Source organism: Pseudomonas sp. AG1028 (assembly GCF_007993955.1).
GTDB classification, from domain to species: domain Bacteria; phylum Pseudomonadota; class Gammaproteobacteria; order Pseudomonadales; family Pseudomonadaceae; genus Aquipseudomonas; species Aquipseudomonas straminea.
This window is the reverse complement of record NZ_VIVP01000001.1, coordinates 341,914-572,040: the sequence shown is the minus strand read 5'-3', so window position 1 is coordinate 572,040 and position 230,127 is coordinate 341,914. Positions and strand designations below refer to the sequence as shown.

Below are 230,127 nucleotides of genomic sequence, written 5' to 3'. Positions count from 1 at the left end.
TGGTGCCCATACGTACGGTCTGTACGGCACGCGCTTCATCACGCGAGTAGCTGTCGCCGGTCAGGCTGGAGGCGCAACCGCCGAGCGTAAGGGTCGCAGCAGCGAATAGAGCGGCAAAAAAACCAGGTTTAAGCATGACGATTCTCCAGACTGGACTGATAACCCTACGACAACTTGGCCGTCAGGACGGTCACTGTAATTGCCGACAAATTACTTCATCCGTTCAGCGTAGGTACAGGGTCGGCGTCTGATCACCCCGACACGCTTATAGACAGCCGTACCGGCCAATCGTCACCGCGCCCCACAGGGCTCTCAGCGACGGGCGGCCTGGGCGACGCGCCACAACCTGGCGAGATCGGCAGCCCGCGCTTGGAGCTCTTTCCCGGCGCTGGCGCAGGCCTGCTCCAAGGTGATCGGCCCTGGCGCCAGGCTGAAGCAGGCTTCGATGCCCGCCTCATACACCTGCTGGTAGCCCTCGCCCAGGCTGCCTGCCAGGGCGATCACCGGCACGCCCTGTTCGCGCGCCACGCGAGCCACGCCAACCGGCGTCTTGCCGTGCAGACTCTGGTCATCCAGGCGCCCTTCTCCGGTGATCACCAGATCAGCGCCACGTACTGCATCGGCCAGGCCGGACAGCTCGGCCACCAGCTCGATACCGGGGCGAAAGCGCGCGCCGAGAAAGGCCTTGGCCGCAAAGCCCAGACCGCCGGCGGCACCGACGCCGGGGAAGGTGCTGAAGTCCTCGCCCAGCGCCTCGCCGACCACCTCGGCTAGGCGCGCCAGGGCGGCATCGAGCTCTTCGACCTGCTGCGCGCTGGCGCCCTTCTGTGGGCCGAATACCGCTGACGCCCCCTTGGCGCCGCACAGCGGATTGTCGACATCGGCGGCTACCTCGACCTGGACGTCGTGCAGACGCGTGTCCAGCGCGCTGAGGTCGACACGCTGCAGCGCCGCGAGGGCCGCGCCGCCGGGGCGTAGCTCGTTGCCGCCAGCATCCAGAAAACGCACACCCAGTGCCCGCAGCAGGCCGCTGCCGCCATCATTGGTGGCGCTGCCACCGAGGCCAAGGATGATGCGTTTGGCGCCTGCATCCAGCGCCGCAATGATCAGCTCGCCGGTGCCGTAGCTGCTGGTTACCCGTGGGTCGCGCTGGCCGCTCGGTACGTGATGCAGGCCGCTGGCCGCCGCCATCTCGATGACTGCCGTACCGTCACCCAGCCAGCCCCAGTGCGCCGTTACCGATGTCGCCAGCGGCCCCTGCACCACCTGTTCACGACGCTCGCCACCGGCGGCCGCCAGCACCGCATCCACGGTGCCTTCGCCACCATCGGCCATCGGACACAGGACGATCTCGGCGTCCGGATATACGGCTAGCCAGCCGCGGGCGATAGCCTGGGCTACGTCAGGCGCACTCAGGCTCTCCTTGAACGAATCAGGAGCGATGACGATTTTCATGTGGACAACCTCGAAAACGGCGAGGCGCCCGCAGGCGCCCCGATTGAATAGCTTTACAGCAGAACCAGGCTCAGCAGCCAGACGGTGATGATGCCGACCACACCCTGAATCAGCGTGGCCATGGTTTGTGCCCGGTAGGCGACGGCCACCGGCATGCGACTGAACTGGGTGACCACCCAGAAGAAGCTGTCGTTGGCGTGGGAAACCGTCATGCCGCCTGCGCCAATGGCCATCACGGTCAGCACGCGACCCATTTCGCTATCCAGGCCCAGCTGGCCGAGCAGCGGCGCGACCATCGCCGAGGTGGTCACCAGCGCCACGGTGGTGGAGCCCTGAGCGGTCTTCAGCGCAGCGGCGACCAGGAACGGCATGAACAGACCGACGCCCAGAGCGGACAGCGTGGTGCCCAGGTAATTACCCAGTGGCGTGGCGCTGAGCACGGCGCCAAAGGCGCCCCCTGCCCCGGTGATCAGAATGATCGGCGCTGCCGAGACGATGCCCTCGGATACCCGGTCATGCAGATTCTGGCGCTTGCCGTTGCCCTTGAGCAGGGTGCAAGCCAGGGCGAGACCAACCAGCAGCGCCATCACCGGATGGCCGAGGAAGCTCAGCACGCTCAGCAACGTGCCATCGCCCAGAGGCCGGCTCGGGAACACCGCGATAGAGCCCAGGCAGATCAGCAGAATCGGCACAAATATCGGTGCGAAGGCCTGGGTCGCGCTGGGCAGCGTGCCGTACTGAGCACGCAGCGCCGCGAAGTCTTCGCTGCCGGGCATAGGCGTGCCGTCATCTTCCAGGGCGATGTCCTTACCGATAAAGCGGTTGGCCCACAACATGCCGGCCAGCGCGGTGACCAGCGCCACCACCAGACCGACGGCGATAACCAGCCCCAGGCTGGAACCCAGACCAAGGTTGCCGGCCGCGGCGATCGGCCCCGGCGTCGGCGGCACGAAGGTGTGCGTGGCGTAGAGACCGGTCGCCAGGGCTACGCTCATGGCGATCACCGAGACCTTCATGCGCGCCGCCAGGGCGTTTTTCAGGGAGTTGAGAATGACGTAACCCGAATCGCAGAACACCGGGATCGACACCAGGTAACCGATGATCGACATGGTCAGCGTCGGGAAGCGTTCGCCGAGCAGCTTGATCACCGTTTCGGCCATAGTGATCGCCGCGCCGCTGCGCTCGAGAATCACCCCGATGATGGTGCCGAGCACGATAACGATACCGATATTGCCCAAGATGTTGCCGAAGCCCGTGGCAACCGTCTTGAGAATGTCCTGATGAGGCAGTTGATAGGCGAAGCCGGCGAGCACCGCAGCCGCCAGCAGCGCGAGAAAGGGATGCAGCTTGAGACGCGTCGTCGACACCACGATAAAGGCGATGAGTGCGACCAGGATCAGAACCAGAGCCATGCGGTTTCCTCTTGTTGTTATAGGAGTTTCCAAGTGCCCGGCATTGTCACTCAGGACCTGCAGGCTTAACCCTGTTCACCCGCACAACGGCAGAGGGAAAAGTACGATCAACTCCTGTGCAAGCGCATCAACCACAGGCTCAGCTCGGCTCGATCAGCCCCAGGCCCAGGGATAACTGCAGACGCCGGTCCAGGCGCGTCAGCTCGACGCCGCTCAGCTCGGCAATACGGTCGAGGCGATAGCGCAAGGTATTGCGGTGAATGCCCAGGGCATCGGCGCAGCTCTGCACCTGGCCGTCATGGGCGCACCAGGCCTCGAGGGTGGCGCGCAGTACGCCGTTGGCGTCCTGAGCCAGCACCTTCTTCAACGGTGCCAGCCAGCCCTGCAGCAACCAGCTGTGGCGCTGGGCGTGCAGCAAGGTCGCCAGGCGATGTTCTTCGAGGGCCAATACGCGCAACGCCGGATGCCGCGCCGTGGCGAAGGCCTGCAGATCGCGCAGCGCCAGACAGGCCTGACGCAGCTGCTCGAGGGACTGCACCGGATCGCTGACCAGCAGCCGCGTCACGCCCCAGCTCCGCTCGTCCGCGACGTCCAGCCAATGCTGATCATCCTGCCCCGCCATCAGCGGACGACACCAGAGCAGCTCGCGCATGCCCAGCGGTGCAGCAAGGTGTTCCTTCTTACCGGCCAAGGCCCCGAGCAGCCGAGCCTGCTGCACCAGGGGCTCGCCCTGCTCCTGCAACTCCAGCAGGCAAACCTGACGTGGCCAGCCTAGTGCCAGCCCCTGCCGCTCGGCATCCGCGGCCAGCGTCGAGACGCTGGCCGCCGGGTCGAACAGCTGGCGCAGCCAGGCATCGAGCTGGTGCCGCTGCCAATGGCGCTCGGCCTGCACCTGACGCTGCTCGACCAACATCTCCGCGGCCATGCGCACCAGTTCGGCATAGGGCCGTACCACCTCGGGATCGCCGGTGATGCCCAGCACGCCGATCAACTCGTCGGCATGCAGCAGCGGCAGATTCACGCCCGGGCGAACGCCGCGCAGACAGGCGGCGGCCTGCTCGTCGATTTCTACCACTCGGCGGTTGGCCAGCACCAACTGGGCACCTTCATGACGGGTATGCAAACGCGCCGGGTCGCCGCTGCCGATGATCATGCCCTGGGCGTCCATCACGTTGATGTTGTACGGCAGGATGGCCATGGCGCGGTCGACGATGTGCTGCGCCAGGGTGGAGTCGAGTTCGAGCATGGGCGGGCCTGGTGATTGGAGTCGACGGTTCAGACCAGGCCGGCACCAGGGCCGGCCACAAAACTCAGGGAGCCAGGCGCTGGCGCAGCCAGGCTTCGCCGTTGAGCCGATAGTCGAGGCGGTCGTGCAGACGGCTGGCACGGCCCTGCCAGAACTCGATGCGCTCGGGCAGCAGGCGGTAGCCGCCCCAATGCGGCGGGCATTCAGGCGCTTGGTCGGCGAAGCGTCGCTCGGTTTGTGCCAGCAGGCCTTCCAGCTCACCGCGATCATGAATCACCCGGCTCTGCGGCGAGGCCCAGGCGCCGAGGCGGCTGCCCAGCGGGCGCACCTGGAAATAGGCGTCGGACTCGGCAGCTGTGACCTTTTCGACCCGCCCTTCGATGCGCACCTGGCGCTCCAGGGTCGGCCAGAAAAAGGTCAATGCGGCAAAGGGATTGGCCTGCAGCTGCTCGCCCTTGGCGCTCTGGTAATTGCTGAAGAAAGTGAACCCTTGCTCATCCAGGCCCTTGAGCAGCAGCACACGACAGTGCGGCCGGCCTTCGCCATCGACGGTCGCCAGGGTCATGGCGTTGGGTTCCACGGGGGGCTGCTCAGTTTTCACCGCATCGGCGAACCAGCTTCTGAACAGCGCGAGAGGCTCAAGCGGCGCCTGATCCTCGCTCAACCCGTCACGGGTGTAATCACGGCGCATGTCGGCCAGGGTCTGAGTCATGAGAAAGCTCTCGAAAGCGGCAAAGACCCTAGCTTAACGGTACGGATCTTATTTGGCTTGATCTGCGGCAACCACTTTCTTGGCATCGGCCAGCTTGGTGGTGCTCTTGTCGGCCGATTTGTCAGCGGTTTTCGCCACGGCCTTGGCCGCTGGTTTCGCTGCTGGCTTGGCCGCTGCCTTGGGTTTGGCCTTTGCAGGCGCCTTGGCTACGGCTTTGGCTGCCGGCTTGGCAGTAGCTTTGGCAGCCGGTTTCTCGGCAGGCTTGTCCGCCGGCTTTTCGGCAGCAGCCACAGCGGTGGCGGCAGCAGGCGCCGGATCTGGCGTGCTGTACTTGGCTATCAGCGCCTGTAGGGTGTCCTGACGGGTCAGGAGGATTTCCACCCGGCGGTTCAGTTCACGGCCATTGGCGCTATCGTTGGCAGCACGCGGCATGTCCGGGCCCATGCCCTTGACCATCAGACGGTCCTGTTTGAGGCCGCTTAGGCGGAAGATGGCGGTGAAGGCACGAGCGCGCTCAAGGCTAAGGGAGCGATTGGTATCCAGCGCGCCGCTGCTATCAGCGTGGCCGAGTACCAGCACACCGACCTTGCTGTCTTTCTCCATTACCTTGGCCACCCGGGTGATCGGGCCCAGGGTGACAGGCAGCAGCATGCCAGGGCGATCCGGGTTGAAGTTGCCCTTGACCGGCGCGGTGACCACCAGCAGGTTCTCGCGACGCTCCATCTCGAAGTTGCTGTCCTTGATCGCTTCGCGCACCAGCGGCTCGTATTCATCCAGCCAGGCCTGGGTAACTTCCGGCGGTGGCATGGGGACCGGCTTGGGATCTTCCTTCTTCTCGAACAGGGAGCAACCTGTCAGCAGTACGCAAAGCGCCAGTGCGCAAGTCTTGTAGGAAAGCATCGGTTCATCCACTAAGTAATCGGTCGTAGTCACCCGGGCAACCCGGAGTCAGCAGCTAAAAGCGTTATTGCGCAGGCGGTTATGCGCGGTTCCTAGAAACACTCGCATAAGATACCCGCAAGTTTCTGTGCCCGCGGATCCATTAAGACGAACGGCCCCAGGTTATTCGTAACAAACCCCACAGCCACGTCCCGTTCCGGATCGGCGAAACCTGTGGTGCCGCCCGCGCCGGGGTGGCCGAAGGCGCCCTTGCCCATTCCGTAGGTAGCATTGGCGACGGTGGGCTGGTCGAGCATGCAGCCCAGACCGAAACGCGTCGGGGTCAGCAACGTTCTGTCCTCACCGACACTGTGTTCGCGGGTGAGTTCAGCCAGCAGCTCGCTGTCGAGCAGGCTGCCATCAAGCAGGCCACTGTAGAAACCGGCCAGGCTACGGGCGTTGCCATGGCCATTGGCCGCTGGCTGCTGCATGCGTCGCCACTCTGGTTTGTTAGTGCTGGTCATGATCGACGGCGGATTGGTGAACGCCCGGGTGGTCATGGCCTGGGCATCGGTCATCATGGTCTTGAGCATGCGCTGAGCTGCCGCATCGCCCATATTGCCCTTGCCACGGCTGATGGTGGCGACGCGGTGAAATTCCTCGTCGGCCAAACCAACGTGAAAATCCAGGCCTAGCGGCTTGGCGGTACGGGCAACGATCGACTCACCCGGGCCGCGACCCTCGACGCGGCGCAGCAGCTCGCCGATCAGCCAGCCGAAGGTGATCGGCGCATAACCATGCCCCTCGCCCAGCGGCCACCAGGGCGCCTCGGCGGCCAGTGCGTCGGTCATGGTCTGCCAGTCGTAGAGAGCTTCGGCAGGCAGATTCGCGCGAATCGCCGGCAGCCCGGCCTGATGGCAAAGCAGATGGCGCACGGTAATGCGCTTCTTGCCGGCGGCGGCGAACTCGGGCCAGTAGCGAGCCACTGAAGCGTCGAGCTCCAGTTTGCCTTCGGCTACCAGTTGCAGCGCGGTGACCGCGGCGAAAGGCTTGGTGCAGGAGAACAGGTTGAGGATGGTATCGCTATACCAGGCCTCTTGGCCGTCCTTGTCGGCGACCCCGGCCCAGATATCCACCACGGTTTCCCCGCCTACCTGCACGCACAGCGCGGCGCCGCGCTCCTGCGGGTCATCGAACAGCGCGGCGAAGGCCTCCTTTACCGCTTCGAATTTGAGGTCGAAGTAACCCTGAATCTGCACTGACGGCTCCTGCTTCAAATAAAAGCGCCAGCAGGGCTGGCGCGTACGGATTAAGGCTTGGCTTCAGCCGCCGGGGCGTCGCCCTCGGCAGCCGGCGCGGCCTCGGGCGCTGCCTCTTGCGAAGGTGCTGCGTCCTCTTTGGACGGAGACTCCTGAGCAGGCGCGGCACCCGTTTTGGGCGCGGGCTCCTTGGCGGCCTGCTCGAGTACCAGCGGTGGCACGGTCAGGTTGGCCTTGCGCACGGCGCTGACAAAGCCATCCCACGGCCGATCGGTGATCGCCACCAGGCCCAGGTGACCGTTCTCGCCATCGAGCAGGCGCCCGGTGACTGGCTGATCCAGATACTGGAACCAGTGCACACCGACGATCTGCGGTTCTTCCAGGGCCTTCTTCAGGAAGTTGGCATAGGCCGGGCCACGCTCCTCCTCCTTGTACACCTCGGCGACGCCGCCCCAGAAAGGGCCGCGGTCGCGGGAGCCAAAGTGGAACTCGGTGACCAGCAGCGGCTTGTCGAGCTTGCGCAGGGCTTCGAAGTCGTAACCCTGCTGCGGCTCGCGGGTATAGAAGTTGAAGCTCAGCACGTCGCAGTACTGGGCGCAGGCCTCCACAGCCTCGGGAATGCTCGCCGAGAAACGGCCGCCGAGCAGCAGGTGGTTCGGCGTATGCCATTCCAGCGAATCGTCGATGGTCTTGAAGTAGGTATCGGCGAACAGACGCAGGAAGCGCTGCATGTCGGCTTCGATGGCCGGGTACTCAGGATTGATCGGTGGCGCCTGGAAGCCCGGATCCTCCATCAGCTCCCACGCTTTGAGGTCGATACCCCAGGCCTTGGACAGGCCTTCCTGGTTGCGGTACTTGTCGCGCAGCTGCTTGAGGAAGGCGCGCTTGGCCGGCACGTCAGTGGTCAGGCGCAGCGTGGCGTAAGCCAAGGCGTAGCGCGACAGCGGATCATCAGCCGGGCCGGCCCAGGCCAGCTCGTTGTCGGCGTAGTAACCGATCACCCAGGGATCGTCGCGATGGCCACGGGTGGCGATGGCAATGGCACGTTCGGCGGCCATGGCGAAACGTGGATCGAAGGGGTCGGGCATGCCGCCCCACCAGTCCACGCCAGTGCTGATGGTGGCGTAGTCACCATGGATCGACAACGGAATGCTGTACGGCATGCGTTTGTCTTCGGCGAACTCGTTGTCGCTCCAGTTACCCAGGGTATTGAAGCCCCAGGCTTGCAGGCGATTCTGCGCGCGCTCGCGCCACGCCTTGGCATCCTGAGCGCCATAGGTGCGCTGCAGGTTGGCGGCGTAGAAGTCGTACCAGCGGCCCTTGTCGAAGTCGCGGCCGCGGTTGGCGCCAGTGTCGGACTCGTTACTGGCACTGCCGTAGAACGCGGCGAGCGGCTCGCCCTCGGCCGGCAACGCGCTGAACATGATCTCGCGGCCTTCGACGTAGGTCTGGCTCTGCGAGCCGGTCACGGTGTTCACACCCAGCGAGTAGAAGGGATTGCCCTCCGGCGTGACCAGGAACCAGCGGGCACCGCGCTTCTCGGTACGGAAGAAACCGGTGGCCTCGAACGACGGGCCGCCGATCCAGCCGCCGTACATGTCCTGCTTGGGACGGCCGGCCTGCCAGGCTTGCAGCTGCTTGTCTTCCTGGGCCATGCCCTGGCGCAGCTGCTCGTCGTTCTTGATCTTGCCCGGCCAGTCGCGTCGGGTGTACTGGCCGTAGCCATCGACGATACCGCGATAGGCCTGCTCCAGATCGCCGCTGCCGCGCACACCGAAGCGGCCCAGCAGGATGTTTTGCGTGGCCTGGGGGTTGGGGATCGACAGGGTGACGGCGGAGACGTTCTTGACGTCGATCTCGCCATTGACGGTTTCCGCCAGCAGCAGCAGGCGGCCGTCGTAACGCCAGGGCATCGGCGCACCGGCGCGCATGCCTTGGGCACGCGGCGAGGTGGCGCCCAGCGGGATCAGCAATGTCTGCGCCGGGCCGGCCGGCAGGGCGATCTGGGTGGTCAGCCGCTTGCCGTCGGCGCTTTCGATGGTGACGTCCAGGGTCAGCGCCCAATCCATGGCGTTCTGCACGCGCAGGCTCATGGCGTTGGCCTGGGACCAGTCCCAACTGCCGTTTTGCGGAGTCAGGCGCAGGGTCGGGCGCTCGCCCGGATTGAAGGTCACACGGCGCAGGATCTCGCCCTGGGCGGCGCTTTCCGCGGTCACGCTGGGCAGGTAGGCGTTGTCGCCGGAGACCTGAACCGCGTCCATGGGACGCACGAAGTTGAACAGTTCCTGGCGATCGGCAGCAACGCCCAGCGTCGGCAGGCCGAGCAGCGTCACCAGCGCCAGGCGCCTCATCGCCAATGGATGTCGAGGACGGGCTGCAGCGATGCACAGTGACAGAACTTTGGTGACCAGACCGGCGGGTGCGTGCGCGTCGCACTGCCCCGAACGATCGGCCGACAGCAGCCAGGTGTTGACCTTCAAGACCCCTTCTCCCCGCAACTCGACGCCAAATATGAGTGCCCGCGACAGTCCCGTCACAAGCCTTTTGCTGCGTCTTAAACGCGCAGGCGCAATAGTGCGACAGATGGGGGCTCTACCGCAAAGCCCGCATGTCCGATGACTGACTTGCGGAGCGTTTTTTTTCGTCGAGGGGGGCGCGGCGGGAGACGAGGGTCTGTTCCCGCTTCAGCGCGAGCCGCGTTGCCGCGAGAAATGGCCTCCGGCTAGGCGCAACCCACAAGGCCGGGCCAATTTTTGCGCGATGCGGCGTTACTCGATGGCTCATTTGGCCTGCCAAACTTCGCACCTCGTGCCTTGCCTCGCGCAAAAACTGGATCCGGCGCGGCCGTGCGTGAAGCGGGAACAGACCCTAGCTGATTTCCCGCCGGAACGGCGGAAGCGCATTGAGAATCGCCTTGCCATAGCGCTGGGTCACCACGCGGCGATCCAGCAGCGTAATGGTGCCGCGGTCCGCCTCGGTACGCAGCAGGCGCCCGCAGGCTTGCACCAGGCGCAGCGAAGCATCGGGCACGGCGATTTCCATGAACGGGTTGCCACCACGCGCTTCGATCCATTCGGCCAGCGCGGCCTCGACCGGGTCGTCCGGCACGGCAAAGGGAATCTTGGCGATCACCACGTGCTCGCAGTATGCGCCCGGCAGGTCGACGCCCTCAGCGAAACTGGCCAGGCCGAACAACACGCTCTCCTCGCCGCTGTCGACCCGCGCCTTGTGCTTGTTGAGGGTTTCCTGCTTGGACAGGTTGCCCTGGATGAATACGCGCTTGCGCCAGTCGCGCTCCAGGCCGTCGAACACGTCCTGCATCTGCCGGCGCGAGGAGAACAGCACCAGCGTGCCGCGCGAGCCCTGCACCAGATCGGGCAGCTCGCGGATGATTGCCGCGGTGTGCTCGGCGGCGTTGCGCGGATCGGCCTTGAGATCCGGCACCCGCAGCACCCCGGCGTCCGCGTGGTGGAACGGGCTTGGCACCACTGCAGTGGCCGCTACCTTGGGCAGGCCGGCGCGCATGCGGTAACGGTCGAAGGTGCCCAGTGCGGTCAGCGTGGCCGAGGTGACCAGCGCGCCATAGGCGACGCTCCACAGGTTGCGGCGCAGGGTTTCGGCGGCAAGGATCGGGCTGGCGTTGACTTCGATGTCAAACAGCGCGCCGCTCTCGGCCAGGGTCAGCCAGCGCGCCATGGGCGGGCTGTCTTCGGGATCTTCGCTGGTGAACGCCAGCCACAGCTCCCAGGTGCCTTGGGCCCGTGCCAGCAGACTGCCGAACAGCGGGTACCACTCCTCGGCCTGATGGCTGGCGATACCGATGCTGGTCTCGCCGTCCATGGCCTCCTTGAGCTTCTCGGTCACCCCGGTAAACAGGTCGTTGAGCTTGGAAAAGCCCTTCTTCAATTCCAGGCCCAGCTCGATCAAGTGCTCGGGCACCACGCCGCCGACGAAACGGTGACGCGGGCGCTCACGCCCTTCCATGTCCTCGCCAGGCTTGAAGTCGGCCACCTGCTCGCAAGCGCTGAACATGAATTGCTGATGGGTCTTGAGCTCGCGGGCCAGCTCCGGCACCTGCTCGATCAGCCGCCCGAGATCACCGGGCAGCGGGTGCTGGGCCAGGAGCTTGGTGAGGTTCTTGGCGATCTGCTCCAGCCAATCGGCCGTGGAACGCAGCCGGGTGAAGTGGGCGAAGTGGCCGATGGCTTTGTCCGGCAGGTGATGGCCTTCGTCGAAAACGTACAGGGTGTCGCGCGGGTCAGGCAGCACCGCGCCGCCACCGAGGGCGAGATCGGCCAGCACCATATCGTGGTTGGTGACGATCACGTCGACCTTGCCCATGCCTTCGCGGGCCTTGTAGAAAGTGCATTGCCCGAAATTCGGGCAGTGGCGGCCGGTGCACTGGCTATGATCGGTGGTCAATTGCGCCCAACGGCTGTCTTCCAGTTCCTGAGGCCAGCTGTCGCGGTCGCCGTCCCATTTGTTGCCGGCAAGCTTCTCGATCATGCTGGTGAACAGCTTCTGGCCTTCCTCATCCGCATCGATGCGAAAGCCTTCTTCCTCGAACAACTGCGCCGTGGAGCTCTGCGCCTGGCCTTCCTGCAGCAACACGTCGAGCTTGGACAGACACAGATAGCGGCCTCGGCCCTTGGCCAGGGCGAAGCTGAAATTCAGGCCGCTGTTGCGCATCAGGTCGGGCAGATCCTTGTGCACGATCTGCTCCTGCAGCGCCACGGTGGCGGTGGCCAGCACCAGGCGTTTGCCCGCCGCTTTAGCGGTGGGGATGGCAGCCATGCAGTAGGCCACGGTCTTGCCGGTACCGGTGCCGGCCTCGACGGCCACCACGGCCGGGTCACCGAGGCGACGCCCTTCATCGTCGGTCTTGATGGTGCCCAGCACCTTGGCCACCTCGGCGATCATCAGGCGCTGCCCATAGCGAGGCTTGAGGCCCTTGGCTTCGAGAAAACGGGTGTAGGCGCCCTGAATCTGGGCCTTGAGTTCGGTGCTGAGCATTAAGGATCTTGACTACGAAAAGGCTGGATATATTTTCAGTATTCGAAAACGGCCGCTATCATAACGCGCCTATCGCCTGCGTGCTGACTCGCTTGCCTGCTCCCGATGAAGCGCACGACTTGCAAGCCGCCGGGCCCGACTTCTGAAATCGATCACTGTGAGGCGCAGCCGCGCCTTGAACAACCTGGATGGCCAAACGGCGTCCCGAGGTGATCAGTTGAAATACCGGAGTGCCTGAATGCCACCTTATTCCCCTCTGTACACCTTGCACCTGCTGGCGGCGCTGATCTGGGTCGGCGGCATGTTTTTCGCGTGGATGGTGCTGCGCCCGGCCGCCGGCACCCTGCAGTTGCCGGAGCGCCTTACCTTGTGGCTTGAGGTGTTTCGCCGCTTCTTCGTGTGGGTGTGGATCGCCGTCGTGGCGCTGCCGATAACCGGCGTGGGCATGCTGCACATGGGCTTCAGCGGTTTCGATGGTGCGCCGCGTTACGTTCACGTAATGATCGGCCTGTACCTGGCGATGCTGGCGCTGTTCCTACGCATTCAGGCTCTGCAACTGCCGGCCATGCGCCGCGCGGTGGAAGCGCAGGACTGGCCGGCAGCCGGTGCGGGGCTGGGCCGTATCCGCCGGCTGGTCGCCTTCAATCTGCTGCTTGGTCTAAGCGTGGTATCGCTCGCAGCAGCGCGCCCCAGCCTCTGACGGCAGCTTGAAGCACTAATAAAGAAGGGCCTCTACAGGCCCTTTTTCATTCAGAAGCGTACTATGTCCAGCCGCCCCGCCTGACCGGCCTCGCCAGGCCGGCCGGGTACACCAGAACGGCCATCGAGGCCGGCGCTGGTGCTGTAGATCCAGCAGCCCTTGCTCGCACCGCCGCTGCCGGCATTGCCTGCCGTGCCGGCAAGCCCGCCTGCTCCGCCATCCAGGCGCGCCTGTACATGCTCGACCGGAAAGTCGCTGGGTACTTCCAGACGAATCTGGCCACCGGACGCCCCTGGATGACCATCGCTGCCATCCTGACCGTCATAGCCTCCGCTGGCCTGACCCCAGGCGCAGCCGCCAGGCTTGCCATCGGCGCCGTCCAGGCCAGCGTAACCCGCTGCACCACGACCACCACGAGCGTCGAGTACCCAGGGCTCGGTGGTTACCGATTTCATGCGGATGACCAGCGTGCGCCCAGGCAGCGCGGCCCGCTGCGCAGTACCAGGCGCACCCGGTGCATTGATCTGTGCACCGGCGGCGATGTCGCCGGTGCCGATATCCAGCAGCAGACGTTCGGTTGAAGGCGCGACAGCGATCTGCGCATCGTGGCCCAGATACAGCTCACCGATATGCAACTCGCTGACCCCGGCGGGAATCAGCAGCGTACCGCGCTCGGCAATGGCCACGCGGTCGAGCTGTAGCACGCTGCCATGGGCAGGCAGACGGGTCATGTGGTTGGAATCGACTTCGATGACGGCCGCAGCCATAGCAGCCAGCGGGCAGCACAAGGCGGCCGCCAGGATCAGCTTGCGCATGGGACGGCCTCCTCGACACTCGCCGACGCTGGAGTCGCCATTGTTTCCGGCGCGGACTCAGGCTCAACCTTTACCTCAGCCACAGCACTTGGCAGCGACCAGATATGAAAGATGCCGAAGGCCAGAACCTTGGCTCGCTCGATGGTCAGCTGCGGCTGCGTACCGAGCTCGGCCTTGAACAGTGCCAGTTCGGCCAGATGCAGGCACAGCATGGCCATGCCGGCTACGTTCAGCATCTGCGCGAAGGGTTGCGCGAACGGGGAGATTAGATTAGCAAGCACGACGCACCAGAACAGTGTCGCCAGCAGTTTGCCCAGCCTCGTGATAGTTTTCATTACCCGCCCCACCCCACTCGTTATGTGCGGCACATTACTGCGTTTACGGGCTGGGAAATAGAGGGTCAAACCAAAAACGGTGTCCATTGCGTAACACCGTACTCCTGACCGACCCGAGGGCCGGCCAGGATGCTCACGAAGATCGAGTCAGGCTTATGGCCGGGCTTCGACTTCCGCTTCCACACGACGGTTGATCGCACGGCCTTCTTCGGTAGCGTTGTCGGCAACCGGACGGCTTTCACCGTAGCCGACTGCGTTCACGCGGGTACCGCCCACACCGTACTGGTTGACCAGCACTTCACGCACGGCATTAGCACGGCGCTCGGACAGTTTCTGGTTGTAGGCGTCGGTACCAACGGAGTCGGTATGGCCTTCAACCACTGTGGTGGTTTGCGGGTATTGCTTCATGAAATCAGCCAGGCTCTGGATGTCGCCCATGCTTTCCGACTTGACTTGCGCCTTGTCGAAATCGAACTTGACGTCCAGCTCTACACGTACGGCTTCGGCAACCGGCTCGGGAGCGACGGTTTCTTCGACCATGACAGTTTCTTCTACCACTGCCACTTGCTGATCGTCAGCGCCGTGAACCCAGCAATAGGCAGCGGCGAAGCCGGCGCCAATTACCGCACCACCACCCGCCCAGGCCGAGCTTTCGATAGCACCCAGAGCCGCGCCACCCACGCCGCCCACGGCAGCACAGGTCGGCCAGTCGGATTTCTGGACGCCAGCGCAGCCCGTCAGAAAGGTGGACGCAATGATCAGGGGTACCGCTTTCCTTGTAATACTCATATGCAAGTCTCCTAATGGGAATCGGCGCAAAAACCGACACTCTGGATTAAAGACGCCCGCTTTTAAATCTGCCAGACAGCACTACGACATCACTGTCGGCCGAACAGTTCTAGTTGAATGTGAGCATGCGCGGTAGTCTGTCGTGATCGCTTCGAGGTTTCTGATGATTCAGATCACATCCCCCCGTACCCCCCAACAATCGTTGGCCGCTCTACTACAACGCTATGCGCCCGCCAGGCTGCTTTTGGTGAGTGCCAGCGAACAACCCGCAATAAATGCTTTTCAGCAGGCGCATCCGCACACTTTTGTCGCTCACGCAGTCCCCGGCAATCTTGATAGTGACCTGGCAAGCCAGCGTTTCGACCTAGCGGTAGTAGTGGACTGCCTGGAACACCTGCCGCGCCGGGACGGCCTGCAATTGCTCGGTGGTATCCGCAACCTCAATGCCAGCCGCATGGCGGTGCTGGTCGACCTATCGGCCTGCCGCTGGCAGGACACCGACTTCTACGCGCTGGCGCTGCAGGTCAGTGAACGCTTCGCACGCGACGAGCAGGTCCTGAGTCTGTTCACCTATGACCTGCTTGAATACAAACAGGCGCCCGACTGGCTGAACGCCAAGTTTTGGGCCAACCCGGAGAATTTTGGCAAGTACTGGTGGTAAGCATGAAACCCGACGCGACTTCAAGCGGCTGCCCGTGCGGTAGCGGCGACTCGCTCGCCGATTGCTGCGGGCGTTATCACGAGGGCGCCGCTGCGCCTTGTGCGCAAAGCCTGATGCGCTCTCGTTACAGCGCCTACGTGCTGGGCAATGTGGATTATCTGGTGGCGACCTCGCTGCCGGCGCAACAGGCAAAGCTGGACGTGGACGGCATTCGCGCCTGGAGCCTGCAGAGCACCTGGCTGGGCCTGGAGGTTGAGCACTCGGAATTGCTCGGCGGCCAGCCCGAACATGCGCGAGTGACCTTCGTGGCACGCTGGCACGATGCCGATGGCGAGCACAGCCATCGCGAACGCTCGGCCTTCGTGCAGAACGGCGGCCGCTGGTATTTCATCGACCCGACCGTGGGTTTGCAGGCGGGTCGCAACGATCCATGCCCCTGCGCCAGCGGCCAGAAATTCAAGAAGTGCTGCGCGACCTATCTGTAGCGGCGGATCTCACAGTAGCTTGAGGTGCGAGGTATCCGGCGCAGGCGCGGCCTGTGCCGCCTTGGCCTGGCCCATGTCGCTGCCTACCGGCGCCAGGCTGAATGCGGAGAGATCCAGATTCGGCGCTGCCACCTCGGCCTTGCCATCCTGCAGATCGGCGCCCAGTGCCGCCACACCGAAATCCGGTGCGTCCACGTCCGCAAACGCGGCCATGTACTCATCCCGCGGCGCGACGACCAGGCGGCCAGTGGGTTGCACCGAGGTCTGGCTGACCGGAGCAGCCGGCGGTGGCGGCGCCAGCTCGATTTCCTCGATGACCTGCGCTTCGGTATCGACCACCTCGACCCGAGCGCCAGCACGCTCCAGCGTGCTGCGGTACTTTTCCGCGGAGGCTTCGTCCAGATTGTTTTTGATCACCACGCGGCGCCCGGAAAACAGTTGGGCGATTCGCTGGGCGTCGGCCTGGAACAGCTTTGCCAAGTTAGCCTGAACCGCTTCCAGCTGAGCGCCGGGCACCAGTTCACCGGAAAATGCGATTTCGTATCGCGCCATCATCCCTTCCTTCTTGTCGGCTCGCCGCGCCATTTCGGCCACGGCAATAAAACCTAAATGCATGCAGGCCAGTATGACGCAGCTTTTTGCGCACACACGAGTGACAGTCGGCAATTTCCTCACGGCCAATCACGCGCGACAGCACTAGGGCAGTAACGCCGTCTCTTGTTACACTGAGGCCTCGAACGGAGTATGAAATGTTTTCTCGGGCGCAAATGATAAGAATTCTTAGCCTAATGGTATTCCTGGGTATGGGCGCGGCACTCAGCGGCTGCTCGACCTGGTTCTCGGACAGCTTCAAGGATCCGGACGTACGCCTCGTCGACGTCAATGTGGTCAAGGCCAAGCTGCTCGAACAGCGCTTCATGCTGCGCTTTCGCATCGACAATCCCAATGACGTCAGCCTTCCGGTACGTGGCCTCGAATACGTGGTGCACCTGAACGACGTGCTGCTCGCCGATGGCGAATCAGAGGTCTGGTTCACCGTACCGGCCAATGGTCATCTGGAGTTCGACGTGCCAGTGCGCACCAACCTGTGGCGCCACGTACGCCAAGTGGTCAAGCTGCTGGAGAACCCCGATGAGCCGATTCGCTACCGCCTGCAAGGCCAGGTAAAAACCGGATTATTCTTCGGCCGCCGCGTGCACATGGCGCGCAATGGCGAGATAATTCCCGGCGATTATCTTCCGGAGTGACCCGCATGACCCAGCAACCCCACGTCCATGGCCCTGACTGCAACCACGATCACGACCATGATCATGGCCACCACGGCCACGTGCACGGCCCTCACTGCAACCACGCGCCTCAGGAGCCGGTGCGCAATTCCCTGAAGGACGTTGGCCGCAATGATCCTTGCCCATGCGGCAGCGAGAAGAAATTCAAGAAGTGCCATGGGGCCTGATCGCCTCCTGATTCTGCTTGCGGTACTGATCGTCGGTACACTCGCCTTCTACGCGGCTCACCTCTGGCGCCAGGTCTGGGCCAAGCAGCGTCAGCTGGTCGAGGTGCACCGCGCGCGACGCCAGCGCCTGCATGACGATCTGCGGGTGTTGGCGAGCTCCCTGTTCGACGGCCAGCTGCCACTGATCGAAGGCGCCATCCGCATCAAGGTGCTGCTCGATAACTACGACAGCGCGCTCACCCTCGCGCCGCAGGCTCAGGTGTTCCAACAGCTATACGACACCACGTCCCATGTGCCGACCCACGCCGACTGGCAGGCCCTGAGCCGCGCCGAACGCCGCCAGCACGAGGCGCGCTTCGCCGAGCTGACCGAGGCCCACCAGCAGCAGGCTCACGAGGCGGCACGCTGGCTGCTCGACATAGGACTGGCCGCCCGGCCATAACCCCACGTCGCATCGCCTCTCGCGCCACTTGCCAGGCGCCATGGGGCTCTCTACCTTTAGCGCCTTCGCGCCCGGGCGCCCGCCCACTACCTTCTCTATCCTTCAGGAGTCCGCCGCATGTTGCCGCGCGCTTTCCGCCCTCTCGCCACCCTGAGCCTGGCCGGCCTCGTCACCGGTATGGTCGCGCTGAGTGGTTGCCAATCCCTGCTCGACAGCCGTTACCGCAGCAGCGTGGCGCCGGATCAGGGCTCCTTTCGCGTTCAGGGCCTGGCGCAGACCGCATCGGTGCGCCGCAACCCGCTCGGCATGCCACTGATCGAGACCCACACCTTCCACGACGCCCTGTTCACCCTGGGCTACGTGCATGCCAGCGATCGCCTCAGCCAGATGGTCAGCCTGCGCCTGATGGCCGAGGGTCGCCTGGCGGAGATGACCGGCCCCGGCGCCCTGGAAATGGACCGGTTCATGCGCGCGGTGAACCTCAAGAAGAGCGCCGAGGTGCTCTACAAGAATGCCTCGCCACGCATGAAGGCGTTTTTCGAGGTCTACGCCCGCGGCGTCAACGCCTACCTGTTCCGCTATCGCGACAAGCTGCCGATGGATTTGGCCGAAGCCGGCTATCGCCCGCCGTACTGGAAGCCGGAAGACTCGGTGCTGGTGTTCTGCCTGCTCAACTTCGGTCTGTCGGTGAACCTGCAGGAAGAAATCGCCGCTCTGAGCCTGACCCAGAAGGTCGGCGCCGACAAACTCGCCTGGCTGCTGCCCACCTACCCGGACGAGCCGCTGCCGTTCGAGGAGGCCGACAAGCTCAAGGGCCTGAACCTGGGCGGCAGCATCCCCGGCCTGCAGGCGGTGAAGAGCGCCGCGGCGCAGGTGTCCGAACAGCACATGCTCGGCGTGGCCGCCTCGAACAACTGGGCCATCGGCCCGTCGCGCAGCCGCAGCGGCAAGAGCCTCTTGGCCAACGACATGCATCTGCCGATCGAGCTGCCTTCGGTATGGAGCTTCGTGCAGATCCGCGCGCCGAAATTCCAGGCCTCGGGTGTCACGGTCGCGGGCATTCCCGCGGTGGTCGCCGGCTTCAACGGCAAGCTCGCCTGGGGCATGACCATGGTCATGGCCGACAACCAGGACCTGTTCCTCGAGCAGGTCAAGCGCGAAGGCAACCGCCTACTGTATCTGGCTGATGGCAAGTGGCAGCCAGCCGTGCAGCGCCAGGAAACCTTCTTCATCAAGGGCCAGAAACCGATCCGCGAAGCTATCTACGAGACCCGCCACGGCCCGCTGCTCAACAGCGTGCTGGGCGAGCGTAAGCACCCCATGCAACCCCTGCAGACCCAGAGCGGCTATGGCCTGGCGCTACAGACCGCGCAGTTCGAGAACGACGCCAGCCTGGACGCCTTCTTCGATCTGTCCCGCGCCCAGTCGGTCGAGCAGGCCTTCGAGGCGACCCGGGAAATCCGCGCCATGCCGCTGAACCTGGTATTCGCCGATGCCGAACATATCGGCTGGCAGGTCACCGGGCGCTTCCCCAACCGCCGCGAAGGTCAGGGCCTGGTGCCCTCGCCGGGTTGGGACAGCCGCTACGAATGGGACGGTTTCGCCGACCCGATGCTCCACCCTTACGATCAGGACCCGCAGCAGGGTTGGCTTGGTAGCGCCAACCAGCGCAGCGTGCCGCGCGGCTACGGCATGCAGCTGTCCAATTCCTGGTACGGGCCGGAGCGCTATGAGCGCATCGCCCAACTGGCCGGCAGCGGCCGTCATGACACGCAAAGCATGATCGCCATGCAGTACGACCAGACCTCGCCTTTCGTGGCCAAGCTGCAGGGCATGTTCGAAGCCCCGCACATGGCCGGCCCGCTGCGCCAGGCCATCGACCGCCTGCCCGAGCCACAGCGCGGCAAGGCCCGCGAAGCCTTTAGCCGGCTGATGGCCTTCGACGGCAAGCTCTCGGCTACCTCGGCCGATGCCGCCATCTATGGCGCCTTCCTGCAGCAGAGCGCCCGGGAAATCTTCCTCGACGAACTGGGCCCGGAAACCTCGCCGGCCTGGCAGGCGCTGGTGGGCACCGCCAACCTGTCCTACTCGGCCCAGGCCGACCACCTGCTCGGCCGCGACGACAGCCCGTTCTGGGATGACGTGCGTACCGCGCAGAAGGAAGACAAACCGGCGATCCTGGCGCGCAGCCTGGCGGCCAGCATCGAGCTGCTCGAACAGCGTCTGGGCGCCGACGGCAGCGCCTGGCAGTGGGGCAAGCTACACACCTACGAGTGGCGCAGCGTCACCACGCAGATGGCGCCGTACCTGAGCGCCGGCCAGCGCGCCAGCATCGCCTCGCTCAAGGGCTATCTGGACCGCGGCCCCTACCCCGCCGGTGGCGACCACAGCACCCTAAACGTCTCGGCCTACAACTGGGGCCAGGATTTCGATACCTGGCTGATCCCCAGCATGCGCATGATCGTCGACTTCGGCCGCGAGGAGCCGATGATCGGCCTCAACAGCACCGGGCAGTCGGGCAACCCGGCCAGCCCGCACTATGCCGACGGCATCGACGCCTGGCGTCGCGCCCAGTACGTGAGCTTCCCGATGCTGCAGCAGAACCTGGAGAAGACCTACGGCAGCAAACGCCTGCTGCTGACGCCCTGACGCACAGCAGCGGTGCGCCGCGCACCAATAAAAGTCAGCAGGTGCTGCTTCGATTAGAGCAGCGCTTCACGAATGGCCCGTTCCGGCGGGCTCTGACGAGTTGGCACAGTCTCTGCTCTTGACCTTCCAGACATAGCGCGTGCCGGCCATCGGTACACGCCCCGAAGCGAATCGGGACCGGACAAAGGCGTCCTTGCACTCACGGTGCAGGACGCCTTTTTTTCGGCCCCACGTTGGCCCGGGTCAGCTCAACGGAGGTCGCGGATGAAACGCTTGAAACTGGTGATGATCGGCAACGGTATGGCCGGCGTGCGCACGCTCGAAGAGCTGCTGAAGATCGCCCCCGATCTCTACGACATCACCGTGTTCGGCGCCGAGCCGCACCCCAACTACAACCGCATCCTGCTCTCGCCGGTACTGGCCGGTGAGCAGACCTTCGACGACATCGTGCTCAACGACCTCGCCTGGTACGCCGACCACGGCATCGAGCTGCGCCTGGGTCGCAAGGTGCTGGAGATCGACCGCGTCCGCCGCCAGGTGATCGCTGATGACGGCAGCCGCGCCGCGTACGACCGCCTGCTGATCGCCACCGGCTCGCGGCCGTTCATGCTGCCGATCCCCGGCAACACGCTGGACGGCGTAATCGGCTACCGCGACATCGCCGACACCCGCCTTATGCTCGACAGCGCCAGCCGGCACCGCCGAGCGGTGGTGATCGGCGGCGGCCTGCTGGGCCTGGAAGCGGCCCACGGCCTCAAGCTGCGTGGCATGGAGGTCAGCGTGGTGCATAACGGCGCGACCCTGCTGGAGCGCCAACTCGACGAGCGCGCCGGGCGCCTGCTGCAGGCTGCGCTGGAACACCGCGGCCTGCACTTCGCCCTTGGCAAGCAGACCAGCGAACTCATCGGCAATGCTGCCGGCCGGGTCAGCGCCGTGCGCTTCAGCGACGGTGAGAGCCTGCCGGCCGACCTGGTGGTGATGGCCGCCGGCATTCGTCCCAATATCGAACTGGCCCAGCGCGCCGGCCTGCCCTGCGCACGCGGCATCCTGGTCGACGACACCCTGCAGAGCTTCGACCCACGCGTCTACGCAGTGGGCGAATGCGTCAGCCACCGGGGCGTCGCCTACGGCCTGGTGGCGCCGCTGTTCGAGCAGGCTCGCGTGTGTGCCAGCCACCTGGCCATGCAGGGCTATCGTCGTTACCTCGGCTCGCTGACCTCCACCAAGCTCAAGGTCACCGGCATCGAGCTGTTTTCCGCCGGGGATTTCGCCGGTGGCCCGGGCACCCGGAGCATCACCCTGGACGACCCGACCACCGGCAGCTACCGCAAGCTGGTGCTGAAGAACGACGTGCTGGTCGGTGCCTGCCTGTACGGCGATACCGCTGATAGCGCCTGGTACCTGCAACTGATCTGCGAAGGCCGCAATGTGGCCGCCATCCGCGACCTGCTGATGTTCGGCGAAGCGGCCGCGGCCGGCCAGGCACCGACCGTGCCTGCCGAACCGCTGCTCTTGCAGGGAGCAGCCTGATGAACGACCGCGCCACACAGACCACCGCCTCGACCTGCTGCTACTGCGGTGTCGGCTGCGGCGTGCTGATCGAGCACGACGGCAAGCGCATTCTCGGCGTTGCCGGCGACCCGGCGCACCCGGCCAACTTCGGCAAGCTGTGCAGCAAGGGCGCTTCGCTGCACCTGACCGGCGACCTCGCCGCCCGCGCCTTGTACCCCGAGCTGCGCCTCGGCAAAGGCCTGGGCCGCACTCGCACGGACTGGGACAGCGCGCTGGATCACGCCGCCGAGCGATTCGCCGAGACCATCCGCGAGCACGGCCCGGACAGCGTCGCCTTCTACATTTCCGGGCAGTTGCTGACCGAGGACTACTACGCCTTCAACAAGCTGGCCCGCGCCCTGGTCGGTACCAACAACATCGACAGCAACTCGCGCCTGTGCATGTCCTCGGCGGTGGTCGGCTACAAGCGCAGCCTGGGCGCCGACGCGCCGCCCTGCTCCTACGAAGACATCGAAGAAGCCGACACCCTGCTGATCATCGGCAGCAACATGGCCTATGCCCACCCGATCCTGTTTCGTCGCCTGGAAGCCGCCAAGGCCGGCAATCCGCAGATGAAGGTCATCGTCGTCGACCCGCGGCGCACCGACACCTGCGAGCTGGCAGACCTGCACCTGGCCATCGCCCCTGGTAGCGATGTGGCGCTGCTGCACGGCGTGTTGCACCTGCTGCTGGAACAGGGGCGGATCAACCACACCTTCATCGAAGCGCATACCGAAGGCTTCGACGCGCTGCAAAGCCTGGTTGCCGAATACGAACCCGCGCGCGTCACCGAACTGTGCGCGATCAGCGAGGCGCAACTGCGCCGCTGCGCCGACTGGATCGGCCGCTCGCCGCGCTTTCTGTCGTTGTGGTGCATGGGCGTCAACCAATCCACTGCCGGCACCGCGAAGAACGCCGCGATCACCAACCTGCATCTGGCCACCGGGCAGATCGGCAAGGCTGGCAGCGGCCCCTTCTCGCTGACCGGCCAACCCAATGCCATGGGCGGGCGAGAGACCGGCAGCCTGTCCAACCTGCTGCCCGGCCATCGCGAGGTCGCCAACCCCGAGCACCGCGCCGAGGTCGCCGCCTACTGGGGCGTCGACCAGTTGCCGGAAGCGCCGGGGCTCAGCGCCATCGAGCTGTTCGAGGCCGTCGGCAGCGGCAGGATCAAGGCGCTGTGGATCGCCTGCACCAACCCGGCCCAGTCGATGCCCGACCAGCACAAGATTCATCAGGCCCTGCGCGATTGCCCATTCGTGGTGGTGCAGGAGGCCTTCGCTACCACCGAAACCTGCCGCTTCGCCGACCTGCTGCTGCCCGCTGCCAGCTGGGGCGAGAAGGAAGGCACGGTGACCAACTCCGAGCGCCGCATCAGCCGCGTGCGCCGTGCCGTGCCGGCACCTGGCGAAGCGCGGGCGGATTGGTCGATCACCTGCGACTTCGCCGGGCGCCTGGAAGCCAGGCTGCCTGGCGTGGCGCCCGGCCACTTCGCCTTCCACACCGCCGAGCAATTGTTCGAGGAATACAAGGTGCTCACCCGCCGGCGCGACCTGGACCTCAGCGGGCTCGGCTATGGCCTGCTGGAAGCCCGTGGCCCGCAGCAATGGCCGTTTCCCCAGGGCGCCGAATCCGGTACGCCGCGCCTCTACGGCGATGGCCGTTTCCCGAGCGCCAGCGGCCGGGCACGCTTTATCGCCGAGGCCTATCAACCGCCCAGGGAGCGACGCGATGCGCGCTATCCGCTGACGCTCAATACCGGGCGCCTGCGCGATCAATGGCACGGCATGAGCCGCACCGGTACTGCTGCGCGACTGTTCGCCCATGTCGAGGAACCGCTACTGGGCCTGCATCCCCAGGATATGGTGCAGCGGCAGTTGCAGGACGGCGCACTGGTCGAAGCACGTAGCCGCCGCGGCGCACTGGTGGTGCGCGTACAGACCGATGTCAGCCTGCAACCAGGCCAGGCATTCCTGCCCATGCACTGGGGCGACCGTTTTCTCAAGGGCCTGGGCATCAACGCCCTGACCTTGCCGGCATTCGATGCGCTATCCAAACAACCGGAGCTCAAGCACGCCGGCATCGAGGTCCAGGCCATTGACCTGCCCTGGACCCTCGAGGCGCTGATCGAAGGTGACGTACAGCAGCGCCTGGAGGCCCTGCGCCCGCTGTGCGAAAGCTTCGCCCATGCCAGCTTCGGCCTGGTCGGCCGCGAGACGCCGGCGCTGGTGTTGCGCGCCGCCCATCATCAGGCTCCCGCGGCGGACCTGCTCGACCAGTTGCACGAGTGCCTGGGCCTGAGCGATGGCCCGGTGATACGCTACGACGACCCACGCGATGAAAGGGGCTGCATGCCCATTCACAAACGGGTACGCCTCGAAGAAGGCCGCCTGACCGGCTATTGCCTGAGCGGCGAAACCCGCGCGCGCAACTGGCTGCGTGAACTGTGGCAGAACCAGACCTCGCTGGACGATGACACCGGCCGCGCCCTGCGGCGCTGGCTGCTGGCACCGCTGGAGTCGCCGCCCGGGCAGACCACGACCCGCACCGGCAAAACCCTGTGCACCTGCATGAACGTCAGCGAGGCAGCCATCCGCGAAGGCATCGAACGCGGCTGCGACCTCAACGCACTGAAACAGAATCTTGGCTGCGGCACCCAGTGCGGCTCCTGCGTCCCGGAAATCAAACGCCTGCTGGCGCTACAGACCCTCGAAGCCTGACGCAGATCAGGTCGACCCGAACCATGAGGATTACCGTCATGAACCCAAGCGTATGGCTGATCGGCGCCGGCCCCGGCGACCCGGAACTGCTCACCCTCAAGGCGGTGCGCGCCCTCGGTCTGGCCGACGTGGTGCTGATCGACGACCTGGTCAATCCGCAGGTCCTGGAGCACTGCCCGGGCGCCCGGGTGATTCGCGTCGGCAAGCGCGGCGGCTGCCGCTCGACGCCACAGGCCTTCATCCACCGCCTGATGCTGCGCTATGCCCGCCAGGGCAAGGTGGTGGCACGCCTCAAGGGCGGCGACCCGTGCATCTTCGGCCGTGGCGGCGAAGAGGCCGATTGGCTGGCCGCGCGCGGCGTGCAGTGCGAGATCGTCAATGGCATTACCTCCGGTCTCGCCGCAGCGACGCGTTGCGGTATCTCCCTGCCCCTGCGCGGCGTGGCCCGCGGGGTGACGCTGGTCACCGCCCACACTCAGGACGGCAGCTCGCCCAATTGGCAGGCGCTGGCCCACAGTGGTACGACATTGGTGGTGTACATGGGCATCGCCACCCTGGCCGACACCCGCCAGCACCTGTTGGATGCCGGCATGGCCGCGCACACCGCCGTGGCGATGATCGAAAACGCTTCGCTGCCCGATCAGCGCGAATGCCGCAGCACTTTGCTGGCGATGGCCAACGACGCCCAGGCCTTCGAGCTGAAAAGCCCGGCCATCCTGGTGATCGGCGACGTAGTCGGCGCCGCCACCATCCTGGCCGCCGAACAATTGCAGGTGCACAGCGCCTGAAATCAATACAGCGATAAGCACGGCTGCATCCTCGGGGCGCCCTGGGGCCCGTTGTAGTGCATCGCTGCCTGCCCGCCTGGCTGCACCGCGCCAGAACTGGACTGTTATTTGCACCGTTGTGGTTCAACACTGCGACCAACAAGACGTTCCCATGCCTGATCACAAGATGCCCCCCACCCTGCGTTTCATGCTGGCCGCCCGCCGCTGCGAGCTGCACGGCCTGGAGAGCCTGTCCGTCACCTGCGAGCTGGTCACCCGGATCAGCCAACTGGTGCACCAGTTGCAGAAGGAGCGCGGCTACTCGAACGTCTACTTGGGCAACCGGACGGATCACTACCTGCACCAACTTGATGCGCACAGTGCAGGCTCTGCCGCCGTAGAGCGCGAGGTGCACGATTGTTTTCTATCCATGGACACCGCCCAGGCCAATGCCGCCGACCGCGCCCGACTGTTCAACCGCATCGCCTACGTGCTCCATGGCCTCGAAGAGTTGCCCGGGCTGCGTCGGCGCATCCGCGAGCGGCAGTTGTCCCCAAGGCAGGCGACCCAGGCCTTCACCCGCCTGATCGGTGGGCTGCTGGCGGTGGTTTTCGAGGCGGCCGACACCGCTGCCGACCCCGGCATCACCCGCGTGCTGGTGGCGCTGTTCAACTTCATGCAGGGCAAGGAACTCGCCGGCCAGGAACGCGCAGCCGGCGTCGAAGGGTTTTCCCGTGGGCATTTCGACGATGAATTGCAGGCCCGCCTGCTGCACCTGCAGGAAGGCCAGGAGCGCTGCTTCGACATCTTCGGCGAATTCGCCGACGCCGAGGCCAATGCCCTGTGGCAGCAGATTCTCGACACCGACACGGTTGCCCAGGTGATCAGCCTGCGCGGGGTCGCCAAGCGCACCTCGGCCATCGCCCAGGTGGATCCGGGTTTGTGCGAGCTGTGGTTCGACCTCAACACCAGGCGCATCGACGCCATGAAACAGGTGGAAAGCCACCTGACCCAGTGCCTGCTCGAACGCTGCCGCCGCAGCATCGCCGAAGCCCATGCCGACCTGGACAACCATCGCGCCCTGCTCGGCCGCGTGGCGCAGATGGATGCCGGCAGCGACCAGGCGCTGCTGTTCAGCGTGCACAGCAGCACCCTCGACACCGCGCCCCAGGACGCGGTGGGCAATCACCTGGCCCGCTCGGTACTGGATCTGTTGCACGAGCAGAATCAGCGCCTGCAGCAGGTCAGCGACGAACTGCAGGAAACTCGCGAAACCCTCAACGAACGCAAGCTGATCGAGCGCGCCAAGAAGCTGCTGATGACCGACTACGGCTTGAGCGAAGACGCAGCCTACGCCCGCCTGCGTCAATCGGCCATGGAGCGCAGCATGCGCCTGGTCGACGTCGCCCAGAGCTTGCTCAGTTTTGCGGCGCGCAAGGCCCAGGAAAAGCCGCGTAGCGACAAGGGCAAGCGCATCTGAACAGGCTCCGCGTAACGCCCCGTTTAACCGTAGCCCGTGGGGCATACGCTGCGCCCTGGTAGCCCGGCGCTGAGCGTAGCGATGCCCGGGAAGGGGTTTGCGCCACAAAGCCAGCGCCAATTCGGAATCCATCCTGGGTATCGCTTCGCTCAACCGCAGGCTAAGGGTCACCCTCCCATGCACCTGTGCCGCGCACCGCAGGTGACCGACGCCCCGCAGCTGTGCGGCACCGCAAGTCAGCCCCCTCAAACGCCAGCTCGCCAAAGCGCCTCAGCACCGACTGAAAAGCCTTCCCACTCAACCAGTTAACTCCGCGAACGCCACCTCTGCGAGCCGATTGCAAGCCGGCAAGGCGTGGCGCCGGCGCTGCTGGCATGCAACCTGCTATATCCCAAGCGAGAGGGCAGGCTCTGCCCCTCCACAATCCGAATTCCTGGACAACGGCGTCCACACTCGATGCAGCCCAGCGCTGCCATAAGTGTGACGCCGTTTTTTTATGCGTGCTTTTTGGGGAGAACGAGATGGACGACACGCCACGCGCCGCCGACGAAAAAACCGGCCTGCCACGCCGCACCTTCCTCAAGCAGTCCATGGGGCTGCTCGGCGGCGGCGCCTTGATGAGCATGCTGCCGGCGGGCCTGAGCAGCGCGGTCTGGGCGGCGGGAACCGATGGCCTGGAAACCACCAAGGCCAAGCTCGGCTTCATCGCGCTCACCGATGCCGCACCGCTGTTCGTCGCCGAGGAGCTCGGGCTGCTCGCCAAGCACGGCATGACCGACGTCGAGCTGCTCAAGCAATCTTCCTGGGGCACCACCCGCGACAACCTGGTACTCGGTGCCGGCAGTGGCGGCATCGATGGCGCTCACATCCTCACGCCAATGCCTTACCTGATGGCCGCCGGCAAGATCACCACCAACAATACGCCGCTGCCGATGGTCCTGCTGGCGCGCCTGAACCTCAACGGACAGGGCATCTCGATCAGCAAGGAATACCAGGACCTCAAACTCGGTACCGACGGCAGCGCCTTCAAACAGGCGATCGCCGCCAAGCAGGCCAAGGGCCAGAAGATCGCCGCGGCGATGACCTTCCCCGGCGGCACCCACGACCTGTGGCTGCGCTATTGGCTGGCCGCCGGCGGCATCGAGCCGAACAAGGATTTGCCGACCGTGGTCATCCCGCCACCGCAGATGGTCGCCAACATGAAGGTCGGCAGCATGGACGCCTTCTGCGTCGGCGAGCCATGGAACGCCCAGTTGATCAATCAGAACATCGGCTACAGCGCGGTGACCACCGGCGAGCTGTGGGCCAACCACCCGGAAAAGGCCCTGTCGCTGCGCGCCGACTACGTGAACGCCAACCCCAACGCGACCCGCGCCCTGCTCAAGGCGGTGATGGAGGCGCAGATGTTCTGCGAAGCGGCGGCGAACAAGGAACAAGTCGCGGAAATCTGCGCCAAGCGTCGCTGGATCGGCGCGCCTGCCAAGGACCTGCTGGCGCGCCTGCAGGGCAACTTCGATTACGGCAACGGCCGCGTGGTGGAAAACAGCCCGCATCTGATGCGCTTCTGGAGCGAGTTCGCCTCCTATCCGTTCCAGAGCCACGACCTGTGGTTCCTCACCGAAAACAAGCGTTGGGGCTACCTGCCGAAGGATTTCGACAGCCAGGCGCTGATAGACCAGGTCAACCGCGAGGACATCTGGCGTCAGGCGGCGGCCGAGCTGGGCGTGCCCGCCGAGCAGATTCCTCAAGGCAAATCCCGCGGCGTCGAGACCTTCTTCGACGGCAAGACCTTCGACCCACAAAACCCGCAAGCCTATCTCGACAGCCTGACTCTCAAGGCCTAACCGGAGAAACGCCATGAATGCGCCCGTCAAATCCCTGGCCCTGCCGGCCGGCGTCGTCGCCCCCAGTTGGCTCAAACGTCTGTCGAAAACCCTGATGCAGTCGGTGCTGCCGCCGCTGGTGATCACCGCTGCACTGATGCTCATCTGGCAACTCTTGTGCAGCGGCGCCAATGCCGCCCTGCCGCCGCCGAGCCAGGTCATCGAAGACACCTGGGAGCTGATCGTCAATCCGTTCTACGACAACGGCGGCACCGATGTCGGCATGGCCTGGCAACTGCTCGCCAGCCTGGAGCGCGTAGCTTACGGCTATGCCCTGGCTGTAGTGGTCGGCGTAGCCCTCGGCGTACTGGTCGGCCAGTCGACCTGGGCGATGCGCGGCCTCGACCCGCTGTTCCAGATCCTGCGTACCGTGCCGCCACTGGCCTGGCTGCCACTGTCGCTGGCCGGCTTCAAGGACAGCCACCCTTCGGCGCTGTTCGTGATCTTCATCACCGCCATCTGGCCGATCATCATCAACACCTCGGTGGGCATCCGCAACATTCCCGAGGACTACCGCAACGTCGCCAAGGTGCTGCGCCTCAACGGCGTGGAGTACTTCCACAAGATCATGCTGCCAGCCGCCGCGCCGTACATCTTCTCCGGGCTGCGCATTGGTGTGGGCCTGTCGTGGCTGGCGATCATCGCCGCCGAGATGCTGATCGGCGGCGTGGGTATCGGCTTCTTCATCTGGGATGCGTGGAACGCCTCGCGCATCAGCGACATCATTCTCGCCCTGATCTACGTCGGCGTGGTCGGCTTCGTGCTCGACCGCCTGGTGCTGTTCGTCGGCAATCGCATCACCCGCGGCACATCGGCCTGAGGAGACAGACATGAGCAAGCACTACCTGAGCATCGAGCATGTGGAAAAGTACTTCGAGCGTGACGGCGTCACCTCCCACGTGCTGAACCAGATCAACCTCAACGTCGCGCGCGGAGAATACATCTCCATCATCGGCCACTCGGGCTGCGGCAAGTCGACGGTGCTCAACATCGTCGCCGGCCTGACCGATTCCAGCAGCGGTGCGGTGATTCTCGATGGTCGTGAGGTACGTGGCCCTGGCCCGGATCGCAGCCTGGTGTTCCAGAACCACTCGCTGCTGCCCTGGCTGACCGTGCAGGAAAACGTCGCCCTGGCCGTCGACAAGGTGTTCAAGCGCACCAAGAGCAGAGCCGAACGCCGTGACTGGACGCTGCATCATCTGGAGCTGGTGAGCATGGGCCACGCACTGCACAAGCGACCCAACGAGATTTCCGGGGGCATGAAGCAGCGCGTCGGCATTGCCCGCGCGCTGGCCATGGAACCCAAGGTGCTGCTGCTCGACGAGCCCTTCGGTGCGCTGGACGCCCTGACCCGCGCGCATTTGCAGGACGAAGTGATGCGCATCCAGAGCGAGCTGCACAATACGGTGATGATGATCACCCACGATGTCGACGAAGCCGTACTGCTCTCCGACCGCATCGTGATGATGACCAACGGCCCGTCGGCGACCATCGGCGAGATTCTGACCATCGACCTGCCGCGGCCCCGCGACCGCATCGCCCTGGCCGATGATCCGCGCTACAACGCCTATCGCCACGCGGTGTTGAGCTTCCTGCATGAAAAGCAGCGTAAGGTCGAACCGCTGCAACGGCGTAGCGCTGCGGCGCCGGCCGACCCGCAGCGCGCCCGGGCGTGAGGAGGTAAAAAATCAGTCCTTGGCGATACCGGTGATGGTGATGCCGTAGCGCTCTTCCAGGCGCACCGCCGGCGTCTGCTCCTCGTGGGGTTGCTCCTTGGGCTCAAGAGCTTCGAGATTCTCTTGTGCCCATTCGAGCACCCAGGCGACCGCCTGTTCCAGGCTGGGCTTTTCCTTGGCTTTCACCTTGAGGACTTCGGCGGCTTCGTCTCGGCTGTAGGTAATGATCCATTGGCTCATGGCGAGTCTCCAGCAGGTGGTGGCACGCCTGCGCGTGCCCTGATAGAGATGTAGACCTGTCGTCGGTAAACAGTTCGCCCTATAAATATCGGGGAACTTCACCTGCCATGACCACTCAGAAATTATGCATCGATTGATTTCTCCGGGCGCATGAGGCGCCCATTTTTTTGCCCGCGATTTGCCGCCGCGTCCAGCACCGGTGCGCTTTTCAGGCAAAAAACAGGCATAAAAAAACCGGGCCGGGCCCGGTTCCTTTCACGCTGCAGCGACCATCAGGCCTTTGGCAGAGTGACGCCAGTCTGGCCCTGATACTTGCCGCCGCGGTCCTTGTAGGACACTTCGCACGCTTCGTCGGACTGCAAGAACAGCATCTGCGCCACGCCTTCGTTGGCGTAGATCTTCGCCGGCAGGTTGGTGGTGTTGGAGAACTCCAGGGTCACGTGGCCTTCCCATTCCGGCTCCAGCGGCGTGACGTTGACGATGATGCCGCAGCGCGCGTAGGTGCTCTTGCCCAGGCAGATGGTCAGCACGTCGCGAGGAATGCGGAAGAACTCCACGGTGCGCGCCAGGGCGAAGGAGTTCGGTGGAATGATGCACACGTCGCTCTTGATATCGACGAAACTCTTGGCGTCGAAATTCTTCGGGTCGACGATGGCCGAATGGATGTTGGTGAACACCTTGAATTCGTCCGCGCAGCGCACGTCGTAGCCGTAGCTGGAAACCCCGTAGGAGATTACCCGGCTGTCGTCCGCGCCGCGCACCTGGCGCTCGACGTAAGGCTCGATCATGCCGTGTTCCTGGGCCATGCGGCGAATCCACTTGTCCGATTTGATGCTCATGGCGGGGCCGTCCTGAAGGTCTTTACGGTGAAAAGTGCACGCATCTTACCGGGCTGCAGGGCTGGGTTCAAAGCCTGTCGACGGCCCGCGGCGACGCCCTTGCGCAGGCGCCAATGCAAGTAAATCGCAGAAAGACTGACAGACCATTCGCACTTCGCGAAAAAAGCGGGTATGGTGATCCCACTGTGCTGCATGTGTCACCGCGAATCGCTACATGATGCCTAGATTTCGATCCAAACATCGTCCGACTCCTAGTACTCGTTGCACTCAGTCCCGGCCTGGTTCTATCCAGGGCTGTTAATTATTTAGTTCTTAGGAGACATCACATGTCCAATCGTCAGACTGGCACCGTTAAGTGGTTCAACGATGAAAAAGGCTACGGTTTCATCACCCCGCAATCCGGTGACGACCTGTTCGTACACTTCAAAGCTATCCAGAGCGATGGTTTCAAGAGCCTGAAAGAAGGCCAGCAAGTTTCCTTCGTGGCCACCCGTGGTCAGAAAGGCATGCAAGCTGAGGAAGTTCAGGTTATCTAACCTGCACTTTCTGCAAAAAAACCCCGCCTAGGCGGGGTTTTTTTATATCTGCAGTTCATGCAGCAGGCGCATCGTGGCGCGCCTGCGCTGGCGATCAGTCGTCGGCAATGACGATGTTTGGCATGCCCTGCGCGCTGCTGGCGCTGGTGGCGATACGCGCCCCGACCATGCGGGCGATCTGCTGGTAGAGCATGGCGATCTGGCTTTCCGTGTCGGCTATGGCGGTCGGCTTGCCGCCATCGGCCTGCAGGCGGATGGCCATCGACAAGGGCATCGAGGCCAGCAGATCGACACCGAATTGCGCCGCCAGTTTCTCGCCGCCGCCTTCGCCGAACAGGTGCTCGGCATGGCCGCAGTTCGAGCAGATGTGCACGGCCATGTTTTCCACCACACCGAGCACCGGGATGTTCACCTTGCGGAACATCTCCACGCCCTTCTTGGCATCCAGCAGTGCCAGATCCTGCGGCGTGGTGACGATCACCGCGCCCGCCACCGGCACCTTCTGGGCCAGGGTCAGGTGAATGTCACCGGTGCCCGGCGGCATGTCGATGATCAGGTAATCGAGATCATTCCAGGCCGTCTGGGTGACCAACTGGATCAGCGCTCCGGAAACCATCGGGCCGCGCCATACCACCGGGGTATTGTCGTCGGTCAGGAAGGCCATCGACATCACCTGTACGCCATGGGCTTCCAGCGGCACGAACCACTTCTGCTCGCGCACCTGCGGGCGCGTGCCTTCCGCGATACCGAACATGATGCCCTGGCTGGGGCCGTAGATATCGGCGTCGAGAATGCCCACCCGCGCGCCCTCACGGGCCAGTGCCAGAGCCAGGTTGGCCGCGGTGGTGGACTTGCCCACGCCACCCTTGCCGGAGGCCACGGCGATCACGTTCTTGACGTTGGCCAGCGCCGGCACCTGGGCCTGCGCCTTGTGAGCGGCGATCACACAGTTGACCTCGACACGGGCACTGCGCACGCCTTCTAGATTCTCGATGGCCAGCTGCAGCATCTGCGCCCAGCCTTGCTTGAATTGCGCCGCAGCGTAACCCAGTTCGAGCTGCACGCTGACCTGGCCGTCCTGCACGTCGAGGGCGCGCACGCAGCCGGCGCTGAGCGGATCCTGGTCGAGATGGGGGTCGGTGTACTGACGCAATACGGCTTCGACCGCAGCGCGGATATCAGCGCTCATGCTTGGCTCCGGAGATGGCAGAAAAGACGCCTATCCTACCCGAGCCGCACGGCCGATGCAGGCTGGCGACCGGCAGGCCGCCAGCCGGCGGGACTCACTGCACGGGCTGGCCCGGCAGCGGCTTGAGGTTGACCTCAACACGGCGGTTCTGCGCGCGGCCTTCGGCGCTGGCGTTGTCGGCGATCGGGTTGTCCGGGCCGGCGCCGCGGCTAGACAGGCGCGAGCCGTCGATGCCCTGGGCGGTGAGATAGCTGGTCACGCTCTGGGCACGGCGCTCGGACAGAGCCATGTTGTGCTGACGTGACCCCGTACTGTCGGTGTAGCCGACGATCTCGATGCTGTTGTTCTGGAACTGCTTGAACGACGTGGCCAGGTTGTTCAGCGGCGCATAGAAGCTCGGGGCGATCTCCGCCGAGTCTGTGGCGAAGGTGATATTGCCCGGCATGATCAGCTTAATGTCATCGCCCTGGCGCTGCACTTCCACGCCAGTGCCTTCCATGCTGCGGCGCAGCTCGGCTTCCTGGCGATCGGCGTAGTAGCCGTAGCCGGCACCGGCTGCGCCGGCCAGCACGGCGCCGATGGCCGCGCCCTTGCCCCGGTCGTTATGGCTGATCGCCGCACCGACCGCCGCACCTGCCAGAGCCGCTAGGCCGCCGTAGGTGGCGGTACGATGCCCGCTGCTGCTAGGCGCCCCGCCACCGGCATTGTCATAGGGGTTGCTGGAGGCGCAGCCAACCAGCACAGCCAGCGCCGTGGCGCAGGCGAGCGGACGTAGGATTGCACGCATGAGGTCATCTCCTGAGGTGCGGCGGGAAGTACCTGTTGGAACCCGCCCATGCCCGTAAATTCAAGCCCATCACCGTGAAATTTGCCCGCTGGCCGGAACGCGCCCGCTTACTTTATAGTGACCGACCACCTTCCAACCGATGACTGCCTGACAATGTCCCAAGCTCGCCAGATTCTCGTTACCAGCGCCCTTCCCTATGCCAACGGTTCGATCCACCTCGGCCATATGCTCGAGTACATTCAGACCGACATGTGGGTGCGTTTCCAGAAGCTGCGCGGCAACCAGGCCATCTACGTGTGCGCCGACGACGCCCACGGCTCGGCGATCATGCTGCGTGCGGAAAAGGAAGGCATCACCCCGGAGCAGCTGATCGACGGCGTCAAGGCCGAGCACAGCAGCGACTTCGCCGACTTCCTGGTGGACTTCGACAATTTCCATTCCACCCACTCGCCGGAAAACCGCGAACTGTCGGAGTCGATATACAAGGCGCTGCGCGACAATGGCCACATCGCCACGCGCTCGGTGACCCAGTATTTCGACCCGGAAAAGGGCATGTTCCTGGCCGACCGTTTCATCAAGGGCACCTGCCCGAAATGCGCGACGCCGGATCAGTACGGCGACAACTGCGAGAAATGCGGCGCCACCTACGAGCCCACCGAACTGAAAGACCCGCGCTCGGCGATTTCCGGCGCGGTGCCGGTGCTCAAGGACTCCAAGCACTTCTTCTTCAAGCTGCCGCAATTCCAGGACATGCTCCAGCAGTGGACGCGCAGCGGCACCCTGCAGGAGTCGGTGGCCAACAAGCTCGCCGAGTGGCTGGACGGTGGTCTGCACGAGTGGGACATCAGCCGTGATGCGCCCTACTTCGGTTTCGAGATTCCCGACGAGCCGGGCAAGTATTTCTACGTCTGGCTGGATGCCCCGATCGGCTACATGGCCAGCTTCAAGAACCTCTGCGCACGCCGGCCGGAGCTGGACTTCGACGCGTTCTGGAACAAGGATTCCAAGGCCGAGGTGTATCACTTCATCGGCAAGGACATCGTCAACTTCCACGCCCTGTTCTGGCCAGCCATGCTCGAAGGCGCCGGCTACCGCAAGCCGACCGCCATCAACGTACATGGCTACCTGACGGTCAATGGCCAGAAGATGTCCAAGTCACGCGGCACCTTCATCAAGGCGCGCACCTATCTGGATCATCTGAATCCCGAATACCTGCGTTACTACTACGCTGCCAAGCTGGGCCGCGGCGTCGATGACCTAGACCTGAACCTCGAGGACTTCATCCAGAAGGTCAACTCGGACCTGGTCGGCAAGGTTGTCAACATCGCCAGCCGCTGCGCCGGCTTCATCCACAAGGGCAACGCCGGCGTGCTGGTCGCTGCCAATCCAGAGCCGGAGCTGTGGAACGCTTTCCAGAGCGCCGCGCCAGGCATCGCCGAAGCCTACGAGAGCCGCGACTTCGCCCGCGCCATGCGCGAGATCATGGCCCTGGCCGACCGCGCCAACGCCTGGATTGCCGACAAGGCGCCCTGGTCGCTGGCCAAGCAGGACAGCAAGGCCGACGAGGTGCAGGCGATCTGCGCCCTGGGCGTCAACCTGTTCCGCCAGCTGGTGATCTTCCTCAAGCCGGTGCTGCCGAACCTGGCGCGCGATGCCGAAGCGTTCCTCAACGTCGCACCGCTGACCTGGGCCGACCTGGCCACGCCACTGGCCGATCACCCGCTCAACCCCTTCACCCCACTGCTCGCGCGCATCGAGCCGGCCAAGGTCGAGGCCATGGTCGAAGCGTCCAAGGAAGACCTGGCTGCCGCCGAAGCCCCCAAAGGTAATGGCGAGCTGAAGAAGGACCCGCTGGCCGCTGAAATCACCTTCGACGCCTTTGCCGCCGTCGACCTGCGAATCGCGCTGATCGAGAAATGCGAGTTCGTCGAAGGCGCCGACAAGCTGCTGCGCCTGACCCTGGATATTGGTGACGAGAAGCGCAACGTGTTTTCCGGCATCAAGAGCGCCTACCCGGACCCGAGCAAGCTCGAAGGCCGCCTGACCCTGTACGTGGCCAACCTGGCCGCGCGCAAGATGAAGTTCGGCGTCTCCGAAGGCATGGTGCTGGCTGCCGGCCCTGGCGGCGAGGAAATCTACCTGCTCAGCCCGGACAGCGGCGCCAAGCCGGGCCAGCGGGTCAAGTAAATAATCATCGCCTACCCCCGGCTCTTATCACCCAGAGCCGGGAGCTGGTAATCAAGTGATAAGCGGCCGTTTGGCGGCCAATTGTGGGAACGGGTGGGGACGCCTAGTTCACGCCCGCGATTTCGCGCGCATGGCGCGCTCCCACGAAAGCAGGTCGATGTCCGCTATCGTCCCTTTGCTGGCGAACATACGCGCTGGAAAGCCATGCGCGAAAGATCGCGAACTGTTTCCGAGGTGCAGGGATGCTTTTCTCTAAATCCCGCTTTCTGACCACCGCTCTAGCCCTGCTGGCCCTGGTCGGCTGCTCGCCGTCTGGTGACGGTCGCGCACCGGCCGGCGCTGCGCTGCTTGGCGAAACGGCACAGCCAGGCGCCTTTCTCGCCTACGAACACAGCGTCGGTATCCGCCTGCCGGTCGAGCAGGTCGAGCCGCGCCTGGCTGCCGTGCGTGAAGCGTGCAGCAGCCAGCGCTTCGGCCAGTGTGATCTGCTGGGCATCGAGCAGAGCCAGGGCGCTTACCAGGCCGCCAGCATTACCGTGCGCATCGTCCCAGCCGGCGTCGAGCCCATGGTCGGCTTTGCGGGCGACGGCGGTGAGTTGCAAAGTCGGCATACGCGCGCCGAAGACCTCGCCCAGGCGGTCAGCGATACCGAGCAGCAACGCCAGCGCCTGGAACGCCAGCGCAAGACGCTACTGCAGTACCAGGCCCGCACCGATCTGAGTGTCAGCGACATGCTCGCCATGGCCCGCGAGTTGGCCGATGTGGAAGTGCAACTGGCCGGCAACGCCCAGCAATCGGCGCAGCAACAACGGCGATTGACCACCAATCTGCTGACCCTGAGTTTCAGCACCGACGGCGAGCCGGTCGGGCGCCTGGCGCGTATCGGTGCTGCCGCCAGCGGCATGCTCGACAACGCCACCGAGGGCGCCACCGAAGCCATCCGCCTGCTCGGCTACGGCATTCCCTTCGTCATCATCCTGTTCCCGCTCGCCCTGCTGGTCCGCTGGCTGTGGCGCAAGGCCAGCCGCGTTCGCAAAGCCTGACCCGTCGCCGTGCCCTGTACCGGGCGCGGCGCATGCCGGATAATGGCCGGCTCACGCTTGCACCAGACCTGCTCCGCCGATGATCGACTTTCCCCACATCGCCTGTTCGTACCGTCATGGCTCGCGCCTATGCCGTCGAGCCTGGGTGCGCCCATGAGCAATGCGCAGCGGATCGCTGCCATCGACGCCCTGCTGCCACAAACGCAATGCGGCAAGTGCGGGCACCCCGGCTGCCTGCCCTACGCTGAAGGCATCGCTGCGGGTGAGGCGATCAACAAGTGCCCACCCGGCGGCATGGCGACCATTCATGCCCTCGCCGACCTGTTGCAGGTGCCCGAGCTGCCGCTGGCCTTGCCTGCCACGCCGGCCCAGGTGGCGGTGATTCGCGAGGCCGAGTGCATCGGCTGTACCAAATGCATCCAGGCCTGCCCGGTGGACGCCATCGTCGGCGCCGCCAAGCTGATGCACACGGTGATCGGCGACGAATGCACGGGCTGCGAGCTGTGCATCGCCCCCTGTCCGGTGGACTGCATCGACCTGATCACCCTGGCGCCAGCCGAAGCCGAGGTACAACGCGCCCATGCTGACCAGTTCCGCGCTCGTCACCAGCATCGCCAGGCCCGCCTGGCACGCAACGATGCCCGCCGTCGCGCGGCTCGCCCGGTACGCCCCGCACAGGTGGAAACGCCCGTCCAACAATCGGCCGCTACGCCCTCGCTGAAGCAGGCGAAGATCGATGCCGCCATGAGCCGCGCCCAGTGGCAGAAAGCCCAGAAGGCCTTTGGTGACTCGCCCAGTGATGAACAGCGCCAGCAACTCGCGGCCCTGCAACAGGCAGCCGAGCGCGATCAACAGCGCCTCGCCGAGCTGCAGGTGACGCCCGCACTGGACGCGCCAAGCCCAGGCGAGCAGGCGCTCAAGCAGGCCAAGATCGACCTGGCCGGCCACCGCATGGCCCTGAAGGCCGCCGAGCGCCGCGGCCTCGACGAACAGGCCCTGGCGCCATTGCGCAGCGCCTATGCCGCCGCCCAAGAGGCTCTGCACCTGGCTGAAGAACGCTGCGGCAAGCCCGCGCCTGACCCTGTGCTGGTCGACAAGGCTGGGCTCGGCGCACCGCTGCGTCAGCTGAAGACCGACCTGGCCTACGCTCGCGCCGAACTCAGCAAATTGCAGCGCAGTGAGCCGGCTGACAGCACCAAGATACGCGATGCCCAAGCGCGCCTGGCAGAGGCAGAACGCCGCCTGCAGGCGCACAACAGCGCCAGTTAGAGCGCCACGACAGACCTGATGCCCGACCATGAACGCCACCAAACGCCTTGAAATCTTCCGCCGCCTGCACGAAGACAACCCCGAGCCCAAGACCGAGCTGGCCTACAGCACGCCCTTCGAGCTGCTGGTGGCGGTAACGCTATCGGCTCAGGCTACCGACGTCAGCGTCAACAAGGCCACGGCCAAGCTGTTTCCGGTGGCCAATACGCCAGAGGCCATCTACGCCCTGGGTGTAGAAGGGCTGAGCGAATACATCAAGACCATCGGCCTGTACAACAGCAAGGCCAAGAACGTCATCGAGGCCTGCCGCATTCTTATCGAAAAACACGGCAGCCAGGTGCCGGACAATCGCGAGGACCTTGAAGCCCTGCCCGGCGTTGGTCGCAAGACCGCCAACGTGGTGCTCAACACCGCCTTTCGCCAACTGGCCATGGCCGTGGATACGCACATTTTCCGGGTCAGCAACCGCACCGGCATCGCCCCTGGCAAGAACGTCGTGGAGGTCGAGAAGAAGCTGCTCAAGTTCGTGCCCAGGGATTATCTGCTCGACGCCCACCACTGGCTGATCCTGCATGGCCGCTACGTGTGCCAGGCGCGCAAGCCGCGCTGTGGCAGCTGCCGTATCGAAGACCTGTGCGAATACAAGCAGAAGACGTCGGACGATTGATGCTTCATAGCTTTCTGATATGAGTTGATTGAAAAAATCTTTTTTACTCCCTTCACGTTTGCCCTTATAAGGTCGGCAAATGGCCCCTGTAGCCGGGAGTGAAGCGCATGAGCAACGGCAAAGAAGACCTGGAACTGGACGACGACTTCGTCAGCGACGAAACGGACAGCAGCGAAGCCCCGGTGGAAGTGGCGAAAACCAACCTCACTAAGCGACGCATCATCGACAATTTCCTCGAGGAGCGACGCCTGCACAAGCAGCTGGCCGAGTACGATTTCGATCTGTAAACCGGTCACCAGCGGCGAGACATGAAAAAATGCCCGTATCCATGGATACGGGCATTTTTCGTTGCGCGACTCGCACCGGACATTTACAGCCCGTCGAGAAAACGCTCCACATCCAGCGCCGCCATGCAACCGGCACCTGCCGAGGTGATGGCTTGGCGGTAAACGCTGTCGGCCACATCGCCAGCAGCGAACACACCCCGCATGGTGGTCGCCGTGGCATTGCCATCACGCCCACCATTGACCTGCAGATAACCGTCCTTGAGCGCCAGTTGCCCTTCGAACAACGCGGTATTGGGCGTATGGCCGATGGCCACGAACAGGCCATCCACGGCCAGATCGCGTGTACCGCCATCCTGCTCGCGAATGCGTACGCCGGTAACGCCCGAGTCGTCGCCCAGTACCTCGTCCACCTCGGCATTGAGCGCCAGCACGATACGCCCTTCGGCCACCCGCGCCTGCAGCTTGTTCTGCAGGATCTTCTCGGCGCGGAACGCGCCACGGCGGTGAATCAGGGTCACGCGGCTGGCGATGTTGGCCAGGTACAGCGCCTCTTCCACGGCGGTATTGCCGCCGCCGACCACCGCCACTTCACGGTTGCGGTAGAAGAAGCCGTCACAGGTGGCGCACGCCGAGACGCCCTTGCCCATGAAGGCAGTCTCACTCGGCAAGCCCAAATAGCGGGCACTGGCCCCGGTAGCGATGATCAGCGCATCGCAGGTGTAGGAAATACTGTCGCCTACCAGGGTGAAGGGACGCACGGCCAGGTCCACGGCCTGGATATGGTCGAAGACGATCTCCGTCTCGAAGCGCTCGGCGTGAGCCTGCATGCGCTGCATGAGCTCAGGGCCGGTCAGGCCATGGGCATCGCCAGGCCAGTTGTCGACCTCGGTGGTGGTGGTCAGTTGCCCGCCGGCCTGCAGGCCGGTGATCAGCAGCGGCTTGAGATTGGCCCGCGCGGCGTAGACCGCCGCGCTATAGCCAGCCGGCCCGGAACCGAGAATGATCACACGGGCGTGTCGGGTATTCGACATCAGAGACTCCTCACAGCGCAGTGCTGCAAAAAAAGCCGCCACCGGCCGCAAGCGGTCGGACATCGGCGGCTGAACAAGGGACGCGAGCAGACTAGACCGCGCGGCCCGTGCCATGGAAATGCGCTTTGCCAATCCCCGGGATAGCGGCGCGCTATCGCCCTGCCCGGCTTTCACCCACGCCACAAAATGGGTAAGGTCGCGCCACGATCACTTGTTGGAGACAACCCCGATGCGCGCTCCCGTGCTGTCCGGTCCGCAATACCTGGGCGAAGGCCTGAAGCTGGTCATGAGCCCCGGCCTGCGGCTGTTCGTGCTGTTGCCGCTGGCGATCAACCTGATCCTGTTCAGCCTGATGATCGGCTTTGCGGTGCAGCAGTTCAGCGGCTGGGTGGACACCTTCATGCCGTCGCTGCCGAGCTGGCTGAGCTTTCTGCAATACATCCTCTGGCCGCTGTTCGTGGTGCTGGTCATTCTCATGGTGTTCTTCACCTTCACCATGGTGGCCAATATCGTCGCGGCGCCCTTCAACGGCTTTCTCGCCGAGAAGGTCGAGGTGGTGGTGCGCGGCCAAGACAACTTTCCGCCGTTCAGCTGGGGCGAGCTGATCGCCATGGTGCCGCGCACCCTGGGCCGCGAGGGGCGCAAGCTGGCGTATTTCCTGCCACGGGCCCTGGGCCTCTTGATCCTGTCGTTCATTCCGGTGGTCAACCTGGTCGCGGCGCCGCTGTGGCTGCTGTTCGGCGTGTGGATGATGGCCATCCAGTACATCGACTACCCCGCCGACAACAACAAGGTCAGTTGGCAGGACATGCTCGCCTGGCTGCGCGAGAAGCGCTGGCAGTCCCTGGGCTTTGGCGGCATTACCTACGCCGCGCTGCTGGTGCCCTTCGTCAACATCCTGATGATGCCGGCTGCGGTGGCGGGCGCGACCCTCTTCTGGGTGCGCGAAGGCGGGGTGAGTTCGGGCACGGGCGCTGTCACGCAAACGCCACGCTGATGTCACAAACGCTACATGACAGCAGCACAGACTGCTGTCATGAGCACTTCCCCGCTATTCATCGCCCTGGTCAGCGAGACCTACAGCCCGGAAATCAACGGCGTGGCCAATACCCTTGGCCACCTGGTCAAGGGCCTGCGTGCCCGTGGCCATCGCCTGCAGTTGATCCGCCCCCGCCAGCACCACGAAGCCCCCGCCGCCAGTGACGACGACCTGCTGCTCACCCGCGGCTGGCCGCTGCCCGGTTACCGCGGCCTGCAGTGGGGCCAGTCGGCGCGCCACAAGCTGCTGCGCCTGTGGCAGCGTCACCGCCCGGATGTGCTGTACATCGCCACCGAAGGCCCACTGGGGCTGTCCGCCCTGCGCGCAGCACGGCGTCTGCAGATACCGGTGATCAGCGGCTTTCACACCAACTTCCAGCAGTACACCGGGCATTACGGCATCACCCTCTTGACCCGCCTGCTGACCAATTATCTGCGCTGGTTTCACAACGCCTCGCGCATGACCCTGGTGCCCAGCCTCAGCCAGCGCTGCGAGCTGCAACGTCGCGGCTTCGAGCGCCTGGAACTGCTCGCCCGCGGTGTGGATGCAGCGCTGTTCAACCCGGCCCGGCGCAGTGAAGAGCTGCGCCGCAGCTGGGGCCTGGGCGAGCAGGACATCGCGGTGCTGCATGTCGGCCGGCTGGCCGCCGAGAAGAACCTGGAGCTGCTGGTCACCACCTTCCAGGCCCTGCAGCGCCAATCTGCCGGCAAGCGCCTGCGGCTGGTGGTGGTTGGTGACGGGCCACTGCGTGAGGGCCTACACAAGCGGCTGCCGGATGCGCTGTTCTGCGGCATCCAGCGTGGCGAGGCGCTGGCGCAGCATTACGCCAGCGGCGACATCTTTCTGTTTCCCAGCCTCTCGGAAACCTTTGGCAACGTGCTGCTCGAAGCCATGGCCTCGGGGCTTGGCGTGGTCGCCTTCGATCAGGCCGCCGCCGCCCAGCATGTCGAGGATGGCCACAACGGCATGCTGGCCAGCGCCGATGATGAACGCACTTTTATCGACGCGGCCAGCTGGCTACTGGAGAACGGCGAGAACCTGCGTCGGGTGCGCCTCAACGCCCGGCAGCACGCGGCCAGACAAGGCTGGTCGAGCATCGTCGAACAGTTCGAACAGCACCTGCACACCGCACGGCTGGACAGCTGCGTGCCGAAGGCCGGCCGCAAGCCAACCCTGGCGATCGAGAGCAAACGCGCGAATTGAGATCGGGAAGATGACGGGCCGCAGACCGCGGCCCGAGAGTCAGGCCAGTGCCTTCTCGATGGCCTGGATCAGCGCCGGATCATCCGGCGCGGTGCGCGGCGAGAAACGCGCGAGCACACGGCCATCCTGGCCCACCAGAAACTTCTCGAAATTCCAGGTGATGTCGCCGGGAAACTCCGCGCCCTCACCGGCCAGCAGACGATACAGTGGATGACGACCGCTGCCGTTGACTTCCAGTTTGCTGCTCAGCGGAAAGGTCACGCCGTAGTTCAGGCTGCAGAACTGGGCGATGGCTGCCTCATCATCCGGCTCCTGCCCGGCGAACTGATTGCAGGGCACGCCCAGCACGCTGAAACCCTGGGCGGCATAGGTCTGCTGCAGGCGCTCGAGGCCGGCATATTGCGGCGTGAGGCCGCATTTTGAGGCGACATTGACCACCAGCACCACCTTGCCCTTGAGCGGAGCCAACGGCAGCTCCTGGCCGTCTAATGCGTGCAGTGTCAGGTCGTGGAAGGCGCTCATGATGGGTGCTCCGGGTAAAGCGAGGCAGTGAAGATAAAACGAAAAAGGCGCCTGAAAAGGCGCCTTTCCATGACTGCAGCTTAGCAGTCACTCATGACCATCTGCCAGCAGCGACCGATTCGCTGCCGACATACGGATCAGTGGTGATGACCACCTTCGCCATGGATGTGGCCATGGGCGATTTCTTCCTGGCTGGCGTCGCGCACGTTGACGACCTTGACCGCGAAATTCAGGCGCTGGCCGGCCAGCGGGTGGTTGCCGTCAACGATCACGTCATCGCCTTCCAGCTCGCGGATGGTGACGATCTGCATGCCGCCGTCCGGGCCGGAGGCGTGGAACTGCATGCCGACTTCCAGCTCGTCGACACCTTCGAACATCGAGCGGTTCAGGGTGGCAACCAGTTCGGCGCTGTATTCGCCGTAGGCTTCTTCGGGCTCGACGGCAACCTTGACTTCGTCACCGGCCTGCTTGCCGACCAGCGCCTTCTCGAGACCGACGATGATGTTGCCGGCACCGTGCAGGTAAACCAGCGGCGCGCCGCCAGCGGAACTATCGATCACCTCACCGGCATCGTTGGTCAGGGTATAGTCGATGGAAACGGCCTTGTTGGCGGCGATCTGCATGGGGCGAACCTTTTGCTCGAGGAAAATGAACGTGTAAGTGTAACCAACGGCGGTGGCGAAAGCGACCCAAGCCCAGACGGGCGGGCCGCATCCACGGTCGTCGTGGTCGGTTTTGAGCAAGATCATGACGGCTATTGGGTGGCTGTCCTATCCTGCGGCCATACTCAACACTTGCGCCATCAACCGCCCTGGCAAAATCGCGCCTGGGTGCTCGACGCCACGCAGCGTCAGGCGAGAATCGGCACGAACTTCACCTGTGGCTGGTGTGTCGCAACATCAGTTCCAATGCTTCTGGATGCTAAGGACTTCTGAATGCCCGCACGCAATATTCTGGTGATCAACTGCGGTAGCTCTTCCATCAAGTTCGCCCTGGTCGACCCCGATCAGCAGGCGTTCGCCATCAGCGGCCTGGCGGAGCGGCTCGGCAGCGCCGATGCGGTGCTGCACTGGCAACTGGGCGGCGTCAAACACAGCCAAGCCATTCCCGGCGATGACCATCGCGCCGCACTGGCCCACCTGTTGCAGCGCGTGCAGGAGGCCACTGGCGGCCAACTGCACGGCATTGGCCACCGGGTGGTACACGGCGGTGAACACTTCACCAGCGCCCAACGTCTTGACGACGCGGTGATCGCCGCGATCCGCGCCGTCGCGCTCCTGGCGCCGCTGCACAATCCGGCGGGCCTGCTGGGCATCGAGGCGGCCCTGGCGCTGTACCCCGAGCTGCCCCAGGTGGCGGTGTTCGACACGGCCTTCCACCAGAGCCTGCCCGAGCACGCCTTCCGCTACGCGGTGCCGGAGCAGCTGTACCGTGATCACGGCGTACGCCGCTATGGCTTCCACGGCACCAGCCACCGCTTCGTCAGTGCCCGCGCGGCCGAACTCACCGGTCTGCCGGCGAGCGACAGCGCCTGGCTGGTCGCCCACCTGGGCAATGGCTGCTCGACCTGTGCGGTGGTCAATGGTCAAAGCCGCGACACCAGCATGGGCCTGACGCCACTCGAAGGCCTGGTGATGGGCACGCGCAGCGGCGACGTCGACCCCAATCTGCACAGCCACCTCTCGCGCACCCTGGGCTGGAGCCTGGAGCAGATCGATCGCATGCTCAATCACGACAGCGGCCTGCTGGGCCTGTCGGGGCTTTCCAACGATATGCGCAGCCTCGAGCAGGCGCGTGAGGAAGGTCATGCCGGTGCCACCCTGGCCATCGAAGTATTCTGCTATCGCCTGGCCAAATCCCTGGCGGCCATGAGCTGCGCCCTGCCGCGCCTGGACGGCCTGATCTTCACCGGCGGCATCGGCGAGAACTCACCGCTGATCCGCAGCAAGACGGTGGCGCACCTGAGCCTGCTCGGCCTCAAGCTCGACGAAGCGGCCAACGCCCGCTGCCTGCGCGGCGTCAGCGGGCCGATCCACGCGGAGGACCATACACGAGTGCTGGTGGTGCCCACCAACGAGGAGCGCCAGATCGCCCTCGACACCCTGGCGCTGCTCGACTGAACCGGAGAACCCCATGCACACCTTTTTCATCTCGCCGACCGGTTTCGGCGTCGGCCTCACCTCAATCAGCCTGGGCCTGGTCGGGGCGCTCGAACGCGCCGGCCTCAAGGTCGGGTTCTTCAAACCCATCGCCCAGCCGCACCAGGGTGACGCTGGCCCCGAGCGCTCCAGCGAACTGGTAGCGCGCACCCACGGCCTGCACTCGCCCAAACCGCTGGCACTCGCCCATGTCGAACGACGCCTCGGCGACGGCGACCTGGACGAACTGCTGGAAGAAATCATCAGCCTCTACCAGGAGGCCGCCAAGGACAAGGACGTGGTGATCGTCGAAGGCATGGTGCCGACGCGCCAGGCCAGCTATGCAGCGCGGGTCAACTTCCACCTGGCCAAGAGCCTGGACGCCGACGTGATCCTCGTCTCGGCTCAGGAGCAGGAAAGTCTTGGCGAGCTGTGCGACCGCGTGGAAATCCAGGCCCAGCAGTTCGGCGGCCCGAAAGATCCCAAGGTGCTCGGGGTGATCCTCAACAAGATCCGCAGCGACGACGGCCTCGACGCCTTCACCGCGCGCCTGCGCGAACAGTCCTCGCTGCTGCGCCATCCGGAGTTTCGCCTGCTCGGCTGCATCCCCTGGCTCGACGAGCTGAACGCCCCGCGTACCCGCGATATCGCCGAGCTGCTCGGCGCGCGCATCCTCAATGCCGGCGACTACGAGCAGCGACGCATGATGAAGATCGTGCTGTGCGCCCGCGCCGTGGCCAACACCGTGCAGCTTCTCAAGCCCGGCACTCTGGTGGTCACGCCGGGTGACCGCGACGACATCATTCTAGCCGCCAGCCTGGCCGCCATGAACGGCATGCCCCTGGCCGGCCTGCTGCTGTGCAGCGACTTCGCCCCCGACCCGCGCATCATGGAGCTGTGCCGCGGCGCCCTGCAGAGCGGCCTGCCGGTGATGACGGTGAGCACCGGCTCCTACGACACGGCCACCAACCTCAATCGCCTGAACAAGGAAATCCCGGTCGACGACAAGGAGCGCGCCGAGAAGGTCGCCGACTTCGTCGCCAGCCACCTGGATCACGACTGGCTGGCCGCCCGCTGCGGCAACCCACGGGAGCTGCGCCTGTCGCCGCCGGCGTTCCGTTACCAGCTGGTTCAGCAGGCCAAGGCCGCCAACAAACGCATCGTTCTGCCCGAAGGCGCCGAGCCACGTACCGTGCAAGCCGCGGCGATCTGCCAGGCCCGCGGCATCGCCCGCTGCGTGCTGCTGGCCAAGCCCGAGGAGGTGCGCAGCGTGGCCCAGGCGCAAGGCATCGAACTGCCACCAGGCCTTGAAATTCTCGATCCGGACCTGATTCGCGAGCGCTACGTCGAGCCGATGGTCGAGCTGCGCAAGGGCAAGGGTCTCAACGCACCGATGGCCAGCGCTCAGCTCGAGGACACGGTGGTGCTGGGCACCATGATGCTGGCCCTGGATGAAGTCGACGGCCTGGTATCCGGCGCCGTGCACACCACCGCCAACACCATCCGCCCGGCGCTGCAGCTGATTAAGACCGCGCCGGGCTACAACCTGGTGTCGTCGGTGTTCTTCATGCTGCTGCCGGACCAGGTGCTGGTGTATGGCGACTGCGCCGTCAACCCGGACCCCAACGCCGAGCAACTGGCGGAAATCGCCCTGCAGAGCGCCAGCTCCGCCCAGGCATTCGGCATTCCGCCGCGGGTAGCCATGCTCAGCTATTCTACCGGTGATTCGGGCAGTGGCGAGGAGGTGGAAAAGGTTCGCGAGGCCACACGCCTGGCGCGCGAAGCCAACCCGGAGCTCCTGGTCGACGGCCCGCTGCAGTACGACGCCGCGGCCATCGAAAGCGTCGGCCGGCAAAAGGCGCCCAACAGCCCGGTGGCTGGTCGCGCCACGGTGTTCATCTTCCCGGATCTGAACACCGGCAACACCACCTACAAGGCGGTGCAGCGCAGCGCTGACTGCATCAGCGTCGGCCCCATGCTGCAGGGCCTGCGCAAGCCGGTGAACGACCTGTCGCGCGGCGCGCTGGTCGACGATATCGTCTTCACCATCGCCCTGACCGCCATTCAGGCCGCCAACATGCGCCACTGAATACGGCCCGATCCGAACGCGGGTGAAACACCCCGCATTCGGATCGGCTTGCAGTTCCCCCGCCAATCGTTACCCTGTGCGCCATTCACGCCCGCTCTGCTTGCGGGCGCCAACCTGCCTGAGGTTCGCACGCCCATGCTGCACTTTCTCCCTGCCCCCTTGCTTGGTCTCTTGGGCAGCCTTTCCCTGGCGCTGAACACGCTGTTCTGGTGCTGGCCGCTTTTCGCCGTAACCCTGCTGCGTATCCTGCTGCCCCTGCCGCTGGTGCGGCGCGCCTGTGACCGGCTGATGATCTTCATTCAGGAAGGCTGGATCGGCTGCAACCAGGCGTGGATGAACTTGCTGGGCAAGACCCGCTGGCATATCGAGGGCAACCAGAATTTCGATTACGAGCATTCGTACCTGGTGACCAGTAACCACCAGAGCTGGGTGGACATCCTGGTGCTGCAGTACCTGCTCAACCGACGTATCCGTCCGCTGAAGTTCTTTCTCAAGCAGGAGCTGATCTGGGTGCCGGTGATCGGCCTGTGCTGGTGGGCGCTGGGGTTTCCTTTCATGAAGCGTTATTCGAAGGAGTACCTGGCCAAACACCCGGAGAAGAAAGGCAAGGATCTGCAGACCACGCGCCGCACCTGCGCCAAGTTTCGTCACAACCCGGTGGGCATCTTCAACTTCGTCGAAGGCACCCGCTTCACCCCGGCCAAACATCAGGAACAGCAATCCCCCTACCGCTATCTGCTCAAGCCCAAGGCCGGCGGCCTGGCCTTCGTGCTCGACGCCATGGGCGAGCAGCTGCACGGCATGATCAACGTCACCCTGCATTATCCACAGGGCAGCCCCGGTTTCTGGACCCTGCTCAGCGGCCAGTTGGACCAGGTGGTTGTGGTCGTCGAGCAGCTGGAAATCCCCGCCCGCTTCATTGGCCGCACCTACGATCAGGACGAAACCTATCGCAAGGATTTCCAGCAGTGGGTCAATGCGCTATGGGAAACCAAAGACGCCCTGCTGGATGACCTTCGCCAGCAGCATTCCTAAAGTCAGTCCGCCCTTTCTTGAAAGCGTACCGGCCCCGTTTAGCAGGCCTTCAGCTGCGCCGCCGCACGGGCGATACCGATACTGAAGCTAAGCGCGACAGCTCTCGTTCCAAGGTCAGTTCGACTGACTTGCACCGAGCGGTGCAATCTGTCGAGCCTCACAGCCTAGCCAGCACGCACCAGGCAGGCGACAGAAATGAGACAGGCATTAGAACTCCCCGCCCATAGCGGGGGGTTCTAATGGGCAGTTGATCTACAGCGGCCGCAGGTTGATTTCCACGCGGCGGTTCTGTGCGCGTCCAGCTTCATTGGCGTTGCTGGCAATAGGCTGGTTCGGCCCGGCGCCGTAGGCCGAGATGCGCGAGGACGCCACGCCGTTGGCCGCCAGGTAGGACGCCACGCTCTGGGCACGGCGGGTGGAGAGGTTCTGGTTCAGTTCCGCCGAGCCGGTGCTGTCGGTATGGCCGACGATGTTCACACCGTTCTTGTTGAACTCCTTGAAGGTCAGCACCAGGGAATTCAACGTCGGGTAGAAGCTGCTGGAAATGTCCGCCGAATTGCTAGCGAAGGTGATATTGCCAGGCATGATCAGAGTCAGGTCATTGCCGTTACGCTGCACCTGCACGCCGGTACCCTGCAGCTGCTGGCGCAGCTTGGCTTCCTGGGTATCGACGTAGTAGCCGTAACCACCGCCTGCGGCACCACCCACGGCGGCACCGATCAGGGCGCCTTTCTTACGGTCCTTCTTGCTCGAAGTGGCGGCGCCGACGGCCGCACCGGCCAGCGCGCCCACACCACCGTAGATACCGGCTTTGCCCGCCTGGCTTTCACCCGTATAGGGGTTGACCGTACAGCCGGACAGAACAACGAGAACGGCCGTTGCGGCAATCAGGGAGCGGCACTTGAACATGGGTAATCCTTAGAGTCGTGTTACGGAATGGGGCAGTTTTATTCGCGGCTTCGAGCCAACGAACGCCGCCAAGTTCCCGACCAAGGCTAACAATCACCACGTAGAAAATCTGTAACCGCTTGTTTTTCAAGCCCGCACAAATGGATTTTCGCGCATCTCGTCACCCAATCGCGTGTCCGCGCCATGGCCGGTCACCACGGTGGCGTCCTCATCCAGGCGATACAGACGTTGCTTGATGGAGCGCTCGATGGTCGCATAGTCACCACCCCACAGATCGGTACGGCCTATGCCGCGGCGAAACAGCGTGTCGCCGGCAATCAACAGTTTGGCTTCGGGGAACCAGAAGCTCATGGAGCCCGGCGTGTGCCCCGGCGTATGCAGGGCCACACCGCAGCCGCAGGCCAGTGCCTCGTCATCGGCCAGCCATTGATCGGGCGCGGGTACGGGCGTGTAGGGAACACCGAACATCTGGCACTGCATCTCCAGGTTGTCCCAAAGGAACTGGTCATCCTTGTGCAGGTGCAGGGTGGCGCCGGTCTTTTCTTTCATCTGCCCCGAGGCCAGGAAATGATCAAGATGTGCGTGGGTATGGATGATGCTCACCACCTTGAGGCCGTGGGCCTCCAGCCGCGCCATGATCAGATCGGGATTGCCACCCGGGTCAACCACGATGGCCTTGCCGCTGACTGGATCGCCAATAATGGTGCAGTTGCACTGCAAAGGCCCGACAGGAAAGGTTTCGCGGATCAGGGCAGGTGAGGTGAGTTGCATAAGGGTTTCCTGTAACGCGGATGGCAGGCGATAGCCGATTGTAACCGTCGCGCGCTGGAACGGCAGGTCACCTATCGCCGTCAGCTACCTAGCACCCTAGCCTCGAAAGCCAGTCGAACAGGCAACAAAAAGCCGGCCCGAGGGCTGGCTTTCTGGTTTCAAGCAGCGATCAACGCACGCCGGACTGACGCAATGCTGCCGGAGTGTAGTCGCTCTCCTTGGCAGGATAATCGAACTCGTAGGCCTGCTTCTCCTCGTTCTTCAGGCCCAGGGCCAGATAGCGACCGGAGAGCAGATCGTGGATCACCTCGACGGCATACCACGGCACCTGCTTGTCGTAGTAGTACTGTGCGTGGGCTTCCGCCACGCGCCACAGAGTACCGCGACCGTCGTAGTGGTCGATGGCAGCGGCCTGCCAGGTATCCTCGTCGATGTAGAAGTCACGCTTGGCATAGATGTGGCGCTCGCCCTGCTTGAGGGTGGCGGTCACGTGCCAGACGCGGTGCAGCTCGTAGCGGGTCAGATCCGGGTTCAGGTGGCCTGGCTTGACGATGTCGGTGTACTTGAGCTTCGGCGAATCTAGGCGGTAGCTGTTGTAGGGAATGTAGATTTCCTTCTTGCCCAGCAACTGCCAGTCGTAACGATCAGGCGAGCCGTTGTACATATCCAGGTTATCGGAGGTACGCAGGCCATCGGCCGCAGTGCCCGGACCGTCGTAGGACACCTGAGGCGCACGACGCACGCGGCGCTGACCGGCGTTGTAGAGCCACGCCATGCGCGGTTCCTTCACCTGGTCGATGGTCTCGTGCACCAGCAACACGTTACCGGCCAGACGCGACGGTGCGGTTACCCGCTGTTTGAAGTAGAACAGGATGTTGCTCGGCTGACTGGTATCGACGCCTTTCATCATGCTGCGGAAGGCGAACTCTTCTTCCAGGCTGACCGGGCTGAACGAGCCATTGGCCTGCGGCGTCACCTGCACCACATGACGACGTACGCTGGCACCACGGTAGCGAGTGATGTGGTTCCAGATTGCCTCCAGGCCGTCCTTGGGAATCGGGAACGGGTTGGCGAACTTGAAGTTCTCCAGACCCTCGCCGCCCTGAATCAGCTTGGTATTGGTGGCATTCTCCTTGGTGGCCGCGATGATGCTGTCCGGCACGTTCGCCGTACGATGCGTGGTGTAGACCGGCATCCGATAGGTTTCCGGATAGCGCTTGAACATCGCGTACTGACCAGGCGTCAGCTTGTCTTTGTACTGCTCAACGTTCTGCGCGGTGATGGTGAACAGCGGCTTTTCGTTGGGGAACGGATCGGCCAGGAAGCCGGCCGAATCCACCGCACCAGCATTGACCGGTAGCCCGCCGGTCCAGGCCGGGATGCTGCCATCGGCATTGCCTGCCTTTTCCGCACCAACCGGCGTCAGGGTATTACCCAGCTTGGCCGCCTCATCCGCCGACACTGCAGCCATCACACCGGTGGCCAGCAGCGACAGGGCCAGAGCGCCAGTTTGCAACAGCCTTTTTGTTGTTTTCATAAATGCGTTTTCCTATGAATACGGGCGCTTAGAAGTTCATACCGAAGCTGAGAGCCAGGAAGTCACGATCGACAAGGGTGTTGTATTTGCCGCCGAAGAAGTCGGTGTAGGCGAGGCTGGCGGTGTAGGTGTTCTGATACTCAGCATCCAGACCCAGACTCACAGCTTTTGCACCTTCAGTGAACAAGCCATTGGGGCCATAACCATTCACATCATGAGACCAGGCGACGTTGGGTTTAAGGTTCACGCCTGCAAATACATCTGGGTACTCCCAAATCGCACGTGCGCGATACCCCCACGAAGTAGAAGTAACGAAACCTTCGTTGTTACAGTGTTTGGAAAGGTTTTGGGTTGCCCCGGTATTACCGACAGCGCCACCAATTGTCGCAGCGTTAAGCCCCTGGCAAGTGCCATTAGGTAGTGCGCCTGGTCCAAAAACAGGATCACGGCCATAACGCGCCTTACTTTGTGATTCCAGTCCCCCCACATGAACGACACCAACCTCACCTACCAGCGTAAGCCGACTAGCGCCCATCACCTGATCGAAGAAATGAGTCAGAGTGGTCTGAAACTGAGTGATTTCCTTGCGATTGTACCCATGCAAGTCACTACCAACAGTAGGAGTTAAAACAGACGCATTGGTATAGGCGCCACCCAGCGGTCGAACAGCGGCAAATAGAATATCGGTTGTATTCAGTTGTACAGGCGCATTGGGGCGATAGCTCAACTCACCGCTCCAAGCTGTGCCGGTAGGGAGCGTTGTCGAAAAACTCAAGCCATAAAGCCGTATGTCTTCGGGATACTCGATAAAGTAATTTGAGTTGGCTGCAACCAGCAGTGCCTTACCTGCCGCAGGCACTGCAGCAGCAGCTGGGGAATTAAGAGCGTTCATAACGCCTTGGGAGGGCCCGGTACCGCTGAACACAGGTGCCCGGCTATGATAATTCATGAAGTACGCGCCGAACTCTGTATCCAGCGGCTCGAAAAGGTACCGAAAGGCCACCCCCCACTGGCCATCGTCACGTGCGTCACGATCGCGGCTACGACGAACTAGATTACCTTCAGCATTACCGGTAATAGGGTTAATTACAGTGCCTGCCGGCACTCCGGCGCCAGCCAGAAGACCAGCACGAGCAGCTGCCCGCAACGGAGCAGTCGCGGTATTCAATGCTGAAACTTGCGCACTGTTATTTGTTAACAGGCGCAAATTATCGTTACAGCCATCTGCAACTACGTCGAACTGGGAAAAAAACGTTCCGCAGTTATCAACGACGGTCTGATCCCATTCCAGTTGGTAAAACGCCTCGGCAGACAAATTATTCGTCAGGCTCTGCGACACGTAGAACATATTGACAGGAATCAGGCCTTCCTTGACTTCGGCGCCCGGACGGCGGAACGCAGCGACATCAATCGGGTTGATCGAGTTGATGCTATTCAGAATGAACGTACTTTCGCCCCAGCTGACAACCTGCTTACCCAGACGAACAGAACCTGGCTGATCACCAATGGAATAGTTGTGATAAACGAATGCATCAAGCAATTCAGCGCCTGACGACTTGGCGCCCTCCTTGCGGCCAGAGTCACTGATTTCCTTGAACTCACGCCCTTCATCTTTCAGTTCGAAGTCATACCAGTATTTGCCACGGACAAAAATCCCGGTGTCTTTGTAGCGTAACTCGAGATCGTGAATGCCCTTAAAGATCTTCGAGAACGTCTCGCCGCGCTTGAAGTTCTGGCGACCGTCGTCAGAGGTCTGGGACAAACCGCGCCCACCGTTGTTGACGCCAATCAGGTCCTTGTCCGCCGACTGCGTCGACCAACTAGCCCCCACCGACAACGACGAGTCGAACTGACCTTCGATTTCCCCGATATTGAAGTTCACCGCGAATGCCGGGCTGGCAAGAGTTGATGCGAGGCTGACGGCCAGCGGCAGTTTTGCCAGACGCCAGAACGGCCTTGTTGTGTTGGTCATCGACGCTACTCCATTTGTTTTTGTTATGGCTGATTGACTAAATCCAGCGAGCCTTCCCACGAGTGGCTTGCAGTGCCCGAGACACTCTGGCTCGCCGGTTTAGAGGGATCAGTCCCATCCGTGACAAGCCAAGGATGGTCCGAATCCAGCAATTAGCAAGCCAAACGTTTGTTTGACTGACCAGTCACTTTTTTGGCGTTGAAATTCGTGCCTTACAGGGACGATAAAAACTCGCTTCCGGCCTCCTGCCACTGCGCCAGATCAACGCGGATACGCTTTTTGTCCAGCTTGCCCACACTGGTCTTGGGAATTTCGGTAACAAGGGCTATCTGTGAGGGAATGGCCCACTTGTTGATGACGCCCCGCTCGACGAATGGCTTGAGATGCTCCTTGAGCAGGCCTGCGTTCAGCGACTGGCCTTCCTTCGCGACAATCAGGGCGAACGGACGCTCGCCCCACTGCGAGTCGACCACGCCCACGACAGCCACTTCCTTGACCGCAGGCTGACGGCTGATCAGGTCTTCCAGCTCCAGCGAGGAAATCCATTCGCCGCCAGTCTTGATCACATCCTTGAGGCGGTCGCGAATGTCGATAACGCCCATTTCGTCCAGGGTTGCCACGTCGCCGGTGTGCAACCAGCCGTGGGTCCACAACTCCTGTCCCTTCTCCGGCTCGCGGAAGTAACCCTGAGTCAGCCAGGGTGCGCGCAGTACCAGCTCGCCCTGGGTCTCACCATCAGCAGGAAGGCGATTGCCCTCGCTGTCCATGATCGCCGCCTCGACCAGCGGCACGGGAACTCCAGCCTTGATGCGATAGGTCGTAGATTGCTCCTCGCCCACCGCGAGCAATTCTTCGTTGAGGTAGCCACATGAAATCAACGGGCAGGTCTCGGACATCCCATAAGCGGCCGTCAGCTGGATGCCGCAGGCCTTGGCGGCTTCGTACAGCGCGCGATTAAGCGCGCTGCCGCCGATGATCACTTTCATGCCCTTGAAGTCATGGCCTTGAGCGCCAGGCGCCGCCAGTACCATCTGCAGGATGGTCGGTACGCAATGAGAGAAGGTCACCTGCTCTTGCTTGATCAATTTGCAGAGCATCTCCGGCTCGTAACGCCCCGGATAGACCTGTTTCACACCCAGCATCGTCGCCACGTAGGGCGCACCCCAGGCATGTACGTGGAACATGGGTGTAATGGGCATGTACACATCGTCGCTGCCCATCAGGCGGATGCTGTCCAGGCTGCCCAGGGTGGTGGCCATCGACAGGGTATGCAGCACCAGCTGGCGATGGGTGAAGTACACGCCCTTCGGGTTGCCGGTGGTGCCGGTGGTGTAGAACGTGGTGGCGACGGAGTTCTCGTCGAAATCGGCGAATGCGTAGCTAGGCTCGGCTGCCGCCAACAGGCTCTCGTATTCACCGACCGAACCGGGAAGCTCGACGGCGGCGGCGTTGTCGGTCAGCAGCATGGTGCCGATCACCGTGGTGAGCTGCCCGACGATGCCTTGGTACAACGCCGCGAAATCGCTGTTGACCAGCACGAAGCGGTCCTCGGCGTGATTCATGGTGTAGAGAATCTGCTCGGGCGACAGGCGAATGTTGATGGTGTGCAACACCGCCCCCAGCATCGGTACCGCGAACATGCATTCCAGATAGCGGTGGCTGTCCCAGTCCATCACCGCCACGGTATCACCGGCCTTTACGCCAGCCTCGGTAAGCACATTGGCGAGGCGTGCCACCCGCTCATTGAAGGTCGCGTAGTTGTAACGCAAGGTGTCGCGATAGACGATTTCCCGATTTTTTTCGTAGCGGCTGCCGGAAAGCAGCAGGCTCTTGATCAACAGCGGGTATGGGTGGGCATTTGCGGCGGGGGGAATGATGCGGGTCTGCAACATGGGCTCACCTGTTCTGGACTATTGTTGAAAGCGTCGAAATTGAAGCGAAACCTGATCGTTAACGGGCATTGCCTAAAAGTAGCCTGCGCCAGCGCCTGCTCAATCAGCCGAAAGGAGGATTGTGGCCCAAGCTGAGCACAAGCCGGTTTCGCCCCTTCACTGCGAATTGAGGTGGATTCATGTCGGATATTGTTATCGTCAGCGGCGCTCGCACGCCGATGGGTGGTTTTCAGGGTAGCCTGTCTTCGCTAAGCGCAACGGATCTTGGTGCCGCGGCGATTCGCGCCGCCATCGCTCGGGCGGGCGTAGCAGCAAGCGACGTACAGGAAGTGATCATGGGCTGCGTGCTGCCCGCCGGCCTCAAGCAGGGCCCGGCGCGTCAGGCATCGCTGGCCGCCGGCCTGCCGAGCGCCACCGGTTGCACCACCATTAACAAGCTCTGCGGCTCGGGCATGAAGGCGGTGATGCTCGCCCACGACCTGATCAAGGCCGGCAGCGCCGAGGTGATGATCGCTGGCGGAATGGAGAGCATGTCCAACGCGCCCTATCTGCTGCCCAAGGCACGCGGCGGCCTGCGTATGGGCCATGGCGAAGTGAAGGATCACATGTTCTTCGATGGCCTGGAGGATGCCCGCACTGGGCGCCTTATGGGCTCCTTCGCCCAGGAAACCGCGGACCGCTACGGCATCACCCGCGAAGCGATGGACGCCTACGCCATCGAATCGCTGCGACGCGCGCAGCAGGCTATGCAGTCCGGTGCACTGGTCGATGAGATCGTGCCGGTGACGGTGGCGAGCCGTAAGGGCGATATCGAAGTGAGCGAAGACGAACAGCCGCTGAACGCCAGGATAGACAAGATCACCAGCTTGAAACCGGCCTTCAGCAAGGACGGCAGCATCACTGCCGCCAATGCCAGTTCGATTTCCGATGGGGCCAGCGCGCTGCTGCTGATGAGCGCCGAGCAGGCCCAGGCCCGCGGCCTGAAACCGCTGGCACGCATCGTTGCCCACGCCACCCAGAGTCAGGACCCCAGCGAATTCACCATCGCGCCCATCGGCGCTATCAGCAAGGTGCAGCACAAGGCCGGCTGGCAGAAGAACGAGGTGGATCTATTTGAAATCAACGAGGCCTTCGCCATGGTCACCATGTTGGCCATGCAGGAGCATGACCTCGCTCACGCCAAGGTGAATATCTACGGTGGCGCCTGCGCGCAGGGGCATCCGGTCGGCTCGACCGGCTCGCGGATCATCGTCACGCTGATCAACGCCCTGCGCCAGACCGGCGGCAAGCGCGGCATCGCCTCGCTGTGCATCGGCGGCGGCGAAGCAACAGCGGTCGCGGTTGAGGTGTTGTAAGAGACCAGTCAGGGGCGCGCTCGCGCCCCTTATTTCAGCTCGGTAAACGCCAGCTTGATCCCCAGACCAACCAGTACCGCGCCCATCAGACGATCGAACCAGTGGCCCAAGCGCGCGAAGCCGTCGCGCACACGCTGCTGGCTGAACAGCATTGCCACCAGGCAGAACCACAAGGCCGTCGCCACGGCCAGATAAACGCCGTAGCCGCCCTGCACGAGCAACGGGGTGTGGGGGTTGATCACCACGGTAAACAACGACAGGAAGAACAGCGTCGCTTTGGGGTTAAGGCCGTTGGTCACGAAGCCGGTAACGAAGCCGCCGCGTGGCGTTCTCGCTGGAGCGGCGGCTTGTTCCTGAACCGCGCCGGGCGCTGCCGGCTGCGCCCGCAGTGCCTTGAAGCCGATATACAGCAGGTAGGCGGCGGCCAGCCACTTCAGCGCGTTGAACAGCACGATCGACTGGGACACGATCAGGCCGATGCCCAGTAGCGAATAGGCTACGTGCACAAAAATTCCGGTGCCCACGCCCAGCGCACAGAACACACCGGCACGGCGCCCATGGGCCACGCTCTCACGCACCACGATGGCGAAGTCCGGTCCCGGGCTGGCCACGGCCAGCAGATGGATGAGGGCAACGGTAAAGAATTCCATCCAGTACACGGCGACTCCAGGATTGGCTAGTGGGTCCAAGGGCGCACTCTGCGGCAGAGCACTTCTGATAGGCTGCACTTTACTTCCCGACAGGACAGCCAGAAAGGTACAGCTGATGAGTAAAACAGGCCGCGCAGTGTTTCTCGATTATCGCTCCCTCGACCTCGGCGATCTGGACATGGCGCCGCTGCGCGAGCCCTTCGCCGAGCTGGTACTGCACGACCAAAGCAGCCCGGTGCAGATCATCGAGCGTCTGCAGGGCGCCCGCGTAGCGATCAGCAACAAGGCGGTGATCGATGCGGACGTGTTGGCAGGCTGCCCCGAGCTCGAACTGATCCTCGTTGCTGCCACCGGCACCAATAACATCGACCTCGCCGCCGCCCGGGCGCATGGCGTCACCGTGTGCAACTGCCAGGGTTACGGCACACCTTCGGTGGCCCAGCACACCCTGACACTCCTGCTCGCCCTGGCCACAAGTCTGCAAGACTATCAGCGTGATGTTCGCGCTGGCCGTTGGCAGCAGTCGCCCATGTTCTGCCTGCTCGACCACCCCATCGTCGAGCTCGAAGGCAAGACGCTGGGGCTGCTCGGTCATGGCGAGCTGGGCGGCGCAGTAGCCAGATTGGCCGAAGCGTTCGGCATGCGCGTGCTCTATGGCCAACTGCCGGGGCGCCCGCCCCGCGCTGATCGGCTCGCGCTGGACGAGTTGCTCACCCAGGCCGATGCCCTGACCCTGCACTGCCCGCTCACCGAACAGACCCGCAACCTGATTGGAGCCCGCGAGCTCGATCTGCTCAAGCCAGGCGCCTTCGTGATCAACACCGCCCGCGGCGGCCTGATCGACGAACAGGCTCTGGCCGACGCCCTACGAGCGGGAAAGCTGGGCGGTGCAGCCACCGACGTGCTGACCCAGGAACCACCCAGAGAAGGCAATCCATTGCTGGCCGACGACATTCCGCGACTGATAATCACCCCGCACAGCGCCTGGGGCGCTCGCGAGGCGCGCCAGCGGATCGTCGGCCAACTGGCGGAAAACGCCGCGGGATTTTTCGCAGGCCATGCCAAACGCCAAGTCAACTGATCCTTTGGTACCTCGGGCTTGCAGCTTAAGGTCCACGCCCCTACCCTTCGCGCTTTTGCCGGGGTATAGCTGATGGATCCGCGAAGTGAAGTGCTGCTGCGCCAGGCCGAACTATTCGCTGGCCCCGCCTTGCTCGCGGGCTTGCCGGCCGATGATCTGCTCGGGCAGCTACCACAGGCTGCAGGCTGGAGCTGGCATGCAGGCGATCACGCCCGACTGGAAGGGCGTTTTGCCGGGCGTAGCGCCTTTGGCGTCATGCCGCCGGCGGCCGCCTGCGAGACGGCCGTGCTGTTCCTGCCTAAGTCCCGCGAATTGACGGCCTATCTGCTCGACGCCCTGGCCTCCCGCCTGCCCGGCAAACCGCTGTATCTGGTGGGCGAGAAGCGCGCCGGCGTCGAACGTGCCGCCAAGCAGATGGCCGCCTACGGCAAGCCGCGCAAGCTCGACAGCGCACGCCACTGCCAGCTGTGGGAGGTGCGGGTTGATCTGGCTCCGGCCGAACCCGACCTGAACGCACTGGCTCAGCGCTACAGCCTGCCGCTGGCTGACGGCCCCCTCGAGATAGTCACCCTGCCCGGTGTATTCAGCCACGGCCGCCTGGATATCGGCAGCGCACTGCTGCTCGAATACCTGGATCAATTGCCAGATGGCCATCTGCTCGACTTCGGCTGCGGCGCAGGCGTGCTCGGTGCAGTGCTCAAGCGCCGCTATCCGCAAAGCCAAGTCACGATGCTGGACGTCGACGCCTTCGCCGTCGCCAGCAGCCGCCTGACCCTGGCCGCCAACGGGCTGCAGACCGAGGTGATCAGCGGCGATGGTATTGCCGCCGCGCCCTTCGAACTGAGCGCAATTCTGAGCAACCCGCCCTTCCATCAGGGCGTACATACTCATTACCAGGCCAGCGAAGACCTGATGCGCCAGGCCTCGCAGCATCTGCGCAAGGGCGGCCAGATCCGCCTGGTGGCCAACCGTTTTCTCAAGTACCCGCCGCTGATCGAACAGCATATCGGCCCCTGCCAGACCCTGGCCGATGCCGATGGCTTTCGTATCTACCAGGCGACCCGCCCGTAACGCAGGTCGCCTGCGGCAGAGCGGCGCAGGCCTTGCCCAACGTGAGGCGTTTGGGCAGAATGCGCGCGTCCTAGGGGAGTAGTCTCCCGCGAGCACCAGCTCGCCCGGCATGCATCAACATACTTGGTCCACAGACCATGGTGCGTGCGACCCAAGATCCGCCGAGATGGATCTGCGCCGTTCGGCTCGAACGCCGCACAGGGTTTGACAAGACCTATGACACGAACACCTTACCCGGGGCGGGGAGGTCGTCCGTGTCATAGCCGTGTCTACCCGCCCCTTTAGGAAGCCTGATGCTGGAATCCCTGTTCGTTCCCACTCTGATCGTTGCCCTGGCGGAAATCGGCGACAAGACGCAACTGCTCGCCCTGTTGCTGGCCGCACGCTTTCGCAGGCCCTGGCCAATCATCTGGGGCATGGTCGCCGCCACCCTTGCCAATCACCTGGCCGCCGGCGCGGTAGGCAACTGGGTCGCAGGTCTGCTCTCGCCCGCGCTGCTGAGCTGGATTCTGGCGGCGTCCTTTATCGCCGTGGCACTGTGGACACTGATCCCCGACAAGCTCGACGATGACGAAAGCTCCAGCCTCAAACGCTATGGGCCGTTCCTGACCACCCTGGTGGCCTTCTTCCTGGCGGAGATGGGTGACAAGACCCAGGTGGCGACAGTGATGCTCGCCGCCCAGTACCCACACTTCATCATGGTGGTGCTGGGGACTACGCTGGGCATGCTGATCGCCAACGTACCGGTGGTGCTGGCCGGCAACTTTGCGGCCGACCGCCTGCCGCTCACTCTGATTCGCCGGCTTGCCGCCCTCGCCTTCGCCGTACTGGCGATCTATGCGGCGTACCAGGCCATGCTGTTGAGTGGCTTTTTAAACGGCTGAACTCCCAGGGACAAAACCAACGCCGGCACAAGGTTTTGGCCTTGAAGCTGAGCCGCCACCAAGCAGACGGTGGCGGCTTTTCACATCGTGATCAGCCTTTCTTGGCCTGCTGATACAGTGGCATGACTTTCGGGATAGCCGCCTGCAGCGAGGCGATACGGCTCGACGAGGATGGGTGCGTGCTCATGAACTCTGGCGGCGCACCTTCGCTGGCCTTGGCCATCTTTTGCCACAGGCTGACCGCCGCATTGGGGTTGTAGCCTGCACGTGCAGCGAGTTCGAGGCCGATCAGGTCGGCTTCGTTCTCGTTGCCGCGGCTATTGGGTAGCGTCATGCCGTAATTCACTGCAGCATCGGCCAGTGCCATCTGGTCCGAGCTGACGCCCAGTAGCGCGGCAGCGCCCTGCTTCGCCAAGTTCACGCCATAGGCCTTGGACATCGCTTCGCGGCCGTGCTCACGCAGGGCATGGGCGATCTCATGGCCCATGACCGCGGCGATTTCGTCATCGGTAAGATTCAGCTTGTCGATGATGCCGGTGTAGAAAATGATCTTGCCGCCTGGGCCGCAGTTGGCGTTCAGCTCAGGGCTCTTGATCAGGTTGACCTCCCATTGCCACTGGGCCGCATCCGGACGGAACAGCGGCGCCTGCTTGATCAGGCGGTCGGCCACACGCTGCAAGCGCTTGGCCTCGGCACTGTTCTTGTCCAGCGCGCCCTGGCTGGAGGCTTCCTTCAACGTTTGCTGATAGGACTGGGCATACATCTGGTTGACCTCATCGGTCGACAGCGCACTGAACATGTACTGCTTGCGCTCGACGCCGACCGAGCCACCGCTGGTGGTATTGACGGCTTGGCATCCTGCCAGCAGCAGAGCCGCGGTCAGCGTGGTGATGGACAACGACGGTTTCATGCTGGATCTCCCTGGTAACTAAGAAAGGTATGCTAGGGGCTGCCCGTATTTCAGTGCAAGCAAAGCCTCAGGCAGGCGTCAGGCACTCCGGCCCGTCGAGCTTCGGGTCATTGACCAGATTGCTCAACACGCGTTCGCGCAGCGCTATCGGCTTGGCGACGAGCAGCGCCTGCAATTCCTCAGGCGGCGTATCGGCGGCCAACCAGCGCTGCCGTTGCTCGGTATCGAGAATCAAGGGGCGACGCAGCGTCGCGGCCGCCTGGGTGATCATGGCCGTACTCAGGTACACGTGCCCTTCCACTGGATAGGCCTGCCATACCGCTGCGAAATACAGCAGCGAATCCTCGCCGCTCAGCCAGTACGGGCGCTTGCGCGCCGCGCCGCGCCATTCATAGAAACCGTTGGCAGGAATCAGGCCGCGGCGCAGACGAAACGCCTCGCGAAACATCGGCTGCTCGCTCAGGGTTTCGGCACGGGCGTGGGATGGCGTCTTCGACAGATCCTTGAGCCAGGCGGGCGTCAGCCCCCAGCGCGCACGAACCAAGGCGGGCTGCTCATGTGCGCTGCGCAGCAGCAACACCTGGGAGCCAGGTGCCAGGTTCCAGTGCGGTAGCTGGTCAGCGGGAAAACCAGGCTGCGCCGCGAAGGCGGGCGTCCAGCGAAACAGCGCGAAGCGTCCACTCATGAAGGGCTCATCGGGATGGGTGGCGCAAGCTGTTCAACACAGCAATACGCCCTGAACAGAGTCCGGCTCGTCACCGGGTAGCGGTTGCGCGCCATTGTACTCGCCGATCAACCAGCGGGCGCGCTCGGCGTCGACGTCCTCGACCAGCATGCCAAGCAGCCCGCAGGCCGGCAGTTCGCCCACGGCGCCAGACAGATGGGCGCCGACCAGATGTGCCCGGATGCCTTCGCTGGCCAGCATGGCCTTGAGCAACTCGCCCTCCATCAAGTCCTGCGGCTCGTAAACGCGCTTCATCAATCGTTCTCCCCGCGCACATCCAGATGCCAGCTCTGCCCATCGGTTTCGAGCAGAAAGACGATGGGCCTGCAGCATACCGGGCAGTCCTCGATGTATTGCTGATCGCCCGCTGACAAATCCAGCACAGCCTCGACCGGTTCACCGCAATAGGGGCACTGGTAATCCTGGGTTTCCAACATGGGGCGCCTCCGGGTGACTTGCAGGGTATAATGCTCGACCACTTGCCGCTCCCGGGTTGCCGTCACGCTGTCATCAGGCGTTATCACGGCACGGGGCGCAGCGCTTTCAACTCTTCAATCGCAGCGATAATCACAAGAGATCATGATGGGCGAATTCGACAGCATCCGACCCTACGCCGACGCGGAAATTCCAGCGGTTCTGGCGCGCCTGTTGGCCGACGATGCGTTTCTCGACATCCTTACCCAGTTTCGTTTTCCGCGCCTGGCCGGCCCGTTTGGCTGGGCGCTCAAACCTTTTATAGCTCATCGGCTGCGTTCGCAGTTCCGCCATATCGATTCGGTTCGCGCGCTGCAGGAATCTATCGAGCCGTATATCGACCGCACCGTCGAGCACGCCACCGATGGCGTGACCTACTCGGGCGTGGAAACGCTGAAGGCCGGCAGCCCCTACCTGTTCCTGGCCAACCACCGCGACATCGTCATGGACCCGGCCTTCGTCAATTACGCCGTGTATCACGCCGGCCTACAGACGCCGCGCATCGCCATCGGCGACAATTTACTGCAGAGGCCTTTCGTCAGCGACCTGATGCGCCTGAACAAGAGCTTCATCGTGCACCGCTCGATCACCGGGCGTCGCGAAAAACTCGCGGCCTACCAGCTGCTGTCGGCCTACATCAGCCACTCGATCGGGCAGGATGGCGAATCGATCTGGATCGCCCAGGCAGAAGGCCGCGCCAAGGACGGTGATGACCGCACCGATTCGGCAATCCTCAAGATGTTTCACATGAGCCGCAAGGACGAGCCGTTCGCCGACGTCATCGCCAGCCTCAAACTGACCCCGGTGTCGATCAGCTACGAATACGATCCCTGTGACCAGGCCAAGGCGCGCGAGCTGTACACCCGCGCTACTACCGGCAGCTACACCAAGCAGCCGGGCGAGGATGACAAGAGCATCGGCCTTGGCATCACTGGCTACAAGGGCCGCGTGCATGTGCATTTCGGCGACCCGATCACCAGCGGCTTCGAGGATGCCAAGCAGCTGGCAGCGCTGACCGATGCGCAGATCCTCACCGGCTACCGGCTGTTCCCGGTGCACTACCTGGCCTACGCCATGTGGAGCGAGCGCGATCCGCAGCTTGAAGTGCCGGCAGCCGAATCGCTGTTCGGCGCAGACGAGCTGGCCGCCGCCAAGGAACAGTGGCAACAGCGCCTGAGCCGCTGCCCGAGCGAACAACAGCCTTACCTGATCCTGCAGTACGCGATGCCGGTGCGTAACCAATATCGCGTCAAGGCTGGTCTGCCGCTCTGATTCAGTTGCCCCGAAAAACGAAAAAGCCCCGACGAGTCGGGGCTTTTTTGCATCTGCCGGCAGTTACTGACCGTTGAGGATCTGCCCCAGGGTCGGATCCTTGAATGCACGGGTGAGCGCGTCGCTCAGCACATCACTGACCAGCTTGGTGTTGGTTTCCTGGTTCGGCGCCATGCCGAAACGCTGGTTCAACGAAGCGCCGTAGCGGCCGCTGTAACGACGATTGCTGTTCTGCACATCAGCTCGGAAGCTGGCGGTCATGTCGGCCTCAGTCACGTACATGCCTTCCTTGGGCGACTGATATTTCAGCTCGGCCAGGGTCAGGGTCAGCTGCGGTGCGTTATAAGCGTTTGGCGTCGGGGTGAAACCCAGCAAACGCACAGCAGCTTCGGCCTGCGCCTGCAGCTTGGGCAGAATGTCCTGGCCGGAAACGCTGATCGCGCTGGTTTCAGGGTACAGACCGCCTCGGGTGCCCAGCACCGGAGAAGGACGTCCATCGACCACCCGCACCACCACAGGCTGGCCCTGGCCTACCGCGTTGAGCGGCCCGGTCAGTTTGGGCTGCGGGCTGAGTTGCTGCGGGCTGTGGGCACAACCAACAAGAGCCAGACTGAAAACGGCAACCAGACCAAACAACAGGCGTTTCATACTCGGTTCTCCATGAGGGGCGCTAAAGGCTGGCGAAGTATAACGAATCGACCTGTAAACGGTCAGCGCGGTTCCGCGTCACCTGCTCGTCACATGCTGGCGGTATAAGACTTTGGTCGCTTTGCATGAACGGAGCTTGTTTGATGCGTGCATTCCTCAAGAAAGTCGCCAGCGCCCCTAGCCCGCGCATTTTTGCCTGTCTGGACGAGCACGGCATTTGCCGGGCCTTTCGCCAGAGCGCCCAGCCGCCGGGCCCTGCAGGCTGGCATGAGGTCAACGAGCAACGTCTGAGCTGGCTTGGCGCGCCCTTACCTAAAAGCGCATTTACCCGCCACTGAGCGCTCATAGGGGCGTTTTCCTACCCTGATGCGTGTGCAATAAAAGTCACACGCAGCTGATCACTTCCCCCGCTTTCGCCTTATAATCGCGCCCCGATTATAAGGACGCCTCCTGATCGGCATCGCCGTACCGCTGATGCACTCATGCCATCGGCAACGCCACAGAGAGTCGCCCACTTCGTGCTGCTCGATATCGAAGGCCATCACCCGCTGCAGAAGCTGCGTTTTCGCGGAACATCTGCCGGCTGAGACGGCCCAACAGGCACATGAACTTTTGAGGTTCGCGTTCCAAAAGAACGTGAAAAAACGGTTTCAATAACTTCACAAGAGTGTGGCGAACATATGAATCAGCTTGCGGCAGGACAAGGCGACCTCCTTCCGTCATCCCATTCCTCATTACAGCTCTGCAACCGCTGCTGACAGGCGCCTTTGACGCCCAGGCCGACGGCCTATGACTGGACGCTGATTTTTTGGAGATGTGGTAATGGCGCAGAACGATTACGAAGCTGTAGATGTAGTGCTGGTCGGTGCCGGCATCATGAGCGCAACGCTGGCCGTGCTGCTCAAGGAGCTCGACCCTGGCATCAAACTGGAAGTCGTCGAGGCAATGAGCGCCGGCGCGGCAGAAAGCTCCAACCCGTGGAACAACGCGGGCACCGGGCATGCCGGTTTGTGCGAACTCAACTACACCCCCGAGTCCGCCGACGGTTCCATCGACATCAAGAAAGCCGTGAGCATCAATGCTCAGTTCGAGGAGTCCAAGCAGTTCTGGGCCCACCTGGTCAAGAAAGGCACCTTTGGCTCGCCCAAGTCCTTTATCAACCCGGTACCGCACCTGAGCTTCGTCCGTGGCCAGAAAGGCATCGACTACCTCAAGAAGCGCTTCGAGGCGCTGCACGTGCATCACGCTTTCGAAGACATGGTGTACAGCGAAGACCGCGCCACCATGAGCGAGTGGATGCCGTTGATGATGCCGGGCCGTGACCCGAACGAGCCGATTGCAGCGACCCGCGTGGCCAATGGCACCGATGTCAACTTCGGCGCGCTGACCAAGAGCCTGCTCGATCATCTGGTTCAGCAGAGCAATGCCCGTGTGACCTTCAATCAGCGCGTCACTGATCTCACCCGCAACGAGCACGGCTGGCGTGTGAGCACCAAGGATCAGCAAAGCGGTAATCATCGCCAGATCCAGGCGCGCTTCGTATTCCTCGGCGCCGGCGGCGGCGCCCTACCCCTGCTGCAGATGTCCGGCATCGCAGAGGGCAAGGGTTTCGGTGGCTTCCCGGTCAGTGGCCAGTGGCTGCGCTGCGACAACCCGGAGGTGGTCAACCAGCATCAGGCCAAGGTATACAGCCAGGCCGAAGTCGGCTCACCGCCCATGTCGGTACCGCACCTGGATACCCGTGTGGTCGACGGCAAGAAATCGCTGCTATTCGGGCCTTATGCCGGCTTCACCACCAAGTTCCTGAAGAAGGGCTCGTTCCTGGACCTGCCGATGTCGGTGCGCCTGAACAACATCGGCCCGATGCTGGCCGTTGCCCGCGACAACTTCGACCTGACCCGTTACTTGGTCAAGGAAGTCATGCAGTCCCAGGAGCAGCGCCTCAATACCCTGCGCGGCTTCTACCCGGAGGCCAAAGCCAGCGACTGGCGCCTGGAGATTGCTGGTCAACGTGTGCAGATCATCAAGAAGGACGCCAAGAAAGGCGGCATCCTGCAGTTCGGTACCGAACTGGTGGCGGCTCAGGACGGCTCCATCGCCGCTCTGCTGGGTGCCTCTCCAGGCGCCTCGGTAACCGTTTCGATCATGCTCGACCTGATTCGCCGCTGCTTCCCCGAGCAGGCGGCCTCAGCCGAGTGGAGCACCAAGCTGAACGAGATCTTCCCCGTGCCTGCCTCGGTCCTGATCAAGGATGCCGAGCAGTACCGTGCTGTTCAGGCGCAGTCCGATACGCTGCTGCAGCTGCGAGATGTCTCGCCGGTCTGATCGATGGCCTGACGAAAACGGCGCCCTTGAGGCGCCGTTTTCATTTCTCCATCCAAAGCCCGAGACAATAAAAAGCCAGTCAGCAAGCTGACTGGCCGAGGGCCTGGCAGGCCGGGCGTTACTGGAACAGCGAGTCGGCGGAAAGGCCGTTTTTCTCAAGTATTTCGCGCAGGCGCTTGAGTGCTTCGACCTGGATCTGCCGCACGCGCTCACGGGTGAGGCCAATTTCCTGGCCTACCTCTTCGAGCGTGCAACTCTCGTGGCCGCGCAGACCGAAGCGGCGTACCACCACTTCACGCTGCTTGTCGGTCAGCTCCGAAAGCCACTGGTCGATGCTCTGGGACAGATCATCGTCCTGCAGCAACTCGCAAGGGTCCGTAGGACGGTCATCGGTCAGGGTATCGAGCAGCGTCTTGTCGGAATCTGGGCCCAGCGACACATCCACCGAGGATACGCGCTCATTCAGGCCCAGCATGCGCTTGACCTCTCCCACCGGTTTTTCCAGCAGGTTGGCGATTTCTTCCGGGGAAGGCTCATGGTCGAGCTTCTGGGTAAGCTCCCGCGCGGCGCGCAGGTAGACGTTAAGTTCTTTGACGACGTGAATAGGCAAGCGGATGGTGCGGGTCTGATTCATGATCGCCCGCTCGATTGTCTGCCGGATCCACCAGGTTGCGTAGGTGGAGAAACGGAAACCGCGCTCCGGGTCAAACTTCTCGACAGCGCGAATCAGGCCCAGGTTGCCTTCTTCAATCAGGTCCAGCAGCGACAACCCGCGATTCACGTAGCGCCGGGCGATCTTCACCACCAGCCGCAGGTTGCTTTCGATCATGCGTTTGCGCCCGGCGGGGTCGCCCTTCTGCGCGAGACGCGCGAAGAACACCTCTTCTTCCGGGGTAAGCAGGGGAGAAAATCCGATTTCGTTGAGGTAAAGCTGAGTGGCGTCGAGCGCCCGGGTGTAGTCGATGTACTTATGCTGCTTGCTGCCGGCCGGCTGCTTGGCCTTGCTGCGCGTGGCGACCTTGGCACAGGCCGCTTTGTCATTAGCCTCGTCAAGATCGATGTCAGGCTCCATCAGGAGCACGGCGTCATCGATGTCAAACTCCGGCGCTGCCTTGGTATCGAGTGCCATTTTATTATTCCGTCCCTTGCTGAGTTCGACCAGCAAGCTCCGATGTGCCCTTCTCCTTGGCTACATCCGAGCCCGTCCATCCCACGTGAGCGGGTGAACGAGCGACAGATCAACGGCTTGGCAGGTATTGCATTGGATCTACAGGCTTACCTTGGCGGCGAATTTCAAAGTGAAGTTTCACCCGGTCAGTTCCCGTAGAGCCCATCTCGGCAATCTGTTGCCCGACCTTGACCTGCTGCCCCTCCCGTACCAACAGCCTGCGGTTGTGGCCGTAGGCACTCACGTAGGTATCGCTGTGTTTGATGATCACCAATTCGCCGTAGCCCCGTAACCCACTCCCGGCGTATACAACGGTTCCACCAGACGCAGCAAGGACAGGCTGTCCCAATTCCCCTGCTATATCAATGCCTTTATTCAAACTACCGTTTGAGGAAAATCGGCCGATAATCGCACCACCAGCGGGCCATGCCCAGCCGGTCGAAGAGCGAGGAACGCTCTGCACGGGCGTGGTTGCAGGCGTCACTACAACCGGTGTCGAGGGCCGCGCAGGCGTTTGTGCTGGAGGAGTCTGCACTGACGTAGATGGCCGGCTAGGCGTGGTCACCACGGGTGTTGAGACAGTCGGCGTAGAAGCCACGACAGGCCTGCTCGAACTCCCCGAGCCGAAGCGAATAACCTGGCCAACACGAATCATGTAAGGCGGTGCGATGCTGTTGTGTGCTGCCAGTGCTTTCCAGTCCCACCCATAGCGAAAGGCGATGGAGTAAAGTGTATCGCCACGTTGCACACGGTATTGGCCGGATGTAACCGGCTGACGCTGCGCCGCCGCGTTGTTGCGATCCACGACCTGCACACCGCCGGATGGCGAGCTGGCGCAGCCGGCCGACAGCGCACCTACGGCGACCAACACCAGCAGGTTGCGCAGCATGCCCGAGGAACGCAGTCCTTGTTTGGCTGTGGAACTCACCCCAATCTCCCTTGCAGACGGCCTCGAGCGACCGGTAACGAACGCGGCAACCTCATACCTCTTCAACCTGGCGGCGCGCCAGCCACTCGACGCCCAACACTAGGGCAATGGCGCACAGACTCAGCACGATGGCCAGCAGCAGTTGTGCATCCTCGCCGCTGATATCGGCGAACTGCCAGGGCAATAGATTGACCTGCTCAAGAGGAAACGATTCACCGTGCCGGTTGGTTTGCCACGTCAGCGTCTGTTTCCAGGGCCAGACCTTGACCAGCGAACCAAGCATCAGCCCTGCAAGAAAGGCCATGGTCAGGTCGCGCATATGAGCGAGCAGCCAGCTCAACACCTTCGAGAAGGTCAGCAGGCCAAGCACGCAGCCTGCGCAGAACACCGCGAGCACGGCCAGATCGAAATTCTTCACCGCCCCCAGCACCACCGGGTAAAGGCCCAGCAAGACCAGAATGAAGCTGCCCGAGATGCCCGGCAGAATCATCGCGCTGATGGCGATAGCGCCGGCGAAGAACAGCATCAGTGGATCGGCAGATAGCTGCATGGGCACCGCCAGGGTAATCCACAATGCGAATGCCAGGCCGACGGAAAAGCCGATCAACCGGTTACCGCGCCAGGCCTGCACCTCGCGCCCCACCAGGTAGACGGACACCAGTACCAGCCCGAAGAAGAAGGCCCACAGCGGCACCGGGTGTTCGTTCATCAGGTAGCTGATGGCCCGGGCCAGGGTAAAGATGCTGCTGAGAATGCCCAGCAGAACCACCAGCAGAAAGCTGGCGTTGCAAGCCCGCCAGGCCGCGCCGATGCGCCCGCGGGCGACCAGCATAAGCGCCTTGGGCATGGCGGCGAAGGACGCAAGAAGCTTATCGTATATACCGGTGATGAGGGCAACGGTGCCGCCGGAGAAACCAGGCACCACATCGACCGCGCCCATCGCCATTCCTTTGGTATACAGCAACAAGGTTTTCTTCATGCATCCTTCCGTTCGATTTGAATCAGGCCAAGGGGCCGTTAAGCAGGGGCACGAACCGTACTGCGTCGAGTACGTGCCGGGAGAAACCCTGTTCCTCGCGAATGATCAATAACAGTTGCTGAACGTCACCTGAACCGACGGGGATCACCAGGCGCCCCCCCGGAGCCAGCTGATCCAGCAGCGCCTGGGGCACTTCCGAGGCTGCTGCGGTCACGATGATGCCGTTATAAGGCGCCAAAGCCGGCCAGCCTTCCCAGCCGTCGCCCCAACGAAAGACCACATTGCGCAAGCTGAGTTTGATCAATCGTTCCTTCGCCCGTTCCTGCAGCCCCTGAATGCGCTCGACGGTGAACACCCGCTCGACCAGTTGCGCCAGGATCGCCGTCTGGTAGCCGGAGCCGGTGCCGATCTCCAGCACCTTGTCCAGCGGCCCGGCGGCGAGCAGCAGCTCGCTCATGCGCGCCACCATATAAGGCTGCGAGATGGTCTGGTTGTGGCCGATCGGCAGCGCCGTATCTTCATAGGCGCGATGGGCCAGGGCTTCATCGACGAACAGATGACGCGGCGTGCGCCTGATCACCTCGAGCACCCCGGCGTTGGACAGCCCTTCTTCATAGAGTCGCTGGATCAGGCGTTCGCGGGTGCGCTGCGAGGTCATGCCAATCCCGTGGCGGTCATGCTCCCGATTCATTTCATCAACCCCTCCAGCCAGGGTTTGAGGCGGTTGAGTCCATCCTGATAAGTGCGGTCCAGCTGAAGCGGCGTGACCGACACGTAGCCCTGCATGACGGCGTGGAAGTCGGTGCCCTCGGCGCCATCCTCGACATCCCCGGCAGCAGCGATCCAGTAGCCGGCCTTGCCACGCGGGTTGACGTCCCGAACAGGTGCGGCGGCGCGGGCACGGTGGCCCAGGCGGGTCAGCTGCACACCACGGATACTCTCGAGCGGCAGGTTCGGTACGTTGACGTTCAATACCGTACGCGGCGGCAGGTCGAGCTGCTCGTGAGCCTCGACCAGCTTGCGGGCGAAATGGGCGGCAGTGCCCAGATTCTCGGCCGACCGCGAAACCAGCGAAAAGGCGAATGCCGGCCGGGCCAGAAAACGGCCTTCGAGCGCGGCGCCGACGGTGCCGGAATACAGCACGTCGTCACCCAAATTGGCGCCCATGTTGATGCCCGAGACGACCAGATCTGGGACGTCGGGCAGCAGGCCGTTGATACCCAGGTGCACGCAGTCGGTGGGCGTGCCGTTGAGGCTGATGTAACCATTGGCCAGCGTGCACGGATGCAGCGGGCGATCCAGAGTCAGCGCGCTGCTGGCGCCGCTGCGGTCACCATCGGGAGCGATCACCGTGCAGTCGGAGTAATCAGCCAGCGCAGCATGCAACGCGGCGAGGCCCGGTGCGGCCACGCCGTCATCGTTAGAAATCAGAATACGCATGGGTTGTCCGTCTGCCCTGCCGGCAAAAGCTCGACGATTTCGCGCACCAGAGCGGTGGCAAAACATCCAGCCGGCAGGACGAATTCCAGTTGCAGAATGTCAGGCTCGGGATAATGCCACGTCAAACCGCTAATGGGGAGGCGCAGGATACGCCGTTCGTGCGCCATGTCCGCTTGTGCGAGCCACGCCGTCAGCTGTGGCTCGGCAGCAGCGACGCGCTGCTCGAGATCGAGCGTGGCGCCCAGGGCAGGCGAAGCGCCCTCGCCCCACAGCGGCCCGGTGGGATGCAGGTCCAGTTCAGCCAGACGAGGATCCCGGCATTCGGCCTCACCAGCGGCGAAAAAGCTGCGGCTGTCGGTGAATGCCAACAGGTCGCCGGGCAGCGCCTGGTTCCAGGTGCCGACCGCCACACGCTCGGCCAGTACGCGGTTGAACAGAAAGCTGCGCGCCGCCGACAACACCCGCGAGCGCACATTGCGCTTTTCCGGCAGCTCACCGCGCTGGGCGAAATGTCGGGCATGGGCGACGTTACCGCCTTCGAAACCGAAGCGCTGGGCGCCGTAGTAATTGGGAATACCCTGCTCGCGGATCGCCTGCAGGCGCTGCTCCAGCGCGGCCTGCTCGGCCTTGAGCTGGATCAGACGCAGGGTAAAGCCATTGGCCGCATGGGCGCCACGCTGCAGCTTGCGGCTGTGGCGCACCTGCTTGAGGATCGTCAGGGTATCGTCCTGGGCGGCGCTCAGATCAGGATCGTACTTGCCCGGCAGGTGCAGGCTGAACCATTGTCGGGTCAGCGCCTGCTTGTCCTTCAGGCCGGCGTAGCTGATCAGCCGGATCGGCACGCCCGCGGCGCGCGCCAGACGGCGTGCGGCATCTTCGGTATTCAGCCCGCGCTTTTCGACCCACAGCCACAGGTGCTCACCGGCGCCGGAGAGTTCGATGTCCAACACTTCGTCGACCTGAAAGTCCTCGGCCGTGGCCTTGAGGACGGCCTGACCGCAGGGTTCGCCATGGGCGCGCGGGCCGAGCAGTTCCTGTTCGGTCATGCGCTGACCAGCAGCGCGACGGCGTGTACGGCGATGCCTTCCTCACGGCCGACGAAACCGAGCTTCTCGGTGGTCGTGGCCTTGACGTTGACCTGATCGAGTTCGACCTGCAGGTCTTCGGCGATCAGCTTGCGCATGGTCTCGATATGCGGCGCCATCTTCGGCGCCTGAGCCTCGATGGTGGCGTCGACGTTGCCAACCTTCCAGCCCTTGGCGTGCACCATGCCGACCACGTGACGCAGCAGCACGCGGCTGTCGGCGCCCTTGAAGTTTGGGTCGGTATCCGGGAAGTGCTTGCCGATGTCGCCGAGCGCCACGGCGCCCAGCAGCGCATCGCTCAGGGCATGCAGCACCACGTCGCCATCGGAATGGGCAACCAGGCCGAACTTGTGGGGAATGCGCACCCCGCCCAGGGTGATGAAATCCCCGTCGCCGAACCGGTGCACGTCGTAACCATGGCCAATCCGCATGAGCCGCTGCCCTCGCAAAAAGGCCGATTCTACCCGAAAGCGCGGGGCGAGGCGGACTTGCACCGCAATCAGGCCAGGCGGCGAGGCCGTGATTTCGCCCGGCGATTACCGGCGAAACCTGCGCCGCGAAGTGAACGCGTCGAAAAACGTGGGAATGTTTTGCCAACTTGGGGAGTCGACAAGAGAGAGCAGAATTTCTAGCAACCATGGAGACCATCATGGCCGTAGCAAAGAAACCGGCAGTAGCCAAACCCAAGACCAAAGCTGCACCCAAGGCTGCACAATCTAAACCCCAGGGCGATGGCCTGAGCATCAACACCAGCGTTGATCGCGGTGCTCGCGAGAAGGTCGCCGAGGCGCTGACCAAGGCAGTGGCCGACAGCTACACCTTGTATGTGAAGACACTGGGTGTGCACTGGAACGTGCAAGGCGCCAACTTCTATGGCCTGCACAAGCTGACCGATGGGCAGTACAACGAACTGCATCAGGCCGCCGACGAAATTGCCGAACGCATCCGCGCCTTGGGCAAGCTGGTACCGACTGGCGGGGAAACCTTCCGCTCGCTGAGCGCAATCGACAACGAGGCGCCCCACGGCACCACGCCGCAAATGATCAAGCAACTGGTGCTGGACAACGAAACCGCTGCCCGACGCATGAGCGAGTTCGCGGAGCTGGCCGAAGAGGCTGGCGACCTGTTCAGCCACGACATGCTGGTAGCGCGCATCGGCGTGCACGAGCAGAACGCCTGGATGCTGCGTTCCAGCCTGGGAGAGTAATCGTCAGGCGTTAAAAAAGGGCGCTGCGGACTTGGTCTGCAGCGCCCTTTTTCCATTCTGTGCTTTCACTATCGTTTCGCGGGCATGGCCCGCTCCCACAATATGAGCGGAAACCTGTGGCAGCGGGCGGGCACGCCCAGTCATGCCAGCGAAGGTCTCTCCTACCGAAGCACTACTTCAGCCAGCCAACGCCTCCGCGTGATGACGCAGGTGATCTTCGATAAAGCTGGCGATGAAGTAATAGCTGTGGTCGTAACCTGGCTGCAGACGCAGCGTCAGCGGGTGATTCGCTACCTTCGCCGCTGCTTCCAGCGCATGGGGTTTCAGCTGGCCGTCGAGGAAATCATCGCGATCGCCCTGATCAACCAGAATCGGCAGTTTCTCCCCGGCCTCGGCGATCAGCAGGCTGGCATCCCACTCGCGCCAGCGCGAGCGGTCCTCACCCAGATAGTTGCTGAAAGCTTTCTCGCCCCACGGGCAATTGACCGGGTTGGCGATCGGCGAAAACGCCGATACCGACTGGTAACGACCCGGATTCTTCAGCGCACAGATCAGCGCACCGTGACCGCCCATGGAGTGACCGGCGATACCGCGTTTATCCGAAACCGGGAAGTTGGCCTCGATCAGCGCCGGCAACTCCTGCACGACATAGTCGTACATGCGGTAATGGCGTGCCCAAGGCTCCTGGGTGGCGTTGACGTAAAAGCCGGCACCAAGGCCGAAGTCATAAGCACCGTTGGCGTCATCCGGCACACCTTCGCCCCGCGGGCTGGTGTCCGGCGCGACGATGATCAACCCCAATTCGGCGGCCATGCGCTGGGCACCGGCCTTCTGCATGAAGTTCTCGTCGGTGCAGGTCAGGCCGCTCAGCCAGTACAGCACCGGCAACCTGACGCCCTGCTCGGCCTGGGGTGGTAGATAGACGGCGAAGACCATGTCGCAATTGAGGCTGGAGGAGCGGTGTTTGTAGCGCTTGTGCCAGCCGCCGAAGCTCTTGTTGCTGGATACGATTTCCAAGGTCATGGCAAATCCTCACGGGCGATGGGCAAGCCGTCCTGCGACGGCGCTGCCCACCCTACTGATCAGTAGTGGATGACGGTGCGGATGCTCTTGCCTTCATGCATCAGGTCGAAGGCGTCGTTGATCTTGTCCAGCCCCATGGTGTGGGTGATGAAGGTGTCCAGCGGAATCTCGCCGCTCTGCGACTTCTCGACGTAGCTTGGCAGTTCGGTACGACCTTTGACGCCACCGAAGGCGCTGCCGCGCCAGACGCGACCGGTCACCAGCTGGAACGGACGAGTGCTGATCTCCTGGCCAGCACCGGCCACGCCGATGATCACGCTCTCGCCCCAGCCCTTGTGCGAGCATTCCAGCGCAGCACGCATCAGTTGCACGTTGCCGACGCACTCGAAGCTGTAGTCCACACCGCCGTCGGTGAGCTCGACGATGACGTCCTGGATCGGCTTGTCGTAATCCTTCGGATTGACGAAATCAGTCGCACCCAGCTCCCGAGCCACGTCGAACTTGGCCGGGTTGATGTCGATGGCGATGATGCGCGAGGCCTTGGCCATCTTCGCGCCGATAATCGCCGCCAGGCCGATACCGCCCAGGCCGAAGATCGCCACGGTAGCGCCCTCTTCCACCTTGGCGGTGTTGAGCACGGCGCCGATGCCGGTGGTCACGCCACAACCGAGCAGGCAGACCTTTTCCAGCGGCGCTTCCTTGGGAATGACGGCCAGGGACACTTCCGGCAGTACTGTGTACTCGGAGAAGGTCGAGCAGCCCATGTAGTGATAGATCGGCTCGCCGTTGTAGCTGAAACGCGTGGTGCCGTCGGGCATCAGGCCCTTGCCCTGGGTGGCGCGCACCGAACTGCACAGGTTGGTCTTGCCGGACAGGCAGAATTTGCACTTGCGGCATTCGGCGGTGTACAGCGGGATCACGTGATCACCGACGGCCACCGAGGTCACGCCTTCGCCGATAGCCTCGACGATGCCGCCGCCTTCATGACCGAGGATCGACGGGAACACGCCTTCGGAGTCGGCGCCGGACAGGGTGTAGGCATCGGTATGGCACACGCCGGTGGCGACGATGCGCACCAGCACTTCGCCGGCCTTTGGCGGCTCGACATCCACTTCGACGATTTTCAGCGGCTCGTTGGGGGCAAAGGCTACAGCGGCGCGCGACTTGATCATGTTTCGGCTCTCCAGATGAATTGCGATGGCGACGAGTGTAGTAGAGCCATCGATTGAGATAATCAGGCAGAATGCAAAACATTATTGCTCTACAGGGATAATCGATAATGTCGCGAGTGATGCCGTGAGCCGCTGGGAAGGGCTGGACGAATTCGTTGCCGTCGCCGAATGCGGCCAGTTCACCGCAGCGGCAGAACGCTTGGGGCTTTCGTCTTCGCAGGTGAGCCGGCAGATAGCGCGCCTCGAAGAACGCCTGCATACCCGCCTGTTCTACCGCACCACACGCAAGGTGGCGCTGACCGAAGCCGGCCAGACCTTTCTGCAGCACTGCCAGCGCCTGCAGGACGCGCGCGAGGAGGCACTGAACGCCGTCGGCGACCTGGGCAGCGAGCCCAAGGGTCTGCTGCGCATGACCTGCGCGGTGGCCTACGGCGAGCGCTTCATCGTGCCGCTGGTGACCAGCTTCATGGCGCGCCACCCCAGGCTTTCCGTGGAAATCGAGCTGAGCAATCGCACCCTCGATCTGGTGCAGGACGGCTTCGACATCGCCATCCGCCTCGGCCGTCTGCAGGATTCACGCATGCTGGCCACCCGCCTGGCACCTCGGCGCATGTACCTGTGCGCATCGCCGGACTATTTGCAGCGCTACGGGCGCCCCCACAGCCTGTCGGAACTGGCCCGGCACAACTGCCTGATTGGCAGCAGCGATGTCTGGGCCTTTCAACTCGAAGGCCGTGAAGCTTCGCAGCGAATCAACGGAAACTGGCGCTGCAACAGCGGCCAGGCCGTTCTGGACGCAGCCCTGGCCGGGCTCGGCTTGTGTCAGTTGCCGGATTACTACGTGCTCGAGCATCTGCGCAGCGGCGCCCTGGTATCGCTGCTCGACAATCACCAACCACCCAACACCGCGGTGTGGGCGCTGTATCCCCAACAGCGTCATCTGTCGCCCAAGGTCAGGCAGTTGATCGACGCATTACGTTACGGTCTTGCCAAGCGCCCTGAATACGCCTGATGCCGGTGCCTGCAAGCCCAGCGCTCACAGAATGTCACAAGCGCCGGCGAACACCGCCGCCCGCACTCCGTCGGAATCCATGAGGCCCCTGCTCGGGGCGTTGCAAACCACCAGTATGAGGACAGGGTTATGCAAGTCATGGTCAACAGCGGAAAGCACGTCGATACCTCCATGGCCTTCAAGACTGACATTCGCAGTCGAGTGCGCAACAAACTTCAGCGCTACGAAGAACATCTCACACGGGTGGAAATCCACCTCTCGGACGAGAACGCCCTCAAGAGCGGCCCCCAGGACAAACGCTGCAAGGTCGAAGCGCGGATGAAGGGGCGTGACCCGATGTCGGTGTCTTTTGATGCCTGCGAATTGCAGCAGGCTATCGACGGCGCCATGAACAAGCTAACTTCGGTGCTGGAACGCAACATCGGCAAGAACGCCAAGAAGTGGATTCACTAAGCTCCAGACTGTGACTCAGTGGCGGCCTCGCCAGAGGCGCTCCAGATAGTGCAAGTCTTCCGGGCGGGTGACCTTGAGGTTGTCCGCCCGGCCTTCGATCAGCCGCGGCGCTTGCCCTGCCCATTCCATGGCCGAGGCCTCATCGGTGACCGCGACGTCCGACACCAAGGCTTCAGCCAGTGCCTGATGCAAGGCGCCGAGACGGAACATCTGCGGCGTGTAAGCCTGCCAGATTACCGAGCGATCAATGGTTTCGCGCACGCGGCCATCGCTACCCACGCGCTTGAGGGTATCGCGGGCCGGCACGGCGAGCAGCCCGCCGATGGCGTCGTCGGCCAATTCGGCCAGCAGCAGATCCAGATCGGACTGAGCCAGATTCGGCCGTGCGGCATCGTGCACCAGCACCCAGTCCTGTTCACCAGCACCCAGCTCGGCCAGACGCATCAGGGCGTTGAGTACCGAGTCGGCGCGTTCGGCCCCGCCGGCAGCGGTGTGGATTCGCGCATCATGGGCGCAATCGAGCGATGGCCAGAACGGATCGTCCTCGGCCAGGCTGACCACCACACCACGCAGGCAGGGGTGATCGAGAAAACAGTGGAGGGTGTGTTCGAGAATGCTCTTGCCGGCCAGCTGCAGATACTGCTTGGGCCTGTCGGCACGCATGCGGCTGCCGATGCCAGCGGCCGGAATTACCGCCCAGAACGGCGGCAGATCAGGTGTGTTCATTCAGCCAACTGATAGAGGGTTTCGCCGTCCTTGACCATACCCAGCTCGTGGCGGGCACGTTCTTCGACGGTTTCCATACCTTTCTTCAGCTCCATCACCTCGGCTTCGAGGATGCGGTTGCGTTCGAGCAAGCGCTCGTTCTCGCCCTGCTGATCGGCGATCTGCTGCTGCAGCTCACTCACTTGCGCCAGACTGCCCTCGCCCACCCACAGGCGATACTGCAGGCCTGCAAGCACAATGATCAGAACGGGAAAGAGCCAGTAAGGACTACGCATGGCAGGTGAGGCACTCGGGTAGGAAAGGGTCGCGGCGGCGGACATCCGTGGATTCTCCCTGCGTCATTGCTATCCGGCAAGGCTGCCAGTGAGCCTGGCGGTGCTCCAGGGAAGCCCGCGCGGCAGGAAATTGCCCCTGCCGCACGAACCTGACTCAGCCGCGGAACTCGCTGCGACCGCGGTACAGCGCCTTGGCGCCCAGCTGCTCTTCGATACGCAGCAACTGGTTGTACTTGGAGACGCGGTCGGAACGGCACAGCGAACCGGTCTTGATCTGACCAGCGGCAGTACCGACAGCCAGGTCGGCGATGGTGCTGTCTTCGGTTTCGCCCGAGCGATGCGAGATCACCGCGGTATAGCCGGCCGCCTTGGCCATCTGGATGGCTTCCAGGGTTTCGGTCAGCGAGCCGATCTGGTTGAACTTGATCAGGATCGAGTTACCGATGCCCTTGTCGATGCCTTCCTTGAGGATCTTGGTATTGGTCACGAACAGGTCGTCACCCACCAGCTGAACCTTGGCGCCGATCTTGTCGGTAAGGATCTTCCAGCCCGCCCAGTCGGACTCGTCCAGACCGTCTTCGATGGAGATGATCGGGAAGCGCTCAGTCAGCCCCTTGAGGTACTCGGCGAAACCTTCCGCATCGAACGACTTGCCTTCACCGGACAGGTTGTACTTGCCATCTTCATAGAACTCGGAAGCCGCGCAGTCCAGGGCCAGGGTCACGTCGCTGCCAAGCTCGTAGCCAGCGTTGGCAACGGCTTCGGCGATGGCGGACAAGGCGTCTTCGTTAGAGGTCAGGTTCGGTGCGAAGCCGCCTTCGTCACCTACCGCGGTGTTCAGGCCACGAGCCTTCAGCACAGCCTTGAGGTGATGGAAGATTTCGGTGCCCATGCGCAGGCCGTCGGAGAAGGTCTTGGCGCCTACCGGCTGCACCATAAACTCCTGGATGTCGACGTTGTTATCGGCGTGCTCGCCGCCGTTGATGATGTTCATCATCGGCACCGGCATGGAGTACTGGCCTGGGGTGCCGTTGAGGTTGGCGATGTGCGCGTACAGCGGCAGATCCTGATCCTGAGCGGCAGCCTTGGCAGCGGCCAGGGACACGGCGAGGATGGCGTTGGCGCCCAGCTTGGCTTTGTTCTCGGTGCCGTCCAGCTCGATCATGGTCTTGTCGAGGGCTTTCTGGTCGACCGGATCCTTACCCAGCAGCGCATCACGGATCGGGCCATTGATGTTGGCCACGGCCTTCAGCACGCCCTTACCCAGGTAACGGCTCTTGTCGCCATCACGCAGTTCCAGCGCTTCGCGCGAACCGGTGGAGGCACCGGACGGCGCACAGGCGCTGCCAACGATGCCGTTGTCGAGGATTACGTCCGCTTCCACGGTGGGGTTGCCACGGGAGTCGAGAACCTCACGACCCTTGATGTCGACGATCTTTGCCATTCTTGTAAGCTCTCCAGAAGTTGTCGAAAACGCACTGCTGCATTCGCTGATCGCGACCGGCCGCACGCGATGGCAGCCAGCCGGACATACAAACCCGGCCAAAAGGCCGGGCGGTGAAACAGACGAGACCGGGAAACGCCATCAGGCGGTTTCGATCGGATCCTGACTTTTGATCAGATCATCCAGCTGCTTGAGCTGCGCCAGGAACGGCTCTAGCTTGTCCAGACGCAATGCGCACGGGCCGTCGCACTTGGCGTTTTCCGGATCCGGATGCGCCTCGAGGAATAGACCTGCCAGGCCCTGACTCATGCCGGCCTTGGCCAGCTCGGTGACCTGGGCGCGACGCCCGCCGGCGGAATCCGCACGACCACCCGGCATCTGCAGGGCATGGGTAACATCGAAGAACACCGGGTATTCGAAGGCCTTCATGATGCCGAAGCCGAGCATGTCGACCACCAGGTTGTTGTACCCGAAGGACGAGCCGCGCTCGCAGAGGATCAACTGATCGTTCCCGGCTTCGACACACTTGGCGAGAATATGTTTCATCTCCTGGGGAGCCAGAAACTGCGCCTTCTTGATGTTGATCACCGCGCCGGTCTTGGCCATAGCGACGACCAGGTCGGTTTGCCGGGACAGGAAGGCCGGTAGCTGGATGATGTCGCAGACATCGGCCACCGGTTGCGCCTGGTAGGGTTCGTGAACGTCGGTGATCACCGGTACGCCGAAGGTCTTCTTCACTTCATCGAAGATCTTCATGCCCTCTTCCAGGCCAGGGCCACGGAAGGAAGTCACCGAGGAGCGGTTGGCCTTGTCGAAACTGGCCTTGAACACGTAGGGGATGCCGAGCTTGTCGGTAACCCGCACGTATTCCTCGCAGGCACGCATGGCCAGGTCACGGGACTCCAGCACATTGATGCCGCCGAACAGCACGAAGGGCTTGTCGTTGGCGATGTCGATCTTGCCGACACGAACGGTCTTCTGTGCCATGGGTCAGGCCTTCTTCGCTTGATGAGCGAGCGCTGCGTTGACGAAGCCGCTGAACAGCGGATGACCGTCACGGGGCGTGGAGGTGAACTCCGGGTGGAACTGGCAGGCCACGAACCACGGATGGTCGGCACTCTCCACCACTTCGACCAGGGCGCCGTCGCCAGAGCGACCGGTCACCTTGAGACCCGCGTCGATGAGCTGTGGCAGCAGGTTGTTGTTCACTTCGTAGCGATGTCGATGGCGCTCGACGATCACGTCCTTGCCGTAGCAGGCATGCACCTGCGAGTTCGGCAGCAGCTGGCAGTCCTGGGCACCCAGGCGCATGGTGCCACCCAGATCGGAGGCCTCGGTGCGTGACTCGGTGGTGCCGGTGGCGTCCTGCCATTCGGTGATCAGACCGACCACCGGGTGACCGCTGGCGATATCGAATTCGGTGGAGTTGGCATCGCTCCAGCCCAGCACATTACGGGCGAACTCGATGACCGCCACCTGCATACCGAGGCAGATACCAAGATAGGGAATCTTGTTCTCGCGCGCATATTTGACGGTGGTGATCTTGCCTTCCACGCCGCGCAAGCCGAAACCGCCCGGCACCAGAATGGCATCGACGCCCTGCAGCAGATCGGTGCCCTGGTTCTCGATGTCTTCGGAGTCGATGTAACGCAGGTTGACCTTGGTACGGTTCTGGATACCGGCATGGCTCATCGCTTCGATCAGCGACTTGTAGGCATCCAGCAGCTCCATGTACTTACCGACCATGGCGATGGTGACTTCCTTTTCCGGGTTCAGCTTGGCGTCCACCACGCGGTCCCACTCGGAAAGGTCGGCACCGCGGCAATCCAGGCCGAAACGCTCGACGACGAAGTCGTCCAGGCCCTGGGCATGCAGCACACCCGGGATCTTGTAGATGGTGTCGACGTCTTCCAGGCTTATCACCGCGCGCTCTTCGACGTTGGTGAACAGGGCGATCTTGCGGCGCGACGATACATCGATCGGGTGATCCGAGCGGCACACCAGTACGTCGGGTTGCAGGCCGATGGAGCGCAGTTCCTTGACAGAATGCTGAGTCGGCTTGGTCTTGGTTTCGCCGGCGGTGGCGATGTATGGCACCAGAGTCAGGTGCATCAGCATGGCGCGCTTGGCGCCCACTTCCACGCGCAGCTGGCGGATCGCCTCTAGGAACGGCTGGGATTCGATGTCACCGACCGTACCGCCGATCTCGACCATGGCCACGTCGGCGTCTCCAGCACCCTTGATGATGCGGCGCTTGATCTCGTCGGTGATGTGCGGAATGACCTGGATGGTCGCGCCCAGGTAATCACCACGGCGCTCCTTGCGCAGTACGTCTTCGTACACGCGGCCGGTGGTGAAGTTGTTGCTCTTGGTCATGGTGGTGCGGATGAAACGCTCGTAGTGCCCCAGGTCGAGGTCGGTCTCGGCGCCATCGTGGGTGACGAACACCTCACCATGCTGGAACGGGCTCATGGTGCCCGGATCGACGTTGATGTACGGATCCAGTTTGAGCATCGTGACCTTCAGGCCCCGCGCCTCCAGGATTGCCGCCAAGGATGCCGAGGCGATGCCTTTCCCCAATGAAGAAACAACACCACCCGTGACGAAAATGAAGCGCGTCATGAAAAACCCTAAGAAGTCAGCAGTGGCGGTCGTGCCGCCGGGGAGCAGAGAAGGCCTTGGTTCACCTTAGCAAACATGGCGAACCATGCCGGCAAATAGCAAACATCCACCGCTTCCGGAAGAAGCAGCGAATACCTGAATAGAGACGGGAGCGTAGTCTACCGGAAAGGTCCTGAGGGGGGAAGAACAGCAAGCTGGTACGGCGTGAAAACGGCTACCGGTGTAACTTCCGAGCCGGGGATAACTTTCAACAAATCAGCGAGTTAGCGCCGAGCAAAAACTACGGCCGGCGTTACCACGCCCCAACAGGCCTCACCACCGATGAGAATTGCCAGCGCAGTTCTGCGCCAGAAGGATCCAGCCGCAAATTGGCCACCGCGACAACCTGGCCATCACGCCTCAACAGCGGCAGCCGCGGACGGATGAACTCGGGCACGCCAGCTTCCTGGAGCAACTTCTTCAGATCACGCCGGCCACGCCCTGGAAGGTCGAGCACCTCCCCGCCCTGCCGATAAGCGATGCTCAGTCGCCCATCGGGAACTGGCCCGGCAAAGGCAACGATGCCGTTGCCGGGCAGCTCGAGCGGGCGTTCACCGTTAGGCCAAGGTTGCTCCTGGCTCACCCATGGCGCGCCCCATGCTTCGCCAAGCCACAGCAGCTGATCGCCATGGCGGCGCAGCTCGCCGCTTTCCAGCCGCCACACGGGCGACGCATCGGCGACAGCATCACGCAGATCCGCCCAGCCCTGCCAATGCCGGCTGTCCGGCATACGGGTTTCATTGTCCAGCCAGTGCCTGAGCAGGTTGCGCTGCCGCGCCTCGGTGAGCTGGCGCAGCGCCGACAGATCCAGACAGGGAGTACCCAACCAGGAAATCTCCAGCTGCCCGCGACAGCGTTCAAGATCGATTTCCGCCAGATCCCGCAGCAACCCGTGAGCCTCAGCCTGATGCGCCGCGGCGCGGGCCAGTACCGCCGGTGCACCGGGCCAATAAGCGGCCAGCTTAGGCAGGATGTCTCGACGCAGAAAGTTGCGGGCAAAACCGCTGTCGTCGTTCGAGGGGTCTTCCACCCACTGCAGCCCATGACGAGCGGCGTAGGCTTCCAGCGTCTTGCGAGGCACCTCCAGCAGCGGTCTGACCGCATGCCCCGCACCCAATGAACGACTCTGCGCCATCGCCGCCAGCCCGCGCACACCGGCGCCACGCAGCAGCCGATAAAGCAGGGTTTCCGCCTGGTCATCCTGATGCTGGGCCAGCAAAAGCACTTCGTCCGCTTTCAGCAAATCGGAAAATGCTGAATAGCGCGCCTCGCGTGCCGCGCGCTCCAGGCTCGCTCCGGGCGCAACCTGTACAGGCGCGATATTTAGAGAAACACCAAGTTCATCGCAAAAGCGCTGACAGTGCGCAGGCCACTGATCAGCAACCGCCTGCAACCCGTGATGAACGTGAACGGCGCAAATCGGCGGCAACTCATGCTGTCGGGCCGCCGTGGCGAGCAGATGCAACAGAACGGAAGAATCGAGCCCGCCGGAAAACGCTACTCGCCAGGCAGGCGCATGACGCCAGGCCGCAAGGCGTGCAAGCACCGCAGATTCGAGAGACATTGGACAGATCAGTGGAGCAACCCCGCAAGCATGGCGGCCATCGGGGCGATTGGCCTGCTTGCGGGGTGAAGCGGCATCAGGCGATACCGTAGCTCATCAGGCGCTCGTAGCGACGGGCCAGCAGCGCGTCGGTGTCGAGCTTGCGAAGGTCCTCGAGCTGAGCGGCCAGCGTCTGACGGATCGATTCGGCGGCAGCGGCCGGATCACGGTGTGCACCACCCAGCGGCTCAGCAATCACCTTGTCGACGATACCCAGACCTTTCAGGCGCTCGGCCGTGATGCCCATGGCTTCGGCGGCGTCCGGCGCCTTCTCGGCGGTCTTCCACAGAATCGAGGCGCAGCCTTCCGGCGAGATCACCGCGTAGGTCGAATACTCGAGCATGTTGAGGTTGTCGCACACGCCAATGGCCAGTGCACCGCCTGAACCACCCTCACCAATCACGGTGGAGATGATCGGCGTTTTCAGGCGCGCCATGACACGCAGGTTCCAGGCGATCGCCTCGCTCTGGCCACGCTCCTCGGCATCGATACCCGGGTAGGCGCCCGGGGTATCGATGAAGGTCAGGATCGGCATCTTGAAGCGCTCGGCCATTTCCATCAGGCGACAGGCCTTGCGGTAACCTTCCGGGCGGGGCATGCCGAAGTTGCGACGCACCTTCTCACGTACCTCACGCCCCTTCTGATGGCCGATGACCATCGCCGGCTGGCCATTCAAACGGGCAACGCCACCAACGATGGCGGCGTCGTCGGAGAAATGGCGGTCGCCATGCAGCTCGTCGAATTCGGTGAAGATGTGCTGCAGGTAGTCCAGGGTATACGGACGCTGCGGGTGGCGCGCGAGGCGAGCGATCTGCCAGCTGGTCAGATTGCTGAAGATGCTCTCGGTGAGCGTGCTGCTCTTGTCCTGCAGGCGGGCGATTTCGTCGCCGATGTTCAGGGAGTTGTCGTTACCGACCAGACGAAGCTCTTCGATCTTGGCTTGCAGGTCGGCAATCGGCTGTTCGAAATCGAGATAATTCGGGTTCATAGGCATCCGTCATGCGTCGACGGCCAAAAGGGCCGGGGAGCGTGTATCTAATTGGCGCCTACCTTATAGGAACAGGCGCCTTCAGGTCGACACCTGCAGTGCACTTCCGGCGAAAATGCCGGCAAATGCGCCAGGCATTCGCACGGCGGCAAATCATAAGATTTGCGCACACCAGGGGCAAACATGCAGTGTCAGGGCTGAAAAGACGTGGCCTGAGCCCTACCTTTTCAGCGCCGCCATATCAGCGGTATTGCAGGAAGACGTTGTCTCGCCCGAACTGGTCACGTAACGCTTGAATCAAGCTGTCGGCCGGGTCGATTCGCCACTCTTCGCCAAACTGCAGCAGGGCTTTGGCATCGGCACCGGTGTAATCCAGGGTGATCGGACAAGCCCCGCGATGGCGTTGGCAAAGCTCACCCAGCCAGCGCAGCCGGTCGCCCCTGAGCGCCGCGGCCTGCACCTTGACCCGCAGGCTTTCGGCCAGCCCGGTGCGCGCTTCTTCCAGGCTCATCACCCGCTTGGCACGCAGGCGCATGCCGCCGGAGAAATCGTCGTTACTGACCTCGCCTTCCACCACCACCAAGGCATCGCTCTGCAGCAGTGCCTGGTTGCTGGCGAAGGCATCGGCGAACAGCGAGGCCTCGATGCGCCCGGAACGGTCGTCCAGGGTGATGAAGCCCATCTTGTCGCCTTTCTTGTTCTTCATCACCCGCAGGTTGACGATCAGGCCGGCGATGGTCTGGGTGTCGCGAGCCGGCTTGAGGTCGACGATGCGCTGGCGGGCGAACCGCCGCACTTCGCTTTCGTATTCGTCGATCGGGTGGCCGGTCAGGTACAGGCCCAGGGTGTCTTTTTCACCCTTCAGACGCTCCTTGAGCGACAGCTCGCGGGCCTTGCGGTGGTTGGCGTAGACATCCGCCTCGGGGCTGGCGAACACACCACCGAACAGGTCCATATGGCCGCTGTCGTGGCTACGTGCGGTCTGCTCGGCAGCCTGCACCGCCTCTTCCATCGCTGCGAGCAGCACGGCGCGATTACGGTCGATGTTGGCCTGGTAGGCCTTGATCTCGTCATGGAAGTGCGGGCCCAGGCGATCCAGCGCGCCGCTGCGAATCAGCGCTTCCATGGTTCGTTTGTTGATGCGTTTGAGGTCGACGCGCGAGCAGAAGTCGAACAGGTCCTTGAACGGGCCGTCCTGACGCGCTTCGACGATGGCTTCCACCGGACCTTCGCCCACGCCCTTGACTGCACCGAGGCCATAGAGGATGCGCTGGGTCTGGTTCGCGTCGTGGCTGACGGTGAACTTGAACTCCGAAGCGTTCACATCCGGTGGATCGATGCGCAGCTTCATGCTGCGGCATTCCTCGATGAGGATCACCACCTTGTCGGTGTTGTGCATATCCGCCGACAGCACCGCGGCCATGAATGGCGCCGGGTAATGCGCCTTTAGCCAGGCGGTTTGGTAGGACACCAAGCCGTAAGCGGCGGAGTGGGATTTGTTGAAGCCGTAACCTGCGAACTTTTCCACCAGATCGAAGATGTTGCCCGCCAGATCGGCATCGATGCCGTTGTTGGCACAACCTTCGATGAAGCCGCCACGCTGCTTGGCCATTTCCTCGGGCTTCTTCTTGCCCATGGCGCGGCGCAACATGTCCGCCTGGCCCAGGGTATAACCGCCCATTACCTGGGCGATCTGCATGACCTGTTCCTGATAGAGGATGATCCCGTACGTCGGCTTGAGCACCGGTTCCAGGCCCGCGTACTGGTAATCAGGGTGCGGGTAGGATAGCTCGGCGCGGCCGTGCTTACGGTTGATGAAGTCGTCCACCATGCCGGACTGCAGCGGGCCGGGGCGGAACAGCGCCACCAATGCGATCATGTCTTCCAGGCAGTCGGGCTTGAGCTTCTTGATCAGCTCCTTCATGCCGCGCGATTCGAGCTGGAAGACTGCCGTGGTTTCGGCTTTCTGCAGCATCTGGTAAGTCGGCTTGTCATCGAGCGGAATGAAGTCGATGTTGACCAGATCCTCTTCGGCCACCCCGGCGGCGCGCTGGTCACGGTGAATGGTTTCCAGTGCCCACTTGATAATGGTAAGGGTGCGTAGGCCGAGGAAGTCGAACTTCACCAGACCGGCCTGCTCGACGTCGTCCTTGTCGAACTGGGTCACCAGGCCGGCGCCCTCCTCGTCACAGGCGATCGGCGCGAAATCGGTCAGCTTGGTCGGCGCGATCACCACGCCCCCGGCGTGCTTGCCGGTACCACGCACGATGCCTTCGAGCTTGAGGGACATGTCCCAGATCTCAGCAGCCTCCTCGTCGACCTTGAGGAAGTCGCGCAGCGGCTCTTCCATTTCAAAGGCCTTTTCCAGCGTCATGCCGACTTCGAAGGGGATCATCTTCGACAGACGATCCGCCAAGCCGTAGGACTTGCCCTGTACCCGCGCCACGTCGCGCACTACCGCCTTGGCCGCCATGGAGCCGAAGGTGATGATCTGGCTCACCGCATTACGCCCGTACTTCTCGGCCACGTAATCGATGACCCGGTCACGACCGTCCATGCAGAAGTCGACGTCGAAGTCGGGCATGGAGACCCGCTCGGGGTTGAGGAAGCGCTCGAACAGCAGGTCGTAGGCCAGCGGATCGAGGTCGGTGATCTTCTGCACGTAGGCCACCAGCGAACCGGCACCTGAACCACGGCCCGGCCCCACTGGCACGCCGTTGCTCTTGGCCCACTGGATGAAGTCCATAACGATCAGGAAGTAACCGGGGAAGCCCATCTGGATGATGATATCCAGCTCGAAATTCAGCCGGTCGATGTACACCTGCTTCTTGGCGTCGTAATCCGGCGTGTCCTTGGGCAACAGGACCTCGAGGCGCTCCTCGAGGCCGTCGAACGAAACCTTGCGGAAATACTCGTCGATGGTCATGCCTTCCGGTACCGGGAAATCCGGCAGGAAGTATTTGCCCAGTTGCACGTCGATGTTGCAGCGCTTGGCGATCTCGACGGTGTTCTGCAGCGCGTCCGGCAGGTCGCTGAACAGCTCGGCCATTTCCTCTGGCGATTTCAGGTACTGCTGGTCGGAGTAGATCCGCGGGCGGCGCGGGTCGTCGAGGATGCGGCCTTCGCCGATGCACACGCGGGTCTCGTGGGCTTCGAAATCGCTCTGCTTGAGAAAGCGCACGTCGTTGGTGGCCACCAGCGGCGCGCCGGTCTTGTCGGCCAGGGCAACGGCGGCGTGCACGTGCTCTTCGTCGTTGACGCGACTGGTGCGCTGCACTTCGAGGTAAAAGCGCTCGGGGAACACCGCCAGCCACTCCTGCAGCAGCGCTTCGGCCTTGGCCAGCTCGCCATCGAGCAGCGCATGGCCGATCTCGCCCTCCTTGGCGCCGGACAGGGCGATCAGCCCTTCGCTGGCTTCCTTGACCCAGTCGCGCTGGATGATCACCAGGTCATTGCTCTGCCCCTCGCTCCAACCGCGCGAGATCAGTTCGGTCAGGTTGCGATAGCCCTTGGGGTTCATCGCCAAGAGAGTGATACGCGTCAGCGGGCCATCTTCGTAGGCGCTGGCCAGCCAGATGTCGGCACCGCAGATCGGCTTGATGCCGGCGCCCATGGCCGCTTTGTAGAACTTCACCAGCGAGCACATGTTGCTCATGTCGGTGACCGCCACGGCGGGCATGCCGCCGCCAGCCACGGCCTTGACCAGTGGCTTGACGCGAACCAGGCCATCGACAAGGGAGTATTCGGTGTGCAGGCGAAGATGAACGAAGGAAACAGCCATGAAGAAGCCCTGCAGGAAAAGCGACAAAACGCGGATTGTACCGTAACTGGAAGGATCGACAGCGGCCTGAGTACGCTCAGTTGCCGCTCGCGGCTTCCAGCAGGCGACGTACCGGCGCGAAGGAGCGCCGGTGGATGGGAGTCGGGCCCAGACGGGTGAGGGCCTCGAGATGAACGAGCGTCGGGTAGCCCTTGTGCAGCGCGATGCCGTAACCCGGGTAGAGTGCATCCAGCTCGCGCATTTCGCGATCGCGACTAACCTTGGCGAGGATCGAGGCCGCAGCGATGGCCGGCACTTGGGCATCGCCGCCGACCACCGGCGCACTGGGCACCGAGAGTTTCGGACAGCGGTTACCGTCGATCAGCGCCAGCTTCGGCGTTACACTCAGGCCCTCGACCGCGCGCTGCATGGCCAGCATGGTGGCATGCAGAATATTCAGGCGATCGATCTCTTCTACTTCCGCGCGGGCGATGCACCAGGCCAACGCCTTTTCACGGATCTCGTCGAACAGCTTTTCACGCCGCGCTTCGGTCAGCTTCTTGGAGTCGTTGAGCCCGAGAATCGGCCGTGCCGGGTCGAGGATCACCGCAGCGGTTACCACCGCACCACACAGCGGGCCACGGCCGACCTCGTCGACGCCAGCGACCAACTCCTCGACGGTAGCGAAATCCAGGCCCAGCTGCATCAGCCACGCCCCAGCAGACCGAGCACGGCAGCCGCGGCACGCTGGGAAGCGTCACGGCGCAGGGTGCGGTGAATGGCATCGAAACCTTCAGTCTGCACTTCACCGTCGACCAGCAGCGGTGAAACGGTCTGGGCCAGCGCTTCGGGCGTGGCGGCATCCTGAATCAGCTCGGGCACCAGCAGGCGCTGGGCGAGCAGATTGGGCAGCGAGATGTACGGACTCTTCACCAGCCGCTTGAGAATGCGGAAGGTCATCGGCGCGACGCGGTAAGCCACCACCATCGGCCGCTTGTAGAGCAGCGCTTCGAGCGTAGCGGTTCCAGAGGCGATCAACACTGCATCGCAGGCTGCCAGGGCGTCGTGTGAGCGGCCGTCGAGCAAGTGCAGCGGCAGATCACGGCCGATCAGCATCTGCTCCAGCTGCTGGCGACGTTCGGCGCTGGCACAGGGCAACACGAAACGCACGCCCGGACGCAGCGCACGCAGGCGCTCGGCGGCATCGAGAAACAGACTACCCAGGCGCGCAACCTCGCCACCGCGGCTGCCGGGCAGCAACGCGATGACCGGTACGTCAAGAGGCAAGCCCAGCAGTTCACGGGCGGCGGCGCGATCAGCCTGTAGCGGAATCGCATCAGCCAGCGGATGGCCGACGAAGCAGACCGGCACCTGGTGCGCCTCGTAGAACTGCGCCTCGAAGGGAAACAGGGTCAGCATCAGGTCGCAGGCATCGCGAATCTTCAACACGCGTTTCTGCCGCCACGCCCACACGGAGGGGCTGACGTAGTGCACGGTGCGAATGCCGGCCTGCCGCAATTTGAGCTCGACACCCAAGGTGAAATCCGGCGCATCGATGCCAATAAATACGTCGGGCTTACGCTCGATCAGGCTGGCGATCAGGCGGCGGCGGCGCGACAGCAATTCAGGCAGTCGGCCCAACACCTCGACCAGCCCCATGACCGCCAGGCGTTCCATCGGAAAATCACTGACCAGCCCCTCAGCCTGCATGCGCGGTCCGCCAACACCGATGAACTCGACGTTCGGGTGCTGCGCCTTGAGCGCTTGCATGAGGCCGGAACCGAGAATGTCGCCCGATGCCTCGCCGGCGACCAGCGCGACACGCAATACCTCAGCCATGATTCAGCGGGTAATGCCGCGGCTGGAGGTCAGGATCGAATCACGGAAAACCGCCACTTCGGCAAACTGGGCAGCTACTTCTTCCAGCTCGACCAGCGCCTCTTCGATGGTGAAGCCCTGGCGGTAGACGATCTTGTAGGCGCGGCGCAACGCCTGCATCGACTCGGCACTGAAACCACGACGGCGCAGGCCTTCGAAGTTCATGCTGCGCGCTTCGGCCGGGTTGCCGGATACCGTCACATAAGCGGGGACGTCCTTGCCGATCGCCGCCCCCATGCCGGCAAAGGCATGCGCGCCGATATGGCAGAACTGATGCACCAGGGTGTAGCCGGACAGGATCGCCCAGTCGCCGATGTGCACATGGCCGGCCAGCGCCACGTTGTTGACCAAAATGCAGTGATTGCCGACCACGCTGTCGTGGCCGATATGGGCATAGGCCATGATCAGGTTGTGGTCACCGATGGTGGTTTCGTCACGATCCTGAATGGTGCCGCGATGCATGGTCACGCCTTCACGGATGATGTTGTGATCACCGATGACCAGGCGGGTAGGCTCGCCCTTGTACTTGCGATCCGGGGTGTCCTCACCGAGCGAGGCGAACTGGTAGATCTTGTTGTGCTTCCCGATTCGGGTAGGGCCCTTGATGATCACATTGGGACCCAGCACGCAGCCCTCGCCAATTTCTACGTCGGGCCCAATGATCGACCAAGGGCCGACGACGACGTCGTCGGCCAGCTTGGCGCTGGGATCGATGATGGCACGAGGGTCAATCAAACTCATAACTTGCGTTCCGCACAGATGATTTCGGCCGAGCACACTTCCTTGCCATCGACCGTGGCCTTGCATTCGAACTTCCAGATGCTGCGCTTGCTGCTGAGGAACTTGGCCTCGAGGATCAGCTGGTCACCGGGCACGACCGGTTGACGGAAGCGTAGCTTATCGGAGCCGACGAAGTAGTAGAGCGTGCCATCGGCAGGCTTCACATCCATCATCTTGAAGCCGAGGATACCGGCGGCCTGCGCCATGGCTTCGATGATGAGCACGCCTGGCATGATCGGGTGCTCGGGAAAGTGGCCGTTGAAGAATGGCTCGTTGACGCTGACATTCTTGTAAGCACGAACGCACTTGCCTTCCAGATCCAGATCCGTGACCCGGTCCACCAGCAGGAACGGATAACGGTGCGGCAAGTACTCGCGAATTTCGTTGATTTCCATCATTTCCAGAGAAGCCCGTAATAAAGAGAAAGAGCCAGCCATTGGCTCAGGCATCAGATGAGGCATTCCCGCTCGAGGTCACGGCAGCCAGCTGTTTTTCCAACTGCTTCACACGCCGCGCCATGTCGTCCAGCTGGCGGATGCGCGCCACGCTTTTCTTCCACTCGGCTGCAGGTTGCATGGCGGTGCCCGAGGAATAGGCGCCGGGCTCGGTGATCGAGCGGGTGACCATGGTCATACCGGTCACGAATACGCCGTCACACACGTCAATATGGCCGACCATGCCCACACCGCCGGCGATCATACAGTTCTTGCCGATCGAGGTACTGCCGGAAATACCGACACAGGCAGCCATCGCCGTGTTGTCGCCGACTTGCACGTTGTGCGCGATCATGATCTGGTTATCCAGTTTCACGCCGTTGCCGATCCGCGTATCGGACAGCGCGCCGCGGTCGAGCGTAGTGTTGGCGCCGATTTCGACGTCATCACCGATGCTGACGCCACCGATCTGAGCGATCTTCTGCCAGACACCTTTCTCGTTGGCGAAGCCGAAGCCCTCGCCACCGATCACCGCACCGGACTGGATGACCACCCGCTTGCCGATACGCACGTCGTGATACAGGGTAACCCGCGGTGCCAACCAGCCGCCTTCGCCGATCTGCGAACGCGCACCGATCACGCAGTGGGCGCCTATGGTCACGCCGGCGGCGATCTTCGCGCCCGTTTCGATCACTGCGTAAGGACCGATCGCAGCAGTAGTATCGATCTGAGCGTCATCAGCCACCACCGCGGTAGGATGAACGCCTGGCTGCGCCTTGGGCTTGCGATCGAACAGATGGGAAAGCGAGGCGTAGGCCAGATACGGATTGGCAACCACCAGCGCATTACCGCTGAAGCTCTCCGCATCGGCCGCAGTGAGCAACACAGCAGCGGCCTGGCAACTGGCCAGATGCTTGCGGTACTGCGCATTAGACAGGAACGTCAGCTGAGACGGGCCGGCATCCTGCAAGGTTGCCAGCCCGTCGACTGTCTGATCAGCCACGCCCCGCAAGGTGGCGCCCAGCTGCTCGGCCAACTGGCCGAGCGTGAATACCGGTGTGGACATCATCAACGCATCTGGTTCATGCGCTCGATCACCTGACGAGTGATGTCGAATTGCGGTTTCACATCGATGACGGCGCCACGCTCGAGCACGAGATCGAAGTTGCCATTCTTGATGACTTCTTCAACGGCCTTATCCAGGTTGGGCTTGAGCTTCTTGAGCATGTCGCGATCAGCGACGGCCTTGGCTTCGTTCAGTTCCTTGGACTGGAACTGGAAGTCACGGGCCTTTTGCTTGAAGTCCAGCTCGAGGCGCTCGCGTTCGGCAGTCTGCATCTTCTCACCGTCTTTGACGATGCGGTCCTGAATGCGCTTGGCGTCGCTTTCCAGGGTCTTGAGCTTGTTAAGCTGCGGACCGAATTTCTTCTCGGCATCGACGGCGTAACGCTTGGCAGCGTCCGACTCGAGCAGAGCCATCTGGTAGTTGAGCACCGCGATCTTCATTTCCGCGAAGGCCGGGGTAGCCAGCATGGTGACGCTTAACAGAGCCAGTTTAATCAACTTACGCACGGTGCAACTCCTGCAGAAAACTGTCTTGATTCATGAGCAGACGCTTAGAACGTCTGACCGAGGGAGAACTGGAACACCTGGGTATCGGCATCATCCGGTTTCTTGATCGGCATGCCCAGACTGAAGCTCAGCGGACCGAGAGCCGTGATCCAGGTGACGCCAACACCCACAGAGCTGGCCAGGTTGCCGAAATCGATGTCGCAGCTGTCGCCGCGGCGCTTCTGGCCGGCGCTGCAGTCTGTGTCGAAGACGTTACCCACATCCCAGAACAGCGCGGTACGCAGCGAGCGCTGGTCCTTGACGAACGGCATCGGGAACAGCAGCTCCGCACCACCCTGGATCAGCACGTTACCACCGAACGGCAATGGATCCTGATCCGGATCAGCAAGCGTGCCGGGATTGGTACCGGTACTCGGCGTACTGCGCGGGCCCAGGCTGCTGTCCTTGAAGCCACGCACGGAGTTGAAACCACCGGCGTAGTAGTTCTCGTAGAACGGCAGCTTGCTGGTAGAGCCGAAGGCACCGCCGTAACCCAACTGCGTATGGAAGCGCATGGTGTAGGTGTCGGTCAGCGGCTTGAAGATCTGGCCGCGGTAGTCGATTTTGTAGAACGACAGGTCGCTACCCGGCACCGTGGTTTCGAATACCAGGCTCTGCGAGTGGCCACGGTTGGCCAGCACGCCGCGGTTGAGGGTCGACTCGGACCAGCCGGCAGATGCCTTGAAGTTGAGGTACTTCTCGCCTTCCTGGCGGGTGAAGTCGAAGATCTCGTCGACGGTGTAGCGGCCGGTGTTGATCTCGTCCTGCTGCACGGTCAGACCGTAGGTCAGGCGCGAGGTCTCGCTGATCGGGTAACCGATGTTGATGCCGGCACCGAGGCTGTCGACCGAGTAGCTGGACACGTCCACATCGAGCTTGTCGTAGTCGGTGGTGCGGTAGAAGGCGTTGTAGCCCAGGCTCACGCCATCTTCGGTCCAGTACGGATCGGTATAGGAGAAGTTGTAGCGACTTTGGTATTCGCTGCGGGTCAGGCCAATGCTGACGCGGTTACCGCTACCCAGGAAGTTGTTCTGGGTAATCGAGCCGCCGAGGATCAGACCGGCGTTCTGGGCAAAGCCCACGCTGGCGGTAATCGAGCCCGATGCCTGCTCTTCGACGCTGTAATTGACGTCGACCTGGTCATCGGTGCCCGGCACCTGAGGGGTCTCGACGTTGACCTCCTTGAAGAAGCCCAGACGCTCCAAACGCGTCTTCGACTGGTCGATCAGATAGGTCGAAGCCCAGCCGCCTTCCATCTGGCGCATTTCGCGACGCAGCACTTCGTCTTCGGTCTTAGTGTTACCGCGGAAGTTGATGCGATTGACGTAGGCACGCTTGCCCGGATCCACGACGAAAGTGATGGATACGGTGTTGTCATCGTTGTGCGGCTCTGGCACACCGTTGACGTTGGCGAAGGTGTAGCCCTCGTTGCCCAGGCGACGCGTGATCAGTTCGCTGGTGGAAGTCATCACCTTGCGGGAGAACACCTGACCTTCCTTGACCAGCAGCAACGCGCGTACTTCTTCTTCCGGCACCTTGAGGTCGCCGGACAGCTTCACGTCGCGAACGGTGTACTTTTCACCCTCGTCGACGTTGACGGTGATGTAGACGTGCTTCTTGTCCGGAGTGATGGATACCTGGGTAGAGGTGATATCCATGTTGATGTAGCCGCGGTCCAGATAATAGGAACGCAAACGTTCCAGGTCACCGGAGAGCTTCTCGCGGGCGTACTTGTCATCGTTCTTGAAGAAGGACAGCCAGTTGGTAGTTTTCAGCTCGAACAGATCCTGCAACTCTTCATCAGAGAAGACCTTGTTGCCGACAACGTTGATGTGCTGAATGGCCGCGACGCTGCCTTCGTTGATGTTGATCTTCAGCGCCACGCGGTTGCGCGGCTGCGGAATCACTTCGGCATCGATTTCGGCGGAATAACGGCCCTGGGCCACGTACTGACGCTGCAATTCGTTACGCACGCCTTCCAGGGTCGCGCGTTGGAAGATTTCACCTTCGTCGAGGCCGGACTGCTTCAAGCCCTTCATCAGGTCATCGGTGCTGATGGCCTTGTTGCCTTCGATCTCGATGCTGGAGATCGACGGACGCTCGACAACGGTAATGACCAGCACGTTGCCGTCGCGGCCGAGCTGGATGTCCTGGAAGAAACCGGTTTTGAACAGTTCGCGCGTCGCTTCGGTAAGCGTACGGTCGTCGGCCGACTCGCCAACGTTCAGAGGCAGTGCGCCAAACAGGCTGCCCGCGGAGACGCGCTGCAGGCCGTTAACGCGAATATCGGAGATGGTGAAGGACTCGGCGTGAACTTCGGCGATCATCAATGCGGAAAGAACCGCAGGTAGCAGCAGACGTTTCATGAAGTCCTTTCTTATTCCAACTAACGATAAGAAATCAGTCGTTCGAGACGAAAGATATATAATTCAGCTGAGCTCACAAGCGACCAAGGTCGTTGACCAGAGCCAGCAGCATCACCCCGATCACCAGGCTGATACCAATCTGCATCCCCCAACCCTGCACCCGTTCCGAAAGCGGGCGGCCTCGCACCCACTCGAGCAGGTAATAAAGCAGATGTCCGCCATCCAGAACCGGGATGGGCAGCAAATTGAGAACGCCCAGGCTGATGCTCAGGTACGCGAGGAAATTCAAAAAGTCCCCAAGGCCCGACTCGGCCGAAGCGCCCGCCACTTTAGCAATGGTTATCGGCCCACTCAAGTTTTTTACCGAGAGCTCACCGAAGAGCATTTTCTTCAGTGAATCGAGAGTCAGGAGGCTCATCGTCCAGGTGCGTGTGCCCGCTTCACCGACCGCCTGCAGCGGGCCGTAGCTGACTTCACGGAGCATTTCAGGCGGCCACTGAGCCGCTGCCACGCCGGCGCCGAGGTAGCCAGTGGCCGCCTCGCCCTCGCCTTTCGCGGCCAGGGTGACGGGCACGTCCAGACGCTGCCCATCGCGCTCCAGCGCAATGGATACCGACTTGCCCGGCAGCCCGCGCACACGATCGACCAGATCCTGCCAGTCGCTCAGCGGCTGATCGTCGAGCGCCAGCAGGCGATCTCCAATGCGCAGGCCGGCGGCCTGGGCCGGCCCTTCAGGGTCGAACTCGGCGAGCACTGGCTCGAGGCTTGGCCGCCACGGGCGGATACCCAGCGAGGCAATCGGATCCGGCTCATTGGCGCCGCGCAGCCAGTTGTCCAGCTCGACGCGGTGCGGAGTATCGGCTCCACCATCAGGATGGCGGGTGGTGATCAGCAGCTCGCCGCTTTCGCCGAGGCGGCGTACCAACTGCAGGTTGACCGCCGACCAGCCGGTGACCGCCTTGCCGTTGACCGAAACGATTTCCTCACCGGCCTGCAGGCCAGCGACCTGAGCCAGGCTGCCCGACTCCACGGCGCCAATGACCGGGCGCACCTGCTGGCTGCCGAGCATGGCCACCAGCCAGAAGAACACCAGGGCCAGGGCGAAGTTGGCAGCCGGCCCAGCGGCGACGATGGCGAAGCGCTGCTTGACGGTCTTGCGATTGAACGACTGCTCGGCCAACTCCGGCGGCACATCGCCTTCGCGCTCATCGAGCATCTTCACATAGCCACCCAGCGGGATGGCGGCGATCACGAATTCGGTGCCCTGACGGTCGTGCCAGCGCACCAGCGGCGTGCCGAAACCTACGGAGAAGCGCAGCACCTTAACGCCACAGCGGCGAGCAACCCAGAAATGACCGTATTCATGAAAGGTCACCAGCACCCCGAGGGCGATCAGGGTACCGACGATCATATAGAGTGCGCTCATGCCACCTCTCCACGATTCAACCATTGCCCGGCCAGCTCCCGCGCGCGGCGGTCAGCTTCAAGCACGGCATCGAGACAGTCCACCGCAACGCTAGGCTCTGCCTCGAGAACGCTGCCAATGATACGCGCGATATCGGTAAAGCGAATCCGCCGCTCGAGAAATGCCGCCACCGCCACTTCGTTCGCGGCATTGAGCATGGCCGGCGCGCTGCCGCCTGCTTCGGCGGCCTCGCGGGCAAGGCGCAGACAGGGGAAGCGAACATCATCCGGCGCCTGGAAATCCAGACGCGCCACCGCGAGCAGATCCAGCGGCGCCACACCCGAGTCGATGCGCTGCGGCCAGGCCAGCGCATGGGCGATGGGCGTGCGCATGTCGGGATTACCCAGTTGAGCGAGCACCGAACCATCGACGTAATCGACCAACGAATGGATGACGCTCTGCGGGTGAATCAACACCTCGACCTGCTCCGGGCACGCATCGAACAGCCAGCAGGCTTCGATCAGCTCCAGGCCCTTGTTCATCATGCTCGCCGAGTCGACGGAAATCTTGCGGCCCATCGACCAGTTTGGGTGAGCACAGGCCTGCTCGGGCGTTACCGCGTGCAGCGACTCGGGCGAGGCCTGACGAAACGGGCCACCAGAGGCGGTGAGCAGGATACGCCGCACGCCGACCGGCTGCAGGCCACGAGCGTAATCCTGAGGCAGGCACTGGAAGATCGCGTTGTGCTCGCTGTCGATCGGCAGCAGCACGGCGCCACTCTGACGCACCGCGCGCATGAACAGCGCGCCAGACATCACCAGGGCTTCCTTGTTGGCAAGCAGTACCTTCTTGCCGGCTTCGACCGCAGCCAGTGTCGGCTTGAGCCCGGCCGCACCGACGATGGCAGCCATCACGGCATCCACCTCGGCATGGGCGGCAACCTCGCACAATCCGGCCTCGCCAGACAATACGCGAGTATCCAGCCCGGCCTGCCGCAGGCGAGCTTGCAGATCGGCTGCCGCTACGGCATCGGCTACAACGGCGAAACGCGGCCGGTGAATGACGCAAAGCGCCTCCAGCTCGGCCAGCCGCGTGAAAGCGGTCAGGGCAAAAGCCTGGTAACGCGACGGATGGCGGGCGATGACATCGAGGGTGCTGAGACCGATTGAGCCGGTTGCACCAAGAACGGTGATCTGCTGAACCTGGCTCACAATGTGCCCCAGCCAGCCAGCCACAGCAGCAGGGCGAATACCGGCACCGCGGCGGTCAGGCTGTCGATGCGGTCGAGCACCCCACCATGCCCCGGCAGCAGATTGCTGCTGTCCTTGATGCCGGACTGACGCTTGAACATGCTCTCGGTCAGGTCACCAACCACGGAGATCAGCACCACCAAGGCAGCGGCCGGTAGCGCCTGCAGAAACTGAGTAAACGACCAATCACGAACAACGCCGACCACGATGGTCAGCAGCAGGCTGAGCAGCAAACCACCGACCAGGCCTTCCCAGCTCTTGCCAGGACTGACCTGCGGGGCCAGCTTGCGCTTGCCGAAGCGCTTGCCGGAGAAATAGGCGCCGATATCCGCCACCCAGACCAGCGCCATCACCGCCAGGATTAGCCAGTTGGCCAGCTGCCACTGCTTGATCACCACCAGCCCTTGCCAGGCCGGCAGCAGAATCAGCAGGCCTATCGCCAGACGCCCCGGCAGACCGCCCCAGTAGCGGCTGCTATCCGGGTAGTTGAGCACCAGAAAGGTCGCGAACGCCCACCACAGCACGCCGATGGCCAACAGCCAGGGCGCCAGCGCGGGGGCGGCGTAAACCAGATAAAGCAACACCGCCACCAGGGCGGCATAGGCAACACGCAGCGGCTGGGCCTCGAAGCCCGCCAGGCGGGCCCATTCCCAGGCACCGAGCACGACCACTACGGCGATAAACAGCGCGAATGCGCCACCTTCGAGCAGGAAGAAACCTGCCAGGGCGATCGGCAGCAGGATCAGCGCCGTAATGATTCGTTGCTTGAGCATCAGGCGCGGGCCTCGGCTTCGACTTGTTCACTGGTTTTGCCAAAACGCCGCTGGCGCTTGGCGAAATCCGCCAGCGCTGCGCGCATGGCGTCGTGCTTGAAGTCCGGCCACAGCAGGTCGGAGAAGTACAATTCACTGTAGGCCATCTGCCAGAGCAGGAAATTGCTGACCCGGTGTTCGCCGCCCGTGCGGATGCACAGATCCGGCAGCGGCTGCTCACCAGTGGCCAGACAACCCTGCAACAGACGCGGAGTGATGTCCTCGGGTTGCAGATGACCGCCCTGCACTTCACGCGCCAGGCGTTGCGCGGCCTGGGCGATATCCCACTGACCGCCGTAGTTGGCGGCGATCTGCAGGATGAAGCGCTGCTCGCCCGGCGCGCCGGCGGTCGCCGCTTCGGCTTCGCGCATGGCGGCCTGCAGCTCGGGATGGAAGCGCGAACGGTCGCCGATGATGCGCAGACTGATGCGGTTCTCGTCGAGCTTGCGTGCCTCGCGACGCAGGGCACTGAGGAACAGCTCCATCAGCGCACCGACCTCATCGGCCGGGCGCTGCCAGTTCTCACTGGAGAAAGCGAACAGGGTCAGCACTTCCACGCCGGAATCGGCGCACACTTCGATGACCGCTCGCACCGCATCGACGCCGGCCTTATGCCCGGCAACGCCAGGCAACAGGCGTTTGCGCGCCCAGCGGTTGTTACCATCCATAATGATCGCCACGTGCCGTGGAACGGCCATCACGGCACCGACTTTGGAATTGTCCATGGCGACTTCCTGGCCGTCAGACGGCCATCAGGTCCGCTTCTTTCTGCTTCACGGCGACGTCGATTTCGCCCACGAACTTGTCGGTCAGCTTCTGTACGTCGTCAGCGGCGCGGCGCTCTTCGTCCTCGGTGATTTCCTTTTCCTTCACCAGATCCTTGAGCTGGCTCATGGCGTCACGACGGATGTTGCGCACGGCAACACGGGCGTCTTCGGCAGCATCACGGGCCTGCTTGGTGAAGCCGCGGCGGGTTTCTTCGGTCAGCGCCGGCATGGTGACCAGCAGCAGCTCGCCCAGGTTGGTCGGGTTGAAGCCCAGACCGGAGCTCTGGATGGCCTTGTCGACTGCGCTCAGCATGTTGCGCTCGAAGGCCACGACCTGCAGGGTACGCGAGTCCTTGACGGTAACGCTGGCAACCTGGTTGAGCGGGGTGTCGGCGCCGTAGTACGGAACCATCACGCCACTGAGGATGCTGGGGTGAGCCTGACCGGTACGAATGCGGCTGAATGCATGAGCCAGCGATTCCAGGCTCTTCTGCATGCGCGCCTGGGCGTCCTTCTTGATTTCGTTGATCATTCTTTACCTTCCTCGACCAGAGTGCCTTCGGCGCCGCCCACCACGACATTGAGCAGGGCACCGGGCTTGTTCATGTTGAAAACGCGCAGCGGCATGTTGTGATCACGGCACAGGCAAATGGCCGTCAGATCCATCACACCCAGCTTGCGATCGAGCACCTCGTCATAGGTGAGGCGATCGAACTTCTCCGCATGCGGATCCTTGAATGGATCGGCAGTGTACACACCATCGACCTTGGTTGCCTTCAGCACCACATCGGCGTCGATCTCGATACCCCGCAAGCAGGCGGCCGAGTCGGTGGTGAAGAACGGGTTGCCAGTGCCAGCGGCGAAGATCACCACCTCACCGGTCTTCAGATGGCGCATGGCCTTGCGGCGATCATAGTGATCGGTGACGCCGACCATGGAGATGGCCGACATGACCAGCGCCGGGATGTTCGAGCGCTCCAGGGCGTCACGCATGGCAAGGGCGTTCATCACCGTGGCCAGCATGCCCATGTGGTCACCGGTAACGCGGTCCATGCCGGCAGCGCTCAATGCAGCGCCACGGAACAGGTTGCCACCGCCGATCACTACACCCACTTGCACGCCGATACCGACCAACTGACCGACTTCCAGCGCCATGCGATCGAGCACCTTGGGATCGATGCCGAAATCTTCGGAGCCCATCAGGGCCTCGCCGCTGAGTTTGAGCAGAATGCGCTTGTAGCGCGGTTGACGACCACTCACCTGCTGAGCCATTACCAATCTCTCCTGCGGCGTAAGAAAAACCTGCGAACCGAGTGGCTCGCATATCGAGCGCTTCGACAGCGCTCACGACCGTGAGTGCCACAGGCACCAACCGTCGTTTCGAAAAAAATCCCCTTTGAAAAAGAGGCCGCGCGCGTGAGCGGGCAGCCTCTTCTGGGGCGCTACCTAAGCAGTTATCACTGCTTGCTGGCAGCAACCTGAGCAGCAACTTCGGCAGCGAAGTCGGTCTCGGCCTTCTCGATGCCCTCGCCCACTTCGTAACGAACGAAGGAAACGACTTCGGCACCGGCTTTCTTCACCAGGTCACCGACCTTGACTTCCGGATCCATGATGAAGGCTTGCTCGACCAGGCTGGCTTCAGCCAGGAACTTGGCGATACGACCCTTGACCATGTTCTCGACGATGTTTTCCGGCTTGCCGGCGATCTTCTCGGCGTTCAGCTGCAGGAAGATTTCCTTTTCCTTGGCAACCAGTTCCTCGGAAACCTGATCCGGGGAAACAACGGCCGGGTTGCTCGCTGCAACATGCATGGCAACGTGCTTGGCCAGTTCGTCATTGCCGCCTTTCAGGACAACCAGAACGCCGATACGGTGGCCGTGCAGGTAGGCACCAACGGTGTCACCGGAAACAGCGGTCAGACGACGGATGTTGACGTTCTCGCCGCACTTGGCAACCAGGGCTTCACGAGCGGATTCACGCGAGGCGATCAGCGGAGCGGCTTCGGTCAGGTTCTTCTCGAAGGCTTCGTCCAGGCTTTCCTTGACGAAAGCTTTGAAGTCGTCCTGCAGGGCCAGGAAGTCGGTCTGCGAGTTGACTTCGATGATCAGGCCACGGTTGCCTTCGACGCGAACGGCGATGGAACCTTCAGCGGCGATGTTGCCAGCCTTCTTGGCCGCCTTGATGGCGCCCGAAGCGCGCATGTCATCAATGGCCTTCTCAATGTCGCCACCAGCGGCAACCAGGGCCTTTTTGCATTCCATCATGCCTTGGCCGGTACGCTCGCGCAGTTCCTTGACCAGTGCTGCAGTAATCTCTGCCATCTTGAAAATCCTCTTGGTAGGTCTTCAACCATCACCCGCATGGCGGGCGATCAAATCTGTGAGTGGCAAAAAGGGGGCCTAGCCCCCTTTTTGCGCAGCGCATAACACGAGATGCTCTGCGTTACCGCTTAGCCTTCGGCAGCTTCTGCAGCCGGCGCTTCTTCGACGAACTCTTCGGTAGCGCCGCCGGTGTTGCTGCGACCACGGATCACGGCGTCGGCCATGGCACCCATGTACAGCTGGATGGCGCGAATGGCGTCGTCGTTACCCGGGATGATGTAGTCAACGCCTTCCGGGCTGCTGTTGGTATCGACAACGCCGATGACCGGGATGCCCAGCTTGTTGGCTTCGGTGATCGCGATGCGCTCGTGATCAACGTCGATGACGAACAGGGCGTCCGGCAGACCGCCCATGTCCTTGATACCGCCCAGGCTGCGATCCAGTTTTTCCAGATCACGGGTGCGCATCAGGGCTTCTTTCTTGGTCAGCTTGCTGAAGGTACCGTCCTGGGACTGCACTTCCAGATCGCGCAGACGCTTGATCGAGGCACGGATGGTTTTGTAGTTGGTGAGCATGCCGCCCAACCAGCGGTGATCGACGAACGGCGAGTTGCAACGAGCCGCTTCTTCGCGAACGATCTTGCCAGCGGAACGCTTGGTGCCGACGAACAGAATCTTGTTCTTGCCAGCAGCCAGCTTTTCAACGAACGACAGAGCGTCGTTGAACATCGGCAGGGTCTTTTCCAGGTTGATGATGTGAATCTTGTTGCGCGCGCCGAAAATGTACTTGCCCATTTTCGGATTCCAGTAACGGGTCTGGTGGCCGAAGTGCACACCGGCCTTCAGCATATCGCGCATATTGACTTGGGACATGATAGTTCCTTGATAAGTCGGGTTAGGCCTCCACGCATCCCAATTTCCAACCCTTGCGGGCACCCAGGAAATCGTGTCGATACGTGTGTGGGGTTTAGGCTTTCGGGGTCTACCCCGTAAAGCGGCGCGTTTTATACCACAACAAGCAGCCATAAGCTACAAGAGCCAGACACAAGCGCTAAGGCCGTGTGCCCGGACCGCTGAGTCTAGCTCAGCATCGGCGCCCCGCGTCCACTTGTGGCTTGCAGCTTGTGGCCTGCAGCTTAGAATGTCGTCCTTTATCGAGCTTACGAGATCACCATGACCGTCACCCTGAAGACGCCCGACGAAATCGAGAAAATGCGCATCGCCGGTCGCCTGGCCGCCGACGTACTGGAGATGATCGCCGAATACGTCAAACCCGGCGTTACCACGGACGAACTCAACACCATCTGCCACAACTATATCGTCGACGTGCAGAAGGCCATTCCCGCCCCGCTCAACTACGGCGCAGCGCCGGGTCGCCCGGGCTTTCCGAAATCCATCTGCACCTCGCTCAACCATGTGGTGTGTCACGGCATCCCCAACGACAAGCCGCTCAAGGAAGGTGACGTGATGAATATCGACGTCACCGTGATCAAGGATGGCTACTTCGGCGACACCAGCCGCATGTTCCATATCGGCAAAGTGCCGGAGTGGGCCGAGCGCCTGTCGCGCGTCACTCAGGAATGCCTCTATAAAGGCATCGAAGTGGTGCGTCCAGGTGCACGCCTGGGCGACATCGGCGAAGTGATTCAGAAGCACGCCGAGAAACACGGCTTTTCGGTGGTGCGCGAGTTCTGCGGCCACGGCATCGGTTCGGTGTTCCACGAAGACCCGCAGATCCTGCACTACGGCCGTGCCGGCACCGGCATGGAGCTCAAGGAAGGCATGACCTTCACCATCGAGCCGATGATCAATCAGGGCCGAGCGGAAACCCGCGTACTGGGCGACGGCTGGACCGCCATCACCAAGGACCGCAAGCTGTCCGCCCAGTGGGAGCACACCCTGTTGGTCACCGCCGATGGCTACGAGATTTTCACCCTGCGCAGCGACGACACCATCGCCCGCACCTCGGCCTGAGATTCGCTCGCCCCATAGATAAGGAAGGCCGCCGCATGTCGCTGACAGACGCCGAATTGTTCGATCGTGGCCAGTTCCAGGCGGAGCTGGCTCTCAAGTCCAGCCCCATCGGCGCCTTCAAGAAAGCCATCCGCCGCGCCCACGAGGTGCTGGATGCGCGTTTTCGCGACAACCGCGACGTGCGCCGCCTGGTCGAGGATCGCGCCCGTTTCACCGACCAGATCCTGCTCGAAGCCTGGAACCGCTTCACCTGGAGCAGCGAGGCGGAAATCGCCCTGCTGGCGGTGGGCGGCTACGGCCGCGGCGAGCTGCATCCCTATTCCGATATCGACCTGCTGATCCTGCTTGGCGGGGACGATCAGGAAACCTTCCGCGAACCCATCGAAGGCTTTCTCACCCTACTCTGGGACATCGGCCTGGAAGTTGGCCAGAGCGTGCGCTCGGTGGCCGAGTGTGGCGAAGAGGCGCGCGCCGACCTGACCATCATCACCAACCTGATGGAAAGCCGCACCATCGCCGGCCCCGAGCACCTGCGCGAGCGCATGCAGACGGTGACCTCCACCGCCCAGATGTGGCCGAGCAAGGCCTTCTACCGGGCCAAACGCGACGAACAAAAGGCCCGCCACGCCAAGTACAACGACACCGAGTACAACCTGGAACCCAACGTGAAGGGGTCACCAGGCGGCCTGCGCGATATCCAGACCATCCTGTGGGTGGCGCGTCGGCATTTCGGCACGCTGAATTTGCATGCCATGGTCGGCCAGGGCTTTCTGCTGGAAAGCGAATACGCCCTGCTCGCCTCCAGCCAGGAGTTTCTCTGGAAGGTGCGCTACGCCCTGCACATGCTGGCCGGGCGCGCCGAAGACCGACTGCTGTTCGATCACCAGAGCAAGGTTGCCGAGCTGCTCGGCTACAACGAGGGCGACACCAAGCGCACCATCGAGCGCTTCATGCAGAAGTACTACCGCGTGGTGATGGCCATCGCCGAGCTGAGCGACCTGATCAACCAGCACTTCGAGGAAGAGATCCTGCGCGCCGGTGAAAACCTGCCGGTGCAGCCGCTCAACAGCCGCTTCCAGGTGCGTGACGGCTACATCGAAGTCACCCACGCCAACGTCTTCAAGCGCACGCCGTTCGCCATCATCGAGATCTTCGTGCTGATGGCCCAGCACCCCGAGCTCAACGGCGTGTGCGCCGACACCATCCGCCTGCTGCGCGATCACCGCTACCTGATCGACGACGACTTCCGCCGCGATATCCGCAACACCAGCCTGTTCATCGAACTGTTCAAGTGCGAGCAGGGCATCCACCGCAACCTGCGGCGCATGAACCGCTACGGCATCCTCGGCCGTTACCTGCCGGAGTTCGGCCATATCGTCGGGCAGATGCAGCACGACCTGTTCCACATCTATACGGTCGACGCCCACACGCTCAACCTGATCAAGCACCTGCGCAAGTTCAAGTGGCCGGAGCTGGCGGAGAAATTCCCCCTGGCCAGCCAGTTGATCGACAAGCTGCCCAAGCCAGAGCTGATCTACCTGGCCGGCCTGTACCACGACATAGGCAAGGGCCGCGGCGGCGATCACTCGGAGATCGGCGCCCTGGATGCCGAAGCATTCGGCCAGCGCCACCACTTGCCGGCCTGGGACACCGCGCTAATCGTCTGGCTGGTGCAGAACCACCTGGCGATGTCGACCACCGCCCAGCGCAAGGACCTGTCCGACCCGCAGGTGATCAACGACTTCGCCGCCTTCGTGGGCGACCAGACGCATCTGGATTACCTCTACGTGCTCACCGTGGCGGACATCAACGCCACCAACCCGACACTGTGGAACTCCTGGCGTGCCAGCCTGATGCGCCAGCTGTACACCGAAACCGCCAGCGCCCTGCGCCGCGGCCTGGAAAACCCGGTGGAGCGCGAGGAGCAGATTCGCCTGACCCAAGCTGCAGCATTGGACATTCTGACCGCTGCCGGCACCGATGCCGACGACGTCGAGCAACTCTGGTCACAGCTGGGCGATGACTACTTCCTGCGCCACACCGCCAGCGACGTGGCGTGGCATACCGACGCGATCCTCCAGCACCCGGACGATGGCGGGCCACTGGTACTCATCAAGGAAACCACCCAGCGCGAGTTCGAAGGCGGCACGCAGATCTTCATCTACGCACCGGATCAGCACGATTTCTTCGCGGTGACGGTAGCGGCCATGGCGCAGCTGAACCTGAACATCCACGACGCGCGGATTCTCACGTCAACCAGCCAGTTCACCCTCGACACCTACATCGTGCTCGAGGCCGAAGGTGGCTCGATCGGTGACAATCCCAAGCGCATCCAGCAAATCCGCCAGAGCCTGGTCGATACCCTGATGCACCCGGACGAGTATCCGAACATCATCCAGCGCCGTGTCCCGCGCCAGCTCAAGCACTTCGCCTTCGCGCCTCAGGTGACCATTCACAACGATGCCCAGCGGCCGGTCACCGTGGTGGAACTGACCGCGCCGGATCGCCCGGGCCTGCTGGCCAAGATCGGGCGCATCTTCCTGGACTTCGACCTGTCAGTGCAAAACGCCAAGATCGCCACGCTTGGCGAACGGGTCGAGGACGTATTCTTCGTCACCGATGCCGACAACCAGCCGCTGTCCGATCCCGAGCTGTGCGCGCGCCTGCAGCAGACCATCGTCACCCAGCTGTCGGCGAGCAGCCCCAGCCCGGCACAGATCAGCATCTGAATGCAGCGCGGGCCCCATTTGGGGCCCGCGCTGCATTCAGATGCGGAAGCTGTCGACCAGTTGCTTGAGCCGCCCGACCTGCTGATCCAGTTCGGTACAGGCGCTGAGGCTGGCCTGCAGGTTGCGCACGCCGTCCTGGTTGAGCGTATTGATCTCGGTGATATCCATGTTCAAGCTCTCGATCACCGAGGTCTGCTCCTCGGTGGCAGTGGCCACGGACTGGTTCATGCCGTCGATCTCGCCGATGCGGCGGGTCACGCCGCGCAGGTTCTCGCCGGCCTGACCACCGATACGCACGCTGTCGTCGCTGAAGCGGCGGCTCTCGCCCATGGTCGCCACGGCGTCACGGGCGCCTGACTGCAACTGCTCGATCATCTGCTGGATTTCCTGGGCCGAGCTCTGCGTACGCTGAGCCAGGTTGCGCACCTCGTCGGCCACCACGGCAAAGCCGCGACCGGCCTCGCCGGCACGCGCCGCTTCGATGGCGGCGTTGAGCGCCAGCAGGTTGGTCTGCTCGGAAATGCCCTTGATCACGTCGAGAATCTGGCCGATGTCGTTGCTCTTCTCGCTGAGCAACTCGATATGGCTGCCCGAGGCCTGGATCTTGTCAGACAGATCGCCCATCGAACCCAGGGTGCGCTCGACCATGCCCTGGCCTTCTTCGGCATCACGGCGCGCTTCGCTGGCCTGCACCGAGGCATCGGCAGCGTTGCGGGCGATTTCCTGGGCCGCAGCGCCAAGCTCGTTGATCGCCGCGGCGACGCTGTCGGTGCGCGCCGCCTGCTCGCTGGAATTCCCCATGGACGCATTGGAGGCCTGTACCACGGTACTGACCCGGGCATGCACCTCTCGGGTGGCCGAAGCCACTTCACGGATCGACTCGTGGATACGCTCGACGAAGCGGTTGAAGGCGCCGGCCAGCTCACCGAACTCGTCGCCGGACTCGACCTTCAGGCGCTGAGTCAGGTCGCCCTCACCCTCGGCGATACCGCTCATGGCGTGGCTCATCACGTGCAGCGGACGCAACAGAATGCGGATCAGCGCACCAAGCAGCAGCAGGATGGCGATCACCCCGATGACCGTGGAGGTCAGTGCCGAGATGCGGAATTCGTGCAGTGCTGCAAAAGCCTTGCTTTCGTCGACCGACAGACCGACGTACCAGCGCACGCCCGCCAGCCCCTGCACCGGCAAAAAACTGACGATACGCGCGCTGCCATCGGCCGCCACCACGTTCTGCAACCCCGCTTCCAGACGCGGCGCGGCGCCCGGGAACAAGTCGCTGAGTTTCTTCAACACCAGGCTCTTGTCCGGGTGCACGAACACCGTGCCCTTGTCGTCGACCAGGAAGGCGTAGCCCATGCCGCCCAGGTCGAAGGAGTTGAGGATGTCGTCGATGGTCTGCAGCTTGAGGTCGCCGCCGACCACGCCCTGCAGGGTGCCGCCGACGCTGACCGGACGGGTGATGGTGATCAGCAGGCCGTCACGCGGGTCGGCCGCCAGGTACGGCTCGGTCAGGCCCGGGCCGCTGCTGTTCGCTGCGCTTTTGTACCAGGGGCGCTGACGCGGATCGTAGCCGGCTGGCAGCTCGCTGGGCGGGAACTGAGTGTAGGTACCATCGTTCTGGCCGTAATAGGCATACAGGAACGCCGAGGCAACGCTGCGGTGCTGCAGGTTCCTGGCCAGCGGCGCCTGGGCGCTGTCGTCCTGCACCGACTCGGCCAGGTTGTCGAGCAGCTGCATGCGCCCGGAGAGCCAGTGCTGGATGTTGCCGGTCGACACCTGACCAACATCGTGCAGGTAGTTGTTCAGATTGTCGCGAATCGCCGTGCGCTGCAGATAATCGTTGTACAGCGCAAAGGATGCGAAGGCCGCAATGACCACCAGGGAAGCAGCCAACATGATCTTGTGGCTGAACTTGAGGGTGCGCATGGAAGAAGCTCTCGCTAAAGGAATGCCGGAGGGGATTACGCCCAGGCTATCGACCCAAAGCGATGCGTCTTTAGCACCTTCACGAAAAATCTGACCAAAGTGTCAGCCAAATAAATGGCGACGGAAAAGCGCATGCTTGAGCGGCTCAAGCGCGTTTGCCAATGTGCGGATTGATTGACCCGAAACCAGCCAGCAGGCAGCGTGTTGGTGCCCTCACCACGGGGCAGCGCCGATAAGCAATTTTCCTGAGACCGCTGCCGTGCTAGTGTCACCGGCTTTGTCGCCGCCTTACAAAGGACCCGTCGGATCATCATGAACCACGCCCTCGCCCAGCTGCAGCCCTACCCCTTCGAAAAACTGCGCGCCCTGCTCGCCGGCGTTTCCCCCGCTGCGGATCGCTCGCCCATTGCCCTGTCCATCGGCGAACCCAAGCACCGCTCGCCGGCTTTCGTCGCCAAGGCGCTGACCGACAACCTCGACCAGATGGCGGTCTACCCGACCACCCTGGGCATCCCGGCGCTGCGCGAAGCCATTGCTACTTGGTGCGAGCGACGCTTCAAGGTGCCAGCCGGCTGGCTGGACGCCGCCCACCACGTGCTGCCGGTCAACGGCACCCGCGAGGCGCTGTTCGCCTTTACCCAGACCGTGGCGCAGCGTGATGTCGATGGCCTGGTAGTCAGCCCCAACCCGTTCTACCAGATCTACGAAGGCGCGGCGCTGCTGGCCGGCACCCAGCCGCACTACCTGCCGTGCCTGGAAGAACATGGCTTCAATCCGGATTTCGACGCTGTCACGCCTGACGTCTGGCAGCGCTGCCAGATCCTCTTCCTATGCTCGCCGGGCAACCCGACCGGCGCACTGATTCCGCTCGATACCCTGAAAAAGCTGATCGCCCTGGCCGACCAGCACGACTTCGTGATCGCTGCCGACGAGTGCTACAGCGAGCTGTATTTCGACGAGGCGAACCCGCCGGCCGGTCTGCTGACTGCCTGCGCCGAGCTGGGCCGTAGCGATTTCAAGCGCTGCGTGGTGTTCCACAGCCTCTCCAAGCGCTCCAATCTGCCGGGCCTGCGCTCGGGCTTCGTGGCCGGCGATGCGGAGATTCTCAAAGCCTTCCTGCTGTACCGCACCTACCATGGCTGCGCCATGCCGGTACAAACCCAGCTGGCCAGCATCGCCGCCTGGCAGGACGAAGACCATGTACGCGCCAACCGCGACCTGTACCGCGAAAAGTTCGATGCCGTGCTGGCGATTCTCAACGGCGTGATGGACGTTCAGCGCCCGGACGGCGGTTTCTACCTGTGGGCCAAAACGCCGGGCGACGATGCCGAGTTCACCCGCGCGCTGTTCGCCAGGGAACACGTCACCGTGGTGCCGGGCTCTTACCTATCTCGCGACGTGAATGGCTTCAACCCAGGCGCGGGTCGAGTGCGCATGGCGCTGGTCGCGCCCCTGGCCGAATGCGTAGAGGCGGCGCAGCGCATCCGCCGTTTTATCGAAAACGCCTGATGCCTGGGCGCTGAGGGCTCGCAACGGCCCTCAGCGCCACACCATCAGCCCGCCGTGCGGGTAACCGTCAGCACCACCGCGGCAATGCGCTCGACCTGCTCATAGCCAGGCTTGAGCAGTTCCTCGCCGAACACGTCCGGGTCCACTTCTTCATAGCGCCAGGCCAGGGACGCATCGCCCAAGGTGCGTTTGACATAGGCCAGAAACGGATCACCCGCCGCCTTCATCGCCACACCGGTATACAGCAACAAACTGCCGCCCGGCGCCAGGCGAGCGATGGCTGCCTCGACGATAGCCTGGGACAGGCCGATGCCCAACTCACCACCGCCATCGCGATAGGCGCGGCTGTCGGCGTCGAGCATATAGGGCGGATTGGCGACGATCAGGTCGAACGCGCCATCCACATCTCTAAGCAGATCGCTGTAAAGCGCCTCGACATTGCTTACCCCCGCCAGCGCCGCGTTGATGCGAGTGAACTCCAGCGCCCGCGGGTTGATATCCACTGCCAGCACCTGAGCCGCCGGCCGTGCCTGGGCGATGCAAAGGGCGCCCGGCCCTGCGCCGCAGCAGATATCCACCGCCCGCAACACCGTCGCAGTCGACGGCGTGGCAAGAAAGGCATCGATGGCGCGCACAAAGCGATAGGTATCGGGGCCGAAGAACACGGCGTCGCCCTGCACCGTCGGGTAGCGCGAATGCACGAACAGGTTGTCGCCCAGGCTCGACCAACGCACCGCGCTGGCGAACTGGGCGCCCTCCTCGACCAACATGCCGCCGGCTCTCAGCAACCCCAGCAACTGGCCGCCCAGCACCGGCGCCTCGAACGGCCGGCTCCAACCAAACACGCCGGCCAAGTCGTAGGCTTGCCGATTTTCGCTGCGCGCGTTGACCCGCTCGTGGGTCAGCGGCGTGCCGGTGGTGAATCGATAACCCTCGTTCTTGAGATGCTGGCCAAGGCTCAATAACGCCTGCTGCTTTTCGGTGTTTTGCTCGCTGTGCATCGATGCCCCGGACATGGTTATTGGAGGTAGGCGTTGAACAGACGGGTGGCCAATAAACCGGCCGGCGTGAAGTGACTGGCCGGCGACATCAGCTCAATCAGTTTGCTGGTCTGCTGGCCGGCCGGCAGTTCGCGCAGGGCAGCCTGCAACGCCTGGGCTTCGTCGTGCAGACCAACCGACTGCTCGGCGCCAGTGGCAGCCGGACGACTGCGTGGACGAGCGCGCCTGCGGGCAGGCGCCCAGCTGCCAGCGATCCAGTCGTGCAAGAGTTGCTGCTCATAGGCACTGAACACCCCGAACATGGCGGCGCGCTCGCCCTGCACCAGTTGCCAGAACCGGCTGTTCTGCGGATCTTCGTCGCGGCGAATCCAGCCGCGTTTCTGCAGAGCGTCGAGAAAAGCGCGCACCTGGCCGGGCTCGCTAAGCCATTCGTTGACCGTGCGCCCTTCGATGCGGCAGTAGTCAGAATGCACCTGGGTGGCCACTTCGCGCTTGCGTTCGAGCATCGCACAGAGTTCGTCCTCGAGGTCGAAAGCCGCGATCACCGCAGTGGAGCCAATGCCCAGATCGTTGAGCTGATAGCCGCGCATCACGCGGCGATAGAATTCATCGCGATCACCCACCAGCGGCAGGTTTTCCAGCACCGCCTGCACGGCCTTCTGGGCATGGCCGGTACTGGCGTTGTCGATGGTCACGTGCAGTTGAAAGTAATAGGGGTCGATATCCAGCTCGGTCAGCTCATAGCTGGTGATCAGCAGGTGCAGTGGCAACTGCTCGTAGCCCAGGTTGTAGCCGATCACTTCAGGCAGATAATCATCGGCCAGATGACCGAGCGCCAGTTGCTGGGCGCCCTGCAGAAAATGCTCGTCTTCGAGTTCGGCCAGCTCGTCGCAGCCATGCTGGGCCAGCAACTGCTTGTAGAGCACCACATGGTTCATCGCCGGCACACCATCGCCCAGCTCTTCCAGATAGGTGCGCAGCAAGGGACGCAGGCGCAGCTCCTGCCAGTGCCTGAGCAACCCATACAACCAGGCGCCGTCCACCAATTTGGTGGGCGCAACATGACGCAGAAAATACAGGGCATGGGCGCGATTGTGAAAGTAACGCCGCAGCGCGCCCTGGCGTCGCTCCTGCAGGTAGTGGCCGTACGCCTCGGTGGTGCGTAGGGCCGCACTGCGCATCCAGTCCAGCAGGGCTTCAGGCTTAGCGGGAATATCGCAGGGCAACTCACTGGTCTTGGTCAGTTGAGCTTCTAGAAAGCTGCGCGCTTCGTTAAGCGCGGCGTCATCCAGCTGCGGCTGCAGCAGGCGCTCATACAGGGTGCGGGCGGGGCCGGCCTTGAGGAAATGGCAGCTCTGGCTGGACGTGGTGAAAATCGGCATCAAAGTCGTCATGGTCGAGCCTTGCGTGGCAGTCGAAAGCGCCGGGGGCAACGAGGCGGCGCTCACAGGTTTCTTGGAATGGCCGGCGCCCATGACGCTCATGGCCTTATGAGGTTGGGAGAATGCCGCCCGAGAAAAGATTCAACCTCGGGGATCAGTGGTAACCAGCCCGGCGTGGTTCGTGGCAACAGGCATAAGAAAGCCAGGTCGAGCAGTGCTCGCCTGGCTGTGTAGATGCAACAAGCCATGCTTACTCAGGCTTGCGCGCAGCCCCGAAGCCAAGGTCGGCGCCGGTGATCGAGTCCAGGGTCGGATCCGACGCGGTGCGCTTGGCCATCTGCAGCAGGGTTTCCGCCTGCTTGGCTGGCAGCATTACCTCGGCGGTGCCATCGCCCCCGTCCACCGCGGGTTGCGGATCGGCGACGAACTCCCACTGATCCCCTTCGTTCCATGGCCCACGACGGTCCTCGTCACCCTGGGACATGTTGAAGTACACACTGGTGAACTCCGGCACGCCCGGCAGCTTGCCTTGCGGGAAGTTCGGCTGGATGGCGTGCAGCGCCTTCTCGAAGGATTTCTGGTGCGCCAGCTCACGGGTCATCAGAAAGGCCAGCGCATCCTTGATGCCCGGATCGTCGGTGACGTTGATCAGCCGCTTGTAGATGATCTTGGCCCGGGCCTCGGCGGCGATGTTGGAGCGAAAATCCGCCGTCGGCTCACCGATGGTGTCGATGTAGGCCGCCGTCCAGGGCACACCGGCAGAGTTGGTCAGCGCAGGGCCACCGCCATACAGCAGCGAGGTGATGTGCGAGTCGTTGCCGCCCTCGGTCAACGAGCGGTAAAGCGCCGCCTCCTCTTCCACCGCCTCGGCCAGATCACCCTTGGCGCCCTTGTTGAGCATGCCGACGATCGAGCCGATGATTTCCAGGTGGCTGAGCTCTTCGGTGGCGATGTCCAGCAGCAGATCCTTGCGCCCTGCATCGTCTTCAGCCAGGCCCTGGGTGAAATAACGCATGGCCGCTGCCAATTCGCCCTGGGGGCCACCGAATTGTTCGAGCAGCAGATTGGCCAGCCCCGGATTGGGCCCGGCCACTCTTACCGTGTATTGCAATCGCTTGTTATGTACGAACATGGAACGTTCTCCTCACCGGCTATAATTCCCTTGATGGTTTCGCTCCCTGCCCTGATGGGACTTGTAATAACCGAATGCAAAAGTGCGCAACGAGCTCAAGTAAAAACAAACTTTACAATTAACCGAAACGGCAACTTCCTAGGCAAACTCCGCTTTGCCGTTTCGCTTAATAGCGCTTCGTTTAATACCACTGACGAAAAGTAATGAACCTCCAACTCAGCGCCCCTCTCGCAACAGTGGCTATTTCTAAACTGCGGGAGTCGATCATGACCACGAAACATGAAAACCTGGTGAGTTGGCTGCGCGACGCGCACGCCTTGGAACAGCAAGCCGAACAGATGCTGACGGCGCAAAAAGAGCGCCTGCACAATTACCCGAAGTTGCGCAAACGCATTGAAAAACATATCGAAGAAACCGTGGGCCAACGCAAAACACTGGAACGGGCCCTGACCCGCCTCGGCAGCGAACCGTCAACACTGAAAGACATGAGCGGCAAGTTGATGGCCTTCGGTCAGGCCGTGGGCGGCATGATGATGAGCGACGAAGTGCTCAAGGGCACCATGTCCGGCTATGTCTTCGAGACTCTGGAAATCGCCTCTTACACGGTATTGATCGCCACCGCCAAAGCGGTGGGCGATACCCAGACCCAGCAGGACTGCGAAGCGATCCTGCAGCAGGAAATCGCCATGGCCGACTGGCTGCGCCTGCACTTGTCGGAGTTGAGTCAGGCCTTTCTGGATCGCTCCGATACACCGGGCCTGGAAGCCAAGCGCTAGACGAGTAAGGCCTTCTAATCCGGGGCTGCCAAACTTTGTATAAAGCCGGCGCATGCGCCGGCTTTATACGTAATGGCTCAGGGCTGCTGGTAATGCCCAGGCGTGGTGTCCGCCTCGCGAGTGCGGGTGATCTTGCTCACCTGTACATCGGTGATCCGCCCTTTGGCTCCCTCGTTTTGCACATGCTGCTGGCCTGCTCGACGCTCAGCGTCTCAGCGTCTCAGCGTCAGACGACATCTCAAGATGCATCGGCTGGTTATCACAGATGTAGTTGATCAGAAATATCTGCCCTTTCATGGAGAGACCTCGCTACTGAAAGGCCAGCACTCGGCGTGCTGGCACATAGTTTTATCAGTTTATCCCGCGTATAAACGCAGCACAGCCAAAGCACTGACTGCCAATAAAAAACCAATGTTCAAAAAACTCTTACTTAGGAACTTGAAGCACAGTGACAGCAAGCGAAGCACTAATCTCGGACACAAATTAATTACACCAGCCAGACTCTTATACAGTAACTGTACAAGCTGGCAGCACAACACCATCACTTTTACCGCTCATCGTTCCCTGCAACTTTTAACTCGAACATTGTGCAAGGCCCTCCTCTCGAACTTTTACCTGTCACTGATGGCAGGCTAAACCGGCTTCGCTAAAGACCGCTTCGTTAATCAAGTTGCCAGCACGTATTCCAATACAACGCAAAAACTTACCACCGCCGCCATCCGGGCATCGGTGCTCTGCATAGATCTCTCCAAGGAGTCACCAAGAAACGCACAGCTGTATTGATCGGCGCAACCGCCGCCCTGCTCTTCGCTTTCGCCGGCTTGGTCCAGGCAGCCGACAAGGTCAGCGCCAACGACTTTGCCGAAGAAGCCTCGGCCAAGGGCATCGCCGAGATCGAGACCAGCAAGCTGGCACTCGAAAAAGGCAGCAACGCCGAGGTCAAGAAATTCGCCCAGACGATGATCGACGATCACACCCGCGCCAACGAAGAGCTCAAGGCCCTAGCCAAGAAGAACAACCTCGAGCTCTCCGACGACGCCGACCTGATGAACAAGGCCAAGGCCATGATTCTGCAGGTACGTGATGGCGAGAACTTCGACGAGGCCTATGCCAACAACCAGGTCGTTGCCCACGAGCAGGCCATCGAGCTGTACCAGAAGGCGGCCGCGCCTGACGACGGTGAAATCAGCGCCTGGGCCAAGAAGACCCTGCCCAAGCTGGAACATCACCTGCAAATGGCCACGGACCTGCAGGGCAAGACACGTCAGTAATCTCAGCCCAGAGCCCGGCAAATGCCGGGCTCTGGCACGTTTGGAGACCACCATGTCCGCGCGAATCGGCGCAGCGCTGCTACCCCTTCTGGCCATCCTGCCGCTGGCCGGCTGCATGACCACCGCCAGCCACTCCAACGTCGGCACCGAGGGCGCACCCGCTCAGGCCGATACCCGCTTGCTGGAAGCCGGCGCGGCAACCTTGCAAACCCAGCCGCCAGTCGCCGCCCTGAACGCCTACCTCAATGGCTTTCATTTCTACAACGGCCGGCAGCAGGCGCAGATGGAAGCCCATCATTACTGCGCCATCCTCAGCGAAGAGCTGATCCAGTGCGTGATCTATGACGGCAATGTCAGGGACGCCAAGCTGATGGGCGTCGAGTACATCATCAGCGAGCAGCTGTTCAAAACCCTGCCGGAAGACGAAAAGATGCTGTGGCACAGCCACGTACACGAAGTGAAATCAGGCCAACTGGTGGCGCCCGGCATTCCGCAAACCGCCGAGCATGCGCTGATGCAAAAGCTGGTGCGCACCTACGGCAAGACCTGGCACACCTGGCATACCGACCAGAAGAAAAGTCTGCCCCTGGGCGTGCCACAGTTGATGATGGGCTTTACCGCCGATGGCCAACTGGACCAACGCATGGTCGATGAGCGCGACCAGCGCTTCGGCATCGACAGCAACGAGAAGCGCCAGAGCCGCGCTGACATCCAGCGCCCTCCCATACAGCCCGGCGCCGATGCCTGGCAGAAGGGCAAGGTATTCCAGATCGAAGACCCTACCGGCGCCCACGTGCATCACTGAGCCTAAGAGCCTGTTCAAAGTCTCGCGAGCTAGAGCAATGCAAGGAGAAAACAGGCGAGGACCGGTCGGAGTCGCGCTCGACTTTACGAGCTGTAAATGAGCAGTCCGACTGGGCTGGCAATCCAGCCTGTTTTCAACGCCGCAGTGCCGACGCGCAGCAGACTTTGAACAGGCTCTAAGTGTCGCCCTCAGGCCGGGCGGCACAGCACCCAGTCGTGTAGCAGCACGCGCAACTCGTCGAACTTCACCGGCTTGGCCAGGTAGTCGCTCATGCCTGCCGCCAGGCAGCGCTCACGGTCGCCCGACTGGCTATGGGCGGTGATCGCCAGCACCGGCAGCTCGGCGCAAGCCGGCAGCTGACGCAGGGCACGGCAAGTGGCGAAGCCGTCCATTACCGGCATCTGGCAATCCAGCAGAACGGCGTCGATGGGCTCGCGCTGCAGTTGCTCCAGCGCATCGCTGCCGTTGTCGACGGTACGCACCCGGTAGCCGAGCTTGAGCAGCATGCCGCGGATCACCAGTTGATTGATAGCGTTGTCCTCGACAATCAGTACGGTGCACTGCTCGGGGGCTCGCAATGCCGCGCCACTGCTGCGCCGTATCGCGGTCTGCTCAGCAGGCTTTTGCACTGGCAGTGCCAGGGTCAGTTCAAGTCGGAAGATGCTGCCACCGCTGCCGGCACGATTGGGCTCGTAGGCCAGCTTGCCGCCGAGCAGATCGACCAGCTGCCGGCAGATGCTCAGGCCGATGCCCAGACCGCCATATTCGCGGGTCATCGAGGTGTCGAGCTGATGGAAGCGGCGGTACAGATCGGTTTCCCGCACATTCTCCAGACCAATGCCGGCGTCGATCACCTCGAAGCTCAGCGGCAGGCTGTCCAGCGCGGCCTGGGCATCGCCGCGTACACGCAGGCGCACCTGGCCGGCCGAGGTGAACTTGATGGCGTTATCGAGCAGATAACCCAGGGCCTGGGCCAACTTCTGCCCGTCGCCTTCGACGGTATCGGCCAGGCGCTCGTCGAGATCCAGGGCGAAGTCCAGGCCCTTGTCGCGGGCGCGCCCCTCGAAGTTGGCGCACAGGCCGTCGAGCAGCCCGCGCAAACTGAAGGTCTCGCGCCGCGGATAGAGCCGCCCGGCCTGCAGTTCGGTCAGCGCGAGGATGTCGTTGACCATCTGCATCATGTCCCGCGCCGAACGCGTGGCGGTCTTCTGGTACTGCTCCACCTCGGGGTCCAGGCGCAGGGTCTGCATCAGCTCCAGGGAGCCGATCACGCCATTCATCGGCGTGCGCAACTCGTGGGTCACGGTGGCCAGGAAGTCGTCCTTGAGGCGGTTGCTGTCGGCCAGCTCGTGGTTGAGCACCTCCAGCTTGGCACTAGCGTTCTGCAGGATGCGCGCGCGCTCCTCCTTCATGGCGTTGATGCGGTCGGCCAGCGCCAGGGACAGCAACGCCACCTCGATGGCACTGCCGATCTGGCTGGCGTACATGGTCAGGAACATATTGGGCAGGTAGCCGAGCACCATCAGGGTGTTGACCACCCCGCCGAGCAGGAACGCCGCCCAGGCGATCAGGAAGTAACGGGCCACGCGCATGCCGCGCCACAGCGCCAGGGCGCCGGCCACCGGCACCACCACGGTGAACACCAGCGCCAGCACAGTAGCCAAGCGCAGCGACAAGGCGTAGGTGGTGCACAGCGCCAGTACCATCACCAGAGCGCCCCAGGCCATCATCAGCAGCAGGCTGCGGTCCACCCAACGGCTGTGCTCGCGGGTGTGCAGGAAGCTACGCGCGAACTGGCAGCCGAACAGCGCCGTGGCGCCGATCAAAAACGGCGTGGCGGCATTGGCCCACCAGGGGTTGTCTGGCCAGAAGAACTCGATGCCGGCGCCGTTGACCGACACCTGATACATGCCGAACGAAGCGATGTAGAAGATGTAGTAGAGATAGCTGGTGTCGCGCACGGCGATAAAGATGAATAGGTTGTAGACCGCCATCACCAGCAACACGCCGTAGATGATGCCCAGCACGTAGATGCGTGCCGGCTGCTCTTCCAGATAGGCGGCCGGCGACCACAGGCTCAGCGGTGCCTGGATGGAGCCCTGGCTTTCCAGGCGCAGGTATACGCGGCGCACCTGCTCGGGCTGGAAGTCGAGGGTGAACAGGTAGTTGTTCTGGCGGATCTCGCGGCTTGAGAATGGCAAGGCATCGCCGGTTTGGCGAGTCAGATGAAAGCGGCCATCGGCGCCCTGCTCGTACAGTTCGAGGTGATCGAGCGGCGGGTAGGCCAGCTCCAGTAGCCAGGTCTGCAGGCCACTGCCAGCGGCGCTTTTGGGCTGGTACTGCAGATCGATGCGCAGCCAATACGCCGAGCGCGAATAACCAGCGTTAAGCACCGCCTTGTGGTGTTGGCGGAAGCTGCCCTGCAGGGCGCTGGAGGTGACATCGTCGATGGTCTTGTCGCCACGCACGTCCTCGAACACCGCCATATGCTCGCCGAGCGGCAGCGAGCGAACCCGCTCGTCGAAAACCACCGGCCCGGCCGCACTGGCCAGCAGCGAAAAGAGCGCCAGAAAAACAGTCAGGAAAAAACGCATGCAGCCCCGCAGATGGCCCTGTTGTGCCGCATCGCGAGGCCCCACGCCTTCAGAGTGATGCAGCCGTTCAAGACTCGACATATGAATGTCGGCAACTCTAGGGGCCTCGCCGGCCCATCGCAAGCGCTATGACGATTGGCTCAGCGCCTGTTCAAAGGCTCGCGAGCTAGAGCAATGCAAAGCCTGGCCCCCGCAAAAACAGGCGAGGACCGGTTGGAGTCACGCTCGACTTTACCAGCTGTAAATGAGCAGTACTCGCTTCGCTCGCCCTGCGGGCCGCGCTAAAGCGCGTTAGCCGCAAGCGGCTTGCCGAGCCTGTTTTTAACGCAGCAGTGCCGACGGGCAGCAGACTTTGAACAGGTTCTCAGGGCGCCGGCAGGCTGAGCAATGCCTGGGTGATGGCCTCGGCCAAATACTGAATGGAAAACACCCCGCCATGGGCCCAGGTGTCAGGCATCGCCGCCAGGCGGTCGGCACGCGCGAAGGGCATCGCGCGCCATTCGGGACTGGCGAACAGTTGTTCCTGCCCGGCGAACGGCTCGACGTAGACCACCACGCCCTCCTCGATACCTGCCAGGGCTTCAATCGGCACCACCGCGTCATGGGGTTGCGGGTAGGCAGGCTGCAGGTGCAACTGCTGCAGGGCAGAGTCGATCATCGAGTCGCCACCGTCGACGCGCACCATGCCCGGCGACACGAAACGGATCACCAGCACCTTGGGCAGGCGCCCGCGAAAGTGCTCGACCAGGCGCTGATGCAGCCCGTCGATCTGCACCTGCATGGCGGCCAGTTCGCGCAACGCGTGATCCTCGCGGCCGAAGCGCTGGGCCAGCGCCAGGTAATCGTCGCGGGCGACCAGGTAACTGTCATGTTCCCGGGACAGGCTGCCGTATGTGGTGACCGGTGCGATACGGGCCAGCTGCGCACGCATGGCTTCCTGGCGCTCGCCGATGACGATCAACTCCGGCTTGAGGGCGGCCAGCTTGTCGAAATCCGGCGCGCGTCGCGATCCCACGCTGGGCACATTGGCCGGCAACGGCGGGCGCGCCACCTGGGCGCGGTACTGCTCGGCATCGGCCACGGCAACCGGGGTGATGTCGAGCTTGAGCAGGTGTTCGGCGGCCTCCCAGCTCAGCGCCACCACCCGCGGCTCAGCAGCCTGGGCCAGACCAGCCAGCAGGCACAGCAGCAGCGGAACACAATGCAACAGATTGTTCATGCCAGGCGCCTTCTGCCCTGCTGGATGAAAGGAATGTCGCCCGATCCTGGGCGCAGGCCATCGTACAAAGCTCGTAGGTCCGGCTCAAGGCGACCGTCGATCCGTCGGCCTCATCGCCGCCCATAAAATGTTAAGCTCGCGCCCCGTCCCAATGCCGCCTGCCACGTGCCGGTGCGAGCCCGATCCACCCGGTACCGCGCCAGCGCCGTACCCGTAAACCGGAACCCGCGATACAGATGATCGATTTCGGCCTTCCCGATTACCCGCGCAGCACCGCCCGCCTCGCCCCGTCGCGCCCCGTGGTGCTGTGTCTGTCCGGTCATGACCCGAGCGGCGGCGCCGGCCTGCAGGCCGACATCGAAGCGCTGCTCGCCCAGAGCTGCCACGCAGCGCCGGCGGTCACCGCGCTAACGGTGCAGGACACCGTCGATGTCAGCGACTTCCGGGTGCTCGACCGTGACTGGGTGCTGGCCCAGGCCCATTCGGTAATCGCCGACATGCCGGTGGCCGCGGTCAAGCTGGGCATGCTCGGCTCGGTGGAAATGGTCGACACCGTGCTGATGATCATGGACAAGCTGCCCGGCATCCCGCTGGTCTGCGACCCGGTACTGCGCGCCGGTGGCGGCGGCGCCCTGGGCAAGGAGGACGTCGGCTTCGCCATGCGCGAGCGGCTGTTCGCCGTTTCCACCATCGCCACACCGAACCTGCCCGAAGCGCGCATCCTCGCCGAACTGCCCGATGGCACGGCCGACCAGTGTGCCGAGAAGCTGCTGCCCTACATCGAACACCTGCTGATCACCGGCGGCCACGGCGACGAAAGCGAAGTGCACAACCGTCTGTATCTGCGCGACGGCAGCCGCCACGATTTCACCTGCGCGCGCCTGCCCGGCAGCTACCACGGCTCGGGCTGCACCCTGGCCAGCACCCTGGCTGGCCGCCTGGCCCTGGGCCAGGACCTGATCGGCGCGGTGAAAACCGCACTGGATTACACCTGGCGTACCCTGCGCGATGCCGAACAACCCGGCCGCGGCCAGTTCGTGCCGCGCCGCCTGCCGCTGGACCTCAGCTGATGGCAGCACCTGGCAAACTGCGCGGCCTGTACGCCATCACCGACAGCGAACTGCTGGCCGGCGGCAAGCTGCTGCCTTACGTGGAAGCGGCCCTGGCCGGCGGCGCGCGCCTGTTGCAGTACCGCGACAAATCCACCGACGAAGCCCGCCGCCTGCGCGAGGCCGAAGCCCTGCGTACGCTGTGCGAGCACTACGGCGCCACGCTGATCATCAATGATGACGCCGAGCTGGCGGCGCGCCTGAGTGTCGGCCTGCACCTCGGCCAGGAAGACGGCTCGCTGGCTGCGGCACGCGCTCTGCTCGGCCGCCAGGCGATCATCGGCGGCACCTGCCACGCCCAGCTGGCACTCGCCGAGCAGGCCGCCCGTGAAGGCGCCAGCTACGTGGCCTTCGGGCGCTTCTTCAATTCACGGACCAAACCCGGCGCTCCGGCCGCCACCCTGGATCTGCTCGAAACGGCCAAAGCCCGCGTAGCGCTGCCGATCGTCGCCATCGGCGGTGTCGATCTGCATAACGCCGCCCCGCTGATCGAGCGCGGCGCCAGCATGATCGCCGTGATCCACGCCCTGTTCGCCGCCGACTCTGCTACCGAAGTGGAGCGCCGCGCGCGCGCCTTCAGCGCGCTGTTCGAATCGAACTGACCTACTTTTTCAGGAGAACCCTATGTCTCGCTCCGAAACGCTGTTCGCCAACGCTCAGAAACACATCCCCGGCGGCGTCAATTCCCCGGTCCGCGCGTTCAGGAGCGTGGGCGGCACGCCGCTGTTCTTCAAGCACGCCGAAGGCGCCTACGTCACCGATGAAGACGACAAGCGCTATGTCGACTACGTCGGTTCCTGGGGCCCGATGATTCTCGGCCACAGCCATCCTGAAGTACTCGACGCAGTGCGCAAGCAGCTCGACCACGGCCTGTCCTACGGCGCGCCGACCGCCATGGAAACCGAGATGGCCGATCTGGTCTGCTCGATCGTGCCGTCCATGGAGATGGTGCGCATGGTCAGTTCGGGCACCGAGGCGACCATGAGCGCCATCCGTGTGGCCCGTGGTTACACCGGCCGCGATGCGATCATCAAGTTCGAAGGCTGCTACCACGGCCATTCCGACAGCCTGCTGGTCAAGGCCGGCTCTGGCCTGCTGACTCAAGGCGTACCCAGCTCTGCAGGGGTACCGGCGGATTTCGCCAAACACACCCTGACCCTGCCATTCAACGATATCGACGCCGTCGCCAAGACCCTCGCCGATGTCGGCCAGAGCGTGGCCTGCATCATCGTTGAGCCGGTGGCCGGCAACATGAACTGCGTGCCGCCAGCGCCAGGCTTCCTCGAAGGCCTGCGCGAACAATGCGACAAACACGGCGTGGTGCTGATCTTCGACGAAGTGATGACCGGCTTCCGCGTCGCCCTCGGCGGCGCCCAGGCGTACTACGGCGTCACCCCGGACCTGTCGACCTTCGGCAAGATCGTCGGCGGCGGCATGCCGGTAGGCTGCTTCGGCGGCAAGCGCGCGATCATGGAGCGTATCGCCCCGCTCGGCCCGGTCTACCAGGCCGGCACCCTGTCGGGTAACCCGCTGGCCATGGCCGCCGGCCTGACCACTCTCAAACTGATCAGCCGTCCGGGCTTCCACGCCGAGCTCGCCGACTACACCAGCCGCCTGTTGCAGGGCCTGCAGGATCGCGCCGATGCCGCCGGCATCCCGTTCGTCACCACCCAGGCGGGTGGCATGTTCGGCCTGTACTTCAGTGGCGCCGACGATATCGTCACCTTCGACGACGTGATGGCCAGCGACGCCGAACGCTTCAAGCGCTTCTTCCACCTGATGCTCGACGGCGGCGTTTATCTGGCGCCGAGCGCCTTCGAGGCCGGCTTCACCTCCATCGCCCATGGCGAGACCGAGCTGAAACTGACCCTCGACGCCGCCGAGCGCGCCTTTGCCGCCCTCAAGCAGGCCTGATCGAAGTAGCGCCGTTCGGCGCCTGAAGTGAACGGCGGGCAGCCTGAACAGTTCTCTGTCAGACACCCGCCGCGCACAAACCGACGCTCTGGCGACACTTTTGCGCCAGGTTGGGGCAGAAAAGCCGGCAAAGACTTTGTAAGAACGGTGTTGCTTATTTCATAATGTGATGCCGAGCCCAATTGGCCTCGTCATCCATCATCCACCTTTCAGCCTGTCGAGGTATCCGGATCTTCATGAAGCGCACCGGCCGCACCCTGTCCCTGGGCTGCCTGTTGCTCCTGCTGCCAACGCTCGGCGTGGCGGATGGAAACTCATTGCTGATCCCGGCGACCGGGAGCTGCTCGCTCAACGTCGCCACCGAAGACCTGCCTGCTGCGTTGCAAGCCTGCCAACAGAGCGCTGAAGGCGGCGATGCCCAGGCCCAGTACGAACTCGGCGAGTTCTATTACGAAGGCCGTTCCGGCGAGCGCGACCTGCCTCAGGCGCTGAACTGGTTCGAACACGCCTCCCTCCAGGGCCATGCCCAGGCGCAGTACCGCCTGGGCATGATGTTCTTCCATGGCGAAGGGGTGGCCGCCAACAACGTGCAGGCCTACATCGTGCTGAAGATGGCCGCGGTCAACGGCTCGGATGAAGCGATGGATGGCGCCGACGAAGTGGCCATGCAGATGCCCCGCGCCGAACAGGAAGTCGCCACCCAGGTGCTGGGGCAGATTTTCCGCAACTACCTGCAGGAACTGCAGGCCGCCGACAGCCTGTCGCCGTTCGCACCCCTCAAGTAATCAGCTAGTCAGCCGCGCTTGCGGCCACTCACTTCTCCGGCAGGGGCGGCATCGGGAACGGCATGACGTTGCCGCTGCCCTTGGCTTCGCTGATCTTCGGCGTGCCCAGGCGTTCCACCTCATCGATACGCACGATCGAATGCATCGGCACGAAGCTGCGTACCACGCCGTCGAACTGCGCCTTGAGCTTCTCCTCGCTGGGATCGACCACCAGTTGCGAGCGCTCGCCGAACACGAATTCCTCGATTTCCAGAAAGCCCCACAGATCGCTCTGGAAGATCTGCTTGGCGTACATCTCGTACACCTGGCCCTGGTTGAGAAAGATCACCTTGTAGATGGGGTCGCGCTTGGTCATGGATAACGAACGGCTGGCTGTGCAATGAAAGGGCGCGAATCTTAGCACGCCACCACATCGCGTCGTGCCCCTCCCGTCCTGCGCCTGTGGCCTCGGGCGGCCAACCCTCCTATAATCCGCGGTCATTTTTTCACCGCCGACGAATCGCCATGACCAAGAAGCTCTATATCGAAACCCACGGTTGCCAGATGAACGAGTACGACAGCTCGCGCATGGTCGACCTGCTGGGCGAGCATCAGGCCCTGGAAGTCACCGATCGGCCGGAGGATGCCGACGTCATCCTGCTCAACACCTGCTCGATCCGCGAGAAGGCCCAGGACAAGGTGTTCTCCCAGCTTGGCCGCTGGCGCGAGCTGAAGCTGGAGAACCCGGATCTGGTGATCGGCGTCGGCGGCTGCGTGGCCAGCCAGGAAGGTGCGGCGATCCGCGACCGCGCGCCCTACGTCGACGTGGTATTCGGCCCTCAGACCCTGCATCGCCTGCCGGAGATGATCGACGCCGCGCGCGTGACCAAAACCGCCCAGGTGGACATTTCCTTCCCCGAGATCGAGAAGTTCGATCGCCTGCCCGAGCCACGCGTGGACGGCCCCAGCGCCTTCGTTTCAGTGATGGAAGGCTGCAGCAAGTACTGCACCTTCTGCGTGGTGCCCTACACCCGCGGCGAGGAAGTCAGCCGCCCACTGGACGATGTACTCGGCGAGATCATCCATCTGGCCGAGAACGGCGTGCGTGAAGTGACCCTGCTGGGCCAGAACGTCAACGGCTACCGCGGCGAAACCCGTGATGGCGGCATCGCCGACTTCGCCGAGCTGCTGTACCTGGTGGCGGCCATCGACGGCATCGACCGCATTCGCTACACCACCAGCCACCCGCTGGAATTCTCCGACGCGCTGATCAAGGCCCACGCGGAAATCCCCGAGCTGGTGAAATTCGTGCACCTGCCGGTGCAATCGGGCTCGGACCGCATCCTGGCAGCCATGAAGCGCAACCACACCGCGCTGGAATACAAGTCGCGCATCCGCAAGCTCAAGGCCGCGGTGCCGGACATCGTGATCAGTTCGGACTTCATCATCGGCTTCCCCGGCGAGACCGAGAAGGACTTCGAGCAGACCATGAAGCTGGTGCAGGACGTCGGTTTCGACTTCTCCTATTCCTTCGTCTACAGCTCGCGCCCGGGCACGCCGGCGGCCGATCTGGCCGACGACACCCCGGAAGAGGTCAAGAAGCAGCGCCTGCAGATTCTGCAGAACCGCATCAACCAGCAGGGCTTCGAGACCAGCCGGCGCATGGTCGGCAGCGTACAGCGCATCCTGGTCACCGACTTCTCCAAGAAGGACCCGGGCAAGCTACAGGGCAAGACCGAGAACAACCGCTTCGTCAACTTCCAGTGCGACAACCCACGCCTGATCGGCCAGTTCGTCGACGTGCATATCGACGAAGCGCTGCCGCACTCCTTACGCGGCACCCTGATCGAACGCCATTGAAGAAGTAGCCGGCTGCCCGCATATGGTGATGACGCGCCAAGCGCAGCGCGGCTGTCGGCCGCGCTTTCACTCGTCCCTGGCTAGCGCTATTCTCTCCCTTCCATTCAGCCGACGGCGGCCATAAAACGACCTTGAATACCACCTCGACACCTCATCGCTTCACCCTCGAACCCTTCGAAGCCAAGCGCTTCGCCAACCTCAGCGGGCAATTCGACGAGCACCTGCGCCTGATCGAATCGCGCCTTGGCATCGAGATCCGCAACCGCGGCAACCAGTTCGAGCTGCTGGGCGAGCCCGGGCAGACCACCTCTGCCGAGAACCTGCTGCGCCGCCTGTACCGTGAAACCGACGCGACCGAGCTGTCGCCGGACATGGTGCACCTGTTCCTGCAGGAGTCGGGCATCGAGGAGCTGAACAACCCCAGTGCCAACCTCAATATCGCACTGCGCACGCGCAAGGGCATGATCCGCCCGCGCGGCGCCAACCAGCAGTTGTACGTGAAGGCAATTCTCGACCACGACATCAACTTCGGCATAGGCCCGGCCGGTACCGGCAAGACCTATCTGGCCGTAGCCGCAGCAGTGGACGCCCTGGAGCGCGAGCAGATCCGCCGCATCCTGCTGGTGCGCCCGGCGGTCGAGGCTGGCGAGAAGCTCGGTTTCCTGCCTGGCGACCTGTCGCAGAAGATCGACCCGTACCTGCGCCCGCTCTACGACGCCTTGTACGAGATGCTCGGTTTCGAGCAGGTGGCCAAGCTGATCGAGAAGCAGGTGATCGAAGTCGCGCCGCTGGCCTACATGCGCGGCCGCACGCTGAACAACAGCTTCATCATTCTCGATGAGAGCCAGAACACCACCATGGAACAGATGAAGATGTTCCTGACCCGCATCGGTTTCGGCTCCACCGCGGTGATCACTGGGGACGTCACCCAGGTCGACCTGCCGCGCGGCACCAAGAGCGGCCTCAAGCACGTGATCGAAGTGCTCAAGGACGTGCCGGGCATCAGCTTCACCCACTTCCAGCCCAAGGACGTGGTGCGCCACCCCCTGGTGCAGCGCATCGTCGAGGCCTATGAGCGCTTCGATGCCAACCACCAGCCGTTCGACCGCCGCCCGGCGGATAACGATCCGGGAGCGCGCTCCGAGCCATGATCGAACTGGATCTGCAGGTCGCCAGCCAAGCTGGCCACCTGCCCGCCGAGGCCGATTTTCAGGCCTGGTGCGCGATTGCCCTGCGCCAGCGCAGCGCCGACTCGGAACTGACCATCCGTCTGGTGGACGAAGAGGAAGGCCGCGAGCTCAACCGCACCTGGCGCGGCAAGGACTACGCCACCAACGTGCTGTCCTTTCCGGCCGACGTACCTGATGAATTACTGGATATCCCGCTGCTTGGCGACCTGGTGATCTGCGTGCCGGTAGTCGAGCGCGAGGCCGTCGAGCAAGGCAAGACCCTGGATGCGCATTGGGCGCATCTGGTGATACATGGCTGTTTGCATCTTTTGGGCTACGACCACATCGAAGATGAGGAAGCCGAAGAGATGGAAGGCCTGGAACGAATACTGCTCGCCGAGCTGGGTCATCCCGACCCGTATGCCGGCGACGAATGACATAGGGACCCCGAGTAAAACGCCATGAGCGAAGACCGATCGAGCAACGAGCAGAAGTCCTGGTTGAACAAACTGACCCAGGCTTTTGCTCATGAGCCGAAAAACCGCCAGGAACTGCTGGAAGTCCTGCGCGATGCCCACCAGAACAAGCTGCTCGATAGCGAGGCCCTGGCCATCGTCGAAGGCGCCATCCAGGTCGCCGACCTGCAGGTTCGCGACATCATGGTGCCACGCTCCCAGGTGGTGACCATCAAGGCCAGCCAGTCTCCTAAGGAATTCCTCCCGGTGATCATCGACGCGGCGCACTCGCGCTACCCGGTGATCGGCGAAACCCTCGACGACGTGCTCGGCATCCTGCTGGCCAAGGATCTGCTGCCCCTGCTGCTGACCGACCAGCCCGACTTCAACATCCGCGACATGCTGCGCCCGGCCACCTTCGTGCCCGAGTCCAAGCGCCTCAACGTGCTGCTGCGCGAATTTCGCGCCAACCACAACCACATGGCGGTGGTGATCGACGAATACGGAGGCGTCGCCGGCCTGGTGACCATCGAGGATGTGCTCGAGCAGATCGTCGGCGACATCGAGGACGAGCACGACGTCGAGGAAGACAGCTACGTCAAACCGCTGCCCAGCGGCGACTTCCTGGTCAAGGCGCTGACGCCTATCGATCACTTCAACGAAACCTTCACCACCGATTTCTCCGACGACGAGTTCGACACCGTCGGCGGCTTGGTGATGAGCGCGTTCGGCCACCTGCCCAAGCGCAACGAAGTGACGGTGATCGGCGAATTCCGCTTTCGCGTGCTCAACGCCGACAGCCGCCGTGTGCACCTGCTACGCCTGACACCGCTGGCCCGCTGACCCGACACCCCATCATTCGATGGGGTGTGTTCTATCGTGAGTCTCTCGATGAACCGACTGTTCCAACCCGGCTGGGCCGGCAACCTGATCGCTCTGCTGGCCGGTGCGCTGACTACCCTGGCGCTGGCGCCCTATGGCATCTGGCCGCTGGCGCTGCTGTCCATCGCCCTGCTCTACCGCGGCCTGCGGGCGCTGACCCCGCGCCAGGCAGCCTGGCGCGGCTGGTGGTACGGCTTCGGGCTGTTCGCCTCGGGCACCAGCTGGGTTTACGTGAGCATTCACGACTACGGCGCGGCCTCACCGCCGCTGGCCGCCTTCCTGACCCTGGGTTTTGTCGCCGGCCTGGGCCTCTTCTTCGCCCTCGCCACCTGGCTGTGGGCGCTGTGCCTGCGCCGTGACAGCGCGCCATTGGGCGATGCTCTGGCGTTCGCTGCGCTGTGGGTGGCCCAGGAAGCGTTTCGCGGCTGGTTCCTCACCGGCTTTCCGTGGCTCTACGCCGGCTACAGCCAGCTCGACGGCCCCATGGCTGGCCTGGCGCCGATTGGCGGCGTGTGGATGCTGTCGTTCGCCCTGGCATTGAGCGCGGCGCTCCTGGTCAACCTGCCGCGTCTGCTCGGCAACAAACCACAACTGGCCGAGGCGCTGGTGCTGCTGATCGCGCCCTGGCTGCTTGGCATGGCGTTCAAGGATCACGCCTGGACCGCCCCGGCGGGCGAGCCGGTCAGCGTCGCGGCGATCCAGGGCAATGTGGCCCAGAACCTCAAGTGGGACCCGGCCCAGCTCAATGCGCAGCTGGCGCTGTATCGCGACATGAGTTTCGCCAGCAAGCCAGTAGACATTCTGGTGTGGCCGGAAACCGCGGTGCCGGTGCTCAAGGATCAAGCCATCGGCTACCTGAGCATGATGGATCGCTTCGCCAGCGACCGGAAAAGCGCGCTGATCACCGGCGTGCCGATTCGCCAGCCCAATGCCGACGGTGAGATGCGTTACTACAACGCGGTCAGCGTGGTCGGCCAGGGCGCTGGCGACTACCTCAAGCAGCGCCTGGTGCCATTCGGCGAATACGTGCCGCTGCAGGATATGCTGCGCGGCCTGATCGCCTTCTTCGACCTGCCGATGTCCGACTTTGCCCGCGGCGAGCACGACCAGCCGCTGCTCGAAGCCAAGGGGCATCGCATCGCTACCTTTATCTGCTACGAAGTGGTCTACCCAGAGTTCGCCGCCGAAATGGCAGCCAAGAGCGACCTGCTGCTGACGGTCAGCAATGACACCTGGTTCGGCAAGTCGATCGGCCCACTGCAGCACCTACAGATGGCGCAGATGCGCGCTCTGGAAGCCGGCCGCTGGATGATCCGCGCCACCAACAACGGCGTGACCGTGCTGATCGACCCGTTCGGGCGCATCACCGAACGCCTGCCGCAATTCGAGCAAGCCACGCTCTACGGCCAGGTGCAGCCGATGCAGCACCTGACGCCCTACCTGCAATGGCGCTCGTGGCCGCTGATCATCCTCTGCAGCCTGCTGGCCGGCTGGGCGCTGCTGCGCCGGCGTCGGGATGCGAAGTAACTGAGTTGAGCTGACTACTGGGACCAGGCTGGCGCTTATCCCATTCGCAGGATCGGCGCCATAACTTATGGAAGCGCGCAGCGACCGCGGGTCCATGCCCGCGACGTGACGAGCATGGCCCTTCCCACAGGGGATAAGCGGCGACGGCCAACTCACCGGCCAATCCGCAGCCTGCACTCCGATGAGTAGGGTGGGCTTTAGCCCACCACTTGACGCTACCGTCCGTAAACCAGCGAATAAGCCAGCGCGCCGATCACCTCATTGAGCAGCAAGGTGCTCTGCCAGAACGCCTTGCCTTCCGGCAGCCAGCCGCCCATCGGTCGGCCGTTGGGCACACCGAGAAAGCCCACCGGCGCTGTCGCCACTTCAAAACCTGCCTGTTCGAAACACCAGCGCGAACGCGGCATGTGCCAGGCCTGGGTCACCAGCAACACCCGGCGAATACCTTCAGGTTTCAGCAGCGCAGCGGTCTCGGTCGCATTCTCCCAGGTGGTGCGGCTGCGCGCTTCCTGCCAGCGCACCTCGACACCGAGATCCTCGTGCATCACCTCGGCCATCATCGCCGCTTCGCTCGGCGGGCGACCAAAATGCAGGCCACCAGTGGTCAGCACCGGCAACCCGGACGCCTTGGCCAGCCGCGCCGCATAGCGGGTGCGCTCAAGGGCCATGGCGCTGGGCTGCTCGCCACCCCAGGCGGGGTCGTCCGAATCACGGCCACCGCCGAGCACGACGATCACATCCGCCTGCTGCACCAGGGTGCTCCACTGCTGCTGGGCGATGGCCGGCTCGCGCTCGATCACCTTGGCCATCCACTCTACCGTCACCGGCAGGCTCATCAGCCACAGGCCACCCAGCCCGAGCGTGAAACAGCACAGCGCCAGGCGCGGGAAACGCCGACGCAGGAACCAGCCCAGGGCGATGAGCAGCAACAGGATGCCGGGCGGCATGAAGAATTGCTTGAGCAGATAGCGCAGCGGCATCGAGCACCTCCAAAAAGGCTCGAAGCCTAGGGTCTGTTGACGTTTCAGCGCAAGCGAACGCAGCAACCTGCGGCCAGGGTCAGGACTTGTGGCACTCGGGCTCGCGACCGGCCAAGGCCGGCTGGCGCTCGAATGGCGGCTGCGCAACCGCCGACTGGTAGTGACGCGCCGCCGTGGCGTGCCAGCCATTGAGCCAGGCGCGATCCTTGGCAAGGTAGGCGGTGATCAGCGCCAGCTCGTCGGGCGACAGGCCGCGCACTTCCATGTCCGGGGGCGGCTGGCTGGACAGCTGCGCCAGATTATCGGCTTCGTCCAGGGCAACGGTCAGGCGTTCCAGCAACCGTCCGTAGGGGTCGCTCTCGCTATGGGTATCTAAGGGGACTTGCATCGCACACCTCCAGGCAGGGCGCCCTCAATTGAGCGTAGCCGCCACCCCGCAGCCGGCTTGCCGCGACGACAAATGGCGCCGTCGACAGCGCGCCGCGCAATCAGCGTTTCCCTCTGCCAAGGGGGGTCATGTATGCTACGGCGTTTCCCGAAAGCCCCTTTCCCTAGCGCAAGTAGCCATGCACGAACAGTATCAGCCACGTGAAATCGAAGCCGCCGCGCAATCCCACTGGGACGCGCAGAACTCCTTTGCTGTCAGCGAACAACCCGGCAAGGACACCTTCTACTGCCTGTCGATGTTCCCCTATCCGAGCGGCAAGCTACACATGGGGCACGTGCGCAACTACACCATCGGTGACGTGATTGCCCGCTACCAGCGCATGCAGGGCAAGAACGTGCTGCAGCCCATGGGCTGGGACGCTTTCGGCATGCCGGCGGAAAACGCCGCCATGAAGAACAACGTGGCGCCGGCCAAGTGGACCTACGAGAACATCGCCTACATGAAGTCCCAGCTGAAAAGCCTGGGCCTGGCCATCGACTGGTCTCGTGAAGTCACCACCTGCAAGCCGGACTACTACCGCTGGGAACAATGGCTGTTCACCCGCCTGTTCGAAAAAGGCGTGATCTACCGCAAGAACGGTACCGTCAACTGGGACCCGGTCGATCAGACCGTGCTGGCCAACGAGCAAGTCATCGACGGCCGCGGCTGGCGTTCCGGCGCGGTGATCGAAAAGCGCGAGATCCCCATGTACTACTTCAAGATCACCGCCTACGCGGATGAACTCCTGAGTAGCCTGGACGAACTCGATGGCTGGCCGGAACAGGTCAAGACCATGCAGCGCAACTGGATCGGCAAATCCCGCGGCATGGAAGTGCAGTTTCCCTACAACGTCGACTCCATTGGCGAAGCCGGTGCGCTGAAAGTCTTCACCACCCGCCCGGATACCCTGATGGGTGCAACCTACGTCGCCGTGGCTGCCGAGCACCCGCTGGCCACCCTGGCCGCCAAGGAGAACCCCGAGCTGCAGGCGTTCATCGCCGAATGCAAGGCTGGCAGCGTCGCCGAAGCCGACATGGCCACCCAGGAAAAGAAAGGCCTGCCGACCTCGCTGTTCGTCGAGCACCCGCTGACCGGCGAGAAGCTGCCGGTGTGGGTCGCCAACTACGTGCTGATGCATTACGGCGATGGCGCGGTGATGGCGGTTCCGGCCCACGATGAGCGCGACTTCGCCTTCGCCCGCAAGTACCACCTGCCGGTCAAGGCCGTGGTGCGTACCAGCGCCGGCGATGAAGTCGGTAGCGAATGGCAGGACGCCTATGGCGAGCACGGCCAGCTGATCAACTCCGGCGAGTTCGACGGCCTGGACTTCGAAGGCGCGTTCGACGCCATCGAAGCGGCGCTGCTGCGCAAGAACCTCGGCAAATCCCGCACCCAGTTCCGCCTGCGCGACTGGGGCATCAGCCGCCAGCGCTACTGGGGCTGCCCGATCCCGATCATCCACTGTGACAGCTGTGGCGACGTACCGGTGCCGGAAGACCAGCTGCCGGTGGTGCTGCCCGAAGACGTGGTGCCCGATGGCGCCGGCTCGCCGCTGGCACGCATGCCGGAATTCTTCGAATGCAGCTGCCCGAAATGCGGCGCACCGGCCAAGCGCGAAACCGACACCATGGACACCTTCGTGGAGTCGTCCTGGTACTTCGCCCGCTACGCCTCGCCGCACTACACCGGCGGCATGGTCGACCCAGTCGCGGCCAACCACTGGCTGCCGGTTGACCAGTACATCGGCGGTATCGAACACGCCATCCTGCACCTGCTCTATGCGCGCTTCTTCCACAAGCTGATGCGCGACGAGGGCCTGGTCACCTCCAACGAGCCGTTCAAGAACCTGCTGACCCAGGGCATGGTGGTCGCTGAGACCTACTACCGCGGCCCAGTGACCAATAGGACCTGGATCAACCCGGCTGACGTGGTAATCGAGCGCGACAGCAAAGGCAAGATCATCTCCGCTGTTCTCAAAAGCGACGGACTTCCGGTGGAAATCGGCGGCACCGAGAAGATGGCCAAGTCCAAGAACAACGGTGTCGACCCGCAAGCGATGATCGATGCCTACGGCGCCGACACTTGCCGCCTGTTCATGATGTTCGCTTCGCCGCCCGACATGAGCTGCGAATGGTCGGATGCTGGTGTCGAAGGCGCCAACCGCTTCCTGCGCCGCGTCTGGCGTCTGGCCCAGGGCCACGTCGCCCAGGGCCTGCCGGGTGTGCTGGATGTCGCCAAGCTGGATGACGCCGGCAAGGAAATCCGCCGCGCCATCCACCTGGCCATCAAGCAGGCCTCCCAGGACGTAGGCCAGCACCACAAGTTCAACACCGCCATCGCCCAGGTGATGACCCTGATGAACGTGCTGGAAAAAGCCCCCCAGGACACCGACCAGCAGCGCGCCCTGATCCAGGAAGGCCTGGAAACCGTCGCCCTGCTGCTCGCCCCGATCACCCCGCACATCTGTCACGAACTGTGGCAGGAGCTGGGCCACGAAGAAGCCATCATCGACGCCAGCTGGCCGGTGGTGGACGAGTCGGCTCTGGTGCAGGACAGCCTGACCCTGGTGATCCAGGTCAACGGCAAGCTGCGCGGGCAGATCGAAGTGCCGGCCGATGCCAGCCGCGAGGCGGTCGAGGCCGCAGCGCGCAGCAACGAGAACGTACAACGCTTCACCGAAGGGCTGACGATCCGCAAGGTCATCGTGGTGCCTGGCAAGCTGGTCAATATCGTCGCCGGTTGAGGCGACAGGGAACGGCTGGTCGCCTCTGGCGACCGGCATCCGGTCTAGAGTTTCGGCCATGCCGGCCAGCGGAGCCGGCAGGACAAGGGGATACGAGATGATCAAGCGCAATCTGTTGGTAATCGGCCTGGCAGGCCTGCTCGGCGCGTGCGGCTTCCAGCTGCGTGGCACCGGCGACGTGCAGTTCGCCCTCAAGGAGCTCGACGTCAGCGCACGCGACACTTACGGCGACACCGTGCGTGAGGTCAAGGACGTGCTCGAGAACAACGGCGTAAAAGTGTTCCAGGGCGCCGCTTACAAGCTGTACCTGGCAGGCGAGAAGGAAAGCCAGCGTTCGGCCAGTTACACCAGCTCGGCGCGCAGCGTCGAGTACGAGCGCACCATGACGCTGAATTACGAGATCCGTGGCGCCAAGAACCTGCTGCTGCTGAGCAACACGCTCGAAGTGCAGAACTATTACGTGCAGGACTCCAACAACCTGATCGGCAACGACCAGCAGGCTGCCCAGCTGCGCACCGAAATGCGCCGCGACCTGGTGCAACAGCTGACTCTGCGCCTGCAGCAGATCACCCCGGCACAGCTGGACGAACTGCAGCAGACCGCCGAAGCCAAGGCGAAGGCCGAAGCCGACGCCCTGGAAGCAGCCCGTCAGCGTGAAGCCGCGCAGCCGCAGCAGTCGCCCATCGAACTACCTGTCCAGTAAGAACCTGTTTACGATCTGCTGCGCGTCGGCCCTGCGGCGTTAAAAACAGGCGCGGAATGCTCATGTACAAAAGTACAGTCGCCCGCGACTCCGACCGTTCCTCGCCTGTTTTTGTGAGGCCTTTTAGGCCTTGCAGGGCTCTAGCTCGCAAGATCTAAAGACGTTCCAAGACGGACGAGGCCTCTCAGGCTTACCCATGAAACTCGCTCCCGCCCAACTCGGCAAACACCTGCAAGGCACCCTCGCCCCGGTTTACGTGGTATGTGGCGATGAGGCCCTGCTCTGCCAGGAAGCCACTGACGCCATCCGCAGCGCCAGCCGCGCCCAGGGTTTCACCGAGCGCGAAGTGTTTCATGCCGAGGCCAATTTCGACTGGGGCATGCTCTACGAAGCCGGCGCCAGCCTGTCGTTGTTCGCCGAGAAGCGCGTCATCGAGCTGCGCATCCCCAACGGCAAGCCTGGGGACAAGGGCGCGGCGGCGATTCTCGAATACCTCAATCGTCCGCCGGAAGACACCCTGCTGCTGATCACCCTGCCCAAACTCGATGGCAGCACGCAGAAGACCAAGTGGGCCAAGGCGCTCATCGACGGGCCCAACTGCCAGTTCGTGCAGATCTGGCCGGTGGATGCCAATCAGTTGCCGCAGTGGATCCGCCAGCGCCTGGCCCAGGCCGGCATGAACGCCAGTGCCGATGCGGTCGACCTGATCGCCGCGCGGGTCGAAGGCAACCTGCTGGCCGCCGCCCAGGAAATCGAGAAGCTCAAGCTGCTCGCCGATGGCCAGCAGATCGATGCCGGCACCGTGCAGGCCGCTGTCGCCGACAGCGCCCGTTACGACGTTTTCGGCCTGATCGACGCCATCCTCAATGGCGAAGCCGCCCACGCACTGCGCATGCTCGACGGCCTGCGCGGTGAGGGTCAGGAATCGCTGTTCATCGTGGTAATGCTGGCCCGCGAACTGCGCCAGTTGGCCAACATTGCTTACCAGCATGGCCAGGGCATCCCGCTGGACAAGGCCTTCGCCTCCGCCCGCCCGCCGGTGTGGGACAAGCGCCGCCCGTTGGTCAGCAAGGCCCTGCAGCGACACACGCCGGCACGCTGGAACGCCCTGCTGATGGATGCCCAGCAGATCGATGCACAGGTCAAGGGCCAGGCGCCGGGTGATCCCTGGGCCAGCCTGTCGCGCCTGGTGCTGATGATGGCCGGGCAACGTCTGAAGCTTGGCGCTTAAGCCTACCTTGCGTATGGACATTGGCTCTGCAGCGGCGCATCATTCGCGCCGCTCGCTATCCGGGCGGGCACCGATCGAGGATCTGCCATGAGCAAGAAGAAGTGCCCCAACAAGGCCAAATCCATCATCGCCCAGCCGCTGTTCCGCTCACGCCAGGAGCGCCCCGGCAAAGGAAAAGGCAGCTACAACCGCCAAGCCTCCCAGCAAAACTGGGAGGCTTGTTCGTTTGTGGCGGCTTGAAAAACTCGCCCGGCCCGAATTTCCCCTCATCCGTGCTAAGGTGGTCGCCTGCAAAACGTGTTGAGATGACCATGCCCAACCTGTTCATTCGCGGCCTGCCTGCCACCGCTGCGGCCAGCTTCCTGCTTTTGCTCACGGCTTGCGCCGATGCCCCTGCCCAGCCCCTGGCGTCCACGAGTGCCGCGCCGAGTGCAACCGATGCCAACAGCCAGCCCGTCGACCAGCAGCTGACCTTCGAACAGTGGCGCGACCTGCTGCGCAGCGACGCCATCGCCGCCGGTATCAGCCCGACCCTGTTCGACCGCGCTTTCGCCGGCGTGACGCCCAACCCGGATGTGGTCAAGGCCGACAGCAGCCAGCCCGAATTCAGCCGCCCCGTGTGGGAATACCTCAAGGGCGCGGTGTCGCCGAGCCGGGTCGCTCGCGGGCGCATTCTGCTGGCCCAGAACCGTGCCACCCTCAACCAGATCGAACAGCGTTACGGCGTTGACGCCGAAACCCTGGTCGCCATCTGGGGCCTGGAGAGCAACTTCGGCAGCAACATAGGCAGCCACAACGTGGTGCGCTCGCTGGCGACCCTCGCCTACGAAGGCCGTCGTCAGGCCTTCTGGCGGGGGCAGTTGCTGGCCGTGCTGCAGATTCTCCAGCATGGCGACATCGCTCCCGAGAGCCTCGTCGGTTCCTGGGCCGGCGCCATGGGCCAGACCCAGTTCATGCCTACTACCTACAACGAGCACGCCGTGGATTTCGACGGCGACGGCAAGCGCGACGTGTGGACCTCCACCGCCGATGCCCTGGCCTCGGCCGCTCACTACCTGCAAAGCGGCAACTGGCAGCTGCGTCAGCCCTGGGGCTTCGAAGTCCATCTGCCGAAGGGCTTCGACTACGCCCAGGCCGATCCGGAAGTGCGCCGCAGCCTGGCGCAGTGGCGCGAGCTGGGCGTGCGACCGATGGGCCAGCCCCTGAGCCCACCGCGTGACGACGCCACCGCCACCCTGCTGCTGCCGGCCGGGCACCGTGGGCCGGCGTTCCTGCTGTTCAACAACTTCCGCAGCATCCTGCGCTACAACAACTCGACCTCCTACGCCCTGGCTATCGGCCTGCTGTCCGACGCGCTGCGTGGCGGCAACGCTGTACAGGCCAGCTGGCCAGAGGGCGACCGCCAGCTGGGCCGCAGCGAGCGCATCGAACTGCAGGAACGCCTCAACGCGCGCGGCTTCGACTCCGGCCATGCCGACGGCATCATCGGCGCCAACACCCGCAAGGCCATCCGCGCCTTCCAGCTGCACCTGGGCTGGCCAGCCGACGGCTACCCGGATGCCGAGCTGCTCGAACAGCTGCGCCAGCCGCACTGACCCCGCCGCGTGGTGATGCCCCTCACCACGCGTTTTTTCTGCGTTTGCGATTCGCCCGTTCCTGGGCGACTCTGTAGCAGGCATCCCCTGTGATCCAGGAGATGCCTGACTGCCCGAAAGCCGTGATCCGGCGCGGGTCAATGACAACAGAGAGGTCGCTATGCACGACATCGAGCTGAACGAAGAACAACGCATGATCCGCGACTGCACCCGGCAGTTCGCCCGGCGCGCCATCGCGCCCCACGCCCAGGACTGGGAAAAGGCAGGCTGGATAGACGACGCGGCGGTCTCCCAGATGGGCGAGATGGGCCTCTTGGGCATGATCGTGCCGGACACCTGGGGCGGCAGCTATCTGGATTACGTGGCCTATGCCCTGGCCGTGGAAGAAGTATCCGCCGCCGACGGTGCCACCGGCACCCTGATGAGCGTGCACAACTCGGTAGGCTGCGGCCCGCTGCTCAATTACGGCAGCGACGAGCAGAAAGGCGAATGGCTGGCGCGCCTGGCCAGCGGCGAAGTAATCGGCTGCTTCTGCCTGACCGAACCCCAGGCCGGCTCCGAGGCCCACAACCTGCGCACCCGCGCCGAGCTGCGCGACGGCCGCTGGGTGCTCAATGGCGCCAAGCAGTTCGTCAGCAATGGCCGCCGCGCGGGCTTGGCCATCGTCTTCGCGGTGACCGACGCCGAGCTGGGTAAGAAGGGTATCTCAGCCTTTCTGGTGCCCACCAATACCCCAGGCTTTCGCATCGAGCGCAGCGAACACAAGATGGGCATCCGCGCCTCGGATACCTGCGCCATCACCCTGGACGACTGCAGCATTCCTGCCGCCAACCTGCTCGGCGAACGCGGCAAGGGCCTGAGCATCGCCCTGTCCAATCTCGAAGGCGGGCGCATCGGCATCGCCGCCCAGGCGGTCGGTATCGCCCGTGCTGCCTTCGAAGCCGCCCTGCTCTACTCCCGCGAACGGGTACAGTTCGACAAGCCGATTGGCGAACACCAGAGCATCGCCAACCTGTTAGCCGACATGCACACCCAGATCAACGCCGCCCGCCTGCTGACCCTGCATGCCGCACGCCTGCGCAGCGCCGGCCAGCCGTGTCTATCGGAGGCCTCCCAGGCCAAGCTGTTCGCCTCGGAAATGGCCGAGCGGGTATGTTCCAAGGCCCTGCAGGTACACGGTGGCTACGGCTATCTGGAGGACTTCCCGGTGCAACGTTATTACCGCGACGCACGCATCACCCAGATCTACGAAGGCGCCAGCGAAATCCAGCGCCTACTGATCGCCCGGGAACTCAAGCACTACTTGCTGTAAGAACCTGTTCACGATCGTTATGCATAAAGCTGCAGCTACAAGGTGAAAGCGGACGGTGGGCATGGTGCTTTGTGGGAGAGGCTTTAGCCTCGAGTCTTTTTCAAGGCAAACAAATAGCTCGGGGCTAAAGCCCCTCCCACGAGTTCGCGAACGGCCGTTTCCACGGGAAAAGGCAGCCGTAAATGATCCATTGTGGGAGCGGGCGGGGACGCCTAGTTCATGCCCGCGAAAAATCGCGGGCATGGCCCGCTCCCACAGATACTGCACCGATGACCACTACCGCCACTTGGCTGCCAAAATCGAAGAACCTGAGCTGCAAGATCATGAACAGTTTCTAAGCACTTCTCCTAACCCTTGAGCAGCCGCGCCTCCGCGTTATCCAGATCGCGGAGGATCTCGGCCAGCATGTCGTCGTCCAGTTGATGATCCTTGCGCATCCGGTACAGCTCCAGCCGCTGGGTGCGCAGGGCATTGAGGCGCATGCGGTATTCGAGCTGGTCACACTGGCGCTGATACTCGCGCGACTCCTCGGCACGCCGGGTGCGTGCACGTTCGAGCAGGTCTCGATATTCGCTCATCAGCTTGGCGCGGATCTCCGCCGTGGCGATGGCGCTGTCGGTATCGGCAGCCTTCTCCTCATCGGCCTCCAGGCAGCGTATCGCCGCCTCCAGCACCTGGGCGCGGTGCTGATTGAGCTCGGCCTCGTGCAACGCCACGTTATCCTGGGGCAGCCGTGGCAGCAGCTGGGGCAGCAACACACTGGCGGCCAGCAGCGACACCAGGATCACCCCGGCGGCAATGAGGATCAGCAGGTTCCGCTCGGGAAAGGCCTCGCCATTGTTGAGCAGCAGCGGCAGCGACATCACGCCCGCCAGGGTCACCGCACCGCGCACGCCGCCGATGGTCAGCACTGCAGTCAGCGCGATGCGCGATTGCCCGGCAAAGCGTGTCGACTTGCCCCGCCAGCGCCGCAGCATGCCGGAGGTTCGCCAGTAGCAGTACACCCAGACGAAACGCAGCACCATCAACACTCCGTAGATCGCCAGCACATAGCCCAGCGCCGGCCACAGCAGGTGCCAGGCGTCGGCATGATCACCGATCACCGCCTTGATGATGTCCGGCAACTGCAGGCCCAGCAGCAGGAATATCAGGCCGTTGAAGGTGAACTCGAGCATCGCCCATACGCCACGGTTGAGCAGCCGCGTGGTGGTCTGCCGTGGCAACAGGTCGAGGCGGCTCTGCATCATGCCGGCCGCCACCGCCGAGAGAATTCCAGACAGCCCCAGGTGCTCGGCCGCCACATAGGCCGCAAAAGGCAACAACAGCATGAGCAGCACATGGGGCGCCGGCTCCTCCCAGCCTCGGGCGATCATCCAGGCGCGCAGGCGACCGAGCAGGTAACTCAGCGCCATGCCGATCAGCAGGCCGCCGGCGGCTACCAGCACGAACTGCAGGCTGGCATCGGTGAACGAGAACACCCCGGTGAGGGTGGCTGCCACGGCGAACTTGAATGCCACCAGACCGGAGGCATCGTTCATCAAGGCTTCGCCTTGCAGCAGATTGTTCAGCGTATTGGGCAGGCGCCCGTGGGTAATCGCCGATACCGCCACCGCATCGGTCGGCGATAGCACCGCTGCCAGAGCGAAACAGGCGGCCAGGGGAACCTGGGGCAGCAACCAGTGAATGAAATATCCGGCGCCCAGAATAGTCACGAACACCAGCACGAACGCCAGGAACAGGATCGGCGCGCGCAGTTTGCGAAACTGCCCCTTGGGCATGCGCCAACCATCGACGAACAGCAGCGGCGGGATGAACAGCAGCAGGAACAACTCCGGGTCCAGGCGTACGTGCAGGCCCAGCGCTGGCACCGCCAGCAAGGCGCCGATAACGATCTGCAGGATCGGCAGCGGCAAGGGAATGAATTGCGCGCTGATACGGGTGCCACTGACCACCAGCAACATGATCAGAATGGTGTAGAGAAGCTGCATGAGGGGAGAGATCCTTTGCGATGACGGCCGCCTGGCGAGGGCCGGTGCATTCTAACGCCAGCAGCGTGCAGGCGGATGCGCCGCAAGCCGAATCGACGTGGCATAATCGGCGGCCTCGGTATTCACAAGCAGCAACGGGGACTCGACGAGTGGAGTCCTCCAGAGGTAGACCAATGAGTTACGTGCTTTATGGCATCAAGGCCTGCGACACCATGAAGAAGGCCCGCACCTGGCTCGACGAGCGCGGTGCCACTTACCAGTTCCACGATTACAAGACCGCCGGCATCGACCGCGGCAACCTGCAGAAATGGTGCGACGAACACGGCTGGGAAACCATCCTCAATCGTGCCGGCACCACCTTCCGCAAGCTCGACGACGCGCAGAAAAGCGATCTCGACCAGGCCAAGGCCATCGACCTGATGCTGGCCCAACCATCGATGATCAAGCGCCCGGTGCTGGACCTTGGCACCCGCACCCTGATCGGTTTCAAACCCGAGCGTTACGCCGCCGAACTGGCCTGATATCGCCACCTCAATCGAATTCGCTGCAAGGAAAAGCTCATGTCCAATACTCTGTTCAGCCTGGCCTTCGGGGTCGGCACGCAAAACCGTCAAAGCACCTGGCTGGAAGTGTTCTATGCCCAGCCGCTGCTCAACCCGAGCGCCGAACTGGTCGCCAAGGTCACCGAGAAACTCGGTTATACCGGCGGCAACCAAGCCATCGCCATCACCAATCAGCAAGCCGGTGAACTGGCCAGCGCCCTGAAGCACGTCGACTCGGTACAAGCCGCGCTGCTCACCCGCCTGGCCGAAAGCGCCAAGCCGCTGGTCGCCACCCTGCTGGCCGAAGACGCCGCACTGACCAGCACGCCCGAGGCCTACCTCAAGCTGCACCTGCTGTCTCACCGCCTGGTCAAGCCACACAGCCTGAACTTGACCGGCATCTTCCCGCTGCTGCCCAACGTCGCCTGGACCAGTCAGGGTGCGGTCGACCTGGCCGAGCTGCCGGAGCGTCAGTTGGAAGCGCGCCTCAAGGGCGACCTGCTGGAAGTCTTCTCGGTGGACAAGTTCCCGAAAATGACCGACTACGTGGTGCCGAGCGGCGTACGTATCGCTGACAGCGCACGGGTTCGTCTGGGCGCCTACATCGGCGAAGGCACCACCGTGATGCACGAAGGCTTCGTCAACTTCAACGCCGGTACCGCCGGCCCGGGCATGATCGAAGGTCGCGTGTCCGCCGGTGTGTTCGTCGGCAAGGGTTCGGATCTGGGCGGCGGCTGCTCGACCATGGGCACCCTGTCCGGTGGCGGCAACATCGTCATCTCCGTGGGTGAAGGCTGCCTGATCGGCGCCAACGCCGGTATCGGCATCCCGCTGGGCGACCGCAACATCGTCGAAGCCGGCCTGTACGTCACCGCCGGCACCAAGATCGCCCTGCTCGACGACCAGAACAACCTGGTCAAGGTGGTCAAGGGTCGTGATCTGGCTGGTCAGACTGACCTGCTGTTCCGTCGTAACTCCCAGAGCGGCGCCGTCGAGTGCAAGACCAACAAGTCGGCCATTGAGCTGAACGAAGCCCTGCACGCTCACAACTGAGCCCAGGCTTCGCCCGAACGGGCTGTGCGCGCGATAGACTGACGTCTTCGTTGGCACAGCCCGTTTTCACATCCAGCGTGACGAGATCCGGATGACCCTGATTTCCCCCTGGCGCGCCGACTTCCCCGGCCTCGGGGCCTTCGACGCCGACGGCCAGACCTACCTCGACAGCGCCGCGACCGCGCAAAAGCCGCAGGCCGTACTCGATGCCCTGCTGGCCTACTACGCTGGCGGCGCTGCCAACGTGCACCGTGCCCAGCACCTGCCAGGCGAACGCGCCACCCGCGCCTTCGAGGCGACCCGTGACAAGGCGGCCAGCTGGCTGAATGCGGCTAGCCGCGACGAGATCGTCTTCACCCGCGGCGCCACCGAATCGCTCAACCTGCTCGCCTATGGGCTGGAGTCGGTGTTCATGGCCGGCGACGAGATCGTCGTCAGCGCCGCCGAACACCACGCCAACCTGCTGCCCTGGCAGCAACTGGCCGCGCGCAAATCCCTGAAACTGGTGATCCTGCCGCTCACTCCCGCTGGCGATATCGACCCGCAGCAGGCCACCGCGCTGATCGGCCCGCGTACCCGGCTGCTCGCCCTCAGCCAGCTCTCCAACGTGCTGGGGCGCTGGCAGGACGTGCAGCCGCTGATTCGCCAGGCGCAGAAGCACGGCGCCCTGACCGTGGTGGACGGCGCCCAGGCGGTGGTGCATGGCCGCCAGGACGTGCAGGCGCTGGGCTGCGACTTCTACGTCTGCTCAAGCCACAAGCTGTATGGGCCCGATGGCGTCGGCCTGCTCTACGGCCGGCGCGACGCGCTGCAGCGCCTGAACCACTGGCAGTTCGGCGGTGAGATGGTCCAGCAGGCGGATTATCACGCCGCGACCTTCCGCCCCGCCCCGCTCGGCCTGGAAGCCGGTACGCCGGCGGTATCCGGGGTGATCGCCCTCGGCGCAGCACTGGACTACCTCGAGCACCTCGACGCCGACGCGGTCAGCCGCCACGAAGCAGCGCTGCACCGGGTGTTGCTGGAAGGCCTGCAACGCCATGAAGGTGTGCGCCTGCTTGGCGAGCCGAAAACTGCACTGGCCTGCTTCACCGTCGACGGTATCCACAGCGGCGATCTCGCCCACCTGCTCACCGAACAAGGCATCGCCGTGCGGGTCGGTCATCATTGTGCGATGCCGCTACTGCAGCGCCTGGGCGTGAACGGCGCGATTCGCGTATCCCTCGGCATTTACAACGACGAGGCCGACCTGCAGCGCTTCTTCGCTGCCCTGGACAAAGCCCTGGAGTTGTTGCGATGACCCTGCCGACCGCTGCGCAGGAAGCGCTCGACGCCTTTACCGCCTGCCCCGGCTGGGAACAGCGCGCGCGCCTGCTGATGCAATGGGGCGAGCGCCTGGAGCCGTTGGCCGAACGCCACGAAGCGGATCGCGTGCATGGCTGCGAAAGTCAGGTGTGGCTCACTGGTGAACGACAGGATGACCGCTGGCACTTTCGCGCCAGCAGCGATGCCCGGCTGATACGCGGCCTGCTGGCCGTGCTGCTGGCCCGGGTCAACGGATTGCCTGCAGACGAGCTGGCTGGGCTGGACATCGCCGACTGGTTCGCCCAGCTCGGCCTCGCCCGTCAGCTATCGCCCTCACGGGCCAGCGGCATGAACGCCGTGGTGCAGCAGATGCGCCGGCTGATCGAAGCGGGTTAAACGGGCGGCGCGACGCGCTCGCTTGGGCGCCTGGCCCCAGCCACGATTTTGTCCACGATGCGCGCCGCAGCGACCATGCCGAAGGTGGCGGTGACCATCATCACCGCGCCGAAACCGCCGGCGCAGTCGAGCTTCACGCCCTCACCGACGAATGCCTTGCTCTGGCACACACCGCCGTCCGCGCCTGGGTAGCGCAGCTGCTCGGTGGAGAACACGCAGGGCACGCTGTAGGTGCGCCCCGGCGTACGGGAGAAGCCGTAGTCGCGGCGCAGGGTCGAGCGCACCTTGGCGGCCAGGGGGTCGTTGAAGGTCTTGTTCAGATCCGCCACCTGCACCTGGGCCGGGTCGATCTGCCCGCCGGCGCCGCCGGTGGTCACCAGGGCGATCTTGCGGCGCTTGCACCAGGCGATCAGCGCCGCCTTGGCGGCCACGCTGTCGATGCAGTCGACCACCGCATCCAGCTCGACCGTGATGTACTCGGCCATGGTCTCACGAGTCACGAAATCGGCCACCTCGTGCACCACGCACGCGGGGTTGATGGCTCGCAAGCGCTCGCCCATCACCTCGACCTTGGCGCGCCCTACCTGCCCCTGCAGGGCGTGGGCCTGGCGGTTGGTATTGCTGATGCAGACATCGTCCAGGTCGAACAGAGAGACTTCGCCCACCCCGGAACGCACCAAGGCTTCGGCCGCCCAGGAGCCGACACCGCCAATGCCGACCACAGCCACGTGGGCCGCGGCCAGTCGCTCGGCGCCTTCGCGGCCATACAACCGGGCAATACCGGCGAAACGCTGTTCATCGAACGACATGGGGGCTCCTCTTTCCGGGCGGGCATTATAAGAAGGCCGGCAGCGCTTCCCAAGCACCATCGGGCCGGTGATTGCAGTGCGGCGATACAAGCCGGCGCAGATAGCCGGGCAGGTCCCCGGAGCTGTGCTATACAGTCAATCATCGACGGAGTAGCATGCGCGCCAGCCGGCGCTCGCCGGTCTTCTCCCCGTTCCACCCTTCGGAACCCTACACAGCATGCTTTCGCGCAAGTTCGGTCTCAATCTCGTTGTTTTCCTGGCGATTGCCGCCTTGTTCACCGGTATCTGGGCGCTCTACAACCGCCCCGTCACCGCCCCCGATTGGCCGGAACAGATCTCCGGCTATTCCTTCTCGCCGTTCCGCCAGGGACAGAGCCCACAAACCGGCGTCTATCCGAGTGATCAGGAGATGCGTGAGGATCTGGAGCTGCTGTCCAAGCAGACCGACAGCATCCGCACCTACTCGGTGGATGGCGACCTCGACAAGATTCCTGCGCTGGCCGAGGAATTCGGCCTGCGCGTGACCCTGGGCGTGTGGATCAGCCCGGACGAGGAGCGCAACGAGCGCGAAATCACCAAGGCTATCGACATCGCCAACCACTCGCGCAGCGTGGTTCGCGTGGTGGTCGGTAACGAGGCGCTATTCCGCCGTGAAGTCACCGTCAAGCAGCTGACCGCCTACATGGACCGCGTGCGTTCGGCGGTCAAGGTGCCGGTCACCACCTCCGAGCAGTGGCACATCTGGGAGGAATACCCGGAGCTGGCCGACCACGCCGACCTGATCGCCGCTCACGTGCTGCCCTACTGGGAATTCATTCCCATGAAGGACTCCACCCAGTTCACCCTGGACCGCGCCCGCGACCTGAAGAAACTGTTCCCGAAAAAACCGCTGCTGCTTTCCGAAGTCGGCTGGCCGAGCAACGGCCGGGTACGTGGCGGTGCCGAGGCGACCCAGGCGGACCAGGCTATCTACCTGCGTACCCTGGTCACCACGCTCAACGCCCAGGGCTACAACTACTTCGTGATCGAGGCTTTCGACCAGCCGTGGAAAGCCGGCGACGAAGGTTCGGTGGGTGCCTACTGGGGCGTCTACAACCTCGATCGCCAACCGAAATTCAACTTCGAAGGCCCGGTAGTCGCCATTCCGAAATGGCGAATGCTGGCCGTCGCCTCGGTGGTCATGGCGCTGCTGTCGCTGGCGCTGATGCTGATCGACGGCAGTGCCCTGCGCCAGCGCGGCCGCACCTTCCTGACCTTCGTCGCCTTCGCTGGCGGCTCGGCGCTGGTGTGGATCGGCTACGACTACAGCCAGCAGTACAGCACCTGGTTCAGCACTCTGGTTGGTGTGCTGCTCGGCGTCGGCGCCATCGGCGTGTTCATCGTGCTGCTCACCGAAGCCCACGAGCTGGCCGAGACGGTGTGGACGCAGCGCCGCCGGCCGTTCACCCCGGTGGTCGGCGACAGCCATTACCGGCCCAAGGTGTCGATCCACGTGCCGTGCTACAACGAGCCGCCGGAGATGGTCAAACAGACCCTCGACGCCCTGGCCAACCTCGATTACCCGGACTTCGAAGTCCTGATCATCGATAACAACACCAAGGACCCGGCGGTGTGGGAGCCGGTGCGCGACTATTGCGAGGAACTCGGCCCGCGCTTCCGCTTCTTCCACGTCGCACCGCTGCATGGCTTCAAGGGCGGTGCACTGAACTACATCCTGCCGCACACCGCGCCAGACGTCGAAGTGGTGGCGGTGATCGACTCCGACTACTGCGTCGACCGCAACTGGCTCAAGCATATGGTGCCGCACTTCGCCGACCCGGCAATTGCCGTGGTGCAGTCGCCGCAGGACTATCGCGACGGTGAGGAAAGCACCTTCAAGAAGCTCTGCTACGCCGAGTACAAGGGCTTCTTCCACATCGGCATGGTGACCCGCAACGACCGCAACGCGATCATCCAGCACGGCACCATGACCATGATCCGCCGTACCGTGATGGACGAGCTGAAGTGGGCCGACTGGACCATCTGCGAGGATGCCGAACTGGGCCTGCGCGTGTTCGAGAAAGGCTATTCGGCCGCCTACGCCCACGACAGCTTCGGCAAGGGCCTGATGCCCGATACCTTCATCGACTACAAGAAGCAGCGCTTCCGCTGGGCCTACGGCGCCATCCAGATCATGAAGGGCCACGCCCGTCAGCTGCTGGCTGGCAAGGACAGCGAGCTCAAGCGCGGCCAGCGTTATCACTTCATCGCCGGCTGGCTGCCGTGGGTCGCCGATGGCCTGAACATCTTCTTCACCGCCGGTGCGCTGCTGTGGTCGGCGGCGATGATCATCGTGCCGCAACGGGTCGACCCACCGCTGCTGATCTTCGCGATTCCGCCGCTTGCGCTGTTCCTGTTCAAAGTCGGCAAGATCATCTTCCTCTACCAGCGGGCGGTGGGCGTTAACCTCAAGGATGCCTTCTGCGCGGCGGTGGCTGGCCTGGCGCTGTCGCACACCATCGCCAAGGCGGTGCTGTACGGCATGTTCACCAAGACCATCCCGTTCTTCCGCACCCCGAAGATGCGCTCCAGCCACGGCCTGATGGTCGCCCTGGCCGAGGCTCGCGAAGAAGTGTTCGTCATGCTGCTGCTGTGGGGCGCCGCCCTGGGTATCGGCATCGTCCAGGGCCTGCCAAGTTATGACGTGAAGTTCTGGGTGATCATGCTGCTGGTGCAGTCGCTCCCGTATCTGGCCGCCCTGATCATGGCGTTGCTCTCCTCGCAACCCAAACCGCTGGAAATCCCAGTGGTGCAGGACGACGCTGAGAACGAAGCGCAGAAAGTCTGATCGGCGTTAGCCTGATCTGAAAACGGCGGCCAATGGCCGCCGTTTTTTTATGGTTTGAAGTTTTCATCAAGGCCCCGGCCGTCCTTACGCCTACGAGCCCCGGGCGTTTTGCTTTAAGCTATGCGCCCTTCCCGCCCTGCACAGTTTTACCGGAGCTCCCATGACGGCCCTGTCCCCCACCCTCGAACTCGCCTGCGACCTGATCCGCCGCCCTTCGGTCACCCCGCTGGACGAGGGCTGCCAGGAGCTGATGATGCGCCGACTGGCCGCCCTGGGTTTTGCCGTCGAGCCGATGCGTATCGAGGATGTGGACAACTTCTGGGCCAGCCACGGCAATGACGAGGGCCCGGTGCTGTGCTTCGCGGGCCATACCGACGTGGTGCCCACCGGCCCGGTTCAGGCCTGGCAGCACGGCCCGTTCGACGCCCTGATCGACGAGCAGGGCATGCTCTGCGGCCGCGGTGCAGCGGACATGAAAGGCAGCCTGGCGTCGATGATCATCGCCGTCGAGCGCTTTGTTGCCGAATACCCGAATCACAAGGGCCGCATCGCCTTTCTGATCACCAGTGACGAGGAAGGCCCGGCGCACCACGGCACCAAGGCAGTGGTCGAACGCCTGGCCGCGCGCAACGAGCGGCTGGACTGGTGCATTGTCGGCGAGCCGTCGAGCACCACCCTGGTCGGTGATGTGGTGAAGAACGGTCGCCGCGGCTCCCTCGGCGCCACCCTGACCGTGCGTGGCATCCAGGGCCACGTGGCCTACCCGCACCTGGCGAAGAATCCGATCCACCTGGCCGCGCCGGCGCTGGCCGAACTGGCGGCGGAGCACTGGGACGACGGCAACGCCTTCTTCCCGCCCACCAGCTTCCAGGTCTCCAACCTCAATGCCGGCACCGGCGCGACCAACGTCATTCCCGGTGAACTGAAGGCGGTGTTCAACTTCCGCTTCTCCACCGAATCCACCGTCGAGGGCCTGCAACAGCGGGTCAACGCCATCCTCGACAAGCACGGCCTGGACTACCACGTGGAGTGGGCGCTGTCCGGCCTGCCGTTCCTCACCGAGCCCGGCGAGCTGCTGGACGCGGTGGCCGCCAGCATCAAGGCCGTGACCGGCCGCGAGACCACGCCGAGCACCAGCGGTGGCACCTCAGACGGCCGCTTCATCGCCACCCTGGGCACCCAGGTGGTCGAGCTCGGCCCGGTCAACGCGACCATCCACCAGGTCAACGAACGCGTGCTGGCCAGCGATCTCGATGTACTCACCGAGATCTACTACCAGACCCTGGTCAAGCTGCTCGCCTGATGCTCGCCTGCCCGATCTGCCAGGCGCCACTGACCGCCGTCGACAATGGCGTGGCCTGCCCGGCCAACCACCGTTTCGACCGCGCACGCCAGGGCTACCTGAACCTGCTGCCGGTGCAGCACAAGAACAGCCGCGACCCGGGCGACAATGCCGCCATGGTCGAGGCCCGTCGCCGCTTCCTGAGCGCCGGCCACTATGCGCCGCTGGCCGAGCGCCTGGCAGCCCTGGCCGCTGGCTATCAGCCACAGCGCTGGCTGGATATCGGTTGCGGCGAGGGCTACTACACCGCGCAGATCGCCGAAGCTCTGCCGGATGCCGACGGCTATGCGCTGGATATTTCCCGCGAAGCGGTCAAGCGTGCCTGCAAGCGCGCCCCGCAGTTGAACTGGTTGATCGCCAGCATGGCCCGCGTGCCCTTGGCCGATGCCAGCTGCGGGCTGTTGGCCAGCGTGTTCAGCCCGCTGGACTGGCAGGAGGCCAAGCGCCTGCTCGCGCCCGGCGGTGGCCTGCTGCGCATGGGCCCGACTCGCGAGCACCTGATGGAACTGCGCCAGAAGCTCTACGACGAAGTGCGCGACTACGATGACAGCAAGCACCTCGAACTGATCCCGCAGGGCATGCACCTGGCACACAGCGAAACCCTGAGTTTTCGCCTGCCGCTCGAGACCGAGCAAGCTCGCGCCGACCTGCTGGCGATGACGCCCCACGGCTGGCGCGCCAGTGCCGAGCGCCGCGCAGCGGTGATCGCCGAATGCTTCGAAGTGACCGTCGCCATCCGCTACGATTGGATCGAGCGAGACGCGTCCTAACGCCCCGACCAGATGAGAACCCACATGCGCCAACCGGATATCGAAATCTACCTGAAGGACGCCGACCACCAGGCCGTGGCCGCCTGGCTGACCCAGGCACTGGGCCCCTGCTCGGACTGGCAGCAGAAGGGCCAGACGTTCCAATGCCGCGCCGGCGACATTCCGGTGACCTGGCTGCCCAAGGCCGTAGGCAAATGGCACAGCCTGTACCTGGAAAGCGATGCCACTCCATGGGAAGACGACCTCGCCTGCGCCCAGGCGGCATATGCGGCTCTGGACGTGGAAGTACGTTGTGCTCCCGGCAGCTGGGACGAGAACGAGAGCGACGAGCAGGCCGACCAATGGCTGCGCATCAGCGCCGATGGCGTGCAGGAAATCACCTGGCGTACCGGCTGATCAGCGACTCCAGCTCAGCACTCATCGCCGCGGTGCCGCCTGGCCGGCACCGGGCGCTTGCACTCTCCCAGCGACTCTCTCCCCTCCTTTAAGTCCCGTACTTTCTCGCCAATGACCCACGACATGGACCTTCCTGATCAATCAGGGACGCGCTTGAGGACATCTGCTGAACAAGGGTAGCGGCCCCACAAAACGACTACATAAATCTCAAAAACGTCGTTTTTCCTACCTGTAAATGATTTTGAACGGTGCGACATCGCGCCGCACCCAAACAAACGTTTAGCAATCATCTTTACAGACATTTATTCACGATAACTGCACATAACCCGATTTTAACCGCTAAAAGCCCAGTTTTTATCGAGATAGTTCAGCATGAAAAATAACAATATCTCCGATAACTTGTAGTCATGAAAAATAATTACTCCATGAATATTGCTTACCGCCTTGCTCTGTTTGCAGAATGCCGCGGTACGACTTTAGTCGACACCCTACCTCTGCCGCCCTCTGGGTGAATCTGCAACGATCGCAGGAGATGCAAGCGTGCACATTGGTATTCCCCTCGAAACCCAGGCAGGCGAAACGCGGGTGGCCGCGACGCCGGAAACCATCAAGAAACTGATCGGCCTAGGCCATCAGGTCACCGTTCAGAGCGGTGCCGGCATTGCCGCCAGCATTACCGATGCGGCCTATACCGCCGCAGGTGCCAGCGTCGGCGATGCCGCCGCGGCATTCGGCGCCGAGCTGATTCTCAAGGTGGTCGCCCCCAGCGACGCCGAGTTGGCCTTGATGAAAAGCGGCGCCGTGTTGGTCGGCATGCTCAACCCGTTCAGCAACGAGACCATCGCCCGGCTCAACGCTGCCGGCGTCACCGCCTTCGCCCTGGAAGCGGCCCCGCGTACGTCTCGCGCTCAGAGCCTGGACGTACTCAGCTCCCAGGCCAACATCGCCGGCTACAAGGCGGTGATGCTGGCGGCCAACCACTACCCGCGCTTCATGCCCATGCTGATGACCGCCGCGGGCACGGTGAAAGCCGCTCGCGTGCTGATCCTCGGCGCTGGCGTTGCCGGCCTGCAGGCCATCGCCACGGCCAAACGCCTGGGCGCGGTGATCGAGGCCTCCGACGTGCGCCCAGCCGTGAAGGAGCAGATCGAGTCCCTCGGCGCCAAGTTCGTCGACGTGCCGTTCGAAACCGACGAGGAGCGCGAGTGCGCCGAAGGCGTCGGCGGTTACGCCCGGCCGATGCCGGCATCTTGGATGGAACGCCAGGCCAGGGCCGTGCACGAGCGTGCCAAGCAGGCCGACATCGTCATCACCACCGCACTGATTCCCGGCCGCAAGGCGCCAACGTTGCTGCACCAGGCCACGGTCGCCGAGATGAAGCCCGGCTCCGTGGTCATCGACCTGGCCGCCATTCAGGGCGGCAACTGCCCGCTGACCGAACTGGACAAGGTGGTGATCAAGCACGGCGTAACCCTGGTCGGCCACGGCAACCTGCCCGCCCTGGTCGCCGCCGACGCTTCTGCCCTGTACGCGCGCAACCTGCTCGATTTCCTCAAACTGGTGACCAAGGACGGCGTCTTCCACCTCGACCTAGAAGACGACATCGTCGCGGCCTGCCTGATGTGCACGGGCGGCGAGATCAAGCGCCTCAACAAATGATGCCTTCCTCTCCTTATGGAGAGGCCAACGACTACAAGAAAGGATCACAGCGATGGATCTGATTTCCGACGGAATCTACAACCTGATCATCTTCGTGCTGGCCATCTACGTCGGCTACCACGTGGTCTGGAACGTCACCCCTGCACTGCATACGCCGCTGATGGCGGTCACCAATGCCATTTCGGCGATCGTCATCGTCGGCGCCATGCTCGCCGCCGCGCTCACCGTCACCCCGCTGGGCAAGACCATGGGCACCCTGGCCGTGGCCCTGGCAGCGGTCAACGTGTTCGGTGGTTTCCTGGTCACCCGGCGCATGCTGGAAATGTTCAAGAAGAAGGCCGCCAAAGCGGCGGTGGAGAAGTAAGCGATGAGCATGAACCTGATCACCCTGCTCTACCTCGTCGCCTCGGTGTGCTTCATCCAGGCGCTCAAGGGCCTGTCGCACCCGACCACCTCGCGGCGCGGCAACGCCTTCGGCATGATCGGCATGACCATCGCCGTGCTCACCACCCTTGGCCTCATCCATAAGCTCGGCAGCGAGCTGGCCGTTCAGGGCATCGGCTACGTGATCGTCGGCCTGCTGGTCGGCGGCACCGCCGGTTCGATCATGGCCAAGCGCGTCGAAATGACCAAGATGCCCGAGCTGGTCGCCTTCATGCACAGCATGATCGGCCTGGCGGCGGTGTTCATCGCCATCGCGGCCGTCGTCGAGCCGCAATCCCTGGGTATCGTTGCCGCGATCAGCGATCCGATTCCCAACGGCAATCGCCTGGAGCTGTTCCTCGGTGCGGCCATCGGCGCCATCACCTTCTCCGGCTCGGTGATCGCCTTCGGCAAGCTGTCCGGCAAGTACAAATTCCGCCTGTTCCAGGGGGCGCCGGTACAGTTCGCCGGCCAGCACCTGATCAACCTGCTGATCGGCCTGGCCATCGCCGGCCTCGGGCTGTACTTCACCTTCACCGGCAATCTCACGGCCTTCGCCGTATTGGTAGCCCTGGCCTTCGTGATCGGTGTGCTGATCATCATCCCCATCGGCGGCGCGGACATGCCCGTGGTGGTGTCGATGCTCAACAGCTACTCGGGCTGGGCGGCGGCCGGTATCGGTTTCTCGCTGAACAATTCGATGCTGATCATCGCCGGCTCCCTGGTCGGCTCCAGCGGCGCGATTCTCTCGTACATCATGTGCAAGGCGATGAACCGCTCGTTCTTCAACGTCATTCTCGGCGGTTTCGGCGGCGCGGCCGATGCCGGCCCGGCGGCAGGCGGCGGCGAGCAACGCCCTGTCAAATCCGGCTCCGCCGACGATGCCGCGTTCCTGCTCGGCAATGCCGACAGCGTGATCATCGTGCCCGGCTACGGCCTGGCCGTGGCCCGCGCCCAGCATGCACTGAAGGAATTGACCGAGAAGCTGGCGCACAAGGGCGTGACCGTGAAGTACGCGATCCACCCAGTGGCGGGCCGCATGCCCGGCCACATGAACGTGCTGCTGGCCGAGGCCGAGGTGCCTTACGACCAGGTGTTCGAGATGGAAGACATCAACGCCGAATTCGGTCAGGCCGATGTGGTGCTGGTGCTCGGCGCCAACGACGTGGTCAACCCGGCGGCGAAGAACGATCCCAAGTCGCCGATTGCCGGCATGCCGATCCTGGAAGCCTTCAAGGCCAAGACCATCATCGTCAACAAGCGCTCGATGGCCAGCGGCTATGCGGGGCTGGACAACGAACTGTTTTATCTGGACAAGACCATGATGGTGTTCGGCGACGCCAAGAAGGTCATCGAGGAAATGCTCAAGGCCGTTGAATGACCCGAAAAGGGGCGAAATAGAGCGGTCTCGCCCCCTTTCAGGTGCAATTCGAGGTCAAGAGAAAAAGCACAGCAGTGCTGATGAATAGCGAAAAAACCTGCTCGGAAAAATAAATAGCTAAGCAACTACAGCGAACAATCGTAACTGTAACGCAATGAAGCCTCTGAAAATCCGACTATTTTCAGGGTAAAAAACTGCCAAACAATTCAAGTCACGGCAAATTAACAAACACCGGTACAGTTACAATCTAATTGACGATCACAGTTACAAAGCAACCTATCTAGTACTCAGCTAATTTACTTCAGCTGTGGCTACTGCTAACTCCGCGCGAGGACGAAAATAGGCACCAGAACTTAACCAATCCCGCCAAAAGCGGAAGGATGCACGCCATGGAACGTACCCTCAGTTCCGATCTGCTTGTCGACAACTCGTCCAAATCTGCCACCAGCCTGCCGCTGAACATCCTGGCCACCCTGCTCCTGTGGCAGCGCCGGATCGTCAGCCGCCGCCAGCTGGCACGCCTCGACACTCGCCTGCTGGCCGACGCCGGTATCAGCGAAAGCGAGCGTTACGCCGAGCTGAGCAAGCCGTTCTGGCGTTAATCGCACGCGCTGAGCTTCTCCCGCAAAACCCCACCGGCATGCAGCGCCTGTGGGGTTTTGTCGTTTCAGGGGCACAGTCATCGGACTGCCACCAGCGCTACACAAACTGTGCAGGTCTTTCTCAACGGCGCGCTGCAGAGCGGTTAGAATGCGGCTTTCCGTGAGCCGTAGAGACCAAGCCCATGCCCACCGTCCGCACCCTCGCCTTCGTCAGTCTGTTCGGCCTCGCTACCGGCGCCAGTGCCAGCAGCTTCGTGGTCACCACTGACACCCTGGTCGACGCACTTGCCGCCACCATCGACACCACCTCCAACGCGACCTCTTCGGTGGTCGACAACAAGGTCGTGCTGGCCGCCAGGGACGACGCTGCCAGCTTCGTCGCCAGCGCCGGCGCCGTGCGTGGCGCTCACCTGGAAAACGCTCTGCAGCACATCCGCGAGCGCATGCCGAGCCTGCAGGCCGACGATGCGCAACTGGCGCAGGCTATCCTCGCTCACTAACCCTTCGTCATTACTGGAACTGCGGCAGGCGTTCCTCGTCCAAGCAGCCAATCAAACCCCATTCGGAGACCGTTCATGAAGCGTCCGTTGTTAGCCGCCACCGCCTCGCTGGCCCTGTTCGCTGGCGCCGTACAGGCCCAGACCCTGGTGGCCACCAGCAACATCATCGTCCGCGCGCTGGATCGCACCATCAACTTCACCTCGGACACCACCACCTCGATCCGCGACATGAAAGTGGTGATCGAAGCCCGTGACGACGCTGCCAGCTTCGTCGCCAGCGAAGGTGACATCCTTGGCGCCCAGCTCGAAGCCGCCTTCGGCGCGCTGCGCAGCCAGGTTCCCGAGGCCCAGAACGCTTCCGATCAGGTACTCGCAGAAGCCATTCTCGCGCTGTGATGACCGCCCGCGGCTGGCTCCTGCTGCTGACCCTGCTGGTCAGCACGGCCAGCCACGCCCAGTTGCAATTCGCCCTCGACGATGCCGGGCTCACGCCCGAGCAACGCCACGCCAGCCAGACCCTACTCGACGAAGCTCATGCTGCCCTGCCGCCGCACCTGCGCGAAGCGCTGGACCGTGACGTGGCCGTGCGCTGGGTCGACATGCCAGCGGACAATTACGGTCGAGCTGGGCGCCTCAGCGGCGTCGAACTCAACGCCACGTTGCTGCCCAGCCTTACCGACGGCAGCGCGGCGACCACCCGCAACGGCCGCCCCCATGGCACCGTGCGCCAGGAACTGCTGGCCACCGTGCTGCATGAAGTGACCCACCTTTACGACCGTGGCACCTACTGGAGCGCCGAGCAGCGCACCCTGCTGCGCCGCTGCCAGCGCCAGAACGCCGACCTGGGCCCGGTCGGCCTGCGCCCCGAGTGCCGCGGCCAGACTGAACGGCGCTTCACCCTCAGCGACGATCCGCGCCTGCTCGACCTGGCCGGCTGGCCGCAACGCGTCGGCAAACGCGGTGAGCGTGACATTCATAACGGCCAGGTCGCCCGCAGCCCGGACAACTACGAGCTGAGCAACCCGCGCGAGTTCGTCGCGGTGAACATGGAGTACTTTCTCCTCGACCCCGAATACGCCTGCCGCCGTCCGTCTCTGGCGCGCTTTTTCAGCGAGCACTTCGGCTGGTCGCCAGCCAGGCAAACGCCCTGCGGCAATGGTTACGCCTACCTGAACGCCGGGCGCGATTTCGACAAGCAGGCGCTGGCCAACCTCGACCCCGAGCGCGTTTACGAAGTGGATTACCTGCTCGCCGAGGCCAACCAGAACATGGCCAGCCGCTGGGGCCACAGCATGCTGCGCCTGGTGATCTGCGCGCCGGGCCGCCCCCGTGGGCCGGATTGCCGGCTGGACCTGGACCAGCACTTGGTGCTGTCCTACCGCGCGTTCGTCAACGACGTGCAGCTGTCGAGCTGGGACGGCCTGACTGGAGCCTACCCGTCGCGGCTGTTCGTGCTGCCCCTGGCCCAGGTGATCGAGGAATACACCAAGGTCGAGCTACGCAGCCTCGCCTCGGTCCCCCTGAAGCTGTCGCGCGAGCGCCTGGAGCAGCTGGTCGCCCGTGCCGTCGAGCAGCACTGGAGCTACGACGGCGACTACTTCTTCGTTTCCAACAACTGCGCGGTGGAAACTCTCAAGCTGCTGCGCAGCGGCACCGCCGACCCGCGCCTGCAGACGCTGGACAGCATCACCCCCATCGGCCTGCTGGAAGTACTCGAGGCCCGCGACCTGGCCGACGGCAGCGTGCTGAATGATTCCCGCGAAGCACTGCGCCTGGGGTATCGTTTCGACTCGTTCCGCGACCGCTATCAGGCCATGTTCAAGGTGCTGCAACAGCGCCTGCCGATTCGCCAACAGCGCGTAGAGGACTGGCTCGAACAGCCATCCGAGCAGCGCCGCCAATGGTTCGAGCAGGCCGACCTGCGCGCCAGCGCCGCCATGCTGCTGCTCGAACAGGCAGCGATGCGTCGCCAGTTGCTGCTCTCCCAGGACGAACTCAAGCAGCGTTACCTGACCGGCCGCGCCGCCAAGGACCCCAGCCTGAACAAGGCCGGTGACGCGCTGGAGCAGATCCTCGCCAACACCGGCTTTCTGAGCCGCCCGGCCGAATTGCTCGAAGGCGGTTACGGCCTGCCGCAGCAGGAAGAATGGCAACGCCTGGAAAGCGAAACCCGCACGCGCCAGCAGCAGCTGAGCCTGCTCAGCGCCGACCTCGACGGCGAGGTGCGCAGCCTGCTCGAACCCCAGCGCCTGGCCGAGCTGGAAGCCAACGAGGCCAACCTGAAACAGCTCGGCGACCATCTGCGCAAACTGCACAAGGAAAGCGGCGGGCTGCAGCTCTGAATGGCGCAGCCCGGGTAGTGCTGATCAAAGCGCCGTATCGGGAAACCTGACCACCGCGCTGAAGCCTTGCGGGCTGGCATTGCTGAAGCCGATGGAGCCGCCCAGGTGACGGGCGATCATGCCGACGATGGCCAGCCCCAGCCCCGCACCCTGGGGATTGCCGGCGCTATGGAAGCGCTCGCCAAGGCGTGGCAGGCGAGCTTCCTCGACGCCCGGCCCTTGGTCGACGACCTGCAGGTGCACGTCTTCGCCTTCGCGGCTCACGCGCACGCTGACTTCGCTGCCCGGTGACGAGAAGGTCAGCGCGTTGCTGACCAGGTTCTGCAGCAGGATGACGATCAACCCGCGGTCGCCCTGAATCACAGCTTTTTCCTCGGCCTCCAGGGCCAGGTCGATCCGCCGGTTGATCGCCAGCGGCGCCAGGTCGGCAAGTTCCTCGCGCACCACGGCGGTCAGGTCCAGCGGTTGTAGATTCTGCGACGGCGCTTCCAGGCGCGCCATGGTCAGCAGCTGGCTGGCAATACGAGTGGCGCGCTGCACGCCGTGCTTGAGGAATGCCAATGCCTCCTCGCGCTCCTGCACGCTTTCGGCCAGCGCCGCGTTACGCACGTGAATCTCGAGAATCGCCAGCGGTGTGCGCAGCTCATGGGCGGCATCGGCGATGAAGCGGCGTTCGCGTTCAAGCAGCGCACGCAGCTGGCTCAATACATCATCCAGAGCCAGGCGCATGGGTTCCAGCTCCGGCGGCAGAGGTCCTGTCGGCAGCGGCTCGAGGCTATGCTCAGGGCGCTCGCGCAACTGCTGGGCCAAACGCTGCAGCGGGCGCAGGCCCCAACCGAGCAGCAACCAGATGAAGGCCGCCAGCAGCGGTAAGCAGATCAGCGTGGGCATCAGAGTGTGCTGAAGAATCTGATGGATCAGGTCCTGGCGCAGATCCTCACGCTCGCCAACCCAGATACGCAGGCCAGCGGCGCTGTCATCGAGCAGCACGCCGCACCATTCCTGATCGTTGAAGAAGAATTCGTGAATGCCCGGCGGCGGCAGTTTCGTCAGGTGCGGCGCCTGCTCGGAACGCACCAGCAAGTTGCCGTCGCGGTCCCACACCTGAAACGCCAGGTTGATTTCATAGGGATGAGAGAACACACCCTCGGTCGAACGATTCAGGGCGCCATCCAGCGCCTGACGGACGAACTGCCAATCCACCGGGCGGCCGTCCGGCTGCTGCAGCATGCCCTGCAGCACGCGCGCGGCCTGTACCAATTGGGCATCATAGACCGCCTCGGTCTGCCGGTGGCTGTCGCGCAGGGCGAGCAGCACCAGAGCCAGGCTGCCGGCCAGCACCAGGGCGATGGTTGGCGCTAGAATCCGCGTGCGGATGGAAATCATGGTTTCTGCTCCACCAGGTAACCGACTCCGCGTACCGTACGGATCAGCTCGCTGCACAGCTTACGGCGCAGATTATGGATAAGCACTTCCAGGGTGTTGCCCGGGCCGCTTTCCTGCCAGCCGTAGAGTGCATTGGCCAGGCGCTCGCGGGTGACCACTACACCGGGACGAATCAGCAACTGGTGCAGCAACTGATATTCCATGGGCGTCATCGCCACACTGTGGCCCTGGTAGCGCACCTCTTGAGTGGACGGATCCAGGGTCACGCCAGCGAATTCCAGCACCGGCTGCACGCGGCCCTGGCTGCGCCGCAGCAGGGCGCGGATGCGTGCCTTGAGCTCTTCGGGGTCGAAGGGCTTGACCAGGTAATCGTCGGCGCCGGCGTCCAGGCCCTGAATGCGGTCATCCATGGCGTCGCGGGCGGTGAGCACCAGCACCGGCACGGCGTTCTCGCTACGCGTGCGCAGCTGGCGCAACAGGGTCATGCCATCGAGCCGCGGCAGGCCGAGATCGAGCAGCACCAGGTCGAACTGCTCGCTGCGCAGCGCGTGGGCAGCTTCGAGACCATCCTCCAGCCAGTCCAGCGTATAGCCTTCGCCACGCAGGGCCACGCGGATCCCGCGCGCCAAGGCACGATCATCTTCAACCAGCAGGACTCGCACGGCACGTACCTCGTCAGCCATAAACGGCGCCATGATGCGCTTCGCGCGGCGCATTGGGCAGGGGTAGATGTTACCGAGCTTTGCCCATTAAGACTTTCCTAAGCTTCGCGCCGCAAGGTGCTCCTGACTACCCCAAGAAGGAGATTCACCATGCGTTACGTCGCACTCTTCGCCCTGCTGCTGGGCAGCCCGCTGGCCATGGCCAGTACAGAATGTACCACCGCCGATCGCTCGACCTGGCAGAACCCGGAACAGTTTCAGGAGAAACTGAAAGAGCAGGGCTACCAGATCAGCAAGTTCAAGATCACCGAGGGTAACTGCTACGAGATCTACGGTTTCGACAAGGACAAGCGCAAGGTCGAGATCTACCACGATCCGGTTAGCGGCAAGGCCATCAAGACCGAGATCGAAGACTGATGAACGCGGCGACGATTCGACTCTGGGATCCCCTGATCCGTCTGTTCCATATATCGGTGGCCGGGGTCTTCGTCGCCAACTATTTCTTTACCGAGGAAGGTGACGACTGGCATACCTGGCTCGGCTACTACGCCTGCGCCTGGCTCGCCGTACGTCTGATCTGGGGCTTCGTCGGCCCGCGCAGTGCACGCTGGACGGACTTCTGGCCGACCCGCGCGCGGCTGCGCGAACACCTGAGCCTGGTGCTCAAGGGCGAACCCCACCGCCGCCTCGGCCACTCGCCGATCGGCGCCCTGGTGATGCTGCTGATGATGACGGCCATCGCCACCCTCGGCATCAGCGGCTTTCTGATGAAGGAGGTCGATGCCCTATGGGGCGCCGACTGGCCGCTCACCCTGCACGCCTGGGCCGCCAACAGCCTGGCGACGCTGGTGGCCATTCATGTGGCCGCGGCAGTAATCGAAAGCCTGCACCTGCGCGAGAATCTGCCGCTGTCGATGATCACCGGCAAACGCCGCGCTCCGTCCGAACATCGCTGAGACTCGACCCATGCTGACCCTGCTTGCGCCTCGCCGTGCCAGCGCCCCGCGCGCCTGGCTGTCGCTGCTTGTCCTGGCCACCCTGAGCTGCGCCCTGCTGCTTGCCGATGATTTTCTGCAGCAGCTGTTCACCCCGAACAACCACGCCGAGCTGGAAGCGGGCTACGTGGTCGTGCTGTGGCTGTTCAGCCTGGGATTGTGGCTGTGCAACCTGCGCCCGCTGAGCATGATCATCCTGACGCTGTTCGCGGTAATGCAACTGATGCAGCTGGCCAACATCAGCTTCTTTGGCGAACCGCTGACCGCCATCGATATCCAGTCGTTGGTCAATGAACCTGGCGAGGTGCACGAGACCGCTGCGCACAGCCTGGCCGCGCACTGGCCGGTGTTGCTCTGCGTGGGCATTCCTTATGGCCTGCTGCTGGCTCTGCACTGGCGCTTGCCCGGCCGTGTGAACCTGCCACAGAGCCGCTGGGCGTTGCTGCTGATCGCCGTGGTGCTGCTCTCCAAACCCTATCGCGCCACCTACCGCAACCTCGACTCGTTCGCTGCCAGCCCCAGCCGCAGCGCGCTGCACAACAACCTCAACGTATTCTCCGCCTGGGCCGTGCACCTGGCGTTCAAGCCGGAAGTCGAGCTGCCGCCTGCGCCCTTCGCGCCATATACACTGAGCCCCAACATCAGCGAAGCCAAACACGTCTGGCTGGTGGTCGCCGACTCGTTGCGCAGTGATCGTCTTGGCGTGTTTGGCTATGGCCGCGACACCACGCCTAAACTGGCCGCCTACCTGCGCGAGCATCCCAGCGCCTTCGTGCGCCCCGGCATTGCTGCCGGCGTGGCCACCGACGTCAGTCTGCCCTACCTGATCAACCCGATTCGCGAGCCCGGCAAGGATGCACTGCTGCGCACCGGCGATATCAACCTGTTCCGCTTCGCCAAACAGGCGGGCTTTCGCACCCACTGGATTTCCTCCCAGGAATCCAAGCTGCTGGCCAACCTGGGCAGCCGTTACCTGGACGTATCGATCACTCGCGAAGACCACCCGGTGCGCTTCCTCAAACAACAGGATCGCGCCCTGCTCGACGTGCTCGACGCGCAGCGCTGGGCCGAGCGTAACTTCGTGGTGCTCAACCTGCGTACCGCGCACCTGCCCTACGCGCAGAACTACCGCCATGAAAAGACCCCGGCGCCCTGGGCTGACCAGGGGCCCGATGGCCAGAGCAACGCCTACGACAACTCGGTGCATTACCTGGACGGCCTGCTGGCCGAGGTGATCGCCGACTTCGACCGCCTGGAGGGCGAGCGCTACCTGATCATCACTGGTGACCATGGCCAGCGCCTCGGTGAGGGCGGTCACTGGGGCCATAACGACCTGGTGCCGCAAGTCAGCGACGTGCCGGTTATCGTCATCGGCCGCGAGGCCAAGGCCGAGACCATGGCGAGCCTGTCGGCCGAACGCTGGATCAGCCATTACGAAGCCGGAAAATGGCTGGCCGCGCGCCTCGGCACGCGCATCCACAACCCCAACTTGCGCCCCAACGAGTACTTCGTGCACGGCAAATTGCTGTTCACCGACAACTTCGTGCAGCGCGTCTGCGAAACGCCCAACGGTCTGGTGCACCAGCCGCCGCAGTTGCTGAGCCTGCTGCTGCGCGAAACCGAGGCCCGATGCTAAGAGCCTGTTCAGCGTCTCGCGAGCTAGAGCAATGCAAAGCCTAAGCGGCCTCGCAAAAACAGGCGAGTACCGGTCGGAGTCGCGCTCGACTTTACGAGCTGTAAATGAGCAGTACTCGCTTCGCTCGCCCTGCGGGCCGCGCTAAAGCGCCTTAGCCGCAAGCGGCTTGCAGAGCCTGTTTTTAACGCCGCAGTGCCGACGCGCAGCAGACCTTGAACAGGTTCTAAGGCCTTAGCCCTTGGCTGCGCGCAGGGTGATGCGGGTGATTTCCGAGGGTTTTCCCAGGCGTATGGGAAAGCCGTTCCACAGGCCGGTGCCGTTGCTGACGTAAAGGCGCATGCTGCCCACTGCGTACTCACCCGACACATAGCCTTGGTTGAACGCCTGGGTAACCCAGTGCATGCCCAGCACCTGGCCGCCATGGGTATGCCCGGACAGCTGCAAGTCGACGCCAGCCAGGGCGTTGTCCGCTGCGGCCAGGGGCCGGTGGCTGAGCAGAATCACCGCGGCGTCTTTCGGCACCCCGGCCAAGGCGGCGTCGATATCCGGCAGCGGCTGGCCGAAACGCGCGGCGGCCGGATCGGTAACGCCGGCCAGCACCAGGCTGACGCTACGGTCCTCGATGGTCACATGGCTGTTGAGCAGCATCGGCAGGCCCATCTGCGCGAAGTGATCCAGCCACTGCTGGTACTCGGCGTAGTACTCATGGTTACCGGGAATCGCATACACACCCAGGCGCGCGTGCAACTCGCGCAGCGGCTCGACATCGCGGGTTCGCGCCGCCACGGTGCCGTCAACCAGGTCACCGGTAATCACCAGCAGATCCGGCTCCAGCGCATTGGTCTTGGCGACCACCGCTTCCAGCCATGGCCGCTGCAGCAGGCGGCTGGCGTGCAGGTCGGTGAGCTGCACCAGCTGCAGCCCGTCCAGTTCAGCGGGTAGCTGGGCCAGGGTGATTTCCACCTCACGCACATCCGGCACCCGCACTGCCTGCCAGACGCCCAGCGCCGAGAGTGCGATGGCTGCAACCCCAACCGTGGCGCGTAGCCGAGGCTTGGTCAACGCTTTACGAAAGCGCGGCAGCAGCGCGGCGATATCCAGAACCAGCAACGCCATGGCACTGATGATCAGCGCCCCGAAGGCGCAGCCCAGCATCATCAGAAGTGGGCCGGGAATCTCCGGCGAAGCCATGCTGCCGAAGAAGTGGCGGGTCACCAGATGGTGCTCGGCCGCCGCCAGAATCAACACGCCTAGCAACACCTTGAGCACCTGCGGCCAACGCTGCAGCCACACCATTCGCCAGAATACATACAGGGCCAGAACGCCCGTGATCAGATGGAACACCGTTATCTCGCCTGTCAGGATGGATCGCAAGCCCCCACTGTGACAGCGCATCGGCCCGGCGGTGCACTGCACTTTCGTGACATTTTCCCCAGGCAAAAAAACCGCCTCATCAGGGAGGCGGTAACCAAAGGATGATGAACCGGAGAGACCACCGGCTTCGCTCGAAGCCCATGGCGTTGTGTTCATCGAGGTACAGGGTATCGGTAAAGCCGCGCAGCACCGCATCATTTGCGTCGATAGTGATAATCGAAGGCTGCCGGCTAGCGCGATGCGTCCAGCAGCTCACGGACACGCTGCAGATCGTCCAAGGTATCGACATCGATGAGGATGCCCGGATCATCGAGCGGTAACAGCAGAGCGCGGCCCTGCTCGCGATAGCACTGCACCACCGAGGCAGCGCCCGCCTCGCCGCGCAGGACGGCCAGTGCCTCGAAGCATTCCCGGGTAAAACCGACAGGGTGGCCGCGGTTGCCCTCGAAGGTCGGCACCACCACTGGTTGGTCGGCCAAGGCCCTGGCCACGCGATGCAGGCTCATTTCGCCGATCAGCGGCAGATCGCCGGGCAGGATCAGCCAGCCCGATGCGCTTGCCGCGGCCCGCACACCGGCGGCAATCGAGTCGGCCATACCGTCGCCGTCAGCACTTCGCACCACATGATGCTTCAGGCCCGAGCGCTTGACCGTCGCCAGCACGTGGTCGAGCACCGGCTTGCCGTGCAGGTCGGCCTGCAGCTTGCTGCCCTCGCCGCCGGAAGCACGAAAGCGCCTGCCGAGCCCGGCGGCGAGCACGATAACCACAGGGCCGTCGCTCATGCCTAGAGCGCACCCCGGTCGATGCCGTTGGCGACCCGCAGCACGTCGGCCAGGGTCGCCAGAGCGATTTCGGCCGGGGCTTTACTGCCCAGTTGCAGGCCGATGGGCGCGTGGATGCGCGCCATGTCTTCGGGTTGCAAACCGCCGAGGCGCGCCAGCCGATCCAGGCGTTTGGCGCTGGTGCGCTGAGAACCCATGGCGCCGATGTAGAAGGCTTCGGTGCGGACCGCTTCGATCAGGGTCGGGTCGTCCAGGCGCGGGTCATGGGTCAGGGCCAGAATCGCGGTGGCGCTGTGGGCGCCCTGCTCGGCAATAAAGCGCGCGGGCAGGATTTCGAGCGCCTGCACGCCCGCCACCTTCACCTCGGCGATGACCTCGGCACGCGGGTCGCAGACGATCACCTCGTAGCCAAGCGCCACGGCAAAGCCGGCGCAGAACTCGGCCACTGGCGACCAGCCGGCCAACACCACACGCAGTACGGCGCCAACACGAATCGATACCTGCTCGGCACTGCGTTGGATCTTCGCCTCGCTCATGCTGCCGGGCCGGCAGCGGCTGGCGCCATCGCCAAGCGGCACGTCGCGTACCAGCAGCTCGCCGCCGCCAAGTGCCTGTTCGACCTGGCCGAGCATGCGCTGCACGGCTTCGCCTGGTTGCAGGTACTCGATCAGCACATCCAGCACGCCACCGCAGGGCAGCGCACGGTTGGGCGTCAGGCCGCCTTCGCCATAACGGACGATCTGGTTGCAGGTGTCGAAACCAGCGTTCTGCACACGCTCGAGAAAGTCTTCTTCAACGCAGCCGCCGGACAGCGACCCGCAGGATTCGCCGGACGGCAGCGCCACCAACATCGCCCCGGGCGCACGTGGCGCCGAACCGAAGGTGGACAGCACCGTGCACAGCCACACGGCATGGCCTTGCTCGAGCCAGTTGCGAGCCTGCTGAACCACCTGCAGGTCTAGTTGCTTCATCGACACCACCTCAACACCATCGCGCTACGCCAACGCATCAAAATCGACACGCTGGCAGGCATGCAAGTTGGTGGCCAGGCCGGCGCTTCGGTTCAGTGTTTTTGGGGCGAATGCATCGGCAGCCGAACGGTTTACACGAAGCGCTGGCGCGCGGCACCGCGGGGCAGGCGATTGCGCCCCGGCAGTTGCTCGAGCTTCTGCTGCCAGGCGGTCTTGACGCTCAGGGCCGGCTTTTCGGCTGGCTTGGCAGGGGCCAGGGCTGAAGTCGGAGCTGGAGTTTCGGCCGGGGCTTTGGCGGCACGGGCGGCGGCGCGCAGCTCGGCCAGGGTCGGCGTGCGATTGGTCGCGACCGGAGCAGCCGCCTTGTCCAGCGACCGCAGGCAAAGTTTGCAGGAAACCTGCGCCTGATCCTCGGTGGTGCTCAGGCTGGCGCCGCTGCGACCACAGGCGATGGTGTTCGAGGAAGGCGAGAAGTGAATAGCCAAGGGGGACATCTCCGGCAGTAAAACGGGGCGGCGATTTTACATATCCGCCGCGTTTTCCGCGCCCTCATCTGCCACGCTGAACAATGCGGGCGATCAGCCCCGTGGAGCGCCGGGCTGTTGCGCCTTGCCGGGTGTCATCGAGGCGCACATGGCGAGCAGTTGGCTGACGCTCCAGGGCTTGGGAATCACCGCAACGTTGAGACCGTCGAAATCCGTGGAGGCACCGAGAAAACCCGAGGAGATGATGATCGGCAGATCCGGGAAACGGTCACGAATCAGGTGGGCGAGAAAGATGCCGTCGATGTCGCCGGGCATGCTGAAATCGGTGAGCACCATGTCCACCTGACCATCGCAGCTGGACAGGTATTCCCAGGCGTCGTCAGCACAAGGGAAGGCTTTGACCTCGTGGCCTTCGTCTTCGAAGATTTCCACAAGCATCTCTCTGATCGAGCGTTCGTCTTCGGCTATGACTATCAGTGGCATTGCGCGGATCCGGCAGTAAGGGTCAGGCTCTGACCTGCCCGACCGGGCAAGATTTCATTAATTTTTAGTGGCGCCGACTGGCGGCCTGCAAGCGCCGAATCGTCGCCCGCCATTGCGACGGGCGACAGCTCGCCAGGGCGATCAGGCCAGGCGGAAGCGGCTCACCAGCTTCTGCTGGTGATCGGCCAGGCGCGCCAGCTCCTGGCTGGTCACGGCGGTCTGCTCGGCACCGGAACTGACCTGGATGGCCACGTCGTTGATGTCTACCACGTTGCGGTTGATGTCTTCGGCCACCGCGCTCTGCTCCTCGGCCGCCGCGGCGATCTGCATGTTGCGGTCGCTGATACTGGATACGCCCGAGGCGATATCGGCCAGCAGGTCACCAGCGCGCTCGATGTTGCTGGCACCAGCGCGGGCCTTGCCGAGGGTTTCCTGCATGGACTGCGTGGCCAGGTCGGAGCCGCGCTGCAGATTGGCGATCATCTCCTGGATATTGCCGGTGGACTCCTGGGTTTTCTGCGCCAGGGTGCGCACCTCGGAGGCCACCACTGCGAAGCCTCGACCGTGATCGCCGGCGCGCGCCGCTTCGATGGCCGCGTTGAGGGCCAGCAGGTTGGTCTGGTCGGCGATGCCGCGAATCACGTCGAGCACCGAGGAGATCGAATCGCTCTCGTGCTTGAGGTCACCGATGATGCGCGCAGTGTCATCGGCCTGAGTCGACAGCTCACGAATCACCTCAACGGTGCGCTCGATTTCCTGGCGGCCCTGGGTGGTGCTGAGGTTGACCTGGCGTGACATCTCCGCGGCGTCGTTGGTGCTCTGCGCCACCTCGCGAACCGTGGCGCTCATCTCGTTGATCGCGGTGACCACCAGCTCGGTGCCCTGGCGCTGGCGCTCCAGGCTGTCGCTGGTTTGCAGGGTGACCGCCGAGCACTCCTCGGCGGCGGTGGCCACCTGCGCGGTGGCCGAACCGATTTCCTGGACGATCTGCGTCAACTCCTCGGCCATGGTGTTGAGGTTGCGGGTGATCTCGCCGAACTCGTCGTTGCCGACGTAACCCGAACGGGCCGTCAGGTTACGCTGCGACAGCGCCAACAGCGCACGGTTGGCCTCGCCCACCGCCAGGTTGATATTGCGGATGATCAGGTAGGAAAGCGCAGCCACCACGGCGATGGCCACAAGCACGCTGATGACCGTCATCCACAACATGGCAGAGGCCTTGCTGCGTTCTTGAGCGGCCAACTCGTACACACTGCCCCCCAGCTCATTCTCCACTTCACCCATCAGGTCGATGCGATTGGTAGAGGTCTGGAACCAGTCGGTGGCCTTGACGCCCAGCGGCTGGCCGAGCGGCGTTTCGAAGGCCAGCTTCTGCAGGCGCGCCACTTCCAGGCCGCTGGGTTGCTGCATCTTCTCGTCGAGTTTGCTTACGAACTCAGGCGAGGCGTTGCGGCGGAAGCCTTCCGAATAGGCGGTGAACTCGCCCAGGTTGCGGCTGAAGGTCGACAGCAGGTCAGCATCGAAGCGGTCTTGGTTGAACACTACACCGAGCATGGCGCGTTCGCGGCCGGCGCGCTCCTTCATCTCGATGAACTGGTTGAGCGAGGACAGCGCCCGCGACAATATCGGATCCTTGACCGAACGCTCGACGGCGTGGGTGTAGCCGATCAGCTTGCGAATGATGTCGGTGAAGCGCGCGCCGGATTCACGGTTGTTGATCGCCAGCTTGTCGATCTGTCCACGCATGGCATCCAGGCCGCTCAACGCAGCCAACGCCTCACTCAGCTCGGTATCGATATTGCCCAGCGCGCGTGCATCGGCCAGGGCGGTGTCGGTCTGGCCGCGCATGCGCAGCAGGACGTCTTGCATGTTCTTGCCCTGGCTGCCCAGGAATACGCCACTGGCGCCGCGCTCACGCTGCAATACAGTGATCAGCTGGCTGACCTTTTGCGCGACGACGCTGGCCTCCTGCGTCTGTTCCATCTCCTGCAAGGTCTGGTAGCTGCTGTTGACCTGCAGAGCGGCCAGCCAGAGAAAGCCCAGCAACGGGCAGGCGAGAATCAGCAGGAGCTTGAGGCTCAAGGGGATGTTTCTGAGCACGACGTTTCACCTATTCAATTTACTTCGGCAGTTCTGATTACGAAGCGAAGGGTTGCCTGTTGTCGCACCGTCTGCGCGGCGCGTTGAACAGGGGGACGCATTTGGCATGCGGCACGTTAGGCAATAGACGAGGTACAGAAGGGTAATCGGCGCGCGACATCCAATCTTTAATAAAGTTCGACCCAACTATCGAAACAGGGCAACGAGAGGTTGCAGGCCGCTAAATCGGTTACGCGCCGCTAATCGATCCGCTCTTGTTGCTCCTGGGGCAACAGCGGGTCGACCTCCAGCCACGGCAAACGGCTCTGGGTCCAGATATGCCGGTCGGCAGCGGCGTGTTCGGGGTGATCGAGCGTGGCGATGGTCACGTCCAGGCTGTTCGGGCTAAGGGTGGTGAACAGCGCCAGGTGAGCGCCACAACCCGAACAGAAATAACGCTCGCAGGTCGGCGAAGACGCGAAGCGTGCAGGCTCGCCGCAAGCCCACGTGAAGCTGGCCCGCGGCACGGTGATCCAGGTCACCAGGATGCCGCCAGTGCTGCGCCGGCATACCGAACAGTGACAGTGGGCGATATCGCGCAGCGGCGCACGGAACTGGTAACGCACGGCGCCGCATTGGCAGCCGCCTTGATGCAGATCGCTCATTTCATGCTCCTGAATACGCGCGCGAATCCCTGCTTGCCTGATCGACCGGCACTGGCGAAGATGCCCCCTCACCACCACCGGGGGCTCCCGTGACCGAACTGCTCTTGGCCCTCTGGCCACTGTTTGCGCTGATCGTCGGCGGCTACGTGCTCAGCCGTCGGGGCTTTCCCAACGAAGCCTTCTGGCCAGGCGCCGAACGCCTCAACTACTTCATCCTGTTCCCCGCTCTGCTGTTCAACAGCCTGGCCACCGCACCGCTGGACAACCCACAACTGCCGCGCATGGCCCTGGCCGTGTTGCTCGGCTTGGGCATTGCCTGGCTGGCGCTACTGGTGGTGCGGCGCCTGCGCGGCTGGCCGGCGGCGCGCTTCGGCGCCTTCAGCCAGGGCATTCTGCGTTTCAACACCTACCTGGGCCTGGCTGCCGTGGGCAGCCTGTTCGGCCAGCCGGGCCTAACCCTGGCCGCGTTGATGCTGGCGCTGATGGTGCCGACCGTCAACGTGCTCTCGGTGTGGTCGCTGACCGCCGAGCGCGGCGTCAGTGCGCGCAGTCTGCTGCTGCCGATCATCCGCAACCCGCTGATTCTCGCCTGCCTGGCCGGTGCACTGGTCAACCTGAGCGGCCTGGGCTTGCCCGGCGGCAGCGGTCGACTGCTCAGCCTGCTCGCCGCTGCCAGCCTGCCCCTGGGCCTATTGTGCGTGGGCGCGGCGCTGAAACCCGAGCAGTTGGGCGGCGAGGTACCGGCCCTGGTCTGGAACAGCCTGCTGCGCCTGCTGCTGATGCCGCTACTGGCCCTGGCGGTGGCCGTCGGGCTGCAGTTGCCGGCCATGGAAAGCACCGTACTGGTGCTGTTCTTCGCCCTGCCCACCGCACCGATCGCCTATGTGCTGACCCGTCAGTTGGGCGGTGATGCCAACCTGATGGCCGGCATCATCACCTTGCAGCATCTGCTGGCTGCCGCTTCGCTTGTCGGCGTATTGCTGACGCTGGACATCATTCTCTAGGCCACGGCTCGCGTGGCCTACAGGGGCCTCGCGAGCGAGCCACTGCTGCCCCGTTTACCTGTCTTCGACGAAAGCTGGCTGAAAGCTTCGTGCTCTAGCATCTGCTCAATGACCAACACAGATTGGTCGATGAGCTGCCGCCAGTGAGGCCCGCAGCTGCCGTCAACAAGAACAAAACAGGTAACCAACCATGCTTCGCCCCAGCTCCTCACGCCTGCTTCTTCTCCGCTCGCTTCCACGCTAGCCACTTCGCGCATTACCCGCACCTAGCCGAATAACGTCCGGAGAAACACCATGCTCACATTCCTTGGCTTCGCCATGGTTTCCACCTTCATGTACCTGATCATGAGCAAACGCCTGTCGGCGTTGATCGCCCTGATCATCATCCCGATCATCTTCGCCCTGATCGGCGGCTTCGCCGCACAGATCGGCCCGATGATGCTCGAAGGCATCAGCAAGCTCGCGCCCACCGGCGTAATGCTGATGTTCGCCATCCTCTACTTCGCCATCATGATCGACTCGGGCCTGTTCGACCCGCCCGTGCGCCTGATCCTCAAGCTGGTCAAGGGTGACCCGCTGAAAGTCGCGGTCGGCACCGTGGCCTTGGCGCTGATCGTCTCCTTGGACGGCGACGGCTCGACCACCTACATGATCTGCGTCGGCGCCATGCTGCCGCTGTACAGCCGCCTGAAGATGAGCCCGACCATCATGGCCGGCCTGATCATCATGGCCGGCGGCATCATGAACATGACCCCCTGGGGCGGCCCGACCGCCCGCGCGGCCAGTGCCCTGCACGTGGACCCGTCTGACGTGTTCGTGCCGATGATTCCCGGCATGATCGTCGGCGCCATCGTGCTGTTCGCCGTGGCGTACCTCTACGGTCTGCGTGAGCGCAAGCGTCTGGGCGTGCTGCAACTGCCGGAAGGCAAGATCACCCAGAACGAGATCAGCGTTTCCCAGTTCCCGGAAGCCCGTCGCCCGAAACTGATCCTGATCAACGCCCTGCTGACCATCGTGCTGATGGCTACCCTGATCGCCGGCCTGCTGCCAATGCCGGTGCTGTTCATGATCGCCTTCAGCATCGCCATGATCATCAATTACCCCTGCCTGCAGCAGCAGAAGGACCGTATATCCGCCCATGCCGGCAACGTGCTGGCGGTGGTCGGGCTGATTTTCGCGGCAGGCATCTTCACCGGCATCCTCAGCGGCACCGGCATGGTCGACGCCATGTCCAAGAGCCTGCTGGCGGTCATCCCGGACGCCCTCGGTCCGCATCTGGCGGTCATCACCGCGCTGGTGAGCATGCCGTTCACCTTCTTCATGTCCAACGATGCGTTCTACTACGGCATTCTGCCGGTGCTGAACCAGGCGGCCTCCGGCTACGGCATCAGCGCTGTGGAAATGGCCCGCGCCTCCATCGTCGGCCAACCGGTGCACCTGCTCAGTCCGCTGGTGCCGTCCACCTACCTGCTGATCGGTCTGGCCAAGATCGAATTCGGTGACCTGCAGCGCTTCACCCTGAAATGGGCGATCCTGATCTGCATGGCGATCCTGACCGCTGCTCTGGTGCTGGGGGTATTTCCGCTGTTCGGCAGCTGATTTGACGAAAATTTCACATCTCTGGCGCTAGACTTCGGCATTCGTGCCGATGGCCCTGCGCCAGTTTTCTATCATCACAAGGAACCTCTAATGGAATGGCTCACCAACCCGGAAATCTGGGTTGCTTTCCTGACTCTGACGGCCCTGGAAATCGTCCTGGGTATCGACAACATCATCATGATCGCCATTCTGGTGTCGCGCATGCCGCCGCACATGCAGGCGCGCACCCGGTTCTTCGGCCTGGCCCTGGCCATGGTCACGCGCATCATGCTGCTGCTGTCCATCACCTGGATCATGCGCCTGACCACCGACCTGTTCCATGTGTTCGGCCAGGGCATTTCCGGCCGTGACCTGATCCTGTTCTTCGGCGGCCTGTTCCTGTTGTGGAAGAGCAGCACCGAGATCTACCACGGCATGGAAGGCGAGGAAGAAAGCACCGAGCAACCCTCGGGCGCCGGCAAGCAGTTCCTCGGTACCATCATCCAGATCGCCATCATCGACATCGTCTTCTCGCTGGACTCGGTCATCACCGCGGTCGGCATGGTCTCCCATGTACCGGTCATGGTCGCGGCCATCGTCGTGGCGGTCATCGTGATGATGATCTGCGCCGGCACCATCAGCGACTTCATCGAGAAGCACCCGAGCCTGAAGATCCTGGCCCTGTCGTTCCTCATCGTGGTCGGCACCGTGTTGATCGCCGAGAGCTTCGACGTGCACGTACCCAAAGGCTACGTCTACTTCGCCATGGCCTTCTCCCTGGCCGTGGAGGCGCTGAACATCCGCATGCGCACCGCCCGCCGCCGCGCCGAAGGCAAGGCCGACCCGGAGCCGGTAAAACTGCGCAAGGACGTTCCGGGGCAGTGATCGGCTGACGCCGGTGCAATGAAAAACGGGGCCTCGACGGCCCCGTTTTTTTATGCGCTCAGACTCGATCCGCTGCGGGCTCGAAGCGCTCACCACGAAACACCCGCTGCGGGTTGCCCCGCTCGACCTGCAGGTGCGCATCACGACGTTGCGCCCGCGCGGCATCGGCTTGCGCCTGGGCGCGCAGGGCGAGGCGCTGGGCGATCAGCAGCAGCGCCAGGCGCTTGTTGGCGTGCTGGCTGCGCTCGCTCTGCACCTTGACGCTGATGCCGCTGGCCACATGGATGGCACGCACCGCCGAGTCGGTGGTGTTGACGTGCTGGCCACCCGGCCCCGACGAGCGCAGGGTTTCGAAACGGATTTCGCCGGCCAGTTCCGGCGCTGGCGCAGTGAATTGCGCACCACCGAAGAACCAGTTCTTGCGAGCATGGCCGGGCCTGTAGGGGCTGGGGCAGATCCACTGCAGCGAACCCGTCCAGTCACCGGCCAGCCCCTCGGCCTGCTCGCCTTCCAGCGCCAGCAATACCGAACGCAGGGTGCCGCGCCGCGGCCCCGGTTCGTCTTCGAGTACCCGCACCGTCACGCCCAACTCGTCCGCTTCGCCCTGCAGCCTGGGTAACGCCTTGGCCACTGCCAACGCACACTCGTCCGGCCCTTGGGCCGCTGATAGCTGTAAAAGGATCATCAGCAGCACCCTCCTCGCGTCTTGTAGGTCAGCACCGGTTTCAGTCGCGCTAGCACGCGAACCAGCCCCGCCTCACGCAAGGCGCCGACGACTGAGTCGATGGCCTTGTAGGCCTCGGGCGCTTCCTCGTAGATCAGCGCGCGGTCGGCGCAGATCACCCGGCTACCGAGTGCGGTGCGGCTCAGTTGCTCGACGCTGTAACGCGCGGCGAGGCGATCCTTGCACTCGCTGCGCATCCATTTGCGCCCGGCGCCATGGGCCAGGGACAGCAGGCTGCGCTCATCGGCGATCGGCTGCACCAGGTAGCTGTAGTCGCCGCGCGAACCAGGGATCACCACCGCGCCCTGATCCGACGGCGTGGCGCCCTTGCGGTGCAGCCAGCCATCGAGGCCATCGATACGCGCTGGCGAGACCAGGTTGTGGTTGATATCGAGCACCCTCTCGCCATCAGCACGCAAGCGCTCGAGCATGCGCCGGGCGATCAGCTGGCGGTTGGCTTCAGCGAAACGCAGCGCGCCGTCGTGTCGGCTCAGGTAATGGCTGCTGGCATCGCTGCCCGCCTCCAGGCCCTGATGGCCGAACAGGTCGACCTGCTCACGCAGGATCGCTTCACCGAGGCCGCGCGAGCCGCTGTGCACCAGCAACAGCAGGTGTTTACGCTCAATGTTCAAGGCTGTTAGCGCAGCATCGTCGTAGCTTTCATCGAGTTGCTGCAGTTCAGCGAAATGGTTACCGCCGCCGATGGTGCCGAGAGAGCGCTCGTGCCCCGTGACCGGCAAACCGAACGCGCCAACCGCTTCCTGCCAGCTCTCGTCGAGTGGCAGGTCGAGGTTGCCGAGGCGCTTCTCCAGCTTGTCCAGATGCAGCTTGGCGGTCGGTATGTCCGTGCGCCACAGCGCCATGCCGCAGCCAATGTCGTTACCGACCAGCGCCGGGTAAAAACGCCCTACGGAAAAGAATGCCGCACCAACCGGGTAGCCACGCCCCGGATGCAGATCCGGCATGCCGGCCACCCGATGCATGCCCGCTAAGCGAGCGGTGGTTTCAAGTTGCTGGATCGCTTTTCCTTCGATCCAGGTGTCGTCCGCGGCGACCAATACGGCGCCGTCGGACAGATTGCGAATGCAATTGCCCATAGTCCAATCCTGATGGGTTGAAACAGAAAGATGTTCGGATTGGCAGGCCAGAGGCCGGGCGTTGCGGCGCCGCTAACGAGGAGCGGCGAATGCGATCAAGCCAGGCGCGACCTGCAAAGGGTGATCAGCTGCTGCATGATGTGCCTCCTTTGCTGTCGGTTGAGAGAAGGCGCGCATGCTAGGCGCATTGGCGCTCGCTTGCAACAGAGCACGGTGATTGACTGACGCACCGCGCAACCTGCCGGCCAGGCGGCGGTCCACTCCTTGCTTGGCAACCTGCGCTTCTCCAACTACAGCTTGTAATAGGCAGCGGTGTTGGTGACCACACCTGCGCGAACGCCGTCATCGGCAGTATCCCAAGTACCGGGATCGAATCTGCATATCAGGGAGATGCGTGATGTTGACGCTGCTCAATCTGTTGTCCGCCATTGCCCTGCTCATCTGGGGCACCCATATCGTGCGCACCGGCATCCTGCGGGTGTACGGCTCGCAGTTGCGCCGCGTGCTCAGCCACAACGTCGGCAAGCGGCCGATGGCCTTCGTCGCCGGCATCGCCGTGACCGCGCTGGTGCAGAGCAGCAACGCCACGGCGCTGCTGGTCACCTCGTTCGTGGGCCAGGGCCTGATGGCGCTGACCCCGGCGCTGGCGATCATGCTTGGCGCCGATGTCGGCACCGCGCTGATGGCCCGGGTGCTGACCTTCGACCTCAGCTGGCTGTCGCCGCTGCTGATCTTTCTCGGCGTGGTGTTCTTCCTGTCGCGCAAGCAGACCCGCGCCGGCCAGCTCGGCCGCGTGGGCATCGGCCTGGGCCTGATGATCCTCGCCCTGCAGTTGATCGTCACCGCCGCCACGCCAATCACCGAGGCCAAGGGCATCCACGTGCTGTTCGCCTCGCTGACCGGCGATGTGCTGCTCGATGCGGTGGTTGGCGCGCTGTTCGCGCTGATTTCCTACTCCAGCCTGGCTGCGGTTCTGCTCACCGCCACGTTGACCGGCTCCGGGGTGATCGGCCTGCCGGTGGCCATCGGCCTGGTGATCGGCGCCAACATCGGCAGCGGCGTGCTGGCCTTTCTCAACGCCAGTATGCAGAGCCAAGCCGGCCGCCGCGTGGCCCTGGGCAGCCTGCTCTACAAGCTGATCGGCCTGATTCTGGTGATCCCGGTGCTCGACCCGCTGGCGCACTGGCTGGACAGCCTGAACTGGCACCCGGCCGAGCTGGTGATCGGCTTCCACGTGCTCTACAACACCCTGCGCTGCCTGCTGATGCTGCCGACCCTGAATCTGATGGCGCGCTTCTGCAACTGGCTGCTGCCCGACCGCCCGGACGTCAACGCTGTCGCCAAGCCCCGCCACCTCGACACTACCGCGCTCTCCACACCCACCCTGGCGCTGGCCAATGCGGTGCGCGAGACACTGCGCATCGGCGATCTGGTCGACACCATGCTCGGCCATCTGCAGGATGCCCTGCGAGGCAGCCAGCCGATCCTCGCCAAGGACCTGCGCCGTATCGACGACGACATCGATGCGCTGTACAACGCGGTGAAGCTCTACCTCGCCCAGGTGTCCCAGGAAGACTTGAGCGAAACCGACCGCCATCGCTGGGCCGAGATCATCGAGTTCTCCTCGAATCTGGAGCGCTCGGGTGATCTGATCGAGCGCATGCTCGGCAAGATCCAGGACGAGAAAACCGCCCAGCGCCATGCCTTCTCCGACAGTGGCCTGGAGGAACTCATCGCCCTGCACGAGCGCCTGCTCGGCAACCTGCGCCTGGGCCTGTCGGTGTTCTTCTCGGCTGACGCCGATGCCGCACGGCAACTGCTGCGCGAGAAGCGCCGCTTCCGCATCCAGGAGCGCCGGCTCACCCATTTACATGTCGAACGTCTGCATAAGCAGGTGGTCAAGAGTCTGGAAACCAGCTCTCTGCACCTGGAACTGATCGACGACATGAAACGCCTCAACTCGCTGTTTTGCGCAAGCGCCTACGCCGTACTTGGTAACCAGGACACCGGCGCCCTGCTCGCCGAAGAGGGTGGCGAATAGTGCGGGCCATGGCCCGCTCACTGGCGCTGCTGCTGGGCCTGATGCTGTGTGGCCCGCTATGGGCAGCGGACTACCTGAAGGTCGAAGGCTACCAGCTGGACAACGGCCTGCAGCTGATCCTCAAGCCCACCAGCGACCGCGGCCACGTGTCGATTCGCCTGGTGGTCGGCGTCGGCTTCGACCAGTTCGACTGCGACCACAAGGAACTGCCGCACCTGCTCGAACACCTGCTGTTCAGCGGCGTCGACGCCAGCGGCGAAGCCGGCCTGGAAGAACGTATGCAGGCCCTGGGTGGCGACTGGAATGCCTTCACCCGCGACAGCGACACCACCTTCGTCCTCGAAGTGCCTGCCGCCAACCAGCGGGCGGCGCTGGACCTGCTGCTCGCCGCGCTGTTCAACACCGAACTCACGCCCGAACGCATCGACGCGGCCAAACGGGTGATCGTCCACGAGAACGGCGAACACCCGGCTGCCTGGCAGCGCCTGCTGGGCGCGTCGAGCAAGCGCAACGACGCCACCGAACAGCTGGCCGCCGAACTTGGCCAGGCCTGCGCCGAACAGGACTCGCTGGAGCGCCTGGACGCCGCGGCCCTGGAGCGCCTGCGCGAGCAATGGTACGTGGCCAACAACATGACCCTGATCATGGTCGGTGATCTGGATCGCCGCCTGCCCGCCTACCTCGAACGGCGCTTCGGCGAACTGCCGCCCGGCCCGATGCCGGAGCTGCGCGAATTGCCGGAAAGCAACGGCCATGCCGAGCCTGAACGCACACTGATCACCGGCCTGCTCGGTGATACCGCCCAGGTGAACCTGATCTTCACCGAGCCCTGGGTCGGCGAACTCGACCAGGGCACCTGGCAACTGCTGCGCGACTACCTGCAGTGGGCCGTATACAAAGATCTGCGCATCGAGCACGGCCTGGCCTACAGCCCCGAAGTGGAGCGCAGCGCCTACGGCAGCAGCAGCTTCTTCAGCATCAGCGCCGAGGTGGACCGTGCGGACGTGGCGCAAACCGGGCAGCGCCTGCATGACCTGCTGCAACGCCTCGCCAAGGACGGCCTGGACGACGCCACCGTCGAGCGCATGCGCAACGTCGCCCTCGCCCGCCAGAACTGGACTGCACAGGGCAACAGCGCTCTGGCCGACACCTACTGGAGCTCGCTCGGCAGCTACGAAGAAGGCCACTTCGCCGACCCGGCACCGGAGCTGCGCAAGATCCATACCGCCCAATTGGATGCCGCGCTGAACCTGCTGCTCAAACAGCCGAGCTACCAGCGCGTCGAACAACCGTTACTGAGCACCACCGGTCTATATGGGGGGGGTGCGGTGGCGGTGGTGATTCTGCTGCTGGCCCTGATCGGTCTGGTCAGCCTGCTGCGCCGTCGCTAACGAAAAGCCCCGGATGGCCGGGGCTCTCGCTGCTGCAAACGCACTGCGGCTCACTCGATGATGTTGAACTCGCTCAGGTACTCTTCGGAGATCTCCAGGCCCAGGCCGGGCTTGTGGTCATCCAGCTGGATATAGCCATTGACCGGCGCCGGCTCGCCCTTGAACACGTAGTAGAACAGCTCGTTACCGACCTCGACGTCGAACACCGGGAAGAACTCGGCCATTGGCGACGCGGTGGTCGACATGGTCAGGTGGTAGTTGTGCATCTGCCCGGCATGGGGAATCACCGGCACCGACCAGGCCTCGGCCATGGCGTTGATCTTGCGCGCCGCGGTGATGCCGCCCACGCGGTTGGTGTCGTACTGGATCACGTCCACGGCGCGGCGTTCGAGCATCTCCTTGAAGCCGTACGAAGTGAACTCGTGCTCGCCACCGGAGATCGGCATGATGCCCATCTTCTTCAGCTCGATGTAGCCTTCCAGGTCGTCGGCGATCACCGGCTCTTCCAGCCAGCGCGGCTCGAACTCGGCGAGCTTTGGCAGCATGCGGCGGGCGTATTCCAGGGTCCAGCCCATGTAGCACTCGAGCATGATGTCCACGTCCGGGCCGGCCAGTTCACGCAGCGCACGCACCTGCTCGATATTGCGGCGCATGCCCGCCGGGCCGTCTTTCGGGCCGTAGCCGAAGCGCATCTTCAGAGCATTGAAGCCCTGGTTCAAATAGCCCTGGGCTTCTTCGAGGAACAGGTCGAGGTTGTCGTTGGCGTAGAGCTTGGAGGCGTAGGTCCAGATCTTTTCCTTGGTGCGCCCGCCGAGCAGCTTGAACACCGGCTTGTTCACCGCCTTGCCCATGATGTCCCAGATGGCGATGTCGATCGCCGAGATCGCCGCCATGCCGATGCCCTTGCGGCCCCAGGCGTGGCTCTGGCGATACATCTTCTGCCAGATGTACTCGTTGTCGAACGGGTCCTCGCCGATGGCGATGGGCGCCAGGTACGTGTCGATGATTTCCTTGGCCACACGCGGTGCCAGGGCGCAGTTACCGATGCCGACGATGCCGTTGTCGGTCTCCACCTCCACAACCAGCCAGCCGTGGAAACGGAACGAGCCCATGGCATCGCCCTTCTCGAACAGAATATCGCTGGCGTTGGTGCAGAAGTGCGCCTGGGGCGGCACGACCTCGCCCTTCCACTCAAAAACGCGGGTACGGATGGATTTTATTTTCATGGTACGGCTCCTTTCACGATAGACGGGCGACCGGCAGAGACTGGCTCTCGGCGATACGACGGGGTTGGTTGAGCGGGAAACTGAAAAGAGGTGGCGAGCACAGCAAGGCCAGCGCTCTGGCCGATGCCATCGGTGTCATGGTCGATTCCTTGTTGCCGCTTTTTGCCCTGGCGATCAGGGCCGGCTTCTTGTTGGTCTACGGCGGCAGCCGAGCTGCCTGTTGCCGACGACTCTAGCCACGGCGCACGGTGGCGGATAATCACTTATGCGCATTCGGTGATAACCACAGGAAATGCCTGGAACGGCAAAAGACGCGCGGGTGTTATCGCCCGACGGTTCGGGTGCGGCACTGATCGTCAAAAGAGGGGCGAAGCAGTATCAGGCTGAGATGCGCCACACATACCAACCATCTATGCCCATGACCGCTAGTGTCAGCCAGAAGCGACAGCCCTCAAGACTCTCCGCAAGCGGCCGATGTGATAGTGAAGGAAAAATCGCATCGCGTACCTGGGCTCATTGGCGCGCCCGGGCCAGCAAAATCCAAAGGACATGGATATGACCAACTTCAGCGTGGACAGCCTGCTGGCAAGCCGCTCGGTCACGGCGGGCGCTTCGATCAAGGTCGTTCAGAACGATGTCGGAAAAAGCACGTCAGCGCCCAGTAGACAGCCTGTCTACAGCTCCTCAGGCGTCACGGTAACCCTCTCGCCCACTGCCACGAAGATATCGCTTTTACTCAAGAGCGAGTCCACGGGAAGTACCAGCGCTGCCGCCGATTTCGATGCGTTTCTGGACGGTAACCATCAGCAGATCAGGGAACAGGGCAAGAACGCCGATTTTGTCCAGGCGTTGCCAGACGACCTCAGCCATGAGCGGCAGGCGCTGGCCAAGCAGGCAGCCAACTACCTCCTCGACCACCATTACCAGGAGGAGAAACTCTATGACTCCCAAACGGCAGAAAATCCCTTCGCGTCACTAGATCGCGTGACACTTTCAAAAATTTCCTTCAACGACTCAGGACTTTTTACCCCAGCAGAGCGCCAGGTAGCCTTTCTGGAAATGACCAATCGCGACATGCTGTATCGCAATGAAACCTATGATTTGAGTGAAAGATTAAGAAGATCCGAAGACTTGGCGGGATCTTATGTAATCAGTTTTCTGCGCGATGCAAAGCTGGAAGGCACCATGAGCGAGGCAGAGAAGGCATGGAAAAAATGGCCCACAGCCGTGCAACTCGAGGCTATTGCAGTCGCGGCAGTGCGCAATGATCCGGCGAAGCTGCCAACACTACCCGAATATCAGAATCTGGATAGCCAGGGCAAACCCTTACTGGCCTTTATGGTTGGCAAAGATGGTTCGGGTACCTGGAAAAACGTTTCCGTTGAGGAACTGGCCTCTGAAACGATGCCCCTCAGGCTTATCCATTCGCTGATCGAAAAGACCAAAGCCACTCAAAGTGAACACCCTTGGCTGTCGCTCTACCTAAGCATCGATAGCATGGGACGGTGACGAAGCCGGATGCCTTCGACCGTCCCCGCTGCATACGCCTGGCAGACTACTCGTCCAGCTCGATCCGATAGAAATCCCGCGAATTGCGCCAGAAGAAGCCATCGCGCTGCGCCTCGTCGTAGCCGGCAAGAATGGTCTGCAGCGCCGTGACCAGCTCGTCGTAGCCAATACGCAAACCCGCCACCGGGTAGTTGCTGGCAAACAGGCAGCGCTCAATGCCGAACAACGCCAGGGTTTCTTCGATCACCCCGCGGTTGCCTTCCAGCGTCCAGGGTTGATCCCGCAGGCCCAGTTCGGAGACCTTCACGCTGACGTTCGGCTGCCCCGCCAGCGCGGCCATGCCGGCGCGCCAGCCGTCGAGCCCGGCGGGGCTGCGATCCCAGGGAAAGCCCATGTGGTTGAGCACGATGGGCACCTCGGGAAAGGCGGCCGCCACCTCGGCGGCTTCCTGCAGATGCCAGTACGGTACGCGCAAATCCCAGGAAAGCCCGTGCCTGGCCAGCAGTTCGAAGCCGCGTAGCCAGGCCTCGTCCTGCATGCTGCCGCTCTGGCCGCGTACGCTGGCAGCCAGCTCGGGGCGCGGCGCCGTCACCGGTTTGCTGCGAATGCCGCGCAGCAGCGGATATTCCAGATGCCGGCCAAGCACCTCCTCGCATTCCGGGCGGTGGAACCAGACGTGGGCGACCACCGCATTGGGAAAACCGTAGCGAGCATGTTGCTCGTGTATCCAGCGGGTTTCCGCCACCTGATCGGCGCGGTCGTGCTCGGCCTCGCAGTGCACCGTGGCCAGCACCCGCTGGCCAGCGCTGTCGGCCAGGTAGTCCTCGGGCAGGTAGTTACGCCGCAGCGGCGCGTAGTCGCCGAGAAAGAAGCCCGGGTCGACCTCGTCCTGCAACCAGGGGTAGCGGTGGCTGTCGAGATTCCACAGGTGATGATGGGCATCGATCAGCCGCTGCCCGCCTGCCGCATACGGCAGACCGAGGCGCTGGTGCAGGCACTCGGTCATTTTCAGTTGGCTCCACGCAGGCGCTGCAGTTCGGTCTGCCAGGCGCTGACGAACTCGGCGTCGATGCTGCCGCTGACCTGTTCGGTGACCACCTTGGCCTGGTCGACGAAGCGCTGGCGCTGCTCGTCGCTGAGCGCATTGACCTGCATGCCGCTATCCTTGAGTTCGGCGAGCTTCTCGCTGTTGGCCTTGCGCGCCAGCTCACGCTGCTCGCCACGTGCCTGCTCGGCGGCCTTGCGCACCTGGGCGCGCTGGGCGTCGTCGAGCGAGTCCCAGGTCTTCTTGCTCATCAACAGCACGTAGGCGGTGTAGATGTGTTCGCTAAGGGTCAGGTACTTCTGCACTTCGTTGTAGCGCTGGGTGGCAATCAGCGAAATGGGGTTCTCCTGGCCGTCGATGGCGTGCATCTCAAGGGCGCTGAACACTTCGTTGATCGGCATCGGCTGGGCATTGGCGCCCAGGTGATCGAAGAAGGTACGGAACACCGGGCTTTGCACGGTACGGATCTTCAGGCCCTTGAGGTCTTCCCACTTGTCGATGGGCCGTTTGCTGTTGGTCAGGTTGCGAAAACCGATCTCCCAGAAACCCAGGCCGACCAGCCCCTTGGCTTCCAGCTTGGCCAACAGTTGCTGGCCCATCGGCCCGTCGAGCATGGCGTCCACCTCGGCGGTGGAATTGAACTGGTACGGCAGGTCCAGCACGCCGAACTCCTTGACCAGCCCGACCAGCGTCGGCGCGCCCACCAGGGCGAACTCGATGGTGCCGGCCGGCAGCGCGCCGAGCATCTGCACATCGTTGCCGAGCATCGCCGACGGGAACACCTTGACGTTCAGCGCGCCGCCGCTGCCCTCCTTCAGGTGTTCGGCGAACAGCTTGGCGCCTTGCGGCCCCGGGGCGTCGATGGGGTCACCGGCGCTGAGCTTGAAGCTGCGTTCGTCGGCATGGGCGGCCAGCCCTGGCAGCAACAGGGCCAGGCCGAGGGCGGCCAGGGTACGAGTGAATGCGTTGTTCATCTTGTTGTTCTCCGAAAGCACGGGACTTCAGCGCACGATGACCTGGCAAACATCAGGCTCGAGCAGGGTGTGGAAGTAACGCTGGAAGGTGAAGGTGTCGAGATCGAGCATGCCGACGCGCTGATCCTTGAGGGTGACGAAGGCCAGGTCGCGGGTCGGGTGCAGGCTCATGGCGATGGCGTGGGTGTCGAGTTCGATGCGGTGGATTTCCTCGAGATCGGCGTTGAATACCGAGATCGAGTGTTCGGCATAGTTGGTCACGAACAGGCGACCCTGACGGTCGCGGTAGATACGCGTCGGGTCGGCACCGGTGCGGCCACGGCGGGTCACTTGCAGGGTCTCGACATCCACGGCGACGATGCTGTCGTCGCCGCGGGTGGCGACGTACAGGGTGCGTTCGTCGGCGCTGAAGCAGTTGCCCTCGGGCATGCTGCCCGGCTGCACCGGCAGCGGCGCGATGGTCGGATCCTGCGGCTTGAGGCGGGTGATGGTGTTGCTCAGCAGGTTGAGGGCGAAGGCGGTTTCGCCGCTGCGAGTCAGTGCCACCAGGTGGCTCTTGTAGCCGCCGGACGGAATGGCCCGGTCCGGGGTGTCCTTGAGGTGCGGCTGATCGAAGATCAGCAGGGTCGAATTGCCTTCGCTGAGCACGTAGAGGCGATCCTGGTCGTCCATCGCCAGGCCATGGGGACGGCGGAACGGCCAGATGCTCAGGGTGCGCACGTGCTCGGCCTTTTCCAGGTCGATGACGAATACCGAGCAGCCGCCCTCGCCTTCATGGCTGGAGGTTTCGATACCGTAGTGGCCGACGTAGGCGAAGCGGTTCTGCGAATCCACCACGAACTCGTGGGGGAACTCCGGCAGGCGGATATGCTTGATGGCGTCGCCGCTCTGCACGTCGTAGAAGCTGAAGGTATGGGCACATTTCTGCACCAGCAGCAGAACTTCCTGACTCATGATCTCGATTCCTTGAAGCGGCGCTCGGCGCGCCGCCGGGTTGATGGGCTCAGCGCAGGGCGTCGATGGCGTCGAGCAGTTCGCTGCCGTGCTGTTTCACGAAGGCCTCGCGCACCGGCGCGGACACCGCCTTGCGGAAAGCCTCGCGATCGACGTTCGGCTCGATCTGCATGCCCTTCTCGGCCAGCTCGACGAGGAACTTGCTGTCGTTCTCGGCGTTCATCTTGCGCTGCGACTGGCCGGCAGCGCGGGCTGCGTCAACCAGCAGTTTTTGTTGCTCGGCTGGCAAGGCATCGAACTTCTCCTTGTTCATCACCAACACCAGGGCGGTATAGGCGTGATGGGTCTGCGACAGGTACTTCTGCACTTCATAGAAGCCCGACGACCAGGTGATGCTCAGCGGGTGCTCCTGGGCATCCACCGCCTTCATTTCCAGGGCGTTGTACAGCTCGGCCAGCGGCAGCGGCTGCGGGTTGGCGCCGAGCAGGCGGAAGGCCTCGATCTGCGCCGGGTTGCTGGAGGTACGGATCTTCAGGCCCTTGACGTCATCGGGCACGCGCACCGGTTTGCGCGAGTTGGTGATGTCGCGAAATCCCACTTCCCAGTAGGCCAGGCCTTTGAGGTTGTAGGCCGACAGATCGTCGAGCAGCTGCTGGCCGATCTCGCCGTCCAGCACGCGGTAGGCATGGGCGCTGTCGGCGAACACGAACGGCAGGTCGAGCACCGACATGCGCGGTGTCAGGCCGCTGAAGTTGGGCGTGCCGGACATTTCCATCTCGATGGTGCCGCCGCGCACGCCGGCGATCATCGCCTGGTCGTTGCCCAGCATGCTGTTGCCATAGGGACGCACCAGCAGCTCGCCCTTGGAGCCATCCTTGACCCGCTGTGCGAACTCCTTGGCCGCCAGGCTCTGGGTGTCGCTGTCCGAGCCAGCGAAACCGAAGCGCAGGGTGGTGGCCGCCTCGGCCTGCAGCAGCGAACAGCTCAGCAGCAACAGGCAGCCCAGGGTACGCAATGTGTTCTTGTTGTTTTTCATCGTTACATCCTTGCAGTGAGGGAAAACGGATTCAGGGCAGGAACCAGCGCATGGGCGTCATCACCAGTTCCGGGAAAATGATCAGCAGCGCCAGCACGCCCAGGTGCGCGAACAGGAAGGGCGTCACGCCGCGCATCACGCCATCGAGCGGCACCTTGCCGACCCCGCTCATGACGCTGAGCACGTTGCCGATTGGCGGAGTGATCAGGCCGATGGAGGTGTTGAGGATGAACAGGATCCCGAAGTACACCGGGTCGATACCGGCCATCTTGATCACCGGCATGAACACCGGGGTGAGGATCAGCACGATGGGCATCAGATCCATGGTGGTGCCGACCAGCAGCACGATGACCATGATCACCACCAGCAGCAGTTGCGGGCGGTCGATCAACGGCTCGAGCAACCCGCTGACCAGCATCGGCAGCTCGGCGATGGTCATCAGCCACGACGAAACCAACGCCGCGGCCACCAGGAACATCACCACCGCACTGGTGCGCCCGGCGTCGAGGAACACCTTGAACAGGTCGCGCACCTTCAGCTCGCGGTACACGAACAGCGAGATGAACAGTGCATACACCGCCGCCACGGCCGCCGCTTCGGTGGGCGTGAAGATGCCCATCTTCAGGCCGCCGATGATCAGCACCGGCAACAGCAATGCCCAGATGCCATCGAGGAAGGCTTTCCAGACTTCGCTGAACGGCGCCTTTTCGCCACAGGGCAGGTCACTGTTGCGCGCCAGCCACCACCAGGTTGCCCACAGCGCCAGGCCCATCATCAGTCCCGGCACGATGCCGGCCATGAACAGCTTGGTGATCGACACGCCACCGGCGACGCCGAACACCACCAGTGGAATGGACGGTGGGATCACCGGCGCGATGATGCCGCCAGCGGCGATCAACCCGGCCGAACGATTGGGGTCGTAACCGGCCTTGCGCATCATCGGCATCAGCATCGCCGCGACCGCTGCAGTATCCGCCACGGCAGAACCGGACAGCGACGCCATCACCATGGCTGCGATGATCGCCACGAAGCCCAGGCCGCCGCGCTTGTGGCCGACCAACGCCATGGGCAGAGCGACGATGCGCCGCGACAGGCCGCCGGCGTTCATCAGCTCGCCCGCCAGCATGAAGAATGGGATGGCCAGCAGCGGGAAGCTGTCGGCGCCGCTGATCAGGTTCTGGGCGAGAATCTGCGCGTCGAAGGTATCGAGCTGGATCATCAGCGCAACACCGGCCACCAGCAGCGCGAAGGCCACCGGAATGCGCATCGCCATGGCGCCCAGAAGGGAGCCGAGGAATACCACGATGGTCATTTCGACACCTCGGAAATCAGTGCGTCTTCAGGGCTCAGCGGCATGACCTGGTCCGGATCCACGTGACGGAACAGCAGCAGGTACAGGCGCTTGATGATGATCGCCGCCATGCCCAGGCTGCACACCACACCGGCGGCGTACATCAGCCCCAGAGGCAGTTCGGCCACCGGAGACAGGTTGTCCATGTTGATGACGGTCTGCTTGTAGCTGCCGACCAGGAACAGGCCGCAGCAGAACAGCATCATCACCTCGGCGAGCACTGCGCAGACTCGCTGGCCGAGGGCCGGCAGGCGGCGGTACAGCAGGTCGATGCCCAGGTGGGCGTTGTCACGCAGGGCCACCACGGCGCCGATGAAGGTCAGCCATACGAACAGGTAGCGCGCGCCTTCATCCGACAGGGCGATGCCGGAATTGAAGCCGTAGCGCAGCACCACGTTGAAGAACACCAGGATCACCATGGTGCACATGCAGAACACTACGATGCTTTCGAACAGCCGCGACAGCAGCAGACTCAGCAGGCGCATGGCAGTGCCCTCCCCTGTAATCCCTTGACGCCGCCCACGCGGCAGCCCATCGACGGCCGCGAGGGCCGCCAATCGTTGAACGTGTCCATGACTGACTCCTTGTTATTGTTGTTCTCGGAAAAGCGCCGGATCAGCCCCGCTGCCGACTCCCCATCCGACAGGCGATCTCGAAGGCCTGGCGGGTCGCGCCGACGTTGGCCTTGCCCTGCCCGGCGATGTCGAAGGCGGTGCCGTGGGCCGGCGTGGTGATGGGGATCGGCAGGCCGCCCTGCACCGTCACGCCGCGGGAGAAACCCATCAGCTTGATCGCGATCTGGCCTTGGTCGTGGTACATGGTCACCACCGCATCGAAGGCCTGGCTGTCGCCCTGCACCTTGAGGAAGATGGTGTCGCCCGGGTACGGGCCGATGGCCTCGATGCCCTGCTCACGGGCGCGCTCCACCGCAGGGCCGATGATGTCCAGTTCCTCACGGCCGAAACTGCCGTTGTCGCCGTTGTGCGGGTTGAGGCCACAGACGCCGATGCGCGGTTTCTCCAGGCCATTGCGCTTGAGTGCGGTGTCGATCAGGCGGATCGCCTCGATCACCCGATCCTGGCTGAGCATGCCCGGCACGTCGGCCAAGGCGACGTGGGAGGTCACCCGCGAGGTCCACAGGTTGTCGAGCACGTTGAATTCGCAGAACGGGCCATCGAAACCCAGGTACTCGGCGAACCAGTGCAGCTCGTCGCTATGGCCCATGCCGGCCATGTGCAGCGAGGTCTTGTTGAGCGGGCCGAACAGAATGGCATCGGTCGTGCCGTCAGCGGTCAGGCGCAGGGCCTGCTCGAGGGTGTCGAGGCTGTAATGGCCGCCGATCACGCTGGCTTCGCTGCGCGGGAAATCGCCCTTGGCGCGGCCCCGAAACGGCAGCAGCAGCGGCGTGTCGTCAGAGAAGTTCAGGTTGTCGGTCGAGTCGATGAGGCGATACGGGAACGACTGGCCGGCGATGTCCATGCCACGGCGCACTTCGGCTTCATCGGCGATCAGCAGCACCTGAGCCTTGCGACGCACTTCTGGCTCGGCGAGCAGACGGGCGATCAGCTCGGGGCCGATGCCGGCGGGGTCACCCAGCACCATGGCCAGGCGGGGAAGAGTCGAGTTGCTCATGCGGTTGTCCTCAGGTCAGAAGATGCGTCCGGGATGCGAATGACATCGGGCACGGTGCGATACAGGCGCCGCGCGTTGTCGTGGAAAAGCAGTTGCTGCTGATGGCGCGGCAGATCGGCGACGATGCGCTTGAAGCCGCCATAGATGTCGTCGAACGAGCCGCACAGGCTGTCGACCGGGAAGTTGCTGGCGAACATCACCCGCTCGGGGCCGAACAGGGCGATGGTTTCGCCCACGATCCAGGCGTTGTCTTCGACGCACCAGCGCCGGCCCGGCAGGCCGATGCCGGACACCTTTACCGCCACGTTCGCGCAGTCGGCCAACTTCGCCATCGCCGCATGCCAGGCCGCCAGGCCCTGCTCGCTGCGATCCGACGGCAGGCCGGCGTGGTTGAGAATCAGCTGGGTGCCAGGAAAGTCGCGGGCCAGCGCGATGGCTTCGGGAAGGTTCCACCAGGGCGTCTGCAGGTCGAAGTGCAGGCCGTGGCGCGCCAGTTCGGCGTAACCGCAGCGCCATGCGTCATCGCTCATCAGGGTGCGCAGCTTACCAACGTCAGCTGGCGAAGCAGGGCCGCCGGGCTTGTGGCGTACGCTACGTACACGTTGAAACGCCGCCTGTGCGGCCAGTACCTGGGCGGCATCCGGCGCATCCAGCCAGGCCTGGGCGACCACGGCGTTGGGTGCGCCATAGCGCAGGGCGACGTCGTGGATGAAAGCGGTTTCGCCAATCGGGTCACGCGGGTCCCACTCGGTTTCCACGTACACGGTGGCCACCACCTGGTGCTCACCGGCATCGGCCATGTAGTCGTCCGGGTAGTAGGGCCGCTTGATGGCCCTGTAGTCGCCATAACGAAACGGGATGTTCTCCTCGTCCGACAGCCAGGGGTGATGGTTGCGCTGCGGGTCCCAGAAATGGTGATGGGCATCGATGATCGGCCCGTCGTACAGATCAGCCATGGGCCACCTCGGCCTTGTCGAGGGAGATCAGCAGGGTGCCGACGATGAACAGCCCCGAGCACAGCGCAAAGAAACCCAGCACCGCAGCGTAGCCACCAGCGTGTTGCAGCAGCAGGCCGACCAGAATCGGCACGGCGATGCCGCCCAGGCTGCCGGCCATGTTCATCACCCCGCCGATCAGCCCGACCCGCGCCGGCGAAGCCAACAGCGCCGGGAAGCTCCAGTACAGGCTGCCCCACATCAGGAAGAACGCGGTCAGCGACAACAGGCCGACGGCCAGGTACGGATCGTTCAGGCTCGGCAGCAGCAGGAAGGCGACCAGCGCCACCAGCCCGGAGAGGCTCAGTAAGCTCTTGGCCGCCAGGCCACGGCGCACACCCTTGGCGATCAGCCGGTCGCACAGGAAGCCGCCGGTCAGCGAGCCGGCGGCGCCGCAGATGAAGATCACGAAGGTAGCAGCGCCGATGCCCTTGATATCGAAGCCGCGGGCCTGGGCCAGGTAGCTCGGCCCCCAGGTCAGTAGGCCGAAGAACACCATGGCCCAGCTGGCGCGGCCGAGCAGGATGCCGGTCAGCGAGCGGCGGGCGATGCCCAGGCCGCGCACGGTCTGTTTGGCTGCTTCGGCCATGGTGACCGCGCGGCCTTCGTTGATGGCTGCCAGCTCGGCGTCGTTGACGTCCGGGTGATCGGCGGGGTTATCGCGCAGGTAGTGCCAGGCCAACCAGGCCATGGCGAGCGTGGCGATACCGGCGATAAAGAACGCGGTACGCCAGGAGCCCAGCACGGCGATCAGGTAGGCGATGATCAGCCCGCCGAGGGCCACGCCCAGCGGCCCGCCACAATCCATCAACACCGCGCCACGGCTGCGCTCGCCGCTGCCCAGCCACAACGAATTGAGCTTGCCGCCGGCGGGAAACAACGGCGCTTCGGCAGCGCCCAGGGCCACCCGGGCGAACATCAGCGACAAGCCACCGGTGGCGAACGCGGCAAGGGTCTGGAAAGCGCCCCACAGACCGGTCGACCAGCCGATCACGCGGCGCGGGCCGTAGCGGTCGATCAGCCAGCCGCCGGGGATCTGCAACAGGGCGTAGGCCCAGAAGAAGCTGCTGAGGATCAGCCCCTGCATGCTCGGGCTCAGGCTGAACTCGCCGGCGATCACCGGCATGGCGATGGACAGGGAAACCCGGTCGACCAGGTTGATCACCGTGAGCGCGAAGATGATGGCGAAGATGCGCCAGCGCACCCGGGAAGATTTGCCAGCCTGAACACCGGCCGAGGGGGTGCGCACCTGCAGGGCGACAGGTTGAGCCTGAGCCATGGGGAGTACCTCTGTGTTGTTGTTTTTGTAGTAGCGGGCGACGAGTGGTCAGCCCGGTCAAGCGAACTATCTGCCCGGCCAACGATAACCGTCTAATCAAAGCTTCTCATACGGACATAGCCTGGAGTTATCGCTGAGCAGGGATACCAGGCATAACCTGAGGCTATCGGAGTATCAGTTCTTTTGAGTAGACGCTTATCGACACCCTTCGCACACTCCAGGCAACCCACAAGAACGACAACAATGAGGTAGCCCCATGTACAGCCCCCGTACGCGTCATGTTCCGGCCCTGCTCGCCGCCCTGCTCTGCACCGCGCCATTGGCCGCCGTGGCGGACTGGACACCCGAAAAGAACGTGGAGATCGTGGTGGCCGGCGGCCCGGGTGGCGGAACCGATCAGCTCGGCCGGGTGATCCAGTCGGCGATCACTCAGCACAAGCTGCTCGACGTCAACACCGTGGTGCTCAACAAGGGTGGCGGCAACGGCGCTGAAGCCTTTCTGGAGATGAAGTTGGCCAAGGGTGATGCCAACAAGCTGGTGATCGGCACCAACAACGTCTACCTGCTGCCGCTGGTGGCCAAGCTAGGCTATCAGTGGACGGACCTGACGCCGGTCGCCGCCGTGGCCGAGGATGACTTCATTCTCTGGACCTACCAGGGTTCGCCCTGGAAGGATGCCGCCGCGTTCAAGGCCGACCTGGCCAAGAATGCCGCAAACATGCGCGTCGGCGGCAGCCAGTCCAAGGACGTCGACCAGACCCTGTCGCTGCTGCTCGGCCAGCAGGCGGGCGCCAAGATCACCTACATCCCCTTCAAAAGCGGCAGCGAGGCGTCCACGCAACTGGCCGGCAAGCACATCGCTGCCAACTTCAACAACCCGGCCGAAAGCGTCAGCCAGTGGCGCGGTGGCCAGGTGGTGCCGCTGTGCGTATTCAGCCAGGCGCGCATGGGCTACACCCAAAAAGTCACCGAGACCCAGTCCTGGGCCGATGTGCCGACCTGCAAGGAGCTGGGCCTGGGCATCGACCAGTACCGTTTCCCGCGCACCGTGTTCCTGCCCGGCGGTGTCACCGACGAGCAGCGCGCCTTCTACGTCGAGCTGTTGCGCAAGGTCAGCCAGACGCCGGAGTTCAAGACCTACGTGGAGCGCTCCGCCCTGGCACCGACCTTCCTTTCCGGTGATGAGCTGGTGAGCTACATCGAGAAGGATCGCGAGCGGGTTATCCCTGTGTTCAAGCAGGCCGGATGGCTGCGCGAGTAAATCGCGCGCTCTCCCCGACCGGCGCTCAGGCGTCGGATTGCCATGCACAACACGAGGAAACCCTCATGTCCAACACCACGGATACGCCCCTGGTTGCCACCCGCTGGGTGGAGATCGGCCTGGCGCTGTTCACCGCTGCCTTGGGCGGCATCGTCATGTTCGGCGCCATCGAGATCGGCATCGGCTGGGGCGACGCCGGCCCCGAGGCCGGTTACTTTCCCTTCTACATCGGTCTGCTGATGAGCGCTGCCAGCGTGGGCAACCTGATCCTGGCACTGTTGCGCACGCCGGCGATGAGCGCCGCATTCGTCGGGCGCCAGGCATTCGGCCAGGTGCTGGCGGTGTTCCTGCCGATCGTGCTGTACGTAGCCACCATGCCCTTTGCGGGCATCTACCTGGCATCCGCAGTATTCATCGCCTGGTTCATGTGGCGTGATCGTCAGCGCAGCAAGCCCTATGGCATTGCGCTGATCGCGACCATCTCCTGCGGCGCGGCACTGGCCAGTTACCTGATCTTCTCACTGTGGTTCAAGGTGCCGCTGGACAGCGGCGTGCTGGGTGACCTGGTGGCCGTTGTCGGAGGGGCATTGCGATGAGCGAAATCGACTCCCTGATGCAGGGCATGGCGCTGATTCTGACCCCGCACCACATCGGCCTGATGGTCATCGGCGTGCTGCTCGGTATTCTCGTCGGTGTGCTGCCCGGCCTTGGCGCCCCCAACGGCGTAGCACTGTTGCTGCCGCTGACCTTCACCATGGAACCGGTGTCGGCGATCATCCTGCTCTCGTGCATGTACTGGGGCGCACTGTTCGGCGGCTCGATCACCTCGATCCTGTTCAACATTCCCGGCGAACCCTCGTCGGTGGCGACCACCTTCGACGGCTACCCCATGGCCCGCAACGGCCAGGCCGGCGAAGCGCTGACGGCGGCCTTCACCTCGGCGCTGCTCGGAGCGCTGGTCGGCGTGCTGCTGCTGACCTTCCTATCGACGCGCATCGCCGAGTTCGCCATGGAATTCAGCTCGCCAGAGTTCTTCGCCGTCTACCTGCTGGCGTTCTGTACCTTCATCGGCATGAGCAAGAACCCGCCGCTGAAGACCGTGGTAGCAATGATGATCGGCTTCGCCATGGCCGCCGTCGGCATGGACACCGTGTCCGGCGAACTGCGCCTGACCTACGACCAGCCCTGGCTGCTCTCGGGCCTGAGCTTCGAGGTGGCGGTGATCGGGTTGTTCGGTATCGGCGAGATTCTCTGCACCGTAGAGGAAGGCCTGGTGTTCCGTGGCGAACGTGCACGCATCACACCGATGACCATCCTGCGCACCTGGGCCAAGCTGCCGCGCTACTGGCTGACCTGGCTGCGCAGCGCCCTGGTCGGCTGCTGGATGGGTGTGACGCCCGGCGGGCCGACTGCCGCCTCGTTCATGAGCTACAGCCTGGCGCGGCGCTTCTCGAAGAACCGCGACAACTTCGGCAAGGGCGAAGTGGAAGGCGTGATCGCTCCGGAAACCGCCGACCACAGCGCCGGCACCAGCGCCCTGCTGCCGATGTTGACCCTCGGCATTCCCGGCTCGGCGACCGCCGCGGTGATGCTCGGCGGCCTGATGATCTGGGGCCTGCACCCGGGGCCGACGCTGTTCGTCGAGCAGCACGACTTCGTCTGGGGCCTGATCGCCAGCATGTACCTGGGCAACGTGGTGAGCCTGATCGTGGTGCTGGCCACCGTGCCGCTGTTCGCCTCGATCCTGCGCATTCCGTTCTCGATCATCGCGCCGATCATCATCATGGTCTGCTCGATCGGCGCCTACTCGGTGCACAACTCGATGTTCGACGTTGGCCTGATGCTGATCTTCGGTGCCCTGGGTTACCTGTTCAAGAAGCTCGGCTACCCCATCGCCCCGCTGATCCTCGCTGCGGTGCTGGGCGACAAGGCCGAGGACGCGTTCCGCCAGTCGATGCTGTTCTCCGACGGGCAACTGTCGATCTTCTGGTCCAACCCGCTGGTCGGCAGCCTGACTACCGCCGCGCTGCTGATGCTGTTCTGGCCGCTGCTGGCCCGCGGCCTCAAGGCGCTGTTCGGCGCACGCCAGGGGCAGGCCCGTCATGTCTCGTAATCGCCAGCAGGCCGGGCTGTTCCTGGCCACGGCCACGGGGCGCTCGCTGATGACTGGCGAGCGTCGCGATTTCTTGTCACCCTTGGCTGATTCCCCTGCCACGAGCCGCGCCATGTCCCGCATTCCTGACGCCAGCATCATCCACAGTCGCCTGCGTTTGCGGCAGTTGCGCCTGATGCTGGCCCTGCAGGAGTTCGGTTCGCTGCGCCGGGCCGCCGAGGAGATCGGCATGACCCAGCCGGCGGCGACCAAGATGCTCCACGAGGCGGAAAGCCTGCTTGGCGTCGAGCTGTTCGAGCGCCTGCCGCGCGGCATGCGCGCCACGGCGTTCGGTGAAACGGCGATCTACTACGCCAAGATGATCTTCGCCGAGCTGTCGGGCATGCGTGAGGAGTTCGCCGCGCTGGAATCGGGCAACCTCGGCCGTGTCACCATCGGCGCCATTCCGGCGCTGGCCTCGGGGCTGCTGACGCGCACCATCGCCACCCTGAAGAAGAGCCACCCGCGGCTGTCGATGAGCATCCAGGTCGACACCAGCGACGTGCTGGTGCAGGCCCTGCAACAGGACCAACTGGACGTGGTGCTGGGGCGGATTCCCGACGGCGCGCGCACCGACGACCTGCTGTTCGACAGCCTTGGCGAGGAAACCCTGTGCGTGGTGGCCGGCGCCCAGCACCCCATGGCCGGCGCCAGCAAGCTGACCTGGCAGGAGTTGCAGGACCTCACCTGGGTGCTGCAGCAACACCCCAGCCCGATGCGCACCATCATCAACCAGGCGTTTCACAACGCGCGGGTCGACATTCCCAGCAGCATCGTCGAAACCACCTCGATCATGACCCTGCTGTCGTTGTTGCAGCAGACCGACATGATCGGTGTGACCCCGGTATCGGTGATCAACGACTACCCGGCCCGGCACCTTCTCAAGATCCTGCCGATCACCTTCGAGCCACGCCTGCCGCCCTATGGCCTGATCACCCGTAGGCACCGCATTCAGTCGTCGGCCATGCAGGCCTTCATCAACGCAGTGAAGGACGAGCACGCCAACGAGTGACCGCCCCGCAACCGCCCTTTTCGCAACGAAACGGTAACTTTTACAAGATTTTGCCGACAGGGCGGCGATCCGGCACACTAGCGGCCCCGAGCTCCGGCTCGTCGCCGCAGCCAGATTTCGTATGACCCGCTCCCCGCTTCGCCGCCTTGCCTTCGGCACCCTGCGCCGCCTGCTGTACCTGTGGGTGCGCTCGGAAACCATCAACCAGTCGGCCTTCACCCTCAAGCTCGACCGCAGCAAGCCGGTGTTCTACGTGCTGCAGCAGCCTTCGGTGAGCGACCTGGCAGTGCTCGATCACGAGTGCACCAAGGCCAACCTGCCGCGCCCGGTGCTGCCCGTGGCGGTGGGCAAGCTGATCGAGCCGGCGGCGTTCTTCTACCTGACGCCGGAGCCCGACTGGCTTGGCCGCCAGGACAAGCGCGGTATCTCGCCAACCCTGCAGCGCATGGTCGAAGCCCTCGGTGAAGATGCTGCCGAGCAGGCGCAGATCATTCCGGTCAGCGTGTTCTGGGGACAGTCGCCGAACCGCGAAACCAGTGCCTGGAAGCTGTTGTTCGCCGACAGCTGGGCAGTCACCGGTCGCCTGCGCCGGCTGGTGAGCATCCTGATTCTGGGCCGCACCACCCGCGTGCAGTTTTCCACGCCCATCCAGCTACGCGACCTGGTCGAGCAGAACAAGGGCCAGGAACGAACCCTGCGTATGGTGCACCGCATCCTGCGGGTACATTTTCGCAACCAGAAGGCCGCGGTCATCGGCCCGGACGTGTCGCACCGGCGCAACCTGGTCAAAGGCCTGGTGCACGGCCCGCAGGTACGCCAGGCGATTGCCGACGAAGCCAGCCGCGAGAACATTTCCGTCGACAAGGCCGAGGCCCTGGCGCTGCGCTACGGCAACGAGATCGCCTCGGATTACACCTACACGGCGATCCGCTTTCTCGAACTGATCCTGTCGTGGTTCTGGAACAAGATCTACGACGGTATCAAGGTCAACCACATCGAAGGCGTGCAGGACATTGCCCAGGGTCACGAAGTGATCTACGTACCCTGCCACCGCAGCCACATCGACTACCTGCTGCTCTCCTACCTGCTGTTTCGCAACGGTCTGACGCCGCCGCACATCGCCGCCGGCATCAACCTCAACATGCCGGTCATCGGCGGTCTGCTGCGCCGGGGCGGCGCCTTCTTCATGCGCCGCACCTTCAAGGGCAACCCGCTGTACACCGCCGTGTTCAACGAATACCTGCACACCCTGATCCGCAAGGGCCATCCGGTGGAGTACTTCGTCGAGGGTGGCCGTTCGCGCACCGGGCGTATGCTGCGGCCCAAGACGGGCATGCTCGCCATCACGCTGCGCAGCTACCTGCAGAGCCACCGTCTGCCAGTGGTATTCGTACCGGTGTACATCGGCTACGAGCGCGTGCTGGAAGGCCGTACCTACCTGGGCGAACTGCGCGGAGCAAGCAAGAAGAAAGAGTCGATCTTCGACATCTTCAAGGTCATCGGCGCGCTCAAGCAGCGCTTTGGCCACGTGTGGGTCAACTTTGGCGAGCCGATCAAGCTGGACGCCTTTCTCGATGCGCAACAGGCCGACTGGCGCGAGCAGAACCTGGGGCCGGATTACCGCCCGGCCTGGCTCAACGAAACCACCAACCGCCTCGGCGAGCGGGTCGCGCAGCGCCTCAACGAGGCGGCAGCGATCAACCCGGTCAACCTGGTGGCCCTGGCGCTGCTGTCCACCAGCAAGCTGGCGTTGGACGAGCGCGGCCTGGTGCGCATCCTCGACCTGTACCAGAGCCTGCTGCGCCGCGTGCCCTACTCGCCGCACACCACGGTGCCGGAAGGCGACGGCCTGGCGCTGATCGAGCACGTGCGCGGCATGCAATTGCTCTCCGAACAGAAGGACGCGCTGGGCCGCATCCTCTATCTGGACGAGCAGAACGCGGTACTGATGACCTACTACCGCAACAACGTGCTGCACATCTTCGCCCTGCCCGGGCTGATCGCCAGTTTCTTCCAGAGCAGCGGGCGGATGAGCCGCGAGCAGATCCTGCGTTTCGTCCACGCGCTGTACCCGTACCTGCAGTCCGAGCTGTACCTGCGCTGGACCGACGAGGAGCTGGACGAAGTGGTCGACCAGTGGCTCGAAGCTTTCGTCGAGCAGGGCCTGCTCAAGCAAGAGAGCGACCTCTACGTACGCCCGGCGCCCAGCTCGCGCAACTTCGTGCTGCTGACCCTGCTGTCGCGGGCCATCGCCCAGACGCTGCAGCGTTTCTACATGGCCAGCGCCCTGCTGCTCAATGCCGGGCAGAACGCGATCAGCGCCGAGGAGCTGGAGGAGCTGTGCACGGTCATGGCCCAGCGCCTGTCAATCCTGCATGGGCTCAATGCGCCGGAGTTCTTCGACAAGAGCCTGTTCCGTCACTTCATCCAGACGCTGCTCGACAAGGGCGTGCTGCGCCAGGACGAGGCCGGCAAGCTCAGCCACCCGCCGGCCTTCGCCGAGCTGGCCGAAGGCGCCGCCAAGCGCGTGCTGTCAGCGGAGATTCGCCTGTCGATCCGGCAGGTGACCATGGATCGTAGTGAGGAGCTGCTCGACGGGCTCTGACAGCCCGGTTATCCAGCGGATGCATCGAGTGCGGCGGGCATTGTTGAGCTTTGCCTCCGCAGCACCTAAGATGCGTCGTTGGGGCCACTTAGGGCAGGGATTTTCGTGCGTTATCACACCATTCTAGGATCACTGGCGATCGTGGTTTCCGGTTGCGCCATGCAACCGTCCGCATCGACCTCTCAAGAAGAAAAGCCGGCACAACCGGCTCCCGTCGCAGAACAAACCGCCGCCGCACCCGCCAGCGCGCAACCCGCGCCGCAGCCGGTTGCCGCCGCCACGCCGAGCGAGGCGCCAGCCGCTGCGCCGGTGGCCCGCGAGCCGCAGGAATACGAGATCCAGCCTGGCCAGTGCTGGGTGCACGCCCAGGTGCGTCCGCGCCCGGTGCAGAGCACCCAGGAAGTGGTGGTCAAGGATTCGGTCAACAAGATCACCGTCACCCCCGCAGAGCTCGAGAAGGGCTTCAAGCAGGTGGTCACCCGTGAAGGCACCAAGACCTACCGCATCGAGCCGCCGACCTACCGCGTGGTCTCTGAGCAGGTGAAGGTGCGCCCGGAAGTGAAGCGCTACATCGTGGTGCCGGCCGTCTACGAGGACGTCAAGGAAACCGTGACCCTCGAAGAAGCCAAGACCGTGCTCGACCAGTGCCGCGCTGCCGGCACCCGTTATTCGAGCGGCACCGGCGCCATGTCCTTCTGCGCCCGCCAGGTGCCGGCCAAGCAGGAAGTAGTCAAGGTCAAGAAGCTGGTTTCGCCGGAGACCGTGCGAGTGGAAACCGACCCTGCGCAGTACAAGAGCGTGACCCGCTGGATCGTCGACAAGCCGGCCCAGGCCATCGAAGTCACCCTGGACCCGCAATACACCAAGGTCGCCTCCACCGAAGTGGTACGCCCGGTGGAAGCCAACCAGATCATCCTGCCGGAAGAGAAGCGCCAGCTTAAGGTCACGCGCTTCGAAGGCAACGCGCGCATCGTTTCCCGGCAGACCGTGTGTGACCCGGACATCAACGACGACCTGGTCACCCGCCTGCAGCAGAGCCTGGTCAAGCGCGGCTTCAACCCAGGCAGTGTCGACGGCAAGCTCGGCAAGCGCACCCTCGACGCGCTGACCGAATTCCAGACCGCCAACGGCCTGGCCGTCGGCGCCCTGACCCTGGAAAGCCTGACCGCCCTGGACGTCCGCTAACGCCGAACCGGCACGCCCGCAACGGGCGTGCCGCGCTTTCCCCGCCCATGCTTTTCCTCAACCTTCGCCGCGCCCCTCGCCAGCCTGCTAAGCTCGCTGCTTATCTCCACCGCTCGAAGGTTACCGCCATGCTCCGCATCCCCGTTCTCGTCGCCGGCCTGCTGCTGTCCGCCAACGTGTTCGCCCTGTCGCTCTCCGACCTCAGCCAGCAGGACGCCAGCGGCGGCCTCAAGGATGCCCTCACCCAGGGCGCCAAGGTGGCCGTGCAGCAGCTCGGTAAGCCCGGCGGCTTCAGCAACAACCCTGAAGTGCGCATCGAACTGCCGGGCAAACTCGGCAAGGCCGCCAAGACCATGAAGATGATGGGCATGGGCGCCCAGGTCGAGCAGCTGGAAACCAGCATGAACAAGGCCGCCGAAGCCGCCGTACCTCAGGCCCAGGCGCTGCTGGTCGACGCGGTGAAGAAGATGACCGTGCAGGACGCCAAGAGCATCCTCGCAGGCCCTCAGGATTCGGCCACTCAGTACCTGAACAAGAGCAGCCGCGAGCAGATTCGCGCCAAGTTCCTGCCCATCGTCAAGCAGGCCACCGACCAGGTCGGCCTGGCCAAGCAGTACAACAGCTTCGCCGGCCAGGCGGCCACCTTCGGCGTACTCGACGCCAAGAGCGCCAATATCGAAAGCTACGTGACAGAACAGGCCCTAGACGGTTTGTTCGACATGATCGCCAAGCAGGAAGCCAGCATCCGCGAGAACCCGGCGGCGGCGGCCACCAGCCTGGCCAAGAAGGTGTTTGGCGCGCTGTAACTGGAGCGCTGTAAGAAAAAGGGCTGGTGCGTTATGTATCAGCCCCTTTTTTCTGCGTGGGAGACGGATAAAGCGTCGCCGAGTCTACGACTGTAATGACTGAAAAGTGGCGGGAGCGGCCGGCGAGCAGAGCTTTTGATCGTTCCTCACGCTTCGCGTGGGAATGCATCCGTGGACGCTCCGCGTCCGCTGTTGGATGCAGTCCACCACCAGAGCCGGCGCGGAGCGCCTTGCCCTGTGCTCCCACGCTAGAGCGTGGGAGCTATCATCGTTGACCGGCAGCTATCGCCTTTGACCAACTCGCCATAGAAATACGAGCTTGCGGCCCCAAAAGACCATGGATCTTAACTGTCACCCGCAGCCTGCGCCCTCTCACTCGGCTTCACTCTGAACCAAGCCGCATAAAGCGCCGGCAAAAACAACAGGGTCAACGCCGTGGCCACCACCAGCCCACCCATGATCGCCACCGCCATCGGCCCGAAGAACACGCTGCGCGACAGCGGAATCATCGCCAGCACAGCGGCCAACGCAGTCAGCACGATGGGCCGGAAGCGTCGCACGGTGGCTTCGACGATGGCATTCCAGCTGTCCAGCCCGGCCTCGCGGTCCTGCTCGATCTGGTCGACCAGAATCACCGAATTGCGCATGATCATCCCTGACAGCGCGATGGTGCCGAGCATCGCCACGAAGCCGAACGGCTGGCCGAACAGCAGCAGAAACAGGGTCACGCCGATCAGTCCCAGCGGCGCGGTGAGAAACACCATGACCATGCGCGAGAAGCTCTTGAGCTGCAGCATCAGCAGGGTCAGCACCACCACGATGAACAACGGCACACCAGCCACCACCGAGGCCTGGCCCTTGGCGGAGTCCTCTGCCGAGCCGCCCACTTCCAAGAGGTAACCATCGGGCAGGTTGGCGCGGATATCGGCCAGGGTCGGCAGGATCTGTTTGGTCAGCGTGGCCGGCTGCTGAGGCCCGTAGATATCGGCACGCACAGTAACGGTCGGCAGGCGGTTGCGGTGCCAGATCACACCCTCTTCGAAGCCGTACTCCAGGGTGGCGATCTGCGCCAGCGCCACGCTCTTGCCGCTGTCGGTGGGCACCGCCAGGCTCGGCAGCCGCTCCAGTGCTTTGCGCTCGGTCGAGGTGCCGCGCAGGAGGATCTCGATCAGCTCGTTGTCCTCGCGGTAATCGCTGACCGACGAGCCGTTGAGCGAGCTGCGCAGGAAACTGGCCACATCGGCGGTGCTCACGCCCAGAGCCCGGGCGCGCTCCTGGTCGATGTTCAGGTACACCACCTTGCTCGGCTCCTGCCAATCGAGGTGCACGTTGACCACATCGGGGTTGGCGCGCACCTTGTCGGCGACCTGGCGGGCCAGGGCGCGCACCTCTTCGATATGCTCGCCGGAGACGCGGAACTGCACCGGGTAGCCAACGGGCGGGCCATTCTCCAGGCGCGAGATGCGCGTGCGCAGGCTCGGGAATTCATCGCGCAACACGCCGATCAGCCAGGCGCGCACCGCTTCGCGCTCCTCGATGGATGTGGCCAGCACCACGATCTGCGCAAAGCTGGTGGCCGGCAACTGCTGGTCCAGCGGCAGGTAGAAGCGCGGCGAACCGGTGCCGACATAGGCCACGTAGTTGTCCACACCTGGGTGCCCAGTCAGGCGCTCTTCCAGGCGACGCACTTCGGCTTCGGTGGCGATCAGCGAAGCGCCTTCGGCCAGCTTGAAATCGACCATCAGCTCCAGGCGCCCCGAGGCTGGAAAGAACTGCTGCGGCACGAACCGGAACAGAAAGATCGAGCCGACGAACAGCGCCAGGGTCAGCACGATGACCGTCTTGCGCCAACGCACGCACCAGTCCACCAGGTTACGAACGCGATGATAGAACGGCGTGGCATAGGGATCGTGACCTTCGCTGCCGCCATGTTTTTCTGCAGCGCGCTTGGCCAGGTCCGGCAGCAGTCGCGCCCCCAGGTACGGCACGAACATCACCGCGGCCACCCAGGACATCAGCAGCGCGATGGTCACTACTTGGAAAATCGAGCGGGTGTATTCGCCGGTGCCCGACTGCGCCGTGGCAATCGGCAGAAAGCCCGCCGCAGTGATCAGCGTGCCAGTGAGCATCGGGAAGGCCGTGCTGGTCCAGGCGAAGCTGGCCGCCTTGAGGCGGTCGTAGCCCTGTTCCATCTTGATCGCCATGATCTCCACGGCAATGATCGCGTCGTCCACCAGTAGGCCCAACGCCAGCACCAGAGCGCCGAGGGAAATCTTGTGCAGGCCGATGTTCAGGTAGTACATGGCGGCGAAGGTCATCGCCAGCACCAGAGGAATCGACAGCGCCACCACCAGCCCGGTGCGTAGCCCGAGGGAGAAGAAGCTGACCAGCAGGACGATGATCAGCGCCTCGGCGAGCACCTTCACGAACTCGCCGACACCGGTCTTCACCGCCGCCGGCTGGTCCGACACCTTGCGCAGTTGCATGCCCGCCGGCAAGTTGTTCTGCAGGCGGGTAAATTCGCCCTCCAGCGCTTTGCCGAGCACCAGAATGTCGCCGCCCGGCTTCATGGAAACCGCCAGGCCGATGGCATCCTCGCCCATGAAACGCATACGCGGCGCCGGCGGATCGTTGAAACCACGGCTGACATCGGCCACATCGCCGATGCGGAAAGTGCGGTCGGCCACGCGGATGGGGAAGTCGCGAATTTGCTCGACCGTCTCGAAGTTACCGCTGACGCGCAGCTGCACCCGATCGGTATCGGTCTCGAAGAAGCCGGCCACCGGCATGGCATTCTGCTGCTCGAGGGCCTGCTGCACGGCAGCGAGCGGCAGCCCGAGATTGGCCATCTTGGTGTTCGATAACTCGATCCAGATCTTCTCGTCCTGCAGGCCGACCAGCTCGACCTTGCCGACATCCTTCACGCGCTGCAGCTGCAGTTGCACGCGGTCGGCATAATCCTTGAGCACCGCGTAGTCGAAGCCGTTGCCGGTCAGCGCGTAGATATTGCCGAAGGTAGTACCGAACTCGTCGTTGAAGAACGGCCCCTGAATTCCGGCGGGCAGCGTATGGCGAATGTCGCCGATCTTCTTGCGCAACTGGTACCAGAGTTCGGGAATCTCGTTGGAGTGCATCGAGTCGCGGGCCATGAAGGTGACCTGGGACTCGCCGGGCCGCGAGAACGAAACGATGCGCTCGTACTCGCCGGTTTCCATCAGCTTCTTCTCGATGCGCTCGGTCACTTGGCGCGACACCTGCTCGGCGGTGGCGCCAGGCCAGTTGGTCTTCACCACCATGGCCTTGAAGGTGAACGGCGGGTCCTCGCTCTGCCCCAGCTTGGTGTAGGACAGCGCGCCAACGACACCGAGCAGCAGCATGAGGTAGAGCACGATCTGGCGATGCCGCAGCGCCCAGGCAGACAGGTTGAACGACATCGGCGCTTACTCCTTGGCAGCCAGGTCGACGGCGCGGTTCTGCCGGTCCACCGGGCGCACCTGCTGCCCGTCCAGCAGCACCTGCACACCGGCTACCACCACCCAGTCGCTGGCCTTGAGGCCCTCAAGCACCGGCACGCTCTTCTCGCCAAAGGCGCCGACTCGCACTTGGGTGCGCTTGAGCGTGGAGGTTTGCGGATCGACCACCCAGACATACGGCTGATCCTTTTCCGCACTCAACGCCGACAGCGGCACCGCCAGCGGCACGTCGCCATTGCGGGCAATGAATACCCGCGCGCTCTGGCCGATCTCGACCTGTTCATCCGCGGCCTGCAGCTTCACCCGCGCGGCATAGGTCCGCGAACGCGGATCAGCCGCTGGCGACAGCTCACGCACGCGACCGACCAGCCGCTCGCCAGGCTGCGACCACAGTTCCACGGCCACTTCCTGGCCGATGGCTAGATTTCTGATTGTCTGCTCGGGAAGGTCGATCGCCACCTCGCGCTCGCCATCGGCGGCCAGCACGAACACGCCCTGTCCGGCCGCCACCACTTGCCCGACCTCGGCGCGGCGCTGCACGATCACCCCGCTTTGCGGCGCTTTCAGCACGGCGTACCCGGCCTGGTTGTCGGCAACGTTGAGTTCGGCGCGCACCTGGCGCAGACGCGCCTCGGCGGCGCGGTAGGTGTTCTCGGCGTTGTCCGCCTGGGATTTGCTGATCATCCCGCGCTGCTGCAGGGTGCGATAACGGTCGCGCTCGGCGCTTGCCAACTGCAGGTTGGATTCGGCCGCTTGCAGTTGAGCGCGACTGGCGTCGAGCTGCAGGCGCACGTCCTGCGGGTCCAGCTCGGCCAGTGGCTCATCCTTGCCGACCCGCTGGCCGACTTCGACCAGCCGCCGGGTGATCTTGCCGCTGATGCGAAACGCCAGCTCTGGCTCCAGCCGCGCTCTTATCTCACCCGGGTAACTGTCCACCTGCTCCGCTGCCAGCTGCGGCTGCGCCACCATCGCCGGCCGAATGCCCGGCTGCGGCGCCTGTGTATCGCTGCAGGCGGCAAGGAACAAGGCCAGGCACATGGGCGCGAGGCGATACAGAGCATGGCGAAACATGATGAGCGTCCTTGTTGGGGAACTTTTTCTAATATTTGTACTGCCGAGTATATTAAAAATAGCGTACTCGGCAGTCCAGTATTAAAATCGCCCGATGTCAGACACTTCATTACAGTCCAGCGGCCCCGGCCGACCCAAGGATCCCGCCAAGCGCGAAGCCATTCTCGAGGCAGCCAAGTGCCTGTTTCTGCGCCACGGTTACGCTGGCAGCAGCATGGATGCCATCGCCGCCCACGCCGGGGTTTCCAAGCTCACGGTGTACAGCCACTTCAACGACAAGGAGACGCTGTTCTGCGCGGCGGTGAAGGCCCGGTGCGAGGAGCAATTACCCGAGCTGTTCTTCGAATTTCCCGCTGGAGCGACCGCCCACAACGTGCTGCTGAATATTGCCCGTGGCTTCGTCCAACTACTCAACAGCAGCGAGTCCGTCGACTTGCATCGCCTGATGACCAGCCTGGGCGCCCAGGACCCGCAACTGGCGAAAATCTTCTACGAGGCCGGGCCGCAGCGCTTGCTCGCCGAGATGGAGCGCCTGCTGGGCAAGATGGACAAGAGCGGCCAGTTGCGTATCGAATCGCCGAAGCTCGCCGCCGATCAGTTCTTCTCCCTGCTCAAGGGCTGCGCCAACTTTCGCCTGCTGATTGGCTGCGGCGAGCCGGAAACCGAGGCACAGCAGGAGCAACATGCTCGTGCTACCGTCGAGCTGTTCTTGCGCGCCTATCGTCCCTGAGCCGTCGAGCGCTCGCCTACTGCTAGGGTTTCTGCCATGACTCAACAGGAGGTGTGGCATGGAACGATTCAGCGGCGGCTGCCTTTGCGGCGAGGTACGTTTCGAGGCCAGAGGCCAGCCTGACCGAGTCGGTATTTGCCATTGTCTCGACTGCCGTAAGCACCACGGCGCGCTGTTCTACGCCGCCGCGATCTTTGCCCTGCGCGCCGTGACGATCAGTGGCGAAACCCATAGCTACGCCGGGCGCCACTTTTGCCCACGTTGCGGCTCATCGATCTTCGCCCGCAGCGGCGATGAAATCGAAATCCACTTGGGCGCCCTCGACGCGCCTGATCAGCTGCAGCCCACCTACGAATGCTGGACCAGCCGGCGCGAAACCTGGCTGCCGGTCTTTTCCGTCAGCAAGCGCTATCCCAAGGATCGCATCTGATTCTTTAAGCCAGCCGCTGATCGCATTACCGCGCTTGTGCAGTCATGCCCAACCAATATGTATATACATAACCATCTCATAGCACCTCATCGACAGCGCAATTGATCGCCTGGCTCTTGACCAGACCGTGCCTTTCGTTAAATTGTATATACATTACAAGAAAGGATGATCTACATGGTTTCTTCTCAGTCCACCCGCTTGCTCTGGCGCAACGTCACGCTGTTCGACGGCCTCGAACAGCTCCCCGAGCCGATGGCCGTTCTGATCGAGAACGATCGTGTGGCGGGCCTGTGGTCGGAAAGCGAGTTCGATATGAGTCTGGCTGGCGACGCCGAGCAAGCAGCAAGCGGCGGCGTGATGACTCCGGGACTGGTCGATTGCCACACCCATCTGGTGTACGCCGGTGACCGCGCTGGTGAATTCGAGCAGCGTCTGGAAGGCGTCAGCTACGAAACAATCGCCCGCAACGGCGGCGGTATTCTCAGCACCGTGCGGACCACCCGCGCCGCCAGCGAGGACGAGCTGATCGCCGCCAGCCTGCCGCGTCTCGATGCACTGCTGGCCGATGGCGTGACCACGCTGGAGATCAAGTCCGGCTACGGCCTGACCGTTGCCGACGAGCTGAAGATGCTGCGTGCGGCCCGCCGCCTCGGCGAACTGCGCCCGGTGCGGGTGCTCACCACGCTGCTCGGTGCCCATGCCCTACCGCCGGAATATGCCGGCCGCGCCGATGACTATGTAAGCCTGGTCTGCGACGAGATGATCCCGGCTGCTGCTCGTGAAGGGCTGGCCGATGCGGTGGACGTGTTCTGCGAGGGCATCGGCTTTTCCCCGGCGCAGTGCGAACGCATCTATCAGGCAGCCCAGGCCCACTGTCTGGCCATCAAGGCCCATGCCGAGCAACTCTCCAACCTTGGCGGCAGTGCCCTGGCCGCACGCCACGGCGCGCTGTCCGCCGACCATATCGAATACCTGGATGAAGCCGGCGTGCGCGCCATGGCCGAGGCTGGCACGGTGGCCGTGTTACTGCCCGGCGCCTTTCATGTGCTGCGCGAAACCCAGTTGCCACCCATTGAATTGCTGCGCCAGTACGGCGTGCCGATGGCCGTGGCCAGCGACGCCAATCCCGGCACCTCGCCGATCTGCATGCCCACGCTGATGGCCAACCTGGCCTGCACCCTGTTTCGCCTCACCCCGCGCGAAGCCCTGGCCGGCATGACCGCCCACGGCGCCCGTGCCCTCGGTCTGCCAGATCTCGGCCGCATCGCCGTCGGCGCACCCGCGGATCTGTGCCTGTGGGATATCCAGCAACCGGCCGAACTGGCCTACGCGGTTCAGGCCGGACGTCTGCGCCAGCGCGTGTTCAATGGAGCCATTACCTATGCACGCTGATCGTCACAGCATGGTCGCCTGGAGCGGCCGTACCGATCCGGAAACCGATAGCGCGCGCTGGCACCAGCGCATCCAGGCGCTGGCAGAAAACAGCCAGCCGGGCCTGGCCCTACTCGGTTTCGCCTGCGACGAGGGTGTGCGCCGCAACCACGGTCGCGTTGGCGCCGCCGCTGCGCCACAAAGCGTGCGCAACGCCCTGGCCAACCTGGCCTGGCATCGCCAGGCGCCGGCCTATGACGCCGGTGACGTGATCTGCGAGGATGGCGACCTGGAAGCTGCCCAGGCGCGCCTCGGCCAAAACGTCTGCGCGCTGCTGGACGCCGGCCATCTGCCGCTGGTGATCGGTGGTGGGCATGAAGTCGCCTTCGGTAGCTGGTCGGGTCTGGCCGAGCACCTGTCCGGCAACCCAGCCCCAAAAATCGGCATCATCAATTTCGACGCCCATTTCGATCTGCGCGACCCGGCCCATGTGCATTCCTCCGGCACGCCCTTCGCGCAGATCGCCGAGCAGTGCGCCGCACGCGGCTGGCCGTTCCGCTATGCCTGCCTCGGCGTCAGCCGCGCCAGCAACACCCGCGCGCTGTTCGCCCGCGCCGCCGAGCTGAATGTGCTGGTGCGTGAGGATCATGAAATTCGCGAGTCGACCCTCGATGCCATCGGCGCCGAGCTGGACGCCTTCGCCGCCGAGTGCGACGCGCTTTACCTGACCATCGATATCGACGTGCTGCCGGCCTGCGAGGCGCCGGGCGTCAGCGCGCCAGCCGCCCGTGGCGTGCGCCTGGAGCTGCTGGAGCCGCTGCTCGAACGGCTCAAGGCCAGCGGCAAGCTGCGCCTGGCCGACCTGGCCGAAATCAACCCCGAATATGACATCGACAACCGCACTGCCAAGGTGGCGGCGCGGCTGATTCATCTGCTTAGCCTCTGAGCCCGACGCTTTCCCGCACAACAACAACTACGAGGAAAACCCGATGTTCATCACCGCCCGCCGCGGCCAGGAGCCGCGTCATGTCTGAGTCCCTGTCCTTGAGCAGCGGCGTATCGCGCCCGCGCGCGCTGGCGCGCCTGCTGGGTTACAGCCTGATCGGCCTGCTGCTGTTCTTCGTGCCGTTCGAGATCGCCGGGCGCTCGACCATCCTCCTCGACCACGCCGCCAGCGCCCTGCAACTGCACGCGCGGCCATTGGTGATCGGCGTGGCGCTGCTGTTCATGCTCTACGGCGCCGTCGCGCCCTGGCTCGACGGCAGTTGGCGGCGCAGCCTGACCCACAGCGCATTCAGCGTGCTCAAGGTGTGCGGCTTGCTGATCGGCGCCGCCTACCTGCTGCAGCTCGGCCCGCAAGCGCTGTACCAGCCGGACATGCTGCCGTTCCTGTTCGAGAAGCTGGTGCTCACCCTGGCGCTGATCGTGCCGCTGGGCTCGCTGGCACTGGTGTTCCTGATCGGCTTCGGCCTGCTGGAGCTGATCGGTGTGCTGATGCAGCCGGTAATGCGGCCGATCTGGCGCACGCCGGGCAAGTCGGCCATCGACGCCGTGGCGTCCTTCGTCGGCAGCTACTCGGTGGGCCTGTTGATCACCGATCGCATGTACCAGCAGGGCCATTACAGCGTGCGCGAGGCGGCGATCATCGCCACCGGCTTCTCCACCGTGTCGGCGCCGTTCATGGTGATCATCGCCAAGACCCTGGGCCTGATGGGCCAGTGGAACCTGTATTTCTGGGGCGCCATGGCGGTGACCTTCGCCGTCACCGCGATCAGCGCGCGCATCTACCCGCTGTCGCGCCTGCCGTCCGAGTCCACACCCGAGGCGCAGCTGCAACCCGGTGAAAGTCGTCTGGGCAGCGCCTGGCGCGCCGGCATGCAGCAGGCCAGCGTGGCGCCGTCGCTGTGGTCGGCACTGCGTGAAACCTTCGTCGATGGCCTGCGCATGACAGCCGCCATCCTGCCGAGCATTCTCGCCGTCGGCCTGCTCGGGCTGCTGGCCGCCAAGTACACCCCGCTGTTCGACGCCCTCGGCGTGCTGCTCTACCCGCTGACCTGGCTGTTCGTCCTGGAAGAACCCATGCAGGTGGCGCGCGCCATGTCCGCCGGCCTGGCAGAGATGTTCCTTCCGGCGATGCTGCTCAAGGACGCCGACGTGCTGGTGAAGTTCGTCACCGCCATCGTCTCGGTAAGCAGCGTGCTGTTTCTCTCCGCCTCGATTCCCTGCGTGCTGGCCACGCGAATTCCGCTGAGCCTGGGCCACCTGCTGCTGATCTGGCTGCAGCGCACCTTGCTCAGCCTGCTGTTGGCCATTCCGCTGGCCTACCTCGCCCAATTTCTGGGTTGGCTCTGACCGCCCACCACTGACCCGTTCCCACAGGAGCCCGCAACATGACCAAGTTCCGCGACACAGAAATCCGCGCCCCGCGCGGCACCACGCTCACCGCGAAGAGCTGGCTGACCGAAGCGCCTCTGCGCATGCTGATGAACAACCTCGACCCGGACGTGGCCGAGAACCCCAAGGAGCTGGTGGTGTACGGCGGCATCGGCCGCGCCGCGCGCAACTGGGAGTGCTACGACAAGATCGTCGAGAGCCTGACCAACCTGAATGACGACGAGACCCTGCTGGTGCAATCCGGCAAGCCGGTCGGCGTGTTCAAGACCCACGCCAACGCGCCGCGCGTGCTGATCGCCAACTCCAACCTGGTGCCGCACTGGGCGAGCTGGGAGCACTTCAACGAGCTCGACGCCAAGGGCCTGGCCATGTACGGCCAGATGACCGCCGGTTCGTGGATCTACATCGGTAGCCAGGGCATCGTCCAGGGCACCTATGAAACCTTCGTCGAAGCCGGTCGCCAGCACTACGCCGGCAACCTCAAGGGCCGCTGGGTGCTGACCGCGGGTCTGGGTGGCATGGGCGGTGCCCAGCCGCTGGCCGCCACCCTGGCTGGCGCCTGCTCGCTGAACATCGAATGCCAGCAGAGCAGCATCGATTTCCGCCTGCGCAGCCGTTACGTCGATGAGCAGGCCAGCGATCTGGACGACGCCCTGGCGCGTATCGCCAAGTACTGCGCAGAAGGCAAGGCCATCTCCGTCGCGCTGCTGGGTAACGCTGCCGAAATCCTGCCGGAACTGGTACGCCGTGGCGTGCGTCCGGATATGGTCACCGACCAGACCAGCGCCCACGACCCGCTCAACGGCTACCTGCCGATCGGCTGGAGCTGGGCCGAGTACAAGGACCGTGCAGCCACCGACCCGGCTGGCGTGGTCAAGGCCGCCAAGCAGTCCATGGCCGTGCACGTGCAGGCCATGCTCGACTTCCAGAAGATGGGCGTACCGACCTTCGACTACGGCAACAATATCCGCCAGATGGCCAAGGAAGAAGGCGTGAGCAATGCCTTCGACTTCCCCGGTTTCGTCCCGGCCTATATCCGCCCACTGTTCTGCCGCGGCATCGGCCCGTTCCGCTGGGCGGCGCTGTCCGGCAACCCCGAGGACATCTACAAGACCGACGCCAAGGTCAAGGAACTGATCCCGGACGACGCCCACCTGCACCGCTGGCTGGACATGGCCCGCGAGCGCATCGCCTTCCAAGGGCTGCCGGCGCGTATCTGCTGGGTCGGCCTGGGTCTGCGTGCCAAGCTCGGCCTGGCCTTCAACGAGATGGTGCGTTCGGGGGAGCTGAGTGCGCCCATCGTCATCGGTCGCGACCACCTCGACAGCGGCTCGGTGTCCAGCCCCAACCGCGAAACCGAGGCCATGCAGGATGGCTCCGATGCCGTGTCCGACTGGCCGCTGCTCAACGCCCTGCTCAACACCGCCAGCGGCGCCACCTGGGTGTCGCTGCACCACGGCGGTGGCGTGGGCATGGGCTTCTCCCAGCATTCGGGTATGGTCATCGTTTGCGATGGCTCCGATGAAGCCGCCGCGCGCATTGCCCGCGTGCTGACCAACGACCCGGGCACCGGCGTGATGCGTCATGCCGACGCTGGTTACCAGATCGCCATCGATTGCGCCCGCGAGCAGGGTTTGAATCTGCCGATGATCGGCTAAGGACACACAACTCATGAACATCCTGAACCTGAAACCCGGCCACCTGACCCTGGCCGACCTGCGCGCCGCCTACCAAACGCCCGTGCACCTGAACCTGGACGCCAGCGCCCATCAGGCCATCGACGCCAGTGTCGCCTGTGTCAACCAGATCATCGCCGAGGGCCGCACCGCCTACGGCATCAACACCGGTTTCGGCCTGCTGGCCTCGACCCGCATTGCCAACGCCGACCTGGAAAAGCTGCAGCGTTCGCTGGTGCTGTCCCACGCCGCCGGCATTGGCGAGCCGCTGAGCGATGCCATGGTTCGCCTAATCATGCTGCTGAAGATCAACAGCCTGGCGCGTGGTTTCTCCGGTATCCGCCGCCCGGTGATCGAGGCGCTGATCGCCCTGGTCAATGCCGAGGTCTACCCGCATATCCCGCTCAAAGGTTCGGTCGGCGCCTCCGGTGACCTGGCGCCGTTGGCGCATATGTCGCTGGTGCTGCTCGGCGAAAGCCAGGCGCGGCACAAGGGCCAATGGCTGCCAGCCAGCGAGGCGCTGGCCATCGCCGGCCTGGAGCCGATGACCCTGGCCGCCAAGGAGGGACTGGCCCTGCTCAACGGCACCCAGGTGTCCACCGCCTACGCTCTGCGCGGCCTGTTCGAGGCCGAAGACTTGTATGCCGCCGCCAGCGTCTGCGGCGCGCTCAGCGTCGAGGCGCTGCTCGGTTCGCGCTCGCCTTTCGATGCACGCATCCATGCCGCCCGTGGCCAGCGTGGGCAGATCGATGCGGCAGCCGCCTTCCGTCACCTGCTCGGCGACAGCAGCGAGATCGGCCGCTCCCATGCCGCCTGCGACAAGGTGCAGGATCCGTATTCGCTGCGCTGCCAGCCGCAGGTCATGGGCGCCTGCCTGACCCAACTGCGCCAGGCCGCCGAAGTGCTCGGTGTCGAGGCCAACGCGGTCTCCGACAACCCGCTGGTATTCGCCGCCGAAGGCGAGGTGATTTCCGGTGGCAACTTCCACGCAGAACCCGTGGCCATGGCCGCCGACAATATCGCCCTGGCCATCGCTGAAATCGGCGCGCTGTCAGAGCGGCGCATCTCACTGATGATGGACAAGCACATGTCGCAACTGCCTCCGTTCCTGGTGGCCAACGGCGGGGTCAACTCCGGTTTCATGATCGCCCAGGTCACTGCCGCGGCATTGACCAGCGAGAACAAGGCGTTGGCCCATCCGCACAGCGTCGACAGCCTGCCGACCTCGGCCAACCAGGAAGACCATGTGTCCATGGCCCCGGCTGCCGGCAAACGCCTGTGGGACATGGCTGCCAACACCCGTGGCGTGCTGGCCGTGGAGTGGCTGGGTGCCTGCCAGGGCCTGGACTTCCGTGAGGGCCTTAAGAGCACGCCGGCGCTGGAGCAGGCGCGCCAGACGCTGCGCACCAAGGTGCCCTACTACGTAGAGGATCGCTTCTTCGCCCCGGATATCGCCGTCGCCGATGAGCTGCTGGCCGAACGCGTGCTGACGCCGTTGCTGCCGGCCGGCATGTTGCCGTCGGTAGGCTGAGCCGCGCTACATCTTTGTAGGAGCCGCGCCCAGCGGCGAGGGGAGTTATACCGCAGGTCTTGCTGAGTGGCTCCGACCGCTTTCGACCCGAGGCGGGGCTCCTACGAGATCAGTTGTATGGCTGATGTATCATCCGCGCACCGGGCATTACCAAGGAGTTGCCGTGACCAGTTCCACCCCGCGCTACAAGGCCATCGAGGATTTTCTGCTCGAGCGCATCGGCAACGGTGACTACCCGTTACATCACCAGATTCCCCCCGAAGAGCAGCTGGCCAGGGACTTCGGCGTCAGCCGCATGACCGCCAACAAGGCCATCAACAACCTGGTGCAGCAGGGTTACCTGATTCGCCAGGCGGGCCTGGGTACCTTCGTCACCGACCGCAAGTCCGAGTCTTCACTGCACGAGGTGATGAACATCGCCGCCGAGGTGCGCGCCCGTGGCCACACCTACTCCAATCGCATCCTGCGCAGCGAAGCGCTGGCCGCCGACGACGAAGTAGCGCTGCGCCTGGGTCTGCGCATCGGCGCCGAGGTGTTTCACAGCATCCTCGTGCACCTGGAAGATGGCGTGCCGATCCAGCTCGAGGATCGCTTCGTCAATCCACGCTGGGTGCCCCATTACCTGAGCAGCGACTTTTCCAAGCAGACGCCCAACGAAGTGCTGGTCGCCAGTTGCCCGATCAGCGACGTGGAGCATGTGGTCGAGGCCGTGCACGCCGACGCCCGCACCGCCGAATGGCTGGATATCGCACCGGGCGCCGCGTGCCTGTCGATGATTCGCCGCACCTGGTCGGACGAGCACCTGATCAGCTACGTGCGACTGATTCACCCGGGCGAGCGCTACAAGCTGCGCTCGAGCACCAAGCACCGCTGATCACAGCCGGAAATGCTGATGAATGGCCTGGGCCAACAGCGCCAGGGCTTCGTCGTGCTGCGCCTGGGCTGAGCGCAGGAACATCACCTCGTGCTCGGCAGCCAGGGGCAACTCCTCGACGATGCGCATGGCACTGGTCATCTTCGCGCGGTCCATCAGGGTAATCGCCAACCCTGATTCGACACAGGCCCTGATGGCCTGGCTGGACGGGCTTTCCAGCACCACCCGCCAGGTGTGCCCCGCCGCTTTAAGCGATTCCAGCATCAGGCTGCGGTACGGACATTCGGCTGCATGGATGGCCAACGGTAGCGTCTCCTTCCAGGCCTGGGGATAGGCCGCCGCCGCGACCCACACCGGCGTGGTGGCGACCAGCACCTGAGCCCGGGGCTCGCGCTGCCCCAACGGCAGGGTGAGTACCGCGCCGTGCAGCTTGCCGGCCTGCACCTGCTCGCGCAGCGTGTAGCTGGAGGCGGTCTTCACCTCCAGCACCACGTTGGGCCAGGCCGCCGCGAAGATCGGCAAGATGTCGCGGATCACGTGGGCAGCGTATTCATCGGGAATCCCCAGGCGGATGCGCCCGACCAGCCGCGGGCCATGCAGCTCGGCGAGCACCCGGTCGTGGATGCTGAGCAGTTCGCTGGTCGAGCGCAGCAGCCGCTTGCCCAGCGCGGTCAGCACCACCGACTGGTTGTCGCGGTCGAACAGCCGGCCACCGGCGACCACCTCCAGACGCTGGATATGCACGCTGATCGCCGCCGGGCTCTTGTGCAGTTGCTCGGCAGCGGCCTTGAAGCGCCCACTGCGCGCCACGGCGTGAAAGGTGCGGACCAGTTCGATATCCAGCACGGCGCTCATGATTCAAAAAACCCAAACTACTGATTCAATACATTTTGATTTATTAGATTACTCCAGCTTCGTAGGCTGGACCTACACCCTTCATCCGGTTTACCGCCATGTCCGCTCGACAGACTGCCCGCCTCTGGCCCATCGCGATTCCCCTGCTGCTGCTCGAAGCGGCGCTGGTGGTGATCTGGAGCTCGGGCTTCATTGGCGCACGCTTGTCCATCGACCACGCACCGGCCATGCTGGTGGTGTTCTGGCGCAGCCTGCTGTTCGCGCTGCTGCTGGCACCTTGGGCGCTGCCCCAACTGCGCAACGCCTCGCCAGCCACCCTGCTGCGCCACGCCGCTATCGGTTTGCTGGCGATGGGCGGCTACCTCGCCGGTGTGGTTCAGGGCATTGCCCTTGGCGTACCTGCCGGGCTTGCCGCCCTGCTGGCCGATCTGCTGCCCATCGGCGTTGCCCTGCTCAGCGTGCTGGTGCTGCGCCAGCGCCTGGGCTGGCAAACCTGGCTGGGTCTGCTCATCGGCCTGACGGGCGTGGTGCTGGTCACCTCGGATGCGCTGGCCTGGGGTGATGCGCCGTTGTGGGTGTACGGCTTGCCCCTACTGGGGATGTTCTCGCTGGCGGTCGCGACCCTGTGGCAGAAACGCACCAGGGCCACGGCGTCGCTCGACCTGCTCGGCAACCTGTGGCTGCAATGCTGCATCTGCTGCGTGCCGTTCGCGCTGCTGGCCGCGATGGACGGCAGCCTGATGCCGGTGCCCTCAGGCGGCTTCGCCCTGAGCGTGCTGTGGACGAGCATCTCCACCATCGGCGGCTACGGCTTGTACTGGCTGTGCCTGAAGCGCTCGACGCCGACCCGGGTGGCCAGCGTGCTGTACCTGAGCCCGGCGCTGACGTTGGTATGGGCCTGGGCGATGTTCGGCGAGCCACTGTCCTGGGTGATGGGCCTGGGCACGCTGATTTCGGGGCTGGGAATCTGGCTGGTGATACGTAACGAACCGAAGGAGCGTGATGACGGGCCCGTGCAGGTGAGCCCGTCATCGGCACCCGTCAAAGCAGCTTGTCGAGGGTGATCGGCAACTGGCGGATGCGCTTGCCGGTGGCGTGGTAGACCGCATTGGCGACCGCCGCGGCAACGCCGACGATACCGATCTCACCCACGCCCTTGGAGCCCAGCGGGTTGATGATGGTGTCGTTTTCCTCGACGAAGATCACCTCGATATCGCCGATATCGGCTTGCACCGGCAGGTGATAATCGGCCAGGTTGTGGTTCATGCAGCGCCCCAGGCCATGGTCGATCATCGCCTCCTCGTGCAGGGCCATGCCGATGCCCCACACTACGCCGCCGAGAATCTGGCTACGTGCGGTTTTCGGGTTGATCACCCGGCCCGCGGCGATGGCGCTGACCACCCGGGTGACACGCACCGTACCCAGCGATTCGTCCACCTGCACCTCGACGAACACTGCCGAATGGCTGGCACTGGCGTAGCGTTCGCGCTGCTTGCCGGGCTGCGCTTGCACCTCGGCCTCCAGGCTGCCGTGGCGAGCGAGCAGCGCACTCAGCTCGACCGTACAGCTGGCATCCTCGCCCTGCTGCACGCGGCATGCGCTGAAACGCAGCGCCGCCCCATCACTGAACGGCGCCTCGGGCCACTGTCGCGCCGCCTCGCAGAGTTTGTCGGCCAGGGCCAGGCAGGCCTCGCGCACCGCACTGCCCACTGACGACACGGTGAACGAGCCGCCCTGCAGCGGCGCCTTGGGCAGGCTGGAATCGCCGAGGCGAAACTCCACCTGGGAGGGATCCATGCCCAATACGTCGGCGGCGATCTGGGTCATCACCGTGGCGGTGCCCGGGCCGATGTCGCAGGTTGCGCTGGCCACGATCAGGCGGCCATCCGCCGTGAAGCTGGCACGGGCGCTGGCCGGCATCTGCATGGCTTCCCACACGCCAGTGGCCATGCCGTAGCCGATCAGCTGATTACCCTCGCGCATGCCCCGCGGCTGCGAGCTTCGCTTGCTCCAGCCGAAGGCCTCGGCGCCCTGCTGGTAGCAGGCGCGCAACTCCTTGCTGGAATAGGGCTTGCCCTCGTTCTGGTTGGTTTCGGCGTAGTTGGTCAGGCGCAGTTGCACCGGGTCGATACCTGCCGTCCAGGCCAGCTCGTCCATCGCCGACTCCAGGGCATACAGCCCGGTCGCAGCGCCCGGCGCACGCATGTCCAGCGGCGTGTAGACATCCAGCGGCGCCAGCCGATAAGCCAGGCGCACGTGATCGCAGTGGTAAAGCATCCCCGACCATTCGGCGACGTGCTCGGTGAAGTCTTCGAAGCGCGAGGTCTGGGCGATCACCTCGTGCACCAGGCCCTGCAACCTGCCACTTCCATCGGCGCCGAGCTGCAGGTGCTGTACCGCCCGCGGGCGATAGCCGAAGGTGAACATCTGCTGGCGGGTCAGAGTCACCCGCACCGATTGCTGCAGCTTCAATGCCGCCATGGCGGCCAGCGGCAACTGGTACTGCGGGCGCAGACCGGAACCGAAAGCGCCGCCCACGAAGGATGATTTGATGCGCACGCGGCTCGGGTCGAGCTTGAGCACATCGGCCAGATACCGCTGGCTGTTCTGCGGGCCCTGGGTCTTGTCGTGCACCAGCAGGCTGCCATCGGCCTGGTAGATTACCGTCGATGCATGGGGCTCCATCGGGTGGTGATACTCGCACGGCAGTTCGTATTCCAGCTCCAGGCGCAGCGGCGCGCCAGCGATCACCCCATCGGCGTCGCCACGGGGCTTGGGCAGTTCGGCCGGCGCGGCGTGAGCCTCGCTGAGGGCTTCGCGCAGGTCGGTGGCATGGGGCTGCTGCTCGTAGCTGATGCGCACCAACGAGCCGGCATGGCGGGCCAGCTCCAGGGTATCGGCGACCACCAGCGCCACCGGCTGGCCGCTGTAGCGGATGCGCGCTTTGAACAGCGGGCGAAAGGGCGAGCCGTCGGCGGCGTCGTCATCTTCGTAACTCTCGTCGTCCTGGGCCATGGGCGGACGATTGAGGTGGCTGAGCACCAGCTTGACGCCAGGCAGCGCCAGGGCCGCCGAGTCGTCGATGGCGGTGATGCAGCCGCGGGCGATCACACTGCAGATCACGCTGCCATGCAGCAGGCCATCGGCCGGATGCTCGGCGGCATAACGTGCCTGGCCGCTGACTTTCAGCGGGCCGTCGACACGATCCAGGGGTTGGCCGAGGGTTCGCGCGTTCATGGGCGGGCTCCTTCTGCGGCGGTAGACAGGGCGCGAACCACGGCGCGCCGCGCCAGTTCGACCTTGAAGGCGTTGTGGGCCAGCGGCTGGGCACCCTTGAGCAGCAGCTCGGCGGCAGCCTCGAAATGCTCCGGCGTGGCGACTTGGCCAACCAGGCTGGCCTCCACGTCCGCTCGCCGCCACGGTTTGTGGGCGACACCACCCAAGGCGATGCGGGCCTGGCGGATCTGGCCGTTTTCATCCAGTTGCAGCGCTGCGGCCACTGACACGAGGGCGAAGGCGAACGAAGCACGGTCACGCAACTTGAGGTAGGCGTGATGGCTGGCGAAATCCTCGGCCGGCAGCTCGATGGCAAGGATCAGTTCGCCCGGCTCCAGCACCGTGTCGCGCTGCGGGGTATCGCCTGGCAAGCGGTGAAAGTCGCTCATGGCTACGCGGCGCTCGCCTTGCGGGCCGGTGATGATCACCTCGGCATCCAGGGCGGCCAAGGCCACGCAGAAGTCCGACGGGTGCACCGCTACGCAATGCTCGCTGGCGCCGAACAGCGCATGGTTGCGGTTCAGCCCCGCGCGAGCCGGGCAGCCGCTCCCCGGCTCACGCTTGTTGCACGGCACCTGGGCGTCGTAGAAGTAATGACAGCGGGTACGCTGCAGCAGGTTGCCACCGGCGCTGGCCATGTTGCGCACCTGTGGCGATGCACCGGACAGCAGTGCCTGGGCGAGCAGCGGATAACGTCGCTCGATCTCCGGGTGCCAGGCCAGCTCGGCGTTGCCGACCAGTGCGCCGATGCGCAGGCCGCCCTCGGCGGTGACGGTCACGTCACGCAGCGGCAACGCGTTGATGTCGATGAGGCGCTTGGGCCGCACCAGGTTTTCCTTCATCAGGTCGACCAGGTTGGTGCCGCCGGCGATAAACAGGCTGTCGGGCCCGGCCAGGCGCACCGCTTCGTCGATGGCCTCGGGTTTGCTGTAGGCGAAGGGGGTCATGGGCGCACCGCCTGTTCGCTCTCGGGTAGTGCCTCTTCGATGGCCGCCAGGATGTTGCTGTAGGCGCCGCAGCGGCACAGGTTGCCGCTCATGCGCTCACGGATGTCGGCAGCGTCGCCGACCCGCCCTTCATTGGCCAGGCCGACCGCCGAGCAGATCTGCCCAGGTGTGCAGTAGCCGCATTGAAAGGCATCGTGCTTGACGAAGGCACGCTGCATGGGGTGCAGCTCGTCGCCCGTGGCCAGGCCTTCGATGGTGGTCAGCTCACGACCGTCGAGCATGACCGCCAGGGTCAGGCAGGCATTGACCCGCCGGCCGTCCACCAGCACCGTGCAGGCGCCGCACTGGCCGTGGTCGCAGCCTTTCTTGGTACCGATCAGGTCGAGCTGTTCACGAAGCAGATCAAGGGCCGTGATCCACGGGTACACCTCGACCTGGGTGGGGCTGCCGTTCAACGACAGGGAAATCGTCCGGCGCTCGGCGCCGGCTGTGATGGTCTCGCTCATGGGCTACCTCGGTTTGCGTGGATGTCTCGTGCATCCGTTCAAAATCTGAGGTGAGGCCCGCCAAAAACGTTCAGGTTGGATCACGACCGTAGAGCGGTTCGTTGAAGAACCTCTTCACGGTCTCTTTGGGCGACATTGATGAGGCGGTTACAAGGCAGAAGCGGACATCGTTGCTTCACCTGTGGGAACGGGCGGGGACGCCTAGTCCATGCCCATGATTTTTCGCGGGCATGGCCCGCTCCCACAGATAATCACCAGTCCATCCCACGAGAACGAACGGCCGCTCCCGCCACTTGGCGGTCAAGCGCTGAAGCCGAGCCGAAAGATCGTGAGCAAGCCTTTAAGGCGTGAGCTTCTTCAATGGGTAGATGTCGTAGCGGCTGGACTTGCCCTCCAGCGCATAACCCGGCTTAGCGCCCTCGATGACCGGCGCCTTGCGCGGGCGCTTGACCACCACGCGGTGGCTGGCGAGTTTGAGCGCCGCCTCGAGCAGTGCCGGAGCATCCAGATCATCGCCGACGAAGGGACGGAACAGGCGCATCTCCTTTTTCACCAGAGCGCTCTTGTCGCGGTGAGGAAACATCGGGTCGAGGTAGATCACTTGCGGCGCCTCGCCCTGCCAACCGACCATCAGCTCGATGGCGTTGCCCTGCAGCAGGCGCATGCGCGCGACGATACCTGCCACCTCGGCGTCCGCTGCCGCCCGCTGCAGGCCCTCCTCGAGCAGCGCACCGACCAGCGGCTGGCGCTCGATCAGGTCGACCTGGCAACCCAGGCTGGCCAACACGAAGGCATCGCGGCCCAGCCCTGCGGTGGCATCCAGCACCCGCGGGCGAATGCCCTGGGAGATGCCGACAGCCTTGGCGATCATCTGCCCAGCGCCGCCGCCGAACTGGCGACGATGCGCCACCGCGCCCTCGACGAAATCCACCCGCACCGGCCCTGGCGCCTGCGGGCCGAGCTCGACCAGCTGCAAGCCAGCCTCGCCCAGTTGCAACGCATAACCGGCCTCGCCTTCGAGCGGCAAGCCCAGACGCTGCGCCCATTGCTGCGCGCCGGCTTGCAGATGCGGCGCCAGGGCCTCCATGCGAATGCGCGCGTCGGGCTGTAGTTCACTCATTGCGGATCGTCCATCAACTCAGATGCGGCAGCTTTCAAGCAACCGCGGGGCTCAACTCGGGCCGACAGCAGCCGATACCCTGGAAAGCGCTAGTTTGCCAGAGCCCGACGTTCGATGTTTGAAGTCATCTCCCGTATTCCCGGTGACACCCGGGTAGCCGCCCAGAAATCCGGTACGCCATCGAGCGCCAGCGCGGCGCTGTACGACCAGATTCTGCGCAGCGTGCTGCGCGAGATGGAAAGCGCCATCGCCCAGCACTCGGCGCCAGCACTGGTCACGCCCACACCAACGGCAACCCCCGCCGATGAAGCGCCCCTGCAAGGCATGCGAACCTTGGAAGATGTGATGATGCAGCGCCAGTTCACCTGCTCGCTGAAAGACGTGGGCGCCGCCCTGCCCCTCGGAGAACTGGCGTCGCAGCAGAATCTGCTGGCGCCGTCTGGCAATGCCGAGAACGCCTCGAGCAACCCGCTGTTGGAAGAATCCCTGGCGCCCTGGGAGCTGCTGATGGGCCATCTGACCCTACAGCAACGCCTGGCTCGCTGAACTCAACGACACATGCGAAAACCGCCCATATCCAAGTGGAAATGATCGCGGTGCGCGGCGTTGTAGTCCGGACCCAGGGTAGTGTTGAAACTGGAGCACGCCGCCTGCTGCACCTGGCGCAGGAACAGCGACTTGTCATCCTCGCCCGGCCAATCGCGCAGCACACTGATGCGCCGGCCATCGGCCAGGCGAAAGCCGACGATATCCAGGGCATTGGCCGAGGCGTGCTGGCTTCGCCGCTGACTGCCGGCGATGGTGCGGCAGGCGAAGCTGCCAACGTGATCGACCTGCACCACACGCTGGTCGAAGCGCTGCTCGGCTGCCGGCTGCAGGCCGTGGCGCTCGAACAGGGCGAATGCCGCAGCTACCGGGCAGGTGGCGATAAAGCTGCTGCTCAGGCGAACCTCGCTGCCCTGCACACGCACCGTATTGGTCAGCGGGCAATCGGCGTCTGGTGTGCTGTCGGGTAGCGCGACATAGCGCAGCGCCGAGGTGTCGAGCACCGTACGGCACAGCTCCGGGTCGCCCTGCAGGCGACGCAGCTTGTAGGCGGTCAGCCAGTTGGGCATGTCGCGCAGGTCGAGCGGCGCCCAGGGATTCCAGCGCGGCGGCACGTCGATCCACTGGCGGTACAGCGCCAGCGGGCCGCCGACCACCACGAAGATCAACAGCGCGATCAGAAACTGCCGCACGCTAGGCCTTGAACAGATCGTTGATGGTGTCGAACGGCAGGGCCTGTCGGGCGCCGCTCAGGTCGCCGCGCTCGGCAAGCCCGGTGGCTGCCTGCAAAAAGGCGCCATAGGCAGCGCGGGCCAGATTGGAGCCCAGGCTGACGCGCTTGACGCCCAGTTGCGCCAGCTCGTCCAGCGATAGTTTCAGGCTCGGCGAGCCGACCAGCACGTTGACCGGTTTGGGCGCCACCGCCTCGACCACTGCCTTGATCTGTTCACGACTGGTCAGCCCTGGCGCGTAGAGCACGTCCGCGCCCGCCTCGGCGTAAGCCACCAGGCGGCGGATGGTATCGTCCAGATCGGCACGGCCGTGCAGGAAGTTTTCCGCACGCGCCGTCAGGGTGAAGGGAATGTCCATCGCGCGAGCCGCCGCTACCGCAGCGCGAATGCGCTCCACGGCGAGTTCGAAGGGATAAATGGGTTCTTCCGCGCGGCCAGTGGCATCTTCGATGGAGCCGCCGACCAGACCAATCTGCGCCGCCACCCGCACGGTCGCGGCACATGCCTCGGGGGAATCGCCATAGCCATTTTCCAAGTCGGCGACCACCGGCAGCGAAGTCGCCTCGACGATGGCGCGGGCATTGGCCAGTGCCTCGTCGCGGCTTACCGCGCCTTCGGCATCGCGGCGGCCCAGGGAAAAGGCCAGTCCGGCGCTGGTGGTAGCCAGAGCGTGAAAACCAAGCGCGGCGAGCATCTTCGCCGACCCGGCATCCCAGGGGTTGGGCAGAACCAGTAGCTCAGCTTGCTGGTGCAATGCCCGGAGGCGTTCGGCACGTTCACGGTAGATGGACATCGGCTGCTTCCCTTGCGTCGAGTGAGCGCTCAGGGTATCGGAGTTCTTAGCCGGGGGAGAAATTCACTGTTCCACGGCCCAGCGGCCCGGCGACGGACACCCCGACAGAGAATCAGCGTCGTGCCTGGGAAAGGCCCATCACCAATAACAACAGATTCTGGCTGGCTTCAGGAGACGCCTGGGTAACCCGTTTGATTTTCGGGCTCAGGCAATTGGTTCGGTGAGTGCTGGTCACGACACCTGGGCCAGGCTCATACCAGGAGGCCGCCGCGAACGCCGAAACGCTCAACGCAGCAACAAGAAACAAACCTCTGGCTACGCCTAAGCTCATGATCGCAACCTCTTGATAGTGCGGCCAATGCGTCCGCTAACACTAGATCACGATGAGCTTGGAAAGGTTGCAACAAGACGAACGGTCAAAACCCTTTGCGCCGAAAGCGGTCCCGCCATCAGCCAACTATTGCCGCTGGCCCGCCAGCTAGACACTTGCGGTGCAAAAAAGCGCGCAATAAAAAACCCCGCGCCAGGGGCGCGGGGTTTTCGGTACAGCTCAGGTGCCGGGAGGCTTACATCATGCCGCCCATGCCACCCATACCGCCCATGTCCGGCATGGCCGGAGCAGCCTTGTCTTCCGGCAGCTCTGCAACGATCGCCTCGGTGGTGATCAGCAGGCCAGCGATGGAAGCAGCGGCTTGCAGCGCGCTACGGGTAACCTTGGCCGGGTCGATGATGCCGAACTCGATCAGGTCGCCGTACTCGCCGTTGGCAGCGTTGTAACCGTAGTTACCGGAACCCTGTTTGACCTTGTCCAGAACCACGGACGCTTCGTCGCCAGCGTTGGTGACGATCTGACGCAGCGGCGCTTCGATGGCACGGCGCAGAATGCTGATACCAGCGTCCTGCTCCAGGTTGATGCCTTTGAGGCCGTCCAGAGCGGACTGAGCACGAACCAGGGCAACACCACCGCCAGGTACCACGCCCTCTTCGACGGCTGCGCGGGTTGCGTGCAGGGCGTCTTCAACGCGGGCTTTCTTCTCTTTCATCTCGACTTCGGTGGCAGCGCCGACCTTGATCACTGCAACACCGCCGGCCAGCTTGGCCAGACGCTCTTGCAGCTTCTCTTTGTCGTAGTCCGAAGAGGTCTCTTCAACCTGCTTGCGGATCTGGGCAACGCGCGACTCGATGTCGGATTGCTGGCCAGCACCGTCGATGATAGTGGTGTTTTCCTTGTTCAGGACTACACGCTTGGCTTGACCCAGGTGCTCCAGAGTGGTGCTTTCCAGGCTCAGGCCGATCTCTTCGGAGATCACGGTACCGCCGGTCAGAACGGCGATGTCCTGCAGCATGGCCTTGCGACGATCACCGAAGCCCGGCGCCTTGACGGCAGCGACCTTGACGATGCCACGCATGTTGTTGACCACCAGAGTAGCCAGGGCTTCGCCCTCGACATCTTCGGCAACGATCAGCAGCGGACGGCCAGCCTTGGCAACGGCTTCCAGGACCGGCAGCAGTTCGCGGATGTTGCTGATTTTCTTGTCGACCAGCAGCAGCAGCGGGCTATCCAGCTCGGCAACCATGGTGTCCGGCTTGTTGATGAAGTACGGCGACAGGTAGCCGCGGTCGAACTGCATGCCTTCTACGACGGACAGTTCGTTTTCCAGGCCCGAGCCTTCTTCAACGGTGATCACGCCTTCTTTACCGACTTTTTCCATGGCTTCGGCAATGATGTTGCCGATGGAGTCATCGGAGTTGGCGGAGATGGTGCCAACCTGGGCAATGGCTTTGCTGTCGGTGCACGGCTTGGACAGGTTCTTCAGCTCGGCGACGATGGCTGCGGTGGCCTTGTCGATGCCGCGCTTGAGGTCCATCGGGTTCAGGCCGGCAGCGACCGACTTCAGGCCTTCGGTGACGATGGCTTGAGCCAGAACGGTAGCGGTGGTGGTGCCGTCACCGGCAGCGTCGTTGGCCTTGGAGGCAACGTCTTTGACCAGCTGGGCGCCGATGTTTTCGATCTTGTCCTTGAGCTCGATCTCTTTGGCGACGGAAACGCCGTCCTTGGTGATCAGCGGCGCGCCGAAGCTGCGCTCCAGGACCACGTTACGGCCCTTCGGGCCGAGGGTGGCTTTGACTGCATCGGCCAGAACGTTGACACCGGTGAGCAGTTTCTTGCGAGCGGCGTCGCCGAATTTTACGTCTTTAGCTGCCATGTTATTTGATCCTCAATTCTTGACGATTAAACGGAAATTCGCGGTCGATCAGGCTTCGATAACAGCGAGGATTTCGCTCTCGCCCATTACCAGCAGGTCTTCGCCATTGACCTTGACGGTGTTGCTGCCCGAATACGGGCCGAACACCACTTTGTCACCGACCTTGACGGCCAGGGCACGGACTTCACCGTTGTCCAGAACACGGCCAGTACCAACGGCAACGATTTCGCCCTGATTCGGCTTCTCGGCGGCCGAGCCCGGCAGCACGATACCGCCAGCGGTTTTGGTTTCTTCTTCGCTGCGACGGATCACGACGCGGTCATGCAAAGGACGAAGCTTCATTGTCGATCTCTCCCAATAGTTGTTGAAATTACCGGTGCTCTCACCGGCAGGATCATGGCGCTGCGCAAACACCCAACGCCGAAATTTGCTTCAGCTGACGCTGAAAAACCTTGCGGTGTCCGCTACATAGGGGCGGCCAAACGCAATTCAAGGGCAGCCGCTAATTTTTTTACGCAGGCAACGGACGCTCGGCACCTGAAAAAGCAAGGCCCCGGTCAGTGAACACTGACCGGGGCCCGGGAGCAGCGCGCGGGATCAGTCGCGGCGCTCGTATTCACCTTCAAGCACATTGGGCTTGTGACCGCCGGGCTGGCCATTACGAGCCGCCATGTCATCGGCGAAAGCACGTTGCCGCTCGGCCTGCTCGGCAGCGCGTTGACGTACCCGCTCGACCAGCCAGCGGCGGGTGAAGGGCAGCAGGCAGAAAATGCCGATGACATCACTGATGAACCCCGGCAGCAGCAACAGGCCACCACCGACTGCCATCATCAGGCCCTGCAGCACTTCCTGATCCGGCATTTCGCCGCGCGCCAGGCGCTCGCGGGCACGCCAAGCGGTGGTGATACCGGCGATGCGCAGCATCAGGCCGCCGAAGATCGAGGTGAGAATCACCAGGGCAATGGTCGGCAGCACACCGATAGCACTGCCCACCGAGATGAGCACGGCCAGCTCGAGAATCGGGAACAGCAGGAACAACAACGTGAAAATGCGCATCGCGGTTTCCTTGACGGAAGAACACCTTCCAGTAGGAGAGAAATATGGGGTGTTGCGCTTAATTCAAGCTGAAGTTTCGACTTCTCAAGTAGCCGCCACGTTCCAAGCCAGGCGACGCGGGGCTTCGGCTAGGCGAGCAGCGCTGTTACAGGATGTTGGTGATCGCGATTACAGGCACTGGTGCGCCGGCCTCGTCGCACTCTATGCTGCTGCCGGTACGTCATGGCAATCGACCGGCGCGAACAAGCGAATCACCTTGCACCGGTACGACCCGTTCGACTCTCAATCAAGGGAATTGGCATGCAACTCCAAGACAAAATCATCATCATCACCGGCGGCGGCCAGGGCCTGGGCCGCGCCATGGCCGAGTATCTCGCCGAGCGCGGCGTGCGCCTGGCACTGGTCGACCTGAATCAGGAAAAGCTCGATGAAACCGCCACGGCCTGCCGGGCCATCGGCGTGCAGACGCGTACCTACCTGTGCAACGTGGCCAACGAAGAACAGGTGACTCAGACCGTGGCGCAGATCGCCGAGGACTTCGGTTCGATCAATGGCCTGGTCAACAACGCCGGCATCCTGCGCGATGGCCTGACCATCAAGGTCAAAGACGGCGAGATGAGCAAGATGAGCCTGGCCCAGTGGCAGTCGGTGATCGACGTCAACCTGACCGGCGTGTTCCTGTGTACTCGCGAAGTGGCGGCGAAGATGATCGAGCTGCAGAACGAGGGCGCGATCATCAATATTTCCTCGGTGTCGCGCGCCGGCAATATCGGCCAAGCCAACTACTCGGCAGCCAAGGCGGCGGTCGCTGCCGACACCGTGGTATGGGCCCGCGAGTTCGCCCGTTATGGCATCCGCGTGTCCGGCGTGGCGCCCGGATTCATCGAAACCGACATGGTCGCCAGCATGAAGCCCGAAGCGCTGCAGCGCATGACCGACGTGATCCCGCTCAAGCGCCTCGGCAAGCCGCAGGAGATCGCCCACGCCATCGCCTTCCTATTGGAAAACGACTACTTCACCGGGCGCATCCTCGAACTCGACGGCGGCGTGCGGCTGTAAGGCGTCAGCCGGCAAACGCCGGACAACAGAAAGCCCCGCATCTGGCGGGGCTTTTTGCTGTGCATCGGCTTGGCTTACCAGCCTACACCGAAGCCCAGAGTGTAACGGGTTTCGTCCTTGTCGCCTTCCGATCCACTGACCTGATCCTTGGAAGCCTTCATGTTCAGCGACGCCCAGTCGGTGACCTTGTAGCGCAGGCCCACTTCGGCATCCAGGGAATAATCGGCAGCGCCGGCCAGCGGCTTGCCAATCTCGCCATTGCTGAACAGCTCGATGGTCTTGCCGACCAGGTAGCGGTTGTAATCCCACTTCATACTGATGGCGTAGAAGTTATCCTTCTCGCCATTGGCAAACTCGTAGTCGGAACGGTTGATCAGGCCAGCCAGAGAGAAGGCGCCGAGTTCGTTATCCCAGAACTGGTAACCCGGACCGGTACCGACAGTGCGCTGACGGGCCAGATCCTCGATCTTGTCGCGCTTGTATTCCAGGCGCCCCTGCCAGAACCACTTCTCGTCGAGAAAGCGGTCCAGCGCGTACTCGGTGCTCCAGTTGTCGGTACTGACCACGTCGTCCTTGAGTTCGCGGTTGTAATCGACCTCGGCGTTGTGACGCCACTTGCCATGACGCGCCTGGGTCTTGAGATCGACATCGTAGTCATCGGTGTCGCGCTCGGCGCGCTTGTAGTCCATGGCCACGTCGACGTTGCCCTTCCACAGGAAGTCTTCCACCAGCGGCTTGGGCTTCATGATCTGCTTGATGCTGGCCAGCTCGACGGTCTTGGGTGCAGCGCCATTGGCCAACGTCACCTTGCCGGGCTCTGCGGCCTGCAGCGACTTGGCCCGCTCGCCGGTGATGTCGTTTTCCTTGACCAGCAGTTCGCGGTCGCTTTCCAGAGTAGCGACCTGCTTCCAGTCCAGCGGGATGGAGCCGCCGTATTCGGTCTGCAGCATCAATTTGCCGCCGTCGAAGACACGGATGGTCCCGGTCAGGCGGTCGCCGTTCTTCATCCAGACGGTATCGGCCATCAGCGGCGTGGCGGCCACGCTAAGGCCCAGGCACAACAGAGTACGAGTAAACATAAGCGGACGAGTCTGCTCCGGTTCGCGGGAAATCGGGCATTATCCGCATACCCGAAAATTGAGCAAGAAATGACCGACGGAAATGCCTTGAGTTCATCGAGAGCCGTTATTCGTCGGCCTCAGGAGTCTGTAATGCCCGCGCTACAGCCCGGTGACAACGCCCCTCGTCCAGACGATCAGCAAGCCCGCCGCGATGCCCTTTATCTGGCGCTGGCCCAGGTGCCGCCCGGCAAGGTGGTGACCTATGGCGAACTGGCGGCGCTGGCCGGCCTGGGACGTGCAGCGCGCTGGGTCGGCCGCACCCTAGGCCAGTTGCCGGACGGCACCACCCTGCCCTGGCATCGGGTGGTCGCGGCTGGCGGCCGGTTGAGCCTGACAGCAGACTCGCCAAGCGGGGTTGAACAACGTGCCCGATTGCGCGTCGAAGGGGTGCTATCCCACAATGGTCGGGTGGATATCCGACGCCACGGCTGGCGGCCCCTGGAGCACGAGGCGTGAGACTCGCGGCGCCACGCGCAACCGGCTTGCACTGACCCGACCCTAGCCCCTAGAGTGCGCCACTTGTTCATGCTTTCTCCCTCCAGGCCGATCCCCCTCAATGCATCGTAAAAGCTGGCGCGACGCGGTCGCCGCCTATTCCAGCCCCTCGACACTGGTTCTTCTGGTGCTGGGCTTTGCCGCCGGCCTGCCTTACATGTTGGTGTTCTCGACCCTGTCGGTGTGGCTGCGCGAAGCCGGCGTGGCGCGGGAAACCATCGGTTTCGCCAGCCTGATCGGCCTGGCTTACGCCTTCAAATGGGTGTGGTCGCCGCTGCTCGACCAATGGCGCCTGCCGCTGCTCGGCAAGCTCGGCAGGCGACGTTCCTGGCTGGTGCTGTCGCAGATTCTGATCGCCGTCGGCCTCGCCGGCATGGCGCTGTGCGATCCGCACACCCACCTGACCTGGCTGATCGCCCTCGCCGTGCTGGTGGCCTTCGCCTCGGCAACCCAGGACATCGCTGTCGATGCCTACCGTCTGGAGATCGTCGACGACACCCGCCAGGCCGCCCTGGCCGCCAGCTACATGGCCGGCTACCGGGTCGCCGCGCTGCTCGCCACCGCCGGCGCACTGTACGTCGCCGAGGGCCTCGGCTCGACCACCCTGCTCTACCAGCACGCCGCCTGGGCCGGCACCTACCTGCTGTTCGCCCTGCTGATGCTGCCGGGCCTCCTGACCAGCCTGTGGATGAAAGAGCCGGCGGTGTCGATGAAGACCCAGCTGGCCGCCGCCAAGTATGGATTCAGCCACCAGATCGCCTCGGTGCTGGTGCTGATCGTGCTGCTGGTGTCGGTGCCGGCGATGTTCACCCAGCTCTACAACACCGACTTCCCCAGTCTGGTCACCGGTGAAGCCACGCTGCTGGACCTGTTGCTCGAGGACCGCGCCTTCCTGCGCGCCATCCTCTATACGATCCTGACTGCCCTGTGCCTGTCGTCCATGGGCCGCCGCGGACTGGCGCCAGTACTCACGCCGGTCAACGACTTCATCCTGCGTTACCGCTGGCAGGCCTTCCTGCTACTGGGGTTGATCGCCACCTACCGCATGTCCGACACGGTCATGGGCGTGATGGCCAACGTCTTCTACATCGACCAGGGCTTTACCAAGGACCAGATCGCCAGCGTCAGCAAACTGTTTGGGCTGATCATGACCCTGGTCGGCGCCGGTGCCGGCGGGTTGCTGATCGTGCGCTTCGGCATCATGCCGATCCTGTTCATCGGCGGCGCGGCGTCGGCGGCCACCAACCTGCTGTTCATGGCCCTGGCTGGCATGGGCGCCAACCTGCAAATGCTGATCTTCACCATCTCGGCGGACAACTTCAGCTCCGGCCTGGCCACGGCGGCGTTCGTCGCCTACCTGTCGAGCCTGACCAACCTGAAGTTCTCCGCCACCCAGTACGCGCTGCTGAGCTCCATCATGCTGCTGCTGCCACGGTTGATCGGCGGCTATTCCGGCGTACTGGTGGAGAAGTTCGGCTACGCGGACTTCTTCCTGATCACCGCACTGATGGGCGTACCGACCCTGCTGCTGATCCTGCTGCAGTGGCATCGCCAGGGTAACCGGGCCAGCGCGCTACCGGCCGACGAGCCACCGAAGCAGGAATGACGCCAATGAAAAAGCCGACTCTCGTCGGCTTTTTCGTTTCTGCGGGCCGCGCGTCAGCCGGCCTTGCCCTGCTGCATCATCTGCACCATGCGCGGCGGCTGCGCCAGCTCGACGCCCTCGGCGCGCAGACGATCGCGCACGCTCTCGTTGAGCATGAAGATCACTGGCCAGTAATCGCCGGCAGCCGTCCACATGCGCAGCGACAGGTTGATCGAGGTTTCGCCCAGGCTAGATACCACCACCACCGGCGCCGGCTCCTGATGCACGCGCGCATCCTTGGAAAGCTCCAGCAGCACTTCGCGAGCCTTGGCCAGGTCGGCATCGTAGTCGAGCTTCACGTCGTACAGCACCTGGCGGGTGTTCTGCCGCGAGTGGTTGGTGATGATGCCGTTGGACAGGGTGCCGTTGGGCACGATCACCACCTTGTTGTCACCGGTACGCAGCACGGTGTGGAAGATCTGGATGTAGTCCACCGAACCGGAAACACCCTGGGCCTCGATGAAGTCGCCGGCCTTGAAGGGGCGGAACAGCATGATCAGCACGCCGCCGGCGAAGTTCGCGAGGCTGCCCTGCAGCGCCAGGCCGATGGCCAGGCCCGCCGCACCGATCACCGCGATGAACGAGGTGGTCTCCACGCCGATCATCGACGCCACGCTGATGATCAGCAGCACTTTGAGCACAATGCTCGCCAGGCTACCGATGAAACTGCTCAGCGCGCGGTCGACCTTGCGGCCGTCCATCAGGGCGCTGACCTTGCTGGTCAGCTTGCTGATCAGCCACCAGCCGATCAGCAGGGTAACGATGGCCAGGGCCAGCTTGCCGCTGTACTGCAGCAATACCGGAATCCAGGCCTGTGACATGACGACCAGCTGGTCGATGCTCATATCCATCGGGCATTCCTTCTAGCAATTCAAACGAAAACGCCATGGCAGGCCATGGCGTTTGCTCGGGCGTTCACGAACTTGCGACGCTGCCGTTCCGTCGGGGTTCAATAAACCCCGCCCTATCAGTCGCGGAAATTGTTGTACTGCAGGGGCATGCCGAAGTCCTTGCCGCGCAGCGAGGCGATGCATTCCTGCAGGTCGTCGCGCTTCTTGCCAGTAACGCGCACCTGCTCGCCCTGGATGGCGGCCTGCACTTTGAGCTTGGCGTCCTTGATGTGGGCGACGA

208 protein-coding genes, 3 pseudogenes and 1 riboswitch (2 of these 212 cut by a window edge) are annotated in these 230,127 nt (G+C 63.6%); of the genes and pseudogenes, 100 read left to right on the top strand and 111 right to left on the bottom strand.

All coding sequences use genetic code 11. The annotated features are described in order from the left end of the window. From FB481_RS02605 to dinG, 9 genes are all read right to left on the bottom strand, one after another. Positions 1-136, bottom strand: the 5' portion of a protein-coding gene (locus tag FB481_RS02605; RefSeq protein ID WP_013792420.1) for a membrane protein. It extends 329 nt beyond the left edge of the window; the window shows 136 of its 465 coding nt (coding positions 1-136); the start codon lies at positions 134-136; its stop codon lies beyond the left edge, outside the window. Between the two features lie 176 nt (positions 137-312). After that, positions 313-1,455 (bottom strand): glycerate kinase, encoded by a 1,143-nt coding sequence (locus tag FB481_RS02600; protein WP_093503650.1) that lies wholly within the window; start codon positions 1,453-1,455, stop codon positions 313-315. A gap of 53 nt (positions 1,456-1,508) precedes the next feature. After that, positions 1,509-2,867 carry a GntP family permease gene (locus FB481_RS02595; protein WP_147174988.1) on the bottom strand — a complete coding sequence of 453 codons (1,359 nt, stop codon included), beginning with the start codon at positions 2,865-2,867 and terminating at the stop codon, positions 1,509-1,511. A 139-nt stretch (positions 2,868-3,006) separates the two neighbouring features. Next, the gene (locus FB481_RS02590) at positions 3,007-4,113 is read right to left on the bottom strand and encodes a sugar diacid recognition domain-containing protein (protein WP_093503654.1); all 1,107 of its coding nucleotides are present in this window, start codon (positions 4,111-4,113) and stop codon (positions 3,007-3,009) included. Between the two features lie 64 nt (positions 4,114-4,177). After that, entirely contained in the window at positions 4,178-4,825 is a 648-nt protein-coding gene (gene pdxH, locus FB481_RS02585) for a pyridoxamine 5'-phosphate oxidase (RefSeq protein WP_093503656.1), read from the bottom strand. A 48-nt stretch (positions 4,826-4,873) separates the two neighbouring features. Further along, positions 4,874-5,725 (bottom strand): OmpA family protein, encoded by an 852-nt coding sequence (locus FB481_RS02580; protein ID WP_093503658.1) that lies wholly within the window; start codon positions 5,723-5,725, stop codon positions 4,874-4,876. A 92-nt stretch (positions 5,726-5,817) separates the two neighbouring features. Further along, positions 5,818-6,963 (bottom strand): serine hydrolase domain-containing protein, encoded by a 1,146-nt coding sequence (locus tag FB481_RS02575; protein WP_147174987.1) that lies wholly within the window; start codon positions 6,961-6,963, stop codon positions 5,818-5,820. Between the two features lie 50 nt (positions 6,964-7,013). After that, a complete protein-coding gene (locus tag FB481_RS02570; protein WP_143103590.1) occupies positions 7,014-9,314 on the bottom strand; it encodes a beta-agarase in 2,301 nt (766 codons plus the stop codon). A gap of 517 nt (positions 9,315-9,831) precedes the next feature. Next, positions 9,832-11,976, bottom strand: a complete 2,145-nt coding sequence (gene dinG / locus FB481_RS02565) for an ATP-dependent DNA helicase DinG (protein WP_147174986.1) — start codon at positions 11,974-11,976, stop codon at positions 9,832-9,834. A 238-nt stretch (positions 11,977-12,214) separates the two neighbouring features. Between dinG and FB481_RS02560 the strand changes: the two genes are divergently transcribed. Further along, positions 12,215-12,676 (top strand): CopD family protein, encoded by a 462-nt coding sequence (locus FB481_RS02560; RefSeq protein WP_147174985.1) that lies wholly within the window; start codon positions 12,215-12,217, stop codon positions 12,674-12,676. A 50-nt stretch (positions 12,677-12,726) separates the two neighbouring features. Here the strand turns inward: FB481_RS02560 and FB481_RS02555 are convergent, their stop codons facing one another. From FB481_RS02555 to FB481_RS23295, 3 genes and pseudogenes are all read right to left on the bottom strand, one after another. Next, positions 12,727-13,491: a collagen-like protein gene (locus tag FB481_RS02555; protein ID WP_147174984.1), complete on the bottom strand. Its 765-nt coding sequence runs from the start codon at positions 13,489-13,491 to the stop codon at positions 12,727-12,729. Beyond that, complete coding sequence (locus FB481_RS02550) at positions 13,479-13,913, bottom strand: DUF1145 domain-containing protein (RefSeq protein WP_256662693.1); 435 nt, start codon at positions 13,911-13,913, stop codon at positions 13,479-13,481. Before FB481_RS02550 ends, FB481_RS02555 begins: the two co-directional genes overlap by 13 nt. A gap of 66 nt (positions 13,914-13,979) precedes the next feature. Beyond that, positions 13,980-14,336, bottom strand: a pseudogene (locus FB481_RS23295) (OmpA family protein); the annotation flags it as partial. Positions 14,337-14,778: 442 nt separating this feature from the next. Between FB481_RS23295 and FB481_RS02540 the strand changes: the two are divergent. Both FB481_RS02540 and FB481_RS02535 read left to right on the top strand, forming a co-directional pair. Then, complete coding sequence (locus FB481_RS02540; RefSeq protein WP_147174982.1) at positions 14,779-15,276, top strand: DUF6231 family protein; 498 nt, start codon at positions 14,779-14,781, stop codon at positions 15,274-15,276. 2 nt (positions 15,277-15,278) lie between these two features. Then, a complete protein-coding gene (locus FB481_RS02535; protein ID WP_093503674.1) occupies positions 15,279-15,761 on the top strand; it encodes a YchJ family protein in 483 nt (160 codons plus the stop codon). A 9-nt stretch (positions 15,762-15,770) separates the two neighbouring features. On the opposite strand, the gene FB481_RS02530 is transcribed toward FB481_RS02535, so the two are convergent. After that, entirely contained in the window at positions 15,771-16,313 is a 543-nt protein-coding gene (locus tag FB481_RS02530; protein ID WP_147174981.1) for a hypothetical protein, read from the bottom strand. Positions 16,314-16,510: 197 nt separating this feature from the next. Here FB481_RS02530 and FB481_RS02525 point away from each other — a divergent pair, with 197 nt between their 5' ends. The 11 genes from FB481_RS02525 to FB481_RS02475 all read left to right on the top strand — a co-directional run bounded on the left by FB481_RS02525 (position 16,511) and on the right by FB481_RS02475 (position 30,382). After that, positions 16,511-17,008, top strand: coding sequence for an LEA type 2 family protein (locus tag FB481_RS02525; RefSeq protein ID WP_147174980.1), 498 nt, complete (start codon positions 16,511-16,513; stop codon positions 17,006-17,008). A 5-nt stretch (positions 17,009-17,013) separates the two neighbouring features. Further along, positions 17,014-17,214, top strand: coding sequence for an SEC-C metal-binding domain-containing protein (locus FB481_RS02520; protein WP_093503680.1), 201 nt, complete (start codon positions 17,014-17,016; stop codon positions 17,212-17,214). Next, positions 17,204-17,656, top strand: a complete 453-nt coding sequence (locus FB481_RS02515) for a DUF2489 domain-containing protein (RefSeq protein WP_147174979.1) — start codon at positions 17,204-17,206, stop codon at positions 17,654-17,656. Before FB481_RS02520 ends, FB481_RS02515 begins: the two co-directional genes overlap by 11 nt. Positions 17,657-17,833: 177 nt before the next feature. Then, a complete protein-coding gene (locus FB481_RS02510; RefSeq protein WP_372239525.1) occupies positions 17,834-20,305 on the top strand; it encodes a penicillin acylase family protein in 2,472 nt (823 codons plus the stop codon). Between the two features lie 264 nt (positions 20,306-20,569). Next, positions 20,570-21,835 carry an NAD(P)/FAD-dependent oxidoreductase gene (locus FB481_RS02505; protein ID WP_147174977.1) on the top strand — a complete coding sequence of 422 codons (1,266 nt, stop codon included), beginning with the start codon at positions 20,570-20,572 and terminating at the stop codon, positions 21,833-21,835. After that, entirely contained in the window at positions 21,835-24,576 is a 2,742-nt protein-coding gene (locus FB481_RS02500) for a nitrate reductase (protein WP_147174976.1), read from the top strand. Before FB481_RS02505 ends, FB481_RS02500 begins: the two co-directional genes overlap by 1 nt. A 38-nt stretch (positions 24,577-24,614) precedes the next feature. Then, on the top strand, positions 24,615-25,364 hold the full coding sequence (cobA, locus tag FB481_RS02495) for a uroporphyrinogen-III C-methyltransferase (protein ID WP_147174975.1): 750 nt from the start codon (positions 24,615-24,617) through the stop codon (positions 25,362-25,364). A gap of 151 nt (positions 25,365-25,515) precedes the next feature. Next, positions 25,516-26,823 carry a nitrate regulatory protein gene (locus tag FB481_RS02490; RefSeq protein ID WP_147174974.1) on the top strand — a complete coding sequence of 436 codons (1,308 nt, stop codon included), beginning with the start codon at positions 25,516-25,518 and terminating at the stop codon, positions 26,821-26,823. A 521-nt stretch (positions 26,824-27,344) separates the two neighbouring features. Beyond that, entirely contained in the window at positions 27,345-28,667 is a 1,323-nt protein-coding gene (locus FB481_RS02485; protein WP_147174973.1) for a CmpA/NrtA family ABC transporter substrate-binding protein, read from the top strand. Between the two features lie 13 nt (positions 28,668-28,680). Continuing rightward, positions 28,681-29,526, top strand: coding sequence for a nitrate ABC transporter permease (gene ntrB / locus FB481_RS02480; protein WP_093503697.1), 846 nt, complete (start codon positions 28,681-28,683; stop codon positions 29,524-29,526). Positions 29,527-29,536: 10 nt separating this feature from the next. After that, positions 29,537-30,382 (top strand): ABC transporter ATP-binding protein, encoded by an 846-nt coding sequence (locus FB481_RS02475; protein ID WP_147174972.1) that lies wholly within the window; start codon positions 29,537-29,539, stop codon positions 30,380-30,382. A 12-nt stretch (positions 30,383-30,394) separates the two neighbouring features. Here the strand turns inward: FB481_RS02475 and FB481_RS02470 are convergent, their stop codons facing one another. Both FB481_RS02470 and dcd read right to left on the bottom strand, forming a co-directional pair. Then, on the bottom strand, positions 30,395-30,622 hold the full coding sequence (locus FB481_RS02470; protein WP_147174971.1) for a hypothetical protein: 228 nt from the start codon (positions 30,620-30,622) through the stop codon (positions 30,395-30,397). A 272-nt stretch (positions 30,623-30,894) separates the two neighbouring features. Next, on the bottom strand, positions 30,895-31,461 hold the full coding sequence (gene dcd / locus FB481_RS02465; protein WP_013792448.1) for a dCTP deaminase: 567 nt from the start codon (positions 31,459-31,461) through the stop codon (positions 30,895-30,897). Between the two features lie 326 nt (positions 31,462-31,787). Between dcd and FB481_RS02460 the strand changes: the two genes are divergently transcribed. Then, positions 31,788-31,997, top strand: a complete 210-nt coding sequence (locus FB481_RS02460) for a cold-shock protein (protein ID WP_003245585.1) — start codon at positions 31,788-31,790, stop codon at positions 31,995-31,997. Positions 31,998-32,091: 94 nt separating this feature from the next. Here FB481_RS02460 and apbC read toward each other — a convergent pair whose 3' ends face one another. Continuing rightward, complete coding sequence (apbC, locus tag FB481_RS02455) at positions 32,092-33,186, bottom strand: iron-sulfur cluster carrier protein ApbC (RefSeq protein WP_147174970.1); 1,095 nt, start codon at positions 33,184-33,186, stop codon at positions 32,092-32,094. Between the two features lie 94 nt (positions 33,187-33,280). Beyond that, positions 33,281-33,973 (bottom strand): OmpA family protein, encoded by a 693-nt coding sequence (locus tag FB481_RS02450; RefSeq protein WP_147174969.1) that lies wholly within the window; start codon positions 33,971-33,973, stop codon positions 33,281-33,283. Between the two features lie 153 nt (positions 33,974-34,126). On the opposite strand from FB481_RS02450, the gene metG reads away from it, so the two are divergent. The 5 genes and pseudogenes from metG (at position 34,127) to FB481_RS02425 (ending at position 39,426) form a co-directional block, all read left to right on the top strand. Further along, a complete protein-coding gene (gene metG, locus FB481_RS02445; RefSeq protein ID WP_093503707.1) occupies positions 34,127-36,160 on the top strand; it encodes a methionine--tRNA ligase in 2,034 nt (677 codons plus the stop codon). A gap of 242 nt (positions 36,161-36,402) precedes the next feature. Beyond that, positions 36,403-37,203 (top strand): DUF4349 domain-containing protein, encoded by an 801-nt coding sequence (locus FB481_RS02440; protein ID WP_147174968.1) that lies wholly within the window; start codon positions 36,403-36,405, stop codon positions 37,201-37,203. Between the two features lie 180 nt (positions 37,204-37,383). Then, positions 37,384-38,472: pseudogene (locus tag FB481_RS02435) on the top strand (RnfABCDGE type electron transport complex subunit B); the annotation flags it as partial. A gap of 28 nt (positions 38,473-38,500) precedes the next feature. Then, complete coding sequence (nth, locus tag FB481_RS02430; RefSeq protein ID WP_093503711.1) at positions 38,501-39,139, top strand: endonuclease III; 639 nt, start codon at positions 38,501-38,503, stop codon at positions 39,137-39,139. Between the two features lie 107 nt (positions 39,140-39,246). Beyond that, positions 39,247-39,426 (top strand): PA3496 family putative envelope integrity protein, encoded by a 180-nt coding sequence (locus tag FB481_RS02425; protein WP_013792455.1) that lies wholly within the window; start codon positions 39,247-39,249, stop codon positions 39,424-39,426. 83 nt (positions 39,427-39,509) lie between these two features. Here the strand turns inward: FB481_RS02425 and trxB are convergent, their stop codons facing one another. Beyond that, positions 39,510-40,457 carry a thioredoxin-disulfide reductase gene (gene trxB / locus FB481_RS02420; RefSeq protein WP_147174966.1) on the bottom strand — a complete coding sequence of 316 codons (948 nt, stop codon included), beginning with the start codon at positions 40,455-40,457 and terminating at the stop codon, positions 39,510-39,512. A gap of 229 nt (positions 40,458-40,686) precedes the next feature. Here trxB and cysZ point away from each other — a divergent pair, with 229 nt between their 5' ends. Beyond that, the gene (cysZ, locus tag FB481_RS02415; RefSeq protein WP_013792457.1) at positions 40,687-41,454 is read left to right on the top strand and encodes a sulfate transporter CysZ; all 768 of its coding nucleotides are present in this window, start codon (positions 40,687-40,689) and stop codon (positions 41,452-41,454) included. 39 nt (positions 41,455-41,493) lie between these two features. Next, positions 41,494-42,699: a glycosyltransferase family 1 protein gene (locus FB481_RS02410; RefSeq protein ID WP_147174965.1), complete on the top strand. Its 1,206-nt coding sequence runs from the start codon at positions 41,494-41,496 to the stop codon at positions 42,697-42,699. A gap of 39 nt (positions 42,700-42,738) precedes the next feature. On the opposite strand, the gene FB481_RS02405 is transcribed toward FB481_RS02410, so the two are convergent. Both FB481_RS02405 and FB481_RS02400 read right to left on the bottom strand, forming a co-directional pair. Next, a complete protein-coding gene (locus tag FB481_RS02405) occupies positions 42,739-43,221 on the bottom strand; it encodes a glutathione peroxidase (RefSeq protein WP_013792459.1) in 483 nt (160 codons plus the stop codon). A 137-nt stretch (positions 43,222-43,358) separates the two neighbouring features. Next, a complete protein-coding gene (locus tag FB481_RS02400) occupies positions 43,359-43,844 on the bottom strand; it encodes a peptidylprolyl isomerase (RefSeq protein ID WP_070887949.1) in 486 nt (161 codons plus the stop codon). Here FB481_RS02400 and FB481_RS02395 point away from each other — a divergent pair. From FB481_RS02395 to FB481_RS02380, 4 genes are all read left to right on the top strand, one after another. Further along, positions 43,737-44,156 carry a DUF3565 domain-containing protein gene (locus FB481_RS02395; protein WP_306109827.1) on the top strand — a complete coding sequence of 140 codons (420 nt, stop codon included), beginning with the start codon at positions 43,737-43,739 and terminating at the stop codon, positions 44,154-44,156. The genes FB481_RS02400 and FB481_RS02395 overlap by 108 nt on opposite strands. Beyond that, positions 44,157-45,341, top strand: a complete 1,185-nt coding sequence (locus tag FB481_RS02390) for an acetate kinase (protein WP_147174963.1) — start codon at positions 44,157-44,159, stop codon at positions 45,339-45,341. A gap of 13 nt (positions 45,342-45,354) precedes the next feature. Then, positions 45,355-47,448 carry a phosphate acetyltransferase gene (gene pta / locus FB481_RS02385; protein WP_147174962.1) on the top strand — a complete coding sequence of 698 codons (2,094 nt, stop codon included), beginning with the start codon at positions 45,355-45,357 and terminating at the stop codon, positions 47,446-47,448. Positions 47,449-47,583: 135 nt separating this feature from the next. Next, on the top strand, positions 47,584-48,483 hold the full coding sequence (locus tag FB481_RS02380; protein WP_093503723.1) for an acyltransferase: 900 nt from the start codon (positions 47,584-47,586) through the stop codon (positions 48,481-48,483). Positions 48,484-48,735: 252 nt separating this feature from the next. On the opposite strand, the gene FB481_RS02375 is transcribed toward FB481_RS02380, so the two are convergent. The 5 genes from FB481_RS02375 to FB481_RS02355 all read right to left on the bottom strand — a co-directional run bounded on the left by FB481_RS02375 (position 48,736) and on the right by FB481_RS02355 (position 55,564). After that, entirely contained in the window at positions 48,736-49,392 is a 657-nt protein-coding gene (locus FB481_RS02375) for an OmpA family protein (RefSeq protein WP_093503725.1), read from the bottom strand. Between the two features lie 126 nt (positions 49,393-49,518). Beyond that, positions 49,519-50,163 carry an MBL fold metallo-hydrolase gene (locus FB481_RS02370; protein ID WP_147174961.1) on the bottom strand — a complete coding sequence of 215 codons (645 nt, stop codon included), beginning with the start codon at positions 50,161-50,163 and terminating at the stop codon, positions 49,519-49,521. A 169-nt stretch (positions 50,164-50,332) separates the two neighbouring features. Then, on the bottom strand, positions 50,333-51,700 hold the full coding sequence (locus tag FB481_RS02365; RefSeq protein ID WP_147174960.1) for a DUF1329 domain-containing protein: 1,368 nt from the start codon (positions 51,698-51,700) through the stop codon (positions 50,333-50,335). 28 nt (positions 51,701-51,728) lie between these two features. Further along, the gene (locus FB481_RS02360) at positions 51,729-53,672 is read right to left on the bottom strand and encodes a DUF1302 domain-containing protein (RefSeq protein WP_147174959.1); all 1,944 of its coding nucleotides are present in this window, start codon (positions 53,670-53,672) and stop codon (positions 51,729-51,731) included. Positions 53,673-53,884: 212 nt separating this feature from the next. Next, positions 53,885-55,564: a fatty acid--CoA ligase gene (locus FB481_RS02355; protein WP_093503807.1), complete on the bottom strand. Its 1,680-nt coding sequence runs from the start codon at positions 55,562-55,564 to the stop codon at positions 53,885-53,887. A 179-nt stretch (positions 55,565-55,743) separates the two neighbouring features. Here FB481_RS02355 and FB481_RS02350 point away from each other — a divergent pair, with 179 nt between their 5' ends. Further along, a complete protein-coding gene (locus FB481_RS02350) occupies positions 55,744-56,919 on the top strand; it encodes an acetyl-CoA C-acyltransferase (RefSeq protein ID WP_147174958.1) in 1,176 nt (391 codons plus the stop codon). Positions 56,920-56,948: 29 nt separating this feature from the next. Here the strand turns inward: FB481_RS02350 and FB481_RS02345 are convergent, their stop codons facing one another. Beyond that, a complete protein-coding gene (locus FB481_RS02345) occupies positions 56,949-57,578 on the bottom strand; it encodes a LysE family transporter (RefSeq protein WP_147174957.1) in 630 nt (209 codons plus the stop codon). A 106-nt stretch (positions 57,579-57,684) separates the two neighbouring features. Here FB481_RS02345 and FB481_RS02340 point away from each other — a divergent pair, with 106 nt between their 5' ends. The 3 genes from FB481_RS02340 (at position 57,685) to FB481_RS02330 (ending at position 60,605) form a co-directional block, all read left to right on the top strand. After that, positions 57,685-58,650 carry a 2-hydroxyacid dehydrogenase gene (locus FB481_RS02340; RefSeq protein ID WP_093503813.1) on the top strand — a complete coding sequence of 322 codons (966 nt, stop codon included), beginning with the start codon at positions 57,685-57,687 and terminating at the stop codon, positions 58,648-58,650. 72 nt (positions 58,651-58,722) lie between these two features. Further along, entirely contained in the window at positions 58,723-59,721 is a 999-nt protein-coding gene (locus tag FB481_RS02335) for a methyltransferase (protein ID WP_147174956.1), read from the top strand. Between the two features lie 61 nt (positions 59,722-59,782). After that, a riboswitch (yybP-ykoY riboswitch) is annotated at positions 59,783-59,926 on the top strand. 91 nt (positions 59,927-60,017) lie between these two features. Then, positions 60,018-60,605, top strand: a complete 588-nt coding sequence (locus FB481_RS02330) for a TMEM165/GDT1 family protein (RefSeq protein WP_093504271.1) — start codon at positions 60,018-60,020, stop codon at positions 60,603-60,605. A gap of 91 nt (positions 60,606-60,696) precedes the next feature. Here FB481_RS02330 and FB481_RS02325 read toward each other — a convergent pair whose 3' ends face one another. The 4 genes from FB481_RS02325 to FB481_RS02310 form a co-directional block, all read right to left on the bottom strand. Continuing rightward, a complete protein-coding gene (locus tag FB481_RS02325; protein WP_093503817.1) occupies positions 60,697-61,515 on the bottom strand; it encodes a M48 family metallopeptidase in 819 nt (272 codons plus the stop codon). 67 nt (positions 61,516-61,582) lie between these two features. Further along, positions 61,583-62,200, bottom strand: coding sequence for an SOS response-associated peptidase (locus FB481_RS02320; protein WP_147174955.1), 618 nt, complete (start codon positions 62,198-62,200; stop codon positions 61,583-61,585). Positions 62,201-62,233: 33 nt separating this feature from the next. Continuing rightward, on the bottom strand, positions 62,234-62,494 hold the full coding sequence (locus tag FB481_RS02315) for a DUF2007 domain-containing protein (protein ID WP_147174954.1): 261 nt from the start codon (positions 62,492-62,494) through the stop codon (positions 62,234-62,236). Then, positions 62,494-62,676 (bottom strand): CPXCG motif-containing cysteine-rich protein, encoded by a 183-nt coding sequence (locus tag FB481_RS02310; protein ID WP_075929669.1) that lies wholly within the window; start codon positions 62,674-62,676, stop codon positions 62,494-62,496. The genes FB481_RS02315 and FB481_RS02310 overlap by 1 nt, the downstream gene beginning before the upstream one ends. 145 nt (positions 62,677-62,821) lie before the next feature. Between FB481_RS02310 and FB481_RS02305 the strand changes: the two genes are divergently transcribed. Beyond that, positions 62,822-63,985 (top strand): 1-acyl-sn-glycerol-3-phosphate acyltransferase, encoded by a 1,164-nt coding sequence (locus FB481_RS02305; RefSeq protein WP_147174953.1) that lies wholly within the window; start codon positions 62,822-62,824, stop codon positions 63,983-63,985. 63 nt (positions 63,986-64,048) lie between these two features. Here the strand turns inward: FB481_RS02305 and FB481_RS02300 are convergent, their stop codons facing one another. Then, on the bottom strand, positions 64,049-64,633 hold the full coding sequence (locus FB481_RS02300) for a YajG family lipoprotein (protein WP_093503823.1): 585 nt from the start codon (positions 64,631-64,633) through the stop codon (positions 64,049-64,051). Positions 64,634-65,455: 822 nt separating this feature from the next. On the opposite strand from FB481_RS02300, the gene mqo reads away from it, so the two are divergent. Next, positions 65,456-66,958 (top strand): malate dehydrogenase (quinone), encoded by a 1,503-nt coding sequence (mqo, locus tag FB481_RS02290; RefSeq protein ID WP_147174952.1) that lies wholly within the window; start codon positions 65,456-65,458, stop codon positions 66,956-66,958. A 118-nt stretch (positions 66,959-67,076) separates the two neighbouring features. Here the strand turns inward: mqo and rpoS are convergent, their stop codons facing one another. The 7 genes from rpoS to ispF all read right to left on the bottom strand — a co-directional run bounded on the left by rpoS (position 67,077) and on the right by ispF (position 72,989). Beyond that, positions 67,077-68,087: an RNA polymerase sigma factor RpoS gene (gene rpoS / locus FB481_RS02285; RefSeq protein ID WP_093503828.1), complete on the bottom strand. Its 1,011-nt coding sequence runs from the start codon at positions 68,085-68,087 to the stop codon at positions 67,077-67,079. Positions 68,088-68,196: 109 nt separating this feature from the next. Then, positions 68,197-69,015, bottom strand: a complete 819-nt coding sequence (locus FB481_RS02280; protein WP_167363135.1) for a peptidoglycan DD-metalloendopeptidase family protein — start codon at positions 69,013-69,015, stop codon at positions 68,197-68,199. Positions 69,016-69,106: 91 nt separating this feature from the next. Then, entirely contained in the window at positions 69,107-70,033 is a 927-nt protein-coding gene (locus FB481_RS02275; protein ID WP_147174951.1) for a DUF368 domain-containing protein, read from the bottom strand. A gap of 22 nt (positions 70,034-70,055) precedes the next feature. After that, complete coding sequence (locus FB481_RS02270) at positions 70,056-70,691, bottom strand: protein-L-isoaspartate(D-aspartate) O-methyltransferase (RefSeq protein WP_178109822.1); 636 nt, start codon at positions 70,689-70,691, stop codon at positions 70,056-70,058. 29 nt (positions 70,692-70,720) lie between these two features. After that, the gene (gene surE / locus FB481_RS02265; RefSeq protein ID WP_147174949.1) at positions 70,721-71,473 is read right to left on the bottom strand and encodes a 5'/3'-nucleotidase SurE; all 753 of its coding nucleotides are present in this window, start codon (positions 71,471-71,473) and stop codon (positions 70,721-70,723) included. Next, on the bottom strand, positions 71,461-72,519 hold the full coding sequence (gene truD, locus FB481_RS02260) for a tRNA pseudouridine(13) synthase TruD (RefSeq protein ID WP_147174948.1): 1,059 nt from the start codon (positions 72,517-72,519) through the stop codon (positions 71,461-71,463). The genes surE and truD overlap by 13 nt, the downstream gene beginning before the upstream one ends. Then, positions 72,516-72,989, bottom strand: coding sequence for a 2-C-methyl-D-erythritol 2,4-cyclodiphosphate synthase (gene ispF / locus FB481_RS02255; protein WP_147174947.1), 474 nt, complete (start codon positions 72,987-72,989; stop codon positions 72,516-72,518). Before ispF ends, truD begins: the two co-directional genes overlap by 4 nt. A gap of 218 nt (positions 72,990-73,207) precedes the next feature. Here ispF and FB481_RS02250 point away from each other — a divergent pair, with 218 nt between their 5' ends. After that, positions 73,208-73,765 carry a Dps family protein gene (locus FB481_RS02250; protein WP_147174946.1) on the top strand — a complete coding sequence of 186 codons (558 nt, stop codon included), beginning with the start codon at positions 73,208-73,210 and terminating at the stop codon, positions 73,763-73,765. 177 nt (positions 73,766-73,942) lie between these two features. Here the strand turns inward: FB481_RS02250 and fghA are convergent, their stop codons facing one another. Together fghA and FB481_RS02240 are read right to left on the bottom strand one after the other, a co-directional pair. Continuing rightward, positions 73,943-74,788 carry an S-formylglutathione hydrolase gene (fghA, locus tag FB481_RS02245; RefSeq protein ID WP_147174945.1) on the bottom strand — a complete coding sequence of 282 codons (846 nt, stop codon included), beginning with the start codon at positions 74,786-74,788 and terminating at the stop codon, positions 73,943-73,945. A gap of 59 nt (positions 74,789-74,847) precedes the next feature. Then, positions 74,848-75,960, bottom strand: coding sequence for an S-(hydroxymethyl)glutathione dehydrogenase/class III alcohol dehydrogenase (locus tag FB481_RS02240; protein WP_147174944.1), 1,113 nt, complete (start codon positions 75,958-75,960; stop codon positions 74,848-74,850). 124 nt (positions 75,961-76,084) lie between these two features. Here FB481_RS02240 and FB481_RS02235 point away from each other — a divergent pair, with 124 nt between their 5' ends. Both FB481_RS02235 and FB481_RS02230 read left to right on the top strand, forming a co-directional pair. Next, positions 76,085-76,972, top strand: a complete 888-nt coding sequence (locus FB481_RS02235) for a LysR substrate-binding domain-containing protein (protein ID WP_147174943.1) — start codon at positions 76,085-76,087, stop codon at positions 76,970-76,972. A 129-nt stretch (positions 76,973-77,101) separates the two neighbouring features. Continuing rightward, positions 77,102-77,425 carry an HPF/RaiA family ribosome-associated protein gene (locus FB481_RS02230; RefSeq protein ID WP_093503850.1) on the top strand — a complete coding sequence of 108 codons (324 nt, stop codon included), beginning with the start codon at positions 77,102-77,104 and terminating at the stop codon, positions 77,423-77,425. Positions 77,426-77,440: 15 nt separating this feature from the next. Here the strand turns inward: FB481_RS02230 and ispD are convergent, their stop codons facing one another. The 23 genes from ispD to rpsB all read right to left on the bottom strand — a co-directional run bounded on the left by ispD (position 77,441) and on the right by rpsB (position 103,378). Continuing rightward, complete coding sequence (gene ispD / locus FB481_RS02225) at positions 77,441-78,151, bottom strand: 2-C-methyl-D-erythritol 4-phosphate cytidylyltransferase (RefSeq protein ID WP_147174942.1); 711 nt, start codon at positions 78,149-78,151, stop codon at positions 77,441-77,443. Then, positions 78,148-78,426, bottom strand: coding sequence for a cell division protein FtsB (gene ftsB / locus FB481_RS02220; protein ID WP_147175038.1), 279 nt, complete (start codon positions 78,424-78,426; stop codon positions 78,148-78,150). The genes ispD and ftsB overlap by 4 nt, the downstream gene beginning before the upstream one ends. Before the next feature lie 154 nt (positions 78,427-78,580). Continuing rightward, on the bottom strand, positions 78,581-79,870 hold the full coding sequence (gene eno / locus FB481_RS02215; RefSeq protein ID WP_147174941.1) for a phosphopyruvate hydratase: 1,290 nt from the start codon (positions 79,868-79,870) through the stop codon (positions 78,581-78,583). 141 nt (positions 79,871-80,011) lie between these two features. Beyond that, positions 80,012-80,857, bottom strand: coding sequence for a 3-deoxy-8-phosphooctulonate synthase (kdsA, locus tag FB481_RS02210; protein WP_147174940.1), 846 nt, complete (start codon positions 80,855-80,857; stop codon positions 80,012-80,014). Between the two features lie 3 nt (positions 80,858-80,860). Next, positions 80,861-82,492 carry a CTP synthase gene (locus FB481_RS02205; protein ID WP_147174939.1) on the bottom strand — a complete coding sequence of 544 codons (1,632 nt, stop codon included), beginning with the start codon at positions 82,490-82,492 and terminating at the stop codon, positions 80,861-80,863. Positions 82,493-82,784: 292 nt separating this feature from the next. Then, complete coding sequence (tilS, locus tag FB481_RS02200) at positions 82,785-84,095, bottom strand: tRNA lysidine(34) synthetase TilS (protein ID WP_147174938.1); 1,311 nt, start codon at positions 84,093-84,095, stop codon at positions 82,785-82,787. 76 nt (positions 84,096-84,171) lie between these two features. Further along, positions 84,172-85,122, bottom strand: a complete 951-nt coding sequence (locus tag FB481_RS02195; protein ID WP_147174937.1) for an acetyl-CoA carboxylase carboxyltransferase subunit alpha — start codon at positions 85,120-85,122, stop codon at positions 84,172-84,174. Positions 85,123-85,363: 241 nt separating this feature from the next. After that, entirely contained in the window at positions 85,364-88,903 is a 3,540-nt protein-coding gene (gene dnaE / locus FB481_RS02190; RefSeq protein ID WP_147174936.1) for a DNA polymerase III subunit alpha, read from the bottom strand. A gap of 76 nt (positions 88,904-88,979) precedes the next feature. Continuing rightward, positions 88,980-89,588 carry a ribonuclease HII gene (gene rnhB, locus FB481_RS02185; RefSeq protein ID WP_147174935.1) on the bottom strand — a complete coding sequence of 203 codons (609 nt, stop codon included), beginning with the start codon at positions 89,586-89,588 and terminating at the stop codon, positions 88,980-88,982. Continuing rightward, positions 89,588-90,721 carry a lipid-A-disaccharide synthase gene (lpxB, locus tag FB481_RS02180; RefSeq protein ID WP_147174934.1) on the bottom strand — a complete coding sequence of 378 codons (1,134 nt, stop codon included), beginning with the start codon at positions 90,719-90,721 and terminating at the stop codon, positions 89,588-89,590. Before lpxB ends, rnhB begins: the two co-directional genes overlap by 1 nt. Positions 90,722-90,724: 3 nt before the next feature. Continuing rightward, on the bottom strand, positions 90,725-91,501 hold the full coding sequence (gene lpxA / locus FB481_RS02175; RefSeq protein ID WP_070884107.1) for an acyl-ACP--UDP-N-acetylglucosamine O-acyltransferase: 777 nt from the start codon (positions 91,499-91,501) through the stop codon (positions 90,725-90,727). Beyond that, entirely contained in the window at positions 91,498-91,938 is a 441-nt protein-coding gene (fabZ, locus tag FB481_RS02170) for a 3-hydroxyacyl-ACP dehydratase FabZ (RefSeq protein ID WP_013792507.1), read from the bottom strand. The genes lpxA and fabZ overlap by 4 nt, the downstream gene beginning before the upstream one ends. 43 nt (positions 91,939-91,981) lie before the next feature. Next, positions 91,982-93,043, bottom strand: a complete 1,062-nt coding sequence (gene lpxD, locus FB481_RS02165) for a UDP-3-O-(3-hydroxymyristoyl)glucosamine N-acyltransferase (RefSeq protein WP_093503868.1) — start codon at positions 93,041-93,043, stop codon at positions 91,982-91,984. Then, on the bottom strand, positions 93,043-93,507 hold the full coding sequence (locus FB481_RS02160) for an OmpH family outer membrane protein (RefSeq protein WP_225609398.1): 465 nt from the start codon (positions 93,505-93,507) through the stop codon (positions 93,043-93,045). The genes lpxD and FB481_RS02160 overlap by 1 nt, the downstream gene beginning before the upstream one ends. An 83-nt stretch (positions 93,508-93,590) precedes the next feature. Then, positions 93,591-95,951, bottom strand: a complete 2,361-nt coding sequence (gene bamA, locus FB481_RS02155) for an outer membrane protein assembly factor BamA (protein WP_147174933.1) — start codon at positions 95,949-95,951, stop codon at positions 93,591-93,593. 73 nt (positions 95,952-96,024) lie between these two features. After that, the gene (gene rseP, locus FB481_RS02150) at positions 96,025-97,377 is read right to left on the bottom strand and encodes an RIP metalloprotease RseP (RefSeq protein WP_147174932.1); all 1,353 of its coding nucleotides are present in this window, start codon (positions 97,375-97,377) and stop codon (positions 96,025-96,027) included. Continuing rightward, complete coding sequence (gene ispC, locus FB481_RS02145) at positions 97,374-98,567, bottom strand: 1-deoxy-D-xylulose-5-phosphate reductoisomerase (protein ID WP_147174931.1); 1,194 nt, start codon at positions 98,565-98,567, stop codon at positions 97,374-97,376. The genes rseP and ispC overlap by 4 nt, the downstream gene beginning before the upstream one ends. Continuing rightward, positions 98,564-99,379 (bottom strand): phosphatidate cytidylyltransferase, encoded by an 816-nt coding sequence (locus FB481_RS02140; RefSeq protein WP_093503876.1) that lies wholly within the window; start codon positions 99,377-99,379, stop codon positions 98,564-98,566. The genes ispC and FB481_RS02140 overlap by 4 nt, the downstream gene beginning before the upstream one ends. Continuing rightward, the gene (gene uppS / locus FB481_RS02135; protein ID WP_093503878.1) at positions 99,379-100,143 is read right to left on the bottom strand and encodes a polyprenyl diphosphate synthase; all 765 of its coding nucleotides are present in this window, start codon (positions 100,141-100,143) and stop codon (positions 99,379-99,381) included. Before uppS ends, FB481_RS02140 begins: the two co-directional genes overlap by 1 nt. A gap of 16 nt (positions 100,144-100,159) precedes the next feature. Continuing rightward, the gene (gene frr, locus FB481_RS02130; protein ID WP_013792515.1) at positions 100,160-100,717 is read right to left on the bottom strand and encodes a ribosome recycling factor; all 558 of its coding nucleotides are present in this window, start codon (positions 100,715-100,717) and stop codon (positions 100,160-100,162) included. Then, positions 100,714-101,457 carry a UMP kinase gene (pyrH, locus tag FB481_RS02125; protein ID WP_013792516.1) on the bottom strand — a complete coding sequence of 248 codons (744 nt, stop codon included), beginning with the start codon at positions 101,455-101,457 and terminating at the stop codon, positions 100,714-100,716. The genes frr and pyrH overlap by 4 nt, the downstream gene beginning before the upstream one ends. Positions 101,458-101,642: 185 nt before the next feature. Then, positions 101,643-102,506, bottom strand: coding sequence for a translation elongation factor Ts (gene tsf / locus FB481_RS02120; protein ID WP_027903504.1), 864 nt, complete (start codon positions 102,504-102,506; stop codon positions 101,643-101,645). Positions 102,507-102,634: 128 nt separating this feature from the next. Beyond that, positions 102,635-103,378, bottom strand: a complete 744-nt coding sequence (gene rpsB / locus FB481_RS02115) for a 30S ribosomal protein S2 (protein ID WP_075929927.1) — start codon at positions 103,376-103,378, stop codon at positions 102,635-102,637. 294 nt (positions 103,379-103,672) lie between these two features. Here rpsB and map point away from each other — a divergent pair, with 294 nt between their 5' ends. Together map and FB481_RS02105 are read left to right on the top strand one after the other, a co-directional pair. Then, positions 103,673-104,479, top strand: a complete 807-nt coding sequence (map, locus tag FB481_RS02110) for a type I methionyl aminopeptidase (protein ID WP_256662697.1) — start codon at positions 103,673-103,675, stop codon at positions 104,477-104,479. Between the two features lie 35 nt (positions 104,480-104,514). Continuing rightward, positions 104,515-107,208 carry a [protein-PII] uridylyltransferase gene (locus FB481_RS02105; protein ID WP_147174929.1) on the top strand — a complete coding sequence of 898 codons (2,694 nt, stop codon included), beginning with the start codon at positions 104,515-104,517 and terminating at the stop codon, positions 107,206-107,208. 36 nt (positions 107,209-107,244) lie between these two features. Here the strand turns inward: FB481_RS02105 and FB481_RS23460 are convergent, their stop codons facing one another. Beyond that, positions 107,245-108,009, bottom strand: a complete 765-nt coding sequence (locus FB481_RS23460; RefSeq protein WP_372239524.1) for a methyl-accepting chemotaxis protein — start codon at positions 108,007-108,009, stop codon at positions 107,245-107,247. A 90-nt stretch (positions 108,010-108,099) separates the two neighbouring features. Then, positions 108,100-109,107, bottom strand: a pseudogene (locus tag FB481_RS23455) (cache domain-containing protein); the annotation flags it as partial. A 342-nt stretch (positions 109,108-109,449) separates the two neighbouring features. Between FB481_RS23455 and dapC the strand changes: the two are divergent. Further along, positions 109,450-110,646: a succinyldiaminopimelate transaminase gene (gene dapC, locus FB481_RS02095; RefSeq protein ID WP_093503888.1), complete on the top strand. Its 1,197-nt coding sequence runs from the start codon at positions 109,450-109,452 to the stop codon at positions 110,644-110,646. A gap of 44 nt (positions 110,647-110,690) precedes the next feature. Here the strand turns inward: dapC and FB481_RS02090 are convergent, their stop codons facing one another. The 3 genes from FB481_RS02090 to FB481_RS02080 form a co-directional block, all read right to left on the bottom strand. Beyond that, a complete protein-coding gene (locus FB481_RS02090; RefSeq protein WP_093504275.1) occupies positions 110,691-111,647 on the bottom strand; it encodes a class I SAM-dependent methyltransferase in 957 nt (318 codons plus the stop codon). 17 nt (positions 111,648-111,664) lie between these two features. Further along, complete coding sequence (locus FB481_RS02085) at positions 111,665-113,041, bottom strand: iron-containing redox enzyme family protein (RefSeq protein WP_147174927.1); 1,377 nt, start codon at positions 113,039-113,041, stop codon at positions 111,665-111,667. A 238-nt stretch (positions 113,042-113,279) separates the two neighbouring features. Then, positions 113,280-114,161, bottom strand: a complete 882-nt coding sequence (locus FB481_RS02080; RefSeq protein ID WP_147174926.1) for a manganese catalase family protein — start codon at positions 114,159-114,161, stop codon at positions 113,280-113,282. Between the two features lie 266 nt (positions 114,162-114,427). Between FB481_RS02080 and FB481_RS02075 the strand changes: the two genes are divergently transcribed. The 3 genes from FB481_RS02075 (at position 114,428) to FB481_RS02060 (ending at position 117,013) form a co-directional block, all read left to right on the top strand. Then, positions 114,428-114,937: a ferritin-like domain-containing protein gene (locus FB481_RS02075; RefSeq protein ID WP_093503890.1), complete on the top strand. Its 510-nt coding sequence runs from the start codon at positions 114,428-114,430 to the stop codon at positions 114,935-114,937. 782 nt (positions 114,938-115,719) lie between these two features. Next, on the top strand, positions 115,720-116,208 hold the full coding sequence (locus tag FB481_RS02065; RefSeq protein WP_178109821.1) for a DUF4142 domain-containing protein: 489 nt from the start codon (positions 115,720-115,722) through the stop codon (positions 116,206-116,208). Positions 116,209-116,260: 52 nt separating this feature from the next. Beyond that, complete coding sequence (locus FB481_RS02060) at positions 116,261-117,013, top strand: OBAP family protein (RefSeq protein WP_147174924.1); 753 nt, start codon at positions 116,261-116,263, stop codon at positions 117,011-117,013. A gap of 188 nt (positions 117,014-117,201) precedes the next feature. Here FB481_RS02060 and FB481_RS02055 read toward each other — a convergent pair whose 3' ends face one another. Then, positions 117,202-119,607 carry a hybrid sensor histidine kinase/response regulator gene (locus FB481_RS02055; protein ID WP_147174923.1) on the bottom strand — a complete coding sequence of 802 codons (2,406 nt, stop codon included), beginning with the start codon at positions 119,605-119,607 and terminating at the stop codon, positions 117,202-117,204. A gap of 364 nt (positions 119,608-119,971) precedes the next feature. Continuing rightward, positions 119,972-120,826 (bottom strand): ABC transporter substrate-binding protein, encoded by an 855-nt coding sequence (locus FB481_RS02050; RefSeq protein ID WP_147174922.1) that lies wholly within the window; start codon positions 120,824-120,826, stop codon positions 119,972-119,974. Between the two features lie 236 nt (positions 120,827-121,062). Between FB481_RS02050 and FB481_RS02045 the strand changes: the two genes are divergently transcribed. The 4 genes from FB481_RS02045 (at position 121,063) to FB481_RS02030 (ending at position 124,634) form a co-directional block, all read left to right on the top strand. Then, positions 121,063-121,896 carry a bifunctional hydroxymethylpyrimidine kinase/phosphomethylpyrimidine kinase gene (locus tag FB481_RS02045; protein ID WP_147174921.1) on the top strand — a complete coding sequence of 278 codons (834 nt, stop codon included), beginning with the start codon at positions 121,063-121,065 and terminating at the stop codon, positions 121,894-121,896. Next, positions 121,896-122,537 (top strand): thiamine phosphate synthase, encoded by a 642-nt coding sequence (thiE, locus tag FB481_RS02040; RefSeq protein WP_147174920.1) that lies wholly within the window; start codon positions 121,896-121,898, stop codon positions 122,535-122,537. The genes FB481_RS02045 and thiE overlap by 1 nt, the downstream gene beginning before the upstream one ends. A 22-nt stretch (positions 122,538-122,559) precedes the next feature. Further along, positions 122,560-123,849 (top strand): glutamate-1-semialdehyde 2,1-aminomutase, encoded by a 1,290-nt coding sequence (gene hemL / locus FB481_RS02035; RefSeq protein ID WP_147174919.1) that lies wholly within the window; start codon positions 122,560-122,562, stop codon positions 123,847-123,849. A gap of 236 nt (positions 123,850-124,085) precedes the next feature. Next, a complete protein-coding gene (locus FB481_RS02030; protein ID WP_093503907.1) occupies positions 124,086-124,634 on the top strand; it encodes a tetratricopeptide repeat protein in 549 nt (182 codons plus the stop codon). Positions 124,635-124,662: 28 nt separating this feature from the next. Here FB481_RS02030 and FB481_RS02025 read toward each other — a convergent pair whose 3' ends face one another. Continuing rightward, positions 124,663-124,989, bottom strand: coding sequence for a DUF1820 family protein (locus tag FB481_RS02025; protein ID WP_027911089.1), 327 nt, complete (start codon positions 124,987-124,989; stop codon positions 124,663-124,665). Positions 124,990-125,138: 149 nt separating this feature from the next. On the opposite strand from FB481_RS02025, the gene miaB reads away from it, so the two are divergent. From miaB to lnt, 5 genes are all read left to right on the top strand, one after another. Continuing rightward, a complete protein-coding gene (gene miaB, locus FB481_RS02020; RefSeq protein WP_093503909.1) occupies positions 125,139-126,473 on the top strand; it encodes a tRNA (N6-isopentenyl adenosine(37)-C2)-methylthiotransferase MiaB in 1,335 nt (444 codons plus the stop codon). Between the two features lie 131 nt (positions 126,474-126,604). Continuing rightward, a complete protein-coding gene (locus FB481_RS02015) occupies positions 126,605-127,624 on the top strand; it encodes a PhoH family protein (RefSeq protein WP_027903523.1) in 1,020 nt (339 codons plus the stop codon). Further along, positions 127,621-128,079 (top strand): rRNA maturation RNase YbeY, encoded by a 459-nt coding sequence (gene ybeY, locus FB481_RS02010; RefSeq protein ID WP_013792540.1) that lies wholly within the window; start codon positions 127,621-127,623, stop codon positions 128,077-128,079. The genes FB481_RS02015 and ybeY overlap by 4 nt, the downstream gene beginning before the upstream one ends. Before the next feature lie 24 nt (positions 128,080-128,103). After that, positions 128,104-128,940, top strand: a complete 837-nt coding sequence (locus FB481_RS02005; protein ID WP_093503916.1) for an HlyC/CorC family transporter — start codon at positions 128,104-128,106, stop codon at positions 128,938-128,940. A gap of 48 nt (positions 128,941-128,988) precedes the next feature. Next, positions 128,989-130,506, top strand: a complete 1,518-nt coding sequence (gene lnt, locus FB481_RS02000) for an apolipoprotein N-acyltransferase (RefSeq protein WP_147174918.1) — start codon at positions 128,989-128,991, stop codon at positions 130,504-130,506. Positions 130,507-130,721: 215 nt separating this feature from the next. Here lnt and FB481_RS01995 read toward each other — a convergent pair whose 3' ends face one another. Both FB481_RS01995 and FB481_RS01990 read right to left on the bottom strand, forming a co-directional pair. Then, a complete protein-coding gene (locus FB481_RS01995) occupies positions 130,722-131,486 on the bottom strand; it encodes a YdcF family protein (protein ID WP_147174917.1) in 765 nt (254 codons plus the stop codon). A gap of 79 nt (positions 131,487-131,565) precedes the next feature. After that, a complete protein-coding gene (locus FB481_RS01990) occupies positions 131,566-131,874 on the bottom strand; it encodes a hypothetical protein (RefSeq protein ID WP_093503923.1) in 309 nt (102 codons plus the stop codon). A 178-nt stretch (positions 131,875-132,052) separates the two neighbouring features. On the opposite strand from FB481_RS01990, the gene leuS reads away from it, so the two are divergent. The 6 genes from leuS (at position 132,053) to FB481_RS01960 (ending at position 139,497) form a co-directional block, all read left to right on the top strand. Continuing rightward, positions 132,053-134,656: a leucine--tRNA ligase gene (gene leuS, locus FB481_RS01985; protein WP_147174916.1), complete on the top strand. Its 2,604-nt coding sequence runs from the start codon at positions 132,053-132,055 to the stop codon at positions 134,654-134,656. A gap of 97 nt (positions 134,657-134,753) precedes the next feature. Then, positions 134,754-135,359, top strand: a complete 606-nt coding sequence (lptE, locus tag FB481_RS01980; RefSeq protein WP_093503929.1) for an LPS assembly lipoprotein LptE — start codon at positions 134,754-134,756, stop codon at positions 135,357-135,359. A 196-nt stretch (positions 135,360-135,555) separates the two neighbouring features. Further along, positions 135,556-136,590, top strand: a complete 1,035-nt coding sequence (holA, locus tag FB481_RS01975) for a DNA polymerase III subunit delta (RefSeq protein WP_093503931.1) — start codon at positions 135,556-135,558, stop codon at positions 136,588-136,590. 87 nt (positions 136,591-136,677) lie between these two features. Further along, complete coding sequence (arfA, locus tag FB481_RS01970) at positions 136,678-136,830, top strand: alternative ribosome rescue factor ArfA (RefSeq protein ID WP_147174915.1); 153 nt, start codon at positions 136,678-136,680, stop codon at positions 136,828-136,830. 71 nt (positions 136,831-136,901) lie between these two features. After that, positions 136,902-138,185 carry a lytic murein transglycosylase gene (locus FB481_RS01965; protein WP_147175037.1) on the top strand — a complete coding sequence of 428 codons (1,284 nt, stop codon included), beginning with the start codon at positions 136,902-136,904 and terminating at the stop codon, positions 138,183-138,185. Between the two features lie 160 nt (positions 138,186-138,345). After that, entirely contained in the window at positions 138,346-139,497 is a 1,152-nt protein-coding gene (locus FB481_RS01960; protein ID WP_147174914.1) for an acyl-CoA dehydrogenase family protein, read from the top strand. Positions 139,498-139,844: 347 nt separating this feature from the next. On the opposite strand, the gene FB481_RS01955 is transcribed toward FB481_RS01960, so the two are convergent. Then, positions 139,845-141,485: a Na+/H+ antiporter gene (locus FB481_RS01955; protein WP_147174913.1), complete on the bottom strand. Its 1,641-nt coding sequence runs from the start codon at positions 141,483-141,485 to the stop codon at positions 139,845-139,847. A 173-nt stretch (positions 141,486-141,658) separates the two neighbouring features. On the opposite strand from FB481_RS01955, the gene FB481_RS01950 reads away from it, so the two are divergent. From FB481_RS01950 to FB481_RS01935, 4 genes are all read left to right on the top strand, one after another. Beyond that, a complete protein-coding gene (locus FB481_RS01950) occupies positions 141,659-142,006 on the top strand; it encodes an ArsC family reductase (RefSeq protein ID WP_093503937.1) in 348 nt (115 codons plus the stop codon). Positions 142,007-142,045: 39 nt separating this feature from the next. Next, complete coding sequence (gene dapD / locus FB481_RS01945; protein WP_147174912.1) at positions 142,046-143,080, top strand: 2,3,4,5-tetrahydropyridine-2,6-dicarboxylate N-succinyltransferase; 1,035 nt, start codon at positions 142,046-142,048, stop codon at positions 143,078-143,080. Positions 143,081-143,171: 91 nt separating this feature from the next. After that, a complete protein-coding gene (locus tag FB481_RS01940) occupies positions 143,172-144,377 on the top strand; it encodes an aminotransferase class V-fold PLP-dependent enzyme (protein WP_147174911.1) in 1,206 nt (401 codons plus the stop codon). Further along, complete coding sequence (locus tag FB481_RS01935) at positions 144,374-144,778, top strand: SufE family protein (RefSeq protein ID WP_147174910.1); 405 nt, start codon at positions 144,374-144,376, stop codon at positions 144,776-144,778. Before FB481_RS01940 ends, FB481_RS01935 begins: the two co-directional genes overlap by 4 nt. Here the strand turns inward: FB481_RS01935 and tcdA are convergent. Beyond that, positions 144,775-145,587 carry a tRNA cyclic N6-threonylcarbamoyladenosine(37) synthase TcdA gene (gene tcdA / locus FB481_RS01930; RefSeq protein ID WP_147174909.1) on the bottom strand — a complete coding sequence of 271 codons (813 nt, stop codon included), beginning with the start codon at positions 145,585-145,587 and terminating at the stop codon, positions 144,775-144,777. The two genes, FB481_RS01935 and tcdA, sit on opposite strands and share 4 nt — an antisense overlap. Before the next feature lie 217 nt (positions 145,588-145,804). Between tcdA and FB481_RS01925 the strand changes: the two genes are divergently transcribed. The 11 genes from FB481_RS01925 (at position 145,805) to FB481_RS01875 (ending at position 157,829) form a co-directional block, all read left to right on the top strand. Next, complete coding sequence (locus tag FB481_RS01925; protein ID WP_093503946.1) at positions 145,805-148,414, top strand: glycosyltransferase; 2,610 nt, start codon at positions 145,805-145,807, stop codon at positions 148,412-148,414. Between the two features lie 160 nt (positions 148,415-148,574). Then, the gene (gene dapE / locus FB481_RS01920; protein WP_147174908.1) at positions 148,575-149,717 is read left to right on the top strand and encodes a succinyl-diaminopimelate desuccinylase; all 1,143 of its coding nucleotides are present in this window, start codon (positions 148,575-148,577) and stop codon (positions 149,715-149,717) included. Then, positions 149,717-150,526, top strand: coding sequence for a putative RNA methyltransferase (locus FB481_RS01915; RefSeq protein WP_147174907.1), 810 nt, complete (start codon positions 149,717-149,719; stop codon positions 150,524-150,526). The genes dapE and FB481_RS01915 overlap by 1 nt, the downstream gene beginning before the upstream one ends. A gap of 24 nt (positions 150,527-150,550) precedes the next feature. After that, positions 150,551-150,922 (top strand): hypothetical protein, encoded by a 372-nt coding sequence (locus tag FB481_RS01910; protein WP_093503952.1) that lies wholly within the window; start codon positions 150,551-150,553, stop codon positions 150,920-150,922. A 540-nt stretch (positions 150,923-151,462) separates the two neighbouring features. Further along, positions 151,463-152,581 carry a Re/Si-specific NAD(P)(+) transhydrogenase subunit alpha gene (locus tag FB481_RS01905; protein ID WP_147174906.1) on the top strand — a complete coding sequence of 373 codons (1,119 nt, stop codon included), beginning with the start codon at positions 151,463-151,465 and terminating at the stop codon, positions 152,579-152,581. A 52-nt stretch (positions 152,582-152,633) separates the two neighbouring features. Next, positions 152,634-152,945, top strand: coding sequence for an NAD(P) transhydrogenase subunit alpha (locus FB481_RS01900; protein ID WP_074881214.1), 312 nt, complete (start codon positions 152,634-152,636; stop codon positions 152,943-152,945). 3 nt (positions 152,946-152,948) lie between these two features. Continuing rightward, positions 152,949-154,385: an NAD(P)(+) transhydrogenase (Re/Si-specific) subunit beta gene (locus tag FB481_RS01895; RefSeq protein WP_147174905.1), complete on the top strand. Its 1,437-nt coding sequence runs from the start codon at positions 152,949-152,951 to the stop codon at positions 154,383-154,385. A 389-nt stretch (positions 154,386-154,774) separates the two neighbouring features. Next, positions 154,775-154,987, top strand: a complete 213-nt coding sequence (locus FB481_RS01890) for a DUF1127 domain-containing protein (RefSeq protein WP_093503958.1) — start codon at positions 154,775-154,777, stop codon at positions 154,985-154,987. Positions 154,988-155,169: 182 nt separating this feature from the next. Continuing rightward, positions 155,170-155,487, top strand: coding sequence for a DUF2388 domain-containing protein (locus FB481_RS01885; protein WP_093503959.1), 318 nt, complete (start codon positions 155,170-155,172; stop codon positions 155,485-155,487). Between the two features lie 75 nt (positions 155,488-155,562). Further along, positions 155,563-155,883, top strand: a complete 321-nt coding sequence (locus tag FB481_RS01880; RefSeq protein ID WP_147174904.1) for a DUF2388 domain-containing protein — start codon at positions 155,563-155,565, stop codon at positions 155,881-155,883. Next, complete coding sequence (locus FB481_RS01875; RefSeq protein ID WP_372239518.1) at positions 155,880-157,829, top strand: DUF4105 domain-containing protein; 1,950 nt, start codon at positions 155,880-155,882, stop codon at positions 157,827-157,829. Before FB481_RS01880 ends, FB481_RS01875 begins: the two co-directional genes overlap by 4 nt. Before the next feature lie 24 nt (positions 157,830-157,853). Here FB481_RS01875 and FB481_RS01870 read toward each other — a convergent pair whose 3' ends face one another. Both FB481_RS01870 and FB481_RS01865 read right to left on the bottom strand, forming a co-directional pair. Next, on the bottom strand, positions 157,854-159,215 hold the full coding sequence (locus tag FB481_RS01870; protein ID WP_093503966.1) for a sensor histidine kinase: 1,362 nt from the start codon (positions 159,213-159,215) through the stop codon (positions 157,854-157,856). Beyond that, positions 159,212-159,877 (bottom strand): response regulator, encoded by a 666-nt coding sequence (locus FB481_RS01865; RefSeq protein ID WP_147175036.1) that lies wholly within the window; start codon positions 159,875-159,877, stop codon positions 159,212-159,214. The genes FB481_RS01870 and FB481_RS01865 overlap by 4 nt, the downstream gene beginning before the upstream one ends. Before the next feature lie 150 nt (positions 159,878-160,027). Between FB481_RS01865 and FB481_RS01860 the strand changes: the two genes are divergently transcribed. From FB481_RS01860 to FB481_RS01850, 3 genes are read left to right on the top strand one after another with little or no spacing between them, the layout of a single operon-like run. Then, a complete protein-coding gene (locus tag FB481_RS01860) occupies positions 160,028-160,294 on the top strand; it encodes a PepSY domain-containing protein (RefSeq protein WP_093503968.1) in 267 nt (88 codons plus the stop codon). Next, on the top strand, positions 160,294-160,833 hold the full coding sequence (locus FB481_RS01855) for a cytochrome b/b6 domain-containing protein (protein WP_093503970.1): 540 nt from the start codon (positions 160,294-160,296) through the stop codon (positions 160,831-160,833). The genes FB481_RS01860 and FB481_RS01855 overlap by 1 nt, the downstream gene beginning before the upstream one ends. A gap of 10 nt (positions 160,834-160,843) precedes the next feature. Beyond that, complete coding sequence (locus FB481_RS01850) at positions 160,844-162,508, top strand: phosphoethanolamine transferase (protein ID WP_147174902.1); 1,665 nt, start codon at positions 160,844-160,846, stop codon at positions 162,506-162,508. A gap of 231 nt (positions 162,509-162,739) precedes the next feature. On the opposite strand, the gene FB481_RS01845 is transcribed toward FB481_RS01850, so the two are convergent. From FB481_RS01845 to FB481_RS01815, 7 genes are all read right to left on the bottom strand, one after another. Further along, complete coding sequence (locus FB481_RS01845; protein WP_093503974.1) at positions 162,740-163,852, bottom strand: metallophosphoesterase; 1,113 nt, start codon at positions 163,850-163,852, stop codon at positions 162,740-162,742. Positions 163,853-164,112: 260 nt separating this feature from the next. Then, the gene (locus FB481_RS01840) at positions 164,113-164,664 is read right to left on the bottom strand and encodes an NTP transferase domain-containing protein (RefSeq protein ID WP_147174901.1); all 552 of its coding nucleotides are present in this window, start codon (positions 164,662-164,664) and stop codon (positions 164,113-164,115) included. 2 nt (positions 164,665-164,666) lie between these two features. Continuing rightward, a complete protein-coding gene (locus tag FB481_RS01835; protein ID WP_147174900.1) occupies positions 164,667-165,635 on the bottom strand; it encodes an XdhC family protein in 969 nt (322 codons plus the stop codon). A 131-nt stretch (positions 165,636-165,766) separates the two neighbouring features. Continuing rightward, entirely contained in the window at positions 165,767-166,120 is a 354-nt protein-coding gene (locus FB481_RS01830; protein ID WP_147174899.1) for a hypothetical protein, read from the bottom strand. A 93-nt stretch (positions 166,121-166,213) separates the two neighbouring features. Further along, positions 166,214-166,603 carry a response regulator gene (locus tag FB481_RS01825; RefSeq protein ID WP_093503982.1) on the bottom strand — a complete coding sequence of 130 codons (390 nt, stop codon included), beginning with the start codon at positions 166,601-166,603 and terminating at the stop codon, positions 166,214-166,216. 141 nt (positions 166,604-166,744) lie between these two features. Beyond that, positions 166,745-168,649, bottom strand: a complete 1,905-nt coding sequence (locus tag FB481_RS01820) for a methyl-accepting chemotaxis protein (RefSeq protein ID WP_372239523.1) — start codon at positions 168,647-168,649, stop codon at positions 166,745-166,747. Positions 168,650-168,942: 293 nt separating this feature from the next. Continuing rightward, the gene (locus FB481_RS01815) at positions 168,943-169,347 is read right to left on the bottom strand and encodes a GFA family protein (RefSeq protein WP_147174897.1); all 405 of its coding nucleotides are present in this window, start codon (positions 169,345-169,347) and stop codon (positions 168,943-168,945) included. 89 nt (positions 169,348-169,436) lie between these two features. On the opposite strand from FB481_RS01815, the gene FB481_RS01810 reads away from it, so the two are divergent. The 3 genes from FB481_RS01810 to FB481_RS01800 all read left to right on the top strand — a co-directional run bounded on the left by FB481_RS01810 (position 169,437) and on the right by FB481_RS01800 (position 172,814). Beyond that, positions 169,437-170,351: an AEC family transporter gene (locus tag FB481_RS01810; RefSeq protein WP_147174896.1), complete on the top strand. Its 915-nt coding sequence runs from the start codon at positions 169,437-169,439 to the stop codon at positions 170,349-170,351. Between the two features lie 294 nt (positions 170,352-170,645). Continuing rightward, positions 170,646-171,950: a CitMHS family transporter gene (locus tag FB481_RS01805; protein ID WP_093503988.1), complete on the top strand. Its 1,305-nt coding sequence runs from the start codon at positions 170,646-170,648 to the stop codon at positions 171,948-171,950. Between the two features lie 90 nt (positions 171,951-172,040). Then, on the top strand, positions 172,041-172,814 hold the full coding sequence (locus tag FB481_RS01800) for a TerC family protein (RefSeq protein WP_093503990.1): 774 nt from the start codon (positions 172,041-172,043) through the stop codon (positions 172,812-172,814). A 58-nt stretch (positions 172,815-172,872) separates the two neighbouring features. On the opposite strand, the gene prfH is transcribed toward FB481_RS01800, so the two are convergent. Next, the gene (gene prfH, locus FB481_RS01795; protein ID WP_093503992.1) at positions 172,873-173,499 is read right to left on the bottom strand and encodes a peptide chain release factor H; all 627 of its coding nucleotides are present in this window, start codon (positions 173,497-173,499) and stop codon (positions 172,873-172,875) included. Beyond that, entirely contained in the window at positions 173,499-174,635 is a 1,137-nt protein-coding gene (locus tag FB481_RS01790; RefSeq protein WP_093503994.1) for an RNA ligase RtcB family protein, read from the bottom strand. Before FB481_RS01790 ends, prfH begins: the two co-directional genes overlap by 1 nt. A gap of 397 nt (positions 174,636-175,032) precedes the next feature. On the opposite strand from FB481_RS01790, the gene FB481_RS01785 reads away from it, so the two are divergent. Both FB481_RS01785 and FB481_RS01780 read left to right on the top strand, forming a co-directional pair. Next, on the top strand, positions 175,033-176,676 hold the full coding sequence (locus FB481_RS01785; protein WP_093503996.1) for a Na/Pi cotransporter family protein: 1,644 nt from the start codon (positions 175,033-175,035) through the stop codon (positions 176,674-176,676). Positions 176,677-176,684: 8 nt separating this feature from the next. After that, positions 176,685-178,067, top strand: a complete 1,383-nt coding sequence (locus FB481_RS01780) for a pitrilysin family protein (RefSeq protein WP_178109815.1) — start codon at positions 176,685-176,687, stop codon at positions 178,065-178,067. Between the two features lie 50 nt (positions 178,068-178,117). Here the strand turns inward: FB481_RS01780 and FB481_RS01775 are convergent, their stop codons facing one another. Further along, complete coding sequence (locus tag FB481_RS01775) at positions 178,118-179,293, bottom strand: L-rhamnonate dehydratase (RefSeq protein ID WP_093504000.1); 1,176 nt, start codon at positions 179,291-179,293, stop codon at positions 178,118-178,120. A gap of 555 nt (positions 179,294-179,848) precedes the next feature. Here FB481_RS01775 and FB481_RS01770 point away from each other — a divergent pair. Continuing rightward, positions 179,849-180,802, top strand: a complete 954-nt coding sequence (locus tag FB481_RS01770; RefSeq protein ID WP_093504002.1) for a hypothetical protein — start codon at positions 179,849-179,851, stop codon at positions 180,800-180,802. A 46-nt stretch (positions 180,803-180,848) separates the two neighbouring features. Here the strand turns inward: FB481_RS01770 and FB481_RS01765 are convergent, their stop codons facing one another. The 9 genes from FB481_RS01765 to FB481_RS01725 form a co-directional block, all read right to left on the bottom strand. Next, a complete protein-coding gene (locus FB481_RS01765) occupies positions 180,849-181,808 on the bottom strand; it encodes an amidohydrolase (RefSeq protein ID WP_093504004.1) in 960 nt (319 codons plus the stop codon). Positions 181,809-181,810: 2 nt separating this feature from the next. Then, the gene (locus FB481_RS01760; RefSeq protein ID WP_147174894.1) at positions 181,811-182,821 is read right to left on the bottom strand and encodes a TRAP transporter substrate-binding protein; all 1,011 of its coding nucleotides are present in this window, start codon (positions 182,819-182,821) and stop codon (positions 181,811-181,813) included. 27 nt (positions 182,822-182,848) lie between these two features. Beyond that, positions 182,849-183,775: a YncE family protein gene (locus FB481_RS01755; protein WP_147174893.1), complete on the bottom strand. Its 927-nt coding sequence runs from the start codon at positions 183,773-183,775 to the stop codon at positions 182,849-182,851. A 49-nt stretch (positions 183,776-183,824) separates the two neighbouring features. Continuing rightward, positions 183,825-184,811, bottom strand: a complete 987-nt coding sequence (locus FB481_RS01750) for a TRAP transporter substrate-binding protein (RefSeq protein WP_093504009.1) — start codon at positions 184,809-184,811, stop codon at positions 183,825-183,827. Positions 184,812-184,842: 31 nt separating this feature from the next. Continuing rightward, the gene (locus FB481_RS01745; RefSeq protein ID WP_093504011.1) at positions 184,843-186,123 is read right to left on the bottom strand and encodes a TRAP transporter large permease subunit; all 1,281 of its coding nucleotides are present in this window, start codon (positions 186,121-186,123) and stop codon (positions 184,843-184,845) included. Beyond that, positions 186,120-186,647, bottom strand: coding sequence for a TRAP transporter small permease (locus FB481_RS01740; protein WP_147174892.1), 528 nt, complete (start codon positions 186,645-186,647; stop codon positions 186,120-186,122). The genes FB481_RS01745 and FB481_RS01740 overlap by 4 nt, the downstream gene beginning before the upstream one ends. A gap of 130 nt (positions 186,648-186,777) precedes the next feature. Continuing rightward, complete coding sequence (locus tag FB481_RS01735) at positions 186,778-187,794, bottom strand: 4-hydroxythreonine-4-phosphate dehydrogenase PdxA (protein WP_147174891.1); 1,017 nt, start codon at positions 187,792-187,794, stop codon at positions 186,778-186,780. Further along, positions 187,791-188,750: an amidohydrolase gene (locus tag FB481_RS01730; RefSeq protein WP_093504016.1), complete on the bottom strand. Its 960-nt coding sequence runs from the start codon at positions 188,748-188,750 to the stop codon at positions 187,791-187,793. The genes FB481_RS01735 and FB481_RS01730 overlap by 4 nt, the downstream gene beginning before the upstream one ends. Beyond that, positions 188,743-190,068 carry an MFS transporter gene (locus tag FB481_RS01725; protein WP_147174890.1) on the bottom strand — a complete coding sequence of 442 codons (1,326 nt, stop codon included), beginning with the start codon at positions 190,066-190,068 and terminating at the stop codon, positions 188,743-188,745. The genes FB481_RS01730 and FB481_RS01725 overlap by 8 nt, the downstream gene beginning before the upstream one ends. A gap of 256 nt (positions 190,069-190,324) precedes the next feature. Here FB481_RS01725 and FB481_RS01720 point away from each other — a divergent pair, with 256 nt between their 5' ends. From FB481_RS01720 to FB481_RS01690, 7 genes are all read left to right on the top strand, one after another. Then, positions 190,325-191,329, top strand: coding sequence for a tripartite tricarboxylate transporter substrate binding protein (locus FB481_RS01720; RefSeq protein WP_093504020.1), 1,005 nt, complete (start codon positions 190,325-190,327; stop codon positions 191,327-191,329). A 65-nt stretch (positions 191,330-191,394) separates the two neighbouring features. Then, the gene (locus FB481_RS01715) at positions 191,395-191,925 is read left to right on the top strand and encodes a tripartite tricarboxylate transporter TctB family protein (RefSeq protein WP_093504022.1); all 531 of its coding nucleotides are present in this window, start codon (positions 191,395-191,397) and stop codon (positions 191,923-191,925) included. Next, on the top strand, positions 191,922-193,442 hold the full coding sequence (locus FB481_RS01710; protein WP_075931395.1) for a tripartite tricarboxylate transporter permease: 1,521 nt from the start codon (positions 191,922-191,924) through the stop codon (positions 193,440-193,442). Before FB481_RS01715 ends, FB481_RS01710 begins: the two co-directional genes overlap by 4 nt. A 112-nt stretch (positions 193,443-193,554) precedes the next feature. Further along, complete coding sequence (locus FB481_RS01705) at positions 193,555-194,493, top strand: LysR family transcriptional regulator (RefSeq protein WP_147174889.1); 939 nt, start codon at positions 193,555-193,557, stop codon at positions 194,491-194,493. Positions 194,494-194,614: 121 nt separating this feature from the next. After that, complete coding sequence (gene plsB, locus FB481_RS01700; protein WP_147174888.1) at positions 194,615-197,098, top strand: glycerol-3-phosphate 1-O-acyltransferase PlsB; 2,484 nt, start codon at positions 194,615-194,617, stop codon at positions 197,096-197,098. Positions 197,099-197,257: 159 nt separating this feature from the next. Beyond that, positions 197,258-198,283 (top strand): peptidoglycan-binding protein, encoded by a 1,026-nt coding sequence (locus FB481_RS01695; RefSeq protein ID WP_147174887.1) that lies wholly within the window; start codon positions 197,258-197,260, stop codon positions 198,281-198,283. Between the two features lie 128 nt (positions 198,284-198,411). Then, positions 198,412-199,089 carry a DUF4197 domain-containing protein gene (locus tag FB481_RS01690; RefSeq protein WP_075931398.1) on the top strand — a complete coding sequence of 226 codons (678 nt, stop codon included), beginning with the start codon at positions 198,412-198,414 and terminating at the stop codon, positions 199,087-199,089. A gap of 344 nt (positions 199,090-199,433) precedes the next feature. On the opposite strand, the gene FB481_RS01685 is transcribed toward FB481_RS01690, so the two are convergent. Both FB481_RS01685 and FB481_RS01680 read right to left on the bottom strand, forming a co-directional pair. After that, on the bottom strand, positions 199,434-202,523 hold the full coding sequence (locus tag FB481_RS01685) for an efflux RND transporter permease subunit (protein ID WP_147174886.1): 3,090 nt from the start codon (positions 202,521-202,523) through the stop codon (positions 199,434-199,436). A gap of 6 nt (positions 202,524-202,529) precedes the next feature. Further along, a complete protein-coding gene (locus FB481_RS01680) occupies positions 202,530-203,633 on the bottom strand; it encodes an efflux RND transporter periplasmic adaptor subunit (protein WP_147174885.1) in 1,104 nt (367 codons plus the stop codon). Between the two features lie 94 nt (positions 203,634-203,727). Here FB481_RS01680 and FB481_RS01675 point away from each other — a divergent pair, with 94 nt between their 5' ends. The 8 genes from FB481_RS01675 to hutC all read left to right on the top strand — a co-directional run bounded on the left by FB481_RS01675 (position 203,728) and on the right by hutC (position 212,639). After that, entirely contained in the window at positions 203,728-204,363 is a 636-nt protein-coding gene (locus tag FB481_RS01675; RefSeq protein ID WP_147174884.1) for a TetR/AcrR family transcriptional regulator, read from the top strand. A gap of 58 nt (positions 204,364-204,421) precedes the next feature. After that, positions 204,422-204,793, top strand: coding sequence for a GFA family protein (locus FB481_RS01670; protein WP_093504036.1), 372 nt, complete (start codon positions 204,422-204,424; stop codon positions 204,791-204,793). A gap of 174 nt (positions 204,794-204,967) precedes the next feature. Continuing rightward, positions 204,968-206,185, top strand: a complete 1,218-nt coding sequence (gene hutI, locus FB481_RS01665; RefSeq protein ID WP_147174883.1) for an imidazolonepropionase — start codon at positions 204,968-204,970, stop codon at positions 206,183-206,185. Continuing rightward, positions 206,175-207,110 carry a formimidoylglutamase gene (gene hutG, locus FB481_RS01660; protein WP_147174882.1) on the top strand — a complete coding sequence of 312 codons (936 nt, stop codon included), beginning with the start codon at positions 206,175-206,177 and terminating at the stop codon, positions 207,108-207,110. Before hutI ends, hutG begins: the two co-directional genes overlap by 11 nt. 80 nt (positions 207,111-207,190) lie before the next feature. Further along, positions 207,191-208,516 carry a YjiH family protein gene (locus FB481_RS01655; protein WP_147174881.1) on the top strand — a complete coding sequence of 442 codons (1,326 nt, stop codon included), beginning with the start codon at positions 207,191-207,193 and terminating at the stop codon, positions 208,514-208,516. Positions 208,517-208,554: 38 nt separating this feature from the next. Continuing rightward, entirely contained in the window at positions 208,555-210,216 is a 1,662-nt protein-coding gene (gene hutU, locus FB481_RS01650) for a urocanate hydratase (RefSeq protein ID WP_147174880.1), read from the top strand. A 13-nt stretch (positions 210,217-210,229) separates the two neighbouring features. Continuing rightward, on the top strand, positions 210,230-211,765 hold the full coding sequence (gene hutH, locus FB481_RS01645; protein ID WP_147174879.1) for a histidine ammonia-lyase: 1,536 nt from the start codon (positions 210,230-210,232) through the stop codon (positions 211,763-211,765). Between the two features lie 163 nt (positions 211,766-211,928). Then, positions 211,929-212,639, top strand: coding sequence for a histidine utilization repressor (gene hutC / locus FB481_RS01640; protein ID WP_093504048.1), 711 nt, complete (start codon positions 211,929-211,931; stop codon positions 212,637-212,639). Here hutC and FB481_RS01635 read toward each other — a convergent pair whose 3' ends face one another. After that, a complete protein-coding gene (locus tag FB481_RS01635; RefSeq protein WP_147174878.1) occupies positions 212,640-213,494 on the bottom strand; it encodes a LysR family transcriptional regulator in 855 nt (284 codons plus the stop codon). Positions 213,495-213,592: 98 nt separating this feature from the next. Between FB481_RS01635 and FB481_RS01630 the strand changes: the two genes are divergently transcribed. Continuing rightward, complete coding sequence (locus FB481_RS01630) at positions 213,593-214,558, top strand: DMT family transporter (protein WP_147174877.1); 966 nt, start codon at positions 213,593-213,595, stop codon at positions 214,556-214,558. On the opposite strand, the gene FB481_RS01625 is transcribed toward FB481_RS01630, so the two are convergent. The 4 genes from FB481_RS01625 to FB481_RS01610 form a co-directional block, all read right to left on the bottom strand. Further along, positions 214,536-216,731, bottom strand: coding sequence for a xanthine dehydrogenase family protein molybdopterin-binding subunit (locus FB481_RS01625; RefSeq protein ID WP_147174876.1), 2,196 nt, complete (start codon positions 216,729-216,731; stop codon positions 214,536-214,538). The two genes, FB481_RS01630 and FB481_RS01625, sit on opposite strands and share 23 nt — an antisense overlap. After that, positions 216,728-217,717: a xanthine dehydrogenase family protein subunit M gene (locus FB481_RS01620; protein ID WP_147174875.1), complete on the bottom strand. Its 990-nt coding sequence runs from the start codon at positions 217,715-217,717 to the stop codon at positions 216,728-216,730. Before FB481_RS01620 ends, FB481_RS01625 begins: the two co-directional genes overlap by 4 nt. After that, positions 217,714-218,223, bottom strand: coding sequence for a (2Fe-2S)-binding protein (locus FB481_RS01615; RefSeq protein ID WP_093504058.1), 510 nt, complete (start codon positions 218,221-218,223; stop codon positions 217,714-217,716). Before FB481_RS01615 ends, FB481_RS01620 begins: the two co-directional genes overlap by 4 nt. Positions 218,224-218,563: 340 nt before the next feature. Then, positions 218,564-219,310 carry a class I SAM-dependent methyltransferase gene (locus tag FB481_RS01610; protein ID WP_372239522.1) on the bottom strand — a complete coding sequence of 249 codons (747 nt, stop codon included), beginning with the start codon at positions 219,308-219,310 and terminating at the stop codon, positions 218,564-218,566. Between the two features lie 147 nt (positions 219,311-219,457). Between FB481_RS01610 and FB481_RS01605 the strand changes: the two genes are divergently transcribed. Then, a complete protein-coding gene (locus FB481_RS01605; RefSeq protein ID WP_147174873.1) occupies positions 219,458-219,889 on the top strand; it encodes a hypothetical protein in 432 nt (143 codons plus the stop codon). A 2-nt stretch (positions 219,890-219,891) separates the two neighbouring features. Here FB481_RS01605 and FB481_RS01600 read toward each other — a convergent pair whose 3' ends face one another. The 5 genes from FB481_RS01600 to FB481_RS01575 all read right to left on the bottom strand — a co-directional run bounded on the left by FB481_RS01600 (position 219,892) and on the right by FB481_RS01575 (position 224,676). Next, on the bottom strand, positions 219,892-220,581 hold the full coding sequence (locus FB481_RS01600; RefSeq protein ID WP_147174872.1) for an extensin family protein: 690 nt from the start codon (positions 220,579-220,581) through the stop codon (positions 219,892-219,894). Position 220,582: 1 nt separating this feature from the next. Continuing rightward, entirely contained in the window at positions 220,583-221,413 is an 831-nt protein-coding gene (locus tag FB481_RS01595) for an oxaloacetate decarboxylase (protein WP_147174871.1), read from the bottom strand. Between the two features lie 566 nt (positions 221,414-221,979). Next, positions 221,980-223,620 (bottom strand): chaperonin GroEL, encoded by a 1,641-nt coding sequence (groL, locus tag FB481_RS01585; RefSeq protein ID WP_093504068.1) that lies wholly within the window; start codon positions 223,618-223,620, stop codon positions 221,980-221,982. 48 nt (positions 223,621-223,668) lie between these two features. Next, positions 223,669-223,962 carry a co-chaperone GroES gene (locus tag FB481_RS01580; protein ID WP_093504070.1) on the bottom strand — a complete coding sequence of 98 codons (294 nt, stop codon included), beginning with the start codon at positions 223,960-223,962 and terminating at the stop codon, positions 223,669-223,671. Positions 223,963-224,217: 255 nt separating this feature from the next. Then, complete coding sequence (locus FB481_RS01575) at positions 224,218-224,676, bottom strand: FxsA family protein (protein WP_093504072.1); 459 nt, start codon at positions 224,674-224,676, stop codon at positions 224,218-224,220. 300 nt (positions 224,677-224,976) lie between these two features. On the opposite strand from FB481_RS01575, the gene FB481_RS01570 reads away from it, so the two are divergent. After that, entirely contained in the window at positions 224,977-225,735 is a 759-nt protein-coding gene (locus FB481_RS01570) for an SDR family oxidoreductase (RefSeq protein WP_147174869.1), read from the top strand. Positions 225,736-225,809: 74 nt separating this feature from the next. On the opposite strand, the gene FB481_RS01565 is transcribed toward FB481_RS01570, so the two are convergent. Continuing rightward, positions 225,810-226,814, bottom strand: a complete 1,005-nt coding sequence (locus FB481_RS01565; protein ID WP_093504076.1) for a DUF481 domain-containing protein — start codon at positions 226,812-226,814, stop codon at positions 225,810-225,812. Between the two features lie 132 nt (positions 226,815-226,946). On the opposite strand from FB481_RS01565, the gene FB481_RS01560 reads away from it, so the two are divergent. Together FB481_RS01560 and FB481_RS01555 are read left to right on the top strand one after the other, a co-directional pair. Then, positions 226,947-227,312 carry an MGMT family protein gene (locus FB481_RS01560; RefSeq protein WP_093504078.1) on the top strand — a complete coding sequence of 122 codons (366 nt, stop codon included), beginning with the start codon at positions 226,947-226,949 and terminating at the stop codon, positions 227,310-227,312. 100 nt (positions 227,313-227,412) lie between these two features. Continuing rightward, a complete protein-coding gene (locus tag FB481_RS01555; protein WP_093504080.1) occupies positions 227,413-228,957 on the top strand; it encodes an AmpG family muropeptide MFS transporter in 1,545 nt (514 codons plus the stop codon). A 53-nt stretch (positions 228,958-229,010) separates the two neighbouring features. Here the strand turns inward: FB481_RS01555 and FB481_RS01550 are convergent, their stop codons facing one another. Together FB481_RS01550 and FB481_RS01545 are read right to left on the bottom strand one after the other, a co-directional pair. Further along, on the bottom strand, positions 229,011-229,847 hold the full coding sequence (locus tag FB481_RS01550) for a mechanosensitive ion channel family protein (RefSeq protein ID WP_093504082.1): 837 nt from the start codon (positions 229,845-229,847) through the stop codon (positions 229,011-229,013). A 116-nt stretch (positions 229,848-229,963) separates the two neighbouring features. Further along, positions 229,964-230,127, bottom strand: partial view of a YajQ family cyclic di-GMP-binding protein gene (locus FB481_RS01545; RefSeq protein WP_093504084.1) — the 3' portion only. It continues 316 nt past the right edge of the window; 164 of the gene's 480 nt are visible here — the last part of the coding sequence; its start codon lies off the right edge, out of view — the gene reads right to left on this strand; the stop codon is at positions 229,964-229,966.

Coding starts and splice junctions, on each gene's coding strand:
- FB481_RS02045 (WP_147174921.1), top strand. CDS start 121,063: ATGATCGATTTCGGCCTTCCCGATTACCCGCGCAGCACCGCCCGCCTC.
- FB481_RS01620 (WP_147174875.1), bottom strand. CDS start 217,717: ATGACCCCCTTCGCCTACAGCAAACCCGAGGCCATCGACGAAGCGGTG.
- FB481_RS01575 (WP_093504072.1), bottom strand. CDS start 224,676: ATGCGCATTTTCACGTTGTTGTTCCTGCTGTTCCCGATTCTCGAGCTG.
- FB481_RS01720 (WP_093504020.1), top strand. CDS start 190,325: ATGTACAGCCCCCGTACGCGTCATGTTCCGGCCCTGCTCGCCGCCCTG.
- lnt (WP_147174918.1), top strand. CDS start 128,989: ATGAACCGACTGTTCCAACCCGGCTGGGCCGGCAACCTGATCGCTCTG.
- FB481_RS01995 (WP_147174917.1), bottom strand. CDS start 131,486: ATGCCGCTGCGCTATCTGCTCAAGCAATTCTTCATGCCGCCCGGCATC.
- FB481_RS02460 (WP_003245585.1), top strand. CDS start 31,788: ATGTCCAATCGTCAGACTGGCACCGTTAAGTGGTTCAACGATGAAAAA.
- FB481_RS01555 (WP_093504080.1), top strand. CDS start 227,413: ATGCATCGTAAAAGCTGGCGCGACGCGGTCGCCGCCTATTCCAGCCCC.
- FB481_RS01705 (WP_147174889.1), top strand. CDS start 193,555: ATGTCCCGCATTCCTGACGCCAGCATCATCCACAGTCGCCTGCGTTTG.
- FB481_RS01855 (WP_093503970.1), top strand. CDS start 160,294: ATGAACGCGGCGACGATTCGACTCTGGGATCCCCTGATCCGTCTGTTC.
- FB481_RS01740 (WP_147174892.1), bottom strand. CDS start 186,647: ATGCGCCTGCTGAGTCTGCTGCTGTCGCGGCTGTTCGAAAGCATCGTA.
- FB481_RS01635 (WP_147174878.1), bottom strand. CDS start 213,494: ATGAGCGCCGTGCTGGATATCGAACTGGTCCGCACCTTTCACGCCGTG.
- FB481_RS01760 (WP_147174894.1), bottom strand. CDS start 182,821: ATGAACAACGCATTCACTCGTACCCTGGCCGCCCTCGGCCTGGCCCTG.
- FB481_RS02405 (WP_013792459.1), bottom strand. CDS start 43,221: ATGAGCGCCTTCCACGACCTGACACTGCACGCATTAGACGGCCAGGAG.
- FB481_RS01695 (WP_147174887.1), top strand. CDS start 197,258: ATGCAACCGTCCGCATCGACCTCTCAAGAAGAAAAGCCGGCACAACCG.
- ispF (WP_147174947.1), bottom strand. CDS start 72,989: ATGCGGATTGGCCATGGTTACGACGTGCACCGGTTCGGCGACGGGGAT.
- FB481_RS02485 (WP_147174973.1), top strand. CDS start 27,345: ATGGACGACACGCCACGCGCCGCCGACGAAAAAACCGGCCTGCCACGC.
- truD (WP_147174948.1), bottom strand. CDS start 72,519: ATGACCGAACAGGAACTGCTCGGCCCGCGCGCCCATGGCGAACCCTGC.
- pdxH (WP_093503656.1), bottom strand. CDS start 4,825: ATGACTCAGACCCTGGCCGACATGCGCCGTGATTACACCCGTGACGGG.
- lpxA (WP_070884107.1), bottom strand. CDS start 91,501: ATGAGTTTGATTGACCCTCGTGCCATCATCGATCCCAGCGCCAAGCTG.
- FB481_RS02090 (WP_093504275.1), bottom strand. CDS start 111,647: ATGCACAGCGAGCAAAACACCGAAAAGCAGCAGGCGTTATTGAGCCTT.
- FB481_RS02410 (WP_147174965.1), top strand. CDS start 41,494: ATGAGCACTTCCCCGCTATTCATCGCCCTGGTCAGCGAGACCTACAGC.
- FB481_RS02555 (WP_147174984.1), bottom strand. CDS start 13,491: ATGCGCAAGCTGATCCTGGCGGCCGCCTTGTGCTGCCCGCTGGCTGCT.
- FB481_RS01610 (WP_372239522.1), bottom strand. CDS start 219,310: ATGGAGGCCCTGGCGCCGCATCTGCAAGCCGGCGCGCAGCAATGGGCG.
- lpxB (WP_147174934.1), bottom strand. CDS start 90,721: ATGGCTGAGGTATTGCGTGTCGCGCTGGTCGCCGGCGAGGCATCGGGC.
- FB481_RS02475 (WP_147174972.1), top strand. CDS start 29,537: ATGAGCAAGCACTACCTGAGCATCGAGCATGTGGAAAAGTACTTCGAG.
- FB481_RS01605 (WP_147174873.1), top strand. CDS start 219,458: ATGTTTGAAGTCATCTCCCGTATTCCCGGTGACACCCGGGTAGCCGCC.
- FB481_RS01915 (WP_147174907.1), top strand. CDS start 149,717: ATGCTCGCCTGCCCGATCTGCCAGGCGCCACTGACCGCCGTCGACAAT.
- FB481_RS01625 (WP_147174876.1), bottom strand. CDS start 216,731: ATGAACGCGCGAACCCTCGGCCAACCCCTGGATCGTGTCGACGGCCCG.
- FB481_RS01880 (WP_147174904.1), top strand. CDS start 155,563: ATGAAGCGTCCGTTGTTAGCCGCCACCGCCTCGCTGGCCCTGTTCGCT.
- ybeY (WP_013792540.1), top strand. CDS start 127,621: ATGATCGAACTGGATCTGCAGGTCGCCAGCCAAGCTGGCCACCTGCCC.
- plsB (WP_147174888.1), top strand. CDS start 194,615: ATGACCCGCTCCCCGCTTCGCCGCCTTGCCTTCGGCACCCTGCGCCGC.
- FB481_RS02230 (WP_093503850.1), top strand. CDS start 77,102: ATGCAAGTCATGGTCAACAGCGGAAAGCACGTCGATACCTCCATGGCC.
- FB481_RS02350 (WP_147174958.1), top strand. CDS start 55,744: ATGTCGGATATTGTTATCGTCAGCGGCGCTCGCACGCCGATGGGTGGT.
- FB481_RS02205 (WP_147174939.1), bottom strand. CDS start 82,492: ATGACGCGCTTCATTTTCGTCACGGGTGGTGTTGTTTCTTCATTGGGG.
- thiE (WP_147174920.1), top strand. CDS start 121,896: ATGGCAGCACCTGGCAAACTGCGCGGCCTGTACGCCATCACCGACAGC.
- FB481_RS02005 (WP_093503916.1), top strand. CDS start 128,104: ATGAGCGAAGACCGATCGAGCAACGAGCAGAAGTCCTGGTTGAACAAA.
- FB481_RS02085 (WP_147174927.1), bottom strand. CDS start 113,041: ATGACGACTTTGATGCCGATTTTCACCACGTCCAGCCAGAGCTGCCAT.
- hutG (WP_147174882.1), top strand. CDS start 206,175: ATGCACGCTGATCGTCACAGCATGGTCGCCTGGAGCGGCCGTACCGAT.
- apbC (WP_147174970.1), bottom strand. CDS start 33,186: ATGAGCGCTGATATCCGCGCTGCGGTCGAAGCCGTATTGCGTCAGTAC.
- ftsB (WP_147175038.1), bottom strand. CDS start 78,426: ATGCGTAGTCCTTACTGGCTCTTTCCCGTTCTGATCATTGTGCTTGCA.
- arfA (WP_147174915.1), top strand. CDS start 136,678: ATGAGCAAGAAGAAGTGCCCCAACAAGGCCAAATCCATCATCGCCCAG.
- FB481_RS01670 (WP_093504036.1), top strand. CDS start 204,422: ATGGAACGATTCAGCGGCGGCTGCCTTTGCGGCGAGGTACGTTTCGAG.
- FB481_RS01950 (WP_093503937.1), top strand. CDS start 141,659: ATGAGTTACGTGCTTTATGGCATCAAGGCCTGCGACACCATGAAGAAG.
- FB481_RS01595 (WP_147174871.1), bottom strand. CDS start 221,413: ATGTCCATCTACCGTGAACGTGCCGAACGCCTCCGGGCATTGCACCAG.
- tilS (WP_147174938.1), bottom strand. CDS start 84,095: ATGTCTCTCGAATCTGCGGTGCTTGCACGCCTTGCGGCCTGGCGTCAT.
- FB481_RS02380 (WP_093503723.1), top strand. CDS start 47,584: ATGCTGCACTTTCTCCCTGCCCCCTTGCTTGGTCTCTTGGGCAGCCTT.
- FB481_RS01710 (WP_075931395.1), top strand. CDS start 191,922: ATGAGCGAAATCGACTCCCTGATGCAGGGCATGGCGCTGATTCTGACC.
- FB481_RS02055 (WP_147174923.1), bottom strand. CDS start 119,607: ATGCGTTTTTTCCTGACTGTTTTTCTGGCGCTCTTTTCGCTGCTGGCC.
- FB481_RS02570 (WP_143103590.1), bottom strand. CDS start 9,314: ATGAGGCGCCTGGCGCTGGTGACGCTGCTCGGCCTGCCGACGCTGGGC.
- FB481_RS01775 (WP_093504000.1), bottom strand. CDS start 179,293: ATGAAAATAAAATCCATCCGTACCCGCGTTTTTGAGTGGAAGGGCGAG.
- FB481_RS01910 (WP_093503952.1), top strand. CDS start 150,551: ATGCGCCAACCGGATATCGAAATCTACCTGAAGGACGCCGACCACCAG.
- FB481_RS01730 (WP_093504016.1), bottom strand. CDS start 188,750: ATGGCTGATCTGTACGACGGGCCGATCATCGATGCCCATCACCATTTC.
- tcdA (WP_147174909.1), bottom strand. CDS start 145,587: ATGTCGTTCGATGAACAGCGTTTCGCCGGTATTGCCCGGTTGTATGGC.
- lpxD (WP_093503868.1), bottom strand. CDS start 93,043: ATGATGTCCACACCGGTATTCACGCTCGGCCAGTTGGCCGAGCAGCTG.
- FB481_RS02060 (WP_147174924.1), top strand. CDS start 116,261: ATGTCCGCGCGAATCGGCGCAGCGCTGCTACCCCTTCTGGCCATCCTG.
- FB481_RS02530 (WP_147174981.1), bottom strand. CDS start 16,313: ATGGCGCGATACGAAATCGCATTTTCCGGTGAACTGGTGCCCGGCGCT.
- trxB (WP_147174966.1), bottom strand. CDS start 40,457: ATGTCGAATACCCGACACGCCCGTGTGATCATTCTCGGTTCCGGGCCG.
- FB481_RS01735 (WP_147174891.1), bottom strand. CDS start 187,794: ATGAGCAACTCGACTCTTCCCCGCCTGGCCATGGTGCTGGGTGACCCC.
- FB481_RS02520 (WP_093503680.1), top strand. CDS start 17,014: ATGACCCAGCAACCCCACGTCCATGGCCCTGACTGCAACCACGATCAC.
- FB481_RS01655 (WP_147174881.1), top strand. CDS start 207,191: ATGTCTGAGTCCCTGTCCTTGAGCAGCGGCGTATCGCGCCCGCGCGCG.
- FB481_RS01850 (WP_147174902.1), top strand. CDS start 160,844: ATGCTGACCCTGCTTGCGCCTCGCCGTGCCAGCGCCCCGCGCGCCTGG.
- FB481_RS02325 (WP_093503817.1), bottom strand. CDS start 61,515: ATGAAACCGTCGTTGTCCATCACCACGCTGACCGCGGCTCTGCTGCTG.
- hutU (WP_147174880.1), top strand. CDS start 208,555: ATGACCAAGTTCCGCGACACAGAAATCCGCGCCCCGCGCGGCACCACG.
- FB481_RS01690 (WP_075931398.1), top strand. CDS start 198,412: ATGCTCCGCATCCCCGTTCTCGTCGCCGGCCTGCTGCTGTCCGCCAAC.
- FB481_RS02320 (WP_147174955.1), bottom strand. CDS start 62,200: ATGAGTGGACGCTTCGCGCTGTTTCGCTGGACGCCCGCCTTCGCGGCG.
- frr (WP_013792515.1), bottom strand. CDS start 100,717: ATGATCAACGAAATCAAGAAGGACGCCCAGGCGCGCATGCAGAAGAGC.
- dcd (WP_013792448.1), bottom strand. CDS start 31,461: ATGAGCATCAAATCGGACAAGTGGATTCGCCGCATGGCCCAGGAACAC.
- ispD (WP_147174942.1), bottom strand. CDS start 78,151: ATGAACACACCTGATCTGCCGCCGTTCTGGGCGGTAATTCCGGCCGCT.
- FB481_RS01900 (WP_074881214.1), top strand. CDS start 152,634: ATGGATCTGATTTCCGACGGAATCTACAACCTGATCATCTTCGTGCTG.
- prfH (WP_093503992.1), bottom strand. CDS start 173,499: ATGATCCTTTTACAGCTATCAGCGGCCCAAGGGCCGGACGAGTGTGCG.
- FB481_RS02590 (WP_093503654.1), bottom strand. CDS start 4,113: ATGCTCGAACTCGACTCCACCCTGGCGCAGCACATCGTCGACCGCGCC.
- FB481_RS01815 (WP_147174897.1), bottom strand. CDS start 169,347: ATGAGCGATCTGCATCAAGGCGGCTGCCAATGCGGCGCCGTGCGTTAC.
- FB481_RS01895 (WP_147174905.1), top strand. CDS start 152,949: ATGAGCATGAACCTGATCACCCTGCTCTACCTCGTCGCCTCGGTGTGC.
- hutH (WP_147174879.1), top strand. CDS start 210,230: ATGAACATCCTGAACCTGAAACCCGGCCACCTGACCCTGGCCGACCTG.
- FB481_RS02240 (WP_147174944.1), bottom strand. CDS start 75,960: ATGATCAAGTCGCGCGCCGCTGTAGCCTTTGCCCCCAACGAGCCGCTG.
- FB481_RS01560 (WP_093504078.1), top strand. CDS start 226,947: ATGCCCGCGCTACAGCCCGGTGACAACGCCCCTCGTCCAGACGATCAG.
- FB481_RS01885 (WP_093503959.1), top strand. CDS start 155,170: ATGCCCACCGTCCGCACCCTCGCCTTCGTCAGTCTGTTCGGCCTCGCT.
- pta (WP_147174962.1), top strand. CDS start 45,355: ATGCACACCTTTTTCATCTCGCCGACCGGTTTCGGCGTCGGCCTCACC.
- FB481_RS02305 (WP_147174953.1), top strand. CDS start 62,822: ATGGGCGAATTCGACAGCATCCGACCCTACGCCGACGCGGAAATTCCA.
- FB481_RS02105 (WP_147174929.1), top strand. CDS start 104,515: ATGTCGCTGACAGACGCCGAATTGTTCGATCGTGGCCAGTTCCAGGCG.
- FB481_RS02360 (WP_147174959.1), bottom strand. CDS start 53,672: ATGACCAACACAACAAGGCCGTTCTGGCGTCTGGCAAAACTGCCGCTG.
- kdsA (WP_147174940.1), bottom strand. CDS start 80,857: ATGGCACAGAAGACCGTTCGTGTCGGCAAGATCGACATCGCCAACGAC.
- FB481_RS02310 (WP_075929669.1), bottom strand. CDS start 62,676: ATGTTGGAAACCCAGGATTACCAGTGCCCCTATTGCGGTGAACCGGTC.
- cobA (WP_147174975.1), top strand. CDS start 24,615: ATGAACCCAAGCGTATGGCTGATCGGCGCCGGCCCCGGCGACCCGGAA.
- FB481_RS01580 (WP_093504070.1), bottom strand. CDS start 223,962: ATGAAGCTTCGTCCTTTGCATGACCGCGTCGTGATCCGTCGCAGCGAA.
- FB481_RS01785 (WP_093503996.1), top strand. CDS start 175,033: ATGTTGACGCTGCTCAATCTGTTGTCCGCCATTGCCCTGCTCATCTGG.
- FB481_RS01790 (WP_093503994.1), bottom strand. CDS start 174,635: ATGGGCAATTGCATTCGCAATCTGTCCGACGGCGCCGTATTGGTCGCC.
- FB481_RS01680 (WP_147174885.1), bottom strand. CDS start 203,633: ATGTTTCGCCATGCTCTGTATCGCCTCGCGCCCATGTGCCTGGCCTTG.
- hutI (WP_147174883.1), top strand. CDS start 204,968: ATGGTTTCTTCTCAGTCCACCCGCTTGCTCTGGCGCAACGTCACGCTG.
- FB481_RS02075 (WP_093503890.1), top strand. CDS start 114,428: ATGACCACGAAACATGAAAACCTGGTGAGTTGGCTGCGCGACGCGCAC.
- FB481_RS01990 (WP_093503923.1), bottom strand. CDS start 131,874: ATGCAAGTCCCCTTAGATACCCATAGCGAGAGCGACCCCTACGGACGG.
- rseP (WP_147174932.1), bottom strand. CDS start 97,377: ATGAGCGCACTCTATATGATCGTCGGTACCCTGATCGCCCTCGGGGTG.
- FB481_RS01765 (WP_093504004.1), bottom strand. CDS start 181,808: ATGACCGAGTGCCTGCACCAGCGCCTCGGTCTGCCGTATGCGGCAGGC.
- FB481_RS02500 (WP_147174976.1), top strand. CDS start 21,835: ATGAACGACCGCGCCACACAGACCACCGCCTCGACCTGCTGCTACTGC.
- FB481_RS02470 (WP_147174971.1), bottom strand. CDS start 30,622: ATGAGCCAATGGATCATTACCTACAGCCGAGACGAAGCCGCCGAAGTC.
- nth (WP_093503711.1), top strand. CDS start 38,501: ATGAACGCCACCAAACGCCTTGAAATCTTCCGCCGCCTGCACGAAGAC.
- cysZ (WP_013792457.1), top strand. CDS start 40,687: ATGCGCGCTCCCGTGCTGTCCGGTCCGCAATACCTGGGCGAAGGCCTG.
- FB481_RS01570 (WP_147174869.1), top strand. CDS start 224,977: ATGCAACTCCAAGACAAAATCATCATCATCACCGGCGGCGGCCAGGGC.
- FB481_RS02300 (WP_093503823.1), bottom strand. CDS start 64,633: ATGAAACGCCTGTTGTTTGGTCTGGTTGCCGTTTTCAGTCTGGCTCTT.
- FB481_RS01840 (WP_147174901.1), bottom strand. CDS start 164,664: ATGAGCGACGGCCCTGTGGTTATCGTGCTCGCCGCCGGGCTCGGCAGG.
- FB481_RS01685 (WP_147174886.1), bottom strand. CDS start 202,523: ATGTCGTTCAACCTGTCTGCCTGGGCGCTGCGGCATCGCCAGATCGTG.
- FB481_RS02050 (WP_147174922.1), bottom strand. CDS start 120,826: ATGAACAATCTGTTGCATTGTGTTCCGCTGCTGCTGTGCCTGCTGGCT.
- FB481_RS02160 (WP_225609398.1), bottom strand. CDS start 93,507: ATGCTGGCTACCCCGGCCTTCGCGGAAATGAAGATCGCGGTGCTCAAC.
- FB481_RS02270 (WP_178109822.1), bottom strand. CDS start 70,691: ATGACCTCGCAGCGCACCCGCGAACGCCTGATCCAGCGACTCTATGAA.
- FB481_RS01965 (WP_147175037.1), top strand. CDS start 136,902: ATGCCCAACCTGTTCATTCGCGGCCTGCCTGCCACCGCTGCGGCCAGC.
- FB481_RS01725 (WP_147174890.1), bottom strand. CDS start 190,068: ATGGCTCAGGCTCAACCTGTCGCCCTGCAGGTGCGCACCCCCTCGGCC.
- FB481_RS01755 (WP_147174893.1), bottom strand. CDS start 183,775: ATGAGTCAGGAAGTTCTGCTGCTGGTGCAGAAATGTGCCCATACCTTC.
- FB481_RS02540 (WP_147174982.1), top strand. CDS start 14,779: ATGATTCAGATCACATCCCCCCGTACCCCCCAACAATCGTTGGCCGCT.
- leuS (WP_147174916.1), top strand. CDS start 132,053: ATGCACGAACAGTATCAGCCACGTGAAATCGAAGCCGCCGCGCAATCC.
- FB481_RS01940 (WP_147174911.1), top strand. CDS start 143,172: ATGACCCTGATTTCCCCCTGGCGCGCCGACTTCCCCGGCCTCGGGGCC.
- FB481_RS02030 (WP_093503907.1), top strand. CDS start 124,086: ATGAAGCGCACCGGCCGCACCCTGTCCCTGGGCTGCCTGTTGCTCCTG.
- FB481_RS02340 (WP_093503813.1), top strand. CDS start 57,685: ATGAGTAAAACAGGCCGCGCAGTGTTTCTCGATTATCGCTCCCTCGAC.
- FB481_RS02250 (WP_147174946.1), top strand. CDS start 73,208: ATGGCCGTAGCAAAGAAACCGGCAGTAGCCAAACCCAAGACCAAAGCT.
- metG (WP_093503707.1), top strand. CDS start 34,127: ATGTCCCAAGCTCGCCAGATTCTCGTTACCAGCGCCCTTCCCTATGCC.
- mqo (WP_147174952.1), top strand. CDS start 65,456: ATGGCGCAGAACGATTACGAAGCTGTAGATGTAGTGCTGGTCGGTGCC.
- rpoS (WP_093503828.1), bottom strand. CDS start 68,087: ATGGCACTCGATACCAAGGCAGCGCCGGAGTTTGACATCGATGACGCC.
- FB481_RS02275 (WP_147174951.1), bottom strand. CDS start 70,033: ATGAAGAAAACCTTGTTGCTGTATACCAAAGGAATGGCGATGGGCGCG.
- FB481_RS01565 (WP_093504076.1), bottom strand. CDS start 226,814: ATGTTTACTCGTACTCTGTTGTGCCTGGGCCTTAGCGTGGCCGCCACG.
- dapE (WP_147174908.1), top strand. CDS start 148,575: ATGACGGCCCTGTCCCCCACCCTCGAACTCGCCTGCGACCTGATCCGC.
- FB481_RS01770 (WP_093504002.1), top strand. CDS start 179,849: ATGACCAACTTCAGCGTGGACAGCCTGCTGGCAAGCCGCTCGGTCACG.
- FB481_RS01615 (WP_093504058.1), bottom strand. CDS start 218,223: ATGAGCGAGACCATCACAGCCGGCGCCGAGCGCCGGACGATTTCCCTG.
- FB481_RS02560 (WP_147174985.1), top strand. CDS start 12,215: ATGCCACCTTATTCCCCTCTGTACACCTTGCACCTGCTGGCGGCGCTG.
- dinG (WP_147174986.1), bottom strand. CDS start 11,976: ATGCTCAGCACCGAACTCAAGGCCCAGATTCAGGGCGCCTACACCCGT.
- FB481_RS02515 (WP_147174979.1), top strand. CDS start 17,204: ATGGGGCCTGATCGCCTCCTGATTCTGCTTGCGGTACTGATCGTCGGT.
- groL (WP_093504068.1), bottom strand. CDS start 223,620: ATGGCAGCTAAAGACGTAAAATTCGGCGACGCCGCTCGCAAGAAACTG.
- FB481_RS02440 (WP_147174968.1), top strand. CDS start 36,403: ATGCTTTTCTCTAAATCCCGCTTTCTGACCACCGCTCTAGCCCTGCTG.
- FB481_RS02025 (WP_027911089.1), bottom strand. CDS start 124,989: ATGACCAAGCGCGACCCCATCTACAAGGTGATCTTTCTCAACCAGGGC.
- fghA (WP_147174945.1), bottom strand. CDS start 74,788: ATGACCTTGGAAATCGTATCCAGCAACAAGAGCTTCGGCGGCTGGCAC.
- hemL (WP_147174919.1), top strand. CDS start 122,560: ATGTCTCGCTCCGAAACGCTGTTCGCCAACGCTCAGAAACACATCCCC.
- FB481_RS01960 (WP_147174914.1), top strand. CDS start 138,346: ATGCACGACATCGAGCTGAACGAAGAACAACGCATGATCCGCGACTGC.
- FB481_RS01550 (WP_093504082.1), bottom strand. CDS start 229,847: ATGGATATGAGCATCGACCAGCTGGTCGTCATGTCACAGGCCTGGATT.
- fabZ (WP_013792507.1), bottom strand. CDS start 91,938: ATGATGGAAATCAACGAAATTCGCGAGTACTTGCCGCACCGTTATCCG.
- FB481_RS02400 (WP_070887949.1), bottom strand. CDS start 43,844: ATGCAGATCGCCGCCAACAAGGCCGTTTCCATCGACTATACCCTGACC.
- dapC (WP_093503888.1), top strand. CDS start 109,450: ATGAACCACGCCCTCGCCCAGCTGCAGCCCTACCCCTTCGAAAAACTG.
- FB481_RS02525 (WP_147174980.1), top strand. CDS start 16,511: ATGTTTTCTCGGGCGCAAATGATAAGAATTCTTAGCCTAATGGTATTC.
- FB481_RS02595 (WP_147174988.1), bottom strand. CDS start 2,867: ATGGCTCTGGTTCTGATCCTGGTCGCACTCATCGCCTTTATCGTGGTG.
- FB481_RS01890 (WP_093503958.1), top strand. CDS start 154,775: ATGGAACGTACCCTCAGTTCCGATCTGCTTGTCGACAACTCGTCCAAA.
- FB481_RS02580 (WP_093503658.1), bottom strand. CDS start 5,725: ATGCTTTCCTACAAGACTTGCGCACTGGCGCTTTGCGTACTGCTGACA.
- holA (WP_093503931.1), top strand. CDS start 135,556: ATGAAACTCGCTCCCGCCCAACTCGGCAAACACCTGCAAGGCACCCTC.
- FB481_RS01870 (WP_093503966.1), bottom strand. CDS start 159,215: ATGATTTCCATCCGCACGCGGATTCTAGCGCCAACCATCGCCCTGGTG.
- rpsB (WP_075929927.1), bottom strand. CDS start 103,378: ATGTCCCAAGTCAATATGCGCGATATGCTGAAGGCCGGTGTGCACTTC.
- pyrH (WP_013792516.1), bottom strand. CDS start 101,457: ATGGCTCAGCAGGTGAGTGGTCGTCAACCGCGCTACAAGCGCATTCTG.
- tsf (WP_027903504.1), bottom strand. CDS start 102,506: ATGGCAGAGATTACTGCAGCACTGGTCAAGGAACTGCGCGAGCGTACC.
- FB481_RS01955 (WP_147174913.1), bottom strand. CDS start 141,485: ATGCAGCTTCTCTACACCATTCTGATCATGTTGCTGGTGGTCAGTGGC.
- FB481_RS23460 (WP_372239524.1), bottom strand. CDS start 108,009: ATGGGGAATTCCAGCGAGCAGGCGGCGCGCACCGACAGCGTCGCCGCG.
- FB481_RS02600 (WP_093503650.1), bottom strand. CDS start 1,455: ATGAAAATCGTCATCGCTCCTGATTCGTTCAAGGAGAGCCTGAGTGCG.
- FB481_RS02315 (WP_147174954.1), bottom strand. CDS start 62,494: ATGAAGCGCGTTTACGAGCCGCAGGACTTGATGGAGGGCGAGTTGCTC.
- FB481_RS02490 (WP_147174974.1), top strand. CDS start 25,516: ATGCCTGATCACAAGATGCCCCCCACCCTGCGTTTCATGCTGGCCGCC.
- FB481_RS02195 (WP_147174937.1), bottom strand. CDS start 85,122: ATGAACCCGAATTATCTCGATTTCGAACAGCCGATTGCCGACCTGCAA.
- FB481_RS02365 (WP_147174960.1), bottom strand. CDS start 51,700: ATGAAAACAACAAAAAGGCTGTTGCAAACTGGCGCTCTGGCCCTGTCG.
- FB481_RS01860 (WP_093503968.1), top strand. CDS start 160,028: ATGCGTTACGTCGCACTCTTCGCCCTGCTGCTGGGCAGCCCGCTGGCC.
- bamA (WP_147174933.1), bottom strand. CDS start 95,951: ATGAAACGTCTGCTGCTACCTGCGGTTCTTTCCGCATTGATGATCGCC.
- FB481_RS01780 (WP_178109815.1), top strand. CDS start 176,685: ATGGCCCGCTCACTGGCGCTGCTGCTGGGCCTGATGCTGTGTGGCCCG.
- FB481_RS02450 (WP_147174969.1), bottom strand. CDS start 33,973: ATGCGTGCAATCCTACGTCCGCTCGCCTGCGCCACGGCGCTGGCTGTG.
- rnhB (WP_147174935.1), bottom strand. CDS start 89,588: ATGCAGCTGGGCCTGGATTTCGCTACCGTCGAGGAGTTGGTCGCTGGC.
- surE (WP_147174949.1), bottom strand. CDS start 71,473: ATGCGTATTCTGATTTCTAACGATGACGGCGTGGCCGCACCGGGCCTC.
- FB481_RS02370 (WP_147174961.1), bottom strand. CDS start 50,163: ATGCAACTCACCTCACCTGCCCTGATCCGCGAAACCTTTCCTGTCGGG.
- dnaE (WP_147174936.1), bottom strand. CDS start 88,903: ATGGCTGTTTCCTTCGTTCATCTTCGCCTGCACACCGAATACTCCCTT.
- FB481_RS01750 (WP_093504009.1), bottom strand. CDS start 184,811: ATGAAAAACAACAAGAACACATTGCGTACCCTGGGCTGCCTGTTGCTG.
- FB481_RS01715 (WP_093504022.1), top strand. CDS start 191,395: ATGTCCAACACCACGGATACGCCCCTGGTTGCCACCCGCTGGGTGGAG.
- FB481_RS02280 (WP_167363135.1), bottom strand. CDS start 69,015: ATGCTGCGCAACCTGCTGGTGTTGGTCGCCGTAGGTGCGCTGTCGGCC.
- FB481_RS02355 (WP_093503807.1), bottom strand. CDS start 55,564: ATGTTGCAGACCCGCATCATTCCCCCCGCCGCAAATGCCCACCCATAC.
- FB481_RS01630 (WP_147174877.1), top strand. CDS start 213,593: ATGTCCGCTCGACAGACTGCCCGCCTCTGGCCCATCGCGATTCCCCTG.
- FB481_RS01835 (WP_147174900.1), bottom strand. CDS start 165,635: ATGAAGCAACTAGACCTGCAGGTGGTTCAGCAGGCTCGCAACTGGCTC.
- miaB (WP_093503909.1), top strand. CDS start 125,139: ATGACCAAGAAGCTCTATATCGAAACCCACGGTTGCCAGATGAACGAG.
- eno (WP_147174941.1), bottom strand. CDS start 79,870: ATGGCAAAGATCGTCGACATCAAGGGTCGTGAGGTTCTCGACTCCCGT.
- FB481_RS02140 (WP_093503876.1), bottom strand. CDS start 99,379: ATGCTCAAGCAACGAATCATTACGGCGCTGATCCTGCTGCCGATCGCC.
- FB481_RS02375 (WP_093503725.1), bottom strand. CDS start 49,392: ATGTTCAAGTGCCGCTCCCTGATTGCCGCAACGGCCGTTCTCGTTGTT.
- FB481_RS02535 (WP_093503674.1), top strand. CDS start 15,279: ATGAAACCCGACGCGACTTCAAGCGGCTGCCCGTGCGGTAGCGGCGAC.
- FB481_RS01745 (WP_093504011.1), bottom strand. CDS start 186,123: ATGACCATCGTGGTATTCCTCGGCTCCCTTCTGGGCGCCATGGCGATG.
- ntrB (WP_093503697.1), top strand. CDS start 28,681: ATGAATGCGCCCGTCAAATCCCTGGCCCTGCCGGCCGGCGTCGTCGCC.
- FB481_RS01935 (WP_147174910.1), top strand. CDS start 144,374: ATGACCCTGCCGACCGCTGCGCAGGAAGCGCTCGACGCCTTTACCGCC.
- FB481_RS01675 (WP_147174884.1), top strand. CDS start 203,728: ATGTCAGACACTTCATTACAGTCCAGCGGCCCCGGCCGACCCAAGGAT.
- FB481_RS02335 (WP_147174956.1), top strand. CDS start 58,723: ATGGATCCGCGAAGTGAAGTGCTGCTGCGCCAGGCCGAACTATTCGCT.
- lptE (WP_093503929.1), top strand. CDS start 134,754: ATGATCAAGCGCAATCTGTTGGTAATCGGCCTGGCAGGCCTGCTCGGC.
- FB481_RS01925 (WP_093503946.1), top strand. CDS start 145,805: ATGCTTTCGCGCAAGTTCGGTCTCAATCTCGTTGTTTTCCTGGCGATT.
- FB481_RS02505 (WP_147174977.1), top strand. CDS start 20,570: ATGAAACGCTTGAAACTGGTGATGATCGGCAACGGTATGGCCGGCGTG.
- FB481_RS02510 (WP_372239525.1), top strand. CDS start 17,834: ATGGTCGCGCTGAGTGGTTGCCAATCCCTGCTCGACAGCCGTTACCGC.
- FB481_RS02390 (WP_147174963.1), top strand. CDS start 44,157: ATGCCCGCACGCAATATTCTGGTGATCAACTGCGGTAGCTCTTCCATC.
- uppS (WP_093503878.1), bottom strand. CDS start 100,143: ATGGACAATTCCAAAGTCGGTGCCGTGATGGCCGTTCCACGGCACGTG.
- dapD (WP_147174912.1), top strand. CDS start 142,046: ATGTCCAATACTCTGTTCAGCCTGGCCTTCGGGGTCGGCACGCAAAAC.
- FB481_RS01825 (WP_093503982.1), bottom strand. CDS start 166,603: ATGCCACTGATAGTCATAGCCGAAGACGAACGCTCGATCAGAGAGATG.
- FB481_RS01805 (WP_093503988.1), top strand. CDS start 170,646: ATGCTCACATTCCTTGGCTTCGCCATGGTTTCCACCTTCATGTACCTG.
- FB481_RS01800 (WP_093503990.1), top strand. CDS start 172,041: ATGGAATGGCTCACCAACCCGGAAATCTGGGTTGCTTTCCTGACTCTG.
- FB481_RS02425 (WP_013792455.1), top strand. CDS start 39,247: ATGAGCAACGGCAAAGAAGACCTGGAACTGGACGACGACTTCGTCAGC.
- FB481_RS02550 (WP_256662693.1), bottom strand. CDS start 13,913: ATGGACACCGTTTTTGGTTTGACCCTCTATTTCCCAGCCCGTAAACGC.
- FB481_RS02080 (WP_147174926.1), bottom strand. CDS start 114,161: ATGTTCGTACATAACAAGCGATTGCAATACACGGTAAGAGTGGCCGGG.